The following is a 226,946-nucleotide window of genomic DNA, read 5'->3' as shown; positions in this document are numbered from 1 at the left end:
CCCGGCCCCTCCCGCAACGGCGGGCCGCCCAGTGGGTGAGGGGAGCAGAACATGGCTTTTTTCCCCTCGCCCACTGGGCGGCCCGCCGTTGCGGGAGGGGCCGGGGGTGAGGGTTAATATTTCAGTTAGGATACCAAACAGGTGTATTTGGTTTTCTAAAAACTCGTTTACATTTGTCCCATGTCGAACTCTATCACCGATCTGCAATCCGACTGGTATCAACAGTATGCAACCTACACAAATGCCTATCAATCAGGGCGTTTGTCGTATATTCCTAATTTGCTGCCGCAAACTGCCGTGCAGCTTTCCGTTTATCAAACCCTCGACATTCTGCACAAACGGCTGGGCACCGACGTTCTGCGCCATGCTCTGAACCCGGATGAAACCATTGACAGCCCTGCCAAACGATATTCGGATGGATCGTGGCTCAAACGCAGCAACATGGTCGGTATTAATGTCCGTACCATTGGTTCCTTCTGGAATATTATCGACTATGTGTTGACGCTGCCAGCCTGCCACGACAGTATTCACCTGCTGCCCATCTGGGAGCCGGGGGTGGTTGGGAGCTTATACGGCATGGTGAGCTGGCAGATCAACCCCGAATTTTTTGATATAGACCTGGCGCGATACGTACCCGCACTCGACTCGGTCGAAAAACAGCTTAAAGCCGTCACGAATCTGCTCCATGCCCTGGGCCGCACGGTTGGCATGGACGTTATTCCACACACCGACCGGTTTTCGGAAATGGTGCTGGCCTGTCCATCGCTGTTCGAGTGGGTGCAGCGCGACGAAAAAGGCGGCAATCCGGCCAAACTTGCCGATCATTCCAGTTTCGTTTATCGCTATGTGGAGGAAGCCATCTGGCAATTTCTGAAGTTCCGGGGAGCGGCTGATGGCACCCTCCTGACGTTTGCCAAAGAAGCTTTTTTCTCAACCGATGTCGCCGTTCTGACCGACGACCATCGGCTGCGGATGCTGTTTGGGTATCCCCACGATTATGGCGGGCGGCTAAACCGGCGGCTGGAACTTATGCGTCATTTAGTGGCGCAGGGCTTCGAGACGTTGCCCATGACCATGGCACCGCCTTATCGGGGCATTCATATTGACCCCAACGAGTATGTTATTGACGATTCCGGGCAAATCTGGTATCAGTATGCGTTCGATAAACCCGAAGCTATGTCGCGGGTGTTCGGGCCGCTGGCCCGCTACCGGTTCTACGAATCGAAAGATAACAACCAGCACTGGGAACTGGACTTCGACCGACCCAATCGCCCCGCCTGGGATTACATTTGCCGGAAAGTGAACGACTGCCAGCGGACGTATAATTTCGACTTCATGCGGGGCGATATGGCGCACGTGCAGATGCAGCCCGCAGGCGTCCCGGCAACAATTGGCCCATACTACGATCCATTACGGGCCATCAAAAAATACGTGCAGGCGGCTGGTGTGCCGTATTATGCGTTTTTTGCCGAGACATTTCTGGCGCCACCCGATACGATGGGCTATGGCAACGAACCCGACCACCTCGAAGCCATCGAGGCCGACTCTACCCTGGGCGATTTGCAGTCGATGGTCGTGGGGTCGGCGGGGTTCCGGCAGCAGTTTGCCGCGTATGACCACTATCTCAAAACGCGCCGGTTTGCCCCAAATTTTACGGTCATGACCGCCGACAAAGACGACCCGCGATTCGATGAGTTTTACCGCACGGGCAATCTGTTTCGCTATTTTACGGCCCTGTTTCTAACCGATATGCCCAGCTACGTTGGCCTGGGTTTTGAGGTGCGGAATCGGCACGAGCAACGCGGAAATAACGAAGAATATACTAAGCTGTATGTGTTTCGGATTGAGGACGACCGCCAGCCCGACAAAGTGACGCACGGGCCGTTTGAATGGGGCCAAAACGCCGATCAGTTTGTCGCCATCGGGCGGATTCGCGCTTTTGCCGAAAGCATCTGGCCTGAGATTATCGGTAAGGAAACCCGCTGGATAGCCCCCCCCGCCGACGGGTCGGCGGGGGGGGATTCCTACATTGCCTGGACGCATACCGAACCAACCGCCTACATGTTTGCGGCCAGCCTGACCGGCAACCTTCCTAAAGCTTTGCCGAAACTGCCTGCGGGCGAGGTTGTTTTTGAAGAAGAAGGATGCCGGGTTTGGAAGTTAGTTGAACCTTGAGAAGCTGTTTGAGTTAATCTTTTGCCATCCAAAATTCGCTTTTTTGTCAGAATGTATCCGATAAAACCGGAGTTTAGCAGAGCTAAATGAGGACTTTACCGGATACATTCTGACAAAAAATCGTTATTTTCTATCACCAAAATTTAACTCAAACAGCTTCTGAGAGAATCAACTTTTACGAGTATCTTGCACAAAAGAATGTAATAAATTATGGAAGCGGTTGCAGTTGCAGAACAGACGATTGAGGAGGTTGTCCGCTCAGAATATGAACGCGAACGCGGAAAACCTATGCCCAGTTTTAATCACGCCATCATTCAGGCCCGAATTTCACAGCAATTATTGAACGGTTACGAAGACCAGTTCACTGTTGGCAGCGAAATGTCGTTGATAAGCACCACACCACCCACAGTGCCAGCTTTGAGTATATTTCCCGAATCACCCATAAACTGGATGCAGGACGAGGTGAAGGTGGCTCGCATTCCGCTAACGGTTGTCGAAATCCTATCGCCTTCTCAAACGGTTACGGAACTAACCGAAAAAGCTAAATCATTCTTTGCCACTGGTGTAAAGTCATACTGGCTCGTGCAGCCAACGTTCCGCTCTGTCGTTATTCTGCAACCCAACGCCGACGAACTTGTTTTTCATAATGACCTCCTCACCGACCCAACCAACGGCATCTCGATTGATTTGAAAAAGGTGTTTCGTTAATTAATTTCGGCGACAATTTTGAACTTCCAGCTATCCTCAACATCCAGTGTCGGCAGTTTCGATTTGCTCGATGCAAATGGCACTCTCGTTACTCACTTTCAATATGAAAACTGGTTTTCCAGTAGGGGTAGTGCCAGCGTTTATAAAGACCGAATCACCATCAAACCCCGCAATTTCTGGCATTCTGCCTTCGATGTGCTCATCAACGAGGCTGATCAGGGCGATATAACCTTCAACTGGCAGGGGCATATTCTTATCAAACTTCAGAGTCGGGCGGGGCATACAACCAATTATCGGTTGAAAACCAAAGGATTCTGGGATTTTCGATTTGTGCTGGAAGACGAACAGAAAATGCCACTATTGCAGCTCGAACCAACGTTTCAGTGGAGTAAACTGGCTTATAATTACGGCGTTGCCTTTAGCGATACCTTTACGCCGACCCCCGACCCGAACTTGATTGTTTTACTGCTGGCGTGTGGATACGGCGCCAATCTTTACATGACCATGATGGCCTCAGCCGCCAGTTAAGGTCGTACCTTTGCCTGCATGAACCGCAACCTCGCCGACGGCCTTAACTTCGCGTCCAAGCTAACGCCCAAACGGGTGGCCAATGCGCTGAAGGTACTGTACAGTTATTATGCGTCGCGGCAAGCAGGCCAGTCGATGCACCGAGGATTGCCAATGTCCGTTTCCTTTGAGCCGACGACTTCCTGCAACCTCCGCTGCCCCGAATGCCCCAGCGGTTTGCGGTCATTTACACGTCCAACGGGAATGCTTGGCGAAGACCTCTACAAACGCACCATCGACGAACTTCACGAAACGCTGCTGTACCTGATTTTCTACTTTCAGGGTGAGCCCTACCTGCATCCACAGTTTCTGGAGTTGGTGCGCTACGCTACCGACCGAAACATCTACACCGCCACCAGCACTAACGCCCATTACCTGACCGATGCCAACGCCCGCAAAACGGTTGAGTCGGGTCTGGACCGGCTCATTATCAGCATTGATGGTACCACACAGGAGGTCTACGAGCAATACCGGGTGGGCGGGAAGCTGGAAAAAGTACTCGACGGCACGAAGAACATCATTCGCTGGAAGAAAGAATTGAAATCACGCACTCCACACGTGGTGTTTCAGTTTTTAGTCGTAAAGCCCAACGAGCACCAGATTGCCGGGGTTAAAAAACTGGCCCGCGAACTGGGCGTGGATGAGGTAGGCTTGAAAACAGCCCAGATTTATGACTACAAACACGGCTCCGACCTCATCCCGACCCTTGACCAATATAGCCGATACGCCCCTCAGCCCGACGGAACCTACCAGATTAAAAATGGCTTTGGCGACCACTGCTGGAAAATGTGGCACTCCTGCGTGATAACCTGGGATGGCCTGGTTGTACCCTGTTGTTTCGATAAAGACGCCCACCACCGCTTAGGCGATCTCCAGACCGAATCCTTTGCCGACCTCTGGCGTGGCCCGGCCTACCACGATTTCCGCCAAACGCTGCTTCGGTCCCGCTCCGAAATCGAGATGTGCCGCAACTGCACCGAGGGGACAACCGTATGGGCGTAAGCTAATTAGTGAATGAGCGAATGATAGAATGAGTGAATAGCTGACGCAAGCCTTATTCACTCATTCTATCATTCGCTCATTCACTAATTGCTCTTTGTGGAACATTCCGTGAAACAGTTCTTGGATTCGTGGAAACTATCCGGCATCTTTGGGTCTGCAACGCACAGAGACCCATGGGTAAAGTCATTGCTATCGCCAACCAAAAGGGGGGCGTCGGTAAAACTACGACAACAATCAATTTGGCCGCCAGTTTGGCCGCCCTCGAATTTCAGACACTTATTGTTGATGCCGACCCGCAGGCGAATTCCACCTCGGGCTTAGGCTACAACCCCAAAGAAATCGAGAATAGCATTTATGAATGTATGGTGGAGGGGGTTCGCCCGCACGACGCCATTATTCAGACCGATTTCCCAAATCTGGACTTATTACCCTCCCATATCGACCTCGTTGGGGCTGAAATTGAGATGATTAACCTCCAGAATCGGGAAGATAAGATGAAAGCCACGCTCGATAGCATCCGCGACGAGTATGACTTCATCATTATCGACTGTTCGCCCTCGCTGGGTCTGATTACCATCAATAGCCTGACAGCCGCCGATTCGGTTATTATTCCGGTGCAGTGCGAATACTTTGCCCTCGAAGGGTTAGGTAAACTGCTCAATACCATCAAAATAATTCAGTCGCGGTTGAACACCAATCTCGCTATCGAAGGCATTCTGCTGACAATGTACGACTTGCGGGTTCGGTTGTCGAATCAGGTAGTTGGGGAAGTGACGAGTCATTTTCAGCAAATGGTTTTCAGTACCATCATTCCGCGTAATATCCGGCTGAGCGAATCGCCCAGTTTTGGCGTTCCGGCTTTGGCGCAGGATGCCGATAGCAAAGGGGCCGTCAGTTACCTGAATCTGGCCCGTGAAATTCTGATTAAGAATGGCATGATGCCGCAGGAAGCATAAAAGATGTACGATTGACGATTGACGATGTACGATTTTTGGCGTGCGTCAGCAATAAATCGTAATTCGTACCTCGTAAATCGTAAGTCGTTTTATGGACAACGCGAACACCAAAGCACCGAATAAGAAGATGATTGGACTGGGCCGTGGCTTGGGTGCTTTGCTGCACGATAGCGAATCGGTTAGTCGGCAGTCGAAACCCTCGCCGTTTGAATCCATCAGCACCATGACCGAAATTAGTCTGTCGCTGATTGAAACCAATCCTTTTCAGCCCCGGACCCGCTTCGACGAAGAAGCCCTTCATGAATTAGCCGACTCCATCCGAACGCAGGGTATTATTCAGCCTATTACGGTTCGTCAATTAGGGAAAGACCGCTACCAGCTTATTGCGGGCGAACGGCGTTTGCAGGCCTCTAAAATTGCCGGACTCACCCACATTCCGGCGTATGTACGCACCGCCAACGACCAGCAAATGCTGGAAATGGCCCTGATTGAGAACATTCAGCGGGAGAACCTTAACGCCATCGAAATTGCCCTCAGCTACCAGCGGCTCATCACCGAGTGTAGCCTGAAACAGGAAGAACTCGGCGAGCGCGTCGGTAAAAACCGCACCACCGTTAACAACTACATCCGGCTGCTGAAACTGCCGCCCGTTATTCAGGCTTCCCTGCGAGACAATAAGATTTCGATGGGCCATGCCCGCGCCATCATCAACATCGAAAATCCCGACACCCAGATTCGGTTATTTACCAAAACGGTTGATGAAGAATGGTCGGTACGAAAAGTCGAAGAAGCCGTCCGGAACCTGTCTGAGGATGCTCACGAACTCAACTCCACCCGGCGAATTACACTGCCTAAGCAGGAAATGCGGAGTCTTCAGTTCAAGTTATCGTCCTTATTTGGCACCCGCGTATCCATAAAAGCCGACGAAAAACACAAAGGTGAAATCAAAATTCCGTTTACCTCGCAGGAAGAGTTGACCAAAATTCTGGAGGTGCTAAACTCCCAGAGTTAACCTCGTAGCCGTGTTAAATTACCTTAAAAAGGTGGGTAAACGGGCGAAACGAAACGTAGCTGGACGTTGTCTGTTCATGAAATTGTTTTTCACGGCACTTTGGGCCGTCCTGTTCGGTAGCTTACCGCCTTGCCCTGCATTTGCACAAGCGCCTGCCACCGTGCCCGCCCGCACGCCAGCCGCTACCGACTCGACCCGGCAGATACGCTCAGCGGCCGACACGATTCCTGAGTCGGTACGGCGGAATGGAATTCGCGTACCTACCGGTCTGTCGGATGTAGCCCCCGATACGCTGGCGGTAACGGCGAAACAGGAAGCGAAAATCCGTAAAATCATTCCCAGACAGGCGACAATTCGCTCGTTAATAGTGCCCGGTCTGGGTCAGGCCTATAATCGACAGTATTATAAAATTCCGTTCATTTACGCTGGCTTTGGCGTGATGGGCTACCTGTTCGTGCGCTACAGCAGTCTGGCGAAGGAAGCCGAAACGGGCTATCGTCGGTTGCTATATGGCGATAAAGTTTACGAAGCTCAAAAGGTTACATTAGTACCGGGTAGCGTGCCTGCTTTGCTGACCAACCCGACGCCTTTTTCTATACCAGCCCAATATACGCGGGTAGAAGAGGTCGTTATCGGTATCGACCCATTTTCGGACCGAAAAAATGTATTTCGGACAACGGCAAACGCCAAAAATGCCTATGATACCTTCCGACGTTACCGCGACTTAAACCTACTGTTATCCACCGTTTTATGGGCTATCAACATCGTTGAAGCCAATGTAGCGGCTCATTTGAAAACCTTTGATTTAACCGACGACATCACGATGCGTGTTGAACCCAATGTGCTAACTATGCCTGGAACGGGCTTTGTGCCAGGTGTTCGGATGGCCTTTACGTTTAAATAAACATGAACATTCTCCTGCTTGGCTATGGCAAAATGGGCAAGACCATCGAGCAGCTCTCGCTCGAACGGGGTCACCAGATTGCAGGCCGCATCGACGCTGACAACCACGCTGATTTGACGAGGCTCAAGTCGGATGCGGTTGATGTCGTTATTGAATTCAGCTCGCCCGAATCGGCGGTCGATAACATAAAGTACTGTCTCGAGCGGGGCTGGCCCGTTGTTTGTGGCACGACGGGCTGGCTCAGCCACCGGGCCGACATTGAAGCCTTGTGTGAGCAAACGACAGGCGCATTTTTCTACGCATCGAACTACAGCATTGGGGTTAATCTGTTTTTCAGGCTGAATAAAGTGCTGGCACAGTTTATGCGAAACTACCCGTCCTATCAGGTGTCGATGACCGAAATTCATCATACTGAGAAGAAAGATGCGCCCAGTGGAACCGCCATTACACTGGCCGAGGGGGCGCTGGAACACTTACCTGCTAAACGCCGTTGGGTAACTAAAGACGCTGATTCCTCGTTGATTAACGCAGCGGATGCTGTCGAAATAGAATCATTGCGGCAGGGAACTGTGCCCGGAACGCATACCGTTCGGTACGATTCCGACGTTGACCAGATTGAGATTACGCACGTTGCACACAGTCGGCAGGGGTTTGCCCTTGGCGCGGTGGTTGCCGCCGAGTGGCTGGTGGGTCGTGAGGGCGTGTTTGGTATGGATGATCTTTTAGGGAATGCTGAATTATGAATGATGAATGATTAACTAAATCAGGATGTCTTCGTAATTTCGTTACTTAATCTTCTGTACTAAAAGAATATGCTTCGTTATTCGGGCACATCATCGCTCCGGCGGGCGACCCGACCCTGTCATCATTCATCATTTATAATTCATCAGTAGATAACGTGTCTGAAGTAAAAACGAGAGCCGAAGCAAAACCGGCCAAAGCTAAAAAGTCCGCCCTTCGTGAGTGGTTCGATTCGGTATTATTCGCCGTTGTGGCCGCTACCCTCATCCGGTGGTTATTTATGGAAGCGTTCACAATTCCAACGCCGTCGATGGAAAATAGCCTGATGGTGGGCGATTTTCTCTTCGTGAGCAAGTTGCATTATGGCACCCGCACCCCCCGGACTCCGTTGCAGGTGCCGCTAACGCACCAGAAAATATGGGGAACTGAGATTCCGTCCTACAGCACCGCCATTCAGTTGCCGTCGTATCGGTTGCCGGGCTTCACCCACGTTAAAAATGGCGATGTTGTCGTGTTCAATGTGCCGCCCAAATACCTCAATGACAACATTGATTATCCGGTCGATCTGAAAACCAACTACATCAAACGGTGTATCGGCATTCCCGGCGACGTGCTGGAAGTTCGGCAGCGGGCAGTGTACGTAAACGGAACCGCTTTTCCGACCCCACCCCGTGCCGAGCAGAAATATTTTATAAAAACGACGGAAGTACTCGATGCCAACTTCTTTCGTAAATATGAGATCGTGAATGACTACCGCGATCCCAACCAACCCACCGAAAACTGGAAACCGCTGGAGCAATACAACGATTCGACCAAAACATCGACCATGGTTGGTTATAGCGTCAATACAACCGAGGTGATGATCGCTAAATTTAAAAGCTTCGATTTTGTGAAAGGCATTGAACCCATGGTCGATAAGCCGGGCGAAATGGCCTCCATGATTTACGGAACGCCTGTCTTTAAATGGAATCACGATAATTTTGGCCCCATTACCATTCCAAAAAAAGACGTAACCATTCAGCTTAATGCCCAAACGATTGCGCTTTATGGACCCGTCATTCAGTTATATGAGGAGAATGAGCAGGTAGACGTGACACCTACAGCTATTAAAATCGGCGGGAAACCCATCCGCTCATACACCTTCAAACAGGATTATTATTTCATGATGGGCGACAACCGCGACAACTCGCTCGACTCCCGGTTCTGGGGTTTTGTGCCCGAAGATCACATCGTTGGCAAGGCAGTATTCGTCTGGATGTCGCTCGACCCGAACCCGGCTAACGTCTGGAACAAAATCCGCTGGAATCGCCTGTTCAGAACGATTGATTAACGAATGATTTTTTTGTCATTGTTCGGAACGACAAAAACAAACAAGCCCGACCATGATGGTCGGGCTTGTTTGTTTTAGGAAAAATAGAACGAATATTACTGTTTATCCCACCAAACGCGGGTATCTAAATTATCGGCTCCCTGCCGGGCAACCGCTTCAGCCCGATTAACCTGATTGACGGCTATTTCCGAATCAGGATAGCTTAGGCGATTAATGAAGTTCCCTTTGATTTCCTTGCCCGGATAGGGGTTTGGCGTTAAGGCCGGGAAGCCACTCCGCCGGAAATTGGCGAATGCCTCAGGGCCATTCAGGAATGAAGCTACCCAATATTGCGTATTGATTAACTCCAGCCCTTTAGCCGCCACATATGGATTCGCCTGTAAATAGGCCGTAATAGCCGCTGCGGGCACTGCCGAACCAGCATCCACTATACCTAATTGCTGCATGTGAGCGGTTACTCCCGCATTGTAAAAATCAGCGGCATTGCCCGTCGTCCAGCCGCGCTGGGCGGCTTCGGCCAGTAGCAATTGTGTTTGGGCATACGTGACTAAGAAGGTAGGTGCGTCGAAGCGGCCTAAGCGGGTTCTGTCTAACTGCGAATAATCGTAAAAACTGGCTAATTTATCGGCAACGGCCCGGGCTGGAATTGTGCCATTATCAAAACCAAGGGGCATTCCAATTTGCACGGCAGGGTCGCGGTTGGCGCGGGCCGCTGTTTGTTCCGGTCCACTTTTGGCCCCTACGTAGCGCACCGCAATCGACATGAGCCGGGGATCAGCGGTCGATTTGAGGTAGTTCACAAAATAACCCGTGAGGTAATAGTTAGCTGCTTCGGTTGAGTTGAGCGTATTTCCTACGGCGTTTTTGTAGTTGGCATCATTGCGAACCGTTAGGTTATCCGTATTGGCCTGCATCACGCCACCGGCAACGGCTTTCTGCACTGTTGACTGGGCCAGCGTAGGGTTCACTTTCGACAGGCGCATACCTACCCGGAGCAGAATGGAGTTACCGGCTTTTTTCCACTTGGCGATATCTCCTCCATACGTAATCTCACCTGCTTCGGTGGGTTTGGTCGCGTCGAGGGCTGTGGTGGCTTCGGTAAGTTCTTTAATCAGGTCGTCGTAGATACTCTGCTGGGTGTCGTATTTAGGCGTTATGTTGCTGCTCAGATATCCCAGGCCAGCCTGGCTGTAGGGAATATCCCCGTAAGAGTCGGTCAATACCATAAACGCATAGGCCTTCCAGATGCGGGCCATGTTGTACAGGTTGCTGCGCTTGGTATCGGTTTTGGTTTGCGCCAGCACATCAACCAGATAGCGAATGACATTCTGGTAGTAGCCTTGCCAGATAGCCGCATTAGGACCCGTAGGCCCACGATTGTCGATATTGAAATTGCCCCCCGCCAAAACGCCGGAGTTGGGCGAAAACATCTGTTGCACAATGGGATGCTCAAACACCAGTGTCGACCCCGGAAAGGCGGTGTTAATCATGGCGTTGTTGAACGTAAAAACCGGGTTAAGCGCCGTTGCCGCTGTTGGGTTGATGTTCAGGTCATCAAATCCCTTGTCGCAACTGCTGGTCGATACGAGCAGGGCAAGAAGTGGTAGAATCAAAACTTTCTTTTTCATGAACTGTATATTGTTGACACCTATAAGGGCTTTGATACCGTATAGAGTTGGGTTAGAATTTAACATTCAGGTTGAAGCCAATGCTTCGGCTGGTAGGCAGGCCCGTCGATTCCAGACCAATCAGGTTGTCGGAACTGAAGCCAAACTGTTCGGGGTCGATGTTGGGCACCCACTTTTTCAGAATGGCCACATTGTTAGCAACCGCACTCACACGGATGCCTTTAATGAACAGGCTTTTGGGCAGAAGTTTAGTGAAATCATAGCCGAGGCTGATCTGCCGAAGTTTCCATAAACCGGCATCATACACAACCTGCTCGCCAAGGCTTTTTGAGCGGCCCACCGAGTAGTAGTCCTGTACAAACGCCCGCACGGTGTTGGCTTCGCCTTTGTCGTTGACGCCAACGCCCACCATTTTGTTGTCGGCCTCACCCCGGCCAACCAGCGTTTCGCTCTGCAGGCCATGCCGGAACGCATTCAGGTTTGTGCCCGAAATCATTTTGCCGCCTAATTTGAAGTCGATCAGGAACGACAGGCTTAACCCCTGGTAATTAACCGTGTTGGTAATACCGCCTACATACTTGGGCAGGGCCGAACCAAACGAAATTGGGGCGGGTGTACGCACCGGAAGGCCATCGCCCCCATGCACAATTTGCCCCGACGCGCTGCGTACATACCCAAAACTGTATAACTGGCCTAATTCTTCGCCAACCACCTGCCGGAGGTCGCCAACATAAACCCCGTTGCCAACAACAATTTGTTCGCCGGGCGTGTCGGTCAGCAGTTTGAGCAGTTTCGTTTTGTTGTACGAGCCGTTCAGGATTACGTCCCAGGAGAAGTTTTTGGTTCGTACCGGCGACAAATTGAGTAACACTTCAACACCCTGGTTCCGGCTCTGACCATTATTAATCAGTGTGCTGGTGAAGCCCGACGCATCGGACGACTGGGCCTGAACGATCTGGTCGCTGGTTATTTTTTGATAAACCGCCAGATCTAAACCAACCCGGTTGTTGAACAACTTCAACTCAAGGCCCACCTCCGTTTCGGCCACCCGGCTGGGCTTGAGCGTAGCACTCGGTACGGTATTCGACGTGATGAAACCCACGGGCTGTCCCTGCCCGCCAGGATTTGGAAACAGATTGGCATTGACCCCGTAGAATAAATTGTTCGAGTACGGCGCAACGTCGCCATCACTACCAACTTCGGCATAGGCTGCGCGGAGTTTCCCGAAATTCAGCCAGGATGGCAGGTTATCGAAGGCTTGCGAAAAGACGAAGCTACCCGTAACGGACGGGTACAGAATACTGCGGTTAGCAGGGGCAAGGGTCGAGAACCAGTCATTCCGAACGGTTCCATTCAGGAACAGAAAGTCTTTAAACGAAACTTCTGCCGCGCCGTAGAGCGAGTTTACTTTGCGTTCACTAAGGCCATAGAGCGGGTCCTTTACCCGACCGTTTTGCGGTACATATAACCCCCGGACAATGAAATCGGTTACCAGAACACTGTTCAGGTCGCTTCGGCGGTATAACTGGTTTCCACCAGCGGTGAGGTCAATGCCAATGACACCAAACTTGCGGGTGGCCCCGATTAAGAAGTCGGTGTTGAGTTCGCGGAACCGGCGGGCCTCCTGCACAAAGGTTCCATTCACAAACCCGGCGGGTGCTGCCGCCAGAGATGCCTGCCCCGTCGGGAAATTATACTCCTGATCCCGCGACCAGTAATCCTGCCCTATCCGGCCCTGTACGTAGAGCCAGTCGGTAAAGTTGTAGCGAGCCGCGATGTTGCCGAACAGACGATCCCGGCGAATGTTCTCGAATTTGTTGTTGATGGTAAAATACGGATTCGTCCGGTTCATAAACCGCGAATACACGAACTCATTACCCGTTGCCGGATTGATTTGGTTGGCTTCCAGCACATCGAACGGCATGGAGTTGGCCAGCGTATACAGCACAGTTGGCGTACTGTTGTCCTGCTGGGCAATTTGGGGCGGGTTTTTGTTGTACTCATTGGAGTAATTGAGTGTACCCGTAATGTTGAGTTTGGGCGACAGGTTGTAGCTGAAACCGAGGTTAATGGTTTTCCGGCTAAACGTGTTGTTGCGGGTAATGCCTTTATTATCCAGATTAGACAGCGATAGGTTGAAGCCGCCCTTTTCGCTGCTGGACGAGAGCGAAACCGAATTTGTCCAGGTGGAGCCATCCCGATAGAACGTATTGACCCGGTTGCGAACAGGCTCATACGGCACCGTTACGCCCCCAAAAAGCACTTGTGTCATGCCGGGTTGAAACTTCTCGCCAAAACTCCACACCCCCGATGTTGGGTTAGCCGCCTGGGGCCGAACGCCGTATTCGCCCTGTCCATACTCATACTGATAGTCGGTGTAATCCAGGGGGTGATCGGTCGTGAAGTTGGTGTTGTACGTTACCCCAATTCCCTGGCTGGCGCCTTTCGTCTTGGTCGTAATCAGGATGGCGCCATCTTTTGCCCGCGAGCCATAGAGAGCCGCAGCGGTGCCGCCTTTCAGCACGGTCATTCCCTCAATATCATCCGGGTTGATGGATGAAAGCCCGTCGCCACCGTCGGAGTAGTTCGTTCCACTCCGGCTACCGACAGAGTTATCACCCCCGGTATTGCCCGTGTTCTGCCCAAAGTTCGTATTGTCAATTGGCACCCCGTTGATAACGATAAGCGGGCTGTTCTGTCCTGAAAACGAGGATTGGCCCCGAATTCGGATTTTACTGCTGCCCGCTGCCCCTGTGCCGAGGCTGCTGATGTTGACCCCGGCAATTTTCCCCTGGAGAGCGTTTATGAAGTTGACCGTTCGGTTGGTCGTAACCTGCTCAGGGTTCACAATGGCTGTTGCGTAGCCTAAGCGTTTCGCTTCTTTTTTGATACCCAGGGCCGTTACAACCACTTCATTGAGGTTTTGATCGCCTTCCTGAAGCGTTATAGTTAGCTGCGACTGATTGCCGACGGCGACTTCCTGCCCCGAAAATCCAATGGCGCTAACGATAAGGGTGGCATTAGGACCTGTATTGAGCGTAAAATTTCCATTGGCGTCGGTGGTTGTTCCGGTTTGCGTATTCTTGATAAGAATGTTTACGCCCGGAATGGCCTGTTGGTCTTTGCCCGACAAAACGCGGCCTGTTACGCGCCGGTCCTGCGCCTGGGTTACGTGGGTAATCAGGAGCGTTACCCATAGCAGTAAACTAAAGATACTGACCCTAATCGGTACAAGGTGTTTCATAAGAGGATAGCAGTTAAGTTAATGTTCATATAGTCAAATAAGACAAAATATTCTCAGTTAAATTAAACATTATAAAGCGCGTATTTTGATGTATCTACTATCAAATTTAGTAATCATCAGAAAAAATTTGAACGTGTAAAATTACTTACCCTACCTGAGTAGATGACCCTAAACCAGCAGCCATCATTTCAGAACGTTAGTTTATGGAACCTCACTGGCCATCATTCGTTATTTTTACCGGGCGTTTGCCATCGCCCGTTACCGCCCAATTTGTATAAATGTGGGTTTGTCAGCGTTAGGGCAGCTTTTATTCCGTAAAGACAAATGAACAACTCCATACATTCAGCAACCCCGCCCGCGTCCAAACTGCCGAACGTCGGCACGACGATTTTCACGGTCATGTCGAAACTGGCAACCGAGACCGGGGCCATCAATCTGTCGCAGGGGTTTCCGGGGTTTGACTGTTCGCCTGAGTTGGTTTCGCTGGTTGAGCAGTATTTACGGAAGGGAGTCAATCAATATGCACCGATGGCGGGCGTTCCGGTTTTGCGCGAGCGGCTGGCCCAAAAAACGGTTGAGGAGTATGGCGTAACCTACGATCCCGAATCGGAAATTACCATTACGTCGGGCGCGACGGAAGCCATTTTTGCCGCTGTGACGGCTGTAGTGCGCCCAGGGGATGAAGTGCTGGTGTTTGAACCAGCCTACGATTGCTACGTTCCGGCCATTGACCTGAATGGCGGTATACCCGTTTACGTAACGCTAACTCCTCCCGACTATGCCATCGACTGGCAGGCTGTAAGCCAGAAAATTACGGACAAAACCCGGCTGATTCTGGTTAACACGCCCCACAACCCGACGGGCCACGTCTGGACACCCGACGATTTGAATCAACTGGCAACCCTCATCCGCAACCGCAACATCTGGCTTGTGAGCGACGAGGTTTATGAGCATATTCTGTTCGATGAACGAACGCATCACTCCCTGATGACGCATCCCGAATTGCGGGAGCGCACGTTTGTGGTGGGTTCTTTTGGCAAAACATTTCATATAACGGGCTGGAAAATAGGCTACTGCCTGGCGCCGAAAGAGTTGACTGCTGAGTTCCGAAAGATTCACCAGTACCTGACTTTCAGCACCGTCACCCCAATTCAGTACGCCCTGGCCGATTACCTCAAACAACCCGAACACTACCGGCAGTTACCGGATTTTTACCAGCGTAAACGCGATTTGTTTCTGGCTGGTTTGCGCGGCTCCCGCTTCACGTTTACACCGGCAGAAGGCAGCTTTTTTCAAACCGTTTCCTACGCGGCCATTACCCCCGAACCCGACTATGACCTGGCCGTGCGGCTCACTAAAGAGATTGGCGTAGCGTCCATTCCGGTCTCGGTATTTTATAATCAGAAGAATGATTACCAGATACTTCGGTTCTGTTTTGCTAAAGACGACGCCGTTTTGCAGGAAGCCGCCGAGCGATTGAGCCGGTTGTAGTTTATTCGCCACTGGTTATCAACCCATTTCCACTCCCTATTGATTCGCCTTAGTCATTTGCCTTACCGTTTACTACGTTTGTTCGTTGGGTATCGAACCATTAGCTAAAGGAGTTACTGTTCCGGATGGATACGATTCCGACATTTGGTTTATGCAGACCTTTCTTTATTGGCTCCTGATTATGTCGTCCGCTTATGCAACTGCCCGTCCCTCACAGGAAACGCCCCAGCAGTCACTCAATCAATACGTGGCGTTCCTGAATCAATCGGTCGATGTGCTGGCTAATCGGTTAAAAATGCTGCAGGCCTACCAGGCGGAGGTGAACCGGTACCGAAAAAAGGCTGACTTCCTGCTCCGGCTGCCTTCGTCGGGGCCGCTGGAAGAATACTATTATCAGAAAGCATTGGCGGGTAACGGACTGACCGAAGCCGAAAAACAACGGCTAACCGCCAACGCGCAGGCACTCTGGCAACTGCTCACCAAGCTCGACCAAACCGGTAAATCCTTAGAAACCTACGTTCGCTTAAACGATTATCAGCGCGATGGTCTGAAACAGTCCGACGGGCTGATTCGTGAAATGCAGGCCCTTTTCAGCCAGTTTAGCCGCGATAAGGACGCCTTCTATAAGCAGATACAGCGCGTCTATCGCCGGTATCAGCCGTATTTGCCGACGGACCCCTATCTAAGCAGCGAGAGAGAAATGGATCAGGTACTGCTCAGTCAGCGGCAGTTGCTCGACACGTTGACCTACTACCTCAATGAAGACCTGCCCTCGGACTGGCCGGTTCAGCAGGTGCAGAAAAGTATGCTGGCAGACGAGAAACTCCTGTCGGGTTTCGGAAAAGCGCAGTCGGGAATCGAGTACCCGGCTTCCGATATGGTGAGTAGTTTTAAATCGGCTCTCGAACGGATTCAGGCTATAAAGAGCAGGGCTGTCGATGACCATACATTTGCGGCCCGGCAATCGTCGCGGCATGGTAACGAGGTTTATCTGTCGCTGATTGAGCAGTATAATCAGGATTTGCTGGCCATGCACCAGTCCTTTGTCAACTATAGTCGAACGGCGCGGCAACTGCTGAATTACCCGAAGTTCAGTCCAGTGTTTGCTGTTGAGCCGCCTGCACCAACTACGCCGAAAACAACCCGAACTGCGCCTTTTCAGGACAAGCCACTCCTCACGTTTACGACGAAACCGGCCGCTGTACCGGCCAGCCGGGCCACGTTTCTGGCCCTGAACGGCTACATAGACTGTATCAATGAATCGTTGCGGCAGATGCACCACTTACAGGCGCTGGTCCGCAACTATCAATCATCGGCGGAGTATTATCGGGATCCATCGCGCAATCAGCAACGGGCCAGCCTGACTTATTCACACGACGAGTATAAAGTGCCCGTATCGGAATATCAACTGCTGCTGACGGCGAATCAGCACATTCCGGTTTCCTATCGAACGTCCATTAACCGCCAGGCGGAGGTGCTTTTGGCTATGTTGAAAGAAATGGACGGCCTGAGCATCGAATTAATTGCCTACACAGTTGAGAAACAATACCTACAGGATCAATTGCAACGCTCCGATGCCATTCTGGATCGGTATGCCTACCTGTTCGATACCTTCGACCAGAAAAAAGAGCAGCTTTATCGGGATGTTCGTCGCATCCACGAAAGCTATCCGGTAGCCGACCCCACCAGCACCTGGCACATAGCGGGTAAAGCCTTGCTGAAAACGCTGGACAACGACAAGGAGGTTCTGTTTGGGGTGAAGGGGTATCTGAAAAGCGAAACCGCCCAGCTACCCGTTACAACCCAACTGGAAGCCGACGCCCGGATGCTGATGCTGGACGAATACAAAAACCTGAAAGGGCTGCAACGCTACGGACGCAGCAACGGATTATGCCCGTACTCGCCTTACGAAGACCTTGCCGAGAATTCGCTTCGGTTTGCCGGGAAAGCGCAGACGGTGAAACCCGCCTTTCTGGCCTCGTCGTCTAATGCGTATGAGACGTTTTATTATTTCTACAACAACGAACTGGTCTACCAGTATAACAAGTTCAGCGAACTGGCCAAAGTAGGGGTACTCAAAGCCATCAACCAGCCAGACATGCTGACCTTTCGTCGGTTACTCCCGTCAGCGTTACCTACGCCAATGCCCCAGAAAGCCGAGCCGCCAGTTAGGGAGCCAACCACTGCCCCCGAACCATCCAAAGTAGGTGGCAGCAACATCAGCACGACCGGGCCGACTACAGGACCGGTGGCGAAAGTAACTCAGCAAAAGACGTTGCAGCGGGATACCGTTTTTGTGGAGCGGACAAAAGTCGATACGGTTTATATCGATCGGGGCGGTCAGCGGGAAGCGCCTGCTTCGCTGAGTGGGTTTGCAACCAATAACATGGTATTGCTGCTGGACGTATCGGCGTCGATGGATTCGCCGTTTAAAATGCCCCTGCTGAAGAAATCCATTAAATCACTCCTGAAACTGCTTCGTCCCGAAGACCAGATTTCCATTGTGGTGTATTCGGGCAAAGCGCGGGTAGTGTTGAAACCAACGTCGGGCGCGAAGGCCGACGAGATTGCCCGCGTTATTGATGAGCTTGACTCAAAAGGCGATACCGACGGCGATGAAGGCATCCGGTTAGCCTACAAAGTAGCCAATAAAAATTATATCCGGGCGGGTAATAACCGGATTATCTTAGCTACAGATGGCGAGTTTCCCGTTAGTGACGACGTGTTCCAGTTAATTGGCGAGAGTGCCCGCCAGGACGTATATCTGACGGTTTTCACCTTTGGCCGAAACCCGCTTACCGGCCAGAACCTGAAAAAATTAAGTCAGTTGGGCAAAGGCACCTTTACGCACGTAACGGCCGACAACGCCACGGGCCAATTGATTCTGGAAGCACAGGCCAAACAAGTATCGACAAAGTAGTTGAACAATTTTTCACCAGCTTATTTTGACCCCTCCAGGGTCAGATGTTTAAAGAGAGAATAGTTGCTATAAATATCTGACCCCGGAGGGGTCAAACAAGATAGTGTAAGCTTATCCTGTCCTATTGCTGAATAGACCGGCCATTTACGGCTCTTATCAATCTAACTATCGGCATTGAAACCGGTAGGTTCCCGACCCGACTTTATAAACAACATACCCCTTTTCCTGCCGAACAAACTGAATGTCGTTTTGCTGCCGAATACGTTTGCCACCTTCGGTTATGGACGACGATTTGTCGCTGGGAACGTACACCAATGCTGTGGTATTGACGGGCACGTCCACCGTCAGGCCGAAACGTGACGCTTCCTTCGTCCAGCGGCTGCCGACGATACCATACGGGGACTCATACTGGGCGTCTACCGTTTTTACATCGCCCACGATTTTGGGATAAATGACGATTTCCTTACCGGCTATGGAGGCCGGTGTTTCCTGAATGCCAGCCAGTTCCGAATAAAACCATTCCATCAGGTGCCCCAGCATCATGTGGTTGTTCGACGCATCGCGGTTGGCCTGCCAGGATTCGGTCAGGGCCGTAGCGCCTTTTTTAAGCTGGTAGCCATAGCCCGGTACGTCCGTGCGGCTGTTCATGTCGAAAATCACGTCCGACGCGCCCGCCTGCCCCAATGCCAGCAACAGATACCGATAGCCCACGTCGCCCGCTGTCAGGCTGTTATTCCGGGCTTTAATGTCCTTAATAAGGTTCGCCGAAACAGCCGTCCGGTTTTCGGGTTCAACTAAATTCATGTACAACGCCATAGCGTTGGCCGTTTGGCTTCCCGTACCGTACTGGGCTGTTTTGGGGTTATAATAAGTCTGGTTGAACGCCTGTTTCACTACCGCAGCCTGCTCATCATACTGGGTAGCTTCCCGGGTTTTGCCGAGTAGCCGGGCGGTTCTGGCCAGAATGATCAGGTCGTAGTACTGGGTTGCTGTGGCGGTGATGCCTCTGGGCGTAAGCTGAGATGGGCCAAGCGGTTTGGGGCCGAGGTCATACCAGTCGCCGAGACCGTGCGTCAGGATGTTGTCTTTAGCTTTTTTGCCCAGATAAGCGACATAGTGCTGCATCATCGGGTAACTATCAGCCAGCAGTTGCCGGTCGCCGTACCATTGATACAGATACCAGGGCAACATTACCGCAGCGCTGCCCCACTCGGGCGAGTCGCGGAACCCACCCCCAAATCGCGGATACTCCGGCGCGACGCTGGGAATCAGGCCGTCGGGTGTTTGGGCCTGCTGCATGTCGTGAACGGTTTTCGCATAAAAGCGGGCGATGTCGTAGGTATAGCGAACCGAGCCGCCCATCAGGTGCGTCACTTCAAGCCACCCTAATTTTTCGCGGTGCGGGCAGTCGGTCAGAACGCTGGCCATGTTGCTTTTGATGCTCCAGTCGATGAGGGTGTAAATCTGATTGAAAAGCGGGTTGGAACACGTAAACGACCCCACCTTTCGGGCCGCATTGCGCGTATGCAGGCCCTTGATTTCCCGGATGACCGGCAGCTTGTCGGGATTGGGTTCGCCAGCAGGCACCGCCCCCTCGATCTGCACATAGCGAAAGCCGTAGTAGGTAAACTGCGGATGCCAGGTTTCGATGCCATTGCCGCGCAGGGTATACGTAAAAAACACAACAGGACCTACCGCCCGCTGGTCGGCTAAACTGCTGTCGGTGAGGAGTTCGGCGGGCGTTAGTTTAACGATTGCCGAGCGTTTTCCGACTACCGTTAGTTGCGGAAAGCCCGACATATTCTGCCCCAAATCATAGACCCAAAAGCCTTTTTTAGGGCTTTTGGGCAGAGTAGCCGTGAACGTTTCGTGAATCTTGATGGGGTCCTGAACCTGCGCCGATAGCCGGGGTGGCCCATGCACAACAAAAGGCGTTTGCCAGCTACGGTCGTCGTAACCAGCGTTCAGCCAGCCGTTTTGTTCCTGCGTGGCGTCATAGTCCTCCCCGCCAAACACGCTGCTGAATGTGACGGGACTTGGCGTCGTTTTCCAGGTTAGGTCGCTGACAACGGTCTGGGTTGTGCCATCGGCATACTCGATGAGGATAGTGGCGATGAACATCGGGTAGCCATAGGTCAGTACTAACTTTTTATAGCGCTCATTGGGGATGTTATAAAACCCGTTGCCGAGCATCACGCCAAACGTGTTGGCTCCTCTATGCATCTGTTTGGTGATGTCGAACGTAACGTACTGAGCCACCTGATTGTACTGCGTCCAGCCAGGGTCCAGCACATGGTCGTCTACTTTGCTGCCATTCAGGAATAACTCGAAATGACCCAGCCCGGAGATGAAGGCGGTAGCGCTTTTAAGCGATTTCTGCACCACAATTTCCTTTCTAAACTGGGGTAGCGCGTTTTTGGCTGTTACCAAATCGGGCCGGCTGTGCTGCGACTCCAGCGTATTCCCAAACTCGACAGCCGGGATAACGCGCTTTGCCGAATCCATTTTCTCTAACCCAATCCACTGCGCTTTTCCCCAGTTGGCGGCCGTTGGCAAGCCCATTTGCCAGAGCGCCACCGAACTCCAGGCCGATGCCTTACCAGCTTTGTCCCACACCTGCACCTTCCAGAAATACGGTTTTGCCGCCAGCAGGGGTTTGCCCGCATAGGGCACCAGCAGCGACTGATTAGAGGCTTGCCTGCCCGAATCCCAAACATTCCCCAGCCCTTTCTGCACCTGTTCCGGCGAGTCGGCCACCAGCACCCGGTAAGCGGTTTGCTCTTGATTGCGTTGGGCTGATTTAAGTTGCCAGCTCAGCCGGGGGTTCAGCGTTTCAATGCCCTGTGGGTTCTCGTTGTATTCGCAGCGGAGATTAACGGGCATTATCGCACCCGCTGATTGAGCAACAAGGGTGAAGACATTTCCGGTTAGAGCCAAGAAAAGTAGTAGGAATCGCATATTAATGGACATAATGTATCGGAAAGAGCACCTGTATATCAAAAACAACATCCTGTTGAGTTAACATTCTCTGGTTGATACGCACCCTGAAGATCCCAGTTAAGCCTGGTTAGCAGTATCAGGCTTGTTATGTGTAAACAATAAAAAGGAATAGTGCAAATAAACGATGGCTCTTCCTATCTTTACGCGTACTTCTTGATTTTTTAGTTGTCTTATTTGATACGTAATGACGTTATTTCGCAAATACTACCAGAAAGTGGTTGTGGAAGAAGCCCTTCATAATCCCAGTTGGGGGGTCGTTGTAGTAAACGTAGGTCATAACATCCACCCGCCGGGAGTTCGTTACCCTGATTATCAGCACCCGGCAGACTATGTCTTCGATTGGGAAAAAGGGCGGATACTCGAGGAATTTCAGTTGGTTTACATCTCTCGTGGGCAGGGCATTTTTGAGGCCGAAGGCATGAAACCGACGCTGATCGAAGCGGGTACGGCTTTTCTGCTTTTTCCGGGAAACTGGCACCGCTACCGGCCTGCTCAGGAAACGGGCTGGGAAGAATTCTGGGTGGGTTTTAAAGGCCCTTATGTCGACTATCTGATGCAGCAGGCCTGTTTCCAGCCCGGCACTCCGCTAATTCGAATTGGGTTCAACAGCGAACTGCTGTATATCCTGACGCACTTAGTCGATACGGTCCGGTTTGGTACCGAAACGGCCGGGCCGCTGTCCTCCTGCCTGACAATCCAGATGCTGGCGCTGGTGTATGCATCGGCGATCATGACCAGTCCGGACCAGAACCGGCGCCACCAGCTCATTCAACAGGCACGCTTCCGAATTCACGAGTACGAAGAACGCGAACTGGACCTTCAGCAACTGGCCGGGGATATGAATGTAGGCTACGTCTGGTTTCGAAAGGAGTTCAAACGAATCGTTGGTACGGCGCCGGGGCAGTATCACCTCAATCTGCGTATCAGGCGGGCGATGCAACTGCTCAGAGAGACCGACCTGACGGTTGGTCAGATTGCGGTCCAGCTCGGCTTTAAATCTGATTTTCACTTCTCTAAAATCTTCCGGAAAAAATCCGGGCTGGCACCTTCGCAGTATCGAAAGAGTATTTTGCTAACTTAGTCTGATTCTGGCGAAAGCGTATAGTCGGCGCAAGCTCCGGGCCTTTAGGCTGAGGGTAGGTTTCACTTCGTCATTTGCCGGAACGTTACCGCTCCAACCGTGTTGGGTTTGCCGGGTTCGGGTGCGGAAATAGTTCCGTTGATCTGGCCGCTGGACGGCTTCATTACACGAATCTCCCGAAAACTATACTGCCCTTTTTCGTAGGCAAACGTCTCGCCATCATCGTCATAAAGCCGATACATGCCTGGCTTGTTGCCATAATACCGAACCTCGATGGGCACGGTTTCGCCCGCTTTGGGCCCGTGGAGCCGGGCGGGCATCATCGGCACAATGCCCCCGTCTTTCACGTACACCGGAATCCGGTCAAGCCCCGGCGACGCACTGATCTGCTGACCATTACCGACCAGTTCGCCGGTGTAGAAATCATACCAGTTTCCTTTGGGCAACGTGACAGTGCGGCTTTTCTGCCCGGCAAACAGGGGCGCTACCAGCAGGTATTCTCCAGCCATATACTGGTCCTTACACTCTTTTCGGACCGCTTCGGCGTAGGGGTTTTTCTCTAAACTCGTTGTTACAACTTCACTTTTTACTTCCGACGTAAACCCTTCTTCAAGATTCATTGCCCGGAAGGGGGGCGTTCCCTCAAAGTGGTATTTGGCAAATTCACTATACCAGTACGGCATCATCCGCATCCGCAGCAGGGCCATGTCCTGCACCGCCCTGCTCACGTCGGCAAACGACCAGGGTTTACTGCCGCTGTCCCAGGCATTGATCATCGCCATTGGCGAGAAAACCACCGTCTGGAACCGGCGTAACCATTCTTCGCCCGTATCGGACGACCGGACTTCGGGTGTCCATAAAACCCCGGCGAAGCTACTGGTAATCAACGCCGTGATGAAGTCCTGGTGCTTGTAATAGTCGTTGTAAATAACATACGGAAACGAAGAGCCGCCCCCGTTCGAGGCCCGAATGAGACCAAATGTTCGGCTATTCTGTTTTCGGTACAGATCGGTGCTGTAGCGTTGCATGAGCAGCCCATAGGTTTGCCGCATCTGCTCAGCGGCATGACCCGATGGGAACGTTGCGACATCGGGCCAGAGCCATGAATCGTAGCCATCCACTTCGTCAATTTTGTAGCCACTCACGCCGATGTGTACGCCATCTTTTTCCAGTTGACCGAAGAGAATCTGCCGCGCCTGTGGCAGGGTCAGATCAGGAACCTGCCCCGTCCAGACAGTGTGCGAGGCCGTAAACGGTGCAATCGACCTGAAGATGGATGCCGAGGGTGCCACATACGGATTCAGCCAGAGGTTAGTCCGGATGCCTTTGCTGAGCATGGTCTGCACGAAACCCTTCGGGTCGGGGAAGCGCGTTTTGTCCCACTCAAAGGTACAGGGGTATGATTTGCTCTGCCAGCCGGGTTCCAGCCCGATGACGTCGAGCGGAAATCCTTTGTGCTCGAACTGCTCTGCTTCGGCCTGTACCTCCGTGGCCGTATAAAGTTTCTGGACCCGCTGCGCGAAACCCAGCCCCCAGCGGGGCGGCAGACAGCCCCCACCATTGAACAGGTTATACCGCCGGACAGCGTCCAATGGTGTTGGACCGCCGAAGACGTAGATCTCCACCCCCGCAGCCGGTACCAGCACGTCTACGGCATCGGAATAAGGGCGGCTCGTCCAGAATTTGTCCGTATTGCGATCCTGCGATTGGGGCGGGTCGGGACTATCTTTGCGAACGGCCGTACCGGCGTAAACGGTCAGGTAGCGGGCTGAGTTAATAAAGACGCCGTAGCCGTTTGACGATACGTAGAACGGTGTTGGCGAGTGAGTTCGGCCATTGTCGGAGCCGCCGAAGTGGTCGACGTGCAGGTTCAGAATCCGGCCCCGCTGATGAACAGTTTGGAAAGTTAAGCCGAAGCCATAAAGCTGTTCCATTCGGTCGAGTGGGAAGCGCAGGTATGTTTCCCCATTGACAATGCGGGCCGTGATGGACGGCTGAGGGAGTGGGAACGGTACCTTTTTCAACGCTGCCAATGCCGGGCCATTCGGCGTGACTCCGCTGGCTGTCAGCAGGTTATAGGCTTCAGGTTTGCCAACTGTGGCTTTCCAGACACCAGGCTGCACGGCAGTCCAGACGAACGTTTGGGCTGTGGTTACCTGAAGGGTAAATAAAAGAAAAAAGAGCGTTTTCAAAGTCCTGAGGGTTCATTCTATGCTTATCAATTGCCCTGGTCTAAAGGCCGCCGGGGTAAGGCCACTCATTCTACTCCATCGTTACCATTGCTTTGATGACGTTATTGACCGGATTAAGCCATTGGGCAAATTCGTCGCTCACCTGATCGAAACTAACGCGGTGAGTAATATAGGTCGTTGGGTCAACTAAGCCGTTTTTCATGCTGGTAATTACCCTCTCAAAGTCAGATCTTGTGGCGTTCCGGCTGCTCATCAGCGTCGCTTCCCGCTTATGAAATTCGGGATGGCTGAAACTGATCTCGCCCTTTTGCAGGCCAACCAGTACGTATCGACCCCCGTGTGCCAGATACGCAAAGGCGGTGTTAATGGCTCGCAGGCTTCCGGTGGCGTCAATTACGACGGTGGGCATGTCGCCGTTGGTGATGACGCCAAGCTGTTTGACTACATCGGGAGCACTGGCGTTGATGGTGTGAAGAATGCCCAGGTTATGACGGCAGAAGGTCAGTCGGCTCTCGTTGAGGTCGAGGGCAATAACCGTTGCCCCTGCAATCCGGGCGAACTCCATAATACCCAGCCCAATTGGTCCGGCGCCAATTACCAGCACGAACTCACCGGGCTGGACATTGGCACGCCCAACGCCGTGAGCGCCAATGGCTAACGGCTCCACCAGCGCCAACTCATCGAACCCCAGGCCTTCGCCATGCACCAGCGAATGAGACGGCACCGACAGATACTCGACCATTCCCCCGTCAATGTGAACGCCAGCTACCTGCATGGATACGCAGCAATTGGGCTTACCCGCCCGACAGGCGATGCAGTGACCGCAGTTGAAATACGGAATAAACGTAATGGCTTCTCCCGGCGAAAAATCGGGCGCGCCGTCGGCTTCGACCAGTTCAGTTGCCAGTTCGTGCCCCAGAATGCGGGGATAGGAAAAGTAAGGCTGTGTACCGTCGAAGGCGTGCAGGTCTGTACCACAGATGCCTATTTGCTTTACGCGCAAAATGGCGTTTCCCGGTGTCAGAACGGGCTTTTGCGCCTGCTGATAGGCAAATTGGCCGGGCGTGGTACATACTAATGACTTCATCACGAAATAAGCTTTGTTTGTTGCCGGTTGGGTTTTATGAGTCAGACCCGGAGAGTCAGGAGGTAGGTGGTCAATGTAAAACAAGGCAAAGGAATCGCATTTCTTACTATAGAATGTACTATGAATTATCCGATTCGTGAGCGATATTAACCAAAAACGTTCGCTTAACGACCTATGTTTAACGCGCTACAGGCTGGTTCGATTACGCTGCACCTCATCAATGAAGACAACCTGACCGGGGTCTATGAACTGTTTCGGGGTTTTCCTGATTCCGATGAGATGATTCGGGAGATAGCTGAAAGTTACCTTCCGGACTATGAAAACGGAGAACGAACGAAGTATGGCTTTTATGCCATGCTGAACAACCAACTGGCGGGGTTGAGCCTGCTGGGTATCGACAGTTTTAAGGAGCGGAAAGGGTACACGGGTGCAGATACCCTCCTGCACATGCGCGGGAAAGGGGTTGCTCCCGGCAGTAAGCCGCATCTGTTTTATTTAGCCTTTGAGTTACTGGGGCTGAACCGGGTCGAGACGGGTTGTCTGATCTCAAATAGTGCCTCAAAGCGGTCAATTGAGAAAACTACTGGCTTCCAGTTTGAGGGGGTTATGCGCGAGTCGGGGCTTAATGACCGGGGTGAATTTGAGGATGAATACCTCTACGCCATTCTCCGGCGCGATTGGCTGAAACACTACGACAAGTCGCTGGTGCGGGTGATTGGTTAGCGGGCAGGCGTCAGTTGATGGTTTGCAGGGTCAGTTCGGCTTCGCCGACAGCCCGCCGAATTTGCCGGTTCAGGTAAATTCGCTGATCATCCAGAAAAAAAGCAACGTCGCCCTCATACTCGCCGGTGAAAAAAGCCCCGTTGGCAAAATAGCCCGTACCCTGACCAAAGTACCGGTTCAGGCGGGCAGGTGCGGCTGGCGTCGGTAAACCCGCGCTCGTGCCGGGCAGGCTATCGCACAGCCAGTCTACCAGAGAGGTGATGTCCTGTATCTTTCCGTGAACGCCAACGCCTTCGTAAAAGTCGACCCGTTTGCCTTTCTGCTGCGCCTGAGCCAACAACTCATCAACGGCGATGATCAACTCGGCGAACGTTGATTTCCAGAGAACATCTTCGCGGGAGTCCTGCTTAAACAGGGGAGACTCCATTAACTCGTGTACACGAGCCAGGCGAGGCTTAAGCGGATTGGTGTTGGCTAACATAGGGCCTGTTTGTAACGGCGACGGGTGAAACCCGCAAATAGATTGGGTAGCTGGCGTGGAAATAGCCAAGTAGTCCTGATCGGATTGATTCGGCCAGTAGTGAGTTGGGTGTAATGACCGGGCGAAACGTTCGCCCCAGTAAATCGCCCCAGTTAACAACCTGCATCATCTGACGGAAGCCGTCGATGAGTTGCTTCCTTAATTTATCCATTCCTGTTTAATTGATTTAGTAGGTAAAGGGTAGTGATCATACGTGACCTGTTTTGCCTGATTAACCCTGATAAACATAAGTTAAAGGTGAGTCTATTCCCGTTCAGAAACGGAGGTAAGGTACTGCCCGGCCTGCACGAACGCCCGAACCAGGTGCCGGTAGAAGTAGATACGGTCGCGGCCGATAAAAAAAGCCAGTTCGTTCTCGTGTTCGCAGCGAAAAAACAAGCCGTTGGCAAAATAGCCCATACCCATGCCGTAGAAATGGTTGAGAGCGGGGGAGATGATTGTCAGGCCCGGCTGAGTGCCCAGGCCAACGACATAGGCCGACCGGCGCATGGAGTCGAGCAAACTTGTGATGTCCTGCGGCTTACCCTGGGTTCCTACATCCTCTGTGAAGTCGATTCGCCTTCCGGCCCGCAACGCCTGCCTCACCAGGTCGCTGACCGACCGGATCAACTCAATCCAGTGAGCCTGCGTTTGGTTGGTAAAGGGAGAAGTCCGCCTGAAAACGTCAGCTCGGAGAAGTTGAGTAATGTGGGTGAGGTGCTGAGTCAGTTGCTGCTTATTCCAGGCTGCATCGGGGAAGTCGATCATAAAAGACGACAGTTGACTGCCGGAAAGCAAGCACGCAGCAAGGCTGTTAGGTACTGAACACGCCGTTGTAGGAAATGATTAATAATAATGGAAATAGTTTTCAGTCTATTTTTTGTTAAAATAGTAAAAGAATCAATTGTAGCGTGTTGACTGCCGGTTCAGACTTAATAGGATTGCCAGGCGAATGTCCATCGATCAGCCCCTGTCTGGATTGTATTCCTGCCGAAATACCCAACGCCATTGTCGCCCCACTGCCAGCGGGCTTTCTGGACACTGTCAATCTGAAAGGCAAATTGAGGGTTGTTGGCGGCCCAGCTAATTTCGCCCTGAACCAGCGTGGGCCAGCCTCCGAATTTGATGCCGTCGGCATTTGGGAATAGTTGGCTGTAGTCATCATCGAACGTTGCCGGTAGCTGAAGGGGGCAATCGTCGTAACAGGGGAAATCCTGGTCGATGATTTCAGGAAGCATCTGCATCGGTTTAATGGGCGATGAGCGCTTAACCTGAGCTAAAGGCACTAACGCATCGGTTGTTTGGTAAGCTCTAAGGCACCAGCTTGTTCCGTTTGTGTCCTCAGAATAGGGTAATTCATCGGCACTGATAAAAATCGTAATCAGCGCCACGTCGCTCACCGGTTCCGGTTTAAACGGAAACTCGTCCAGATTGACCTGGCAGAGGGGCAACATAGGTTTGCCGCTGGCATGGGGCCAGCCTTCCTCGGCGCTGGCCACCAGCACGTTGCCAATCCAGGAGGCCAGCGGATTATCGACCGGCCGAAAACCGCCTACCTTCATGCGAATGGCCCGCCGAGCAAGCTGGTCGATTACCTGCCTCTTAGTCATGTCGGTGTCCGTTCGGTACGTTCATGGTTTTCAGCAATGCCGTAAACGTGGCTGGTGTTTCATTACGCTCCGCATAGAGTTCGGCCTGGCGTGTGATGAGGTCCGTAAACCGCAGTTTTTGTGGACTCGCCACCGTGGTGTCTGCGCCTTTCTCCAGCAGAAGTAGACACACCGCCCACAATTCCTGTCGCGCAGCCGCCAGCAGGGCCGAATGGCCCGCCAGCCAGCCCGATGCCGCCGGTGGGTAAACTGCATTAGGGTCAGCCCCGTTGTTCAGCAACAGGTGTAGTTTCGCCAGCCGGTCGTGGTCATACTCCATCACCGTGAACAGAATGGGAGTAGGGTATTCCTGCAATCGGTTGGCGTTCGGGTTGGCTCCGTTTTTCAGAAACCAGGCCAGCAGCGTTGCCGAACAGTCGCGGCTAACCAGCGCGTGCGTTGGTGAACGGAGGGTATCGTTGGTTTCGACGGTGGCTCCTTTTGCCAGCAGAGCCGTTAAAAAAGGAATAGCCCCGCCTGAACTATCGCTGTAGACAGCGCGCATGGCTGCGAAATCGAGCAGTGTCATGTGGTCTTCACCGCTTTCGTTAAGCTGAGGAATGGGCTGTTGTAATGCCGTTTGAAATGTTGTAAGGTCCTGATTCGCAATGGCCTGAGCCAGTTCCTGGCGGACACGGTCATGGAAATAATACGACCCGTCGAGCCGTCCTGTATCCTCCTCGGTTGTTCGCTGGGTCGTCCTGAATTGACTTGCCAGCCGGAAAAGACCCGCCACCAGAGGCAGAAGGGCCACCATCAGCACCGCGATGCGGGTCAGCCGGAAGGGCAGGACGTTTACGCCCATCAGCAACACCAGCAGGATGGCCCCTACAAGGATATAGGCCGTTGCCAGTCCCCGACCGGCTGCGTCAGTATTCGACGGGGTCATAGTCAGGGCCGAGTAGGCAAGTATAACCCCATACATGATCAGCAGCGACCAGTTGGTAATGGTAACGAGTTTCAGGGGTGGCATGATTTTATCGTTTAGTTAGTCCGTTCGTAACCTCAATTCGATACATGCTGGTGCGGCTGCTGCTAAGGGCACTGCCGTCCAGAAACGGTTTATTTACTTTCACGCTTTTCTCCGAAGCAATCAGTACCTCAAGCGTGTTAAAGGGATTCATTGGCCCCTGGAAATACGATACGGGCACCGTATAGTCGCCCTGCCCCGACCCAACAGCGGTTGTCAGATAATCAGCCTGATCGGGGCTGCTGCCGTCGTAGTGTACGTTATTCCACTCATCAGTCGTGCGGTTGCTTTTGGCTAAGTTCAGGGTTGTTACTGAGGTTTCGCCCTGCCAGCTTTTCCAGCGACTGACCAGCCAGTTATGCGGTTCCAAATCCAGCCAGTTTAGGGTTAATGGCTGTTGCCGGGCGTGTTTGGCTGGGGGCGAGAACCGGGCGGGCGTAATCGCTGGCTGGGTTTGAATTGTGCCCAGCCTGTACGCCTGCCCATCGGTCAGAACGACGGTGACTGCATACGGAGCGTCGGGGCTTACGGGCAGCGACGGGTCAGTTAGCTGGTAGTGCGGATAAGCGCCGTAGTAATTTGATGAGCCGTTGTTGAGAGCAAGTGCCTTGCCATTCACGTTTACCCGGATCTGGGGGTTGGCAACAGGTTTTCCGTTCTCATCCCGGATAAAGGCCTCGATGCGTTCGGTTACCTCACCGTCAGGCCTCATCGAGCGGGAAATGTTGACATTTACCCGAAGCCGCGATGGGTCAACCACAGTCCCGGACGACAACGATGAATTGCCACAACGCATAAAAAGCAGACTTACTGGAAAGAGTAAAAGCTGGAGCCGCGTTCGCACAAGAGTAGTTATGAAGTTACTCATATAAATTTGTTTATCAGTAACTTAATAGCCTAATAGCCAGAAGCTTACTCCTGACTCATGTTCAGGATTTCGTTGATGACCCAGCGGTTATTCCGCCGGAGCAGCCGGAATTCATACGCATCAAACAGCGTGAGCGCCACGGTAGCCTTGTTTTTTACGACAGTGACTTTGTCAACTTTAAGCGACTTTAGGGAGGCTAACTGCATATCCACATCCTGGTTGAGAAGCACCAGATCGTACTCGAACCCAGTGGGCGGCCCTTCGTTTTGCTGGTTTAGCCGAAAGCCCTCGTTGCGTTCCTTAAAATACGCCCGCCACTCGTTGAGGTAGGTATCGGTCAGGCGGTTGCTGGTTTTAAGATAGGCTAAGTACCGCTCTCCATTTTTCAGGTTGACCGAATAGGGCTTTCCGGCCTGCTGATTGACCAACTGAATCCGGCTGGCAGCCTGAATGTGGTTCTTATACCAATGTAAAAACGAAACGACTGCCTGGATAGCCTGTGCCGAATCCGTTGCAACGGCAAGGCTTACGGATGCTGGCTTAGCACCGAATGCGGGTTTGCGCTGGTAGTCCAGAAACGCAGTAGACAGGATTACCCAGGCAATGGACAGAAATATAGTCTTCATTGGTTTGTTGTTTACTGTTCAGGCTCTCTCACCCCAACCCCTCTCCCTCTGGGCGGCCCGCCGTTGCGGGAAGGGTTGGGGTGAAGGAGAGGTGGTTCACACCTCAAACGGCAGGGCGTACTCTTTGGCGATCACCTTCGATGAGCGCGTTTTTACTTCCACTTTGGCCTTAAGGGGCGAACCAGACACGAGGTAGGTTTTCACGAACTGGTCCTGATGCACCATCCAGGATTTATCTTCCAGCAAATATTCATCGACACCGGCTTTTGACGCCTGATAGGCCCAACGCTCCACAATCAGCGGTTCGTAGTTGATGATGTTGCCCATGTAAATGACCTGAATGCCCGGTTTGGACTGGTTGCCCAGTTCGGTGCAGTTTACGACCGTAACGTTTACCGATGAGCCGTCTTCCAGGTCGCGAACCGACCATTCGTCGATGATGGTTTTCTCGTTTGCCATTGTGTTTATTACGTTAAATAGTTGGTTGGTTATACATTACTGTTGCCCATGAGGAACCAGCCGGAAGCGGTATCGGAGCGTCAGCCCCTGCCGGGCCTCGTCGGGTATGGCACTGTCCTGATAGTGAACCGGCGTTCCCCAGCCCGACCAATCCGTTGATTTTTCGGGTCGGCGGGGAAGGTCTAACCAGAACAGTACCGGCTGATTCTTCAGAAAGACCACCACGCCCCATTCGGTAACTTCATAGGGTACGGTTTCCCAGGGTAAAATAACGGCGTCGCCTTCTTCCCGTACCCGGTCTGGATGGGGCGTGTCAAAATTGGTACCTACGTAGTACCTTATCGAGACGAGCGAGTCAATTGACCGTCCGGCGAGCATGGCTTTGGTGGCACGTAACTCCACCTCAAGCACGGCCCGGTGGTCGGCGTATGCTAAGCGCTGCGGTTGTTTGCCTGAATAGTTCAGGTAAACGATACCCCAGCCTACTATCCCAACGACATCGATAATCTGAAGCAGGCGCAGGTGTTCGGGCAACAGAAACCGGCTGGCCAGAAACCAAACCAGAAAGAACCCAACCGGCACCGCAGCAAAGCCGCCCCAGACACTCAGGTAGGCAGCGCCGAGCCGGGCATCGGGTCCGTGGGCATCCTGATTCATCGCCACGATAAGCCAGTACGTAGCGAAGTAAGCCAGGGGAGCCGCACACAGGCTGGCGACAAGTAAGGTAAGAAAGCGTTCCATATTGGGTAAACCCGTAAGGTATCGTTGCTGCTTAGCGACTACAAACCAACACGGGTAGCTGACGTTTTCCATGCGGGAGTCGATAACTGGTAGAAACGACTGAATAAGTAGTCCATTTTGCGGAGATAGTGGCGGAACAGTACCCCGGCAGCTATCGCTTTATTCCGCCAATTATGACCTCAAAGCCACCGCATATCAAGTTGGGTTAGTGGAGTGGCTTCGCCCGCTGCATTTTTGTTTGTATAAAGAGCAAACCCAATGACTACCCCAATCCTTTCTCTACTTATCGCCTTTGGTGGCCTGATTATCGGCGCTATCCTCATCTTTATTGGCTGGTACCTCTGGTACGAAGGCCGCGACCTGCGAAACAGCGGTCTCACCGTTACGGCTATCGTGCTGAAAAAATTCCGCAAAGAAGACCAGTGCTTACTGGGCCGATTGGAGAATTACTACGCCCGCTGTGCCTTTCAGGATACAACCGGCCTGCCCCACGAGGTCGATGTGTACATGCAATCGAAACTGTGGTATCAGGTCAGCGAGGGTAACACAACGCAACTAACCTATGTGCCCGATGAACTGGATGAGACTCAGCCCGGTTCGCGGTTCGGATGGCAGGTGCGCGGTATTGCCGGCATCCTGATGATGGTCTTTGGCACACTGACAATTGCGGTCATTTCCGTTGGGGGCTTTCAGGAATGGCTACGGGCCACGCAAACACTATGAATCGCTTCGCTGCTTATAGTCTGGGGCCAGAACTGGCCTGGCTGCTCATGCTGGCCATCACGAGCCTGCTCATTGCCCGAAATCAGCCCCCAACCGAAGCAGGCAACCTGCAGTTGGAACAGATCGGCTGGTTTCTGCCCATCGTGGGCGTTTTGCTTTCTTTTGTGCCCCTGGCCTGGGCACCGGGTAGTCAGTGGTGGTGGTTAGCCCGCATCCTGGTTGTTGGGGGCGTGGGTGTGCTGGTCCTGCCCGCCTACCTCTGTAGCGGCATCGACTACGGCGACAGCCGCAATTCCGGCGTTGGCAGCGGGTTTGTTCTATACGTTAGTCTCGGCTTTATGACCCTGTTCATTGGGGGCTTTGTGGCGGCTTTGTTTTTCTTCACCAGATGGCGGTTTATGCCCTTCCTTAAATGGACGCTGATTGTGGCTGGTGGGTTTGCCGCCCTCCTGGGACTTATCTTCTGGCTGGCTTCCTTCGCCGAAAAAACCAAAACCTGATTGTTGCCGACACCCTTAACCGTCGTACCGAATCTGAGTAAACAAAAGCGCCTGACTCACCGGTCGGGCGCTTTTGTTAATGGGGCATCAGCGGTAACTGAATCATTACTTTGGTACCCGCCGGTTGATTGGCCTCATCCACCTTATCAATGACTGTTACGCGGGTCTCTTTGCCGCTCCGCTGACTTATGAGCTGTAGCCGCTCTTCAGTTACTTTAAGCCCCACGCTCTTGTGCGACGAAATGGTTTTACTTTTCAGCTCGCCCGCTTTCAGGCGTCCCACGCCATCATCTTCCACAAGGCACTCCAGCCCGTCTGCCAATGGCCTGATGCACACCTCAATCCGGCCCCGGCTTTTCTTGTGGGCCATGCCATGAAGAATCGAATTCTCAATATACGGCTGGATAATCATGGGTGGAATTGACACGTTTTCCTTCTGGATAGCGGCATCGGCATCAACCGAAAAATCGAATTTGTTGTCGAACCGAAGCTGCTCCAACTCCAAGTACAACTGTAGCTGTTCGAGTTCGCTGGCGAGCGTGACCCACTCCTGGCGGGAGTTTTCCAGAATGAGCCGCATAAGCCGGGAAAACTTTACCAAATACTTGTCGGCATTGTCGCTGTCGTTTTGAAGCACAAATAACCGGATGGCGTTCAGCGAGTTATATAGAAAGTGCGGGTTCATCTGCGAGCGCAGGGCCTTCATTTCTGACGCGGCAATCCGTTCGCGGAGTTCACTTTTTTCCTGTTGCTCCAGCACTAAGCGTCGTTCGCGCCAGCGGGCCACCCCTACTGTCGACGCCACCACCAGGATCAGGGCTGCTATCCGAAACCACCATGTTTGCCAGAAAGGCGGCTCAATAACGACCCGCAGCCGGTAGCCTTTGCGGTTCCAGATGCCGTCGTTGTTGGCGCCAATAACGTGCAGCACATAGTCATCGGGCGGTACGTTTGTATAACTGGCGAAGGGCCGGTTGCCTGCCTGATTCCAGCGATCCTCGAAGCCCTCAAGCCGATAGGCATACTGGTTGCCCGCCGGATTGTCGAAGCTGAGCGCAGCCATGTCGAAGGTAAAACCGTTTTGGGTGTAGTTCAGAACAACCGGTGGTGGGTTCGTGAGCGGCCCGCGTAGAAATTCCTGGTCGTTTACCCGAAACGAAGTCAGAAACACAGGCGGCACAAAGCGGTTCATCTGAATCCTGTTTGGCTGAACGTAGACTAAGCCGCGCATGGCTCCGAAGTAAATGCGTCCGCTGGCGTCGCGCACCGCCGAATTAGACTCGAACTCAGCCGTTGGCAGCCCGTCGGCTTCATCAAAATTGGTCAGTCGAAGCCGTCGGGTATTCACGCAGGCAATGCCCCGGCTGGTGCTAACCCAGAGTGTGTCGCCTACGGCCAGCAGGGCCGCCATATCATTCGTGGGCAGCCCGTCGCGGGTGGTGAAGGTTTTGAAACGCCCGGTACGCTCGTCGAGCCGGGCCAGGCCGTCGTCGGTGCTTATCCAGATATGCCCCGACGCATCCTCCGCAAACCCCGTAGCTCCTTCGCTGGGCAGGGTGGTGGCATCTTCTTCGCGGTGGATATATGCCGCCAGCAGTTGCAGGTCAGGACTGATTTTATAAACCGGCCCCAGCCCACCGACCCACAGGTTATCGTATCGGTCGAAGTAAAGCGTATTGTAGTTTTTGCCGGGAAGTTTCCGGATTCGTTCGTCTGTAAACTGATGACTGAACGCGCCGGTTCGGGGGTCATAAATGGTCAACTTTTCGTTGGTGCCGATAAAAATACGTCCATCCCGATGCTCAATCATCGTAAACACCTGTTCGCCAACCACAACGTTGTGTTGTTTGCCCAGCTCGTTTTTTGGCATAGCCGAATTTTCGGAGGCAGCCACAGTGGGTATTCGCTCAAACTGACCACGCGCCGGGTCGAAGCGGGTTAGCCCTGCTGGCCCCCCGGCCCACACAAGGCTCCGCCGGTCGGCCAGCACCGAATAAAGAAAATTAGCGCCTAAACTATTCGGGTTTTTGGGGTCGTGGCGAAAGAGACGGTAGGATTGGGTTCGCGGGTCAATCCGCACTAAACCATCGCGGGTAGCGGCCCAAAGGTGGTTTTTTCGGTCAATGGACAGTTTGGCCGCGTCCAGCCCCAGGGTAGAGGCTGGTCGGTAGGCAACATCATCGAAAACCGAATGGAACTTCTCAACAACGGGATTCGACCAACTCACGCCCGCATCGTCGGTAATAACCCAGATAATGCCACTCCGGTCTTCAAACAAAGCTTTTACCGAGTTAGACCCAATGCTGCGCGGGTTAAGTTCATCGTTCAGATAGGCCGTAAACCGGTTCTTTGCTGGGTCATAATGGTGCAGCCCCGCATTGCTCATACCCACCCAAAAATCCCCGTTTTTTGTAAACAACAGCGAGGATACCGGCTGATTTTCGGCTGCCAGCGGCAATGGTCGAAAGGTGCCTGTCGATGGATTCAGCCGGGCTACATGCCCGCCGTGCGTGCCCACTACCAGGTCGCCGGTATGGGGGTGCCGGGCCAGCGCCGTCACGTAATCGTCGGGCAGGGAACTTGCCAGTAGTCGGTTTTGCCGAAAGGGCCGAAACTGCTTCGTGCGCCAGGCATAGGCATATAATCCCGCCTGGGTACCGATCCAGATCTGGGTGCCATCGACCAGCAGCGCGCGGATACCCTTCGCACCATCGCGGGAGGCTTCGTCGGTCGGGATGGGTACGAGCTGCGCTTTTGCCGATACTGGATCGAATCGAACTACGCCCCCTTTGGTGCCACACCACAGGTTGCCATCGGGACTTTCGGCGATAACGCGAATGAAATTGCAATCGGCTCCCAGCGCGGCAAATGAATAGCGCTGAAAAGCCTGGGTTGTCTGATCATAGCGGTTTAAGCCCTGTTGGGCGCCAACCCAAAGGGTACCGTTTCGGGCGGTAAAGACCGACCGGGTGATGCGATGCGACAGCGAGTGGGGGTCGCCAGCCTGACGAACGAAGGTGCGGCAGTTTAGCCCGTCGAATCGGGTTAAGCCATTGACGGTGCCAATCCAGATAAACCCAAGACTATCCTGAGAGATTGACGTACTAAAGTTAGCGGCTAAGCCCTTTCGGAGGGTCAGGTGCTGAAACCAGCGCGTAGGCGATTGGGTTGAAACGCCAATTGGGTTCGTTGGTTGTGGGTTAAAGGATTGGGCCGCGAGCGATTGGCTGAAACCACTCAGCAGCCAGAGTAAGGCCAGACAAACGAAACTAAGGTGATTCTTCAAGTAATTGACGAGCTTGACTTTACAGGAGGATTGACGGATTCTGTAGATGCTAATGGATTCAACTTGCTGTCTGGTAGCCCAGGAGAATCAATAAAAACGTTTAGTTTGACCCCTGCGGGGTCAGATGTTTATAGAAAATGTGGCTTACCCTATAAACATCCGACCCCGCAGGGGTCAAACCAGGCCAATTGACTAATGAAAGCTAAATTTGCCTGATTACTTACTATTGGAAACTACGCTCAATAATAGCTTTTTTGCGCCAGTTATCGGCTGGAAAACGCCTGTTATTCAGTTTGACTTTCAACGAACCGCATAGTTTGCGTAGTTGCTGTGGAAGTGGGCACTTGTGTTGAATGAAAAAACTAGCAAAACGAGCGGTTTCCTATAACGACACCCTGAAATGGCGGGCGTTAGTGGAGGAGTTGGAAGCCGAAAAGGTCATCACCTTCTTTGCTACTTCCATGATTAGGCAGTCGACCATCGGGCAGGTTCTCTGGGAGGTGGTCAAAAACTGCATTAGTCGGCTCAATTTCGTGGACTGCGTTATCTACTGGCTCGACCAGGAACGGGGTGTACTGGTGCAAAAAGCGGCTTACGGCCCCAAAAGCCCTCAGGAATACGTTATTGCTCAACCCATCGAGATTCCGTTGGGGAAAGGAATTGTTGGCTCGGTGGCCGCTACCGGGCAACCCGAACTGGTTGGCGATACCTCGAAGGATGACCGCTACATCCGGGACGATGCCGCACGACTGGCCGAAATTGCCGTACCTATTGTGTGGGAAGGGAACGTTATCGGGGTTATCGACGCTGAACACCCTAAGATGAACTTCTTTCAGCCCCGGCACCTGAAAATTCTGACGACGGTGGCTACGCTATGCGCTCAGAAAATTAAACAGGTAGAAGTAGAACTGGCCTTTCGGCAGGCAGAGCGCCAACTCATGGAAACCAATGAACGGGTGGCCGAAACCAAACTGATGGCGCTTAGAATGCAGATGAATCCCCATTTCATCTTCAACAGCCTTAGTTCCATCAATAGTTTTATTTTACAGAAAGATATCGAGAACGCGTCGGACCTGCTCACTAAGTTCTCGCGGCTGATGCGGCAGGTGATGGATAATTCAAAGACCGACTGGATATCCTTACGCAAAGAATTGAAAGCGATCCAGATTTACTTAGAACTGGAACAACTCCGCTGCGATAAAAAATTTGAGCTTCAGGTCGAGGTTGACGACGACATCGATCAGGACACCGTTCGTGTGCCACCGTTCATTACCCAACCCTATGTCGACAACGCCATCTGGCACGGGCTACTGCCCATGAAGGCTGGCACCCCTGTGTTGCAGATCAGATGCCGTAGGGATCGCGGGTATCTCCTGATCGAGATTTGTGACAATGGCATTGGCCGGGAAGCTTCGGCTAAACTACGGCCGAATCAGTCCGGCATTCATAAGACGCAGGGCGTCAAACTGATGGAAGAGCGGTTGCAATTAGTGAACCAAATGTATGGGGCAGACGCCCGTGTAGACCTCCTTGATCAGTATCAGCCCGACGGACAGCCCGCCGGTACTCGTGTACTATTCACGCTTAAACTCCTCTAACGCATGACAGCTATTCTGGTTGACGACGAAAAACACTGCCGCGATGTGCTGGCCCTTCTTCTGGCTAAATACTGCCCGCAAATCACGCTGATGGCCTCCTGCGCCGATGGAGCAGAGGGCGTGGAAGCCATTGACCGTCACCACCCCGACCTGGTTTTTTTAGACATCGAGATGCCGGGCATGAGTGGTTTTGACCTGCTCAAAGCCTGCCGCTTCACCGGCTTCCGGGTCATTTTCACGACGGCTTATAACGAATATGCCATTCAGGCCATCCGGCACAATGCGCTGGATTACATTCTGAAACCGATTGACAAAGACGAACTGCGTCAGGCCGTTGCCAAAGCCGAAGAAGCCATATCGGTCCGGCCGTCGTCGCAGGTCGATGAGTTTGTCGCCTACCTGAACCGCCAGAAAACAGGTGATCGGATTGCATTACCTACCATGGAGGGGCTGCAAATCCTGCAAAGTGAAGAAATTTATTACTGCGAATCGGACGGTGGCTACACGCATTTTTTTCTCACTAACGGCAAGGCGGTGCTGATTTCCAAGACGTTGAAAGAAGTGGAGGACGTACTCGAAAGCAAAGGCTTTTGCCGGGTGCATCATGGTTACCTCATTAATGTTCGCTACGTTCAGAAATACATTCGGGGCGATGGGGGCGAGGTAATCATGGCTAACAACAAGAATATCCCCGTATCCCGAAACAAAAAGCAGGAGTTTCTAAGCCTGCTGGAACGGATATAGGTTGGTTAGTCGATGCTCACGTCAATTCGGCCTTTGCTGATTCTTTAAGCGCTCATTTTCTTCTTCCAGCGTTAAAATCCGGGCTTTCTGCATCTGAATCAGGTCCTGCTGAACAGCCAGTAACTCCTCGTAGCTAATAAACTGGTCAGCCGGGTGAAGCTGCTGAACAAAAGTAGGTGAGTTGTTTTTGCGCTGTTGACCACCCGTGGTCGAAACTGCTCCTGGAAATAAGTCAGCGACTGAAATCTCAAATACCTCCGCCAGCTTTTTAATTTCCTCACCGTTGGGGCTGCTCAATTCGGATTCCCAGTGGCTGATGGTTGACTGCGCTACACCAACCAAATCGGCCAATAACCGCTGGCTCATTTTCCGCTTATCGCGTTGCTGACGAATACTTATTCCGATACTCATTATGGCTACTGGTCTAATTATTTGTCGGCAATTTCGGTAGTATGGGAGAATTAATCAAAAAATTGATAATTTATCAAATCAGTCATACAAGCTATCAAATTCTTGATAAGTCATACCTGGAGGAGGGGCCAATTTTGCCCCTACAAAGCTACACACGAGGTGTAGCGGGCACCAGTCAACTATATGACCCGAAAATTACGCTCCGGGATTACCCCAACTCTGTTTCAACTACTGCTTATTGTTCTGTCAATTGCCCATTCCTCCTTTGCTGAGGATAATCCGGCAGGCAAAGCCAGAAAACCTGAATTTACAGCAGCAAAAGGCCGGTTGATTGCCCCATTTGCCGCCTTGCCAATGCCCAGGCCGGTGAGCCGTTTGTTCGATGCCGACCCTATTCGGTTCATCCTGCGGGCCGACAAACCCACGGCCGCTATCGGTGAGGAGATCACCCTCACCGTCTCAGCCCATTACCTCAACATCCCCTCCGCCCTGCTCTTTACCACCGCCGGTTCAACCGCTTTCCGATTGAAGCTGCTCATGCCCGATGGCTTTGTGCAAACCGGGGGAGAGAACCTGGAGTATGTCGGTACCGAACTTTCGGCCACTAAACCCACCCTCACCTACACCCTCAAAGGTTATTTTACCAAAGCGGGCAACACCACCGAATTCCGCCTGCTTCGTAGCCATGCCAACGCCGATGCCAACAGCCTCTTTATCGAAAAAGCACGACTAACCATCCGGCTGACGCCGACGGAGAACAGTGCCCAACAACACCAAAAAGGTGCCCGGTCAGCCGCCATCAGCAACGGGGTGGGCTTCCTCGATGAGGCCGACTGCAACAGCGTCCGGGGCTGGGCCGCCGACCAGGGCCAGCCTAACGTAGCCGTTGAGGTGGACTTTTTCATCGACGGGCAGTATGCGGGGTCAACCCAGGCCAGCCAGAGCCGCCCCGATGTGGGGGCCTACTTAGGCGATAACGGCAATCACGGCTTCAGTTTCACGCTTCCCCAGTCGTTCCGGTCGGGGGGCAATCACTCGGTCGAAGCCCGATTTAGCGGCACCGCGCAGGGTCTCAACAGCGGCCCCAAAGCGTATGCCTGTAGTGGCAGTAGCAGCACCCCATCGACCACGCCTACGCCCTCGTCGGGCGGGTGCAATTATGCCGAGGGCCAGTTTCTGCTCAACTTCAATGGGGAGCTGATCTATGCCCACTACCACAATGGGGTGCTGTTTGCCGCTTACCAGAATGCGTCGGAGGGCTTCAAACCCCAGCACTGGATGCAGGCTGCGGGCTTCGATGCCAATAAAGTACCCTGTTTTGCCGCTACTGACCCCCGCTTAGGTTCGGCTCCCAGCACTCCCGCCACCAACCCGGCTTCGGGCAGCAACAATGGCACGGGGCTACTGGGCACCTACTACAACAACACCAACCTGTCAGGGAACCCCGTCCGCCAGCAGGTGGACGCGACGGTCAACTTTACCTGGGGCGACCAGGGACCCAGTCCGGCAGCGGGGGCCAACGCCACCAACCTGTCGGTTCGCTGGTCGGGGCAGGTGGAGGCTCCCGTGTCGGGCACCTATAAATTCAAGACCTTCAACGACGATGCCACCCGGCTGAGCATCAACGGCCAGCAACTCATTAACGACTGGCCGGGCGGGCATGGCCCGACCTGGTTTGAGGGCAGCATCAACCTGACGGCCGGTCAGAAGTATAGTATCAGTCTGGAGTTCAATCAGGGCTATGGGGGCGCTCAGGCGCAGTTGTACTGGGAGTATCCCGGACAGGGCAGTCAGCTTATTCCCCAATCGCGGCTGTATCCTGATGGGGCTTCCAGTGTTCCCACTAGCAATCCCTCACCTACTCCTACTACCGGCAATTGTGGGTATGCCGAGGGCCAGTTTCTGCTTAACTTCAATGGGGAGTTGATTTACGCCCACTACTATAACGGGGTATTGTTTGCCGCTTATCAAAATGCCCAAGAGGGCTTCAAACCCCGCCACTGGATGCAGGCGGCTGGCTATGACCAAAGCAAAGTGCCCTGCTTTGCGGCAAGCGATCCCCGGCTGGGCACCACGACGCCCCCAACCAACAACCCCAATCCGACGGGTGGCTGTGGTACTGGCAGTGGGCTGACTGGCTTTTATAGCAACAGTTCGGACTTATCGGGAAATCTGGTAGCCATTCGCACCGATGCCCGCATTGACTTCGCCTGGAATAATGACTCCCCTATTCCCAATGTCGTCAGTGCCGATAACTTCTCGTTGCGGTGGATTGGGCAGGTGGAGGCCCCCGTCAGTGGCAACTACACCTTCAAAACCAACAATGACGACGGCACCCGGGTATGGGTCAATGGCCAACTGCTCATTGACGACTGGAACGGGCACGGCCCCACCTGGCGGCAAGGTAGTATTTCCCTGAATGTGGGTCAGAAATATGACATCGTCATCGACTTTGTTGACTTTGGCGGTGGAGCGCAGGCGCAATTGTATTGGGAGTATCCGGGTCAGGGTTTGCAGATAGTGCCCTCTTGCCGGTTGTATCCCTTGCTTACCACCTCAGATCCAACCGCAGCCGCAACACGTGTATGCTACTTTTCTACATACTGCGTCGATTATGCCATTGATTGCCGAAGTGGTGCCATACTTGACGACAAAATCAAAGAAAGTTGCCTTAGTAGTCCTTCTCCCCGGCCTCGCGGAGGAGGTGGGGGCGGTGGCGTTCCGGGTGGGCCAGCTACCCCACAACTACCCGTGTTTGAGCGACCAAATAGTACTATTTCCCCTGTGTTAACGGGGAAACCACTCGATCAATACTCACCTTTTGAACTTATAATAGAAGGTAACAGGGTACTTAGGGAGTTAGGACTGACAAGTATCGATCAGCTTGAAAAGCCAGATTTCCCGCCTATCCTGTATTTAGAGTGGATCAATCAGATGCAGAAAGTCTCTCGGGAAACATATATTTTACAGCAACTAAATCCCAATTGGAGTTCTTTCAGATGTCTTTTGCAAGCACAAGCGAATGTTAGTTTAGGCAAAGTTCATTTTCTTTTAGACGCTTTCGGTCTCATTCCAGGAGCGGGCGAAGCGGCCGATGGCATTAGCGGAGGCATTTATCTACTGGAGGGCGACAATACGAATGCGGCCTTGAGTTTTGGGGCTATGATGCCAATAGGCGGCTGGGCGGCTACAGGCGGAAAGTGGGCCAGAAATGCCTTGAAATATGATGGGGTGGGCGGGTACGTCTCAAAAAGTGGATTAACTTTCAAATTCTTTGGCAAGGAAAATAGGTTAGATCATGTTTTGAATCACATGAAGGATGACCTGAGTAAACAAGGAGGTATTCATGGTGTATTTTATGGGACTGCTAAGGATGTAATATCCACAGTAGATGAAGCATGGGAGATTATCAAAAGAAACAATATTAGTCCAAGCATATCATCTACAGGCAATTATAATTATGTAGTTGACATGGGTAGAGTAATTGGCTGGGAAGGGGGAAGTGCAGGATCTAAGGCTCCTGTAACAAAACTTTTGATTTCGACTAAGCCTAACTCTGATGCAGTATTGGTTACTTCATTTCCGATAAGATAAGCGAATAAATTAAGGAGATGCTCCGAATCAGATTCGGAGCATCTCCTGCAAAACAAAATAAAGCAAAATGGTAATCACCTTGTTAGATGAAGCCAAAGTACCCTTCCACAAAGATCTCTATGTGAGTATCCCACAGCTTGCGATTAGCCAGTATAATGATACATATTATTTTGCCTTAGATAGTGGAATTTTACCAGAGGAAGAGAGTTATGGAAAAGTAAAGATCGTTTTACGAAATCTGCTATATGATTGGGAAGTGGCAGTGGACCTTTTAATAGAAAGTAATACAGTTTACTTACCAATTGATTTTTCTGACCAGTATGTAGGAGCTTTAAAAGTTTTTAAAGAAATGCCTGACTCTCTTATTATATATTATAGTTCACATAAAATGTACGGAGGAATGTATCCTTCGTTAATGAACAAAATTCGTTTAGGAGATGAAGAACTCTATGTCAGTGAAAAATACTTTCGAATATCAACTCAAGAATTTTTATCCGAGATTAGACGAGAGTGTGATAAGGTTAATTAAAAACACTCGGTTAGATGTTCATTAAGAATTATCAGCTTGAGCATTCCCTGCTTTCTCAATTTAATAGACGTTGCAAATTCGCCGATCTAAACAGATTACATGTTTAGATCGATTTAATCACTATTATGACAATAACTTTTAGAGAAAACAAAGATTTTTCATTTCATAACGATCTACATATTTTTATACCTGCACTCGGCATTGATGGCTATGGTGACACTTATTACTTTGCTGATGATAATGGAATATTGCCAGACGAATTCAGCGAAGAAAAAGTCAAGATTGTCTTAAGAAATTTACTGACTGACTGGGAAAATGCAGTGGAAAAACTTCAGGAAGGAGATATAACTTTTTTGCCTTTTGATATTTCAGATCAATCTATTGCAGCTCTGAAACTACAAAAAAAAGGCAATCAACTCATTATTCGTGACGCTTGGACACCTGCTGTTAGTGGCATGTCTCCTTCCTTTATGAATAAAATTAATTTTAAAGACGAGCAATTCAATGTATATATTGGTAGTATGACAATTCCTATCGAGCAATTTCTGGCTGAGATTAGAATGGAACGCGATAAGATTCATTAACAAGCGCCTTGTTAGTATTTTTAATAGAAACCGTCGGTGGTGAAGTTTTTAAATTCTACCATCGACGGTTTTTTATTGCTTAATCACACACTTTTTTGATTAAAAATACTTCAGGGGTTGTTTCAGTCCGGCGTTGTGTTTGAGGTCCATCACCATCGAGCCGATCCACACCTCTATGCTCACTACTACAACGGGGTGTTGTTTGCCGCTTACCAGAATGCGGCTGAGGGCTTCAAACCTCAGCACTGGATGCAGGCTGCGGGCTTCGATGCCAATAAAGTACCCTGTTTTGCCGCTACTGACCCCCGGTTGGGAACGACGACGACCCCAACCAACAACCCCAATCCCACGGGCGGTTGTGGCAACGGCAGTGTGTCCTTACCCCGTTCGGTGAGCCAGTTTTGACTGGACTTTAAGCCGCCTGTCGATACTCAACCGGCGTCATAAACTGTAAGGCTTGATGAGGCCGTTCGGTATTGTACTCCGCTATCCACTCATCCACCACGCGCCGTACCTGGCTGATACTCGTGAAAATGTGAGCATCTAAAACCTCTCGACGAAAGGTCCCATTGAACCGTTCGATGTAGGCGTTTTGGGTCGGTTTGCCTGGTTCGATCCAATGCAAGGCAACTTCCTTATCTGAACACCAATCTTGCAAAGCTTGACTGATAAATTCCGGGCCATTATCAGTTCGTAACCGCTCAGGCTTACCATACTCATCGACCAACCGATCCAATAGTCGGATAACTCGCTGAGCGGGCAGCGAATAATCGATTTCAATACCCAAAGCTTCCCGGTTATAATCGTCAACCACATTCAAAGTGCGAAATTTCCGACCACCCGTCAAGTTGTCCGACGTAAAATCTAGCGACCAGCACTGATTACAGGCCGTTGCCTTAGGCAGCGGCTGACGCACAGCATCGGGTAAGGGTTTCTTCGTCTTTCGCCGTAAGCTTAAGCCTAAACTTCTATACAACCGCCTAACCCGCTTGTGGTTAACCAGCTCGCCCTACTTGCGCAACCGGCGATAAATCTTGAGCACACCCCACTGCTTATGCCGTCGAGCTAATTGCTCAATCCGGCTTGCCAGTGCTTTGTCCTTGTCTTTGATGGCGGCTGGCTCAATGAGTGCATTCCGACTCAGGCCCACCCAGCAACAGGCTTTACGTTGACTAATCCGTTTCTGATTGATCATCCACCTGACTAGCTCTCGACGCTGGGCGGGCCTTACCGCAACGGCGGACCGTCACTTTTTTGCCAGAGCTTCCTTGATAATTTCGTTTTGCAAACTCAGTTCGGCTGGTTCGCCGGTGCGATACATCTTTTTAAGTCGGCGGTTTTCGTCTTCCAATTCTTTCAGGCGCTTGACTTCCGAAACCTGCATGCCGCCATATTTGGCTCGCCAATTATAAAACGTGGCCTCGCTGATGCCATGTTCACGAGTGATCTGAGCAATAGTCTGCCCGCTATCCTGCTGTTTAAGACCGGGACGCCGGAGCGTTCGCTACAATGGCACCGGCCACCCGGCTGCGATTCGGTGAATCGTGCTGCTTTCATTTCCCTTTTGTAAACCTGTGACAGTTAGTTTTTTTACTCTACTTTTCACTGGCTCACTTTCAGGGGTTCAAGACAGAGGGACGGTAAAATGCGTTATTTGAAGGAAGGCTGGGGCTCCACACGTTTAACTCCCACTAATCAATGAAAATGAGACTATTATTATTGAGTGGAGCATTGTCCATATTCCTATGGAGTTGTAAATCTAACCCCATTCATACAGAACTGGCCGGTTACACGATTCAGTTTCCTATCACAATGGCCGAGTTACAGAAACAGTATCCAAAAGGTTATCCAATTGAGCATTACAAATTTATCGACTCCAGCCAGTCAATCATGGCCGAATGGTGGTTTGATACCTGGGAAAATAATATGGGAAATCACGACCCCAAAAGTCAGCCTCATGGAGTTGTTATCTTTCTAAAAGATAAAGGCAATCAATTGGATTCGGTTAAAACAGCTTTAGAACAACAATACAAGCAAAGCCTAGAGCCGTTGGAAATACATAAGCTGAAAGGGGATTTCACCAAAATTAACCCACCTATCTATGTATGTCATATTAATGAGGGAACCATCCTGGTACTCACGAAAGGAGCTACCTATCGTGATGACCCCTGGAGTCAGAAAAATAGCCTGCGAATTTCGATTGGCTACAATCTGAGTCAAAAAAATGAGGAGTTCTTCGCGTTGCTGGGTGGAGATATTAACAAAGATAAGGGCTACGATTAAGGTCAATCCAAGATCGTTATGGTAAAGTAGTAAACCATCCACTGCTTTACCATAGCTATCCTAAACAACATGCTACCTACCCACCAATTCTACCCTCCACAACATAGCCCCTACCCGGCCAAACCTTCAGGACAAGGTAATGCCCCAAACATTATTGGCTTTTAAGCAGCCAAGCACCAATATTAAAAATACTTCAGGGGTTGTTTCAGCCCGGCGTTGTGTTTGAGGTCCATCACCATCGAGCCGATCCACAAATCGACTTCCACCTTGATGGGCACTTTGTTGGCGTCGTCGGAAACGAAAATTCGGATGGATTCTTCCTCCTTAAAGAGCGAATTGCCCGGCGGCAGAACAGGATTCAGCTTAATCACATTCACCTTGCCCTGCTTGGTTTTCACGACGTCTTTGCCCCGGTAGCGCACCTTCATGTTGTAGACCGTATCGTCGTAGAAGGCGGGCACTTCAATCACCTGCCCGCTGCTGAGCCGGTTGAAATCAATCGTTCGCAGAAAATAATAGCCGCTAATGAGGTCATGCACGTTATCGGGCACGTTGAACACGTCTTTCTCGGTGCGCTCTTCGGCTTTGGCGGTGTTGGCTTCGTGGTTGAAGGTGATGTTTTCCTCTTTCCGGTAGCTGTTTTCCTGTAGGTTGGAATAGAACTTCTGCGGCAAAATGGCCGAAGTGTCAATGTAGGAACGCCACGTATCCCGAATGCGCGTGACCAGATCGAATGCGCCAACGGTCCGTCCATCCACATTAACGCGGTAGCAGGGGCGGTCGTTGACTTTGTAGAGCGTTGGGCTAACATCCACAACTGCCTGAGCGGCATTCAGAAAGCCGTAATGAACGCGGTATTCGAGATGCTCGCCCGGTCCGAAACTATTGTTCGCCACGCGACGGTAGGTGTTCAGCGCCATAAAACCAGAGCTGAGAACGAACAGGATACCGATGGCAATCAAAGACTTTTTCATACAAACAGCTTACCCGCTGGCCGGGCTTTATTTATAACGATGGATAGGTTTGCTTAAGGTACGTTAAGTATCGTCTGAAATCCCCCCCAAACTGCTTTTCAAATTCCTGCCGAAACCGATTCTGCTGGTTTCGATAAGTCAAATAACCTATAAAATACGCATTATTGGGTAGGTTTAGTTTCTCAAGCCGCCGTTTTTTTACTAAACGTACACTTGCACCGCTCCGACCATCGGTTAGCGTATCCGACGATTGAACAAGTTGCCGGATGGTTTGCCACTTCAGCGAGTCTTTGACCGCAATCGGCGTGGCGGGTTTAAACGTCCGGTATAAACTGTCGAGCGTTCGGGTGCCGTGCAGAATATGGGCATCATAGCGTTCGTAGAACGCTTTCCCGGCCATATAGTTCTGGTAAGCGACCGACGCTTTTCCGTACTTCTGCGCCAGAAACCGAACAGCCCCGTATTCTCCGACAAAATCGGCTAAGTTTTCGTTGTACTCTAAGCTATTTTTCACAAACAATGTCCCGTGGGTTAGTTCATGAATAATCAATTCAGCTAAGTTCCCTTCGGACCTATCCAAAAAACTCGACAGGATAGGGTCATTTAAAAATCCTAATGTCGACCAGGCCGAAACTTCACCAATACGGGTGTCGAACCCTTCTTTTTTTAAGGCAGTCACCAGGGTGTCCGCCCGATTTTTCTCAAAGAATCCTTTGTAGGAGAACGTACCGATAATTGGAAAATGCCATTGTTTTGCAACGAGTTGATACGGTTCGGCTGCTGTGATGACCCACAAAATCGGCTTCCCCTGCTGGTCATAAAACGACTCGTAACTCCCCGACTTATCTAACCCAAGCGAGTCGATAGCGAAACGCTTGATTTCGCGGATAAGTTCTATTTTTTGCTTCAACGAATCGGGGTAAGCCGGGTCGGCCAGCACGTCGACAACGGGTTTAGTGTTCCATAAAATCCGCAATTGGCCCCGCGCCTGCATCCAGCCGTAACTAACCAGTTCCCATTGCCAGACCGCCAGACCGACCAGAACCCCTACCAGGACAAGAGCAATTTTTTTAAACATCGGTTGGAACGGCGCGAAACAAGGTTGACGAATTCATAAAAATCATACAAATGTAGTATTGATTGAGGGTGATAAGACTGGGAGTTTTGCTGATGAAATCAGTGTAAACGCATTGACGTATGAAAAAGCAACTTATAACCCTGCTCATTGGCTGTTTGCTCGGCATGGCCGCTCAGCCCGGCGCACGTGCACAAGTGGATAAAAAAATCCTGTTCGCTGGAGCCGACCTCCTGCGGGGCGTTGGTAAATACAATGGGCTGGCATTGGGTGTAGGCCTGAACGCCCGGCTCCACTACCCACTGACGCCAGCACTTGCCCTGACCGGTAAGGTTGGCGTTGAGTATTATAAATTAAGTATGACTATTACCTGCCGGGTTACTCGTACCTGGGGTACGGCTATAATGCTATAACGGGATTTGGGTTTAACACGCTGTATTACGGAGCGGGTTACCTTTACCCAACCGAAACGTGGGGTGTCAGCCTGCCGGTTACGGCCGGGCCGCGTCTGTATCTGCCCAATTTGATTGATGGAGTCAAGGGTCTGCACGTCGACCTGAACGCAGGTGTCGACATAGCGGCTACCAAAACCATGCTGACGTCGCTGCATGTGTCGCCGGGCGTTGGGTACACGCTGCCGCTGGCCAATGGTCGATTCCTTGACGTAACGGCGGGCTACGCAACCAGTTTCGCGCGCGGCAGCGGGGTCGTTGGCATTAGTGTTGCGTATGGATTACCTTTGAATTTCTGATTTGATGCCTGGCACCGCCCGTTTATTACCCATTGCCGACTCACTGGCAACTGATCTTCAGCAGGGGTTACGCTATACCTATGCCGGTCGACTCCAAACGCTCCCCTGGCGAACAACCTTCGATGAACTGGCGAAGTTACCGTTCGTTCAACAAACGGGGCATCATGCCTATGGCTGGCCTGTACTCCGCCTGAATGTGCCTGTTCGGCTGGGTCGGCTGGAAGTAGAGGGCATCGAAATCAATGATCCTGTCCCGTCGGGACAGTCAACGTTCCGGCGCGATGTTCCGATTGATCACTACCCGCTGGAGATTCGGCTGGTTGACCACGGTGCCGATAATTACTGGCTTCTGAAAGCCTGCCTAAGCCAAACACTCGGCAACCCCCGGAAGGGTTGGGAGCGCGACGATCAACTCCACGCGGGTTGGCAGTATGATGGATTAAGTTTAGGGTTAACGTACTGGTTTCGGTCGGTCAGTAGTCGTCAGGAATCGGGTCATGCGTTATTGACTATCGACAACAACCGCGTTTACCCCGACTACCTGACAGATGATTACGTGGGCCGGTTTTCGCTCGATGCGCTGGCGAGCCGGTATCAAACGTTCCAGATTCCGCATGTCGTTGTGCCGCATAACTACCGGACTTCGCGTTTTGTGCGGTTTACGCCCGGCCCCATTCAAGAGTTGCTACAAGGTCGGGGGCATAATCTGGCGGTTTGGTTTGATGCACCCCGGCATAGTATCGGTGTTGCCCAGCCTGACTACGCTCTGATTGTGCCCGTAGCCGATGCCGCCCGGTTTGCGCTGGCCCGTATCGATCATGACCGGGGTGTGTATAGTGATGAATTACAGTTACATGCTCCGAATCGACCATACCAGACCCTGATTGACGCAGGCGTTGACGCACTTCATCCGGTAGCGGCAACCGTTCAAGCCTGGGGCTTTTCAATTGAGCGGGTTAGAGGGTAGGGATATCGGATTGGGGATATCGGATTGGGGATTTAGCTCCGCCCGGTAAATCCGAAATCCCCAATCCGATATCCCATCATTCCAATGCCTGGTAGACGGCAATTCTGAATTTCCGGACAAAATCGCCGTAGTAGGCGTAAGGCTGAACGTTGGTGAAAATGAGTAGAATCAGATCCTCTTTCGGGTCGATGGTGAACTCGGAGCAGTACATACCGCCCCAGGTAAATGAACCGGGTGTGGCCTGATCGCCATAGCGCGAACCCTCAGTAATTAATTGAAAACCAAGCCCAAATTTGTCTTTTCGCTCCCAAACCTCGGCCCCGCCAATTTGATTGCGAATCATCATCTCAACGGTCTTGCGGCCCAGGATCCGACCGTTGTTAAATGTGCCGCCGTTTAGCAGCATCTGACAGAATTTGGCGTAATCTTCTACGGTACTGATTAACCCGGCCCCACCCGAAAAGTAGGTTTTTGCGCCCGACACCGACGAGTTGCGGTAGGCTTCGTTTGGGTGCAGCGTCAGTGGTTTGTCCATCGTCGCTTTGGCGTATAACTCGACCAGCCGACCGGCTTTGCTGTCGGGCAGATAGAAATGTGTGTCGGTCATGCCGAGTGGGTCCAGCACCCGTTCGCGCATGGCTACATCGAGTGGTTTGCCCGACAGGATTTCAACCAATCGGCCAATAATGTCAGTGTTCAGGCCGTATGTGAATCCGATGCCGCTGGAGTCAGTGCCAGGGTCTCGAAGAAGGGGCCGCTTAGCCAATTTATTGATGACGTCTTCGAGTTTGTCGGGCGCGGTCGAGTTGAAAAATGGCACCTTAAATTCAGGTCGTCCATCCAGCGGATGCTCATAGGGGATGCCCGCATTATGGCTTAGTAGCTGCCGGATTGTAATTTCACCCTTCGCCGGGCGCGTATTAAAATTACCGCCAACCGGGTCTTTTTTGTCATAACTGACCAGCACTTTCGGATTTTTGAACGCCGGAATATATTTTGAGATGGGGTCATCCAGCAGAAATTTCTCCTCTTCATACAACGTCATCAGCGTGGTGGTCGTGATGGCCTTCGACTGCGAGGCAATGCGGTACAGATCGTCCCGTTTCAGGGGTATTTTCTTCGTCAGATTGCTGTATCCGAAAGCTTTATAATGCACAATCTTACCCCGATGTGCCACAAACGTGACGGCATTGGGTGCAATATCGGTATCAATCAAACGCTGTAGCCAGGCGTCTAACCGGTGTAGCCGGTCCTCCGAAAAACCGGCATCGGCGGCTGATTTGGCCGGGGTAAAGGTTTGCGGAACGGGTTGGGCAAGCAGCGAAGAAGCAACGAATAGGAGGAGAAAGAGGATACGCATTCGGTTTGTTTCGAGTTTAAGGTTTCACGTTAAATGAGGTGGCCCGGATTGGCAGAAGTTGACAATCAACCTGGAACGTTAAACCTGAAACCTGAAACAATTTACTGCTTCCAGTCCCAAACCACAATCACCCAGGTTTCGCCGAGGGTTGGGTCGTGAAATTCGTGCAGCGTCTCGAAGCCGACGCGGGCGTGGGCACGCAACGAGCGGATGTTATTCGCTGAAATGTCAGTTATCAATAGTTGAAAGCGGTCGCCATAGACATCGCGGTGGTGCTGAAACATCTGGTCGAAAACCCGCTGACCCCGGTAGCCTTCGGCCACGCAGACCTGCCCCATCACATACCATTGATAGTCAGATACCGGTTTTCCCTTGTAGGGTAGCGTGTTCAGTAACTCAAAAAGCGGGAGCAACTCTGGCACGTCGGCACCAAATTCAGGCAACATCGTCAGGGCATACCCCACGACTGTGTCGCCGTCTTTGGCAATGACGCCTGGGGCGGCCTGATTCATGCGGGTAAGCACGGCGGGGTCGTGTTCAACGGTAACGAAACCCTGGTCGGCCTGCACCTCGGCGGGTACATGTTTGCGAAGATTAGCCTGTTGCAGCGCCAGAATGCCCTGAACGTCGGCCTGCGATTGGACAGTGGTAATTGAAATCATAAACGACGATTAGGTAATGGGTTTAGCAACCAAACTTTTCAGAAAAGCTGAGTCCACTTCGGCCCCGATGCCGGGCGTTTCGGGCAGTTCAATCTGGTAGCCGCTATAGATGATGCCGCCGTGAACGGGGTCGTCGGCATGTTCAAAACAGGCGTCTAAATCGCAGAAACGCACGTTCTGGCGGGCGGCTGCAAAATGGGCGTTGGCGGTCAGGGCCAGCCGCGACTCCGACATACAGCCAATCATGCACGGGATGCCAGCCGCTTCGGCAATGGCGTTGATGTTGAGCGCTTCGGAAATTCCCCCGCTTTTGGAAAGTTTGATATTAAAATAATCAACGGCCTCTTCGCGCACAAGCCGGATGGCGTCGGTAGCGTTGAAGAGGCTTTCGTCGGCCATAATGGGCACAGGAGAATGCTGACGAATTTGCCGCAGCCCCGCAATGTCGTGGCGTTTGATGGGTTGTTCGCAATATTGCACATTCCAGTTGCCGATGGCCCGCAACACCGCTAAGGCCGTCACGACATCCCAACCCTGATTGGCATCGGTACGGATGGGTGTTGCCTCGCCGATGGCTTTCCGAATGGCTTCGACCCGGCCAATGTCATCGCGAAGGTTGGTGCCGAGTTTAACTTTGATGGCTTCTGCCCCTTTCGCCTGAATCCGCAGTGCATCATCGACCATGCGTTCGGGCGAGTTCAAATAAATCGTTTCGTCGGTTACGAGCGGCCGTTTTGCGCCACCCAGAAACTGATAGAGCGGCATTCCGGCCCGTTTGGCGGCAATGTCGTAGAGAGCCATGTCGAAGGCCGATCGCGTGGTTGGATGGCCGGGCAGGTAGCGCGTCAACGTACTCATGCAACCTGCAATATCGAGCGGGTCACACCCCAGCAACAGCCGGGCCATATCCTCCGCTGCCGCCAGCCCCGATGCCTGCGTTTCGCCGACGATCATCCAGAACGGTGAGCCTTCGCCCCAGCCCGTAATGCCGTCGTCGGTTTGCATCTCAACCAGAATGTTCCGGGCGTGGTCAATCGTGCCCAGCGAAATAGCAATGGGTGCCTTAAGCGGAATGTCGTAACGGTAAAGATTGATTCTGGTAATTTTCATTGGTATTTAAACGCAAGGGTCGCAAGGGATAGCGCAAAGAACACAAAGGTTAAGTTTACTTTGCGACCTTCGCTTACCCTTTGCGTCCCTTGCGTTTAAAAATTACTTCGGAAACTGACTTTTATCCAGGCCCGGAATAATCCGAAGGGCATTTTTGTAGTAGACTTTTTTCAGCACCTCGTCGGATAACCCCATGCCGTACATCCGCCAGAAGGCGTGGTATTTTTTGTGGTAGGGGAAGTACTCATCGTTGGTTTCGAGGACGCGGAAATAGGTGGCATACTCCGACGGAACCCAACTGTCTTTGCCGAACAGAATCCGGTCCTGGTATTTCTCGAAAAACGCCCGGCTTGCCTTTGGCTGACGGCCTAATTCGGCGATAACAGCGCCAATCTCGACGTTCATGTTCGGAAAAACCTTCATCAGGCTGTCGAGTTTGTTCAAATCATTCGGAAACCAGTCCATGTGGGCCGCAATGAAGGTGGTTTTGGGGTGCCTGCGAAACACATTGTGCTGTTCGGCAATGAGTTGCTCCCAGGGCACGGGATTGTTAGCGTCGCGTTTGCGGCCGGCGTGGAGTTTCAGTTCGAGCCAGCGTTCGTTGTAACGGTCCATCGGGTCCCAGAACGATTTCGGGTCGGCGGTGTGGATGAGTACCGGAATGCCCAGTTCACCACATTTGGCCCAAACCGCATCAAGGCGCGGGTCATCCACCCGAACCCGGTTGCCTTTGTCATCTTTCACGCTGAAGCCTAAGCTTTTATAAATTTTCAACCCTTTGGCGCCCTTTTTTACGTCCTCTTCCAGCGTTTTTACGGCCTGTTCGGTCCAGCCTTTATCGGTTACACTGCCAAAATTAATATTCGTAAACAGGACCAGGCGTTTGGGGTTGGTTTTCCTGATGTTGGCTAAGGCTTCATCGAAAAACTTGGTGCTCTCCGTTGCATTGTTCGCAAATCCGCGTCCGCTCAGATTCACCATCAGACCCATGTTCAGGCTATCCATCTGCGTAATGAGCTTGCTCAGGTCGCCGTTGTCCATCTGAAACTGGTGATTATGAACATCAATAAACGGGTATTTCGACCGCGCCAGTTTGTGTTCCGGCACTTTCAGGGTCGAAACGGGGTCGTATTCCTCGAAGCCCAACGGTTCGGCGGGTTTTTGGGCCATAACCGACAAACTTAATGCAGAGAGCGCAAAGGCAAAGCGCAGAGGACGCGAAGACATAATCCTGTAAATCATTTTAAGTAAGTAAATCCTGCCGGTTCGCCGGAGCGGTTCAAACTATTTAAAAATAAGCGCTACGCAATGGGCAGCAATACCTTCGCCCCGACCTACAAACCCGATGTATTCGGAGGTGGTGGCTTTAATGGAAATATCATCTTCGGGAATGGTCATCACCTCCGCCAAACACGTTTTCATCGCCGGAATGTGCGGGTTTAGTTTTGGTTCCTGCAACACGACCGTTACGTCGACATTCGAGATCTCATAGCCTGCGCCCCGCACCATCTGCAGCACTTCGGCCAGCAGCAGTTTACTGTCGACGCCTTTCCAGCGCGGGTCTTTATCCGAGAAGTGATAGCCAATGTTCCGCATGTTGGCGGCTCCCAGCAGGGCATCGCACAGCACATGGCAAACCACGTCGGCATCGGAATGCCCAACCGGTCCAAATGCAGCCGGAATCTGGATACCACCCAGCCAGAACGGTCGGCCTTCTTCCAGCCGATGAACGTCGTACCCTTGTCCTACGCGGATTTTCATTGATTATAGCCGGTTGAACGTAAGTAGGCCTCGACCTGGAGCAGAAATTCAGTGGCCTTGTTAACTGCGTCCTGCGCGTCTTCTACCGAAATATCAAAGTCAATTTCGTAATCACCACCTTGCCGTAAATTAAACAATTCTGAAATAGCAGCACTAAACACCTCTGCAAATAGGCCAGTCTTTATAAACTGCTTACGAAATTCAGTATGAGCACCCGTGTGCGTTTTAGGTACGCCTGAATCGGTTGTGTGTAGAAGAGCAATAATGCTATGAAACAGTGAGTAATAAGCCCGATTGCAAGTGCCTTCAGGTCGATTAGCTTCTAACAACAGTTGGGCATCCGATAAATCCTCCTTCGCTTTTTGCAGGTGGGCTTTTGCTCGATTCAAATCGCTCATGTAGTAATGCCCTCCTGTTCTACTGATTGGTAGAAAAGCGTATAACCCGACGTATATTTAGATGCGGCTACGGGGAAAACAGACACCTCAATGTCGTATTTTAACGACAATGACCCGATAATGGGAGCCATACGCCTAACTTCCTTACCAGCCTGCACAGTTCCATCAGTCAGCACCACCAGATAATCTACATCCGACTCGGCATGGAAATCGCCCCGTGCATAAGAACCGTACAAAATCACCCGGTCGAGCCGGTCGCCGTAGAGTTCGGTCAGTACCTGCTTCACCTCCTGCGACAACCGGTGTAGTTCGTCGGGTGTGAGGGCTTTGGGCTGATACGTGGTTTCCATACGTGTCTTACCTGAAGTAGTAGCTACGCTGCTTTGTAGTAGAGCGTCGAGCAATTGTCTTTCCGCAGCACCTTCCGGGCCATTGCCTGAACGTCATCGGGCGTAACGGCCTGAATCATAGCGGCTTCATTATTAACTAAATCCGGGTTGCCCGCGTTCGCTGCATAAGCAAGGTTCATGGCACGGTTGAGCAGTTCGACTTCCGAAAACGCCAGTGTGGCTTCGGCCTGATTTTTTACTTTCGCTAATTCTTCATCCGGCACGGTCTGGTCAACGAATTCCTGCACAACGGCCTCCACAGCCGCGTCGGCCTCTTCGAGCGAAACCCCTTTATTCAAATTTCCCTGCACAATCAGCAGGCCGGGGTCGATGGAGGCCGTAATGTAGCCATTGATGCTGCTGAACAGCGGAGTATCGCGAATTAACTTTTGATACAACCGCGACGATTTGCTGCGACCAAGCATGTCGCCCAACAGGTCGGCGGTGTGAAAACTCGCATCGAACCGGCCCGGCATATGGTAGGCTTTATATAAACCATTCAGCGGCACTTTGGCCGACGTTTCCATCCGGCGTGCTTCGTGTTGGGCGGGTTCAACCGGCAGTTGCCGAACGTAGGGGTCGCCCGCCGGAATGGGCGCAAACCACTTGGCACACAACTGCTTCACCTGCTCGACTGTCACGTTCCCGGCCACCACCAGAATAGCGTTGTTGGGCAGGTAATATTTAAAAAAGAACGCCCTTACATCGTCCAGCGTCGCATTTTCGATATGGCTAATGTCTTTGCCAATGGTTGCCCAGCGATAAGGATGTTGCTGATAGGTCAGTGGCCGAAGTTTGAGCCAGACATCGCCGTAAGGCTGGTTCAGGTACCGCTGCTTGAATTCTTCGATAACGACTTTTTGCTGTACCTCGAGCACTTGCGGGTCAAACGAAAGGCTTAGCATCCGGTCCGATTCGAGCCAGAACGCCGTTTCCAGATTAGCGGCTGGAAGGGTGATGTAATAGTTCGTGATGTCGGGGCTGGTGAAGGCGTTGTTTTCGCCCCCTACTTTTTGCAATGGCTCGTCGTAGCTTGGAATATGCCGCGACCCGCCGAACATCAAATGCTCGAACAAGTGGGCGAAGCCCGTTTTGGCGGGGTCTTCGTCGCGGGAGCCAACATTGTACAGGATATTAACGGCAGCCATTGGCGTGGTTTCATCCTCATGAACGAATACCCGAAGGCCATTCTCTAAGACAAACTGTTCGTACTGAATCATAGTGTAAACTTTTGCGGATCGCCTTCGTTAGGTAATACGCATAGAAACAAAAGTACGGTTCCAACCGTAGAGAATCAAACGGCATTATTTTGACCTCCACCACTCCGCTCGTGAAAAAATGGATTCTTGTTCTTAGTCTGTGTGGATTAGTGTTGCCAGGACGAGCACAGGTACTGACCGACCCGGTTGTTCAGCAAACCATTCTTAAAACGCTGGACAACATCTATAATTTTGAGTTCGCTCAATCGGAAAGCCTGATTCGGCAGATTCAGGCCCGCTATCCGCAGCATCCGATTGGACCAGTACTGCGGGCCACCCAACTGGAACTTCAATACCTGCCACTGCACGAAAATAAAACGGCGACAGCCCAGTTTGTTCAGGCTGCGAATCAGGGGCTTGACCTGGCCAGGAAACTGCTCGATAAAAATGAGAACGACCCCGAAGGCGTGTTTTTTGCCTTAACGGCACACAGCTACCTGGCATCGCTCCACAACAATAAAAACGAAACAATAAAAGCGGTTGGTGAGTCGAAAAAGGCCTACAATTATTTGCGGGAGGGCTTTTTGCTGGTGGATAAAAGCCCGGATTTTCACTTCACATCGGGGCTTTATAATTACTACATCGAACGCTACCCCATGGACCATTCTCTTGTGCGGCCCTTCCTGATCTTCTTCGCCGATGGCGACATGGCACAGGGATTGAAACAGATGGATATGGCGGCAAAAAAAGGACTTTTCATGCGGCCAATTGCCAATTATTACCTGGCCCATATTTACCTCAAACACGAGATGAACCCCAGTCGGGCCGCCGTTTATACGACCTATTTGTCTGATAAATACCCGAATAATCCGTTGTTTGCCATGATTCATGCCGAAGCGCTCCTGTTGACGGGTCGATATGCCGACGCCCGAACACACCTGCAGCGACTCAAGCAACTACCCCACAAATTAGTGCCCCTGGCGGTCAGTACCTTCACGGGAATGCTGGCCGAATATGCGGATAAGAATGACAAAGAAGCCGCCGAAGCGTATGAAATGGCCCTTCGGCTGCCTGTCAATGACCCCTACACGAAAGAGTACCATGCGTTTGCCTATGCGGGCTTAGCCCGGATTGCAGCCCGCGCCAATGACCGCAATAGGGCTAAACTATATTATAAAAAAGTGTTGGCTGTGGCGCAGTATAAATCGCTGATTCGGGAAGCGAAGGCGTATAAATAAGTTCGATACAGGCTGTAGAATGTCTGACTGGTCGTTAACAAGTACATCCTGGAACATGCTTCAATAATCGACCTCCAGATTCAGTACTTTCCGTAGTTCGTGGAGGGCTGGGTTTTTCTCGGCGAGGTAATTGTATTTATCCTGCGAACTGTAAATCATCTTTTTAACCTCCTGTAGCGTCACTTTGTGCTCGAGCTGAATCTGATTGTTCTGAAGTTCGGTGCGAAGGTAGCCCAGCAGGTCGGGTTTTAGTTCGGTCAGGTAGCCCACCTGCAGGGTGTTGTCGAGCGTTAGGTGGATGGTCGTTCCGTCGAGAACTAACTCGCGGTTGAGTAACAATTGCTCCGTCGCAGAATCGTTCTGTTGCCGCCGAATTTTAGCAAATGACACCCAGGCATCCTGTAGTTGCTCGAAATCAAAGGACTTATCTGGCCGGTTTGGTGCCACAGCAGACAGGACCTCTTCGATATCGGAAGCCAAAGGCTGCACCGGCCCCGTCGTCAGGGCCAGTGTCGAACGCAAACGGCTGCTGGCCGGGCGTGCGGGCGGAGCTATGTGGGGCTTAGCTATAGGTACAGGCAATGGCGCGACTGCCGTTGCCACGCCATTTGTTGCGCTGACATGACCGTTTTGATTCGCCTTTCCGTTTGTTACCGGCTCCTGAACCGGGGTTGCTGGTCGGTAGCCATTGACAGGTTCACTCGTGATGGGGTGGCTCTCGGTTAATTGGCCCCGCGTGGATTCGCCCCGCGTGGATTCGCCGTTGCCATCAGGCTGATGTGGCGGACTGGCGTTTTTTTTTTCGGTAACTAACGGACTGCCCCCCGATTCATTTGTAGAAGACCGGCTAAGCGGCATTTCGGGGAGTGAATCCCAGTCGAGCAGATTTCGCAGATTGGCTACTTTCATGAGCCATAACTCTGTGTGCAGCCGCTGATCTTTAGCTTGCTTGTAGTTCATGTCGCACTGACCGCCCAGACTGAGCGCCGACAGCAAAAACGACATCGGGGCGCGAACCGACTGGTCGAGGTACTGCCGGCGAACGTTTTCGGTCACCTGCAGTAACTGCACCGTAGCGGCATCCTTACAGACCAACAAATCGCGGAAGTGGCGGCAGAGGCCAACCACAAACTGGTGTCCATCGAAACCCTTCCGCAGAATCTCATCGACCGTCAACAGGCTCTGTGGCAGGTTGCCTGCCAGCAGCAGATCAGTCAGTTTGAAATAATAATCGTAGTCCAGAATGTGCAGATTGTCCAGCACCTCCTTGTAGCGAATGACCCGGTCGGCGGCAAAGGTCACGTTCAGGTCGAACATCGACAGTGCATCGCGAAGGCCGCCATCCGCTTTCTGGGCAATCAGGTCGAGGGCTTCGGTTTCGGCCGTGATGCCTTCTTTTTGAGCAATCGCTGCCAGGTGAGCCGCAATATGCCCCGGCTGAATCCGGTTGAAATCAAAAATCTGGCAGCGTGACAGAATCGTCGGCAGGATTTTGTGTTTCTCGGTTGTGGCCAGAATAAAAATGGCGTAGGAAGGTGGTTCTTCCAGCGTTTTCAGAAACGCATTAAACGCCTGCGTCGAGAGCATATGCACCTCGTCGATGATGTATATTTTGTATTTCGCGCCCGATTGGGGTGGTGTTCGGACTTGGTCAATCAAACTACGGATGTCTTCGACCGAGTTGTTCGAGGCTGCATCCAGTTCGTGAATATTGAAGGAGGCATTGCGGTTGAAACTCACGCACGACTCGCAGGTGTCGCAGGCTTCGCCCCCGGCGGTCAGGTTTTGGCAGTTAATGGTTTTGGCCAGAATGCGGGCGCAGGTCGTTTTACCAACCCCGCGTGGCCCGCAGAACAGAAACGCCGACGCTAAATGATTGGTCCTGATGGCATTTTTGAGTGTGGTAGTAATGTGTTCCTGCCCCACGACGGTGTCGAAGGTAGCCGGGCGGTACTTGCGGGCCGAGACCACGAAATTTTCCATACCCAAAGATAGCAGGGTCGGCTATGAAAGGCAAACCCGGCGGGTGAGGTTTGGCGTTATCCCACAACTTTCGTGGTGGGCTGTAATCAAATCTCCTTTCCACAATGCGGACACAGGCGTTGTGTGGGTTCTTTGCGACTCCGAATGTGCTCGTTGAAACCAGACACCAGAATACCCGTCGGCAACGCAAAAAGTCCAATACCCATAATGGCCGATATGCCACCCAGAAATTTTCCTAAAGGCGTAATGGGGTGGATGTCGCCATAACCGACCGTCGTCATGGCGGTAACTCCCCACCACATCGTTGCCGGAATACTCGAAAACTTGCCTGGCTGGGCTGGATGCTCCACGTAATACATCACACTTGATATAATGATCAGCATAAATATGACTAATGTCGTGCTGAGAATCAGTTCTTCTTTTTTTTCGGCTACGACGTGCTGAATCATGCGGAACGCCTGCGAGTAGCGTGAAATGCGAAACAGCCGGAAAATCCGGAACAGCCGCAGGATCCTGACAACGCCTAAATCGGTCGCAAACAGTGAAAAATAAAAGGGGAAAATGGCCAGCAAGTCGATAAGGGCATTGGTTGAGATTATATAGCGCACCCGCCCCCAGACCGGATGCTGGTATTTATCATTTTCGACACACACCCACACCCGTAACACGTATTCGATGGAGAAAAAGATGACCGAAAACAGTTCAAAGTCAAGGAACAGTTGGGCAAACTGTTTATTGTAGTCGGGCACCGTGTGCAGCACGATGGCAATGGCGTTCAACGTGATAATAATAATCAGCACCACATTGAAAAGCAAACTTATGCCCCGGCGTTTACCCGCCGAGGTTTCCAGGATTCGATAGAGCGATTTGCGAAGGTGTTCCATAGCAGCAGGGATGGGTCATGCAAGCTACTCACCAAAACCTGAACTTGCCATTCGCCGATTCGTAAAGCCATTCTACGAAGAACGTTTTAGCTGGTAGTGACCACCCGATACTGCCTGACGATGAAGATAGTAGCAATCGTAGCCACAACCGCCAGCCCGCCAGCAAACAGGCCAATGGTGGGAGCAGTCAGGAATAGCAGCGCGTGACCCGCGAAATACGTACCGGCGATATCGGATAAGTTAACAAAGGCCATGTATGTGGTGAACTGTGAGCCTTCAACACCCTTGCGGCAAATGCCCATCAGGACGGGCATGGCCGCAGCACTGACGGCCGGGTCCAGAAAATATAGAGCGACCAAACCCGTCCGGGCCACATCGCGGTGAAGCCAAAAGGCTGACAGCAAATTAAAGCCAACTAAGTACAACGCCACCAGGGCCAGCATACCAACGAGTAGCCTGCGGGCACCCAACCGATCCGCTAAATAGCCGCCTGTTAGCGCAATGACCGTTGCCACAACCATGCCGTAGGTGCCCGTCAGCACCGATACGTCAGTATCGAGCCAGCCAAGTTGTTCGATCAGGTGGTGGTTATAAGCCCGCAGAAACAGCGCATTACTGGTATACACTAACAGGATGGCCCCGAAGAGCAACAGACTTTGCCGGGCAAACAAGCCCCGGAAAAGTTCAATAAACAGCCAGCGAAAATCAGGTGTTCCATCGGTACGGTCAGGCTGGAGTTCACGCTCGGGTGTGTTAAGTTTACCCGTCGCGTTAGGCCAATGGCGGCTTAAACTGCCAAACTCACCAGGGCGCTTTAGCCAGCCAAATGAAGGCAGCAGTCGGTTGCTGGGCTGCTCACGAATGAATGCCATTAGCAAAACGCCCGTCAGCAAAAAGCCCACCTGGGTGAGGGCTGCGCCATGAAAACCGTACTGCCGCAGAATGGGGGCAAATACGGCCGCCCCAATGCCGGTGCCAACCAGGAAACCAGCTCGCATAAAGGCGTTTACACGACCGCGTTCGTTTTCTGGAATGACCGTAATGGCCATGGCGTCTACGCTGGCATCCTGAATGGCTGCAAAAACACTACGCAGGCAGAAAAGCCAGGCCAGTGTAGTGATCTGCGTGACTGGATTGCCCACTAACAGCAGTAGGCACGACGCGAGCAAAGTCATCAACTGCGAGCCAACCACCCACGGCTTGCGCTGGCCCATTGGTGAGTTTTGAAAACGGTCGATGAGTGGTCCCCAAACAAATTGAAAAGCCCAGGGCAGGCCAATAATGGCAATAAACGACCCAACCACATCCGGTTTGACGCCCTCAGCCGTGAAATAATTCGCCAACGCCGTCAGATAAAATCCCGACGGAATTCCCTGCATTACGTATAAATAGAAAAAGACACTATACCGGAGCGGGCGGCTTTGGCTGAGCGTTAATGGATAGGAAGCAGCAGGGAGGGCAGTCAGCATACGTTGCCTTTAGCGGTACATTAAGTGCCTCCGGCCAATGGGCACGTATAGGACATATTGAGGATGAATTATGTTTTGACTGTTCCCGAACTATCCTGAAAAAAATCCGTTATGGTATTGCAAGCGCCCGATAATCTCTTTAACATTGTCCGCGTTTTCGCGCGAAACCAATGGCAAAGCTCGTTCTCATACCGACTTTCTTCCATACTACGCCATTTCGGTTTAGGTCCGAAAGGACCCTATCGCTTTGTTTGCCTATGTGGTAAACTATTTCCGTCTTTTTTCACGTTTTATTTCACAAGAACCAGCACGGATTACGCTGTCTCCGTTTGTATTCGCGGCTTTACAACCGCCCGATAAACGACAATGATCACACCAGAAGTAGTTAACGATCAGTACATTGTTCAGGTAGCCAACGAAAACCATCTACGGTTGGCCGAAACCATCTGCCACGAGATGGAGGAGAGTGCAAAAGCCCGGGGAACCGGTATTGCCAAGCGTTCACCCATTTATATCATGGAGAAAATTCTCGAAGGCAAAGCTATTGTAGCTATGACCCTATCGGGCGAGTGGGTTGGTTTTTGTTACATCGAAACCTGGGAACACGGCAAGTTCGTAGCCAACTCGGGCCTGATTGTTCACCCCGATTATCGCAAGAGCGGCATTGCCACGCGTATTAAAGGCAAAGCGTTTGAACTCTCGCGGGCGATGTTCCCTACGGCTAAAATCATTGGTATCACAACCAGCCTGCCCGTCATGAAAATCAATTCGGATTTAGGGTATCAGCCAGTGACACTCAGTGAATTACCGGGCGATGAATCGTTTTGGAAAGGGTGCCAGACCTGCGCTAACTTCGATATTCTGACGCGTACCAACCGAAAGCACTGCCTTTGCACGGGAATGCTCTACGACCCCGAAGAACATAAGAAAGAAGAGAAAGATGACAAGTGGAATTTCCTGAAAGAGTCTAAACTTTATGAGCGATGGATGCGTATTAAAAACCGCATTCTGCTCCGCCTGCAACCAGCCGACCGCTCACGTTCCCGCAAAGGAGAGCGTGAACTGGAAGTCGCCTGATTACCGAATCCTGAGCAAAAGCCCGGTGGAAATTTCCACCGGGCTTTTCTGTTTTATACCAATGCTGTACGATGTAATGGATGGATGAGGAAGGTGTGGTTTGTTAACAATAACGTAACATTGGCTCACCAAATAATTATCGGTATAAGCATTGATTAACAATAATTTCAGTTGCCAATAAGTCGAAACAAGCCATTTTTTACCTGTACGGCTCTATTTTCGCTGAGCTGAGTAGAGCCGCCAATATTAAGTTTTCAGATAAAATTAATATTTGGATAATATTGGAGTACTATTTGCGTAATATTACGGTAACATGAGTCCTTATGATTCGGTAGAGGAATTTGGGCGAGTGGGCATTGTTCACTTTTAACACAAATGAAGTCATGAAAAAGTCTCTTTTTCTTCTTACGCTGGTAGGCTTCCTGGCGACGCAAGCCTACGCTACGCCGACAAATACCCGCAAAATCAAAGCTCCGAAAGCCACACTCGAGCAGCAGTTGGCGAAGTACGTTTCATTCCCCGATGCGCTTAAACCGACCCGACAGGCAGGTATCGTCGTCATTCAGTTTCGCGTAAACGCCAACAATGAAGTCTGTAAACTGGCTGTATTTAGCCAGAATGAGCAGATTAATAATACATTACTACGCCAGTTGACCGGTAAAAAATTAGTTGGCTACGGCAGCGATGCCAGCGAACTCTATACGGTTCGCCTGCGCTTCCAGCCTGAATAAAAAAACGGTAACGTAGAAGGCCGTCAGCAGTTGTCAGATAGTGTTAAGCAGTTGCAGGGAGTACATACCCGACGACTCCGGACAAAATCTGGCAACTTCTGTTTTTATGCACCAACATTTTCACTCAACTGAACGTTGGCATATGAACCAAATTCCCCGAACGAATGCCCGAACCCCTGTCGCTGGTGTGGCTCCGGCGCGACCTGCGTCTGCACGATAATGCGGCTTTATATCATGCACTCAAAAGTGGCCGCCCGGTGCTGCCCGTCTTTATATTCGACCGGATAATTCTCGACGCGCTGGAAGATCGATGCGACCGGCGGGTCGAGTTTCTGGTTAAGGAAATTAACCGCCTGCGCGACGAGTTGACCAAACTGGGATCGGGCCTTGTAGTTCGATACGGGAAACCAATGGATGTCTGGAATGAACTGAGCAGGCAATACACGATTGGCGAGGTATTTACAAATTACGATTACGAAAATTACGCTAAAGACCGCGACAAAGCCGTTGGCGACTTACTAACGGAGCAGGGTATTGGCTTTCGCACCAGCAAAGACCAGGCAATTTTTGATCGCGACGAAGTGCTAAGTGGCAAAAAAACTCCCTATACCGTTTTCACGCCCTACAGCCGGAACTGGCACGGTAAATTGAGTCCGTTTTACCTCAAATCGTACCCAACGGAAACGTATTTCAACCAATTCTGGAAAACGAAACCCCTCCCGGTCCCTTCGCTGGCTGACATGAACTTCATGCCGGTAAGCGAGCTATTTCCGGCGCGAACGGTACCCGATAAATTGCTGGACACTTATGGCAAAACCCGCAATTTTCCGGCTTTGCCCCATGGCACAAGCCAGTTGAGTATGCACCTGCGTTTCGGTACGATCAGCATTCGTGATCTGGCCCGGCAGGCTAAACAAGCTGACGACCGAACGTTTCTGAATGAACTTTGCTGGCGGGATTTTTACTTCCAGGTGCTCGACCACTTCCCGCACGTTGAAAAATGTTCGTTCCGGCGGCTCTATGACCAGATTAAATGGCGGAATAACGAAGATGAATTCGACAAATGGTGCCGGGGCGAAACGGGCTACCCAATTGTGGATGCCGGGATGCGGCAGCTAAACGAAACGGGGTGGATGCATAACCGCGTCAGGATGATTACGGCCAGCTTTCTGTGCAAACATCTGCTCATCGACTGGCGTTGGGGCGAAGCGTACTTTGGCAAAAAACTCCGTGATTACGACCTGTCGGCCAACAACGGCGGCTGGCAGTGGGCGGCTGGATCAGGCACCGACGCGGCCCCGTACTTCAGGGTCTTCAATCCAACGCTTCAGGCCCGGAAGTTCGACCCCAAAGGGGGGTATATTCGCCATTGGGTGCCCGACGTCGATAGCCCAGCTTATCCGCAACCCATAGTCGAGCACACGATGGCCCGGCAACGGGCCATTGATACCTACAAAAAAGCAGTAGCTAAAAAATGACGCCCTCTACAGTTTCCACTGCACAACCCAGCCGGGCTTAATGACTTTTGGGCGAGGAAGCCCAGCCAGGCCCGTAGCCGGGTTCATGGCCGTCAGTGTAAGGGGAATGATCGTCCTGGTCTGGCTCGAAATGGCTTTGGTGGCCCGCAGAAACAGATTTCCGCGACTATCCACATCGTCCACAATGGCATACAGTATATCGCCGGTTTTCAATATGTCTTCGCCAATCTGAACATCTTCGGTGAGCATGAATGCCCAGCTTTGGCCAATTTTGACTTGACCCGCCTTTACTAATCTGGCTGCTACGTCGCCGATAAAAACCGGTGCGGCAGCCGGTTTATTTTTGAGCAGTTCGGTCAGCAAACTATCCATAACACGGGCTTCGTTTCGGGGCGATGAACCCGTTGGCTCCGATAGAGATTCAATCGGGACGCCCACCGGTTCAGGCTCTTCATCCTGAAGCCAGCCCATTCGCCGTGCCTGCGCCCGCTCCTGCTCATAGGCATTGTCGCCCGCCGAAGCCAGCATCAGCCCAACCGAGCCGACGCCATAGGATGGGTTGGTGAACAGTTCTTTCATGGCCAGAATCCGGTAGAGGTAGTAGCCCGTTTCGGCGTTCATGGTCATGGCATAATAGTCGCGGTGGCCCGACTTCGTGATTTTGCGCTGTACCATACCTACGCCCCCGTTGTAGGCAGCAGCCACGAGTGTCCACGATCCCAGCTTGTGGTACAGAAACTTCAGGTATTTGCAGGCGGCTTCGGTCGATTTGTGAAGATCGGTGCGGTCATCTTTGCCGGGCGTAATCGACAGCCCCATATCCTCTGCCGTATCGTCCATAAATTGCCAATAGCCGATGGCTCCGGCGGAGGATACCGCGTTGGCGTGCCAGGCGCTTTCGATAAGCGGCAAGTACTTAAAGTCGTTTGGGATGCCGTGCCGCCGAAGGATTGGCTCGATTACGGCGAAAAATGGGGCCGAGCGGGCCTTCAGTCCAGCCAGGTGCCGGACGTAGCCCGAACTGCCCGCCAGTGCGTAAGCTAACTTGGCCGAAACATCGCCCTGTTCGGTAGGGACAATTTCGCCACAAAAATGCAGACGGCCCGGACCACCTAACTGGCGTGGCTGAACCTGGGTTAGATGGCCTTTACGACCTTTCGCCGGGAGAGTTTTCTTCTGGGCTGATGTGATGGTAGCAAGACATAAAATGCTCAAAATCAGCAAGCCCGTATGTCGAATAAGTTTAGCCAAAGCAATTGAATAGTGATCCAACCCATACAAAACGAGCCTAAACGTGGGTTTAGTTCGGGCGGGTTACCATCGTACTAATGAGTTTTTGTGCCTGTTGGACGTTACAATGCCTTCCAGGTCAAAATCCAGCCGGATTTTATTTGATCGACGTCGGGCAGTTTGATGCCACTGCGCCCGGTTGAGGCATCAACGGCCGACAAGGCGAGTTTATAGGTATGCTTCTCATTAGCCGAGTACAACTGATCGGCCCGTAGGTAAAGTTTGTTGGTTTTTGGGTCGATGTCTTCGACAATCGCATACAAAACATCGCCTTCTTCGACTTCCCGGCCATCGGTCATGCCATCGCGGGTGAGCCGAAACACCCAGATTTGTCCGCGTTGCAGGCCCGTTGCTTCCACCAGTCTGGCTTTAACACCGCCCCGAAACACATCAGCCGCGTTTGGTAGAGGAATGTCGGCAGTTTGATTGATCAATGGGCGGGTTGTTTCTCTGATAGGTTCACTGACAGCTACTTCTGTAGCCTCCTGCATAATAACTTCCGGCAAAATAACTTCATCCGTATCCGGCTCGGCATCAGGCGTCAGGGGATCGCTCAGATTGGCCATCAGTTGCTCAGGAATAATACGCTGATACGACCGATAATTGGAAAACAATTCTTTAAACGCCAGAATCCGATACAGGTATTTACCCGTCTCGGCATTCAGCCGCAGGTAGTAATAATCGCGTTGCTGCTGTCGGCGAATGTTACTCAGCAACGCACCAATGCCGTTGTTGTAGGCAGCAGCGGCCAATGTCCACGACCCCAGCCGGTTATGCAGATACCGCAGATACCGGCAGGCGGCATTCGTTGATTTCACTAAATCCTGCCGTTCGTCGTTGCCGGGCTGAATCGTTAAGCCTAACTCGCGGGCTGTAGCAGGCATGAATTGCCAGTAACCCACTGCCCCTTTGGGCGAAACAGCCAGTCCCATCAGCGCACTTTCGACTAAGGGCAGGTATTTAAAATCTAAAGGAATGCGATGATGGGCCAGAATTGGCTCAATAATGGGGAAGAAAACAGCCGCCCGTTGCCGAATACGCACGAACGCCCGGTTGTGGCTGGTATTACGTACTAATGCCGACACTAACCGGCGGGCAACGACTTCTTCGTGCACCGGTACAGACTCTCCGCAAAAGTAAACGGGGGGTAGCATGGTTGTCAGACCCGGATCGAACGATAGGGCAGTTGTGGCAGAAAACAACGGACGAATGAATAATGGTGTGGATAGCGAATGCCTATATGAAGAAACACTTGTTGCTATTAATCCTGCCGTCAGTGATAATGAGGTTACTAAATGCATTAACTATCGAGTACAAATTTTATGGGCTATGGTATTAGGACTTGATAGTTAGTCTACGGTAACACTATAGTTGTATTATTTTAAGGTATAGCCCGGTTATTTACTAAGCGGAGGGAGTTGACAATGAGGGCTACGCATCGCCACGTTCCCACTGTTTCCCTGTGTTTAACGGAAAAAGCAAAAGCCGCTCGTTTTAAGCGGCTTTTGCCAATAAACTACGACTCGTCCAAGTTAGTTTCTATCGATTCTGTTGAGGCTCTTGTGTCTGACAAGCAGGGCAAGAGAATCTACAGAATCTATTTTGGTGAAGTACTATCCGTATGGAATTATAACCAGTCCCAGAAATGGAGTGGCCGAATTCCTTCGCCTTTTTTCCACTGCAGGAAGCGGGGCCGGCGGAACCGGAGCACCATCAGGCCCATCATTAATTTTTTGATAGGCAGATGATTCCCCTGTTCCTCCAGATTCGCATCGGGTGCATCGGGCAGGGCTTCGGCAGACGCAGCACTGGCAATCAATTGCTGGGTATCGGAGGGCGCTTTGGTCAGGGCCGTGTTCGGACGTGGACCCCAGGTGGGGTTCGTGTCGTCTTCGTCAATCAGTTCGACGGTTGGGGAGTCTTTAATCTTCTTAGGCAATGCCAGCGGTTTATGCCAACTGGGCAACGGCTTGGTTAACTGAGCAATGGTGGAGCCATGCAGCAGCAGGGCATACTGGCGTGTGTTACTGAGCAATTCCTTGAACGCCAGAATCCTGAACAGGTAGTGACTGGTTTCGCGGTGCAGCCGGAGCCGGTAATAGTTCGAGTGCCCCTGCTGCTCCATTTTATTTCGCACGTGCGTTATGCCCCCGTTATAAGCAGCCGCCACTAATGTCCAGGAACCCAACTCGCGGTATAATTGGTGCAGGTGCCGACACACAGCCACCGTTGATTTTTGCAGATTGAAGCGTTCGTCAACTTCGCCGTTTACCTTCAGTCCCAATTCACGGGCGGTGCCAGGCATTATCTGCCAGTAGCCCGATGCACCCTTATAGGATACACTGTTGTTTACTAATGCGCTTTCGGCTAAGGGCATAAACCGGAAGTCGCGCGGGATTTTATACTTACGAAGAATCGGGTCGATAATGGGGAAGAACGTGGAGGCCCGAACCCGTAGCGCCATGAGGAACTCCTCCTGAGCGCCGTAGGTACGCAGCGTTTGTATCCACCGGCGCGAAACACGCGGTTCATCGACGGGAACCTCTTCACCGCAAAAATAAATAGGGAATACACGTTTGGTCGAGTCGACCACCAATAGCGCTGGGTTGTTCAGGCCGCCTGAGGACATAAGCGTCCGACTCGTGTCGGCCCCCACCATCGGGAATACCGGAATCGACAGAGCGATTCCCGGTTTTATAGCCGCCATGAGCAGTGAAAAACTTACTTCTTTTATCAAGATAACGTTCGTTGTTGTGATACATAGAGACGACAAAACCCGTTCTGAATTAACGGGCTTGTCGACCGGAAGAATACGAATTTAATGACTTATACTGTATAAACCAAATGCTGGTTCTAAGAATTATCCAATGGCCCGGCAGAAAACAGGACTTTACTTATCCAAAAGGCCCGCTACAAGGGTCAGTTTGCCATAATCATACCGACCACCTAAATGGTCAAAAACGGGCTTTAAACGCCCTTCTTCCATGCCGACGGTGGTAATTGCTTTCTCAATTTCCCGCCGTTCGGCAGGGTCAATGAGCGACACTAAATCGATGTCATAACCCGACCTGGCCAACTGTACTAAATGGCCTGCCACGGAGCCGGTAGTTAGCTGACGCTGGGCGGCAATGGCCTCGACGGTCATGCCTGAATTGTACAAATCGAGTGTAACTAACTGCGTTGATCCTTTGGGTTTTTCGCCCGCCTGTACGCGCCCCCGAACATAGCCCAGAATTTCGTCCAGGAACTGCTTACCGAACAGTTGAAGTTTACGTTCGCCCACGCCACTCACGTTGCGGAGCGCGTCGGGTGTGGTAGGCCGCTGGCGGGCCATGTCTTCGAGCGTCGTATCGGTGAAAATAACATACGGCGGCACATTCTGCTCGTCGGCGAGTTGCTTGCGGAGCACCCGAAGCCGCTCAAACAAATCGTTGCGTTGTGTTTCGGTTCTGGCCCGGTTCTTCTCAACTACCACTGGTTTGGGGGCATCGTCGGGCCGGACGAGATCGATTTTGCGACCGCCGTATAGTACCTGATCGGCCAGAATACCCCGGCGCAGCGCATAGTGCTGGTCGTAGGCAATCTCGATAACGCCAATATTGATTAGTTGATGCAGGTAATTCCGCCAGTCTTCAAAACGCATGTCGCGCCCCGCGCCGTAGGTTTTCACCTGGTCGTAGCCGCCCTGGAGTACCTGCTGGCTTCGGGAACCGCGCAGAATGTCGATGAGCAGATTCATCGGCACCCGTTCGCCCGTGCGAACGATGGCCGAGAGGGCTTTCTGGGCCAGAATAGTACCGTCGAAGGTCACGCGTGGGTCGCGGCAAACATCGCAGTTGCCGCAGGGTTCGGGTAGTTCTTCCGAGAAATAGGAGAGCAGAATCTGACGGCGGCAGGTGTGGGCATCGGCATACTGCTGCATTCGTTCGAGCTTGGCTAATTGCAGCCCAAGATTCGCGGGGCTGTTTTCGGCCAGCATTTCCTTGTAGGTTGCCACATCGGCAAAGCTGTAAAACAAAACCGTTTGGGCGGCAGCCCCGTCGCGGCCCGCCCGCCCGATTTCCTGATAAAAGCTTTCGATGTTTTTAGGCATGTTGTAATGAATCACCCAGCGCACATTCGACTTGTCGATGCCCATGCCGAAGGCGATGGTGGCGCACATAATCCTGACATCGTCGCGCAGGAAAGCCTCCTGGGTTTTCGAGCGGTCGTCGGGGTCCATTTTTGCGTGATAAAAAGCCGCGCTGAACCCTTTTTCCTGCAACTTGGCCGCTAAGGACTCGGTCGACTTCCGGCTTAGGCAGTAAATGATGCCGGACGTATCGGGTTTTTGCTGCAACAGCCGGATAATCTGCTGAATGCGGTTCTGACCGGGGAGTACCTGTAAACTCAGATTTTTTCGGTTAAACGAATCCACAAATACCGCCGGGTCGTTCATGCCAAGCCGGGTGGCAATATCGTGGCGGGTGAGTTTATCGGCCGTAGCGGTGAGGGCAATCGTTGGCACGTTGGGAAACTTCTCCTTCAGGATGTGCAGTTGCGTGTACTCCGGGCGGAAATCGTGCCCCCACGAGGAAATGCAGTGCGCTTCGTCGATAGCAATTAGTGAAATAGTAATGCGTTTCAGAAAATGAAGAAACGACTCGGTGAGCAGTTTCTCAGGCGAAACATATAGAAGTTTAAGTTTCCCGCTGCAACAGTCGTCTTCAATGTCGCGTTGTTCCCGGCCGGTTTGGGTGCTGTTGTAAAAAGCCGCCTGAATGCCATTCATGTGCAGTGCGCCAACCTGATCTTTCATCAGCGCAATCAGGGGCGACACCACCACCGTAACACCGGGCAGCATCAGCGCAGGGATCTGAAAGCAAACCGACTTGCCACCCCCGGTTGGCATGAGCACGACTGTGTCCCGACCACTCAGAATCGACTGAATGATGGCCTCCTGCATGGGCCGAAAGCGGTCATAGCCATAATAGCGTTTGAGGTAATCGGCGGGATTCTGGGCAGCAGTTGGTTGGGCAATCGTCATTGATTTCGAAACTGAACAGGTGATAAAGCGGGCGAATGGGTATACATAAGACGTAAGAAACGTCTCATGGTTAGTTGGTAACGCCCTACTCTTTCTATCAAATTTACGCAAAATTTAAGACCTTTTCGGTAACGAATTCGTGATTTTATCCTCATCTTTCCGTCTCAAGAGCTATAATTTCATTGTTTCTTTCTAAAACAAATCCGATAACCATGAAAAAGACACTGTCGATTCTTTGTCTTGCCCTCAGCCTGCTCGTTGCCGTCAACGGTATGGCGCAGGAGGACAAACAGGCCAAAAAAAGCAAGGCTAAAAAAGAAATGAGCGAGGCCGATGCATCGGCCAAAAAAGCGGCTAAGGCGGAGAAAAAAGCGCAGAAAGACGCAGCCAAAGAGCGGAAGAAAGCGGCTAAGGCCGACGGCGACGCCGTTGCCAAAGAACAGGCTAAAGCCGATAAGAAAGCGGCAAAGGAACTGGCAAAAGACAAAAAAGTCGATACCAAAAACACGACCGACGAGGCTAAGCAGACCGCTATGAACGACCGTATGGCCGCTGCCAGAGCCGCAAAAGCCGCCAAACAAGAAGCGAAGGAGGATGCCAGCCTGGCAAAGAACTCGACCGATAAAGCGGCCAGAAAAGCAAATAAAATGGCCGACAACGCAGGTCTGAAGGATGACAAAATGAGTAAGTCATCGAAGATGGACAAAACGGACAAGAGCGACAAAATAGCGAGGGGCGCTACGTCGGAAAAGATGGCAAAATCGACCATGAAGGAAGAGAAGGCCACGCCCGCCGATTACAAAGCTCCCATCGACCGCTCAAAAAAAGGCCCAAACGGTGAAACGGTTATGACCGGTCCCCGTGGTGGCAAATATTACATCAACAAAAACGGCAACAAGACGTATCTGAGCAGTTTACGGGATTAATTTGTGACGTTAATTACAAGGCAAAGTGGGGGCGGGTTATAAAACCCGCCCCCACTTTGCAGTATACAGCGTGTTTTTAATTTAGTTCACAATTGGACATATAGCATTCTCAAGGCTGTTTTTTGTCAATTCGTTGCTGATTTTGACTTATCAACGGGAAGCTGGCTTTCAAGGATGCCATCTTTGATAAGTTGATTGACAATCTCGCGCGGAGGGACTTCATTGTCGCCGGATGTTGTCACAATGGCCTTCCAGAAGGGTTGGCCGGTAGCAAGATTCTTCATCTCCAGATAAAGCTCATTCGTTGAGGCAATGTATTTGCCGTAACCGGACGTATAGTTGCGGTTAAAATCAATGGTTAAAAGTACCTCACTCTGGCAGGTCTGACGCTGTTTCTCAATGGTTTGCTCTGGGTTATCGAATGAAATCGGGCTGTTCGATACGGTGCATACCTGATAACCAGCCGGAAAGGCTGTCTGGAAGGTAGGCAAATACGTTGGTTTGACAGTCGGTAATCTTGATTCAATCAGAATTCGCCGAAATTCCGGCGTGGCATCCGCTTTCACATTGGATTGAAAATTAACGGCTATGCAGCCTGTCAGGCTTGCCAGGAAGCTAATCATCAGAACTTTACAGGCCGTCGTTTTCATTGGTTCCTGCGCTTTTCGTTGTTTGTCAAAAATAAGAACATAGTTATATTTCGATTGTTGGGCGGTTGTACCTATTTATGCTGGCAACGCGGGCAGATTACGATGACCGATAACTAACTTAATCCTGTATAGCTAAGGAACACAGCCGTTATTTACTAAGCATTTAACTAAACTCAACCGATGAATACTTCTTCTTTCGGTAAACTGTGCATCGTTGCCCTTATGTTGTTATACGGCTGTAAACACGAACAGGACCCAACCCCGCCAATTCCTGTCGAGTTCAGTCAGGCTCCGACTGTCATCATACGTAGCGGCACATCGGGGCTGCTGTCGGCTACCATCACGTCGGGACCAGCGAATGAGGCCGTTACGGGCGGTTTTGTGTGGTCGAAAACGAATGCGTTGCCTACTCTTTCTGATTACAAAACCACAAAAACGCTAACGTTCCCGGCGTTGCCCTACATCCTGCGTGATTCACTGGCCGGTCTGGAAAATAACGCTACTTATTTTTTTAGAGCTTATCTGACTACAGCTTCGGGCACGACCTATAGTGCGGCAACAACGTTGCAGGTAAAAATTAATCTGACGGATGTTTTTGCCCAAACCCTGACAGACCTGCTTCAGGGCCGCGACATTGGGTATGGGTTTGTGCTGTATGAGAACAACGAACTGAAGGCATCAGGGGCAGGGGGATTAAAATCGAGATCGGTTGAGGCCGAAGGGGAGAAAGCGTATTCCATCGACACTAAAATGCACATTGCCAGCATGAGCAAAACAATTTCGGCGATAGCCTTTACGCAGTTGGCCGCTCAGAAAGGGCTCCGAACGACGGACAAAATTGCCCCTTATTTACCGCCCTCCTGGGCCAAAGGCGAAAACATCAACCAGCTTACATTCCGCGACTTATTTAACCACCGGAGCGGTATTGTTGGGCTGGGAAATAATTGCCAGAACGGGGCCTACAGCGAAAATATCTACGCAGGACTCAAGCAACTGATTGCCAAAGGCGTAACAACCGGCAACCGGGGGCAATACTGTTATCAGAATGCGAATTACGGCCTCATGCGGGTGATTATTCCGGCCCTGACCGGCTATGTGTTTACCGGCGATGATGCCCTGGATGACCAGCAGACGCAGCTACGTTATTTGTCGTATGTACAGCAGAACGTACTCGAAAAAGCAGGGCTTGCTAATATTATTCCGGCACAGCCAACAGGAGACCCAACGTATTGCTACAGCTATCCGAACATCGCCGGCCGGAAGGGCTGGAATCCCGGAGGCTTTATCAACTTGCTGGGGGCTTATGGGTGGTATCTGACGCCCCGCGAAGCTGGTAAATTATATGCCACCGTATTGTCGTCGGGCGACCAGTCGATTCTGCCAACGGCATACAAAGATACGCTGCTACTCAATAACTTAGGCTGTTTTCGGATTTCGAGCACGTTGGGTAACGTGGCCTATCACGACGGTTGGTGGTATTTCAATAATCAGGTACCCTATGTTGGCCTTCGGACAATCTGGATGAAATTTCCGAATAACCTGACCCTGGCCCTCTTTGTAAATGAATTAAACAGCCAGACAGGCTTATTTCCCTCTACGGATGGAGTCGATATTGTCACCTTCGCGTTTCGGGCTTATACGACAGCGCGGCAGCTCAGCGGTGGTCGGCTGGCACCCGTTACCCTAACGCTGGAACACCCGGAACCACACTAACGTCCGGCCTAATGAGACATGAGGAGATAGAATAAGTTTATTTTCAATTAAATTAGCTATTGGGTGAGCAGTTTTTTCAGACAGGATTACAGGATTAAACAGGATCTGATAGAATCACTATCCTGTTTAATCCTGTAATCCTGTCTGAAAAGTCGCCCTACACGCAGACGTGGCGAAAACTATAAATCAGACAGCGAGTTCCTACGTTCAGGTTCTCTTCTGATACTATGCGGCAACTGCTTTATCTGACCACGCTCTTTATCGTACTCTGCTGCCATTCTCAGGGCGTTCAGACCCTGCAAACGCCCGGCCTGCAGCAACCCGTCGAAGTGATCCGTGACCGGTGGGGCGTCAATCACATTTACGCCAAAAACGAACACGACCTGTTTTTTGCCCAGGGTTATTCAGTGGCGCAGGATCGGCTGTTTCAGTTGGAAATCTGGCGACGGCAAGCTACCGGAACCGTTGCCGAACTGCTCGGCCCGCAGGAAACGAAGCGTGATATTGGCACCCGCTTATTTCAATTCAGAGGTAATCTGGAACAGGAATTAAAGCACTATCACCCGCATGGGCCGCAGATTGTTCGGGCGTTTGTGGAGGGCATCAACGCCTACATCAGCCAGATTCTGAAAACACCCGGCCAACTGCCCTTCGAGTTTCGGGTGTTGAACACAAAACCCGGACTCTGGACGCCCGACGTGGTGATTAGCCGCCATCAGGGGCTGATGTACAACGTTCGGGATGAGTTGAACTTTGGGCGGTTAGTCAGGCTTATTGGTGCCGATAAGCTTCGCGAACTACAGTGGTTTCATCCAGCCTTAACGCCGGAAGAGCCGGATTTAACCCTGCACGTCAACGGCGACGAACTGTTTCAGCCCATTCTGGAACTGTATGAGGCTTTCCGATTACCGCTACACCTGAACGGCAGGGCCACAAAAGCTGATGAGGATGAAGCCAGGCGGTTGAGTCCATTGATAAACAACTGGTTCGAGACGGAAAAGCAGTATGTCGGCTCAAACAACTGGGTGCTGTCGGGGAAAAAATCCGTGAGTGGCTATCCCATGCTGGCGAATGACCCGCACCGGGCACAATCGACGCCTTCCTTACGCTACTGGGTACACCTGAACGCGCCCAGCGTGGATTCGCCCGGCGTGGATTCGCCCGGATGGAACGTAGTAGGCGCGGGCGAGCCGACCCTGCCGGGAATATCTATCGGACACAATGATCATGGCGCGTGGGGACTAACGATTTTCGAGACCGATAACGAAGATTTGTATGTGTACGAGACCAATCCGGCCAATCCCAATCAGTACCGCTACAAAGGTAACGGTGCGATGAATGGGTGGGTGCCGATGCAGATCGTGACCGAAACCATCCCGGTAAAGAACGGACAGTCGGTGCGGGTCGAACTAAAATACACCCGCCACGGACCGGTGGTGTTCGAGGATAAGCAGCATCATAAAGCGTATGCGGTTCGAGCGGCCTGGCTCGAACCGGGCTGTGCACCGTATCTGGCAAGTTTGCGGATGAACCAGGCCCGCAACTGGCCCGAGTTTCGGCGGGCGTGTTCATTCAGCCGAATTCCGGGCGAAAACATGATTTGGGCGGATAAAACCGGTACCATCGGCTGGCAGGTGGTGGGTTTATCACCCATTCGCCGGAATTTCACGGGCTTAGTGCCGGTTCCCGGCGATGGTCGGTTTGAGTGGGATGGCTATTTGCCCATGCTCCAACTGCCCAACAAACTGAACCCACCGGAAGGCTTTGTCGTGACAGCAAATAATAACCTGACACCCCCAGATTTTCCTTACAGAAATGCCATCGGCTGGGAGTGGTCAGGGCCAAACCGGGCGCACCGAATAGAAGAACTGCTGAATGAGGGAAAGCGCAGGAACCTGGTTGATTTTATGGCTTTGCAAACCGATTACCTGTCCATACCCGCCCGAACGTTAGTGCCGTTGCTGCAAAACCTCACATCACCAAACGGCCGAACCCAACAGGCCCTGAGCTACCTCCGCCGGTGGGATTATAAACTGGAGCCAAACTCGGTGGCGGCTGCTATTTATGTAGCCTGGGAAGAACAACTGAAACTCGCTGTCTATCAGGAAAAAGTGCCGGAGAGGGCCCGGCCTTACCTGACCAGCCTGCCCACTAAACGCATACTCGATGCGCTGCTTGTGCCAACGCCTACCCGCAATGACCGGCTGCTAACCTGCCTCGACCGCGCTGTTGCCGATCTCACCAATCGGCTCGGCCCCAAAATGGAAAACTGGATCTACGGACAGCATACCAACAAGCACATCACCATCACGCACCCACTTAGCGGCCTGGTTGACCCAGATATGCAGAAGAAACTCAACTTTGGCCCGGTCAGCCGGGGGGGTAATGGCGAAACGGTTAATGCAACGGCCAATAGCCTTAACCAAACACATGGCGCGTCGTTTCGGATTCTGGTCGATACCGAAAACTGGGACAAGACGCTCGGCATCAACAGCCCCGGTCAGTCGGGGAATCCCGATAGCCCGCACTACGGCGATTTGTTCCCAGTCTGGGCCGAAAATAACTACTTTCCGGTGTTCTTCTCGAAGGAAAAAATTAAAACCGTTGTGGAGCAGACGACCGTTTTACAACCCTAATGTGGGCTATGCGGCCTTGCGGCCACGCTACATCCGGGCTACATTGCGTACTTTTGTAATTGCAAAAAGTTACTATTACGCAGTTCAATACGAAACGATGGATATTCAGGACGAATTAAAACAGGCGATTCAGGAAGCTACAAGGTCGCTCTATAATATTCAGGATGAGGTTATTTTACAGCCCACAAAAAAAGAATTCAACGGGTCATACACCTACGTAACATTCCCGCTAACGAAAGTAGCCCGGCAGTCGCCCGTGCAGATCGGTACTGCCATTGGGACGTATATAAAAGAGCACAAACCAATTGTCAGCGATTTCAACGTCATACAGGGCTTTTTAAACATTAGTGTCGCTAACTCCTCCTGGGTCGATAAACTCAATGAGATTGCCGCCAATCCTGCGTTTGGCACGTTGCCTCAAAAGGGCCGGGCTGGCGCTTCGGAATCCGTGATGGTCGAATTCTCGTCGCCCAACACAAATAAACCGCTGCACCTGGGCCATTTACGGAACAACTTCTTAGGCGATTCAATCAGCCGGATTCTGGCGGCCAACGGCTACGATGTCGCCAAAACCTGCATTGTCAACGATCGGGGCATTCATATCTGCAAATCCATGCTGGCCTATCAACTGTTCGGAGAAGGCGAAACGCCGGAGTCGGCGGCCCTGAAAGGCGATCATTTGGTTGGCAAATACTACGTACTGTTCGACAAAGCCTATAAAGCGCAGATCGAAGAAATGGTTGCTCAGGGAACCCCCAAAGAAGAAGCCGAAAAGCGGGCACCGCTGATGCAGGAAGTTCAGCAGATGCTGCGGCTTTGGGAACAGGGCGACCCAGCAACCGTTGCCCTCTGGCGGCAACTGAACAACTGGGTGTATGCCGGTTTCGACGCCACCTACAAAAGCATCGGCGTGCGTTTCGACAAGACTTACTACGAGTCGAATACGTACCTGCTCGGCAAGGAAATTGTCGAGGAAGGAGTACAAAAAGGCGTTTTCTATCGCAAAGACGATGGTTCCGTCTGGATCGACCTGACCGATGAAGGCTTAGACCAGAAATTAGTACTACGTTCCGATGGCACGTCGGTCTACATGACTCAGGATTTGGGCACAACGGATCTGAAATTTCAGGATTTTCACAACGACCGGTCCATTTGGGTTGTGGGTAACGAGCAGGATTACCACTTTAATGTCCTGTTTGCCATTCTGCGCCGGTTGGGTCGGGCCTATGCGAACGAGTTGTATCACTTGTCGTATGGCATGGTCGACCTGCCAACGGGCAAGATGAAATCGCGCGAAGGCACCGTTGTTGATGCCGACGATTTGATTCAGGAAACCATCGACGCGGCTTCCACTGCCGCTGACGAAGCCGCCAAAGGCAAACTTGACGAGTTTAGCGAGGATGAGAAAATAGCCTTGTTTCAGATGCTCGGTCTGGGGGCGTTGAAGTATTATTTGCTGAAAGTAGACCCGCAGAAACGGATGCAGTTCAACCCCGCCGAGTCGGTCGATTTGCACGGCAACACGGGGCCGTATATCCAGTATGTTCACGCCCGTATCCGGTCGGTTTTGCGGAAGGCCGGTGAACTGGGAATGCTGAAAAATGGGCCGGTTGTTGTAACCGAGTTGGATGAGGTTGAACAGCAATTAGTTCTTTTGCTGAGTCAGTATCCGCAGCGGGTAGCCGAAGCAGGTGACGCCTACGCTCCCTCCTATATTGCCCAATATGCCTATGAACTGGCGAAGACGTTCAATCAGTTCTACGACAAGTTGCCTATCCTGAAAGAAACCGATTCGACCAGGTTGCATGCCCGTCTTGTTTTATCAAAAGTGGTTGGTGAAACTATTCGGAAGGCAATGGGTTTATTGGGCATAGAGGTGCCTGAAAAAATGTAAGGTAATAAATGCATTTTTGTCATTCCGACGGAGGAGGGCGGCCCGTGCCGAGGAATGACAAAAATTAACCAAAACAATTCTTCTCTACTAACTGTCAAATTAACCATGAAAAAGAATCTTGTTTTTACGTTGATCGCCCTGGCGTTCGTTTTCACCCTGACCAGTTTTATGTCTTTATCAACACTTGTGAAAGGCATTTTTGCCGACAAAAATGAAGTGGCGGTTGCTCCGGCCAATGCGCCCGCCCCCACAAAAAGCCTGTATGATTTCACCGTGAACTCGCTCGATGGCAAACCCGTAGCACTCAAAGGGTTTAAAGGCAAAAAAGTTGTTATTCTGAACGTCGCGTCGAAATGTGGGTTCACCCCACAGTACGCCGACTGGGAAAAATTCTACAAAGAACACGGCGACAAAATTGTGGTGCTGGGTTTCCCGGCCAATAATTTCAAAAGTCAGGAACCCGGCAGCAGCGAAGAAATTGCAGAGTTCTGCAAAAAAAATTATGGGGTAACGTTCCCCATGTTTGAGAAAGTATCGGTGCTGGGCGACGATCAGGCTCCGCTCTATAAGTGGCTGACGGATAAGTCGATGAATGGCTGGAACGACAAAGTGCCCACCTGGAATTTCTGCAAATACGTCATCAACGAAAAAGGCGAACTGACGCATTTCTTCGGCTCTAAAGTGAAGCCTGAAGACGATGAGTTTAAGAAAGCTGTTGGTATTTAATGTATAATGAACAATGAAAAATGGATAATGGAGCGGTGATTTACTGCCTCCCATTATCCATTTTTCATTATCCATTTTTCATTTATGAACGCTTGGATTGCGGCCGCCCGGCCACGCACGTTGCCGCTGGCCTTAGCCAGTATTATTCTTGGTAGTTTTCTGGCATTCGCTGACCGGCACTTTAGCTGGTCAGTTGCGCTATTGGCCGTGCTGACAACTATTTTTCTGCAGGTTCTGTCCAACTTTGCCAACGATTACGGCGACGCCGTTTCGGGAAAAGATACCGAATTGAGAGTCGGCCCCCGGCGGGCCGTTGCTACCGGCGACATCACGAAAGAAGCCATGCTGCGGGGAATTATCCTGATGGCCGCCCTATCGCTCATTTGTGGTGTTGGTTTATTAGTGATAGCCTTTGCCAATGCTGGCCCTACCGTCTTCTGGGTTTTTCTGGGGCTGGGGTTGCTGAGCATTGGGGCGGCCATAGGCTATACCAACGGCAAACGTCCGTATGGTTACGCGGGCTTTGGCGATATTGCCGTCCTGATTTTCTTCGGATGGGTTGGGGTTCTGGGGACCTATTTTCTCCATACACTCACGTTTAACCCCAGCTTACTTCTCCCGGCCACAAGCGTTGGTCTGTTTGCAACCGGTGTGCTGAATGTGAACAACATCCGCGACATTGAAACCGACACATTGACCGGCAAACGCTCGATTCCGGCCCGCCTGGGTCTGCCGCTGGCCATTCGCTACCACTGGGGGTTGCTTATTACCGGCATGGCCTGTGCCGTTGCGTATTCGTTCCTGACCGATGCTGCCTGGTTTAGTTATGTGTATATCCTTGCTTTCCCCCTGTTCATTCTGAATGGCCGGGCCGTTGCTACTCACAAACGCCCCGTTGAACTCAACGCCCGACTTGGTCAGCTTGCGCTGACGACCTTGCTGTTTGTGGTATTGTTTGGCCTGGGGCAGGTGTTAGTTTAAACCTAAATGGTTTTTAAAATCTTTTAGAAGCAGTAATTCATTGCCGCACAATCTTTCTGGTCAGTTTCGTTTGCCCGGCCTGAACCGTTAGCAGGTAGATACCGGTAGCATGAGGTAAGGGTATGGTTTCGGAAAGTGACATCATCAGCCCAAACGATTTCTGAAATACAGCACGGCCATTCGGGTCATGCAGCGTCAGGGTTATTTCTTTTTTCTGCGTGGTCGTTAAATCAACATAAACCACTTGTTGGGCTGGGTTTGGGTAGATTCGTAAACGCCCGCCTGCAAACTCTTCTTCCCCGGTGGGTAGCAGCACCGTTATGGCAGCCTGCCCCGAACCGGTGCCCTTGCCACAACTATTCTCGACATCCGCAACGGAGTAAACGATGGATTTATTCGACTGAACCGTGAGTACGGTCGGTGTACTGCTGGCCGAAAATGCCGTGCCATCGGATAAACTACCCTTCCAGGGACCATCGCCGGTAAAATTGATTGTCAGCGAAACGGGTTGACCTTGTAGCACCGTTGTTGACCCGGATAGGGTAGCTGTTGGCAGCGGTTTGACCGCAAAACCATCGCTCGCCACAAGTTGTGCATACGGAATGCCACGCGGACGAACCCGCAACCGATATCCTGCGCCGGGTGCCAGATTAGCCGGAATGGTGGCTTTCAGCATTGTAACCGTACCTGATCCCACGATTCGTTCGGGCGAAAAATTGCCTGATGCATCGGATAGTAACACATCATATTGCCAGCCAGCGGCTTTGGTCGTGTTTTCGGAAATAGCCGTGACCGGAATTGTGCTGCCCACACAAACAGAACTGACTGTAGTAATTTTTGTCGTTAGTTTGGGTGGCTGCTGCACCATTATGGTAAACTGATCGGCTAAGCACTGCTGATTGTCGCTTACGGTCAGTGGAAACGTGCCCGCTTTGTCGGCTACGTAACGAAACGCACGGGTGGTTTGCCCGCCTGTCCATTGGTAGTTCCCCACCCAGGAAGCCGACAATTGAAGTGTGTCGGCAAATTCAGTTGTGAGCGAAGCCGTTTTATTCACGTTTTTCATGATCGTAAACCGGTCGGGAATGGTGCCATCGCCCAACAGATACTGAGCATCTAACCGATTGTCGGTCACATCGACCAGCAGCGACCCGCCGTTGGTCAGGTTGCCATAAACCAGCGCGGGGTGGGGGTAGTCTGCCTGTTGTCCGCCCGGTGCGCCCCCGGCTCCATCAACGATGTAGACCGTACCCTTACCTTTGGTCAGTATTGGGCACGAGTTGGGCGAACCGTCGTAGCGGGCCGTTGTATTCTCGACTACATGTTTGGCTTTGTCGAACGTGCTGGCTAAGCCGGTTTGCCCTTTCAGCCGATAGTATCGCTCGTAGCCATGACTGTGTCCGTTGAATACGATGTCTACGCCATACCGCTCCAGAATAGGCGTAAGGTTTTCGCGTAGAAGCCGCATCTGGGTTTCGGTATCGGAGTTATGGCTTCCTTTTGAGTAAGGGGGGTGGTGGAAGATAACGATGGTCCAGGGCTGTCGGTTAGCTGCCAGGTCGCGTTTGAGCCACTGAACCTGCGTGCCGGTGGTGTCATAGAGCCGATATTGACCGCCTTCCTGCCCCTGCGAATCGAGCGAAATCAGGTGAACGTTGCCGTAATTAGCCGAGAAATAGGATTTTGACCCAGAGGGCACCCCGCCCGCTTCGGCCTGTTGCGGAAAGTTGAACAGGTTATAATAGGGAATGTCGAAGTTGGTGTTGCTCTCCGAATAATCGTGATTGCCGGGACAGATGAAAATGGGCGTATTGCGAAACGTAGACCCGTATACATCAAAAACATACTGCTGATACTGGTCGTCGGCCCCACAGCAGTAAGCATTGTCGCCAAGCCAGACCCATAAGTCGGCGGGTCGGGTTGTGATTGCGTTGCGATAGGCCTGATACGCCGTTTGCTGCCAGTTGTTCGGGTAGCCGAAATCGCCCAGCACCCACATCCGAAAGGGCCGGGTATCGCCGGTTGGTAAGGCCGTTTTAACGTAATAATCGGGGCCGGTTGCCAGTTGGGTGTCATTGTAACCAACGGCATAGGCATAGCGGGTTGCCGGTTGAAGGCCCGTCAGGGTCAGGCTATGGTCGAGGGTGGGTTGCGACTCGCGTAGATTGCCCGTCAACTGGCTGGCCGATGTACCAAACCAAACTCGACCCGTGGTGGGCTGGTCGGTGCGCCAGCGAATAACAACCGAAGTTGGCGTAATGACCTGCAGATACGGCCCCCGCGTAAGGGCCGGTGCCTGGGCTTCCGCTTTCAGGCCGAAAAAGAAGAGAACTATGCCAATGGCGTAGACGCGGTTTTTCATACGGTACATCTAATAGATTACCGTAAAAGTAAGCCTACTGGCGAAAACATCCTACAAGCGTATAAATCAACGGCTTAGCTATTGAAGGGCCTGATGCATTTTAAGCAGATACCGAACGGGCCAGTCAGTTTGGTTATAGGATTCCAACTGCGCTGTTTTGACCAATAATCGCCGTTCTGCCTGCCGGCGTTCTTCAGCAGGTAGCGTTTTTAGGTTTTTGGGTAACTGATGGAGCACATCAGTTAGCTGAACACAGGCGGTTATGGGCAGAGAAAAGTGAGTTGCCAGTCGCTCAACATCGGATAATTTCCAGAGGTCGGGCTTGGAGCGACGGTTGCGAATGGCGTTCCCACTAAGCCCAACGGCGATCCCTAATTGCTCATCGTTGAGCGAACACTCACGCAACCGCCACATGATGGCCTGGTAATTATTTACGAATGAGTGTAACGTTGTGCGTAAATATTCGATCAAAGTCGTACAGAATTTTAAGTGAAGAAGACATCATAACGGATCAAGTATGGGTTTAATACTTGATATACAACATTCATGCCGTTGTACACTTATTGCTCTTATTTGACGAATGAAACTGTACTAAAAGAAGATATTCAATTGATTATCAGTGGAAAATTAACGGATATACCCAAAAAGGTCACCCCCGGCTGGAAGCGACCTTTTCGATTATCGGGTGAGCATAATTAGATGCGCTCCACGCTAATCCGGAGTTGAAATTCGTCCATCTCGATTTCTGTGGCTGCCGGTCCGGCGCCCCGGCCATTCAGGTCACTAACCAGGTCAAGCGAAACCGCCTGCACTTCCTGTCGAATGTAGGCGCTGTTGGATTCGATGGCTGCGGCCAGCAACTTGTCCGGCTCGGCATTCGGGTTGAGTTCCAGTGCGATCGTGATCTTGTCGGTTACCGAAAAATCACGGTCTTTTCGGAGGTTCTGAATCCGGTTCACAAAATCGCGGGCAATGCCTTCCCGGCGTAGCTCGTCCGTAACGTGTACGTCGAGTGCAACCGTCAGACCGCTTTCGCTGGCAACGAGCCAGCCCGGAATGTCTTCGGTCAGAATTTCAACATCTGAAAGTTGTAAGTCGTAAGTCGATAATTGTAAGGTATCATTCGTTTCCAGTTCACGGAGTTGATCGGTAGTCATAGCTGTAATAGCGGCTGCAACGTCTTTCATCTGCTTACCAAACTTCGGTCCGAGGGCTTTGAAATTGGGCTTCACTTTCTTCTTCAGAATACCGCTTGCGTCGTCCACAAACTCGACCGCTTTCACGTTCACCTCCGACATAATAATCGGGGCAATGTGTTCAATTTGTCGGCGCGTGTCGGTGTTTAATACCGGAATAAGCACCCGGCTCAGTGGTTGCCGGACTTTGAGTTTATGCCCTTTCCGCAGCGAATGCACCAACGATGATACCTGCTGCGCCAACGTCATTGACTGCTCCAGCTCGGTGTCGATCAGGGTTTGATCGGCTACCGGAAAATCGGTCAGGTGTACCGATGTATCACCCTCATTAGTCAGCCGGTCGGTTAAATTGCCGTAGAGCCAATCCGCGTAGAACGGGGCAATGGGCGACATTAACTGCGCTACCGTTGTCAGGCACTCGTGCAGCGTTTCATACGCAGCCCGTTTGTCGGTGGTTAGTTCGCCTTGCCAGAAACGCCGGCGCGACAGCCGAACATACCAGTTCGACAGTTGATCGTTCACGAAATCCTGAACGGCCCGGCCTGCTTTTGTTGGGTTATACCCATCGAACTGCTGTTCGACTTCCAGCACCATCGTTTGCAGTCTGGATAAAATCCAGCGGTCGAGTTCGGGCCGTTCGGCCACCGGAACGGTTCGCCCGGCAAACGAAAACTGATCCAGATTGGCGTAGAGAGCGAAGAAATTATAGGTGTTGGAAAGCGTACCGAACAACTTCCGCTGCACCTCGCCAATACCGTCGGTGTTGAATTTGAGGTTGTCCCAGGGTTCGGCGTTCGTAACCATGTACCAGCGCGTAGCATCGGGGCCATATTGTGCCAGCGTAGCGATGGGGTCAACGGCGTTGCCTTTGCTCTTCGACATTTTCTCGCCATTTCTGTCCAGAACTAACCCCGTCGACACTACATTTTTGAACGCCACCGAATCGAACAGCATCACCGAAATGGCGTGGAGGGTGAAAAACCAGCCGCGCGTTTGGTCAACGCCTTCCGAAATGAAATCTGCCGGAAACGCCTTCCCTTTTATTGAAAGGGGTTCGCTGGCCCCGTTGGCCTCAATCTCAACCTTATCTTTATTAGCCCAGGGGGCATGCCACTGGGCGTAGGGCATCGCCCCCGAATCGAACCAAACGTCGATCAGGTCTGATTCGCGCTGCATGACGTTTCCGTTCTCTGAGACGAGGTAGATTTCGTCTGAATAAGGCCGGTGCAAATCGTACTTGTCAGCCTCGTAGGCCTCCAGGAACACTTTGTTCCTGTCAATGTAAGACTGATAGTCAGTTTTGCCTTCCCGAACCCATTCGCTCATTCGCTCATTTGCCCTTTCGCTCTTTTCTACAAGTTCCGCTACAGAACCAATACAAACTTCTTCGGCGGTTTCACTGCGCCAAATGGGCAACGGTGTTCCCCAGAAACGGCTGCGGCTGAGGTTCCAATCCACGAGGTTTTCGAGCCAGTTGCCAAAGCGGCCCGTGCCGGTGCTTTCAGGTTGCCAGTTGATGGTTTTGTTCAGTTCAACAAGCCGGTCTTTTTTCGCCGTTGTGCGGATAAACCAGCTATCGAGCGGGTAATATAAAATGGGTTTGTCCGTCCGCCAGCAGTGTGGGTAGGGGTGTTCGTATTTCTCCACCCGAAACGCTTTGTTTTCTTCTTTCAGCTTGATGGCAATCAGCACATCGGTTGGCCTGAATTCAGGATCAGCGCGTTCTTCGTCAGAGTAATATTCCTCTTTCACATACCGCCCGGCATAGTCCGTAATTTCATCCACAAACTGGCCGTGTTTATCCACAATGGGTACATCTTTACCGGTTTCGTCCTTCACCATAATGGGCGGAATACCAGCCGCCTGCGCTACCCGGAAATCGTCGGCCCCGAAGGTTGGCGAGGTATGCACCACGCCCGTACCATCTTCGGTCGTAACGAAGTCGCCCAGAATAACTCTAAACGCGGGCGTTTCGGGCGTAACATACGGCATCAACTGCTCATACTCGATGCCTTCGAGGTGTTGCCCTTTAAACTCAGAGACAATGGTCCAGGGGGCTACTTTATCCGTCGGGAGGTAAGCATCGAAGGCGGGATTATGTATGTCATCGACCTGGCTCTTCTCGTTTAGCCACCGCCCCACTAAATTCTTGGCCAGTACCACATGAATGGGCTGGTGGGTATATGAATTAAACGTTTTCACCAACACATAGTCGATGTTGGCGCCAACGGTCAGGGCGGAGTTGGCGGGCAGGGTCCAGGGCGTGGTGGTCCAGGCCAGAATAAACACGTCGGCCTCGGCTGAGTCGAAAAACAGAAAGTCCGATAAGCCGTTGGGTTTCACCTTAAACTGGGCCACAACGGTCGTGTCGCGCACGTCCCGGTAGGTGCCGGGCATGTTCAGCTCGTGCGAACTGAGGCCCGTTCCGGCCTTTGGTGAATAGGGTTGAATGGTATAGCCTTTGTACAGCAAACCCTTGTCGTACAATTGTTTAAGCAGATACCAGACCGATTCGATGTAGTCGTTTTTGTAGGTAATATAGGGGTTGTCGAGGTCGACCCAGTAGCCCATTTTCTGAGTCAGGTCGTTCCATTGGTCAGTGAACCGCATAACGGTTTCGCGGCATTTGCGGTTGTAGTCTTCCACGCTGATGCCACCTTCCGACTCGGGCTTACCGATATGATCTTTGGTGATGCCAAGCTCTTTTTCAACCTGCAACTCAATGGGCAGGCCGTGCGTATCCCAGCCCCCCTTGCGCTCAACCTGGAAACCTTTCAGGGTTTTGTAGCGGCAAAAAATATCCTTAATCGTCCGGGCCATCACGTGGTGAATGCCCGGCGTTCCATTCGCCGACGGAGGGCCTTCGTAAAATGTAAATGACTGGCGGCCATCCCGAATGGAAACCGACCGTTCAAAGACCTGATTCTGATCCCAGTAGGTTAAGACCTCGGCTGCGATCTGCGCGTAATCGAGGGACTCATATTGTTGATACTTCACGCCTGGCATAATCGAAAAGCACCCGTTACCTGTGCCGAAGCGCGGGCAACGATGCGGTTAAAAAATAAGTGGCAAAGATACAGATTTCGACGTAGAGGTCGGGTTATACGCAAGCTCACGTTTCTGGTTATCTTTGTCCTGAAATGAACAACGTATTCGATACTGAACGTTCACAGACTGAAATTGCACTCACGGAAAACCCATTTACGGGCACCTTACCTATCCACCAGGAACTGATTTATGCTTTTGCCAAACCTGTCTTTTCGTCATATATTTACTCCACAAAGTAAACTTAAATGACACCTAACCGCAGACTTGACCAGTTAGAGCCATTGATGGCCGACTCTCTTCAAAAAATTGACCGCCTTATTGAAGGACAGGGGCAAATTATTGATGTTGCTATTCGAGCCGATTCCAACGCTGAGACAGCCGCCAGAGGAGTAGCCAATCTGACAGTAACTGTCCAACAGGGTTTCGCCGATGTCCGGGGTGATGTAGCTGAACTTAAAGCCGGCCAGGCCCGCTTGGAAGCTAATCAGGCCCGTTTTGAAGCTAATCAGGTTCGCCTGGAGACTAACCAAACCGCCGTAAGAAACGATGTAACTGAACTTAAAGTCGGCCAGGCCCGCTTGGAAGATAATCAGGCTCGCCTGGAGACCAACCAAACCGCCGTAAGAAACGATGTAGCCGAGATCAAAGCCGGCCAGGCCCGCTTGGAGGATAATCAGGCTCGCCTGGAGACCAGCCAGGGCGATGTCCGGGGTGATATAGCTGAACTCAAAGCCGCCCAGGTCCGCTTAGAAGCTAATCAGGAAGAAATTCTGACGCTGTTACGAGATCGCTTGCAGTAATCTTGAGTTGAGAAACAGAAACGGGTGTCACAAGAATGCACCTGTCAAGAAATAGCCAAAGCTATATACAATGTTATCAGTGCCCCAATCTGGCTTAGAGCTATCAAGACTGGGGCATTTTGTTGCTATAAAGTGATTCTATTGGTTCACGTTCAAACCACTTTATCTGGATGACATCTTCCTGTACCCAGACCGTTCGTGTAGTTCGTCTTGTCTCCCCGGCTCGAAAATGAGTACTTTGGTGATTGGTCAATCAGTCATTCACGTAAATCCATAGTCATGAGAAAAACTACCTCATTGCTCAGTACATTTTGCCTGTTACTGAGCACATTATCGGCCTTCGCGCAGCTTACCTTCCCCGCCGACGGTGGCAACAAAAAAGCACTTGTTTCCGAACGCATAGGCATTACAGACGTTGCCATTAGCTACAACCGACCGGCAGTGAAAGGCCGCGAGGGCAAAATCTGGGGCCAATTGGTGCATTTTGGCTATAAAGATTTGGGCTTCGGCTCCAGCAAAGAGTCTCCCTGGCGGGCCGGTGCCAACGAAAACACAACCATTTCGTTCAGTACCGATGTGACGGTGGAGGGTAAACCATTACCTGCCGGGACGTATGGGCTGATGATGGCCGTGCAGGAAAATGACGTAACCGTTATTTTCTCAAAGAATACCAGTTCGTGGGGAAGTTATTTCTACGATGCCAAAGAAGATGCCCTGCGCGTGACGGTGAAACCGCTGAAAGACCAGCCGATGGCCGAGCGGCTCAAGTATGAGTTCATGAACCAGACCGACTCTTCGGCGGTGGTGACGCTGCTTTGGGAGAAATGGGCGATTCCCTTTACGGTCGGGGTCAATGTCGTACAAACGCAATTAGCGTCGTTGCGGAACGAGTTACGGAGTGAAAAGGGATTTCGGGCCGAGGCCTATCAGCAGGCTGCTGCCTATACCGCTGATCATAACACCAACCTCGACGAAGGCCTGCGCTGGGCTGATTACGCCATCAATGGGCAGTTTGTGGGCGAAAAGAATTTTAATACGCTGCGTACAAAAGCCCGTATCCTTGCCCTGATGAACAAAAATGCCGACGCCGACGCACTCATGAAAGAAGCGCTGCCGATGGCCAATTTGCAGGAATCATACCAGTATGGTCGCCAGCTTATCAATCAAAAGAAGTCGAAGGAGGCTTTAACGTTTTTTCAGGAATTAGCGAAAAAGTACCCGAACGTGTTCATGACCAATATGGGCCTGATGCGCGCCTATTCGTCTGTTGGAGACTACAAATCGGCTACCGACTGGGGCAAAAAAGCACTCGCGCAAGCGCCCGATGCCAACAATAAAGCCAACGTTGAGCGCTTACTTGGGCAGTTGGGGCAGGGGAAGGATGTGAATATGTAGAAGAGTGTGGAGCCGGGAGCATGGTGCAAAGGGAGTTACCCTTTGCACCATGCTCCCGGCTCCACACTCTTCTAAATCGCCAGAATAACAAACTCAACCCGGCGGTTCACTTTGCGTTCTTCGTCGGTACCTTTGGTCAGGATGGGGCGCGTGTCGCCGTAGCCGGTGGCCTGAACGCGGGCCAAATCAATACCTTTCTGGGCCAGATAACGCTGGCAGGCAATCACCCGGTCGCGGGAGAGCTGTAGGTTTTTATCGTGGTCGCCAATGATGTCCGTGTGCCCTTCGAGCCGGATGGTCATGTTGGGGTTGTCCTGCATCATGGAGGCCAATTTATCCAACTCGGCAAACGAAGCCGACAGCAGGTCCGACTTTGACATCTCGAAATAAATATTTTTCAGCGTGATTTTGTCGCCTACGGCTAAGGGCGTTAAGGCAATGTCGCGGGTAAGTTTTTGGCCACCTGCTATTTTGCTCAAATCCAGAACGCCACTGGCCGACTGATACCCCCGCGCCGAGGCAATGTAGGTGTATACCTGGCCTTTGTTCAAACTCATTCGGTAGATGCCCGTTGACGCAAAACTCTGCACTGAGTCGAGCGTAGTTTTACTGGCCGATAGCTGGTAATTGATTGTGGCCGTAACGGGGCGCTTGTTTTTTGCATCGCTCACCACACCCGATACGGCCACCAATGCAGGCACAGGGGCTGGCGTCGGTTTAGGCTTGGGCGCTTCCATTTCCCCCCCCGACTCGCCCGATTTCTCCGGCAGGTTCGCTGGCTTCTTGGTTGGGGCCGGTTTGGGCGGAACGGGAGTTGGCGTAGTAGTAACAGGGGGCGTGTACACGACCTGGTCGGCGGGGTTATCGACATGCAGGTTATAAATATTCCAGCACACAAGGTGATCGTAATCGTTACACTCAAATAGGTCGAAATCTTCCAGCCCTTTGTCTAACCGCTCGAAATAAAGCGTAAACCTGACCTGCTCGCCGGGAAGCGTGTTCCGGCCAACAAGCTGTTTTTTGCCATTGAGTGATACTCTCTCCTCTTTCTTCAACGGAATGCCTTCGGCCCTCACAAACGCAAATGTCCGGGCGCCATTAGCCGCTACCAATCGTCCGGAAGGATCGAAAGCAATGGTATTCGTGCTGATAAGACGCCGGTTCTGGTCATACTGTGGCTGACTTTTATCCGTGAACGTCAAGTCCAGTATCGTGTACTCTTTCGTCAGGCGAATGCTGTTTACCGTCACGCCGGGGTCGGCAGCACGACCGCTGCCCGGCTGAGGCTGAGATTGAGGCTGATTGCCCGAATTTGGATACGAATCATCGGGATAGTGCTGCCCACCCGTTGGGTAGGGTGCCCCGCCACCCGACGGATACCCCACCGGATAGGAGCCAAACATACAGGACGAAGTCAGTCCGGCCAATAAGAGAAAAATAAGATAGCGTTGTTGCATGATGTCAAATATATAGGATAATCGCCAGCCCGTATGAAGCAGTGAATGCTTAGGTGCATTTAGCCGCCGAAGGTTTATTCTGGTACTGGCAATAAGACGGTTAGTATGATTAACGGTTACTGCGACTCATCGTAAAAGTTGGGACACAGAGATGCATGCAGCAGAAGGAGATACACAGAGAAATACAGAAAACCCGGTGTATCTCCTTTGCTCTGTGTCACAACCCTTTTTCCCAGGGGCTATAGTAAAAAGTAGAACCCGGCATCTTACTATAGCATACGAATGTACGCCCAAACTTTGCCGCTTATGTCAACTGATAAAAATACATCGGTCACCCGTCGAAAATTCCTCGACCTGGCAGCCAAAGGCACGATGGCCTCAACAGCACTTGTCAGCGGATTCCCAACCATCGTGCCAGCCTCGGTATTTGGGAAAAATGCGCCCAGCAACCGAATCAACGTGGCGGCTATTGGCACGGGCCGCATCTCGCGCGGGCACGACATCCCCGGCGTTTGGCAATACGACAGCGCCCTCATCATGGCCGTTTGCGATTTAGATACCAAGCGAGCCGATGACGCGAAGAAATTAGTGAATGGCTATTATGCCAAAAAAACCGGCAAAGACTATGACGGCGTTCGGGTTTATCACGACTACCGCGAGTTATTGCTCAACAAAGATATCGACGCGGTGCTTGTCAGCACGCCCGATCACTGGCACGCGCCCATCGTGGTCGACGCGGTGCGGGCCAAAAAAGACGTGTACATGCAGAAACCGGCTTCTCTTACGATTTCGGAAGGCCGCATGATGGCCGATGCCGTGAAAAAGTCGGGTCAGATTGTGCAGGTGGGTAGTCAGCAACGGTCGTCGGAGCAGTTTCGGTATGCCGCCGAATTAGTGCGTAATGGCCGGATTGGGCAACTAAAAACGGTGTATGTCGGCCTCCCCGGCGACCCATCGGGCAACGAGGAACCGCAAATGCCGGTGCCCAAAAACCTGAATTACGACATGTGGTTAGGTACGACGCCGGAGGTCTATTATACCGAAAAACGGGTGCATCCGCAGGCAGACTACGACCGGCCGGGCTGGCTGCGCTGCGAGCAGTTCGGCGCAGGCATGATTACCGGCTGGGGGTCGCACCACATCGACTGCTCGCACTGGGCCATGAATACCGAGTATACCGGCCCGGTCGAAATCTGGGGCAAAGCCGATTTCCCGAAAAGTGGTTTGTGGGATGTACACGGCATTTTCCGGACCGAAGCGTTGTATGAAAATGGCGTTCGTATGGTGGTGAGCAACGAAATTCCCAACGGCATTAAGTTTGAAGGGACCGAAGGCTGGATTTTCGTGTCGCGGGGCGATGCCGCTGTTACGGCCAGTGACCCGGTTGCCAAACAAAATGCCGCCAAAAAATTAGACGCCAGCGACCCTAAGCTCCTGACGTCGGTGATTGGACCGAATGAAACGCACCTGACCGTTAGCAAAGAGCATCATGGCAACTGGTTGGAGAGCATTGCCAGCCGGAAAGAGCCAATTGCCCCCGCCGAGGTAGGGCACCGTTCGTGCTCAGCCTGTTTGCTGCACCATGCGGCCATGAAACTAAACCGTAAACTGTATTGGGACCCCAAAAAGGAGCAGTTCAAAAACGACCCCGAAGCTAATAAACTCCTCTCCCGTCCGCAACGCGCCCCGTATGCGATAAAAATGATGGCCTCGGCGAAGTAATGTTTCAAGTTTCAAGTCCCATCCGGCAAACCTGGAACTTGAAACCTGGAGCATTAAACAAAACATCCCACTCTAAAATGAACTTACTCCCCGCCGTTAGTTACCTGCTCATGACTTTGCTGCTTGCCTGCCAGTCGTCCGAAAAAAACGAAACCGATAAAGATGCCATTCGCCTGATTACCCTGGACCCCGGCCACTTTCATGCAGCCCTGGTTCAGAAAACCATGTACGACGGCGTTGATTCGGTCGTGCATGTCTACGCCCCTGACGCCCGTAATGACGGACCGCCCGACCTGCAATTGCATTTAGACAAAATTCAGGGGTACAATACCCGCCCCGACAACCCGACCCACTGGAAAGAAGAGGTCTACCAGGGAGCCGATTTTTTGGATAAAATGATTGCCGACAAAGCCGGAAACGTGGTGGTAATGGCCGGGAACAACCGTCTGAAAACGGACTATATTCAAAAAGCTATTGGGGCCGGATTTAACGTGCTGGCCGATAAGCCCATGGTTATCAGCGCGTCGAATTTCGATAAGCTAAAAGAATCCTTTGTTGCTGCCCAGAAAAACAACGTCCTGCTCTACGACATCATGACCGAGCGGTACGAAATTACGACCATGCTGCAGCGGGCATTTTCGCAGCAGGCTGAGGTGTTTGGTACGCTGGAGAAAGGCACGCCCGAAAATCCCGCCGTGACCAAAGAAAGCGTTCACCATTTCTACAAGAACGTGTCGGGAAGTGTGCTCACGCGCCCGGCCTGGTTTATGGATGTGGCCCAGCAGGGCGAAGGCATCGTGGACGTGACTACGCATTTGGTTGATCTGGTGCAGTGGGCGTGTTTTCCCGAACAAGTCATTGATTATCAGAAAGATATACGTCTGATATCGGCCCGCCGGTGGACAACCGACATGCGGTTAAGTCAGTTCAACGCCATCACTAAACAAAACGCGTTTCCCGACTATCTGAAAAAAGATGTCGTCAGCGACAGCATTCTGCGGGTGTATAGCAATGGCGAGATAAACTACCAGCTCAGGGGTGTACACGCGAAGGTTTCCGTTATCTGGGCCTACAAAGCTCCCGAAGGCGCGGGCGACACGCATTATTCAATCATGCGGGGCACGAAAGCCAACCTGGTGATCCGGCAGGGTGCCGCGCAGCAATACAAGCCAACGTTGTACATCGAGCCTGTTGCCGGAAACAAAACACTGGAAGCCTCTGTGAAGTCTGTACTGCCAAAAATTCAGCAGCAATTTCCCGGCGTAGAGGTAAAAAAAGCGGCTTCGGGCTGGGAGCTAATTGTTCCAAAGAATTACGATGAAGGCCACGAAGCGCATTTTGGCCGCGTCGCGCAGAAATACCTGGAGTACCTGAAAGCAGGTCAGTTACCCGCCTGGGAAGTGCCCAACATGATTGCCAAATATTACACGACCACGCAGGCCCTTGAGTTGGCGAAGAAAAAGTAATTTTCAATGACTGAATGATAGACTGAGTGACTAGTTGCCATTACCTGTTCGCTCAGTCTATCATTCACTCTATCACTCACTACACATGAACGCATCAAACGCCAATCGGCGGCAGTTTATTAAAGAAACGATAACCACGGCGGCCGGCTTAGTGGTGCTGCCAGCTTTGCCCGAACCAGCGTTGGGCGTACCCGTTAGCCTACGGGCTGAATCGTTAGGGAGCGATGGCATTGCCACAGGTGCGTCACGAATTCGTTTTGCCGTCATTGGCATGAATCACGGGCATATCTACGGTCAGGTGGGCGCGGTACTCAGAGGAGGGGGCGAACTCGCTTCCTTTTATGCCAAAGAGCCTGAACTGACCGCTGAATTCGCTAAACGCTACCCACAGGCGAAGCAGGCTAAAAGCGAACAGGAAATCCTCGACGATAAATCGATTCAGCTTGTGCTTAGCTCGGCTATTCCGGTTGATCGTGCCCCGCTGGGTATTCGGGTGATGAAAGCCGGGAAGGACTACATGGCTGATAAACCGGGCATTACAACCCTCGAACAACTTGCCGACGTGCGCCGGGTGCAGAAAGAAACCAAGCGCATTTATTCCATCATGTACAGCGAACGGTTTGAGAACAAGGCGACCGTGAAGGCAGGCGAACTAATCAAAGCTGGCGCTATTGGGGGTGTTATTCAGACTATTGGTTTGGGGCCACACCGCATCACGCCCAAATCGCGCCCGGCCTGGTTCTTCGACCGGAAGCAGTTTGGCGGCATCATCTGCGACATTGGTTCGCACCAGTTCGACCAGTTTCTCTTCTTCACCGGCTCAACAAAAGCCGACGTAGTGGCCTCGCAGGTAGGTAATGTTCACTTCCCTAAATATCCAGGTTTTGAAGATTTCGGCGATGTGATGCTGCGCGGAAATGGCGGCATGGGCTACATTCGGGTCGACTGGTTCACGCCCGACGGGTTGAAATCCTGGGGCGACGGACGGCTCACAATTCTTGGCACCGATGGGTTTATTGAAATCCGCAAGAACATCGACCCCGGCGGACGTGAGGGCGGCAACCACTTGTTTATAACGGACAACAAAGAAACCCGCTACATCGATTGCAGCAAAGAAACGCTGCCCTACGGCGAACAACTCGTAAACGACGTGCTGAATCGCACCGAAACCGCCATGACCCAGGAGCATTGCTTTCTGGCGACTGAACTCGCCCTAAAAGCCCAGAAACAGGCGCAGATTATTCAGGTGAGAAAGTAAAGCAATAACCCCACGCCATCGGCAGTCCTCATAAGTAGGAGAGCGGGTTTACTGGACATTCGTAGCGACGTTAACGTGAAAATTGAACATTGGGGTTTTCAGAGCGCCATAAAGCCGCGTCCAGATGGGCAGCAGCATTTCGGTGGCGCGCGCGGTGGTCAAATCGCCCAGGTCGATAATGTTCGGGTCCTGCCAGCCAAACGCTTTCAGGAGTTCAATCGCTTCGGTTTTGGCGGCTTCCTCATTACCGCTCACAAAAACGGTATGGTCGCCGGGCAGTAGCGCCGGATTTGCCATCAGGTAGGCATTCATGGTGTTCAGCGTTTTCACGACCCGAACCGACGGGAACGCCCGCTGAATTTCTTCGGCCAGCGAATCTGTATTGCAGACCGATAAGGAAGGCGGGAAGCCCTTTGAAAAATCCAGCGGGTTGGCAATGTCAATCAATAGTTTGCCTGCCAGATTCGCTTCACCTGCCAGATTCAGCACCTCAACAGAAGCCTGTCCGCTGGTGCAGTTGATCAGTACGGAAGCCTGGTTAGCGGCTTCGGCAAAAGGGCTTAAGGTGATGGTCTCATGTTGTTGTTGCCAGGTAGCGAAGGGCGGATTCCCAAAGGCATCCGGTTCGGTTTTGGCGAGGGTTTCGGTCACGTCACGAGTTCCTATTACGACAGTGTAGCCTATGGATGTCAAGCGGTCGGCAATGGTTCGGCCAACCATGCCGGTTCCTAAAACAGCGATTTTCTGAGCCATGAATGTTGTTTATCTAGCTATAAAATTTATAGTTGCAAAACTATTTATAGTTTTTTATCTTCGCAATAACTATCAAAAATGGTAGTAGCCTATTTTTTGTCGATTCTAAAAATCAGGCTTTTTCACGAACGAAAACGATGCAATTAAATGATCAGGAAGTGGCCATCAAACTGAACGGTAAATTGTATCACTGCGCGATGGACATTACAATGGATTACATTGGTGGCAAGTGGAAAACGGTCGTGCTGTGGTATCTGCGGAATGACAAAAAACGCTTTGGCGAACTCCGAAAGCTTATTCCGCAAATGACCGAGCGCATGCTCAGCATTCAGTTAAAACAACTGGAAGAGGACGGGTTGGTTCGGCGGGAGGTGTTTACGGATAAGCCACCGCTGAAAGTAGAGTATTCACTCACCGATTTTGGTCAGTCGCTGCTGCCGCTTCTGGATGCGGTTGCCAAATGGGGCCGAGAACTGGGCAAGTCGCAGGGTAAGCTGGTGGCCATTCAGTAAGAGCGTTTTTTGTCGGTGAGGCTATGTTTTTCCGGACGGGATCCAAAAGCGTAGATAATTGCCACTTTCGGCTTATACCGTTGTGAAGCGTACTGAAAAAATAATCCGACTGGTCACGGCCCTTACCGCTGGTTTGTTTGCCGTCCTGCTCATAACAGGCATCGGACACAGTCAATCCCTTAACTGGAAGAAAGTCAGCGTGTTGGTTTACACAAAAAATGGTAAAGGCTATGTTCACGACAACATTCCGAACGCCATTCGGTGCATTCAGAAACTCGGTGAGCAACATGGTTTCAAGGTAGATTCGTCAGCTCAGCCAGCCGTGTTTACGGAGGCCAATCTGAAGAAGTACACCCTGCTGATTTTTTCGAGTACGAACAACGACGTGTTCGATACCGATGCCCAGCGGCTGGCATTTCGGCGGTATATCGAAGCGGGCGGGGGCTTCGTGGGCATTCATGCCGTAATGGGCACCGAACGCAACTGGACCTGGTTCAAGCGGATGCTGGGTGGCACGTTTGCCTGGCACCCCAAATTCCAGAAATTTACCGTTGAGGTACTCGACCCGAAACATGCTTCTATGCAGGGCGTTCCGAAGGTGTGGGAGAAAGACGATGAGTTCTATTTCACTAAAAACATGTCGCCAGGGCCAACCGTGGTGATGGCCAGTGATTTAACGACATTGAAGCAGGATGACCCGGAGAAAATTAAACTATTTGGTGGGTCGTATACGCAACTGTATCCGTCGGCCTGGTACTATCATTTCGATGGAGGCTATACCTGGTGTACAACGCTGGGCCATGCTAAACAGGATTACGAAACGGATACTACCTTTATCAACCACATTTTTCAGGGCATTCGCTACGTGGCCGGGCAGGTAAAAACGATTGATTTCCGCAAAGCTTATGCCGATTCGCGGGATACGCCCATTCGTTGAGTTTACGTATACTTACCGTATGAACAACCTCACCAAAGCCGGTCTCGTACTGGCACTTTTTCTACCCATTTCGCCGAATTTATTTGGCCAGCAAGCTAAAGCCCAGCGTCTGGATTCGATTTCGGTTGTGGCAAAGGGGGCTGCGCTGAATCAGGTGTCCAATCAGTTCACGTTCACCGAAGGCCCGGCCGTTAATAAGCAGGGCGATATTTATTTCACCGACCAGCCCAACGATAAAATCTGGACCTACAGCGCCGACGGAAAACTATCGCTCTTTATGGATAAAACGGGCCGTTCTAATGGGCTGTATTTCGATAAGAAGGGTAATCTGCTGGCCTGCGCCGATGAGAAAGATGAGTTATGGTCAATTAGCCCAGCGAAGAAAATTACGGTTCTACTGACTAATTTCCAGAATCAGCGGCTCAACGGCCCAAACGATTTGTGGCTCGACCCGAAAGGGGGTGTTTACTTCACAGATCCCTACTATCAACGGGAGTATTGGGAGCGTAAAAAACCAGACATCGACGGCCAGAAAGTGTATTATCTGCCAAACGGAAAAAAAGAGGCCATGCTGGTCGATGGCGACCTGCAACAACCGAACGGCATTGTGGGCACGCCCGACGGAAAGTATCTGTATGTGGCCGATATCCGGGCGAATAGAACCTACAAATATCAAATCAATGACGATGGTACGCTAACCAATCGGCAGCTTCATGTTTCGATGGGGTCCGATGGCATGACGCTCGATAGTGAGGGTAATCTTTACCTGACGGGAAAGGGCGTTACGGTTTACGATCCGGCGGGGAAAAAACTCGGTAACATTCCTGTGCCCTCGCGGTGGGTGGGTAACGTTTGCTTCGGTGGAAAAGACCGTAAAACCCTGTTCATCACTGCGTCGGAGTCAGTATATACGTTGCCAATGCGGGTGAGAGGAGTTGAATAAATAGTTTCAGGTTTCAGGTTGATTGCCGCGATGCCGTATTGGTAACCTGGCTGGAACATGAAACCTGAAACTATTTATTCTACCCCCTTCTTAATCGTCTGCACTACTTTCCCGTTTTCGACAAGCCGGGTTTTGAGCACCGTTTGCCTGGGAATGGCCAGCAAAAGCATAGGCTGACTCATCTGCGGATTATTGGTAAGACGGTCCGCCGTTGCGGTCGTATCCGTCATGCGAATGTAGCGCACGGTGAGGGTTGAATCCTGCACGAACACTTTACTGACCGAAAGTTTAGGCGGTTTATTAGTGGCAGGGAGCGCAATACCAACCACCATCTCTTTGGCAAAATTTGGCGCGTCGGGGTGTTTCGTGGTGGTAGCCGGTTTAAAAACCGGCTCGAACGTTTCAGCCTGTTCAAAGATAAATAAGGTCGGCTTGCCTTTATTGAGCGGGGCATCTTCGCTCACCAAATACCCATTCAGCATACGATGTGTCAGCGTTACCTGAGCCAGCGTAAGCACACTGGCAAACAGGCTGGTAGTTAAGAGGATAGATGAAAAAGAGACGCGTACATGACGGTTAAAAGAGGCAAAAAACGGCATAATCAGCACTAAAATAGATAGACGTTACTCTTCCCTGTAACGCCTGATTACCCGATTCGGTGTATATATGACCAGAAAAAGCGATTTTATTTCGGCGGTTGAGCCAAGTCTTCGAGTGGATTACGAATCGATATACCGGCTACGTTGAAACACGAATTCTGATTGTCGCTTTTGCACTCGAACAAGTCAAATGACTCGACGCCCTTATCTAACCGCTCGAAATAGAGAATGAACGGCACTTTTTCATCATTCTTGATGTCGCGGCTATCGGGCGACATCGGAATGCCTTCTGTTTTCAACAAGGCGTAGGTTTTCCTGCCGTCTGAAGTGGCCAGAATCGCTTTCGGATTGAATGAAATACTGCTGGAGCCGTAATAATTATTGTTGCGGTCGGTGCGGTCTTTGCCAAACGTCATGTAGACAACCGTGTAGCTGGCCGTCAGCCGAATATCGGTCACCTTAATATCGGGGTCCTGCGAATGGCCCAGCCCACCCTGGGGGTCGGGATAGAGCCGTTGCTGAAAACCAGCAATCGGCTGATTGGGCTGATAATATTCAACACCGTCGGCGGGGGCGTTCACGGTTGCCGGACGGTTCGAGGTACAGGCCGAAACCAGCAGCAGGAGGGCGATGAAGGCTTTCATACAGTTAAATTACGTCCTTTCGCCCATATAACCAAGAAGTTAAGCGCTCTGTTTTTCGGATATCTCTGCCGATAGCGCATCCCATATTTTGTCGTATACGGCCGTAGCTGACAGGGATTTTCCCACGTTTCGGCTGCTCACAAAAACCGGGTGGTGTTCTGGTGCGGTGCCAATCCGTCCGTGCGAACCTTTGATGAGCGCAGCGTCTAACGAAATCACATTCATCAGGTAGCGGAAGCCGAGCAGCTTGCGTCCTAATTTATACCCCGCTTTGAGTTTAATGAGGGGGTTGGTCTGGTCCATAAACAACTCAACGGGGTCGTAGCCGGGTTTCTGGTGGATAGCCACCAACCGGGCAAAATCCGGGGCGCGGGCGTCATCGAGCCAGTAATAATACGTAAACCAACTGTGGGCATCTGCCATGATCACCAGGTCGCCGGAGCGTTCGTGGTCAATGTGGTATTGCTTCTGCTGCTCTTTGTCTAAGATCAACTCAATGCCGGGTACTTTTTCCAGCAAGGCACGAACTTCACCGGCAACTGCCGGATCGTTGATATACACATGAGCAATCTGGTGGTCGGGGGTGGCAAAGGCGGGCGATGCACCGGCATCGAATAGTTCCAGACCGCGCTCTTCACGGTAGCGGATCAGGCCTGCTTCGCGCAGAATCCGGTTGATGTGAATCGGGCGGCTAACGTTCGTGATGCCATATTCCGACAGCACAATGACTTCGGCATTTTGGTGCTCGTAGAACTGAATCAGGTCGCGGCAAACGTCGTCGATTGCGCGGAGGTCCGTGGCAATTTTCGCGAAATCCTGCCCGGACCGCCCCGGCGGTGATGCGGCATTCCGACCGGCGGGACCGCCGAATTTTTGCAGGCAGTAATCTAAATGGGGCAAATAAATCAGCGTCAGCGTGGGGTTGTGCCATTTATCCACCAGCATCGACGCGTCGGCAATCCAGCGGGTGCTTTTGATAGTCGTGGCCGGTCCCCAGAATTGAAAGAGGGGAAACTGGCCGAGTTCTTTCTGGAGCCGGTCACGAAGGTCGCCGGGATGCGTGTAGCAATCGGGAATCTTCAGCCCGTCGGATGGGTACTGGGGTCGGGGTGTGGCCGAAAAATCGGCGGTGGAGTACATGTTGTACCACCAGAACATTTTTGAGACTGTGAAATTAGGGTCGATTTTTTTGGCCCGGTCCCAGATTTTCTCGCCCGACACAAGCTTGTTGGATTGCTTCCAGAATTTGACTTCGGCATCGGTTCGGTCATACCAGCCATTGCCAACAATGCCGGTTTCGTTCGGCCACTTGCCCGTTACGTAGGTCGCTTGTACCGAGGTCGTCACGGCGGGCAGCATGGGGTCGATGGTCGCCTGGTGTTTACCGGCAAACCACTGTTTCAGGAAGGGCGTGTGCTCGCCAATCAGCGAATACGACAGGCCCACTACGTCGAGTACTACGGTCTTTTGCATATTTATTTAATGAATAATGGGTAATGTACAATGAAGCAACCCGGTGAAGTGCATTATCCATTATCCATTATCCATCATCCACTTCATCTCCCGTTCAATCGAGTCAACCAGGTCTTTTTTTAAGTCATCTGGCAGCACGCCCCAGGTATAGGTTTCCACCTCCAACTGATTGGTAAATTGCCGCTCGGCCTGTAACTGCAGCACCTCCCGAATGTCGTCCTGGGTAGACTGTAAAAGGCCGTAATCTGCCACGAACAGGGGCACATGAAAATGCGACCGCCATTCGGCGTGGTCATCAGTAAGCCCCGCCAGCGCGTCGGGCAAATCCCGAAAACGCAGGAGTTCACCCGAATTAGTACGGGCTACAACCTGGTGCAGATACGTTGGCTCGTTGAACTGGGCAAACGCCTGCCGAACGGCTTCGCGGCCTTCTTTGTCTTCAGGAAACTCTGCTTTTAAAGCCGCGCTGATTTGAATTTTACCGACCCGCAGGCCGTAATTTTTCAACTTGTCCAGTACCTCCGTCGGGCGTTCGTAGCCAACGGCAAAGTGGCATACATCGTAGCACAGCCGGACATGTTCGCAAATAGTCGCTTCGGCTTCGTCGTCGGTCAGGCCGAATTGTTCGGTCAGTTGTTCGATGCCCATCGGCAGCAGGTAATCCGTGAACCAGGCAATAAACTCATCGGCAGTTTCGATGACGCCATCCGGTTCGGGTTCCAGATCGAGGTGCATCAGCCGGTCGGTTTGTTGCCGTAGCCGTACCAGTTCGCTCACAACTTCGAGCACATTCTGCGTTGTCTGCGAGAAAATGTAGTCGCGGGCGGCTGGTTGCTCCCACTCAAACCAGTGGCGGTAGGAGAGGGGTGAGCTTGAAACCCCGCCGGGAATGGCGTTGCCCAGCTCATCGACTGGCAGCAGCACCGACAGTATCCGAAACAGCCGCTTCGTGTAGTCGACCCGCGCTTCGGTTGTCCAGTCGGGTGCATGCACCTGATCCTTGACAACCGTGTTGTGAAACCCGCCGAACGGGAAGCCGTTCATGGTGAACACATACGCCTTGTTTTCGGCTAACCACTGTTGAAAATTGACAAGGTTTTCGGGTTGTTCCAGGTCTTCACTGGCCTGATTCGACAACCGCAGACCAATACCAAACGGCGCACCGGGCGACAGGCGTTTTTTTAGCTCAGGCACCGCTTGTTGCAAGGCCGCAAAATGATCGGCCCATGATTCGCCCGCGTGGATGTTGGTGCAATAGCCGAGGTGTCCGAGGGGAGTTTTCATTTGGTTATTTTAACACAGAGCCTGTATGATAAATTTCTCTGTGCTCGCCGTGGAATCTTCGTTCCTCTGTGTTTAAGAAATCATTACTGATTAACCAGTTCCTGTTCGCGCAGTGTGGCAATGGCTCGCCGGACGAGGTCGGTATCAATTTCATGCACTTCCACGCCCAGCCCAATGCCCTGCAACAACATAATGGTCAGTTGCCCGCCGAGGTGTTCGCGAAATTCGGCGAGTCCTTTTAGCACACCCGTACTGTCGTCGGCGTCGAGCATGGGTTGATAGAGTGAGAAGCCCAGTGTGCGTAATGTTTTCAGAATGCGGTTCGCGTCGGTGGGTGTGAGCCAGCCGAGTTGTTGCGAATAGAGCGTATCCACCGCAATGCCAATGGCAACGGCTTCGCCATGGCGCAACTCAAAATTGGTCAGTTGCTCCAGTTTGTGGGCGCTCCAGTGGCCAAAGTCAAGCGGTCGGGATGACCCCATCTCAAACGGATCGCCACCCGCAATATGTTGTAAATGCAGTTCAGCACAGCGATGCACCAGGTACCGCATGGCCGTCATGTCTCGTGCGGCCAGGGCCAGCACATTGGCTTCGAGCCACTCAAAAAACGGCCTGTCTTTAATAAGCGCCACTTTAATGGCTTCCGATATGCCCGACCGCCAGTCGCGGTCATCGAGCGTGGTCAGGAAATCGCTGTCGTTGAAGACCGCAATGGGCGGAACGAACGTACCGAGGAAATTTTTCTTAGCCTGGTAGTTCACCCCATTCTTAACACCCACACCCGAATCATTTTGCGACAAAACAGTGGTTGGAATGCGAATGTGGCGAATGCCCCGGTGCGAAATGGCGGCTGCAAAGCCGACCAAATCCAGCACCGAGCCGCCCCCGATAGCCACCACATACGAGTGCCGGTCGATGCCGTAGCGATCCACGGCATCGACAATCTGACTGACTAAGGCCGGGTCGTTTTTCGCAGCCTCGCCCCCCGGAATCAGCAGTATATCAGGAATAAAATCGACAAGAGCCGGGTAGTGGCCGAAATAGGTAGTGATCGCTGTCGATAAATTGGGATGTGAATCGGCCACACCCGAGTCGATCACAAACAGCAGTTTTTTCGTCGTCTCGTCGGCCTGCTGAATAAGGAAGTCGGCAAGGAGTGAATTAGTCGTTGTGAAAAGCTTTTCGGTAAAGAAAACAGTATACGTGAATCGAACCGTGAAAGCCTGTTGCAAATGGCTCATCGCATAATCGGATAAAACTCAAAATTACCCAATAAACAACAGGAATGCTATAAAAATGCCCCATACGAAACGGATTTGCCACCGAAACGAACTTACCTGAAGGATGCGGCTCGAAAACAGATAGTTTGGCGAAAGAAATCCAGTGAACCAATTCTGACTGATTGCGTCACCAGAACAAAACTTTATACTTCACGGCTCCATAAAGCCGCCAGTAAACGGATAGAAAGGGCGTAGCTAAGGCCATCAATACAACGTGCCTGATGATCGTTTGATTCAGGGGCGAATGAGGCAGGTGCCGCATGATTAGGTCAGCCGATACAATGAGCCAAATGCCCAGGCCCAGCAGCGCGATAACCCCCTGACCAGCCAGCAGGCTAATCAAACCGATGGCTACACTAACGACCGACGTATAGTTTTCAAGGATTTGCCGCCGATAGGATGGAATACGTTCCCGAAACAGATTCGGATGGCGTTTGTAGAGCAAGGCATCGTAACTGTTTTTTCGTTCGTCCTGTAGTAGTCCGTACCACGGATATGGGCGAATAGGATAGACCACCACCGCTTCGGGGCACTTGCCGATGGGAATTCCTGCCTGAATGAATTTAAACTGGAGGTCACTGTCTTCGCGCCAGGCCGTATCGAACGCTTCCTCAAAGCCCCTAACCCGCTCCAGGGTCGACTTCCGGCAGAAACAGTTGGCCGATATAAAGTCGGTTCTGCGTAGGATCGTGGCTGTTTGATCGAGTGGGGTGGGGTTGTTGGGTAACAATACCCGGAGTTGTCCGCTCATGACCTGGGCACCCCGCTGAAAACAAATCAGGGCCGACGACAGCCAGTTGGGTTCGGGCAGGCAGTCGTCGTCGGTGAAGGCAATAATGCGTCCGCGCGCGGCTCGCCAGCCCCGGTTGCGGGCAGCCGCCGGGCCACGTCGTTCGGGCTGGCTCAGATAACGGACTTCCAATGGCCCTCCATCGCGGGCTACCTGTTTGGCAAAAAGCAGTACGGCGGTTTCGGTTTCGGGCGAGTTCCCTTCATCGACAACGATAATTTCAAACTGGTCGCGTGACAATCGTTGACGACCCAGCGCATCGAGGCATTTGAGCAACAGCGCCGGTTGTTGATACGTTGGGATCACGACCGAAAATTCAGGTAGCATAGCAGGAGGTAAAGTAGGATGTTGGATAATGGCAGGAATATAATTTGCAGAGTGTGACTGCTTTACCCCGATGAAACAAGCTGGTCGTCTGAAAATTATAGGTTAACCGACCTGTTGCAAAAACCTGACCAAAGTGAAAAAATTAGGTTAACGTTTTCAATTTTATTTGCCTAAGTAACTGTAATTCAAAGACTTGACTATTTAATGAATGTTAGCCGATAAAGATTGGCATAGTAGACCGCCCGTTTATCTTTGCAATTCCATCTGTTTTTCAATTGTCTATGTCTCGCATTGCCTTAATTACCGGCGCCACTTCTGGTATTGGCCGCGCCACCGCCGAAGCCTTCGCCGATCTCGACTTTCGATTGATTCTTTGTGGCCGTCGGCAGGATCGCCTGGATGAGTTGCAGGAACGGCTCAGTCAGCAGACGGCTGTGACCACGCTGCACTTCGACGTCCGCAACTGGGTTGACGTACACGAGTCCATCAACACGCTGCCGGAGGAGTGGCAAATGATTGATATTCTGGTTAATAATGCCGGAAATGCACACGGTATGTCGCCGATTCAGGACGGTGATCCCGCCGACTGGGACCAGATGATCGACGGAAATGTGCAGGGATTGCTCTACGTATCGAAGGCCGTTATTCCGGGCATGGTTGCCCGCAAACGGGGGCATATTGTAAACCTGAGTTCGGTAGCTGGTAAGGAGACCTATGCTAACGGAGCCGTGTACTGTGCCAGTAAAGCCGCCGTGGAAGCCCTAAGCACCGGTATGCGGCTGGATTTGACCCAACATGGGATTAAAGTGACGAATATCGCGCCCGGAGCGGTTGAAACGGAGTTTTCGGTCGTTCGTTTCAAAGGCGACACCGACCGGGCCGCCAGGATATACGAAGGATTTACGCCCCTCACCGCCGAGGATATTGCCGATACGATTGTCTTCGCCGTAATGGCCCCTGCTCACGTCACCATCGCCGATATGACGATTCTGGCCAGTGTACAGGCCGCACCCACCACAATTTATAGGAAATAAAGTCGACTATTGATTTCTACAACTCAATAGGTCTTGGTCATGTCGGCGGGAATGGCCAGGACAAAATCGGCCAGATTCCGATTGTCATCGGCGGGATTATCCGTATCGGATAGCTCGACCGACGAAAGGGTTAAAATTTTCAACGGTTGGGTCTTCCCGGTTGGTCGTTGCTGACGCAGATACCAGACAATTCCCTCGAAGTTTTTGGAATGATAGTCGCCGTTAAAATGCAGCAGCGTCTGGCCTGGTTTCAGGTTTTGCCGAATAAAATGGGCCATTGTCGCATCTTTAATAGCCTGAGCCTGGGCAAAATTAGCGGCCAACTCAGTCGTTGCGCCGTGCGGATTGGGACTGGCATGGCTGTCGGTTCCGCCTTTGGGCGTAGTTCCTGCCATCATGGCCATCATCGCTTTGTAGCCGGGCAGGGTTAAATCGACGGTTAGCGGGAGGGGCGCCATCTGCCGTTTCGCTTCTGCCGAAATCGTATCGAGGGCGGTTAATCCCTGTCGCGAAACCAGCCGGGCATATCGGCGCGGCACGTTGGTGGCGATGAACGGAATATGCTGCTCACGGGCAAAGTCGGCAATTGGTTTGTAATCCGTATCGAAATTGGGCCAGAGCCTTGCCTGGCCAGCCAGTTGGCTGGCCGTTGATCGACCCTGTACGTAGTCGTTGAGAACGGTCTGGTTGTCGGTCTCGAACATTTCGGCCCCCAGCACTACGTTGCCCGGTTTTCGGGCCTGCAAATCTTTGGTTAGCTGGAGTTCGAGCCAGTGACAGATGGGGTTGTTGTGCAATTCGCCAAACAGCACGACATCGGCATCAGCGGCCTGCCGAAGCAGCTTAGCATACGTTGTTGCTTTCAAATTCGGCGTATAAAGCCGGTAGGCCGGTTTATCGGGACCATCCAGTCCGGGGCCATCCAGTCGGGACCGGGAAGCAGCCAGGAAAAGGCACAACAGGAGCAGCGTAAAGCGCATGAGTGGGAGATGACGTTTCGTAGAGTAACGTGCAAACGGTGTGATAGAGTTTACCACCGGCACGGCGGGGCCGAACCGCCCAACTTCGCAACTAATCAGGCTTACAAATAGTTACCCGTCTGGTTGCCAGCGGACTTGTCGCTTTGGCAGAATTCCCACCCTTTTTATGAATCTGTTAGAAACCCTCCGTCAGTTTCCGGCCTTTGAGAACGTGCCTGATGAGCAGCTTTCCTGGTTTATCGACCAGTCGGAAGAAACAACTTTTCCCAGCGAAGCCGTCATAAACAAACCCGATGCGCCCGCCGATTACCTGATACTGCTGCTGGATGGCCGCATCCGGATCGATGCCGGAACCAATGGCGCTGGTGATGAACTACTCACCTACGAGCCGCAGTCAATTCTGGGCCTATTGCCCTTTTCGCGGATGAAGAACTTTCCGAACTGGATTATGGCCGCAAGCCCGGTTCGGGTGCTTCGGCTCCACCGCGACCGCCTGCCCGACCTGATCCATACCTGTTATGAACTGACCGAAGCGTTTGTGCATCAGATGACCACCCGCGTTCGGGATTTTACCAAACTGACCCAGCAAAACGAGCGGATGGCCTCGCTGGGACGGTTGTCGGCGGGGCTGGCCCATGAACTGAACAACCCCGTGGCGGCCGTTGTTCGCTCTGCCGATACCCTCAAAACACACATGCGGGCCACTCCCGAAGCCTTCAAGGCCATTATGCACCTGAACCTGACCGACGAGCAGGTAGACTCGGTTAATGTTGTGTTTTTCAAGAAGTTAGATAAGCAACTGTCGCTTAATTCAACCCAGCGGCTTACCTTGCTCGAACGCAGCAGTCTGGAAGATGACGTAACCGACTGGCTCGACGATCACGGCGTTGACGACCGTAGCGACGGACCGAGCGTAGATTTAGCCGGGCCGCTGGTTGAGTATGGGTTCACGGTCGATGATCTGGACTGGATTCTGGAAAAAATTGGGGACGCTAATCTGGCGGGTGTGGCCAACTGGTTAGTCAATAATTTAGTGACCGAAAAATTGGTCCTGGATATTAGTGAAGCCTCAAAGCGGATTTCTACCCTCGTTAACTCCATCAAAAACTACACCCACATGGACCGGGGGGCTGGGAAGGAGCACGTTAAGCTTGCCGACGGTATTCGCAGTACACTCACGTTGCTGGATCATAAAGTCAGAAGCAAACACATCGTAGTAACTGTCGATCTGCCCGACGACCTGCCCGCCGTTTGTGGCTGGCCCGGCGAACTGAATCAGGTCTGGACGAACCTGATCGACAACGCTATCGACGCCCTGCCCGACGGTGGCAAACTCGTCATCAGCAGTCAATGGGATAAACGCCCGGATGGGTCAGAATTTGTGCTGACAAAACTTACCGATACTGGTTCGGGAATTCCTGCCGATATTCGGGATAAAATATTTGAGCCGTTCTTTACGACCAAAGAAATTGGCAAAGGCACGGGTCTTGGCCTCGACATTGTGCAGGGCATTGTGAAGCACCATAACGGCTCCATTAAAGTAGATTCGGAACCCGGCCATACCGAGTTTAGTGTTTGTTTACCCATAAACTAATGAATTATGAAGAATGAATAGCTCTATGGCATTATTCATTGTACATTCTTCATTTTATACACATCAACCTATGCGGCTTCCCATCATTTTCTCCATCGACGACGACCCACAGGTGTTGCAGGCTATTCAACACGATTTGCGGCAGCAATACCGAAAAAAATACCGTATTCTCTGCACCAGTTCGGCGCGCGAAGCCCTCGAATCGCTGCCCGAATTGAAGAAGAAAGGCGAGGAAGTAGCCCTGTTCCTCTCCGACCAGCGCATGCCCGATATGACTGGTGTTGAATTACTGACGCAGGCCCGCAAGGTATTCCCCAATGCCAAGCGGGCTTTGCTAACGGCCTACTCGGACATTGATGCTGCCGTTCGGGCGATCAACGAGGTGCAGTTGGATTATTACATTGCCAAACCCTGGGACCCACCCGAAGAAAAACTTTACCCCGTTCTGGACGATCTGCTCGGCGACTGGCAGTCTAACTATCGGCCCGCTTTTGAGGGGCTGAAGTTGATTGGGTATCAGTTTTCGCCCAATTCACATGAGTTGAAAGATTTTCTGGCGGGTAACCTGTTTCCTTATCAGTGGCTTAATATCGAGACTGACCCCCAGGCGCAGGAACTCCTTGATCTACACGGTATTGATCGAGCCGATTTGCCTGCCATTGTCCTCGAAGATGGTACGATCCTCAAGCAGCCAGGCCTGAGTGATGTTGGCGAAAAATTAGGGCTTCAGCCCAAAGCTTCCAAAAGCCTGTATGATCTGGCCATTATTGGGGCGGGTCCTGCCGGGTTGGCGGCTGCGGTTTATGGCGGCTCCGAAGGACTGCGAACGATTCTGGTCGATAAACGCGCTCCCGGTGGTCAGGCTGGTACAAGTTCGCGCATTGAAAACTACCTTGGCTTTCCGAGTGGCCTCAGCGGAGCCGATCTCACCCGGCGGGCCATAACCCAGGCGCAGCGGTTTGGGGTGGAGTTTCTGGCCCCGCAGGAGGTCGTTTCCATCAAGTCGCAGGGGCAGTACAAGCACATTAAGATGGCCGACGACAGCGAAGTTGTGGCGCGGGCCATTGTGCTGAGTACGGGCGTTGCGTACCACAAACTCGATAACGAAAGTCTCGATAAATACACCGGAGCCGGGGTTTACTACGGCGCTGCCACGACCGAAGCGTATGCCTTCAAGGGCAAAACGGTTTACATTGTCGGGGGCGGAAATTCAGCCGGTCAGGGGGCTATGTATCTGTCAAGAACGGCCGCCGAGGTGTTTATCTGTATACGCCGGGCCAGCCTCACCGAAACGATGTCGCAGTACCTTATCGACCAGATCGACCGAACGCCAAACATTACGGTGCTGGGTTGTACGGAGGTTGTGCAGGGATTGGGCAAAGAGCAACTGGAGTGTTTGGTGCTGGAGGATATGAACTCGAAAGAACGCCGGACGGTGCAGGCTGCCGGGTTGTTTATTTTCATCGGCACCAAACCCTTTACCGACTGGATTGAGATGAACATCATTAAAGACCCGAACGGATTCATTGCTACGGGCCGCGATTTGGCCAGGTATGCCGACTTTAAAAAAGTCTGGCGACACGATCGGGAGCCGTATCTGCTCGAAACCTGCAGCGCGGGTATTTTTGCGGCTGGCGATGTGCGTTCGGGGGCTATGAACCGCGTAGCAGCGGCCGTAGGCGAGGGGGCTATGGCCGTGAGCTTCGTCCATAAATACCTGGCAGAGAACTAAAAACCAAATAACGTTAATTTATAATCTGTTTAGGCTTACTTATTTTTGGTCGGTTTCACCCCTAAATCCCCTAAAGGGGACTTTACTCATTCTTGGACAAAGTCCCCTTTAGGGGATGTAGGGGTGAAGGTGAGCTGATAGCCTAGTGGATTAATCTGTGTCAACTCAGAACTTAACAGCCCTGCCCTTTAGGGGATTTAGGGGTGAAACCGGCTGGCAAACCCATTAATAGGCCTTAACGAGAAACCCTAAATAGGTTCTTAGGATTAAAACTTTGCTTTTTAGTAGTTTAAGTGCCGTAGCGATCACACCAATTCCCCACTGGTTTTACTCAATGACAGGCCACTCCTCTTTATCCCAGCGAAGTTCTTTACTGAGCAGTTTAGACTTTCCGTTGTCGGTGGCATCATACCCATGATAAATCAGGTAGTCACGACCGTCGAAGGTGTAGGTTGCGCTATGACCAACGCCATACCAATCGCTGTCGCCCTGCAACACGACTGTCCCGCCCCCCTGCGTCATTGGTCTCCCAGCCCGGTCGAGGTAGGGTCCCGTAACACGGGCCGAGCGACCAACCATAAGTTTATAGGTGCTTTTAGGCCCCCGGCAGCAATAATCGAACGAAACGAACAGGTAATAATACGTGCCTTTCCGAAACAGGAATGGCGCTTCAATGGCGCCATTCCCGGCCTCTTTGCTGCCGGTTGTGTCGGTGCGCGGGCGGCTGGCCAGCGTGTACCACTCCGGCGGACTGGCAGGAGCGCGTAAATCATCGCCCAGCCGAACGAGTTTGATGCCTTCCCAGAAGGAGCCGAAGGTCAGCCAGGCTTTCCCCAGCGAATCCACGAACAGGTTTGGATCAATAGCGTTCCAGGTATCCCGGCCCGGCACCGACTGGATCACCAGACCCTGGTCGACCCAGCGATAGGTGGGGTCGGCAGGCTGCAGGGTGGTGTTCGTTGCCAGCCCAATGGCCGACGAGTTTTTGCCGAAGACTGACGATGAATAATACAGGTAATAACGGCCATTGTGGTACGAAATATCCGGCGCCCACAGGTCGTTGGGCCGTGTGGCGGGGTTGGCCTGGGTTGTCCAGGCGGGGGCCGCGTCGAATACGGACTTTTCGGCCTTCCAGTGAACCCGGTCGGTCGATGACCACTGGCGGATACCCTTCCCTGTAGCAAAGACGTAGTAGGTGCTGTCCTGCCGAATCATGACCGGGTCATGCACTGAAATCGGCGGCACGCTCTGTCCCCGCGCAACCGATACGCTAAGCAGCACAACCGGCAGAACACCCTCGAAAAGCCAGTTTCGGCACTTTCTTTTCAGGCGATTGTTTTTCATAATCAATGACTTAGCCTGCCTCACCTGGCTGCTTATTCGTTACTTCGCCGAAAACTCGTACATCGTTGTTGTCCTGTAGGTCTGACCCGGACGCAGCACCGTCGTGGGAAAGGAGGGATGATTTGGCGAGTCGGGATAATGCTGGGTTTCGAGACAGAGTGCGTAGCGTTTTTTGTACAGGACCCCTTCGCGCCCAATCACTTTACCGCTTAAATTATTACTACTGTAAAACTGAACGGAAGGCTCCGTCGTGCGAACGACCATTATGCGCCCACTAACTGGTTCGTACACCGTAGCCGCCACCTTTAAGGAACTGACCGCGCCATTCAGTATCCAGGCATGGTCGTAGCCACCCCCGTGCTTAATCTGGGTGTCTGTCGTGTCATTAATGCGGGCGCCAATGGCCGTTGGTCTGGTAAAGTCGAAGGGCGTACCAGCTACGGGTTTCAGTTCGCCGGTCGGAATCATCGCTTTGTCTACCGCCAGGAACCGGTCGGCGTTGAGCGTCACAATGTGGTCGAGGACGTCGCGTTTGGCCCCGCCCGTCAGGTTGAAATAGGTGTGATTTGTCAGGTTAACGACCGTCGGTTTATCGGTTGTAGCCTGATAATCAATTCGGAGCGCGTTGTTTTTTTGGAGCGTGTACGTTACGGTAACCAGTAAGTTGCCGGGGTAGCCCTCCTCGCCGTCCTTTGAGGTATAACTCAGCTTAAGCGCGGGTTCGTTGCCATCCACCGGTGTGGCAGCCCAGAGCACTTTGTCGAAACCGACTTTGCCGCCGTGAATATGATTCCCCGAATTGTTCGTAAACAACGTATAGGTGTTTCCGTCCAGCGTGAAATTTCCTTTGGCGATGCGATTGCCATACCGGCCAACCAAGGCCCCAAACATTGGATTTCGGGTTATATACTCTTCCGGCGTGGCCAGGCCGAGCGTAACGTCGTCAAACTTGCCGGTCCGGTCGGGGGCCGTCAACGAAACAATAATGCCCCCATAGTTGGTGATGCCGGCGGTCATGCCGGCCGCATTCCGCAGCGTGTAGAGGTCAGCTTCGCGGCCATCGGGCAGTCGGCTGAAAGCAGATTTTTCAATGCCTGGCTTGTGGTTGCCCGCTACGTCTCCAACGGGTCGGGCTATGGCGGCTAAGCAACCTGTCGACAGCGTCAGGGTCAGAAATTGAGTCAGTACATGCATGAGCGTAAATAGTTTAGAGAGAAATCGGTCGGGTCTGTCAGTATCCCTGTCCGTAATAGGCATCTTTGCCATGTTTGCGTTCGTAATGCTTCATCCGGAGCGTGTCTTTAATGCGCGGAGTACTGGGGTTAATCTGGAGGGTCAGATACGCCATACGGGCCAGTTCTTCCAATACGGCGGAGTTATACACCGCTTTTTCGGCGGTTTTGCCCCAGGTAAAGGGCCCGTGGTTTTGCAGCAAGACCATTTCCACTTCGTTGTGCGACAGGTTTTTTTTGGCGAAACAGTCGAAAATCTGGTTACCCGTCTCGTGTTCATAATCACCCTGAATCATGGCATCGGTGAGGGCAGGGGCGCAGGGGATATCCTGGTGGGTGTGGTCGGCGTGGGTTGTTCCGAAAATAGGAATGTCCATACCGGCCTGTGCCCAGGCTACAGCATAGGTGCTGTGTGTATGCACAATTCCTCCAAGGTCGTCCCAGGTTTTGTAGAGCAGGGCGTGTGTTTTTGTATCCGACGAAGGGCGCATCATGCCCTCCACCACCTTTGCCTCATAATCACAGATTACAATGTCGTAGGGTGTCAGTTCGTCGTAGGGTACACCACTGGGTTTAATGGCAAACACGCCCCGTTCACGGTCGACGGCGCTGACATTACCAAAGGTAAACAACACCAGCCCTAACCTGGGGAGCTGCATGTTGGCTTCGTAGCATTCTTCTTTTAAGGTTGTGTACATGGGTAATGAGCGAATGAGTGAATGCGCGAATGAGTGAGAGTTTTTGCGTCAGCCGCTCGTTCGCTCATTCACTCGTTTATAATTCCAGCACCACCACCGACACCGGCGGCAGCGTTACGGATAAAGTAGTGCCGGAGAGTTTGGCGCCGGTGAAAGCTGCGGGCTTGATTTTAGCCGGATTCTCGAATGTGTTATGGTCCTGGAATCTGGTTGAGGTCAACACCCGCCCGGTCACGCCCGAAGGATTAATGCCTTTCAGATTGATCGAAATTTCCTGTGATTTACCCGGATCGATGTTCACCAGCGAGATATGCACCTTGCCCGCCTTGTCGCGCGATGCCGAGACCGACATGGCCGGGAGTTTGTCAGTCCCCACGCTGTAGTCGTCCGATTTAACATCGACGGGCAACAGCGTAGCATCCTGATGAACGTTGTACATTTCCAGCACGTGATAGGTTGGGGTGAGCAGAATTTTCTCCCCCTTCGTCAGAATCACCGCCTGCAGGACATTGATGGCCTGGGCTAAATTCGCCATCCGAACGCGGTCGGCATGGTTGTGGAAAATATTCAGTGTTACGCCTGCCAGCATGGCATCGCGCATGGTGTTTTGCTGGTATAGAAACCCCGGATTGGTGCCCGGTTCGACGTTGTACCACGCGCCCCATTCGTCCACGACCAGGGCTACTTTCTTCTGCGGGTCGTACTTGTCCATGATGGCCGAGTGCTTCTGAATCAGTTCGTCCATCCGCAGGGCTTGTTTCAGCGTTCGGAAATACTCTGCTTCCGTGAAATTGGTTGCCGAGCCTTTCTTGCCGTCGTCCCAGCTAAACACCGAATAGTGGTGCATGGCCACGCCTTCGACCATAGTCACCGGAATGTTTTTCATGAGCGTTTCGGTCCAGTTGTAATCGTCGGAACTGGCGCCGGACGCAATCCGAAAAATCGTTTCCTTGCCCACCTGCGGGTTCATGAACGTGCTGTACTGCCGGTAGATGTTGGCATAATAGTCGGGTTTCATGTTTCCCCCGCAGCCCCAGGCTTCGTTGCCCACACCCCAGTAGCGAACGTTCCAGGGTTTGTCGCGCCCGTTTTGCTGCCGCAGGTTCGACATGGGACTGTTTTTTTCGAAGTTCACGTACTGCACCCATTCGCTCAAATCCTGCACCGTGCCGCTGCCGACGTTGCCCGCCAGATACGGCTCTGTATCGAGTAATTCGCACATATTCAGGAAGTCGTGCGTACCGAAACTGTTGTCTTCGGTAACACCACCCCACCACGTATTGACGATTTTTGGTCGTTTGATTTTCGGGCCGATACCATCTTTCCAGTGATATGTATCGGCAAAACAGCCGCCCGGCCAGCGCAGATTAGGGATTTTCATCGTTTTGAGAGCCTCAATCACATCCAGCCGAACCCCATTTTTGTTCGGTATTTTTGCGTTGCTTTCACCCACATAAAAACCATCGTAAATGCATCGGCCGAGGTGTTCGGCAAAGTGGCCGTAGATGTGGCGGTTAATGACCGTACTGGCACCCTCGGCGTTGACGGTCACCTTGTTTTGGCCAAACGTACTCAGCGACAGGCTTAAAAGGCAGAGAGTTAGGTATTTTTTCATAGATGTTTTTTCTGTATTTGCTATGAACAGTTTTTGTTATTCCGACGAAGGAAGAATGACAAAAACTGCTACCGATAAGCCGCTTCACTCCAGCGCAGCTCGTTCTTTAGCTGCCGCAGGGTCGTGTTTCGGTCGATGACAACCAGTTCCACGCCGAAGATGTCGGCGAACTCGTCGATATGGTCGGTTGTCAGATTCTGGCTATAAACGGTATGATGCGCCCCACCCGCCAGAATCCAGGCCGCACAACCGGTTGGCATGTCGGGCATGGGTTTCCACAAGGCGCGAGCGACCGGTAAGTTGGGCAGGGCTTCCGGTGCGTCGACAGCCTCTACTTCGTTAACCAACAGCCGGAACCGATTGCCCATGTCGATGAGCGATACATTGATGGCCGGACCCGCCGGAGCGTTGAACACCAATCGAACCGGGTCGGCCTTGCCGCCGATGCCCAGCGGATGAATTTCGCAGGTTGGCTTGCCAGCCGCTATACTTGGGCAGATTTCGAGCATGTGTGAGCCAAGCACGAGCGGAGTGGCGGAACGGTCGGACGGGTCGGCGAAATGGTAGGTGTAATCTTCCATGAACGAGTTGCCACCGGGCAATCCGGCCGCCATCACTTTCAGGGTGCGAACCATCGCCGAGGTTTTCCAGTCGCCTTCCCCACCGAAGCCGTAGCCGTCGGCCATCAGCCGCTGTGAAGCAATACCCGGCAACTGCGTCATGCCGTGCAGGTCTTCAAAGGTGTCGGTATATGCCTGGAAATTCCCGTCTTTCAGGAAGGCCCGCAGCCCAAGCTCAATTTTAGCCGCATCGCGCAGCGAACGGTGCCGGGTGCCACCGCGTTGGAGCGAGTCCATCAGCGTGTAGCTGTCGGCGTATTCGGCAACTAACCGGTCAACGTCGGCGTCCATGACCTGGTTAATGACGGCCACTAAATCGCCGATGCCGTGCGTATTGACCGACAAGCCAAACGTTATTTCGGCGGCTACTTTATCCCCATCGGTTACGGCTACCTGCCGCATGTTATCCCCAAAACGAACGACGTTCATCGTCTTCAGTTCGTGGGCGGCAACGGCTACCCGCGCCCAGGCAGCAACCTTCTCAAGCACGTCCGGCTGTTGCCAGAATCCCACAACGACTTTGCGGTTCAGCCGCATCCTCGACATCATAAACCCGAACTCCCGGTCGCCATGGGCCGACTGGTTGAGGTTCATAAAATCCATGTCGATATTTTCCCAGGGAATGTCGCGGTTGAATTGCGTATGGAGGTGAAGCAACGGCTTTTTCAGGATGGTCAGGCCCCGAATCCACATTTTAGCGGGCGAAAACGTATGCATCCAGGTAATGATACCCACGCAGGTTGGCGCTACGTTGGCTTCCTGGCAGATGGCATAGATTTCGTCCGGTGTTTTCACGACAGGTTTGAACAAAACCCGCACGGGTATCTGCGGGTCCTGATTCAGAAATTCGGCAATGATTTGTGAATGATCATCGACCTGCCTCAGGGTTTCTTCCCCATATAAATGCTGGCTCCCGGTGACGAACCAGATTTCGTACTGTTTTAAATTAAGCATTCGGTAATGGATAATGACTAATGAACAATAACTAAGTAAATCGCTCAGGCGAGTGGCCTGTGGGGCTACATAGCGTTAGCCAGTGACGGCGCGCGAATCAATCCGTTTTCGACGAAGCTGCCCAGTTTCAGGTACTTCTGATAGAGCCGTTCGTAGGTTACCGACTGTTCCGGACGGGGGTAGTATTCGGCGTCGAATCCCGAACCCATCGCCTGTTGGGCGGCTTCCATCGTTGGGTGAACGCCAGCCGCTACGGCCGCACACATGGCCGCTCCCAGCGCGCATGCCTGATCGGAACTGGCCACCTGAATGGGCTTATTGAGCACATCGGCGAGGGTTTGCATCACAAACGGTGATTTTTTGGCCACGCCCCCAATGGCAATTACCTTTTTAATCGGGACGCCCTCCTGCACGAATCGGTCTACAATGCTGCGTGAGCCAAAGGCGGTCGCTTCGACCAATGCCTTGAATACGTTCGCGGCATCAGTGCCCAGATCAAGTCCCGATAAGGCCGCTTTCAGGGTGTGGTTCGCATCGGGTGTCCGGCGGCCATTTATCCAGTCCAGCGCAATCAAATCGTTCTCCGTAACGGGCAACTGAGCGGCCTGAGCCGACAAATGCGGAATAAGCTGACGGCTCAGTGCCTCGGCGGCTTCATGGCCCAGCAACTCCCGCACGGGGCCGGTGATCAGACGGGCGAACCAGGCATACAGATCCCCAAACGCCGACTGCCCCGCTTCCAGCCCCAGCATCCCCGGCACAACGGACCCATCGACCTGACCGCAAATGCCCCGGATGAGCCGGTGACCAATTTCTTCCGGTCCGCCGGTGCGGTTGGGCGCCATCAGAATGTCGCAGGTGGAGGTGCCGATGATGCGGACAAAGGCGTATGGCTCGATTTCGGCACCGATAGCGCCCATGTGCGCGTCAAACGCACCAACGCCAATCACTACGCTGGTCGACAGTCCCAGTCTCTCCGCCCATTCCGGCGAGAGGTGGCCCATCGGCTGATCGGCTGTATGGGTGTCGGTGAACAGCCGGTCGCGAAGACCGCGTAACAGGGGGTCGAGCCGGGTCAGGAATTCATCGGACGGCAGGCCGTCGAATTCGCTGTGCCAGAGCGCTTTATGGCCAGCCGCGCACCGCGACCGGCGTAGCGCCAGCGGGTTGGTGTTGCCCGTCAGTACGGCCGGGATCCAGTCGCAGTGTTCGACCCACGAGAAAGCATGTTCCCGAACGGTTTCATCGACACGCAGCGTTCGGAGTAGTTTGGCCCAGAACCACTCCGAGGAGTAGATGCCGCCAACGTATTTGGTATAATCGGTATCCCAGTGGTGAGCGAGGTCATTGATTTCGTCGGCTTCGGCGTTGGCAGTATGGTCTTTCCAGAGAATGAACATGCCGTTCGGATTTTCGGCAAAATCGGGCCGCAGGGCAAGGGGTAAACCGGTTTCATCAACGGCGCAGGGTGTGGAGCCGGTGGTATCAATGGAAATGCCCACGACCTGCTGCCGAACGTTGGCGGGGGACTGGGCTAAAGCCCCGTTGAGGGTGGCCTCCAGCCCTTCGAGGTAGTCGAGTGGGTGTTGCCGAAACTGCGACTGGGCCGGGTTGCAGTACAGCCCCTGTTTCCAGCGCACGTATTCGTGAACGTGCGTTCCAACGGCTTCTCCCGTTTGTGCATTGACGACTAAGGCCCTGACGGAGTCACTGCCAAAATCGACACCGATAACATAGTGATTGTTCATGGCCTGATTTCTGGTTAAACCTGTAAGGTCTCGGATGTTTAGTGAACCCATAAAGGCTGCGGGACCCGACCGGGCGGAGCAACCCCTACAACACTCGAACCCGAATGACCGAAAATGACCGGGGTTCCACTGTCAGGGAAAGGGATTTCTTTCGGACATCTACCGGAATCCGCTGCTCGACCGGACTCACGTTGGTTGCATTCTCGAATGAGTTTACGGCATCGAGCGCGTTGTTTTTAAGTAAGATTAGCTTGCCGTTTGCAGCGAGTTTTTTTACTCCATCGAGCTGTATGGTGCGTGCCTGCGCTTTGTCCGATACGTTGGCGACTTTCAGAATCACTTCGTTGTGCGGTTCTTACCATCGACTTTCCAGCCCATCAACGGCCTGAAAAACTCGAACGACCGGTTCTTAACCATCTCGGCGTAAATGCCACCGTCGGCACCGAAGTTGATATCTTCAAAAAATACGCCCCACATCGTCGGCTGAATTTCGGCAACGGGTTGCGCTACGTTCACCCGCAGGACGGGTGGTGGCTGGGCGTGGGTGAAGCCGATCGCTGTGAGCAGCAGGATAACGGGTATGCTCAGTTGGTTCATGTTGCAGGATTACTAAATTAGTGCTTCACTAAAATAGATTCTGTAGATACTATTGCCCTGATTGTCAGCTACAATAGCCTTAACAAAATCCATAGAAACTAAAGTGGACGAGGACTCGACAATGAGGTTTCCTGCGAAGGCCTTACGCCAATGTCAATTCTGCCAGTTCAGGCAAAAAGGTGTAGTAGCCGTCTAAGTATTTTTGATATTTCTCCGCATTGAGGGTATAAAGCTGGGCTTTCTTGGTAATGGAATGGCTGTCTTTCTCGCCTGTTCCCAGCAACAAATTCGTGGCCATGATCTTCCGGCTGAAGTTGCGCCGGTCGAGCTGAGTGTCGTAAATGGCTTCGTAGAGTTTTTGCAGTTGGGGAAGGGTAAATTTCTTTGGCAGCAGCTCAAAGCCAATGGGGTGCAGGGCCGCTTTGTAGCGCAACCGCTGAAGCGCCACCGACACCATCTGGTCGTGGTCGAAAATGAGCGTTGGTTTGTTTTCTAAACGAATCCACGACGCGTTATGAGACTGGATAGTCGTTACGTCCTGATCCGCAATATTGACTAATGAGTAATAGACAACGGAGATGGTACGCTCAACGGGGTCCCGCTGTACTGTACCGAACGTTTGAAGTTGCTCTAAATAGTTGTTGCGAAGGCCCGTCAGATTGTATAGGACTCGCCCGGCAGCTTCTTCCAGGTCTTCGTCTTGGTTCAGAAATCCACCCATTAGCGACCACCGTCCGTGTTCTGGCTCAAAATTCCGTTTAATCAGGAGCAGTTTCAGGGCTTCGCCATCAAAGCCAAAGATGATGCAATCCAGGGCAATAAGAATACGGGTATTATGTTGGTAGGAGGATATCATGCGGATAAATGGCCAAAACGTGTATTTCTAACACATTGAACGTGTATTTATGACACAATAATAGAATTGTAAACTTATTTTTCCCAATATTACCAAAGATTTTTTTATACAGTAGTAAGCCTGGGAAACAGGCTATTAGACAGCAGCTAATCGAAATCTTAGGTAGCTTTCCCGGATGTATAAACACTTTTTTCATGCTTAAACGAACCCTCTGTGACCATCTTTCTTCGCTGACCGAAATTCGCCAGGCCAGCCAGTACGTGTGTGAAGAGTGCATTAAAACCGGCGATTCGTGGGTACACCTCCGCACCTGCCAGACCTGCGGTGCTACACTGTGCTGCGACTCATCGCCGAATAAACACGCCACGAAGCATTTTCGGGCCAGTCAACACCCGGTTGTCATCTCGGCTGAACCGGGCGAACGGTGGCTGTGGTGTTATGCCGATGAGCAACTGGCTGACTATTAAACAAGGAGCCTGTGATCCAGTTTATAGGTTCACGGATGCTACTGAAATTAGTGACGGTTGATACGTGAACCGTAAACAGACTACGATACACCTGAATGAGCAGACAAGTACTTACGCACTATCAGCGTGTCCGGGCGCACTCTGAAGCCATTTGCCAGGGTCTCGAAACGGAGGATTATGTTGTTCAGCCCGTTGCCGACGTTAGCCCGCCAAAGTGGCACTTAGGCCACACCACCTGGTTCTGGGAAACGTTCGTATTGGTTCCTTACCAAGCTGGTTATCAGCCTTTCCACGACGATTTTAGCTATGTGTTCAATAGCTATTACGAGACCATTGGCAAGCGCGTTCTACGCACCGACCGCGGTAATCTTAGTCGTCCGACGGTGGCGGGCGTGTATGCCTATCGTGCTTATGTCGATGACCACATGCGCCGGTTTTTAATGTCTCCCGACATTTCGTCTGACCTGCAATCGCTGCTGGAACTTGGTTTGAATCACGAGCAGCAGCATCAGGAACTGCTCATCACCGACATAAAGTACATTCTGGGTCATAATCCGCTGCTTCCGGCCATTCAGATGCCTGTTGTTGAGCATCAGCCGCAACCGCCTGTTTCGCCCGTAGTTGTTGAGGCTGGCATTTATACCATTGGCTACCAGGCTGATAGCCAGAACGGGTTTCGTTTTGATAATGAATTAGGGCCGCACAAAGTGTATCTGAACAACACGGTATTGTCGGGGAATCTGGTCACGAATGGTGAATACCTTGCCTTCATTGACGCCGGGGGGTATCAGGACTTTCGATACTGGCTGTCCGATGGCTGGGCGTGGATTAACAGGAACGACATTCAATCTCCCCTATACTGGCACCGGGTCGAGGGCTCGTGGTGGCACTACACCTTCGACGGACTACAGCCCATTGACCCAATCGCTCCAGTTTGTCATGTGAGCCACTACGAAGCCGATGCGTTTGCCCGCTGGCGGGGGCAGCGTTTGCCCACTGAATTCGAATGGGAAGTAGCGGCCCTGGACTCAGCCAGCCATCGACTCAATTGGGGTGCGCTTTGGGAGTGGACCAACTCAGCTTACCTGCCCTATCCCGGCTTTACAACCGCCGAAGGAGCGGTGGGCGAATACAACGGTAAATTCATGAGCGGTCAGATGGTGCTGCGGGGTGCGTCGGTGGCTACACCGGAAGGGCACTCCCGGCCAACCTACCGCAATTTTTTTCAACCTAACCAACGATGGCAATACACGGGAATACGCCTGGTGCGGGGAGCATAGAGCAAGCGCCAGGCCTACAACAGGTAGGTGGCCTGCTAACCCCTATCCTTAACCCACTTTCCCAGGCGCTGGCCGGAGAAGTGTGGGCAGGCCTGCAGAAACTACCCAAACGACTATCGTCGCGGTTTTTCTACGATGCAGAAGGGAGCCGGATCTTTGCCGAGATTATGCGCTCGCCCGAGTATTACCTGACCCGATCCGAATACGAGATTCTGGACACCTACAAGGCTGATTTAGTACAGCAATTTCAACCTGACGACCGTCCGTTTGACCTGGTTGAATTAGGGGCGGGTGACGGGCTGAAAACAAAAATTCTACTCCAGTTTTTTCAGAATCAGTCGATTGACTTTACGTATGCGCCGGTCGATATTTCTGCCGATGCGCTCGATAGGTTAGTGGCCGATGTTCGTAAGCAATGGCCTGATTTACAGATTAACCCCTGTCATGGCGATTATTTCAGCGCCTTAAATCAACTATCGGCTAAAACGAATGCCCGAAAAGTTGTGCTGTTTCTTGGCTCGAACATCGGCAATTTTACGCCCGAGGAAGCGATTGATTTTTACCATCAGCTCCACCTTCGCTTACAGCCTGGCGATCAGGTGCTGACGGGGTTCGATCTGCAAAAACACCCGGCCATCATTCAGGCTGCCTACAACGACCGGCAGGGTCTCACGCGGGCCTTCAACCTGAATCTGCTTCGGCGAATCAATACCGAACTTGGGGCTAACTTCGACCTGGCGGCCTTCGATCATTACGAAGTTTATAATCCAGAAACGGGGGAGGCTCGTTCCTATTTGGTGAGCCAGAAAGCGCAGACGGTTCGGATCGACGCGCTGGGCATGATGGTGCCGTTTCACTACGGCGAAATTATCCATACCGAAATATCCCGCAAGTTCACCCGCACCCAGATTGAACAATTGGCGGAGCAAACCGGGTTTTCGCTCACCAACTGGTATACAGATTGCAAAGACTACTTTGCCGATGTGGTGTTTACCCGATAACCTCAGAAACTACCACTCAACGGGGGCAAGCCCTTTGCTTTCCAGATACTCGTTTGCCTGGCTAAAGTGTTTATTGCCGAACCAGCCCCCCCATTGAGCCGCCATGGGCGAGGGGTGTTTGGATTTCAAGACCAGGTGTTTTTTGCTGTCGATAATTGCGCCTTTCTTCTGGGCATAAGCGCCCCAAAGCATGAAGACGACGTGCTGCTTCTCATCTGAAATCACGTTGATGACTGCATCGGTGAAGGTTTCCCAGCCTTTGCCCTGATGCGACCCCGCCTGCCCCGCCCGCACCGTTAGGGTGGCGTTGAGCAACATGACGCCCTGTTTAGCCCAGCGTTCGAGATTACCCGACCTGGGAACAGGTTTGCCTAAATCATCCTGAATTTCCTTGAAGATATTGACCAGCGAGGGCGGTTTTGTAATGCCATCGGCAACGGAAAAAGCCAGCCCGTTGGCCTGCCCATCGCCATGATAGGGGTCCTGACCGAGAATAACCACACGAACATCGGCGAAACTGCACGTATCGAACGCATTGAAAATCAGACGACCGGGTGGATAAACTCGCTGCGTGCTGTACTCCTGTCGTAAAAATTCGGCCAGTTGACCGAAATAAGGCTTGTTAAATTCAGATTGCAGCGGAATTTGCCACGATTCGGCAATGGATACGTTCATGGGTGGGGAACTGATAAAGGTGATTCGGCATTATACGCCTACAAACGCCGGAAACCGCTCTTCAAAAATATTTTGAGGGCGGCTCTTGCGTAACAAAACTAATCAACTTAATTTTCGTTCTAAGGTTGCAAAACGACACGAATATATATGGTTTCGTCCGTCACAGAAGGTGTGAAAGTTAGCGTGAAGACAGAGTATCAGTCCGAATACTCGAGTCCGCTTCAGGCGCACTACGTGTTCACCTACCGGGTCACTATCGAAAACGCCAGCGATTATACCATTCAGTTGCTTCGGCGGCATTGGTTGATCTTTGATTCAAACGGCACCGTTCGCGAAGTTGAAGGCGAGGGGGTGATAGGTCTACAGCCGGTGCTCGAACCCGGCGAAGTCCATGAATATGTGTCGGGCTGTAACCTCCGGTCAAGTATCGGAAAAATGACGGGTACGTACCTCGTTGAGCGAATCATCGATGGTAAACAGGTTCGTGTTACCATCCCCGAATTCACAATGGTCGTGCCCTATAAACTAAATTAATGAAAATGCATACTGTTGAATGTGTTCACGGGCGATCCTGAATCAGTAGCAGTTAGCACAGGTGACATTCATTAGCCATTGTTCATTAATTAGTACCCATTTTGCTTCTCGCTTACCTTCGCTATTTAAGTCGCGCCCGCGACGAACATTCGCTTCACTCACCTTTTCTTTTTGGGGTATACACACAGGTTGTTCGTGTTCGACACGGTCAAAAGAGTCTGTTTGCTCCGATTCGGACGTTGCGGAACGAACTGCGCCGAAGCCGTCAGTTAATCACGATTACGGATTTCGGTGCCGGGTCTAAAGTCAATGCATCCCGGCAGCGGACCCTGGGCGATATTGCCCGTCATTCGCAGAAACCAGCCCGGTTTGGGCGATTGTTGTTCCGGCTCATCCAGCGGTTTAGGGCAAAAACCATCGTCGATTTGGGTACGTCGCTTGGGCTGACCACTGCGTATCTGGCCGAAGCCACCAGGCTCTATGACGGGCGCGTGCTTACCTTTGAGGGCTGTCCGGAAACGGCCCGCACCGCCCGGCAGAACTTCGGCCGGCTGGGCCTGACGAATGTAGAAATCGTTGTCGGAAATTTAGATCAAACCCTGGCCCCGCAACTGGCTGCACTTGGCCCGGTCGATTTTGTTTTCTTCGATGCCAACCATCGCTATGAACCAACCGTACGCTACTTCGAAGCGTGTTTGGCGAACCGACATAACGACACCGTCTTTGTAGTCGATGACATCCACTGGTCAACCGAAATGGAGCAGGCCTGGGCCTACATTAAAGCCCACCCGGCGGTGAGCGTAACGGTCGATTTGTTCTGGCTGGGGTTGGTTTTCTTTCGCACCGAACAGCCGAAGCAGGATTTTGTCCTGCGGTTTTGACGGAAAAGTCTGAAAATAACGTTACCTTTCTAAAGGCGTTTTTAGTGGTTAGCTATCGTATGAACTTCCTGACGTTTACCCGTTTAAGCCTGGCCGTTGGTGGTATGGCTGTGTTGCTGAACACGGTTTCCTGTACTAAATCGGCTACAGACACGCCCGTGCCAACAGACCTGGCTTCATTCGACCTTATTCAGCAGAAAATTCTGACCCCATCCTGTGCCACATCGGGCTGTCATGCGGCTGATAAAGATGTCACGTTTGTCCAGCATGGGTTGGTATTGGCAGCGGGCGTGGCCTACCAGAATCTGGTGGGCGTCGACCCAAAAAACAGCGCAGCCAAAGCAGACGGGCTTAAGCGGGTTAAAGCGTTTGCATCGCTGGAGAGCTTGCTCTATCACAAATTAAATATCTCGGCCGGTCATCATTCGGGCAAGCAGTATGGCAACCCTATGCCCTTGGGCGGAGCTGCCTTACCAGATGGGCAGATTGAGTTTGTTCGGCGCTGGATTGAAGCCGGTGCCCCCCAAACCGGCAGTGTTGCCGATGCGAAGCTACTCGACGATAAAACCGTTCCGGTGGCAGCCTATGAACCGTTGCCGACGCCAGCCGCCGGAACCGGCTATCAACTGGCGGTTCCCCAGTTTGACATACAGCCGAATTTTGAGCGGGAACTCTTCACGCGCCGAATGGTGGGTAATACGCAGGATATTTACGTAAATCGCTACGAAACCAAAATGCGGAGTGGGAGCCACCATTTTGTGGCGTATGATTTTCATAATAAAAGTTTGCTCCCGAACCTGAACGACATCCGCGACCTGCGTAATCCTGATAATTCGCTGAATTTACTGACAGTCCTTTCCATGTCGAACCACGTGTATCTGGCGGGTTCGCAGGCGCAGTATCAGGATTATGTTTTCCCCGAAGGAGCTGCTTTGTTGATTCCAGCCGGTACGTCGCTCGATTTGAATTCGCACTTTGTGAATAGAACAACAACCGTGACGAAAGGTGAAGCACAGATTAATCTGTATACGGTTGATAAACTAACGGTTAAGCACGTAGTTCAAACACTCGATTTAGGCAACAATAATCTTGACATTCAGCCAAACAAACGCACGACGATTAGCAGGTCGTTCACATTCGACAAGCCCCGTAAAGTGCTGACACTGACCTCACACATGCACAAACTGGGCGAAAAATTCGTCATTAAAATTAAAGGCGGCACCCGCGACGGCGAGGTCGTTTATACCTCCACCGATTGGCAGCACCCTGACATCATCACCTTTAAAACGCCCATCAGCCTGCAAAAAGGAGAGGGCCTAACTTCCGAAATTACTTACAATAATACCACAAACAAGGTTGTTAACTTCGGCCTGACAAGCGAGGACGAAATGGGAATAATTTTTGGATATTATTACGAAGAGTGAAAAATCTCTTTTCCATTGTTTATAAAAAAAGGCCCACAGGATATTCCTGTGGGCCTTTTTTGTCAATTCTAAATCAGGCGTTACCGGGCTATCTCGATGTTCACCCGGCGGCCTTTGATGGTATTACCTTCCATTGCATCCACCACCTGGTTAGCCACCTCTTTGGGCACGTCCACGTAGGTGAACTTGTCGAAAATGTCGATGCTGCCGATGGTGTTACCCGGAATGTTGGCTTCGCCCGCAATAGCACCCACAATGTCGCCCGGACGAACGAAGTCCTTCCGGCCAATGCTCACCATCAGGCGGGTCATGTTGGCTTCACGTTCCCGCGGAACCCGTTTGTCGTCGTTCCGGTCAGAGTAGGGCTTGCGCTCTCCTCCGTCGTTCCGATCAGTAAATCGGGGGCGATCTTCCCGATTACCAAAACGGGACGGTGCGTCGCCCCGGCTGCGATCATCGCGATTACCGTAGGCTGGGCGGTCATTCCGGTCTCCGAAGCGGCTACTACCCCGCTCATCCCGGTCTCCGAAGCGACTACCACCCCGACGGTCCTCGAAACGGCCCGAACCTTCGCCCCGGCTATTGCGGTCGCCGAAACGGTCCGGTCCGTCGCTACGGTTACCACGTCCACGCTCCGGTCCTTCGCGACGGCGATCGTCTTCCAGACCAAGATTCTGGTCGGCAAATTCGTTTTTCTCCAGACCCATGCTGCGTTTCACTAAAGCTGCCACAATTTGTTCGGTCGAGAAGCCCGTATGGTGCAGTTGGGTCAATAAATCGTCATATAAGTTCAGGTCTTTACTTTCCTGAATCGTTTGCTGCAATTGTTCAATGAACCGAGCCTTGCGAACACCAACGATGTCCTCAAAGGAGGGAATCACGCCTTTTTCAACCCGTACTTTGGTGTACGCCTGAATTTCGCGGAATCGGTATTTCTCATCCCGACCGACCATCGAAAACGCCCGACCCGATTTGCCGGCGCGGCCCGTCCGACCGATACGGTGTACGTAATATTCTTCGTCGAGGGGAATGTCGAAGTTGATAACAGCATCTACATCGTCCACGTCGATACCGCGCGCGGCCACATCGGTAGCCACCAGAATACTGGTTGTGCCGGAGCGGAATTTTCCCATTACGTTATTGCGCTGCGCCTGACGCAGGTCGCCATGCAGACCTTCAGCCTGATAGCCCCGGCTTTGCAGGTCTTCGACAATCTCATCGACTTTGCGTTTTGTGTTACAGAACACCAGCAGCAGTTTCAGATCATACATGTCGATCAGGCGGCACATCACCTCCACTTTCGCTTTTGGTTTCACCTCAAAATACACCTGTTCGATGTTGGTAGCGGTCAGTTCCCGCTTCACAACCTTCACCAGCACAGGGTCCTGCAGGAATTTCTGGGTGATCTGCATAATCGGCTTCGACATCGTTGCCGAGAACAGGATCGTCTGCCGCTCTTCGGGCATGTCTTCCAGAATGCTCTCAATGTCTTCGCGGAAGCCCATATCGAGCATCTCATCGGCTTCGTCAAGAATCATCATCTTAACGTTGTCGAGTTTGAGCGTGTTGCGCTCCATGTGATCCATAACCCGGCCTGGTGTGCCAATGACAATATGCACACCGCTTTTGAGCGACCGAATCTGCCGCTCAATCGAATCGCCACCATAAATGGCTTCGATGCGAACACCACGTTTGTGTTTGGCGAGTTTTTTGATTTCTTCGGAAACCTGCAAAGCCAGCTCGCGGGTTGGGCAGAGGATAAGTACCTGCACCGCCCGGTCCTGAACGTCAATCAGTTCGAGAGCAGGAATACCAAACGCGGCTGTTTTGCCGGTGCCGGTTTGCGCCTGACCAATTACGTCGCGACCAGCCAGAATAGGTGGAATGGCTTCGGCCTGAATTGGCGATGGGCTAATAAAACCCATATCGGTAACCGCCTGCAGCACCTCCGGCGAAATGTCTAAGGAAGAAAACAGAATCTGGTTCGGATCAACCTTTGGCGTTGCTTCAGTTGCGGGTGCGCTCTCGGTTATTGGGGCGTCGGCAACGGTTGCGATTGGTTCATCGGCCACAAGGATAACCTTATCGGCAATGCCTTCGGCCACGGTGTCGATGGCCGAATCGTTAGTGGAGGTTTCGGCGACGGTGTCGACCGCTGGTTTTGCCACTTTCTTTTTGGGGATTTTGGCCGTTTTGGCCTCCGGAGCAGCGTCTTTTGGTGCAGCCGCACTGGCAGCCATCTCCATCGCTACTTTTTCAATGTCCAGAAGGTCGTTCTGGTCAACGGCTTTTTTTACTTTTGTCGTTTTCATTAACTTGATATGATTAAATAAAATAAATCATCCAAGCGAAGACGAGTGTGTGCCATGAACGGCGCGATACTGCGAGAATTGCCCAACCAACGATTGCCCAAACGACCCACCAGGGACCACTATTCCCTAACCTGCCAAAGAGGGAAAAGACAAAAACCGGAATGCCGACTCAGCGGCTTGTACCGGTACGACCGATTGACGATTAGCCCACGCGCAAGTGCTTCACTCATGAAGCGTCCACACAGAAACCCATCCTGTACATCCGTACTATGGCTCTGTCAGACCTAACTCAGCGTGTAAAAAAGGAGAGAAACAGAGACGCGACGGATGTCGCTTGTAAAATCTGGTGCAAAAGTAAGTATAAATTATCAGGAAAGCAAGTGAGGGCCTGGTACTATTGTATTTATCAGAGATGTGTTCCGTATTCTGGACGGCCACGTCCGGGCACGAAAATAATTAATTCGCCCGGACGCAGCCGTTCAGAACACGATTATCACACCGGATATTTGTTGGCCTGCGTAGTTATTTGGTGAGAAACGCAAAAAGCCGGACGACAAAGCCCGGCTTTTTGCGTTTATGTATCACCTGTATTGAGTGACAAGGTTGTACTCCCCGTCGCTGTGAGGACACAGCGACGGGGAGTACAACCTTGTCACCCAGTTCAATCACCATCTAGAAGCAGTCTGAAAATCTTTTCTCAACCGCGCTGAAACTACCCCGAACCCCCTAAAGGGTGCTTAGTTTACTCGCGAACTAGGCACCCTTTAGGGGGTTGGGGTAGCAAGGTCTCTTAGGGTTTAATCAGAACCGTTTTACTGACCCGTTTAGTACCACTTTTCAGATAAACAATGGCTGAGCCTGCATACCGGCTTTGCAGGTTGATAAATTCCACCTGCGGCAGGCCCGTTCCTACGCCTTCCTGTTTCACCAGCGCCCGGCCTAATTGGTCGGTTACGCCGACTACATAAGTCTGGTTGGCAGGCACCCGCACCTCCACATCAAATTGACCATTGTTGGGTACTTTACGAATAGCAACCGATTTAGACATGTATTGGTAATAAACGGAATCGGTTTTTTGCCGGGGTTGGTATTGTACTCGGTCAGGATGCGGCCTTTTGCATCGTAGGTGTACGCGCTTTTCTTGGTCGTTGTCACGTTAAAGGATTCCCCGTCAATCGTTACCGTTTCCGGCTCAAGTTTGGATTGCTGGCTGGGGCTTACCAACTCTTTAGTCGTTTGAGTGGCAATCAGACAGGGGTTTGGCTGTACTGTAATGACCGGGTCTTCCTGCTTTTTGCAACCACCTCAGGAAAGCAGCAGCGTGAAGAACAACAGGCTATAATTCAATGGATTCGTCATGGTCTCAGTACGTTTACGTTTCAACGACAAGTTAGTCAATGGGTTGGTTTACCTTATGGCATGTGAATAGGCCATAGCAATATATCCCCATCTAAAGGTAGTTTGACAAGCGTTACAGCATTGAGGAAGTAGTGGTAAGCGAACAGGTCCGGCCAGCCTAATGAATAGGCGTGTATATGCAGCAGGTAGTTTTCGCGAGTATGGAGAGGAAGGGCTGGGACAGGTTGTCGTCTAATCCGGTACAAATGTATAAAAACACTTCAACGATAGGTAACTACATTCATGAAGATTTTAGGCACTCTGACTTTTTTTGTAGAAAAACGTTGCCTGCTTATCGGTCTGATCCGGCATTTTTTCGGCTCGTAGCGGTGCCGGGTTTGGCCGACTGGTTATCGTCGCTGTAGGTCAGCTTGTTGAGGTAAAAGACCTCGCGTTGCTGGGTATAATTTCTGGAGGGGGCAATTTTCTGAAAGCCACAGGCCAGAAAATGCTGCCCATACCACGCCATCAGGTTATCCTGCGCCGAAAAGGTGACCTTTTCGTTTTCGGCATTGGTCTGAAGTTTAAATTTTTCGGTCTCTTTCAGGATTTTGCTCCCCTGGATCACCTCCGTCGTGATCTCGCCATCGCTGGGATAGGCCAGTACCATGCGATTGCCCTGCTGCGATACCTGGACCATCTCGGTTAGTTCGGTATTGAGCAGTTCCTTAATGGGAAAACAATTGTCCCACAGGAGTTTGCCTTGTTTGTCGAAGCCGCAGATGAAGGCGTGGGTATACCGGAAGCCCTCGTAGCGGTCGGCCCCGCGTAGGTAGCCGCCATAGCCAAGCGCACTGCCCCGGTATTGTGGGTAATACACTTCGGCTACCAGGGTAAGCCCATCGGGGGTGGGTTTAAGGTCGTGAACGAGCAGCCGATAGCGAAATTTATAATCCTTGCCTTCTTCCTTCTTTTTCTGCGCCCGTGCCCGCAGTTTTTGCTGACGCTGCGGTTTTAAGTAGTTGAAAAAGTTCTGAAGCTGTGAAAACTCAATGTACTGAATTGGGTTGGACGATGCATTAACAGCGACAGTGCCAGCCACACTATCGGAGTCGTTGTGGTGAATGCGGGTGACGTAAATACCCTGTGAATAGGGCGTACAGTCCGTCGAATAATTGCCCACCAACAGTGACTCATGTTCATCGACGGGCACCAATTTCCCTGAAATCAGGCTATTGTTGGCCCCGTCGAAATCAACCGTTCGCAACAGCTTGCAATCATAATTGTAGGTTCGTATCGAAAATTTGCAGTGCCGCCTGAGCGAGTGAACCAGCACGTTTACCTCCTGCCGGGCTTCGTCAACCTCCAGGCTGCTTATTTCTACGCGATTGGCATATAGACCCGGCAGCACTTTTGCCGAATGGTCGAAGAAGGAGAACGCCATCACTACCGGACGACCGTGGTGATAGCCACCTACATACGCCTGGCTTCCGAGTACCTTAAACTGCTGAATATCAAATTGATCGATCAGGTTACCGTCGAAGGTCTCTACCGCGCCATCATCAAGATTTAAACGAAGAAACTGGAAATGATCGGAGTCATATTCGCGAAAGAGGTGGTAAACGTACTGATCAGCGTCGTAAGACGAAACGGGCTTGTACTTAACGTTCTGTTTAAACTCGGTGCGCCAGACTAATTTCAGGTTCACGTCATACTTCTGAAAATCGAGTTTAGTGGCTGAATTGTCGTAGAAACCACCCGTCCGAATGGTCATCAGTACGCCCCGCTCGGCCAGCGGTGTTACATCGAAGGCTTCGGCTTCGTTTGGGTCCGACGGAATTTCGATGCGTAATGACTGGGCCAACTGCGCCCGCACCGAACCAAAAGCACCGGTCAGTAAGAGCAGGCAGAGTATATATCGGATGCGAACCATAATGGATCAAATGTACTGTTTTTTCAGTGTAGCTGTATACTCAGTCAAACACCTGTTCATCATTAATAGCTACCTTTGACTATCACCTCTCAACCCTGCTATGTTCGATTACCTGAAGCAATCCTTTGCCCGCAAAAAAGCCAGGCGTGTATTCAGTAAATATCCTTACGAGATTAGCTCGTTTGATTTAGCCAGCGAAGGAACCGTTCAATTTGCTAACTGGAAAAATCCGTTGGTTGACCAGAAACTAATAACACAGGCCGAAATCAATTTCGTCCGCAAATTTGCAGCCAAAGGTAGTTTTTGCATTGATATCGGGACCAATATTGGCGATACGACCGTGCCAATGGCGCTGGCCGTTGGGAAAGAAGGACTTACGCTCGGTTTTGACCCCAATCCGATGGTATTTGACGTTCTGGAAGCGAACGCGGCACTCAACCCCGACAAAACAAACATCATACCAGTGCCTTATGCGGTTATGGAGGAAGAAGGCGAATTTTTTTATGCGTCGTCCGAAGCGTCGTTTGGCAATGGCGGCTTATCAGCTACCGAATCGAATCCGCATGGGAGCTTTACATTAGATCATAAAGTAAAGAGCGTTAATCTGGAGAAGTACCTCAATGAGAACTATGCTGGCTGGCTGCCCAAACTGTCGCTCATTAAGGTTGACGTGGAGGGTTTTGATAAAGATGTGCTGCGGTCTATTTCGTCGCTCGTGGCCCGCTACAAACCGACCTTAATTGCCGAGTGTTTCAGCAAAGCCGCTATCGACGAGCGGGAGGAATTGTATCGGGTAGTAGCCGACATGGGCTACTCGCTCTATTACTTCGCCGATTTCGATGAAAGCGCCGAGGTGATCGAATTATCGGTGCAGGACATGAACCGCTGGAAAAGTTTTAATTTCTATGCGGTACCGGGCAGGAGAGGTTGAATCAGGAGGAGGTACCTGCTGATCAGCAACGGGTTGCCGGGTACGGGCCGATAAAGGGTTCGTGTTAGGATTAGTATTTTTTTTACATTATTCTCAACTTTACCCCCTGAAGCTGAATAGAGTAGCTGGTCGCATTTTCGGCGCACTATTTCTTGAACGAATCCAAAATCATCCCTAACTATGAGTGAAGTAGCCACCCGATTTGCCCCCGGTGTTGTCACTGGCGAAGGCGTCACCGAAATTTTCCGTCATGCCAACGAGAATGATTACGCCCTGCCCGCTGTCAACGTTGTTGGAACAGACTCGGTCAACGCCGTGCTGGAAACGGCCAAAGCCGTTAACTCGCCGGTAATTATTCAGTTCTCCAACGGTGGCGGCCTATTCTACGCCGGTAAAGCCCTGCCCAACGATAAGCAACAGGCCGCCATTGCTGGTTCTGTTTCGGGCGCTTTACACGTTCACCACGTCGCTGAACTGTATGGCATTCCCGTTATTCTGCACACCGACCACTGCGCCAAGAAACTCCTGCCCTGGATCGACGGGCTGCTGGAGGCTGGCGAAAAGCACTTCGACCAAACGGGGAAGCCGCTGTATTCGTCGCACATGCTCGATTTGTCGGAAGAGCCGATTGAGGAAAACATTGAGACCTGCGCGAAGTATTTTGAGCGGATGGCCAAAATCGGCATGACGATTGAAATCGAACTCGGTGTAACGGGTGGCGAAGAAGATGGCGTCGATAACTCCGACGTTGACGATTCCAAACTCTACACACAGCCCTCGGAAGTGGCCTATGCCTATGAAGAACTGAGCAAAATTTCGCCCAACTTCACCATTGCGGCTGCGTTCGGGAATGTTCATGGCGTGTATAAGCCCGGCAACGTGAAACTGTCGCCCATTATTCTGAACAACTCGCAGCATTACATTCAGGAGAAATACAGCACGGGGCCACTGCCGGTGAACTTCGTATTCCATGGCGGGTCGGGGTCGAGCCGTGAGGAGATCCGCGAAGCCATTCGGTACGGGGCCGTGAAAATGAACCTCGACACCGACATGCAGTGGGCCATGTGGGAAGGTATTCTGAAGTACTATAAGGCGAAAGAAGGTTACCTGCAATCGCAGTTGGGCAACCCCGATGGGGCCGATTCGCCAAACAAAAAATATTACGACCCACGCGTGTGGCTGCGTAAAGGCGAAGAAAGCATGGTGCAGCGGTTAACGGTGGCGTTCGAGGATTTGAACTGCATCAATCGGCTGGCGTAATCGTGTTTAAGTTTTTGGTTTATGGTGGTGTCGGGTTCGTCAACCCGACACTTTTTTTGTTATCTTACCAAAAACAAATCAGTACATAATGGAAGCGGTTTCAGTAGCAGAACAGACGGTTGAGGAGGTTGTCCGCTCAGAATACGAACGCGAACGCGGAAAACCTATGCCCAGTAAAAATCACGGAATAGCTCAGGCCCGAATCGGCCAGCAGATTTTGATTAATTGTGAGGATCGGTTCGATGTTTTAAGCGAACTTTCATTGCAGGCTCCTAACTTCCCCAGCGTTCCAGACCTGAGTATTTTTCCGCAAGAACCAGCCAATTGGTTAGACGATGAGGTGAAAGTTAGCAGGATTCCCCTCACAGTTATTGAGATTTTATCACCCTCACAAACCGTGACGGAACTGATTGACAAAGCCAAAGCTTTTTTTGATACAGGCGTAAAGTCATACTGGCTCGTTCAGCCGGTGCTCCGGACGATTTTTGTTCTACTGCCTAACGGCGACGAATTGGTTTTCCATAACGATACCCTCACTGACCCGACCAACGACATTTCAATTGATTTAAAGAAAGTATTTCGGTAGGCCAATAGTTACACCGAAAGGCGGTGGTCTATCTGGGTGGCAGCCTGTCGTAGTGCTATCTCAATTTCTTTTCGACGCTGAACCGAGCAGCGAATTTCGGGCAGAAACACGCTCAGGCTGGCAACGACTAATCCGCTTTTCCGGACTGGCACGGCCAAACCGATAATATGCGCTCGGGAAAGCGTAATGGCCAGTTCATCGGTCCGGATTTTAGCTAAAGCGGCATCCATACCTGCGACAGTAGTGGCTTCGGGCCAGACATCAGCCGTAGGCAGGCCAGTGCTTTGGAGGAGGTTTTCACGCTCTTTATTGGTTATAAAAGCCAGCAGCAATCGCCCACTGGCCGTTTCATAAATGTTGCGTTCGGTACGGCTGCGAACCTGTAAATCCTGGTCGCTGTTGACTAAATGCACAATGAACCGTTTCTGATTCCGAATAATCCCCAGAATTGACGACTCATTTAATTGAGCGGTCAGTTTCTCCATTTCATCTTTAGCTGCCAGCACCAGATTCTGACTATACGACAGATTGTTGGTCAGGTTATAGGCCATCGGGCCGAGCCTGTAGCCTTTTTTGCGGCCTAAATGCTCTAAGTAATTCTTACTCACCAGCGTCTGTAGAATATTGACGCAGGTAGCCTGGTTCATCTGCAACCCTTCGGCAATTTCAGTAAGCGAGTAGGCCCGCCCTGCATCACGAGCCACCCATTCCAGAATATCAAGTGCTTTGACGACGACTAAGACCATGATTATCAGTGAAGAATGTAGAGTGAAGAATGAAGAATAAAGATGTTATGAAGTTTTTATTCTTCATTCTTCACTCTACATTCTTCACTAAAAATTACCGCCCCATCCAGCCGCCATCTACCGTAACAACGGTGCCGTGTACATAGCTGGCGGCTTCTGAAGCCAAAAATACGGTGATGCCCTTGAAATCCTCGGGTTCGCCCCAGCGATTGGCGGGAATGCGGGACAGGATACTTTTGCTGCGCTCGGCATCTTCCCGAAGGGCCTCGGTGTTGTCGGTGGCGATGTAACCGGGGGCAATGGCGTTTACGTTGACACCCTTACTGGCCCACTCGTTGGCGAAGGCTTTCACCAAACTACCAATAGCACCCTTGCTGGCGGCATAGCCGGGCACCGTGATGCCACCCTGAAAGGTAAGCAATGACGCGGTAAAAATGATTTTGCCCGACCCTCGTGCCACCATATCGCGGCCAAGTTCGCGGGTCAGGATAAACGGCGCGTTCAGGTTTGTGTCAAGTACGGTATCCCAATACTCGTCCGGGTGTTCGGCGGCTGGTTTGCGTAAAATCGTGCCCGCGTTGTTAACCAGAATGTCGATGACCGGCACGTCGCGTTTGAGTTCCTCCAGAAACGAATAGATAGCTGTGCGCTGGCTTAAATCACATTGATAGGCCCGAAACGACCGGCCCAATGCCGTTACTTCCTTTTCAACCGCGCTACCTGTTTTTTCTAAAGACGCCGACACGCCGATGATGTCGGCCCCGGCTTCGGCTAATGCGACTGCCATTGCCTGACCGATACCCCGTTTGCAACCGGTTACTAAAGCTGTCTTTCCGGTTAAATTAAATTGATTGAGGATGCTCATAATTTATCATCGTGATAGTAACCGCAAGTTTACCAGATTACCATCAAATTATAAAATAAAGATGACGGCTAACTAATCCTAAAATTGCACTTTTCTAAGTCAAACATTCTTGTTTAGTCGTCAGTGTATAGGCTATCTATAATTTTTTATTTGTGGTGCCATCTAAAAATAATACTACAAAAAATAAATATGGGATAAAATTTGGTGGATAGAGAATAACTATATAGTATTGCAATGGTAAATTTGAATTTATCAATGATAAATAAAAAACTAAGCCCTCATGAATAACCTTTCTCAATATCGAAGTCGGGCCGGGCTGCTGGGGTTAGCCTGGCTGTTAACAATTGGTCAGTTATTGGCGCAGTCCGGCACATCGCTGAGCGGTCGCATTACTGACGAAACCGGGCAGGCACTGCCAGGCGTTACGGTCCTTGTAAAGGGCACAAGCAACGGCACGACGACCTCTGCCGAAGGCACTTACCGTCTATCGGTGCCAGCGGGTAATGCTACGCTGGTCGTTTCGTATGTAGGCTATCTTAGCCAGGAAGTTCCTCTTAACAATCGGTCAGTCGTTGATGTGCGGTTAGTTCCGGGCGACAAAACCCTGAGCGAAGTTGTTGTGGTTGGCTATGGTACACAGCAGAAGAAAGATTTAACGGGTGCCATTGCTACAGTCAGTTCCAGAGACATCCAGAAAGTACCCGTTTCAGGCTTCGATCAGGCCCTGAAAGGTCAGGTTGCCGGTTTGCAGATTACCAATACGTCGGGGGCGCCGGGCGGCAATACCAGCATTCTGATTCGCGGCATTAGCTCCATTACGGGGGGCAATGAGCCGCTGTTCGTGATTGATGGGTTTCCGGTCAATAACGCCGGGGTAGGCAATCCATTAAACACCATCAACCCCAGTGACATTGAGTCGATTGATGTACTCAAAGATGCGTCGGCTACGGCTATTTATGGCTCGCGCGGTTCCAACGGGGTCATTATCGTGACAACGAAACAGGGGAAAAGCGGGAAGGCCAAAATTGAAGTAAATGCGTACACGGGCGTTCAGCAGATAACCAAAAAAATCGACCTGATGAACGCACAGGAATACGCAGCCTGGGTGACCGAAGCCCGCAATGCTTCCTATCTCGACAATGTCGTTGGCGCCAATGTCAACGACCCAAATAGCAAACGGGCCATCTCGTACCAGATTCCGGTTAGCTTTCAGGACCCGTCCAAACTAACCACGACCAACTGGCAGGATGCTATTTTCCGAACGGCTCCCATCAACAGTCTCCAGATTTCGGCCACGGGCGGAAGCGATAACTTTCGGTATGCGCTCTCTGGCGGGTATTTCAACCAGCAGGGTATTATTATCAGTTCAGGCCTTGAGCGCTATACCTTCCGGGCTAATCTGGATGGTAAACTCTCTAATAAACTGAGTGTTGGCGTAAATCTCGCGCCCAGCTACACCCGCCAGAACGACGTACAGGCCGAGGGGCATTATGGCGCCCTGGGTATTTTAAGTGCGGCTCAGTCGATGCCTCCCTTCGTGCCGGTATACAATGCCGATGGGTCCTATAGTTCGTATGTAGTCGCTACCGAAGGCCAGCCCTCGTTAGCCAATCCGGTGCAGATTGCCAATGAATACAAAATTCAGCCGTCTCAGTTTCGGATTCTGGGCAACGCCTACGCCGACTACGCGCTGATGAAAGACCTCAAACTCCGGGTCACGTTCGGCGCCGACCTGAATTTTTCCAAGAGACGAACCTGGACACCTAACACCATCAATCCCAGCACACCCTCAACGGCCACCTCATCAAACGCCGAAGACAACAGTTGGCTGAATGAAAATACACTAAGCTATAAAAAGCGGTTCAATGACCATGCTATCGACGCCGTTGTGGGTTTCACGGCCCAGCGGTCCTACAGCAACAGCATCTCGGCGACGGCCAATAATTTCCCCGACAACCTGATTCCCAACATCAACGGAGGCACCGTAACCGTTGGCAGCGAGAACATTCAGGTCCACACGCTGCTCTCCTACCTCGCCCGCGTTAACTACACCTATCGTGACAAGTACCTGCTCACGGGCACGCTTCGGCGCGATGGGTCGTCGCGGTTTGGGGCCAATAACCAGTATGGCACGTTCCCCTCGGCTTCGGTAGGCTGGCGGATTTCGGAAGAATCGTTTATGAAAGGGCAGAACCTCATCACGGATTTGAAGCTGCGGGCCAGCTATGGCCTGACGGGTAACAACGCCATTGGCAACTACCGGGCCGTCGGGCAGTTATCGACGGCCAACTACGTGATTGGGGACGTGCTGACACCCGGCCTGGGCCGCTCATCGTTTACCAACCCAGACCTGGGCTGGGAATCGACGCGGCAGGCTGACATTGGTATTGATTTCTCCCTGCTAAACAGCCGCGTTTCGTTCACGGCGGATTACTACCGCAAAGTGAACACCAACATGCTATTCACTATCCAGACCCCGGCGGCTACGGGCCTGACGAATGCGGTCGTCAACTTAGGAAAAGTCGAAAACAAAGGTGTTGAATTGAGCCTGAGTTCGCGAAATCTGGTGGGTGCGCTCAAGTGGAATACTAACGTCAACGTCACCTTCAACCGAAACAAAGTACTGGAAATGAGCAACGATGCCGAGCGGATTCTAAGCGCATCGGGCGGGCGGCCAGCTTATGCCGTTACGCAGGTTGGCTATCCAATTGGCAGTTTCTTCGGACGGCGGTTCCTGGGCATTTTCCGTACTGAGCAGGAAGCCAACGAATACAAAGTGCAGCCCAACGCCCACGCGGGCGACGTGAAATGGAAAGACATAGACGGCAACGGGGTCATTAACGACAACGACCGCGAAGTGATTGGCAGCCCCTACCCGGACTACTATTTCGGATTCAATAATACGTTCACCTACAAGAATTTCTCGCTCGACATCATGACCAGTGGTCAGGTTGGCCAGCAGGTGTACAACAACTCGTTCTACCTCAACAACTCCGGGGTGCAGAACAACGCGAAATACGTGTACGACAACCGCTGGATTTCGCCCGACCAGCCTGGCAACGGTCTGTTTGGCCGGGCCATTCGCGGGGGCAAAAACGATAACACCCAGTATAGTTCGGTCTATCTGTTCGATGCCTCGTTCTGGCGAATCCGTAACGTAACGCTGGCCTACAGCCTGCCAAATGCGCTGATAAACCGCCTGGGGCTGGGGTCGGCGCGCGTCTATGCTTCAGCGACCAACCTCTACACGTTCACAAGCTACTTTGGGTATGACCCCGAAACGAACATCAGCGGGGACAGTTTCACCTCGTTCGGTCTCGATTTCGGCGCGTATCCACAAGCCCGCACCCTTTCGTTCGGCGTGAATGTATCCTTCTGATGAATGGGCCTTTAATCAACTCCTTCAATGAAAATCAACTTTTTTATACTCCTCGTGTCGGCCTGCCTGCTTGGTGCGTGCAGCGACCTTTCGCTCGACCAGGTTCCACAGACGGAACGCAGTGAAGCTAATTTTTACCAGACAAACGCCGACTTTTATAATGCCATCGTGGGCGTCTACGGTGCGCTCAAACATCCGGGTATTATTGGGCAGGGCAGCGGTTCCTACCTCTACATGACCGAGCTGGCAACGGATAACACCGAAACCGGACAGGCACGGGGCGGCACCGCCAATGAACTGTTTTACTTCGAGGATTTCAACTTCTCGTTAGCCAGCACAACCCTGTCAAATGCCTGGACGGGCCATTATGCCGGTATTGCCCGTACCAACTCCATTCTCGACCGGCTGCCGACGGTGAGCATTCCGCAGGCATCGAAAGACCGATTTGAGGGCGAAGCCAAATTCATGCGAGCCTTGTTCTACTTCAATCTGGTACGCTTTTTTGGGGATGTTCAATTGGTTACCCATGAAATCACGTCACCCTACGGAGCCAACAGCATTACCCGTTCACCGGCTGCCGAGGTATACGCGCTCATCATCAGTGATTTAAAAACAGCCGAAACGAAACTACCGGCCGTCATTCCTAATGCCGAAGCGGGCCGGGCTTCCGTGGGAGCGGCTAAAACGCTGCTCGGCAAAGTCTATCTGACCCTGAAGCAGTACGACAATGCAGCCGCCAAACTTAAAGAAGTAATCGACGGGAATAGCTACAGCCTGATGCCAAAATACGCCGATGTTTTCCCGGCTACAACGTCCTACGCGGCCAATAAGGAATACATTCTGGCGGTGCAGTATAAATCGGGTCAGATTGGGCAGGGCAGCGACCTTTGGTCGAACTGGGCGGCTGTTAATTCGGCCGTTGCGCTGCTGGGAGCGGGTGGGGGCACCGGCGGAGGTTTTAACCGGCCTACTGCCGATATGGAAACGGCTTATGAACCCGGCGATTTACGGAAAGATGCCTCGATGCTCAGTTCCTACAAAGCCACCAACGGCACGGCCGTCAACGAACGGTATGTGGTTAAATTCCGGCAGCAGGGCGCTTTAAACAACGATGCCGACGTGGATTTCCCCCTGCTTCGCTACGCCGACGTGCTGCTCATGTATGCTGAATCGCTCAATGAGTTGGGCAAAACGGCAGAAGCGCTGCCCTACCTGAATCAGATTCGGAAGCGCGCGGGGCTTGCCGATAAGGCGGCCCTGTCGCAGGCTGATTTCCGGCTGGCGATGGAGCAGGAACGCCGGGTTGAACTGGCCTTTGAAGGTCACCGCTGGTTCGACCTCGTTCGCACGGGTCGGTTCGTGACGGTGATGAAAGCAAAAGGCGCCAAGGTGCAGGACTTCCATCAGTTGTACCTGATTCCACAGCGTGAAATGGACCTGAACAAAGCGTTGTCACAAAATCCGGGTTATTAACAGCTTAAACAACCCCGGACTGCTTCGGTGGTCCGGGGTTTGCTCCATAACCGCTTACCAACTGGTAATTAGTCGTATGAAACCCGTACACCCTCTGCTGCTTTTACTCTGCCTGCTGGTCAGCTTTTCGTCCTTGTTGGCGCAGCCGGTTAAGCGGCTGTATCTGGCAAACGATGACCACACCGACTACATGTGGACGGGCAATGAAGCGCAGTATGACTCGGTTTTCGTGCAAATGCTGGATTATTACCTCAACCAGATTGACTCAACCCAGATCAACCCCGACGATTTCCAGGCTCGCTTCAACTGCGACGGCAGCTACTGGCTTCGGACCTACCAGAAATTCCGGAGTCCGGCCCAGTTTGAACGGCTCATCGGTCGCATCCGAACGGGCCACATCAGCAGCCCACTCAACGGACTGGTGAGTGTGTATGGCGGGCAGCCCACTGAGGCCGTACTGCGGGGGATGTATTATGCCGGACAACTTGAACGCCAGTGGAACCTGCGGTTTCGGCTGGCGGTGTGCATGGAAAACCAGACCCTGCCACTCGGCCTGAGTTCGCTCTGGGCCGGGTCGGGGGCAAAATACAGTTGGCGGGGCGTTTGCGGCTGCGCCAGCAAAATTTCGCATCAGAGTCTGGCCCACCGCCGGAATCAACTCTACCGCTACATGGGGCAGGACGGGCGGCACGTGACGATGAAATGGTACAACCGGCCCATCTATAACGGTCGGACGCTGGGCGGCTACGCCGAAGCCCGGCGCGAGAAAGCCCCTGCCGACATTGTAGGGGATATGGGCAAAGTCATTGCTGACATGACCGCTATGTGCGATACGGCCTCGGCGGGGTCAGCCTATCCGTTCAATGTGGCGGGCGCGTTTGGCTACGGTTGGGACGACCTCAGTACGTATGTTTCCCCGGCCTTTATTGGGGCCGCACAGCGCAATTCGACGGCTACGCGCCGGGTTCGGGTGTCGAACGAAGAAGACTTTTTTGCCGATGTGGCCCGCACTTACCCCAAACTCCCCGCCGAGTCGGTAAGCTACGGGAACGAGTGGGACCTCTACCCCGTGTCGATGAACGAACACACCGCCCACATTCGGCGGGCCACCGAAAAATTACGGTCGGCGGAGGCTCTCTCGGCCCTCGTTTCGCTCAAAGACAGCACCTTTGCCCGCGACCTGCAAACTGCCCGAAACCTGGCCTGGGAAGCGTATGGCCTCTATTGGGAGCACGACTGGACTGCCGATGGTCCCGTTTCCAAACGGGACCGGGGCAACTGGCAAGCCAAACTTCATCACCGGATTGTCAGCTACGTCGATACGCTTTTCAGCCGGGCCTCGCTGGCACTGGGACAGCAGCTTAAAGCCGCATCTACACCACGTTTTTATGTGTTCAATCCGCTGAACTGGTCGCGCAGCGATGCCGCTGACTTTCCCTATGCAGGAGCACAGCCGGTTCGGGTAATCGACCTGGAAACCAGCAAAGAAGTGACAAGCCAGCCGATTCGGAAAGGCGGCAAGTCGTTTGTGCGAATCTGGGCCGAAAATGTACCGTCGGTGGGATATAGGATTTATGAAATTCAACCTGGAACGCCTGTCCGTCAACCGGACGCGGCTCAGGTCACAGGCGAATTTATTCAGAACGAACACTACCGGATTCGCCTGAAAAAATCAGGAATTATCAGTGAGTTATACGACCGTAATGCCAATAACCGCCAATTGGTACGTCAGCAAAACGCCGGAACGTCGGCCGGACGATGGCTGAACGACATCGGCACGAAAAACCCGGATGCGGGCAATGCGCTCGTGACGGAAAATAAGGGGCCGGTTTCGGTTACGCTCAAAGCCGTTTCCAACGACCCAATTGCCCACACGGTTCGGGTGACGCTCTTCAAAAACAGCCGGAACCGCACCGGAATGCCGGTGATGCGGCATTCCGACCACGGCGGACCGGACGGACCGCCCCGCATTGACATTGAAGACAGTTTACAGGCCAATTTCGGTGATGTGAAGAGGTGGGCCTTTTCGCTGAATCTGGACAAGCCAACCACGCACCACGAAGAACTGGGGGCTATTCTGACGGCCAAAAAAGAAACACGGGGCGGGCATTATGCCAGCCAGAATGCCCGCTATGACTACCAGACGTTCAACCATTTCGCCGACATTGGCGAACCGAACTATGGCGTAACAATCTCAAATCAGGATTGCAGTTTTTTCAAACTCGGCCAGAGTACACCCGACTCGCTTTGGGAAACATCGGCGCAGTTTAATGCGCTGGCGGGTGGGCAGGTGGATACGTATGGGTCGGGCAAAAAAGATACGCTGCGGCTGGGCATTTACAACCAGTACGGCGTAACGGCGTTTCGCTACCACTTCGCCCTGACGACCCACGCAACCGCCTTCGATGCACTGGCCGCCATGAAATTCGCGCTCGAACACCAGAATCCGCTCGTGACCGGAGCCGTTACCGGTACACAGGCAACGTATCCCGAAAAAACCTTCTCGCTACTGAAAACCGACGCGCCGGGTCTATTGCTCTGGAGCCTGAAACCGAGCGAAGATGGCATTGCAAACGGGCTGATTGCCCGGTTCTGGAACCTGAACCCAACCCCGGCCAACCCAACCCTGAACCTGGCTTTACCCATTCGGCGAGCCTGGCAAACAACCCATATCGAAACAAATGAACAGACTCTAAAGCCCGTTGGTGGCCAGTTAAAAACCAATTTCAGCGGTCGTCAACTCAATACGTACCGCCTGCAATTCTAATCAAATCTATAAGCCGGACCGCCGGAGCAATTTTGAAAACCTTATAGGCTCACAGTCAATCAATTAACTTGACTTGACGTGCTGTTTATTTTCACCCGCTCACGTATTCTGAATTGATTTATCATAGGCTCAGTACCGCCGGGTCGCCGGAACGGTGAGTCTCCTGCCGGTCTTTTTTCTAAAATTTCCCATAAAAATGAGCCGAACCACTTACCTGCTTATCGCCGGACTTAGCCTCTCGACAGCCCTGATGGGACAGAACCCCACATCTACTGCATTTCCGGCTTTTACGGGAAAGGCGCTGGTGCCTGTTGTGAAGGTTAGCTCCGGCCGGGTGATTCACCGGTTTTTCGATACGTCTCCGCTAAGTCCGTCCGGGCGGTATCTGGCCCTGTTTCGCTTTCCGCAGGAAACGACTTCGCCAAAACCTGGTGAAGTTGGTGAGGTGATTCTGGTAGACCGGCAAACGGGCAGGGAAAAGGTAGTGGCGCAGTCGCGCGGCTGGGAAATGCAGTTAGGGGCCAATGTGCAGTGGGGCAATACCGACGAAGCCCTGTACTTCAATGACGTAGACACCACCAACTGGAACGCCTTTGCCGTAAAACTGAACCCCCTCACGGACAAATCGCGCCGGATGGGTGGCACCGTTTTTATGGCATCGGCTGATGGGTCAAAGCTCGCTTCCTACAACCTGCTGGTTTCCCGACGGGCGCAGGTGGGCTACGGCGTGGTGGTGCCCGATGCCAAAGCGCCCCGCAACATTGGCCCGGTTGCTACGGATGGCATCGACATTACCGACACCCGTACCGGAGCCGTGCAGCGAATTATTACAATCAAAGACATCTACGAAAAAACCGTTCCCGGCATCGCCATTCCGAATCCGCAAGACTACGAATACTACTGCTTTCAGGTGAAATGGAACCCGCAGGGAACCCGGCTGCTCACGACGCTGCAATGGTCGCCAAAAGGAGGTGGACCGCGCCGACGGTCGGTGATTACGATGCGGCCGGATGGCTCTGATTTACGCACGGCCATAACCCCCGACCAATGGGCGAAGGGTGGGCATCATGTCAACTGGACCACCGATGGCGAACACCTTTCGATGAACTTAGAGGTCGATGGCAAACCGGGTTTGGAAATTATTACGGTGAAGTATGATGGCAGCGACATGAAAACGGTATTCTCACCTGGTTCGGGGCATCCGTCGTTCAATCCGCTCGGCTTGCCCCTGATGGTAACGGATGCTTATCCGGGCGAGTTGGGAACCACCGATGGCACCGTCCCTATTCGGTTGATGAACACACAAACGGGTCAGGAGCAGGCCGTTGTCAACATATTTCTGTCCAAAGCCGAAGGTGAATTTCGCATCGACGCGCACCCTGCCTGGGACCGGTCGGGCCGCTACGTCATCTTCAACGGCTTTCTGGATGGCACCCGCAATGTGTTTATGGCCGATTTAAAAGACAAACTGGACGCGGCTGGAAAGCATAGCGCATCCGGCAAGTAATCAAGCCAATACCTAATTTAGCCTGACATGAAATTTCTCCTGACTACTTCGGCCATTCTACTCTCCGGTCTCCTTTTAGCCGAACGCGGCACGGCCCAGCCACAGCCCACCTGGAAAGAAGTGGGGCAGTTGAAAACCCGGGATGCGAAGGTCATAAAATCGTCAACGTGGAGCATTGGGGGTGAAACTCTGGACCGCGACTATACCGACTATCAATCCTACAAAACGTACCTCGGTCCGCTGGGTGCCAAACGGATTCGGTTGCAGGGCGGCTGGTCGAAGTGCGAAAAAGTGAAGAGTCAGTATGATTTCGCGTGGTTAGACGCCGTCATTCCCGATGCGGCTTCGCGCGGGGTGGCTCCCTGGGTCGAGCTGTCGTATGGCAACCCGATTTATGAAGGCGGTGGCGAAGCTAAATTAGCAGGCCACATCCCGACCTCGCCCGTAGCGCTCGCGGCCTGGGACAACTGGGTGCGGGCGATGGTGACGCGCTACAAAAACTCGGTGCCCGAATGGGAAATCTGGAATGAACCCGACCTCAACAAAGAACATACCGGCACCGAAATCGGGCAGTTCTACGTCCGCACGGCCCGGCTCGTGAAAAGCATTCAGCCCAATGCCCGGCTCATTGCACTGGGGATGGCGAGCGTAACGAAACTGGAGTTTCTGAAAGACTTTTACGAGACGCTGAAAAAGGAAAACGCGCTGGATTTGGTTGATATTCAGACCTATCACGGCTATGCCCATAACCCCGATACGTCGTATCCGAAAATTGAGGAAATGCGGAAGTTAGTTTGGTCGTATAACCCAAAAGTCGTGTTTATGCAGGGCGAAAATGGGGCACCATCCCAAGCCAAAGGGACAACAGTAGGAGCCATGACCGACCAGGACTGGACCGAACTGAGCCAGGCCAAGTGGGACTTGCGCCGGATGCTGGGCGACCACGGGCGGGGCATTGCCACCAACCTGTTCACCATCAGCGACATTCATTACGCGGCTGGCGACCATATGGTTGGCATCAACTCGAAAGGCTTGCTGCAAACCAACTCCGATAAAACCATTAAGCGGCCCAAACTGGCTTACAAAGCGGCTCAACACGTTTTCTCGCTTTTCGATGACCAGCTTGAACTGCTCCCAAATGCCAAACCAACGGTCAGTGAGGAAACGGTGAATGCGTTTGCGTATCGTCACAAAACGAACAACGGCAGTTTAGTAACACTGTGGAGCAAAGAAGCCCGGCCCGCTGAGGACTACACGCCCAAACCGACGGATATAACTATTGACGGAAGTTTTAAAACGCCTGTTCTGGTGGATTTGATTACGGGGAAAGTCTACGAAATTCCGAAAGCGAACTGGACCAAAAAAGGGGATACACACACGTTTACTAACATTCCGGTGCCGGACTATCCGGTGCTGCTGGCGGATAAAACGGTATTGTTGCCGCACATGTCTCACCGCCGGATGGTAGGCGACTAAGTGGTGCAGATTTAAGTGTGGTGTCGGTTTTGAGAAACCGACACCACACCGATGCACATCTGCTGGTGTAACTACATTTTTTATAAGAAAGCCCTGCCGCCGGATGGTATACGACCGGGTGGTGCTGATTTAAGACCAGAATTTTATGAATCACCTAACAAAAATTAACGCCAGCCCAATTACAATCCTCATAGTCATTTGCGGCTTGTCAGTTAATTCGTTCGCTCAGTCTGCCAGTGTCTCACGTGAGCCGGTGAAATCCGATTTTACCATTTCGCTCAACCGAATCGGAACGGTGAAACCCCGCAATGCCAACGAGATTGAAGCCTCAAACTGGCTGATTGGCTGCGAAACCTTGGACCGCGACATGGCCGATTATGACCAGTATAAATCCTACCTCGTTCCGCTGGGTATCAGGCGGTTGCGAATGCAGGCGGGTTGGGCCAAAACCGAAAAAGTAAAAGGTCAGTACGATTGGGCCTGGCTCGACAACATCATTAACGATGCGGCCAAACAGGGCCTTAAACCCTGGCTCGAAACGTCATATGGCAATCCGATTTACAAAGGGGGCGGAGGTATCAATCTGAGTGCCGGTGTGCCAACCTCGCCTGAAGCACTCGCGGCCTGGGATGCCTGGGTAGAAGCCTTAGTGAAGCGGTACAAGAACAACGTAAACGAGTGGGAAGTCTGGAATGAACCCAATTTCGGCGATAACGAGATTAACACCCCCGACATGGTGGCGAATCTGAACATCCGAACCGCCGACATCATCAAACGCATTCAGCCCGAAGCGAAGATATCCGGCCTGTCGATGGGGCACATCGACCTCGCCTACGCCGATGCTTTTTTCAGGGTGATTCACGAGAAGAAAAAGATGCATCTGTTCGATAACATGACCTACCACGATTATGTCTATAACCCCGATGCCAACTACGGTCACGTTGCCGACCTACGGCGGGTTTTAGACAACTATGCGCCAACGGTTAAGTTGCGGCAGGGCGAAAATGGCTGTCCGTCGTTTGGTGGTTCGGGGCGGGGCGCATTGGGGGATTACAACTGGTCGGAACTGACGCAGGCCAAATGGAACACGCGCCGGATGCTGGGCGATTTAGGTCACGACATCGAGTGTAGCATTCTGGGCATCATCGACATGAATTATGCCTCGGTTGGTAGCCCGATTACCAAACTGAACGTGAAAGGAATTATTCAGTCCGATTCGACAAAAAAAGCCGTTCGGCCTAAAGTTGCCTACTACGCCATGCAGCACGTTGCTTCGGTTTTCGACAACTCACTACAGCGGATTAAAAACCTTCATCCAACCTTTAATGCCAGCGCGAAAACGGCTACCGGCGAGGTGAAATACAGCAAGAGTACCGACCGGAGTCTGGCTGTGTACGGGTATCAGCACGCAACCACGAAGAAACAGGTGTTTACGATTTGGATGGACGAGTACATTCCAACCGACTCGAACAAGACCAAAAACCTGACACTCAGCTTTTTAAACGCCAATTTCGACCAGCCGGTTTACGTGGACATCCTCACGGGTGGCGTGTACGAAATTCCGGCTACTCAATGGAAAAAAATGGGAGACAAGTACACCTTTACCGATATTCCGGTGTATGATGCCCCGATTCTGATTGCCGATAAAAGCTTAGTGAAGATTCAATAGTCAATGATTTGCCTGAAAAGCCCCCAACCCCCTGAAGGGGGCTTTGTTCACTCTCGGATTAATCCCCCTTCAGGGGGTTGGGGGCTTTTCAGGCCGATTTTAACCAGACTTCCGGGCTAAACCATTCATGAATAACCTGACAAAAAATAGCGTCCGATTTTGTGTAGCCCTGGCCGTCGTCTGCAGCTTGGCAACCAGTATGTTTGCCCAATTTATAGATGCTTCCGACGACCGCGTGAAAACGCCGTTGTCGGTAAATCTGAAGCGAATCGGCACACTCAAACCCCGTTCGACTACCGCTGTCGAATCGTCGCGGATAACCGTAGGCTGCGAAACACTGGACCGGGATTTTACCGATTTCAACGTTTACAAAGCCTATCTGGCACCGCTGGGCGTCAAGAAAATTCGCCTACAGGCGGGCTGGGCGAAGTGCGAAAAAGTGAAAGGCGTTTATAACTGGACCTGGCTCGATGAAATCATCGACTATGCCGTTGCCAACAAGTTGGAACCCTGGTTAGAGACCTCGTATGGCAACCCGGTTTACGAAGGTGGGGGCCGAACCGGGCTGCTCAATAGTCTGATGACCTCGTCCGAAGGCTATGCCGCCTACGACCGCTGGGTCGAAGCCCTCGTCACTCGCTACAAAGACCGGGTGACCGAATGGGAGGTCTGGAACGAACCGGACCACCCGATGCAGAAAATTACGCCCGAAACAACCGCCGAACTCAACATCCGCACTGCCGACATTATCAAACGAATTCAGCCCGACGCTAAAATTGCCGGACTCGCGTTCGCATCCAACAGCAACACCGAGTACTTAGACCGCTTTCTGAAAGTCATCAGCGACCAAAAGAAACTGGACCTGTTCCACTGGATTTCGTACCACAGCTACAACTTCCGGCCCGAAGACTCCTACAAAGGCGTCATGTCACTGAAGGCAGTGATTGAGAAATACTCAAAAACACTTCTGCTGCGGCAGGGCGAAAACGGCGCCCCATCGGGCTACATTCCGAGTTTCGCCCTCGACAAATATTACTGGACGGAATACACCCAGGCCAAATACGACATGCGACGGCTGCTGGGCGATTTAGGCCATGACATTGAAACGTCGGTCTTTACCATCATCGATATTCGGTACTCGGGTGACCCGCCGGTGCTGAACATGAAAGGGCTGATTCAATCCGATTTGGACAAGACGGCCATCCGCCCGAAAGTCGCGTATTATGCCGTGCAGAATGTGGCCGCCGTTTTCGATAATCGGCTTGAACTAACACCCAATTTCAAATTCAATACGAATGCCACTGAGTCAATTTCTGTCTTTGGTTACCAACAAAAAGCGGGAAAAAAGCAGGTCGTATCTGTTTGGTTGGATAGCAAGACGCCCACCAACCTGTTCAGGACTACGCCGGTCGACATCACCATCGAAAACGGCAATTTCGACAAACCCGTTTGGGTCGATTTGCTGACGGGTCACGTATATGAAATTCCAAAATCGGCCTGGAGCAAAACCGGGAATACCTACACGTTCAAAACCATTCCGGTGTATGATTCGCCCGTGCTGATTGCCGATAAATCAACCCTTACTTTTTAAGTGATGATGAAAAACCTGCTCCTGTACATCCTGATTTCAGTCAGCGGATTGGCCCACGCTCAACCCGCATTGAAAGAAACTGGCCAGGCAAACCCCCAACCCCCTAAAGGGGGCTTTGCCCGACTTGAACATAAGCCCCCTTTAGGGGGTTGGGGGTTTGTTTCTAAGGCCGCTCAACCCGCCCCTAACAAGCCGGTGAGCACCCTGGCTATTGCCGAACGTGTCCTGAACAAGGGCTTAGGAACCATTGACATGAGTTTGTATCCCGGTAGTTTGCTGATGCACGGCATGAGTGAACTGGCTGTGATACAGACCGATAAGAAGACATTAACGCAGGCCCTCGACTTATTCAGCCAGTATAAAACCAAAAAAATCAAGGGAAAGGGCAGTTTCATCAGCTATGAAGCCGGGGGTAGCGGGGCCGCCTACTTAGCGTACCTGAAAAAGTCGCCCCAACTGACCGAACAGGTAGCGGAGTATGCCGAGAAGATGGTCAAAAATCAGAAGCGTTCGTCGGAAGGCATTCTGACAGCCAACTGGATAAAAGACAGCCTCGACCAGGTATTTATCGACATGGCTTTTGCCGTAACGCCCTATTTGCTGTACAGTGGCCTGGCGTTAAATAAACCCGAATACGTTGACCTGGCGGTTTTTGAGACCCTGGAATTATTCAAAATATTGAAAGACCCCAACGGTCTGATTCATCAGGGCCGGGGCTTTCAGGGAAAAGGCATCATTTCACAGGATAACTGGAGCCGGGGCAATGGCTGGGGAGCTTTTGGACTGGCCTCATTAGTGCGCGATTTGCCTGATTCGCACCCGCAGAAAAAAGCGGTGAATGCTCTCGCCAAATCGTTCTTCACAACGGTACTGAAACACCAGAATAAGGACGGGCTGTGGCATCAGGAGATGACCGATACCACGTCGTTTGTCGAAACGTCGGGCAGTGGCCTGATGCTGTACGCCATCGGTATTGCCCTCGAAAAAGGAGTCATTGATAAAGCCAACAGAGCGGCATTTCGGAAAGGATTGAGCAGTTATCTATCCTACATCGGCGACGATGGTTCGGTGAGTCAGGTGTGTGGCCCGTGCCTGTGTCCGGGCAAAGGAACGAAGGCCGATTATGCCCGGAAGACCGGCCAGTACAATGACCCACACGCCTTCGGCCCGGTTGTTTTAGCCTTCGCGCAGGCCGCCAAACTGGGTATTGACCAGATTGAACCAACCAAAAGTCTGGGCTACTACGCGGAAAATGACCCCCTGAAACCCAGAACGTACATCCGCTACATGCCCGAAGCCAACGGAAATATCCTCTGGGAAAACGACCGCATCGCCTTCCGGGTGTATGGCCCGCCGGTGAAAGACCGGGTCAGCAGCGGCATCGACGTCTGGACGAAATCGGTCAGTTACCCAATTATTAACAAATGGTATCAACTGAATGCCGAGGGCAAAGAATACCACGAAGACCGGGGCGAAGGCTGTGATTTTTTTCACGTTGGTTTTGGCCGGGGCAACGGCGGAACGGCCATCTGGCACAACGGCAAACCGTATATTTCACAGCCCTACGCCACCCATAAAATCATAAAAAACACGGAAGAAGAAATTGCCTTTGAGCTACTGTTTGACCCCTGGAAAGTGGGGGACGGTTTTACGGTGTCGGAGCGCAAGGTAATTAGCCTGAAAATGGGTACCAACCTGTTCAAGGTGGTCAGCACATTCGATACCGATTATAAAGGACCATTGACGGTAGCCATTGGCATTTCCTTCGCCGGTGAGCCGGAAGTTCTACCGAATCCGAAAACCGGTACGCTTACGTTATGGGAATCGTATCTGCCAAAAAATGGCGAGTTAGGAACGACCATTGTAGCAAATCCTGCTGTCGTTCAGGGCTTTAGCTCGTTTGAGAAAGACCAGTTTATGCTCGTGAATGCCAAAGCGGGTCAGCCAGTTACGTATTATGTGGGAGCGGGCTGGACTAAAAATCCGCACGTAAAATCGAAGCAGGATTGGCTAACTTACATCCAAAGCGAAGTACCAAAACTGACTTTCTAACCAGTATGAACCATTCGTACACCCGTCGTCAAATGATTGCTGCTACCACTCTGCTGGCTGCGGCTGCCTTCGGCAAAGAGCCGACAGCAGTCCCGTACCGGTATGTGCTGGCAACACCGTCGGGGGCGAAACCACCGTTACCCGCCGACCGGTATATCCCGTTCGATTGGGCGTTTGATGAAATTCCGGCGGCCGGAACGCCGGCGGCCGACGTTCCGGTGCAGGGTGAAGGCGTAAAACTGACCTGGAATCAGGCTGACATTCGCAAAAACAGCCGGGCTGCCGGTGCGTCGGCGCGGCTTCGGCTCACGAGTGCCACCGACGTGCGGGAAGCGTGTACGATAGCAGTCAAAACGGCGGTGTCGGGGAAAGTAGTTGGCGTGCTCGACATTCGGTTTGCCATGTATCTGCAACCGTTTGAATTGCCAGTTCCGGCGGCTGATATAAACGCTGTTCTGAACGAAGGCGTTACGCTCACGATGCAGACAGGCACTAAGCCATTCTGGTTTTTCGGCCCCGGAAACTCCGCACAATCAGCCCCAACTGCTTATCTGCCGCATTTGTTACTGTATGAAAACGTTGACAAAGCAGCCGGATTGCCGGACCGCTGGAAAGAGCGGTTTGTATCGCTCGATTCGGTGCAGACCTTCGGCTGGATGGAAGGCTGCGTGCTGGACGGGCTACACGAACTGAGTCGCACCGGCGCACCGGCCGGTTCGCCCCGCGCCAAACGGGTATTGACGCAACACCTCGACCTGTTTTTTGCCGATAATAACTTAGTCTATGCCAACCTGAACAACCAGAAAGCCGTTGGCAAAATCAACACTGTCGAATCCATTTTGCCCTTCGCGATTCTGGCCCAGACCAATCCCGGCCACCCGCTGTTGCAAACGGCCATCCAGTTTTGCCAGGCACACGCCAACGCCGACGGCGTCATTGCCGACGGAACCGGCGCGGACCGGATGGTGAAAACCGAAGAATGTTACACCGTCAGCTACCCGCTGGCGGTGCTGGCCAAAACGCTCAACCGTCCCGATTTGGCCCAGTTGGCTATCAAAACCCTTCAGGCACGGATAAACCTGCTCGACAGGGGGAAACGCATTTACCAGCGGGGCAGCGAGCAGGGAACGCCCACGTTCGAAAACTGGAGCCGGGGCGTGGTCTGGTATCTGCTGGGATTGGTCAAAACGCTGGCGCATCTACCCGACAACGCTGAGACTCAACCGCTGAAAGCCGCCCTGCAAACCGCCGTCGAAAATGTCCTGAGTTACCAGCAACCCAATGGACTGTGGTACTGCTTTATGCACCAGCCCGAAACGGGCCTGGAAACCTCCGGCACGGCGGGCATTGCCGCAGCACTGGCCTATGGTTACCAGAAAGGACTCCTGCCCCAAAGCGTTTTGGGAGCCGTATCGAAAGCCCAAACGGGCCTCCAGCCCTACATGACGCCCGATGGCTACCTGACCGGAACCGCCCAGGGCAACAAAGGCGGAGACGCCCTGCAACGCAATGGCTTCCGGGTCATTTCCCCGTACACCCTCGGATTTTTAGCCCACTTAACCCTATAATAGCCATGAGATTCACGAATAGACCAGCCCGCTCTTTCACTCTTTTACTCTTTCGCTCATGAACAAACTCCAAACCCTCGACTACGCGGCCATTATTCTGTACATGCTGATGATGTCAGGAATTGGCATCTTTCTGGGCCGATTTGTCAAAAATATCAACGATTATTTCAAAGGTGGCAGTGGCGTGTCGTGGGTGGCTGGTGGTATCAGCAACTTCATGACCAAATTCAGCACGTTCATTTTTGTGGCCTATGCCGGTATCGCCTATTCCGATGGATTGGTGGCTATTACCGTGATTTGGAGTACCGTTTTCCCCTCGTTGATTGCCATTGGTTTTTTTGCCAAACGCTGGAAACGGGCGGGCATCATGAGTCCCGTAGAGTTTTTGGAAACGCGCTACAATGCCCCCATCCGACAACTGTTTTCGTGGAGTGGTGTCGCGTTCAAACTGCTCGACGACATGATAAAACTATATGCCATCGGGCTGTTTATCACGGCCGCTTCGGGTATGCCGTTTGAAACGGCCATCATCGGTTGTGGCATTGTGGTTACGCTTTATACGGTCGTTGGGGGCTTTTGGGCGGTGATTGTTACCGATGTTGTGCAGTTTGTGATTCTCTTTTTCGCCACCCTGATTTTAGTGCCGTTGGCCTACAATGCGGCCGGTGGTATCGAGCATATGCAAGCCGTCATCCCCCAGAACATGACCTGGTTTAACGGAAAGAAAGGCATACCACTTTGGTTAACCACATATTATATTCTTCTTATTATCCGGTACTTAGGCAACTGGACATTTATCCAGCGTTTTTACAGTGCCAAAACCGAAACCGATGGTCAGAAGTTAGCGGGTTTGTCGGCGTTGTTTTTCTTTATTTTTCCCATCATTTTTCTTTTTCCACCCTTAGCAGCCAGAGTTATCCTGCCCAATTTAGCCAATCCCGAAATGGCTTACGTCAGTTTATGCGTGGAATTATTGCCATCGGGCATTATGGGGTTGATGATGGCCGCCATGTTTGCCGCTACGATGTCGGTGCTCAGTGCCGAATACAACGTAACCGCCAGCGTATTGACCCGCGATATTTACCAGCGCGTGTTCCGGCCCAACGCCAGTGGTAAAGAGAGCCTGTTGGTGGGCCGATTGATGACCCTTTTGGTGGGGGCCATCGTAACCATCGGCGCTTTGTTTGTTGCCGGGTTTGGGGGTGCTTTTGAAGCCAATAAACTGTTGGCGGGCATTTTTGCCGTACCAATGATTGTGCCCGTAATTGTGGGCGTGTTGATGGCCAAACCGCAACCCTGGGGCGCGTTGGTTACGCTGTTTGGGGGCGTAATTTTAGGGTCTCTACTGCACTTCTTTTTCGTAAAAACCGATTACTTCAACATCGCTGGGCCTACCGTTATTGAAGAAATCAGATGGGCAATCGCCACGTTGGTAGAAATTGTGTTTTGCTTTGCGGTGTTCATCATTTCGGGCTATTTCAAATCACAAGACCAGGCCTATAACGTCCGGGTAGCGGCCTTCTTTCACAAATTAACCGTTCCGTTTGTTCCTGCCCAGGAAAGCAAAAACGATGATGCCTTTGCCGATGCTATCAAACTCATGTACGGCATTGCCTTTGGCCTGACGGGCCTGATGTTCGTAATTATGGGCTTCCCGTCGCGGGCTATGCTGAGCGGTCAATTGGCCCTTGGAGCCGGGTTTTTATGTCTGATGCTGGCACTGGTGCTCTGGTTTAGGACGAAGAAAACGCTTGCTGTTGAAAAAGATGAATTATTAAAATCTGAACGTGTATAAAACAACCTGCTGCCTTCACCCGGCAGCGGCCGACCGTCCCCTGAAGGGGGTTGTCGTGGTGTCGGGTTTGAGAACCCGACATTTGACGACCGCAAGCAACGGTATCGGGTTTGAGAACCCGATACCACGATAACCCCCAACCCCCTAAAAGGGGCTAAACAGCCGGGTCAAAAATTCCCTTTAGGGGTGGTCCGACGGGTCGGTTGGGAATAAAGACAAAACAACCTGAATTAATATGAATTACCTCGAAAACAAAATTGTCTTTATTACCGGCGCGTCGTCGGGCATTGGCCGGGCAACGGCACTGGCACTGCTCGAACAGGGCGCGAAGGTGTTTGACTTCAGCCGAACGCACCAACTCGCCGACGAACACCCGCATGACAACCTGCGGTCGTTCCGGGGCGACGTGAGCGTGGAGGCCGACGTGAAAGCGGGCTTTGCATCCTGTATCGACGCCTTCGGAACGGTCGATGTGCTGCTTAACAACGCCGGGCTGGGCCTGCCAACGCCCGACCTCTCTACCGCCGACCTCGACGCTTTCGACCGGATGGTAGCCACCAACCTGCGGGGCGTGTTCCTGTGCGACCGCGAAGCCTTAGCCGTGATGAAACCACGCGGGAAGGGCCACGTTATCAGCATCATTTCGATGGCCGGGCAACGCACCAATCCGGGTTCGCCGGTGTACTGTGCCTCGAAGTTCGGGGCGCGGGGCTTAAGCAGCGGTCTGGCCGACCAGATGCTCAAACTCGGCATTAAAGTCACGGACGTGAACCCCGGCCCAACGGACAGCAACTACTGGGGCGACCGGCCCGTTGCCCGCGAAAAATTCCTGCGTGTAGACGACGTAGCCCGCGTCATTCTCTTCGTACTCAATCAACCGGACGACGTGCTTATCCGGGAAATCAATTTCGATAGCCTAAAATTCTTAGCAGCATGATAACAGACCAGATTCATACCAATGGCAATGGCGTCCATAAGCCATCATCGCCCTTCCCGATTTCCGTTGCCGAGATGCGGGAACGCTATTTGCGGCTCTATACGGGGGCCGTCAACGATGTGCTGCGCTTTAATTACACCATGCACGCCACCAGTTTGCCACCCGAATTTGCACCCCTGCGCGAGTCGATGAAAATGGCCGGGCTGGCCTTCACCGTGAAAGGTGGCCCCGACATTACCACCGATGGCGAGTTTGAAATGCGGGCACAAATGCTCGAAGACCTGCACATGGATTCGGTCGTCGTCTGGGATTGCACAGGCGACACCGTCACCTCACAATGGGGCGAAGTGATGACGATGGCTGCTATGCGAACCGGTTGCCGGGGTGCGGTCGTAAACGGCATCCGCGACACACAGGCCATTCTGGAACAGGGCTTTCCGGTCTTTCACAAGTACAAAGCCAACACCGGAATGCTGGGCCGTTTTCGGATGTACCACTACCAGAAACCCGTGCTGATGGGTGAAGTGACGGTGACGCCCGGCGACTGGATTTTCGGCGACATCGACGGAGTAATTGCCATTCCACAAGCCATCGCCTACGACGTGCTGATTGCCGCCGAAAAAATTCTGCACAAGGAGGACGAAATCCGGGAGATGGTCGAAAGCGGGATGAAACCAACCGACGTGGTCAAAAACGGCGGGTATTTCTGAGAAGTCAGACGGGCAGACTGAGATAAAGCGACAGATTGTTCAGTACGGCCCACAAAACGCTGACTTCGCACGGACCAATATATTTGATAAACCGTCGTTTGACGAACGTGCTAACTTGTCGGGTTTTGATGAGCGAATCGCTTACTAATCGGTTTGCTAGAGTCTTCGCAATCAATACATCAAGCAGGGTTGATTTATGCAGTTGTGATGAAATCGGGATTACAGTAATCAGGTTACCGAGCGACAAATAACTGTCGCCTTCAACGATGAGAGCAGGGCGTACTTTCTGGTATTCATGCCCAATGCTTGGCCGGGCCGCCGGTGCGGTCGAAATCAACGAGCCAAATATCACCTTGTTGATACATTAGGCAGGTTTAAATAGTAGCTTAATTCATTTTGTGTCAGCAACTCATCCTGGAGGTCGCTGGCTGTAGCGGCTTCAATATCCGTTTCTATTGCCTGGGCAAACCCTGCAAGTTGGTGCCGAACTGCATCAAGAATGAATTGCTGCTTGTCGCCAGGCACCTGTTGCAGAGCAGGTTCCAGGTCGTCGGGAATTTTCAATTCGATGACTGTCATAGCCTAAAGATAGCATGATTCAGCAAAATAATGAACTAACGAAACAAGATGCTAATTCAGTAGTGGAGCAAATAGATACTTCATGCTTTCTGACGTCTACCGAACGTACCCAAATCCTAAACGGTTTGCGGGCAGGCGACCCACTCTTGAGCCGTTTTCATGCGGCTCTGTACCAGCGTGTATATGACCGGGTGGCCAGGAAAGGACTGCTCGGTCCAGGAGCGACGACGGCCTGGTATTATCCGGCGGCAGAGTACCTCTCCGACGCAGCCATGCTGTACGCCCTTCATCCAGAAAGCCGGACCGCCGACGACCGATTGGCAACCTGGCTCCGAACCGTTACCCTCGACATTGCCCGCACCCCCGCTTACGACTGGGCAGGACCCGCCTTCCGCGACCACTCGGAACCCCTGACAGGCCATCTCGAAACGGCCCATCTGTGCTGGGCGTTGAGTGCGGTGTATGACCTGGCGAAAGCCGCATTCACCGAATCGGAGCAGGCCGAAATCCGGCAGGCACTGACCGAAAAAGGCATTATGCTTTGTCGGCGATGGATTGATAAAAACAGCCATTTAGCCAATTGGCGGGGCATTCTGACATCGGGCGTGGTGGTGGCGGCAGCGGTGCTGGGCGATGAAGCTTTGCTCGACCAGTACGTACCTGAGTTAGGTCGTTGCGCGCTGGCGTTTCAGCCCGACGGTTCCTACGGCGAGTCGCTGCAATACGGTAATTATTTAGCCTTCGCGCTCATGCTGGGCCACGAAGCTCTTTGCCGGAACTACCCCGACCTGGCAGCTTTGCTCGATGTAGCGGCTTACGGAAAAGGAATGCGGTGGGTTGTCAGCAGTATGTTCTATGCCAAACCGCTGGCTAATTGGGGAACCGAACCCCGCGCACGGGCAGCCAATTTTAACGATAGTGCGGCCCTGTTCCGACCGTCGGGCGATTTGCTCCTGCACATTGTAGCCCGGAGTAATTCGGACGAAGAACGCGGGTTGGCCCGTTACTTGTTCGACACATACTATGCGCCGGTGCCCACGCAGGGGCCACATGAGCTGGCTACGTTTGGGATGCATAACGATTGGGGCTTTCTGACACTTCCGCTATTGACGCATGAAAGCCAGGCTATCAGCCCGAATGAAGCCGGTTTGCCGTTAACAAAGTCGTTTAGCAACGGCCATGCGTTCCTGCGTGATGCCTGGGACGGGCGCACCATTGTGGCCATCAACGGCGGGGGTGATGGCCTGCACGGACCGGGTCATTTGCACGCCGACCTGAACAGCTTTATTCTCGTTCACAACCGCGAACGGCTGCTGGTCGACCCTGGTCATAGCTGTTACCGCAACCTGATTCACGGGCTGGAAAGCAGCACCCAAACGCACAACACCTGCACCTTTCTGGTGGAGCGCGAAACGCTGGGTTTGCAGGAAGACATGGCCAAAGCGACGCTTCTGGAACAAAAAAGCGTGCTGCCCCGCCGACTTTTGGTTAATGGCAAACCCGGCGAACCCGTCAACCGGGGCAACCGCCGACTCATCGCCCAGCGCGACGAACCCGTATCGGTCGTTGGGGCCGACGTTGGAGCCGCGTATGGCGCACCCATTCAGGAGTTTACCCGGCTGTGGCTATTGGCGGGAAGTCATGTGCTGTTCGTTGTCGACCGGATTGAGGCTACGCAATCCGTCACGACCATCTGGAACTGGCTTGTCAACAACCGCGACGGACAGGCGCAGGTTGAGAGTGCAAACAATTGCCTAACTGTCAGACGGAACGAAGCTGGCATGAAGTTGTTTCACCAAAGCGTTAGCGGCCCCGGTTCTGCACGACTCGGCCATCCGGTGTATGGCTACGTGCATGATGCCTACCACGTCGAACCCAATCAGTTAGGCGAAGGTCGTCCTGGTAGTGGATTACTTTATCGCTGGACGGAATCCACCCCAGTCACAAGCCGCACCGTAGTTCATGCTATCGCGCTCGATGACGCTATCCGGCTGGATAACTGGCAATTAATAGTAGAGGATAATGCGTTTACGTTAACAAATGGCGAACGTAAATGGACGTTACGCATTTATGACGAAATGGCAGGTCAGCTTTCACTAATTTCGGGACACGGTCGGCAGTGGGATATAACCCGTCAGGCCGAAACGTATTCACTAAACCGGATGCCCGATAATGCGTAAAGCCTTTTATTTGCTTGCTGTTTCTCTGGTTATGAGTAGTCTGGATGTACTTGCTCAATCGACATTGCCACCGGGCATTTCGCCAGCCAAATTTCACCTGTATCTGCTGGCCGGTCAATCGAATATGGCCGGGCGCGGCACGGTCGAAACGGTCGATAAAACTCCGCATTCCCGCGTTTGGGTGCTGAACCGCGATAACCAGTGGGTTCCGGCTACTGAACCCCTGCATTTCGACAAACCCGACGTAGTGGGCGTTGGGCCGGGACTGGCTTTCGGCAAGTTGATGGCCGCGCGGGACACCACTGTGTTCATCGGCCTGATTCCAGCGGCAGCGGGCGGGTCAGCCATTGATGCCTGGCAACCGGGCGGTTACCATGACCAGACGAAAAGCCATCCTTACGACGAAGCTATTAGCCGGGCGAAACTGGCTCAGCAAACGGGGACACTGCACGGCATCCTTTGGCATCAGGGCGAAAGTGACAGTAAACCCGAACTGGTGGCAACTTACGAACAGAAACTGACGCAGCTTATCGGGCGATTTCGGCAGGAATTAACGTCGCCTGCTGTACCGGTTGTGGTCGGAACGCTGGGTGATTTCTACGTGGCTAAAACCCCATCGGCAGTGCAGATTAACGCCATCCTGCGCAACCTGCCCAAACGTGACCCACGCGTGGCCTGCGTCGATGCGTCGGGGTTGACCGACAAAGGTGACAAAACCCATTTCAATGCACCATCAGCCCGTGAGTTGGGCCGCCGGTATGCCGAAGCCATTACTAAAATGAATAATGTAAAATGAATAATGGATAACAGTAATCCGCGTCAAACAATAGTTAAAAAGTGCTGGAAATTGTTGCCCATTGTACATTATTCATTAGACATCAACCATTAGACATGAATACACTGAAAATTACGGGCATCGACCATCCCGGCGTGGCTGCCAACGATGTCGAGCAATTAGCCGACTGGTACTGTGAGGTATTCGGCTACGAGAAGTGGTTTAAACATCCTAAGCCCGTCTGGATGCTTAAAGCCCCCGATGGCACCCTGCTCGAAGTGATGCCCAAAGATGACACGACCCGGCCCGAGCGCACGACCTGGACACCCGGCTGGTCGCATATTGCCCTGCGGGTCGACAGCATCGACGACGCCATCGCCTTTCTCGACACGAAGGGCGTGACCTGGGGTGGTGAAACAGTAGAAGCCATCGGTGGCGGCAAAGTCCGCAATCTCATTGACCCCGACGGGAACATGCTGCAAATTCTGGAACGGAATATAGAATGATTGAGTGACTGAATGATTGAGTGATTGAATAGCTGGCGCAGAAACCTATTCAATCACTCAATCATTCACTCAATCATTCAACCACTCAATCATTAAAACGACATGAAAGCACTCCATTACTCCGGCAACAAAACATTTGATTTACAGGACGCCGACATTCAGCCGCTGTTGCCCGGCGAGGTTCGTCTGAAAGTAGCGTACTGTGGCGTCTGTGGCACCGACGTCCATATTTATCACGGCAGCATGGACAAGCGGGTAAGCATTCCGCAGGTCATTGGCCACGAAGTTTCCGCCGAAATTGACGCCGTTGGCGAGGGCGTTACGGACTGGCAGGTCGGCGACCGGGTAGCAGTTCGGCCACTCAAACCGGGGCAGGAAGTTTCTGTTGATAACGGCGTTCGGCACATCGGTCAGAACCTGAAATTCATCGGCATCGACACGCCCGGCGGGATGCAGCAGTACTGGAACGTACCCGCCTATACGCTCCACCGCCTGCCCGACAATCTGCCCCTTACACTCGGTGCCATGATTGAACCGCTGGCGGTTGCCTGCCACGACGTGCGGCTTGGCGAGGTGAAAGCCGGTGAGAATGTGGTGATTATCGGCGGTGGTCCCATCGGAATGCTGATTGCCTTAGTGGTGAAACACAAGGGCGGCAAGGTGCTGGTTTCGGAAGTGAATACGACTCGTTTGCAATTGGCCGAATCACTTGGTTTGGCAACGGTCAATCCGAAAGAAACGGATTTAGTGGCTCGCGTTGAGGAGTTTACGGGCGGGGCAATGGCCGATGTAGCCTTCGAGGTATCGGGGGTGCAGGCGGGCGTTGCGGCCATGACGCAGGTGGTGCGGGTGCGGGGCCGGATTGTGATGGTCGCCATCCACGCCGAACCGAAATCCGTCGATTTGTTTCGGTTCTTCTGGCGTGAACTAAAGCTGATTGGCGCCCGTGTCTACGAACCCGAAGACTTCGACGAAGCCATTGCACTCGCAGCCGACGGTTCGCTGCCGCTTGACCAGCTCATCACGCAAATTTCGCCTTTAGCCGATGCTCAGTCGGTATTTGAAACGATTGACAACAACCCGGCGGGGATGAAGTATTTGCTGGAGTGCTAAGACAGGAACGGCTTTAATTCTTCGTGCCTGATAGAGCGAACCTCCAGAAAGACCGTATTAAGATGGTCAAAATCACGGTCAGTAGTGACGAGGGTAAGACCCAAAAGTGCAGCGGTGGCCGCAATCCAGAGGTCATTTTTACCCATATTTCTGGGAGTATTGAACGAATATTTTGTAAAGTTTGGATTCTGACGCTGGGAGTACGTATCAATTTCAACGTAAGTAGCAACAAGTGTTTGATTAATCTCGAGTATACGAATTTGTTCCAGAAACGAATCAAGTTGGGCCAATCGGTTTTCACTCCATCTATTGCGAATGGCAAGCGTTTTAATTTCCGCTTCCACAACGACAGAGATATACATCAATGTTTTATGAGGATTGATGTAGCTGAGCATCTTAATTGCATTTCTCGACTTGAGGATGGCCATAACAATGTTTGTATCCAGAAGTAGATTCATCCGCTACTTGTCGTTTTCTAACTGTTTTAATAAATCTTCCCATTCTTCATCGGAGAATTCAACTGGAGGTATTTCAGACAAAGCCTTAATCTGCTTTTCGCCGGACATACCCATTTTATGCCCGAAGGCAGAGGTGCCGCCGGCCGCCAGAACTTCGTCAACGGAGTACGATTTGAGCGGCTTGAACTGATAAGGCTCAGTTGGGTCAGATTTTTTGGTGGTCTTGTTCATCGGTTGGCCAGATGGTTTATGCAAAAGTACAACACGTCAACAGTATGTGTCAACGGCGCGTTCCGGTTATTCTGTTGCTATCTTTAGTTGCGGAGATACGTTAATGTCTGATAGGTAAGCCGGCGCAGCATTCCGACTCGTCTCTACATTATTTGACATACCCCAACTTCCTCGGAATCGTGTAAATTTCCGTTTGTCGACCGTCGATGTAGCGGAACATCTGGCCGTCGAAGAAGCCGTCTTCTTCGAGCATGATGCGGACTATTTTTTTCCAGGCGGGAATTTCTACGGCGGCATTAAGTTCGATGGAATAGGCCGTGTTGGCCAGCAAGGGATAATCGCCGGGGCCGGGAACGCCCTTTTGCTGGTCCCACAAACCGATGGTTGGCCCGGCAGCATGGCCGTGAACACCGATGGGGTGGGTGTAAATCGTGCCATTAATACCTTCTTTTTTGGCTTGTTCCAAAGCCGCGAGTAGCATCTGATTGCCGGTTTTGCCCACCTTGAATTGCTCCGTCAGAATTTCCTGCAATCGGTTGCCCTGCGTAAAGGCCGTTTTGATAGCTTCGGGAACGTCGGTTTCGCCGGGACGCAAAACGTAGGCGTGTTGCTGCTGGTCGGTGTTCAGGCGCAGGTAGGTAATCCCGAAATCGACATGCAGTAAATCGCCGGGCATAATGACTTGCTTATCAGGCCGTTTCGAGAAGGTGCGAAGGTGATTGAAGTCAGTGTTCGGTCGGGATGCCGCACCACCGTCGCCACGGTCAGCCCGTTGGACATCGACCGTCGGATGAAACCACGTATCCAGGCCGAGGCTGGTAATGCGCTGACGAAACCACCACACCACATCGTCGGTCGTGGTCACGCCCGGCTGAATGACCTGCTCCGAAAGCCCTTCCTGAATTAGCTGGTGTGACAGTCGGCAGATGAGCGGATAAATCGCCATTTCTTTTTCCGTTCGGGTTTCGAGCCAGCCAACGGCCACTTTCTCCGCCGAAACAAGGCGTTTCTGGTACTCAGCCGGTAGTTTTTTCAGAAATTCCTGATGCTCCGAAAACGACAGGCCATCGGCGTGGCCGTAGTTAGTTGAGGTGTTCAAACCAATTTTTTTCGGTTTACGGTCCTCGATAATCTTTGCCAACGCTTCCCACTGGTTGGGCCGAACGTCGATGTCCCACGCGCCTTTGAGCAGGTTGCCCACGTCGTAGCGGGCAATGGCTAATTTCTCAATGCCTTTGTCGCCCCCCATGTCGAAGAATACCATAATTGTTCGACGGCGGGCCGAGAGCCAGGTACTGGGCAGCATCGTTCGCAACACCGGGTCTTCGTTGTACTCGCGGGAAATAATAATCCACATATCCAGGCCTTCCCGGCGCATAAGCTGGGGCAGGAGGTTCGTAAATCGGTCTTCGAGAAGTTCATCGACAACCCGCGCCCGTTCGCGTTCGGGTAACACAGCAGCCGGTTGAATGGGTTGGGAACGTATTGTTAAGAGAGTTGCCGAAAAAATGAATACGTTGACGAGGAAGTGTAGCGGTTTTGGCATGTGGTTCAGGTGAGCAGTTTTGAGCAAGATACGCAACACACGTTATAGTTTTTTAACAAAAGGCGTAGACAACGATTTGATTTCTTTGTGCATCTTCTGAATAGCAGATTAACCACTGAACCGCCGTTTATCTATAAATGGTGGGTATAGGCCAGTTCAGGCAGTACCTTTGGGTATTGACTACAATCTATTCGTGCATGAAGTCTATCTTACTACTTGTATTTACTTTACTGAGTTCATTACTTGCCAACGGACAAACGGGTCTGCGCGGAACGGTTAAAAACGCGCAGGGCGACGTGCTTCCCTTCGCGGGTGTAATCGTTAAAGGCACCGGTCCGGCGGCCCGGTCAACGGGCACAATCAGTAACGCCGAAGGACGCTACGAAATCGCGCTGGCACCGGGCAACTACACCATCGCGTTTCAATACTTAGGCTTCCAAACGATACAAAAATCTGTTACCATCGAATCGGGCTTTACCGCACTGGATGTTACGATGGAGGAGCAGGCGTATCGGCTGGCCGAAGTGCAGACCAAAGCAGGTAACGAAGACCCGGCCTACACCATCATGCGCCGGGCTATTGCCAAAAGCCGGTTTCATCAGTTGCAGGTGCAGCGGTTTAAGGCGCGGGTGTACACCAAATCGTCGGTTACCGTGCTGGATATTCCCAAACTGGCCGAAATGGCCTTTCGTAAACAACTAAAAGAAGCTGAACGCGAAGCGAATTTTAAAGTAGGTGTGCCGATTCTAAATGAAACCGTGTCGGAAGTGACGTTCAGCCAGCCGAATAAGTATCAACAGCGAATCATTGCCAATCGAAATTCGCAGGGTGAATTCCTGAGTCCGAGCCGATTTTTCAATGCCAGTTTCTACGACCCAACCATTGCCGGAACGGTGTCGCCTTTGTCGCCGAAAGCGTTTGCCTATTACAAATTTGAATACAAAGGCACGTTCCGGGAGCCGGGTCCGACGGGTACTCCGGTAGAAATCAGCAAGATACAAGTTATTCCCCGTCAATACGGTGAGGGCGTTTTTCGGGGCACGATCTACATCATCGAAAATACCTGGGCCATTCATAGTTTACAGTTGGAGACCATCACTAATATTGGTATCTCCTTTATTATCAGGCACATGTGCAGCCCGATTCAGGGGGTCTGGATGCCCACCAACCAGCGGTTGACTGGCAGCGGGTCGTATCTGGGGGTAAAAGCATCGGGCTACTACATCCGCAACCTGACCTTCAGCGAGTTTGTGGTGAACCCGGCTTTTGTGGAAGATATTGAAGTGACCGACGAGAGAAAAGCTCCTCCCGCAACGACGCTCTCCAAAAGCGACATCAAAGGAAGTCAGCTCGATGAGTTGGTAAAGAAACAAAAGGAGTTTTCGACCAAAAACCTGCGTCAGATGGTCAAAGAATACGAAAAGCAGGAAAAAGAGGCCCGTAAAAAACGGAAAGAAGACGTTACCGTCGTGCGCGACGACTCGCTGGTAGTGGATTCGCTGGCCCGCAAACGCACCAACGTGTTCTGGGATTCGCTGCGGTCGGTGCCGCTTACTACGGCCGAAGCCAAAAGTTACCGCAAAGCCGATAGCCTCGGTTTAGCGCGCGAAATAAAAGCGCCCGGCGTGGATACGCCGGGCATCACCGACACCACCCGACGCGATAGTACCGCAAAAAAGAAATTGCCGAACAAGTTCTCGGCGGGTCAACTGATTGGCGGCCACACATGGCGACTGAGCAAACATACTTCGCTGATTTACGCCAGCCCGCTGTCGCGGATTGAGTATAACACGGTTGAAGGCTACTCAGTGGAGGCCGCCCTGAATCTGCGTTACCGGGCGAAAGTGGATTCAATCAGTCGGTTTACCCAGATTCAATTAGGCGAGTGGAACATTGGCGGCACAGGACGCTACCAGTTCGGGCGGCAGCAGTTTGTGGGCTTTGGGCAGGCGAGTTACCAGCATAAAGCGACGCGAATCGGTGTGTCGGGCGGGCGGTATCTCTACCAGTTCAACCCCGACAATCCCATCAGCCCATTCCTGAACACGCTGACGACGCTGCTTTTCGAGCAGAATTTTGCAAAACTTTATCAGAAAGATTTCCTGAATCTGACCATCAGCGCGTCGCCATTTCAGAATCGCCTTTCGCTGACAGGAAGTCTGGACTATGCCCGGCGCACCGAGTTGTCAAATTTCAAAGAAGACATAAAGCCCTGGATTAACTGGCGAAATCGCGTCTACACGCCGAACCGCCCCGATAACGCTGATCTAACGAACACGGCTTTTCCGACGCATAACGCGCTGGTACTGAACTTGACCGCTTCGGCGCGATTAGGCACTACGCAGTACACTATTCGCAACGGTCGGCGGATTGCCCGGCGCGACAATGATGCGCCCCTGTTATCACTGAACTACCGCAAAGGAATGGCCGATGTCGATTACGATTTTATGCAGGCAACCATCAGCCATTCCTTTGAGACGGGGATTCGCAGCCGGCTGAATTACCAGCTCAGTGCGGGTGCGTTTCTAAATGACAGGCAACTCTATTTTCCTGACTTTAAGCACTTTGCTGGGAACGAGTTTTTCTTTCAGCAGGGTGATGTCGTTTCGAGTTTCCGGCTGTTGCCGTATTACCAGTACAGCACCGGCAAACGGTTCGCCGAAGGGCATCTGCTGGCCGAGTTTCGTAAGTTTTTCATTACGCAGCTAACCCTTGTTCGGTTGATTGGTCTGAAAGAGAATCTGTTTGTGCATTACCTCTATACACCTTCATCAAAACACTATACCGAAGTGGGGTATGGCTTAGATGGTATCATTCCGCAGGTGCTGCCGTTTTTCCGGGTGGAGGTTATTTCGCAGTGGCAGGACGCGAAGTACCAGGGATTGGGTTTCCGAATTGGCACCACGCTGAAGTTTGGCCGGTAAGTAATCACGCAGAGTTAAGTTAAACTATTTTTTGCCAGATTATTTTGTTCGACCCCGCAGGGGTCGAACAAAATAATGAAATTCGATTTTGCGTGATTATTTAGCACATATTGCCTGCTTATGAACAATTTACGCCCACAGAGGTAATTCCCTAACAGAATCATAAAACGCACGTAATCAACAAGTCACGGATGCAGCCGTACTTTGCCTAAACCAACACAGTACGCATGAATCGTCGCGACGTAGTTAGGCGAATGGGTGCGGGCCTTGCAGCTCTTTCGGTCAATAATCTGGCTACGGCTCAGGTAGCTACACCGCTCAAACAACGGGCCTTACGAATTGCTCACCTCACCGATGTTCACATGCAGCCCTTATTGGGGGCAGCCAAAGGATTTGAAAAATGCCTTGATCACATGCAGGGGCTGGCCGATAAGCCAGCCTTACTCATTAATGGGGGCGATGCCATTATGGAAGCGCATGGCCGGGGGCAGGACAGCGTTCGGCGGCAGTGGCGACTCTATCAGGATGTACTCAAAAGTGAAAATGCCCTGCCCATGCTAAGTTGCGTGGGCAACCATGACATCTGGTGCCGACAGGAAACCACAACTGCTTTTAGCGATGGTCGAAAATGGGCGATGGACGAGTTGCACATAGCACGCCCGTACTACAGCCTCACCCAGAATGGCTGGCATATTATCGTGTTAGACAGCGTTCAGCCCAAAGCCGACGGTAGCTGGTACACGGCGCATTTAGACGAGGAACAATACCACTGGCTCGAAGCTGACCTACAGGCAACTTCGCCCGAAACTCCAATCCTGATTGTCTCTCACGTGCCGATTCTGGCGGCCTGTGTGTTCTTCGACGGGCAGCGGTTCGCCGACGACAACTGGAGTATACCCGCCCGATGGATGCACAGCGACACCGTGCGGCTGACCACTCTTTTTCATCGTTTTCCCAATGTAAAGGCCGCCCTCAGCGGCCATATTCATTTAGTGGACCGGGTGGATTATAATGGCGTGTCGTACTTTTGCAACGGGGCCGTCAGTGGCGCGTGGTGGTTTGGCAAGTACCACCATACCGCAGCCGGTTACGCCGTTGTCGATTTGTTCGATGATGGGTCGGTCCAGAACCAGTACGTGAATTATTGAGTTAATGTAGGCTGGGGGAAAATTCAGCCTACATTAACTCATGCAGAACATCAACGACTTATTCGACGTATTTCCCCGGCCCGGTCGGGTAGAGTGGATTGGCATCCGGCCCCAACGGCGCGAATCGGTGGTCGTCGTTGAGGCTGTTGAGGTTTCCGATAAAAAAGGCATTCTCGGCGACCATTACAGCGGGCAGTCGGGCAACCGCCATGTCACGCTCATTCAGGCCGAACACTTGCCCGTTGTGGCCGCGCTAACGGGCCGCGACACGCTCGACCCCGCGCTCCTGCGCCGGAACATCGTTGTGTCGGGCCTGAATCTGCTGGCCCTCAAAGACCACCATATCCAGATTGGCGATACGGTGCTTCAAATCACGGGCCAATGTCACCCGTGTTCCAAAATGGAAACCGCTCTGGGACCCGGCGGCTACAACGCCATGCGCGGGCATGGGGGCATGACGGCAAAGGTGGTGAAGGGCGGGACAGTGCGGGTGGGGGATGCGGTTGTGGTTACTGATTTAATTAACCCGTAATACCTTCTTCACCACCGACCCTTTTTCGGTTTCGACTCGCAGAAAATACCACCCATTAACATCTGGCAGGCTAACTCGTATCGGTTGCATTTTTGGCGTGACTGACACATTCCAGTGCCGAATCAATTTGCCCAAGGCGTCTACTACATGCAGATCAATCGCTTGTTTGGAAACTACGTCAATCGTTATCCAACAATCACCTTTCGTAGAGTTTGGGTAAACCATGATCTGGCTTTCGGTAAGAGAATACACTGGTCCTGTATCCGTAATTAAATTGTTATTGTTGTTGAAACAGCCGTACCCCTGGCCGAAATATAAAGTGCGCCATCTACAGAACCCAACAATGTAGGCCCCGGATAACCTGCTGTGAAAGAGAATAGTTGAGAAGTCTGCCCATTCACTATTTTACGAACATTTCCACTGTCACCGCTGTTGAAATAGTTAAAAAAGAAGCCGTCATTAGTCAATAAATAGGCAATAGATTCAGCATTTGTTTGTACACCTATATCAACTTTGGATGTTCCTTGATCGGTCCCATCCGTGCGCCATAATTCAGATCCGGTACTAAGCTTAACCGTGAAATAAAGTATATTGTCTTTTGCACTGACACCTGCTATTTTAGAAATAGTTGTGCTGATTTTTGACGTAAGCGGTACTGTTCCGGCAGTAGTGCCATCACTCGTCCACAAACGGGCGCGGCCTGAGCCATCATCTGTAACTAAAAAAAGCAGTTTGTTATTCAGTATTGTCAGATAAGGAGGATCTCCTGAACTATTGAGCGAACTTCCCTTATCAGGCACGATGTCTTTAACAAGTTTTGTACCCTGCGGGTATAGCCGAAGCAGACATTCAACTGGGAGAACTTTTCACGAGAATTAACGATTCGCAGGCAATCCCTTATCTGAAAAAGAGTTTTTATTTATTTTCCCTAAAGAAAAGAGATGGCATTGTGATAAATGTGCTGATGCAGCTTTCTTCCGCATACTTACTGGATAACCGGTTCGATGAGGCCGGGCAAGCACTTGTTGAGACTGAAAAGCTATATAAGAGCAGGAAGATAGAAGCATTTGAAACTCGTGTTGGTCTGGAAAATAAGTTTGTAAATTACTTTGAAGCTACCGGCCAGTGGAATGAAGCGTTTCAACATTTGAAAAAACTTAAAGATTTAGAGCAAAAGCGACTTTTAACAGACCGCAACGGCGCGATTACCCGCCTGAATATCGAATACGAAACCGACAAAAAAGACGCTGTCCTGAAAGCACAAAACAGGGAACTGGTTCTCCGCGCCGACAACTTACAGACTCAGCAACAATTCACCATAGCCACCTCGGCTTTGTTCGTTGTTGCAGTTGGCATGAGCCTTGTATTTTTACGGCTGTCCCGTAAAAATCAGCGTATAAGCCGCCGAAATGAGGACTTGTTGAAAGAACAAAATCACCGGGTTAAGAATAACCTACAGGTGGTGTCGAGCCTGCTTAGTCTGCAAGCTGCCGCATCACCAGAGTACGGATCACCAGGCTACGGCTTCTTCGCCGACTGATCAGTAGGGGTGGGCGAGAGTCGGCTGGGGCGATTCAGTCCATCCCGGTAGCGGTTGCGGAGTTGCTGAATGGAATTAATCAGGTCGTAGTCTTCCACTTTGAGCAAATAATCATCCTCGAAATCGCAGAAGTCATAAAACCGGTCAACCTCGTCGGCTTTGAGCGTTGTCGATTGTTCGACCAATAACCGGAATCGTTCGAGGGCCAGCGCATGCCGCCGGTCCTGCTGCATAATGTAATGCGCCTTTCGGTCTGATTTAGGCCGTTTCCCGAACATCTCATACAGTAGCGTTACGCCCGCGCCATCGGCCAGCCGGTCGAACGCCTGGTCGCCCGTCACTTTTTTGGAAGCTGTCGGCTCATCAAGAATCTCCTGGATTTCGCGCTTGACTTCTTCATACCGTTTTCCTGTCACGGTCACTTCGGCCAGGTCAATGACACGGTAGGGCATGGGCGGCAACGGTCGGGCAACGATAGTCGGATTATCAGAGCCATCATAGCGAATGCCCGTTCGGTTATACAACTGACTGGTCAGGATGAGCGAATCGCCGGGCTGAAGCGTCAGAAAAAAACGCCCGGTTGCATTGGTACGGGCACGCTGACGAGTTCGCTGATTAACGACCGTCACCTTATCAACGGCCTGTTTGGTTGTTTGGTCAATAACCGTTCCAATGACGAATTTGCCTTGTGCCCACGCGCTGCCCGGCCAACTCAGCAAGCTGGCAAGAAAAACCGACAGGAGTAGTTTGCTGGGCATCGTTGGAATGACAGAAAGACAAAAATACGGGTTGAAACCGGTAAATCCTGTTAAAAAACCTTAATCAACCGTTGCAGCCGGTCCAGCGTTAGTTCTGTGAAATCAGTGGCGACATCATCCACAAAAGGTCGTAGTTCGTTAAGCGACTGTGTTGTGGCCATGCCGATCACATAAGCACCCGACGCTTTGGCGGCCTGAATGCCGGTCATCGAATCCTCAAAAATGATACTCTCCGCTGGCTCAACGCCGAGCATTGCCATCGCTTTCTGGTAAATTTCCGGGTCAGGCTTTGGGTTGCTAACCATACTCTCGTTCAACAGGGCATCGAAATAGTCACGAATGCCGAGGGCATCGACCACAAAATCAAGATTTTCGACTGGCGCTGAGGTGGCTACGGCTGTGCGAATACCAGCGGCTTTCAAGGCTTTCAAAAAATCGACTAATCCCGCAACAGGTGTGATAACCGGGCGATATAATTCCCGAAACAGAGCCTCTTTTTCATTACCCAGCCGAAGTACTTCGGCTGGCGTAAGCGTCTGATTCGAAAACAGATGGCCGACGATATCGGTATTGTGCTTTCCTGAAACATACTGCACAAAGTCGGCATCGCTCAGAGTTTTGCCATTACGCTGGTAATAGTCGCGCCAGGCGATTCGGTGGTGGGGATTGGTATCCACCAGCACCCCGTCCATATCAAAAATAACTGCTTTCATAAGCTAATTCAGTTTCATGTTTCAAGTTCAACGTTGTGCGGCCTAACCTGAAACGTTGAACTTGAAACATGAAACTTGTTTATTTCATTTTCACAATTGTCACGCCCGCACCACCCCGGTCGGCGTGTTCGTCTTCCATCTTGCCCACCTGCTTGTAGCCGCGCAGGTGATTCCGCACGAGGGTTCGCAGAATCCCGTCGCCTTTGCCATGAACGATGCGGAGTTCGGGGAAGCCCAGCATCAGCGCATCATCGAAAAAACGGTCTACTTCGCCCAGGGCTTCTTCGCCCCGTTTGCCCCGAATGTCGAGGTTAAAGCTGAAGTTCAGCATTTTCTCGTTCATGTCAACACCCTGGCTGCGGGGTCGGTCGTCGCGCACGTCGGTGGCGTCTTTAAACGTCTTTTTGCTGACTTTTTCGAGCCGGTTCAATTTCACATTGGACTTCAGCTCACCGATTCGGATTTCGGCGTCTTTACCGCGCATAGCTATCACCTCACCAATGGCCGCTGTGGATTCGGCGTTCTGGCCAGCGATGCGAACATAACTGCCAATGGTAATGGCACCGCCATCGGTCTCAAACTCCGCTTCGGCAGTTTTTGGCGTTTCGATGACGACCGGTTCGGGTTTGAGTTCCTTTTGCTCAAACCGTTCCAATTCCTGCCGAACCTGTTTGGTTACGTCGCGCTCAGCTTTGTTTTCTTTAATTTCCCGGATCGTGGTTTCAATGCGCTGATTAGCTTCCTGTACTAAGGCTTTGGCTTTCTGTTTGGCCTCGTTAACGATTTTCTTCTGCTCGTTGTCCAGCCGGTTTTTCAGGGCCGTATATTCGGCGAGTTGCTGGGCTACTTTGCGCTGATTGATACTTATTTCCAGATTCTTTTCGGAGAAAACGCGCTTTTCGATGTCCAATTCTTTTAGCAACTTCTCGAAGTTAACCTGTTGGTTACCAAGCTTTTCTTTGGCTCGCTCGATTACCCCTTTGGGCAGGCCAATTTTCTGGGCAATCTCAAACGCAAACGACGAACCGGGACGCCCAATTTCTAACTGATAGAGCGGTTCTAAGTGTTCGCCATCAAAGCGCATGGCTCCATTAATCAGCCCCGGCGTTTTGTCGGCCATTACTTTCAGGTTCGTGTAGTGCGTATTAACCACCCCATACGCCCCCGATTTGTTAAGGTCTTCCAGAATGGATTCGGCAATAGCGCCACCTAAGCCCGGCTCAGTGCCCGTCCCGAATTCGTCAATCAGAAACAGGGTCTTTTTGTGGGCGCCAATGAGAAATTGCTTCATGGCCGTCAGGTGCGACGAATAGGTACTCAGGTCATTCTCAAGGGATTGTTCGTCGCCAATGTCGATAAACAGGTTCTGGAAAACGCCCATTTCGGCATAATCAGCCATGGGCACCAACAGCCCGCATTGCAGCATGTATTGCAGGAGGCCAATGGTTTTCAGGGCAACCGATTTACCACCCGCATTAGGACCGGAAATTATCAGAATCCGGGCTTTTTCATCTAACCGAACGCTCAGTGGCACAACAGTTTTATTCTGTTTCGCAAAGGACAGATAGAGTAGCGGGTGGCGGGCGTTGGTCCAGTTCACAAAGGGGCGGTCGTGGAGTTTGGGCATGATAGCCTCCAGCTGAACGGCTAATTTGGCCTTCGCCCGGATGAAATCAATCTGCGCCAGAAAATTGACTGCTTTTTTTAAGTCCTCCAGATGCGGGCGAACCTGATCGGTCAGAGCCAGCAGAATCCGGTAAATTTCGCGCCGTTCTTCATACTCTAATTCGCGGATTTCGTTGTTGGCGTCGAACACTTCGGCGGGTTCCATAAACACCGTTTGCCCCGTCTGCGACTCGTCATGCACGAAGCCTTTGATCTTGCGCTTATGCTCGGCAGCAATGGGAATCACTAATCGGCCCCCGCGCACGGTCAGCGACAGGTCGTCGGGAATCCAGCCGTTCTGTCGGGCCTGCCGCAGGATGCTGTCGAGTCGTTTGCGGAGGTTGGCCTGTTCGCTAATAATCCGCCGACGAATGCTGGCTAATTCGGGCGAGGCCGTATCGCGCACGTTGCCCCGGTCGTCGATAGCGCGTTCGAGGGATTCAGTGAGTTTTTTATCGATGCCAACAGGTCCGGCCAGCTCGCGCAGAAACGGAAAGTTGTTGTCTTCTTCACGCTTTGCGAGAAACCGCAAACACTCCTGAATAGTCCGAAAGGCAAGTTTAAGGTCGAAAAACTCGGCTTCGGTCAGGGCTAATCCTTCCACGCGGGCACGGCTCAAATGCGGGCGAACATCAATGTAGTTGGTGTTTGGAAAGTCGGGTTCGTACTGAACAATCTGTTTAAATTCAATGGTTTGCCGGAGGAGTTTGTCAATGAGTTGTACGTTGTCCGTAAACCGGATTTTCTCGACATAATCCTGTCCCAGCGGACTGACGCAGGCTTCTTTGAGCCGTTCGCGGATGGTATCGAACCCTAATTTATGTTCTAAGGTGTTGGGGTAAAGCATTTAAATCTGTGAGAAGTAATCCGTGAGCAGGTTTTGTTTGCTCTATACATCTAACATAGGGCCGGGAGGGAGGGTTCAGTCTTACTCGGAGCCTGGACGGCCATGTCCGGGTAAACACCAATTATTCAGCCGGACGTGGCCGTCCAGGCTACCATTTTTTGGGTAGATAGGCTCTTATCGTATATGCTCCAGCCGTTCGAGCATTTCGAGGCACGCCCGGCTGTTGTGGTAGGGGCATTTCCACATGCTGATTTTCTCGTTGCCCAGCACCTTGTGATCGGCCGTAACGCCGGTGAACCATTCGCCATTTTTGAGGTCGAGCAGGTATTTTTTGGTGAACTCCCAACTCCGCACCGACTTATCTAAAAACGTTTTGTCGTGTGTTAGCTGGTAGGCATTCATGAAGCCAACCATGGCTTCTGCCAGCACCCACCACGAACGTTCTTTGTTGAGATGACCATTTGGTTCAAGCTCATAATTCATGCCCCCATCGGTCGGGTCAAATCCGTCGGCAGCGGCCCGCGCCATTTTCACGCCCACATCACGCATGGTTTTCTGTAACGGCTTGTCGCCCGTGTTTTTTGCCGCTAAGGCATGAGCCGCTTCGGGCAGGAGCCAGGCCGCTTCAATATCGTGACCGTAGGAAATGGCTGTCCGCCGAATGGTCCAGTCGTTGTTCATGAACAAATTCATGCGATAGGTTTTCGGGTCAACGATGTGGTCCAGAAACACGCGCAGCATTCCCCGTATCTGATCGGCCACGGATTTATCGGGCCAGACGCGGTACAAGCTCGTGAAAGCCTCCAGAATGTGGAGGTGAGTGTTCATGGTTTTAATTTCCTGATTATCGTATTTGCTGATGATGTAGTCCGTTGCGGGCGACCAGTCGCGGGCGAGCGCTTCAACAAAGCCGCCTTTCGCTTTGTCGAACGCATGATGGACCATGTTCTGAAACTGCACTTTCGCTAAGTCGAGTGCGGGGGCAGAACGGGTGGCGAGAGCATATTCGCTCAGGCCATAGAGCGCGAAGGCTTGCCCGTACAGATGTTTAAGTGGGTATTTCGGTTGGCCGGTGGCATCGACCGACCAATAAACGCCACCGTATTGCGGATCAATGAAATACTGCCGGATGTACTGGAAGGCCCGGTCGGCGGTGGCCCGGTATTCTTCATGGTGTGTATGCCGAAGGGCTGCTGAGAATGTCCATAAAATGCGGGCATTCAGCACAATACCCTTGTCGGCTTTGGCATCGGGCTGGTTCTGGTAATTGACCCGACCATAGAAGCCCCCCTGTTCGTTATCGGGCGCGTAACGCTGCCAATAGGCCAGAATATCTTTGTGTTCCTGCCGGAGTTCGGCCTGGAGTTGGGCAAGGTCCATTGGAGAAATGAATAATGAATAATGCACAATGAATAACGAAGCAAGAGATAGCCGCTTAATACTCATTATCCATTAATCATTATTCATTACACATCAGGCGTTCGATTCGCTGCCGCTTCGGTTGCTGCTGTGGCCCGAATGGCCATGTCCGCCTTTGCTGGTATTCTCAACAGAGCCGGTAGCATCGTGCTCATCTTCGGTGCTCTGTTTGCTTTTATGCTTACCCCGCGCCGTTTTGCCTTGCGCTTCGTCGGGCAGGTTATTGTCTAATTCATACTTCTTCGTGTCATCAGCCGTATCGCGGACGGTAGGCTGTGATGTGCCTTTGCTCATAATGCTGTACTTGTTTAGTGTTGATTACTGCCGCTTGCGGCTGCCATTGCGGTTGCCGCTATGGCCCGAATGGCCGTGGCCTCCGCGTTCGTCGGCGAGTTTTTCTTCGCTCGTATTATCCAGAACGTGGTTATCCTCCTCACCCTGTTTGGTTTTGTTGGAGTTGGTCATCGTTCGTTCGCCGTTGGGCCGGTTTTTACTCGTATCGTGAGCTTCCTGATTGCGCGTCCGTTCGGCATGGGGCTGCATGTCGTTCGAGCCGGGCTGGTTTGTGGTTTTGTTGTTCGCCATGACGTTGATTGGTTAGTTGGGTAGAATTAATAACCTGAGCGAACGTAGATTGTTTAACGGCAAAAAGCCGGTTCTGATAATTCAGAACCGGCTTTTCTATTCACAAATAAATGAACAGGCTTATTGATAACCTGGATTCTGCTTCAGAATATCTTTACCCTGAATGTCAATTTGGGCCTGCGGAATAGGCAGGTACTCGTCTTGTCCAGCCGTAAAGACAGCTCCTCCCAGTGCTGTTGGCAGACGAGCTGACGCGCCTTCATACTGGAGGTAAGCATTGAGCGTTTGGGCAGCAACACCCCAACGCACGAGGTCGAAGAAACGGTGGCCTTCGTCGCCTAATTCTAATCGACGCTCAAACCGAAGGGCGGTTGTGGCCGATGCTTTGGTGGCAAAGGTAGACGCCGGATACTCCTTAATCACATACTTAGCGGCAGGTGCACCCGCTTTCAGAACGAAACCAGCAGGGTTAGCCGCCCGGTTCCGAACGAGGTTGACATAGTCGCGGGCTTTGGCTAAGGAACCTATTTCAATCTCAACTTCAGCCGCCATCAGTAGCACATCGGCGTAACGGATAATCGGGAAGTTAAGCGCCGTATAACCGGGGGTCCACGAGCTGTTGTCCTGGAGCGAACCTACATCCGATTTGTAGTAGGTAAACTTCTTAGGCGAATACGGACCCCCGCTCGTCTGCAAGCGAATCCAGTCGGAACCAGGGTGATCCTGCCAGTCGAGGTAGGGGATACCCCGCCGGCCAACAGCATGATCAAGCCGGGGATCAAGGTTACCCGGATCGGGTGTGAAGGGGTCCTTGCTCAGAATATTCATGTCGTTTTTCACCTGATTAGCACCCGTGTTATATGAATTGTCGAGTAGCGGCAGGCCATTCGCATCGGTGCGGAACGAGTTTACGTACTCGAAACTCGGCTGGTTAAATCCGCAACAGTTGCCTGGCCCGTTCGGCCCCGTGTTGTAGGGGTAGTTCAGGTCAAACTCCGGGTTAGCGTTGTTCACACTCCCCGTATTGGCAGCCGCCTGAATGGCAAATATAGACTCCTCATTGTTGTCGTTCGAGGCTCTGAATAAATCAGCATATTTCGCTACTAAGCCATACTTCTTGCCGTTTGATGTTTTACCGCTGGCAATAATGAGGTCAAACAAGGTTTTGGCTTCCGTGTATTTTTTCTGATACAAGTACACTTTAGCTAACTGTGCGGCTGCACCCCATTTATTTATCCGGCCCACCGCTCCCTGGGTTTCAGGAAGGTTATCGTAGGCAAACTTAATATCAGCTTCGATTTTCGGCCATATGTCTACGTTGTTAGGCACTTTCTCGATGCCTGTACCATAGTCCACCTTCTCATCAATGTATGGGACCATGTTGTAGAGCCGTTTCAGATCGAAGTAATACAATCCGCGCAGAAACTGGGTTTCGGCTGTGATACGAGTTTTATCAGCGGCTGATACGTCAGGGCCAGCCGTAGCCAGCAGACGTATCGTTGCGTTGGCGCGGGAGATGCCCTCGTATTTCCGCGCCCAGGTGCCAGCGACGTCGCCGGTTGGGATGGTCTCGAAGCGTTGGATCGGCACAAAGTTGGTGCCGTCACCGAAGTCGGTCCCTTTGTTAGCATCACCCCCGCGCATACCACCCCATACCCAGTTGGCAAAGGAGGCATTGCGGTCTCCCCGGCCATTGAGTATTGAATATACGGAAACTAAGGACCCTTCAATGGCCGCTTTTGTATTGAGCTGGGCAATACTCAACTGCCCAGTTACGGGCACTTCGAGGAAGGAATCCTTACAGGCTACTCCCACCAGCGATAGCGCTGCGGTCGAGCCAAGAACTATAAGTTGTTTTTTAAGATTCATGTGTTGTGTCTGATTAGAAACCAATGCTCAAACCACCTGTGAACTGCCGCGTTAAGGGGTAATTTCCTACGTCGATACCAAAGTTAGTATCCGCGTTACCACCTACGCCGGGGTCGATACCCTGGTATTTGGTGATCGTTAACAGGTTGTTTGTCGAAGCAAATACCCGTACTCGCTGTAGTTTAATGCGACTCAGAAAAGCGGTGGGCAGATTATAGCCGATGGACAGATTTTGCAACCGGAAATAGGAGCCATCTTCAACGTAGTACGAATTCGACTGACCATTGGTGCTAAAGTTTGCCGCCGATTCAAAAATAGGTACGGTCGCGTTAGGATTGGGATTCGTTGGGTTCCACGAATCTTTTACACGAGCACTGATGGCAGCCCCGGCAAACGACGGGTAGAAGTCGGTAAACCATTTCGAGACATTGAAGATTTTGTTGCCTATCGATGTGTACGCATAGGTTTCAATGTCGAAGCTTTTGTACGTAAACTTCAGGTTGATACCCCCCGTGAATTTCGGCACTGGGCTACCCAGGAACGTCCGGTCATCAGCCGTGATTTTACCATCTGGTTTTCCGTCTGGACCGCTAATGTCCGCAAACCGGAACCGACCTGGAGCTGCGCCGTCCTGCGTGGGCGCAGCAGCTACTTCTTCTTTGCTCTGGAATAAACCCTGCACCTGGTATCCGTAGAAGGACGAGATCGAATAGCCCAACTGGTTCCGAATGGGGTTGATACCACGGAAACCTGGGTTTACCGATGTCAGGTACGTCAGGCCCGGCGCCAGAGATACGATCTTATTGCTTAGCGCACTGGCCGTTAAATTAGCTTCGTAGCCAACTTCAGTCCCGATTTTACCCCGTGTAATGATCTGAAGGTCAATGCCCTGATTTCGCATCTCCCCAATATTTACCGATGGGGCTGACGCGTAGTTACCGATTACATCAGGAATAGGTACCTGAAAGAGGAGGTCTTTGGTATCCTTCCGCCAGATGTCGAAAACTACCTCTAAGCGGTTGTTGAAGAACGAACCATCTATGCCAATGTTTGTGGTAATCGAGCTTTCCCACTTAGCCGCCGGGTTGCCAATTCGTGACCGGTAATAGCCAGCCGATGTGCTGGAGTTCGAGCCATTGATGTCGTAGGCCGAATTACCAAGGCTGGCTGTATACAGGTTAAACTGGTTGTTGGGGTCCACATTGTTCGAGTTACCCATGATGCCGTAGCCGCCCCGGATTTTCAGGTCGGTCACCCAGGGTAGGTTCTTCATGAATTCTTCAGATGAGATGCGCCAGGCCACCGAAGCCGCCGGAAACACTCCATAGCGGTTTTGCGACCCAAAGCGGCTCGACCCATCGCGCCGAACTAGCCCGGTAAAGATGTACTTGTCGTTGAACGAGTAGTTAACCCGGCCAAACAGCGAGTAGAAATTAACGCCCCGGAAATAGTCACTGGTGACCGTCCGGCCCGTTGATGACACCGTTTCCAGGGTGATAAAGTTCGGGTCGAAGGAGAAGGGGTTTTGCCCGTTACCATTAATACCTCGGGTAACGCCCGTGTTAAGCGCTTCCTGACCAACCAGTACGTCTAAGTTGTGGATACCAAACCGCCGTTTATAGTTAGCCGTGTTAGTGAACACATACGAGATACCATAGCGGGCATTTTCATTATAACTCGTAGCTGAGTTATTCTCTGAGTTCTCGTATTGAATCCGGCCATAGCCTATCCCATAGTTATTGAAAATCTGACCACCGATGCTGGTACGTAAGGTCAGTCCATCAATCGGCTCGTATTCGCCATATAAGCTGCCAAAGCCGAGAATACCGAAGTTGTTGTTATTTGCCTGTCCCTGACGCTGGGCTACGGGGTTACGAGGGTTATTGAAACCCTTCGCGGCTGTACCGGCATAGCCACCGAACTCGTCATAAATTGGGATAATAGATGGCATGCGGTAAGCCAGGTTAAAATCGTTTTCATCAGCGGCTACGCCCTGACCACCAGCACCACCACCCTGACCCCGAATGGAGAGGTACGTAAACTGGAGATTTTCGCCGATCCGAATGCGCTTCGACAGGTTAAACTCGCTATTGGCCCGGAAGGTATATCGCTTAAAGTCATTTTCAAGCAGAATACCCTGCTGGGTCTGTGCACTCATGCCAATATAAAACCGGCTGTTTTCGCTACCACCCGAGAAGCCCAGCGAATGCCGTTGCAGGACCGCCTGCCGCGTAATGGCTTTGAACCAGTCGGTGCCTTCTTTGTTGGCTTTCACTACCTGATAAATAGAGCCAGCGGCTGGGTTCACATTGTACTTTGCCCGCTCTGCTTCCAGATTCACCGTACCAACTACACCGGCAGCGCCCCCTACGTTGATGTAGTCAGGAATAACTGGTGTCGCTCCTGTGCCAAACTGCGGGTGGTTGTACACTGGGGCAGTACCATTTTGGAACGCTGTGTTCCGGTATTGCTGCCAGGTCCAGTCGGCAAACTCAGTCGGGTTCAGGTTGTTCGGTCCTTTGCCGGGGTCAGTCACGCCATATTGACCATCGTAGCTAACACTCAGTCGTTTGGCCGTTCTCGACCCTTTTTTCGTGGTATAAACAATGACACCGTTGGCGGCACGCGCTCCGTAAATAGAGGCCGAAGCGGCATCTTTCAGTACCGTTGTGGTCTCAATGTCGTCGGGAGCCAGAAAATTGGTTGAGCCAATGGGCACCCCGTCAACTACGTACAACGGTTCGTTACCGCCGAAGGCGCCAAAACCCCGAATCCGCACCTGACTGGCCGTTCCAGGTTGTCCATTCGTGATAACTGTGAGACCCGACACACGACCTTGTAACTGCTGCTCAACGTTGCCAGAAGGCACAGCCGTTAGGGCCTTGGCTTTCACAGTCGAAACGGCACCGGTCGTTTCCCGTTTGGTGTCGGTTGTGTAACCCGTTACGACAACTTCCTCCAGTGCCGTTGCATCATCGACAAGGGCAATGCTTACTGAGGAACGGTTGCCGATTGACACTTCCTGGGTTTTGGAGCCAATGGCCGAAATAACGAGCACTGGATTGTCGCCCCGAACGTTGATGCTAAAGTCCCCATTGGCGTCGGAGGAAGTACCTGTTTGTGTGCCTTTCAGCACAATGTTGGCCCCGGGCACCGGGCCATCAACGCCAGTGATTTTACCCGTTATGCGACGGTCCTGAGCAGAAGCGGTTAAGCTCCACAGTACTAATACTGTACCCAGAAAAGCAGTTTGCAGAAATCTGTAAAACAGTGCTTTCATGAAAAGTAGGTTGGTTTTAAAAATAAGTTAAACGATCAATATTAGCTTGGTTTAATTATATTTCAAAGTATAATCGCAATAAAAACTAATCAGTTCTGCTGTAAAATATTACTCTATCTTGCTTTAGTTATAAAAACATTTTGTAAATAATTTAATAACTTATTGATAATCAATACATTAAAAAAGTAACCTCTATTATAGATATATAATTACTTCAATAAGCGTAATACTGTTTTTCGTAAACAATTCCGTCGGGTTAACGCGATACGCCACGCGCTTTAGCGTTAGCTTTGTGCTCTTATGCACACAAATTTCTACTTCCTGCGCCAACTTGCTCCGGCCCTTGAATCCATCATGCTGAGCCGTAAAACTACTCAATCGGACCCGGCCGATAAACCCGTTCAGAGGCTTCGGTTTATGACATGTTTTAGCCAGGATCGCGACGAAATCGTATTGGTTTTTGCCGTTGCGAAAGGGAAAACGAATTATTATAAACCGTTCTATATCAAAGCTACCCTCCGGCCGGATTTTTCAGGATTGCTCTTTCCCGAAACCGTGCAGCGTGCCCGTGCCAATAGTGTCGATTTATTCGAAGGGGTCAGAGGAGAGAATGGTAAAGAACTGCCTGTAGTGGGAGTTCAATCGTTTCTGAACGAGCGGTGTTTGGCCATTCGGCTGGAAGAGGATTTCACGTTATTGTTCAAATTTTTTGGAAATCGTCCTAACCTGCTGGCCTACCGGGGAAATCAGGTTATCGACCTGTTCAATCGCCAGTTGGTAACCGACGAGCAACGCCCGCTTAATGGATTCGACCGCCCAATCGACCAGTCTTATCAGGCGTTTGAGCAGGCTGATTTCGACCACCGGAAACTGTTCCCAACGTTTGGTAAGGTCGTGAACGGCTGGATTGAGGAGCAAATGGCGCGCGACGGGGAGCAGGGACCGCTGAAAAAGTGGACCATTGTTCAGGACGTTATCCAACAACTCGAACAGCCACGCTACTACCTCACCCGGCTGGATCATAAACCAACGCTTAGCCTGGTGCCCGTTAGTGATCGGGATGCCAGCCCATATCAGCACGAATTTACAGACCCGATTGAAGCCGCCAATCGGTTTTTCATCGCGTTTACTGGCTTAAGTACGTTTGAGCACGAGAAAGCAGACCTGCTTCGGCTGCTCGAAAAACGCCGAAAACGTGCCGAAGCCAACATCGACGCGGCCATGCAGCGACTTGTGCTGCGTGACGAAGGGGTCAGCCATGAGGAGATGGGCCATATTCTGATGGCCCATCTGCACGATATTGATCAAGCCTCAGCAGGTCGATCGCCCGAACGGGTAACCCTGTACGACTTCTACCGCGACCAACCCATTACGCTCAAACTCAAACCTGACCTGAGTCCGCAGAAAAACGCGGAGAATTTTTACCGCAAGGCGAAGAACGAAGCCATTGAGGAACAACACCTGACTGATCAGATTGCAGGCCGCGAGGCTGAAGCAGCCCGAATTCAGCAGCAGAAAATCGATCTGGAGGGTATTCAAACATTGAAAGAACTTCGACGGTACGTAAAGCAGCATACTCTGCTCAGTGAACGCGGAGTGGGGGCGTCAACCAACACGAACGAAGCCGGGCCGTTATTTAAGGAAGTTATGGTAGAATCGTTCCGAATATTGGTTGGGCGGAATGCCAAGAATAACGATTTGCTGACTCAGAAATACGCCTACAAAGACGACCTCTGGCTCCACGCCCGCGATGTTACTGGTTCTCACGTCATCGTAAAATACCAGGCTGGTAAATCTTTTCCTAAATCGGTGATTGAACGGGCCGCCGAACTGGCCGCCTGGTACTCGAAACGCCGAACCGACAGCCTGTGCCCGGTAACGGTAACGCCCAAAAAATTTGTTCGTAAACCAAAAGGTCTCGCCGAAGGGCAGGTACTTGTCGAAAAAGAAGACGTGCTGCTGGTTGTGCCACGAGGAGAATAGTCACGTAGTAAACACTGTCTCTACGGGCACCAACCAATAGGATTACTTGGCCCGAATGGCAATTACCGGGTCGAGACGGGAAGCTGAGAAGGCCGGAATAATACCCGATAGAATGCCAATAACACTCGATACGCCTAAGCCCAGGGCAATATTACCCGCCGTAAGCTGAAGGTCGAGGCTGCCCAGGCTCATGAACGACAGTAGATAAACCAGGAAAATTCCGGCCAGCCCGCCAACCAGACTCAGCAGAATGGCCTCAAACAGAAACTGAAACAGAATGAAGTAGTTTTTGGCCCCCAGCGATTTCTGAATTCCGATGATATTCGTTCGCTCTTTCACGCTGACAAACATAATGTTGGCAATCCCGAACCCGCCAATTAGAATCGAAAAGCCACCAATAACCCAACCCGCTAACGTCAGGACCGAAAAAATACCGCTAATGGCCTGAGCGGCTGCTTCGGGCCGGTTGAGCGCAAAATTGTCAGCCTGGATAGGGCGTAATCCCCGACGGGTACGCATCAGTCCGCGTGTTTCGTTCTCCAGTTCGAGCAGACCTTCGTCGGTATCGTAGCCCTTCACAACGATGTCGATGCTGGGGCTTACCGAGTGGTACATCTTGGCGAAAGCGCCCAACGGAATCAGGCATTTAACGTCGGGGTTGCCCCCCACGTTGAGGATACTCTCGCCCTTGCGTTCCTGAACGCCGATGACAATGAAGTTCAGGCCATTCAGTTTGAACGGCTTACCTATCGGGTCCTGCGCCGGAAACAGATTTTCGGCTACGTCGGAGCCGATGATGGCAATAGTGCGGGCATTGTCGATCTCCTGCTGGGTGAAATAACGACCGTCGGCAATGGGTACATCCGAAATTTTGTTGTAGTCGAGCGTAATGCCCTGAATCAGCGCCGACATGCTGTTATTGCCCTGCTTAACGGTCACACGGCCTTTAAAATCCATGGCGGCAATGGCCTGCGCGTTTTCGAGCCGGCCAGCCAGGAAGCGGTACTCCTTCATAGTCGGTTCGGGCCGCTGAAAATATTTCCACCATTGGAAGTCGTTGTCGAAGACCCAGGGCCACTTCTGTACGTAAATTACCTTATCGCCAATAAAGGAAAGGCTCTCTTTTATGTTTCGTTCCAGCGAATCGACCAGCGTGAAAACGGCAATGATGGCAAAAATTCCAATCGTTACGCCCAGCAGCGAGAGCATTGTGCGGAGAAGGTTCGAGCGCAGCGCCTGCCATGCGAACCGAAAACTTTCTAACGTCTGACGAATAAAGCGCATCGGTACTAAAGAGCGAAAGAGTGAAAGAGCCTTTCACCGGATGAAAGTAACGGATTGGGTTTTCTTCACCAAACCCTTTGGGACAAGCATAAACTTCGGGCGGATAAGTGGTTGATTTGGCTATCTGCAATATGCCCTTATTTTTGTGGTTTACGGGAATACAAACGCTTTACCAGCCGATAACCTATGAAACAATGGAATACGCACTTTGTCCTGCTTCTTGCCGTAGGAATTGCTGCCTGCAAAACGCAGTTGCCCACAACCACCTCGTCTGCCGATGCCAGCGTTGGTCAGAGCCGGGGCGTCTATCAATACAGCGATGAAGATCCGGCCCGGCAGGCTGGTGCACCCCCTTTTTCTTATGACCGGATGGGCGTTGTGGGGCGGAACGGTATGGTGGCTTCGGCCCACCCCGAAGCCTCCCAGGTGGGGCTGAACATCCTGAAAGCAGGCGGCAATGCGGTCGATGCGGCCGTGGCGGTGCAGTTTGCGCTGGCAGTCGTTTATCCAGGGGCCGGTAACATTGGGGGTGGTGGTTTTATGGTCTACCGCGATCATACCGGGAAAGCCTATACACTCGACTTCCGCGAAAAAGCCCCCGGTCGGGCCAGCCAGAATATGTACCTCGACTCGGCAGGCAACGTCCGGCCCGGCCTGAGTCTGTTTGGACCTTTAGCCAGTGGTGTGCCGGGTTCGGTTGATGGCATGGCCGAAGCGCATAAACGATTTGGCAAACTACCCTGGTCGCAATTGCTGCAGCCCGCCATCGACCTGGCTGCCAATGGCTTTGCCCTGACTAACCGCGATGCCCTGGGCCTGAATGGCATTAAAGCCAACCTGACTACCATCAATCCTGGCAAATCCTATTTTCTGAAAAGCACGACGGCAACCGATACGGTTAGCTGGCACAAAGGGGATGTACTGCAGCAAAATGACCTCGCCAAAACACTGCAACGGATTCAGGCCGAGGGCCGTGCCGGTTTTTACGAGGGGGAAACAGCCCGGCTGCTGGCCGGGGAAATGCAGCGCGGAAAGGGGTTAATTACCGAAGAAGACCTTAAAGGCTATCACGCCGTCTGGCGCGACCCCATTCAGGCTACGTATAAGCAATACAACCTGATCACGATGCCGCCAACGTCGAGTGGGGGGGTGGCCCTGGTGCAGTTAATGCGCTTCACCGAACCGTTTCCGCTGCGTCGCTGGGGCTGGAATAGTGACAGTACGGTGCAGGTCATGATCGAAGCCGAACGGCGGGTGTATGCCGACCGGGCCAAGTTTTTGGGCGATCCTGATTTCATGAACGTGCCAGTGAGCCAACTTACCAGCCCGGATTATCTTCGCACCCGCTGGACGGATTTCTCCTGGGCAAAAGCCACCGACAGCCGGGCCGTAAAAGGCGGCCTGATTCCCGGTTATGAAAGCCTCGAGACCACGCATTTTTCGATAGTCGATCAGGACGGCAACGCCGTGAGCATCACCACCACGCTGAATGGAGGCTACGGCAGCCGGGTAGTTGTTGGCGGAGCGGGGTTTTTTATGAACAACGAGATGGACGATTTCAGTGTGAAGCCCGGTTCGCCAAATATGTACGGGTTGATTGGCAGCCAGGCTAATGCCATTGCGCCTAATAAACGAATGCTGTCGAGCATGACCCCCATCATCCTTGAAAAAGATGGCAAACTGTTTATGATCGCTGGCACTCCGGGCGGCTCCACCATCATTACGTCGGTGTTTCAGACCATCCTCAACGTGGTGGAACACGGCATGACCATGCAACAGGCCGTGAATGCACTCAAGTTTCATCACCAGTGGCTGCCCGACAAAACGATATTTGAAAATGGCGCTTTCTCCAGCACAACGATTCAGGCACTCACCAATCGGGGTTATCTGCTGGAACAACTGACCAACACCTTAGGCCGCATGGACTGCGTGCTAATCCGTCCCGACGGTTCGTATGAGGGCGCATCTGATCCCAGAGCTGATGATACAGCGCGGGGATATTGATGGATATGATGTATACTTTTTTGCCTGACTAATGTATCATTTTGTCGATATGTAAAAAAAATATAGTCATTTAAGTTACTTTTTTACGTGTAATGTGTCATATCGGGGTAAAAACCAACACCAGCCCCTTCTCTTTCAATATGACTGAATACGCGTTGAATCGTCTGACTTCCCGCCAGTTAGCTCAACTGGCGTTTAATGCTGCTACGTTAATCGCTGTAGCCACTGAGTTATCGGTTAAACTTGAACTTTATTATATAGAGGGCTATTTCATTGAAGTCAGCTATTCATTAAAGAAGCTATCCGACAAACCCGCCCAGTGGCGGCTGTATTCAGCAAATCACTATCCTGATGTTCCGGCCAGTACCAAATACCTGACTATCTTTTTACAGCCAATTAGTTTGGAGCCTGTTAAACAGCTAATCTAACCTGGGTCGGTTAAGACGAATTATCTCCATTGGCGCGGCCAGGCAGGCTATGTAATTGCCTGGGATGCCGTTCTCGGATGACGTTTATCGTCCAATAACCAGCTAAGCCCGCCGACTGAGCAGTCGGCGGGCTTAGCTGGTTATTGGACTTCCTTGCAGTGCTGAATCAGCTTAACCGGACCATACGCTCAGCCGCCCGTTCGATCCGAATTGTTTTGGTTGTTGTTTCCTGCCCAACGGTCACCTGAATCTCGTAGGTACCATCGTTCATCTGCGACAGGTCGAACGTTTGCTGAGCGCCTTTACGGAGGTTGACGGTCTCCTGATAGAGAACACCCTTGCCCTTCCGAATAGCAATGGTGGCTTTTCCGGTTTGCTGAGCCATTGACAGTTTCAGTTTACCGGCATTCGTTGTCCAGAGCGCTAAATGATCCGTAATCACGTAAGTTGACGTTTCCCGCGACGTAAGCTTGTCGTCGGTGTTGGGGGCCGTACTCAGAGAGAAGGCCAGGGCGAGTGCAAAAAGAGTGTTCATGGTGTATGTTGTTTAAAAAGAGGAAAGTTTATGTCAGCCGCCGAGCCTTTCGACGTGCTTGATGGGTCAAAGATGGCGGATGAACGTGGGGACGCACAACCGATACTTAACAGGGTGTATGTTTTCAGGCATGAACCGTGAGAATTGGTAGATAAGCCGCATCAGACGTAACTGCGCTCAGGCGTGTACATAGCCGGATTACCCAGCCCCTAATGAAGTGAACCCCATTGGCAGCCGCACCGGCAGCGACGCCGGGTAAAATCATCACTCGGCAGGCGAAAAACAGGGCCAGCCAATACCAATCTGCGAAAACGGTCAGCGCACCAATTCATTCGCCCAAAAATAGGGTTGACCCGGCCAAAATGACGGTTGATACCTTTGCCGGTGGGCGAGGAAGCAGGCCGCGTCGTAGGTTTGCTCCGGGATGAACGACATCTCCAGTATAACCTCTTCTTTTACCAAACAACACAAGTACTCATGAACGCTTTTTGTACCCGTTTTCACCTGGCCGCGCTTGTGCTGGCCGCTCTTTGCACTACCGGTTCGGCAGTAGCCCAAACCAGCCACAAGACCACGCCTGTCAAAAAATCAACGGTCAGCCGGCCTGCTTCAACGGCGCAGCGTCCGAAAGTTGCCGCTGCCCCAACAACCCGCCCCACGGTAAAGCCTGCCGAGAGTCAGGAGGTTCCGGCTCAGGCTGCTCCTGCACCAGTTGAGCAAAAACCGACTCAGCCCGTAGTTGCCCGCAACACAGAAACCCGCCCCACGGCTGCCACTACCCGCCGGGCGACACCGTCGGTTAGTTCGCGTCAGAAATACCTGAACGTTGGCGTTGGGCTGGCGGCTTACTACGGGGGTGGTTTGCCCCTGGGCGCATCGTTCGAGGTGGAGACGAAGAATAAAAATGTTTCGGTGGGCGGCTCGGTCGATTACCTCCGCTATGGTTACAACTCAGGTGGGTATAAATGGAATTACACCTTTGTGTATGTCGGTGGGCGTGTGTCGTACCATCTCGGCGAAGCTCTAAACGTTGGAAGCGACACGTTCGACCCGTATATCGGTGCTACGCTGGGTTTCCGCTATGCCGGTTACAACGATACCTATGGCTACGATAACTACAGCAACCCGTATAACAGTGGCCTGTATGTGGGCATCCACCTCGGCAGCCGGTTCATGTTCAGCGAGAAACTTGGCGGCTTTGCCGAAGTAGGGTATGGCGTCTCGGCCCTTAAATTAGGCCTCACAGCGAAGTTCTAAAGTAAATAACCAACGTTCTGCCACACCAATCAAGACAGTAATACCCCGGCTATGCAACTATAGCCGGGGTAGTTACTATCTAAAAACCGGCGTCTCACACATTCGCCACAAATGGGGCTTTTCGATAATACCGGCTGTCGTCAAGCTGGGCAAGTAGAAACCGCGCCAGGTCAGTTACCGTAATCTGTTGCCCTGGTAAGTGGTCCAGGTTTGTGTCCACAAATCCCGTGGCCGGTTCCTCCACGAGGTAAGGAAGCCGCACATAGGTCCAATCCAGATTACTTTCCGATAAGAGCTTGTATTCGAGCTGTCGGTCGGCCATGAATTGCGGAAAGAATTGCTGCATATAGTCGGCAGCTTGCCGGGTTGGCAGGTGTTGCTGCTGGTTGCCTGTTGTATAGAGCGACGTCACCGTTACGTACCGGCGGATGCCTGCTTCCGGCATAACTGTCAGGATATTCTTCGTGACTGCACTCAGGATGGGAACGCCTGCTTCTCTGGGATTACCGAGTGTACTCAACAAGGCCCTGCATCCCGGTAGAAGCGCCCGAAGATGGTCGATTTCCCGCGCATCGCCACGAAGAATGGCTAACCGTTCGTGAGCCAGATTGACTTGATCGGGGTGGCGCAAAAGAAGCCGGACAGAGTATCCAGAATTGAGCGCTTCTTCAACCAGCGGGCGACCAGCCTTACCGGCCCCGCCCAGAATCGCTATACTTGACTTAAACTGAGGTATCATGCTGCTAACATGGTTTATGGCCAGACAGTGACAGGTACTGAACCCGGCCTGATGGAAAAGAATGGCCTTGGCAGGCCATAAAACTGACGTTGATTAGTCGTGCCGTTTCCGTCAGACTGGAGATGTCTGAAAGCCTTATGAGAAAGGTTCGGGAGCAGGCAGGTAGGTGTTAGCAGCGTTTAATGCGCTAAAGGTAGTCGAAATTCCGGAAACTTATTCTTCGATGGGCAGGGTGTGCTGCTGGCTCAGTTTCAGGTAGTTGTCGTGGTATCTCTTGTTTCCCTTCACGCCAACGCTGGTCAGCACACCACTCATAAGTGTTTTTATCCAGTAACCAAAAATAAACGTCTTCTGGTCCCGGTCATAAAAAATGCGGGAGTCAGCCTCATTTTTTTTGCGTAATACTTTTCCTATAATGAAGTTTCCAAATTTGAGTAGTAACGATTTTCGGGTTGTGTCGACATGGTTGAGCAGGCGAACCTTTAACCCGTTGTAATGGAAGTGCATATTGCCTACGGATGCATATTTGTTGCCGGCAATCCGGGCCAGAATGGGCTTAACATAGCCCCCGTCGATAGTGGCGGCCAGTATCGGATTAGTTATCTGAGTCAGTTCGGGCAGATTCACCTCCGACGTTCGCAGCAGCATGTGAAAACCCGCCAGCGAATCGCCGTAAGATTCCCGATAATGCAGGCGTTGAATGTTCATGCCGAGCAGGTTGGTACTGGCCCTGAGCACTAAACTATCGGTCACTTTTTTCGGGCGGTTGGTAATATTGGTCAACACACCATTGATGCCTCTCAAGGGAACGGAGCCTACCCGTTTGGTCACTTTCGAGGTTTCATGATAAACAACCGTGCTATTGACTACCGAAATTGAATCAATCTGAAACGGTAGTTTAATGCGACTCATCAATCGGGTTGGCATCAGTTTGTCAGGTAGAAAATCCGGGTCGGGCAATCGTTTATCCCGCGATACGTTGGTCATGATGTTTTTTACCACCACATGGCTGATGGCAATACTCGAATCACGTTGCCACTGGCCCATGTCGACCCCGTTGAGTTGAGCCTCATCGCCCTGCACCGTAATGTAATCGGCCTGCAAATGCGGAGGAGTCATAAACTCCGCTTTGGATAGGGTGGGCGTTACCTGAAAGTTAGTGATCTGCAGTCGGGCACCTTTGTGCGTCCAGTTCACGTTTTCGGCAGTTATTGCCGTGGATTTTCCCTTGAAATACAAGTCGGTAAAGGAGAGGTTGGCCTGATTAACCCAGGTTGTCCAGGGTATTTTTACCCCGGCTGTCCAGCGGAAACCAGGTAAGTCGATGCTACCCTTCAGGCGTTTAACCGACAGTTCGGGCGGTGTAGCGTTCTTCCTGGATTTCAGCAGCGGGTGTAAGTCGCTGGCGGTCAGGCTGGCCTGCAAGTAGGCAGCGAAGGTGGGTTTTCCGGCCTTCGTTGCCGATAGTTTCCCGTTGGTTAGCTGGACCGTAGCCGCTGACAGGCTGGTCTGGAGACTCGGGCTTGCCAGGTTCACATTGCCCGGATTTACGCGCAGAGACGCAAACGTAAGCGCTTCATGCTTAGTGCCCTGTACGCTTTTTCCCTCCACATCGACCACCGTTTGCACCTGCGTCGAATCGTTTCCTTTTTTGGTAATGTAGTTCACCTTCGCCCTATTGATCTGCAACTCCTGAAGGGCAAAGGTGAGCGGAATGGTGAACGCTTTGGCTGGCTTCAGGGCGTTGGCATTCCCTTGTGCAACCATCGTTAGTTCGGGCCGGTCCATAGCCAGCGACTGAAGTTGAATCGCTGAGAAATCGGTTGAGTTGAACGGCCCTTTCATCCGCAGTTGCGGCAAAACTACCCGCATCGTGCTGCCTGAGTGGTTGCTGGTGTAGCGCAGGTTGGTCAGGGTAGTGGTTTGCTGGCTGTTGAGGGCGACGCTTGCCACCGAAAGCCGGTTACCGCCCGGCTGATTGAGGTAAAGGTCGTTTAGTTTCCCGCTGATTTGCTCCCAGCCAACATGCGAGGCTTCGGTCGTTAGCTTATCCACCCGAATGTCTGTCCCCTGAAAACCAGCCAACATCTGTTTCGGCAGCGTTGCTTTCAGATGCACGCGCCCGGCCAGTAGCTGACCAATGTGGAGCAGCGGAGGAGGATTATCAGCCTGGGCCGAATCACGGAGTCCAGTTTGCGCCAACATCCTGGCTTTTTTGGCGGGCACCTTCACGTCAATGGCTACGTCCTGCACCCGAAGTATCTCAATCTGAATATCCTTCGATTGCTGGAGCGCATCCCAGGCAAAGGCCTCCCAATAGAGTTTGTTGGCGTTGATTGAGGTGCCGTTAGGCAGGTTTATATGTAATTTTTCAGCCCGATTGTGTCGTTTTTTACCGTCAAGTGTGTAATTTGTCAACAAAACATTCAGTTTATTCGTCACCAGATTCACCTGCCCAACGGTTAGCTTTGGAATGGCATGTTTCATGTTTATCAGCGAATCACTGTCTAAAAAATCGTTCAGCAAAACGGTGGCGTTCATGTTTTTCATGCCCACATTCATCGGCTTATCACCCGCTAATGTGTACTGAGCACTGGCGTCGATGATCTGAAAATTACCCACCTGCAGCAGTTCGCCAAGCCCGTGCAGGGTCTTGAATAAGTCAACTTTTTTTGGTGGCGCAGTTTTAACAATAAACGGTTTAGGTGTTACTTTTTTCGTGGCCAGTATAACAATGCTGGGCTGCACCAGTCTGGCATCGGAGGCAACGAGTCGCTTTTGCATCAAATCATCAAGGCTGATGTTATGCAGCCGCAGCAGCGGGGCTGTGAAGGTCAAGCCCTTGCCCTTTATTTTGCGGGAAGCGGGGCCATACAGCACATGCCTGAAAATGACATCTTTGTTGAGGAGCGTAAACGATTCGACACTAATTTTGAAGAGGCTGTCCGGGGAAAAAAACGCAATATTTTTTAAACTCAGGTTAATGCCGCCGATCCGGAGTGGATGCCTTTTTTGGGGCTGAAAGGTTAGATTATGAATCGTTAGATTCGCTTTCCGGGTGCCGCCCGTGGGAGCCGGACTGGCTTTGGTCGCCAATAAAATTTCGCCGTCTTTTATCTCCGTGTACCGAACGTTTACGGTTTTAAAGAGGGTCCTGATGTTCGCGTTGATGGTGCCAGTAGTATCCTTCACCTGCGTCTTTTTGCTCAGAATGGGCATTGTGAGCACCGGTCTGATGCAAATCAGCGTGTCGAGCCACAATTCCCCTTTTTGATAAACGGCGGGGAGGTGGGTTGAATTGAAGAAAAACTTCTCAGCCCGCAAACTCATTTCGCCTTTTTCGGCGGTGGCTGGCTTTCGGAACTGAATGGAATCGATTTCCACTAACTGCGTGGCGCTCGTGAAGCGCATACCCCGAAAACTCAGCGTATTTTTTCCATCAGACAGAACCCAGTGCTGCTGGCCCAGTGCCAGTTCAATGTTATCAGACCCAAACACACGCCGGTCGTCGTTGTCAATCTTTGAAAAATTACGAACAGTCAGGTTAATGTCTTTAACGATGAAAGGAGCCGCTGCGCTTCGTTTAAACAGCGCGAACGACCCTCCCCGAATGGTAAACGATTTAGCGTGTAAGTGGTCGACCGTTTTTTGCAGGTTTTCGAGAATGCTCGACGTGTGAAAACTGGTTTGACGATGGCTTTGCCGATGCACCCGGTAATCGTGAACTTTAATCTCGGGCTTTAGGATAGAAACGCTATCGGCGGCTAACCGTTTGTTTATCAGCAATTCGCGCCATGAATCAATGGATAAATAAACATTTGGAATGCTAACGTCGTAGTAGGAAGCTACGCTGGCTGTGGCTTTTCGGGTTAAGGTTAAGCTGTCGATGGTGATGGCTTTCGCCCATATAGACAGGTTGATAGTCTTGCTTCGGAATGCATAACTACCGTTGGTTTCCTTCTCGATGGCATAAGTCAGTATATCTTCCAGGTTGTTTATCAACACATAATACAAGGCCCCTGCCGCTAAAAGGGGTATCGACACGACGATAAGTAGTAGGTTGACCCAGCGCTTTAACGGTACATTCATACGTTTATCGGCAAGTAGAGTAAGGGCAGCAGGTACTGACAGCTCATTCGGATAACTCAATTTGGCAAACTTATTCCAAGATAAGGTATTTGAGTAACATCATCAAAGCTGATTCGTATCACTAATCCTCATGCCGATAAGTGTGCAAAACATTGTCTCCCACCAAAGTAACTTCAGGGTGGCACCCGCAATCGGAGCAGAAACCTAAGCATGGAAGGCAGAAGTACCGCCATGTACTTTTCGAGTTCATTTATGGGGAAGGCGTTGAGTAAGTCTGAAATAATCTCAGTACTTGATGTAAGTACTCAGGTGGAATTGGCTGACATTACGTTGTTTGACCCCGCTGGGGTCACATGTTTATAGAAAATATGGTCTCTCGCTATTAACATGTGACCCCAGCGGGGTCAAACTAAGCGTCAACGTTCCCGTGCCCAGGCAATATAATCCGTTACCGGGGCTTCGGGGAGCATCGGTCGGATGAGTTGTACCACCTGCCCCCGGTGATAGGCGGCATGATGGCTCAGGTGGGTGAGAATAGCAACGAGCGGGCTTTGATGCGGCACACCTTTTGAGTTGGCGTAGACAATAGTTTGCGCTAACTCCGTTTCCGATAACCCTTCTATATAACCATGTAGATGCCGATGCTGCCGCTCGGCGGTTTCAATCATCCAGCTAACCGGAATGTCTTCCCAGATAGCCACAAAGGTTGGTTCACCGATGATACGGCCGTACCAAACGTGCTGCGCCGACAAAATATGGCCCATCAGGGCAATGGCGCGGGCCGGTGGATGGGGTATGGTTTCGAGCGCGTCGATTACCCGCCGACTGGCCCAAAGTTCGTAGTTCAGTAGCTGAAGCAGATGGTCTTTCATTGCAGGGGCATTCCTCGTTTTGTTGCCTGATACAAGGCTTCAACGATGTTGGTTCGGGTGTTCAGATTTGCCAGTGTAGTGCTGTTTCGGGTTGGGTAAACGCGGTTACACAAAAACACGTAGGTCAGGTTGTAGGCCGGGTCGGGGTCGACCCACACGAACGTACCGGTAAAGCCCGAATGTCCATAGCTGGCTTTTGTGGCCGAGTGGGGCGCGTTACCCGTAAAGGTAAACGACGGTTTGTCGAAACCCAGCCCGCGCCGGTTGCCCAACTCCGGAAACTGATAGCGGGTAAATTCGGCGATGGTTTTGGCCGAAATAAACTGCTGTCCGGCATAACTGCCTTTCTGCCGATACATCTCGAACACTTTCATCAAATCGTTGGCCGATCCAAACAGCCCCGCGTGCCCCGACAGTCCGTTGAGCATGGCCGCGCCCTCGTCATGCACGCGCCCCCAGATGAGCGTCCTGCGAAACAGCGAGTCATATTCGGTCGGTACAATGCGGTTGAGCGAGTAAAACCGACGCGGCAGAAAGGTAAGCGTGGAGGCTCCAAGTGGGCGGTAGAATGTTGTTTTAAGGTAATCCTCGAACTCTTCACCCGTGATCCGCTTCACCACCTGTGGGTAAAGAATAAACGACAAATCCGAGTAAACGTACTCCTTTTTCTCGTTCAGGGGCGAGTCTTTGATTTGCTTGTAAATGATTGCTGGGTATTTTTTGAATAAATACAGGCTGTCGGTCACTTCAATCGGATACCGGGCCGACCGTTCGGCGCTAAAGGTTTTGGGTTTCCAGGACCCGTGCGACGGCCCGGCATCGGGGTTTTTGGTGTCCATCCAGAATGGAATCCAGGCTTTCAGCCGCGCCTGATGCGTCAGCACATCGCGCCAAACCAAATCAGCTTTATTCGATTTTTTAAGCCAGGGCAGGTAATCGACCATTTTGCCATCCAGGTTGAACTTGCCCTCGTCCACTAACCGCATCAGCGCGGGCGTCGAGGTACTCACCTTCGTGATGGACGCCATGTCGTAGAGGTCGTCCAACTGCACGGGTTTAGGGTCCGCCCCGAGCGAGGCATCATACGTATGTTTGCCATACGCTTTACGGAAAATCACTTTACCATCTTTCGCCATCTGCACGACACAGCCCGGAAACGCCCGCTGCGTCAGGCCCATATTGACCAGTGAATCAACCTGTTGCGTCAGAAACCGGCTGTCGATGCCCACTTCTTCGGGAATGGTGTATTTAAGCCGCCCAATGGGTTGAATAAGTAGTCCGTCGCCCACCCGGAATCGTTGATTGACCGTTACGGGTAGTTTCCCCGATGCCCCAATGGCTCCGAAAATTAACTGCGCCGACAGTTCTTCGGTATGCGTAGTCAATTGATAGGGCATCACAATGGCCCGCGCCTGTTCGATGTTGCGGCTGGGCTGGGCCGTATCCATCGGGAAGGTCAGTTTGTCTAAGGCATACACGTTCCCAAACACCGTCACAACGGCCTTGCCCGTCGCGATTAGCTCACCCACTAACCCGGCTGTTTTTGCCTGTAAGCCGTATTTAGCGCCGGGCCGGATGTTGTTCAGATGCACGTCCACCAAAATCAGGTTGTAGTTTTTGAGCGAATCGCGCACCTGGGCCAGGGTTAAATCGGGGGTGCGGGAGGTTAGGTTGAAATGGTCCACCCGCGTGTAGTTGCCTGCCATTTGCTGAAAAGCCGTGAGGTTGTCGCTTTCGACCGCCACCGACGCAATCCGCAGGGTATCCAAACGTTGCAGAGGCAGCAGATTCCGGTCATTTTTCAGCACCGTCAGGCTTGCTTCGGTCAGTTTACGGTTGAGCAATTCATCCTGAACGGGATTCAGGTCGCTTACTAAATTATCCAGCACGATGGGTTTATACTGGTCAAGACCCGCCCAGGCTTTGGCCCGCAACACCTTCAGGCAACGGGCGTCGATGGCTTCCTGCGTAATGCGTTTGAAGGTTCTGGCCAATCGGATTTGCGCGAGAGCCGCCGGAACATCCTCCGTAAATTCCAGCACGTCCATGCCCGCTTCCAGCCCCAGTTGGTCGGCCTTGCCCGATGGAAAATATTTTGTGACGCCTTTCATGTTCATGGCATCCGAAAAAATTAATCCCTGAAAACCCAGTTCGTTTTTGAGCAGATTTGTAACAATGGCGGGCGAGAGTGTGGACGGGCGATTGCGGGTCGTATCCAGCGCCGGAATGCTCAGGTGAGCAACCATTACCCCGGCGGCTCCGGCGTTGATAAGCTGCCGAAACGGATACAGCTCGAGTGAGTCGAGCTGGGCGCGGCTCTTGGTAATCAGGGGCAGGTCGTAGTGCGAGTCAGTGCCGGTATCGCCATGCCCCGGAAAGTGTTTAATGCTGGTTAACAGTTGGTTATCCTGCATCCCGCGCATGTAGGCGAGGGCTTTGCGGGCAACGGCGTACTTATTCTCGCCAAACGACCGGAAGTTGATAACCGGGTTATTCGGGTTGTTGTTGACATCGACCGATGGGGCGAAGTTAACGTGCATCCCCAGCCGCCGGGCCTGCCGGGCCAGGTTTGCCCCCATCTGATACAGCAGCGAATCATTGCCCTGTATGGCCCCCAGCGTCATTTGATACGGATAGCGAACGGTGCTGTCCAGGCGCATGGCGATGCCCCATTCGGCATCCATTGCAATCAGCAGGGGCACGGGCGAGTTGGCCTGCAGGCGGTTCGTGAGCCGGGCCTGCCGAACCGGACCACCCTGAAACATAACCACCCCGCCGAGTTTATTGGTTTTCACCAGCCGCACCAGCGAATCTTCGTAGGCCGGTTTGCGGTTCGAGTAGCCCGCTACCATAATCAACTGAGCAATGCGGTCGTCGGGACTCATGTTCGTAAACACCGAATCGACCCAGCAGTTTTGCCGTTCGCTGAGCTGAAGGAACGTGGGCGACGTTGATTGCGCGAACGCCGTGATGGAAACTAAACTGCAAATGAAACCAGATAAAAAAGACCGGCAGAAGGGCATGAGTGAATAAATTGGGTCGTGAAGGTCAAAAATACGAAAAGTAGCCCGAATGTACCCCCCGCTACTTTTCTAACGGTCTATGACTGGTGCAAAAAAAAAGTCCTCGCTACTCTCAGGAATGAAAACAGCGAGGACCTTACCGGGATGGATAAAAACGCTACTTCCGGTAGCGGCTCGGATACTCCCGACCAACACCGAAGCCGTAGCCAAGCGTTAGGGTAATCATTGAATTGCGAATATTTTGAGCGGCCAGACCGCCTGCAATGGGCAATGCCGTTGCGTCACTCAGGCCATACGTATAGCGGGCGTCGATCAAAAATCGCTGGCGTTCAGCAAATCCTTTCCAGTTTAGCTGAAAGCCAGCCAACAGTCCTAAATCAGCGGCATTAAACGACGCTGAATTATCGAGTTTGGGATTGGCCTGACTGCTTTTGGCATTCAGTTTGAAGGCCAGTGAGGGGCCGAAAAATACGTTTGGACGGAAATTGCCGCTCAATGTTAGAAAATAACGCAGCGCGACGGGAATCTCCAGGTAGCTGACACGCTGGTCATAGTTCACCGTGGAGCCGTCGGGGCGTGTCAGCCGGAAAGCAGCCCCGCGTTGAGCATACAGTGCATCAACCGAGATGCCAAAGTGATTGAGCGAACTGTACATCAAAAAAGCGCCCGCCGTTAAACCCGGATGAAATTGGTTCTGCTCCACATCGCCCATAAACTTTGACAAATTCAAGCCAACACGCGGTCCGGCGCTGAAGCGTTGCTGGGCGAAAGTGCCTGATATACAGCCTAAAGAGATGGCAAATGAAAGAACGGTGGACCGTAGTGAAATTGTGCGAAACATGGAAGGGACAATAAGTTGATACGTCCGGTTAACGTTCGGCGTTTCGCAAATGTTTTATTGAACGGAAAGATTATCTGGTGATTTTTGTCAGCTCATGTGCCAGATTAGCTCCTCTTCGGTGCGGGTATGGACCGGTAATTTCCTGTTTGCCCGGTAAGTAAGCAAGCCTTTCCTGGCGCGTCGGGCAGGGCGCTCGTTGCGGAGGATGCCGATTTGGGCTTAGGCAGTGGCGGTCTTTTTGGCGCGAAAAAAATAAAGTAAATCGCCATCGCCAGCATAAACAAAATGGCGGCTGTGGTGGTGGCAATCCAGAGGGGCCAGAGTCGTTTGCGGTTCGCCGACTCGTGGATGCGCTGGTGAAGAGCATCCCGCAGGTCGGCCATTTGCTCAACCATAGGACCGGCTGCCAGGTCGGTGGTTGTTTGCTGCATCGCTTCCAGCCCGGCGAGCGCGTCGGCATAGAACGGGTTTTCCAGCACAAGCCGCTCGACACGGTGCCGTGCCGGACCCGATAAGCGTCCGGCCTGGTAAGCCCGCAAATCGTCGAAAGTGAGTTGGTCGTTCATGCGGTTACTTCTGCATACAAATTTTCAGTTTTCGCCGGCCATTTTGCAGGTAGCTTTTCACCTGTTTGAGGTCATAACCCGTCAGTTCGGCCACTTCAGTATAGGTTCTGCGCTCCAGATAAAACAAGGTCAGGCAGGTTTTTTGTTCAACGGGCAGGGTTTGCAGGCAGGCTTCCAGAAGCGTCAGGTCTTCTTCCAGGTCCAGCGCGTCATCGGCATCATCCATTATCCGCGTAAGAGGTTCATCGTCTGGTTCGATTCCCGTGCCGGTGAGCAAGGCGATTTTCGGATGCGCCTGATTTTTACGCAGTTGCATCAGGCAATAGTTGCGGGCAACGCTGTGGAGCCAGGGGCCAAACTGCTGAACCTGATGCCGGCGCAGGTCGACGACCAACTGCTCAAAGAGGTTCATGACGGCGTCTTTAGCCTCGTCTTCGTCGCGCAGGTAGTTGTAGCAAACGGCATACACCAGTTCCATATGCTGCTCATACAATTCGCCCAGGATGGCCAGGTCACCCGTTTCGCGATAGGCGGCAACGTACTGAGCCGAATCGCTGGGGGAGCGGTCAGTCTGGGGTTTGGCCTTACGAAACAGTTTCAGAAACATACGCTGGCGGCTGCTTACCTGATTGATGCAAAAACAGGGTAAATTCCATATCAGAAAGTAAGTTTCATCATGCATGTTCCAGATTTTAACCGGCAACCTGGAATCTGTATCCTGAAACGTACCCCCGGTTCACTTGCTCAGTATCCTGCCCGAATGATAACCTAATGCCTATGATAGTGGTTGCATCTGTATACCAGGTACAACTAAGTTATGAAACGAATCCTGCTTTTTGTAAGTCTGCTGAGCGTTACTCTGTTTGTCGACGCCTTTGGACAAAGCAACCAGTCGCCGGTTATAAACCAGTCGACCTCAACTGAAACAAACCGCCAGGCTAATCCGGCCCGGCCAAAAATGAAGAAGACCAATCGGAACGAGCGACTAAATAGGGAATCTGGAATGGATACCACGCTGCCAAAAGACCGCAAACAACGGCGGCTCCGGCCCGACTCCCTGCGCCGGGGAGGAGCAACCCGCGTAGACAGCGTTCGATAGACTTGTTGCAGCGTAGCCTCGGCCGCACGACAACAAATCTGGTGGTAAATAAATTAAGACATCCTCCTGATTTTCAGTAGTATAGGATTATAAACTATGAATGTTATGAAAAAATTATTGATTGGTGCATGGCTATTGGTCTCAACAGCCGTTCTGGCTCAGGTTCCGCCCAAAGGAGCAAAAACGAGTTCACCAAAATCGACGCCGGGTTCAACTAAGCCAGCTTCTGGCTCAATAGCCCGGTCTACCCGTCCGTTACCGCAGCCGTCGCTGAAGGAAAAATTGAAGAGTGGCAACTCGAATAATCCCAATTATACGAAAGCAGAGGATCACGGAAAACACGTTAAGCGGGATTATTCGCCCCGGCGAACGGCATCGGGGGCACGCAAGGATACGCTGAACAAACGAAAACACTGATTAGAACTGATGTTATACCAAACCGGGTTAAAACCCGGCGCAATGCACCAATTCCCGTTACCTGCGCCAGGTTTTAACCCGGCGGCAGGTAATTAATCTATCTACTTTGCCTTCTCCCGCTTTGCCTTTCGTTCGGCTCGTTTCTGTTTTCGCTCGGCTTTCCGCTCGGCTCGATTTTCTTTTCGTTCTGTTTTTCGCTCGGCCCGTTTTTCCTTAATATCTTCTTTAACATTTTTGAGCGCATCCGTCAGGGTAATGTTATTGTCAAATTCTCCCTTAAAGGCTTCGACATACGCATTGCGTAATAAGCCAAAGATGGCAGGCCAGGTGGCTGTATTAATGTCATTGACTGTGCCGTTCAGGGGGATGCGCGTGGCAACCTGGTCGTATTTCGGATTTTTAAGAATAGCCGTTCCCGCCTGAGCGAGAAGTTCGGTGAAAAATTTCCCGACAGAGCGACCTTCGTGCTCATTCAGCTTAAAGATTTTCATGCCCTTTGTGAGGGGCTTAAGATAGCCATTCAACTTCCCGTCGTACATGGCCATTTCACTGTAAACACTTACCGACCCCCGTTCAAAATCAACATTGGCATACTCGCGGGCGAGGTTGTTTACTTTTACCAGTTGCACATCACTGAAGCGCAGATTGTAGTCGAAGTCGGGCGTTACTTTCAGCAGGTTCATGTTGGCCGAAAAATTCATGGTGCCCCCGTAGCCCGGCATGTCCCCTGTGACCGTAACCGGCGAAGGCAGCTTTTTGGCCTTGTCTTCTACGTTACGGATGTTCTGAATCTCGCCCTGAACATTTTGCAGGGATAAATCAGCGCGGGGCTGCGTAACCAGACTCGTCAGGTCGACTTTGCCGTCGATAACCGCAAATCGGTTAATGCTGATGGGCAGCATTTTCTTCAGGTAAGCCGTCCAGTCAATTTCGGCCCCGGTTTGGCTGCTGGCTTCATCCTCGCTAAAAGCGAAGTTGATTTTGGGCTTGTAGCACTCGACCTCACCAACCAGCTTTCCCTTAAAGAGCGATTTCCACTCAACCGACAGGTCGGTTTTGGGCATAAACAAAAACGGCTCCTTAATTTTACCGTTAACCTTTCGGATACGCAACTCATCGAGCTGATAAGCACCCCGAAGCAGGTGAATATCAATATCTTCGACGTGGCCGGTATACGCGCCCATGTCGGCCAGAGTTTTATTGACGTACCGCAGTACAAAGTAGGGGAGCAACAGCCGGGCAATGACCAGCAGAACGATGAGACCAATCAGGATTTTCCAGGTGCGTTTCAATATATTGCATGGTTGGTGTAACGTTCCTATAAACGCAAAAATGGGGCAGGTGGTTAAAAGGCCGGGAGCCGGGAGCATGGTGCGGTGTAGTCCGCGCACCATTCCCCCGGCTCCCGGCCTTTTACCTACCGATTCGCTGGCGAAAACTTCCGGCCGTCGAGGGTGGTGTATTTAAAATCGCTGGAGCCGTTGAAGCGGGTATCGTCGAAATTTGTGCCGCGTGGCAGGTGGGTATATTTAAAATCGGCGTTGCTGTTGAAGCGAGCCTGACCGAAATCGACACGCTCGTCAAATTTCGTGTATTTGAAATCGGCATACCGCTCAAAGGTCACTTTTTGAAACGTCGATGCTTCATCAAATTTCGTGTATTTGAAGTCGGCATAGTTCTGGAAGGTCGAGCCGCTGAAATCGGCTGCGTCGCGAAATTTGGCGTATTTGAACAGAGCCTCTTCGCGGAAGGTGTTATCGGTAAAAATGGCCCGTTGGCTGAAATTTGAGTATTTGAAAGCCGCCTTATCGTCAAATTTACATCTCTCAATGGTTACGGCTTCGGTGAAGTCGGTATTATAAACTCTGTTACTCGTTTTGAGTAGTTTACCGTCCTGATTTTCGCTGTAGTAGGCCAGAAACTTGCCTTTAAAGGTGCAATTTTTGAACGATACCGGAACTTCGACAGTACTCAGGAACTCCTGCGACTCCCCCCGCCAGTTGCCATCCCGAATTTCGCGCCGGTTGGCTAAGTTAGTCAGGTCGAGGTCGCCGGTGATGGTGGCGTTCTGGTACACAATGGCCTCTTTTCGGTTGATTCTGGCGATTATGTCTTTGGCATCAACGGTTGTTTGAGCCAGCACTGGCGCCAGCGCAGCAAAGGCCAGCAGGAGGGAGGTAAGAATGGTTTTCATGCGGTATGCGTCGGAGTTGTTTACGTAAGGATGCAAACGACCCGGCGAAGGTTGCATTAGGGTAGCGTAGGGGTAAAAAGGCAGGGGGAGTGGGTAAAGAATTCAGCTCCTTACCCACTGCCCCGCGATGCTGCTAATCCAGCCACATCACTTTATCATAGGCGACTTCATAATCCATTTCTTCGAGCGGAGTTAATCCGGCGAAGTGACCGGTTTCGTCGGTACGAACGGCGTTCCACCGACCCGACGCGTCGCGCAGCAGCAACCGGTAGCCATACAGTGGATGCAGCGTGTTGCCATCGGTGCGATGGTCCCAGCCGGTTTGCAGTTCAATAGCAAACGCAATTCGGTCCATCACCTCTTCTATCTGATTGGCCAGACTATCGGCCCCGTCTAATTCTTCGATCCACAACACCAGCCCGTCGGTCCCCCAATCAAAGTTGAGTTGCGTTGGTGTTAAGGTTATTATTGATGCGTTCATTATTGTTGAGTTTACAGTTTTCTGTTTGCAGTTTTCAGGTCCGCAATGTGGAATTAACCAACAGACGACTGAAAACTGTAAACAGAAAACTCCTGTTTTAAGCACTCATACTCCAGGCCGAAGCCCCAACAAGAGTAGTTTCCTGCTCTTCACGCCATTTTCGGAGCCAGAAACGGTACTTCTTCCGGCCATAATCGATAAAGCCCGGAATCGACGTGGCATCGACCGCAAACAGCCGGTGAGGCCGCTGTTTCATGATGCCCACAAACACGAATCGAAATTGCTGGGTCGTGATCCACTCATGGCTGTCGGCCTGGCGAAGGCTATCCAGATAGAAAGCCGCCTGACGGTCGTAGTCGTAGGTATAACAGGACTCCAGAAACTGGGCCTGCGTTCGGGCCGAGGTTGTTTTTAAATCAATAATCAGCGCATTCCGGCGTTTCGGGCTGGTATACACCATGTCTAAACGGGATTTGCAGGCTACACCCGTGACCGGGTCTGTAAACAGCACAATTCGTTCCCGATCCGACAGTCGTAAATAGCGTCGGCAAAACCTGTCCTGCCGAATCGTTCGCATGAGTGTTTGTAACTGCTGGGTTTGCGCCGGAGCCAAAGCGTTTGCATCGGGACGACCCAGCGGGTCGACCATGTCGGGCAGTAGTTGCGCCAGTACCGTACCTACGGTTTCGGGTTCGAGCAGGTGCTGATGAAAAGCGCGCCCAAAAACCTTTGTTTTTTCGGGAATAAACCGGGCCGATGGCACCGACCAATAACCGAGATGTTCCTCTTTCAGTCGCGTCAGGTCGGAATTTGACACGCGCGACAGTGAGCGATACACGTCGCCGGGAGAGAGCAGCGGTTGATTAGCTTGTGCTGAACTGGGTAGGATTACCATAGAATGGGAGTTGGGTACAGAAAAACGTTTAGGCGCATCCAGGTTGATGGACACACCTAAACGCATAAACTCGATTCGGGCAATTACCCGGCTGCCAGCAGTTCAGGCTCGTCGGCGAGGGTCGTGAACGGATTGTAGTAGTTCATGGCCGTTTTGATATTGGCAATGTCGGTGAGGGTTTCCTGCCGGAACACTTTCACCTCCTGAGCAAACTGCTTCAGTTCGGCGGTTTGCTCGACATTCGCCATTTTATAGGAAAACGTAGCGATGTAATACACGCCCTTCGGCTGAATTTTCGTGTTTTCTTTCTTCTCAGCTACCGCCGTTATGACCACATCGGCCAGGGTAAGGTCGTCGTAGTAGAGGGGCTCGATGAGCCGAAAAATATTATCGACGGAATAACCATGAAACAGCACCGCCGACACGCAGTTTTTCTCGTCGATAAAGAAAATCTCCGCCCAGTTTTTAGTGCCCATATTCAGGATGTTATCCGTGAAAATCCGCCAGGCAATGGGCTGGAAGGTCAGCGTCCGGCCCAGCTTCTCACTGCCGTTGATATTGAACACACCTTCCTTGGCATCGAACCGATATTGACGCGGGTGGCCTTCCAGATATTTGTACTTATTGACTACCTCGCCGGTCAGTTCGTGAATCTTTTGATACGATTTCAGCGCGGTAACGCTTTGAATTGTCGAAAGTTGGGTTTTGTTTTGTGTGTTCATTAGTATTTGTTGTTTACTGTTCAAGCAGGGGGCCCATTTTGCGGTCCCTTTTGCCTTTTTATAGGGTAGTGTTTACTGGTTTAAAATTACACAATTTTGTGTAAAAAACAAGCCCACTCCCTAACTAAAGTCAATTATTTTTACGCAGTTTTGTGTGAAAAAGCGGGGGGCAGGGAGTCTGATTTGATTCCGTTCCCCTGCGTCCTGCCCCCGCTCCCCGCCTATGTCAATACATCTTCGCCTGCAGCAGTTAATCGACTCGCTCGACATCAGTGTTCTCGAATTTGCCCGGCAGCTGGGCGAACATCGGGGCGAAAAAGTATATCACATCCTGCACGGCCGGCTAAAACCCCGCTACGATACGCTCGAAAAAATTCTGGTGGCCTATCCACAGGTCAACGGCGACTGGCTGCTTCGGGGCGAAGGCATGATGTTCAGAATGCTTAATTCACCGTCGGCAGCCATTACGACCGAGGAGCGACTGCGAAATGTAGAGTTCCTGCTTTTTCAGCTCAATGAGCGCATGGCACTGCTCCAGGAAACCAACGATCAACTGCTGGCGGAGCTGAAGCGAACCGGGTGGCGTGGGTGAAACTGAAAGAGGGTGTAGTCGTTTCTCCATATCACGCACGCCACTATATCCACCCCAAACAACTAACCTCTCTTGCGGGTTATAGTCTGAAAAACACCTGAGACTATGGCAACGACATCACCATTCGACCCGGATAAAGTAGACCCTGAGTTCTATTCAAAAGACCCTAACCAACACGGCACCTCCGACTATGGGCGCGAGTCGGAAGGCGTGGGTACTAATGCCTATAAAGACTCCACGTCGGGCATGGATATGGATAGTGAGGATATGCAGATGACGCACGACACCCGCGAAGCGAACCTCGGCGAAGGTCGGGTGGGCGACCCGCAGGGTGAAAGCCTCGGCGGAACCCAGGAGTGGGACGTCAATGCCGATGCCATCCAGGAGCAACCCAAAGGGCAGATGATGAGCGATGAAGCTGCGAAGAAATTAGGCGAAGTGGCCGAAAATCCGTCCGACGACGCGCTGCTTCACCGGGCCGACGCAACCTATCTGGAAGAAGGCGATGACCCAAATGCAGGCTACGATCCCCACAATAAAGGGTACACCGGGGCCGATAAGGAAACGGTGCAGAAAAATGATACGAACTAAAGACTGGATAAACATCCATATTCATCTGAAGCGACCGGGGTAGACACCCTGGTCGCTTTTATTTTCGTCGTTTAACCCACCGGCCGGTATTTATGATACCGATTCTTTCGTAAACTTGTCGTTTAATTCCAGTGAACGGCAGCCGGTTGCCGTTCCTGTCTATCCATCTGAATTTCGCCTTACTATTTTGCTCATCGAAACCCGCGCCTATGCCCGGGCGGGCCTGCTTGGCAACCCGTCTGATGGCTTTTTTGGCAAAACCATTGCTATTACTGTTCGCAACTTTGGCGCGTCGGTAACACTTTATCCATCGCCCGAGCTGCATATCGAATCACAAATTCAGGATACCAATCTGTTCAGGAGCCTGCATCACCTGCGTGATTCGGTCAGTACATTAGGCTATCACGGGGGCGTTCCGCTGCTGAAAGCCGCTATTAAAAAATTTGCTGAATACTGCGAGACCGAACAGATTCGATTGCCGAACCAGAATTTTTCGATTCGCTACAGCACGTCAATTCCCCGGCAGGTTGGTTTGTCGGGTTCCAGCGCCATTATTGTGGCCACCTTTCGGGCGTTGATGCAGTTTTATGGCGTCGAGATTCCGCTGCCTGTGTTGCCCAACCTGGTGCTCGCCACCGAATCGGAGGAACTGGGCATCACGGCCGGTTTACAGGATCGGGTCATTCAGTGTTACGAAGGGTGTGTGTATATGGACTTCGACCGGGCCACGATGGAGCAGCAGGGCTATGGCCAGTACGAACCCCTCGACCCGCGTTTGCTGCCCAAACTCTACATCGCCTACAACACCGACCTCGGCAAACAGTCGGGGCGGGTGCATAACGATGTGCGGGCGCGGTGGCTCAAAGGCGAACCCGTAGTGGTCGATACCATGAGTGCTATTGCCGATGTAGCCCGTGAGGGGCGCCAGGCCATGCAGCAGCACGACGTCAATGCTCTGAACGAACTCGTAAACCGTAATTTCGACCTTCGTGCCCAGATTTATGCCATCAGCGACCGCAACCGAAGCCTGATCGATACGGCCCGTGCCTGTGGGGCCTCGGCTTCGTTTACGGGTTCGGGCGGCTCCATTATCGGCCTGTATCGCGACGACGCCATGCTGAACCGCCTGTTCGTCGGACTAAAGAAAATCAATGCCCGTGTAATAAAACCGTATGTAGTATAGCATGGAGCAAGGAGCAGGGTTGCCAATAACTCATTTTCTCCTTGCTCTATGCTCCCCGCCCCTTGCACTAATTATGATTAAAAAAGCCGTTATCCCCGCTGCTGGACTTGGCACCCGGTTTCTACCCGCCACCAAGGCCCAGCCTAAAGAAATGCTGCCCATCATCGACCGCCCCACCATTCAGTATGTGGTGCAGGAAGCCGTTGATTCGGGTATCGAAGATATTCTCATCATCACCGGAAAAGGCAAACGGACCATCGAGGACCACTTCGACCGGAACTTCGAACTGGAAACCCGGCTCGAAGAAAAAGAAGATTACCTGCTGCTCGATGAGATGCGTCGGCTCTCGGACATGGCCAACCTGCACTACGTTCGCCAGCGCGAACTGAACGGGTTGGGTGATGCCATTCGATACGCCCGCCATCACGTTGGTAATGAACCCTTTGCGGTGCTGCTGGGCGACACCATCATGGACGCCGTTATTCCCGTAACGCAGCAACTCATTGATACCTATGCCCAGTATGGATGCTCGGTGATTGCCGTTGAAGAAGTGCCCCGCGACAAGGTGAACCGCTATGGTATTGTGGGGGGTAAATCGCTCAGTGACCGGATTCTGGAAATCACTACCCTTGTTGAGAAGCCTAACCTGAACGAGGCTCCCTCAAACTTAGCCATCGCCGGGCGGTATATTCTAACACCCGAAATCTTCGACATGCTGGAGCAGACACCAGCCGGTAAAAACAATGAAATTCAGCTAACCGATGCGATGTTGCTGCTGCTCAAGCGTGAAAACCTCTACGCGCACTGCATCGAAGGCAAACGCCACGACATTGGGAACAAACTCGATTTTCTGAAAACAACGGTTGAGTTTGCCCTCAAACGGCCCGAATTCGCCGACAAGTTTCGGGCGTTTCTGGAGGAAATTCTCAAGGCGTAAGTAAAGTAGGTGGAGTAAGGACACCTACTCCGCCTACTTTCACTCAGTTCACTTACCGAACTCTTACGCTCACCGAGGCTTCGTCGTCTTCGCCGTTTGTGTTGCCATTACCGGGCGTTGAATCGGGGTCGGCGGGCGTAACGCTGAATACCTGGGCACGTAAGGTACCTGTATTGGCGGGTCGCACCAATAAGACCATTGCCCCGCTGCTACCAGCCGGAACGGAGCCAATGTTGCCCGTCACGTTCTGCCCGCTCACGGTTAAGCCACCCGTAAAATCTAATTGCCAACCCGCAGGCAGCACGGCTTGAAGGGTTACGTTATTGGCTGTTGCTCCCCCCTGGTTGCATACCCTCAACGTTACGTTAATCACTTCATTTGGCGCAGCAACTAACCTGTTCGCGCTGACCACTACACTCAAATCGGCTGTGGCTGGGTCGGTTGGGGGTTGATTCGACTGCACCGGCGGCAGCGGGACCTGATTCGGATTGGGCGAAACATTCACTGGGCCGCTGGCATCAGGCGTGCGTAAGTCAACTATTGCCATGTCATCCTGACCATCACCCGTGCCCGAGTTGGGCTGGCTGTCGGGGTCAGGCTCATTACTGGCTGTAATCTGAGCAGAAGTGGCAAAAAAGCCAGCCTGAGTAGGTTTCAGCCGGAACACAACCGGCAAACTGGTTCCGCTGGGCAGGGTTCCGGCATTAATACTAACGACATTAGCCGTCGTGCTGACAGCCGCCGACGGACTATCGACAAATGCCATGCCGCTGGGCAGCAGGCTTCTGGCTACCACACCATTGGCTGTTAGGGGGCCTGCGTTGGTCAGCACTAAGGTAAGTGTAATAGGCTCGCCCGAATGAGGTGTGCGACTACTGACCTGCATGGCCATTGAGAGGTCGGCTCCATTACAGATCGCCAATGCCTGGCTGGGAGCGCTGGCCACTGCCGGGTTGCTGGCCACCACCCGAAGCCGGTAATTTGTGCCCGTAGGAAGCGATGGCGAAAACGTGACTGCAATGGGGCTGGTGGTGCCGCTGCCAATGGTTGTTTCGCTGGCAAACGAGCCACTGGCATCCGACAGCCGGACGCTGTAGACGCTGCCGCTGTTCACGTTGCCATCCGACACCTCGATGCCCACACTCAGGCTACTGCTCAGGCAATTCGTCGCGTTCGGTATGTCATTGATTGTCAGTACCGGCGGAATGGGCGGTGGTGGCGAATCGTTTTGGTACAGAATTAGGCGGGCGCGGATCAGGGTGGCGTCAAACCACAACCCCGGCCCGGTAGTGCCATCCAGCCGGACCGATAAGCGATACCTTCCCGGCTCTACTCCCCCAACCCCTGCCATTGGAGGAAGATGCTGGCGGATGTAATTGAATTCAGCGTAGGAATCTTCATCAGGAATCTGCGACAAAGCATCCTCCCAATTCGAATTGGCCCAGGTGCCGCCGTCGATGCGCTCTAACCGAACTTCTACGGGGGCCGTCGCCTGAACCATCATGGAGAACCCATGGCTGGCCGGGTCGTAGCTGTAGGTAAACCGTTGAATAGCTGGATCAGCGGTGCCGCCCCGAATGGCTTGCCGTTGAACCACAAAGGCGGGGCTGGGCGTTGCCGAAGAGTTGATGGTGAAAGGCTCGCCGGGCGTCCCGACGATAATCGGGTGCGTCGAGCGGGTACGCAGTCGGTACTGGCCATTGGGTACGCTGGCCGGGATGGTTACTAAAATAGGGTTTTCATTACTGGGAACCGACTCATAGACCGTTACGCCGTCGCTGGCCCGCACGATCTGAGCAACGTACTGATTATCGGCTTCGTGCGGATCGCTGCGTAGCGAGGCTACAGCAATGGTTTCGCCCTGTTTTCGGGTAAGCGGCAAGGTATAGCTGCTGGTAATCAGAGCCGCCGAGTCGGCAGGCATGAAGGGCACAGCATTCTGAAAAAAAGCCGTTGACAGACTTTGATCCCAGGCGTTGATGAAGCGAATCAGGCCCGGCCCCTGCATATGGATATTGTCGGGGCGATTGACCGGACCGATGATTGTGTCGGTGGCTGGTCCGGCAAAAACATTGGTTATGTTCGCAATGAGCTGATTCTGAGCCGAAATAATGCCAGGGCTGGTCTGCCCACTAATGTAACTGACGCGCGAGACCATCCACGCTAATGGGTTGTTATTCAGTTGCTGGCGACTTTTCTGAATCACATAATTGATGTTGTTATAATAAGCCTGACTGCTGGTTCCATTGTAGGTATCGGTCTCGCCCTGATGCCAGAGTACCGCCCGGGCACCCGTTCGGACAATGTAATGCAACAGGGCCTCGCCCAGTCGGCGATAAACAGCCGAATTTGTGTTTGTACCCAGGTTTCCTGCGGCCCCCTGCTGCCATTCGGTACTACTGCTGCCGCCTAACGCTGCCCCAAAAAACAGGACTGGCACGTTGAGCCGCTGCGCGAGTTTGTCGCCCAGCGCTCCCCATAAATGAGCGGGCTGGCTGGGGCCAATCGCCGTGCCGTAGTTGACATGACTAAACTGAAGGGGTAACAACTGACTGCTGATGCTGTCCTGCTGGAAATCCACGCAGGACACGCGATCGTCGGCTGCGCTGGCTACCCGCTGAAAGCCGCCAAAGACATTTGACTGGCCAGCCACCACAAATACCTCACCAACCCCTATACGATTGACCGAGGTTTGGGCCACGACCGTCGTGCTCATCTTCGCCCGAACATCCAGCCGATACCAGCCCGCCGATACGGTAACGTTGCCTTTAAAGGCGGATGAGTTGGCTATAAAACTCATGTTGGTCCAGGCCGTAACGCTGCCCTGGCCAATGGCTAAGGGAACAAACCGGGCTTCGACGGTTGTCGCCGTTGAAGAATTCACACCGGCTACGGTCACAATCGCCTGATTCGCCTGATTGCGCTGGAAAACCATTCGGCTAACCGGACTGGTGATCGTGATTTGAGCAGCCGTGAGCAGTGATACTAAACACAGGGGAATAAGCCGCAGGCATCGTAGAAAAATAGCCATGTGTGAACTGGTTGACGGTCAGATAGATAGCCAATCAGAAACAAAAAACATGCCTAAGTAGCCATATTTCTAACAATAATCACAAAATGACCTGACACCAATAAAGCGGTATAAGCGGGCGGCAAACGTATATCGTCGGGAATCTTTGCGTTATTTTACCGTATGCGTTACCCTGTCAGCCTTGTAGCAGGCGCTTTCTTCGCGGGCATTTCTGCCCTCTTCCCACTGGTGGAAGAAGCGACTGACGGTATCTATGGCCCAGAACTCATCAGGAACGGGCAAAGGCAGGCCGACGCCCGCCCAAATATCGTGCTGATCGTGGCCGACGATCATGGCCGCGAAGCGGTTGGCTGCTACGGGAATCCAACGGTCGAACCGCCCACCATCCGCACCCCGCACATCGACCGGTTAGCCGCCGATGGCACCCGATTTTCAAATGCATTTTGCACAACGGCCAGTTGCAGCCCCAGCCGGTCGGTACTGCTGACGGGCTTCCATAATCATGCCAATGGGATGTATGGCCTGCAGCATCAGGAGCATCATTTTAACTCGTTTGATACAGTGCGGTCGCTGCCTGTGTTACTCGAACAGGCCGGATACCGAACCGCCCGCATTGGCAAACTGCATGTAGGCCCTGAATCGGTATATCATTTTCAGCAGGTGCTCAAAGCAGGCGGAGTGAACGACCCGGCATCCATCGGGCGCAGTCCGGTCGAGATGGCCCGGTACTGCTATTCGTTTCTGGAGGAAACGTCCGAACGTCCGGGCGTCGCCACGCCGTTTTTTCTGTATTTCGCTACCGACGACCCGCATCGGAGCAATACCGTAGCCGCCGACGGCTCGCCTGTGTTCGACGGCTCAAAACCGAATCATTTTGGGAATCGGCCCGGCGGCTACCCACAGGTGGGCGACCATTTCTACCAGCCCCGTGAGGTTCGGGTGCCGCCGTGGTTGCCCGATACCAAAGCCTGCCGGACCGAACTGGGGCAGTATTACGAAGCCATCAGCCGTCTCGACCAGGGCGTTGGCCGATTAGTGGACTATCTCAAAGACACGGGTCAGTACGATAACACTCTCATTATTTACCTGTCGGATAATGGCGCCCCGTTTCCCGGATCGAAAACAACGCTCTATGAACCGGGAATACGTCTGCCGTGCATCGTCAAACTACCCAAACCCCGGAAACGGGGCTTTGTGCAGGAAGCTATGATTTCGTGGGTCGATATTACACCGACCCTGTTGGATTTCGCAGGCGTTGGGAAAAGCGCCATACCCCGGCAGGGCCGGTCGTTTCGGGAGATTATTGAGCAGGAGGGGGTTACGGGCTGGGATGAAATTTACGCGTCGCATTCGCTGCACGAAATCACGATGTATTACCCCATGCGGGCCTTGCGCGAACGGCGGTACAAACTGATTGTCAACCTTGCCCACGAACTGCCGTTTCCGATGGCGCTCGATCTGGAGCAGTCGTTTACGTGGCAGGATATCCTGAAAACGAAACAGACAAGGTACGGCAAACGAACTATAGCGGCTTATCTGCATCGTCCGCCTATCGAACTATACGACCTCCAAACCGACCCCGACGAAGTGCATAGTGTAGCCACCAACCCGCGTTACCGGGATGTATTAACCCGAATGCAAGTCAAACTAAAGCGTTTTCAGCAGAAAACCCGCGACCCCTGGGCGGGAAAATAGGCTGTTTGTTTCAGCCCAACGTTAAAACGTTGGGCTGAAACAAACAGCCTATTTTCCAGATTGCGCCGGATTTTAACCCGGTGAAAACGAAAACGATTTACTTCGCAATCGTTGCGATCTTCAACTCAGTTAACTGCGCCTGCGAAATCGCTGAGGGCGAATCAATCATGACGTCGCGACCGGAATTGTTTTTGGGGAAGGCGATGAAATCGCGAATCGAGTCGGCGCCACCGAAGAGCGAACATAGCCGGTCGAAACCAAAAGCGATGCCACCGTGCGGGGGTGCGCCAAACTCGAAGGCATCCATCAGAAACCCGAACTGGGCTTTGGCTTCCTCGTCGGAGAAACCCAGAATGCTGAACATCCGGGCCTGCAAATCGCGGTTGAAGATCCGAATCGACCCGCCACCGACTTCCGTGCCATTAATGACCAAATCATAGGCATTGGCCCGCACGCTACCTAAATCCGTGTCTAACAGTGGAATATCCTCCGGCTTCGGCGAGGTGAAGGGGTGGTGCATGGCAAACCAACGGTTCTCTTCTTCCCCGTATTCGAGCAGCGGAAAGTCGAGTACCCACAACGTACTGAATACGCCTGGGTCGCGCAGGCCCAGCCGACTGCCCATCTCCAGCCGCAGTTCGGCTAATTGCTTGCGGGCTTTGGCGCATTCGCCCGACATGATGAGCAGCAGGTCGCCGGGCTTCGCGCCGAAGTGGACAGCCCAGGCTTTCAACTCATCTTCCGAATAGAATTTATCGACGGACGATTTCAGCGTGCTATCCTCATTATAACGAACGTAAATCAGCCCTTTCGCCCCAATCTGCGGTCGTTTCACCCAATCAGTGAGTTCATCCATCTGCTTGCGGGTGTAGTGGGCACATCCCGGTGCATTGATTCCCACGACCAGCTCCGCCGAATCGAACACGCCAAAACCTTTGCCCGACGTCATATCCACCGTATCGAAGGTTCCTTTGAGTTCAATGAATTTCATGCCGAACCGCGTGTCGGGTTTATCGGAGCCGTAGAACCGCATCGCATCGGCATAGGTCATACGCGGCACTTCGGCCATATCGATGCCTTTCACGGCTTTAAACAAATGTCGCACCAACCCTTCAAACATGTTCAGAATGTCTTCCTGCTCCACAAACGACATTTCGCAGTCGATTTGGGTAAACTCCGGCTGACGGTCGGCGCGGAGGTCCTCATCGCGGAAACACTTGACAATCTGATAGTACCGGTCAAATCCCGACACCATCAACAGTTGCTTAAACGTTTGGGGCGATTGTGGCAGGGCGTAAAACTCACCTGGATTCATGCGGCTCGGCACCACAAAGTCGCGGGCACCTTCGGGCGTTGATTTAATCAAAACCGGCGTTTCAACCTCAATAAAATTTTGCCCATCCATGTAGAGCCGCGTTTGCTGGGCCATGCGGTGGCGCAGTTCGAGGCTCTTCCGAACGGGATTCCGGCGCAGGTCGAGGTAGCGGTATTTCATGCGGAGGTCGTCGCCCCCGTCGGTTTCGTCTTCAATCAGAAAGGGCGGCAGTTTGGCAGGGTTCAATACGGCCAATGCCGTAACGTTCAGCTCAATATCGCCGGTGGGCAGGTTCGGATTTTTTGATTTTCGTTCGATGATTGTGCCCGTTGCTTTCAGCACAAACTCCCGGCCCAGCGAACGGGCAATGGCAAAAAGTTCGGGCGCGGTCTGGCCATCTTCGAGCAGGAGTTGCGTGATGCCGTAGCGGTCGCGGAGGTCAATCCAGAGAACACCGCCTTTGTCGCGGATGGTTTGTACCCAGCCGGTCAGCGTGGCGGTGGTATTGGCATTGGTAAGGCGGAGTTCTCCGCAAGTGTGCGTTCGGAGCATTTGTAAAGAGCTAAAGAGTGAAAGAGCGAAAGAGCGAAAATGACCTGTCGAATGGCCTTCGCTCTTTCACTCTTTATTAGTTGCCGCAAAGGTAGGTACTTTACGGAAACTCGACCATTCGCTCGTTCACTCTTTCGCTCTTTCGCTCTTTAAATAGGCGCTTTCGTCTTTACTTCCGGTAATCCAATGCAGGTTTTCGGTCGCCGAGCAGGGCTTCGTAGGTAAAGTCAGCCCCGCGTTTCTTCAGAAATTCGGCGTGGGCTTTTTCGATGAGAGCGGACGTTTTGTATAAATCCAGCGCGGTCAGGGCCAGCGTTTTGGCCGCAACAATCATGCCTTTCTGGCCGATGCTCATGCCACTGGCGGCTGTCGACTGCCAACTGTGGGCCGACGAACCCGGCACCCACGTCGCCGTTTGCAGACCAACCGTCGGCACGGTCCAGCTTACGTCGCCCACATCGGTAGAGCCGCCACTGGTCGCGCTTTCGGAACCCTCGCGGAAGTCTTTCACGTTAGCCGCGTTTTCAATGGGCACTTTCTGATCGCCGAAGGTTTCACTGATTTTCTGAGCGAAAGCAGTTTCTTCGGGTGTATAGGTTACGCCACCAACCGTTTGCAGGTTCTGGTGCACGACCTCGGCCAGGGTCACGTTGGGCAGAATGTCATAGACACCACCCAGCACCTCCCAGGACACTTGTGTGCCGGTGCCTTTAGCGGCCCCTTCGGCGGCATTTTCGATGCGTTTCCAGACACTCTGTACCACCGCCCGGTCTTTGTGGCGGGCATAATAATACACTTCGGCGTTGGCCGGAACCACGTTGGGCGCGTCTCCGCCTTTGGTGATGACGTAGTGAATGCGGGTATCCTGCGGAATGTGTTCGCGCATCATGTTAACCATGTAATCCATGGCTTCAACCCCATCCAGCGCTGAGCGGCCCCGTTCCGGTGATGCGGCTGCGTGGGCGGCAATGCCTTTGAACCTAAATTTGGCATTTTTATTGGCCAGGGATGTACTGGCATCAGCGGAGTTCTGCGACCCAGGGTGCCAGTGCAGCACCACATCGACGTCCTTGAACAGCCCTTCGCGCACCATGTACACCTTTGCTGAGCCGCCTTCCTCTGCCGGGCAGCCATATATCTTTACCGTTCCGGCATGGCCTGATCGCTTAAGCCAGTCTTTCACCTCGACCGCAGCCGCTACGGACGCCGTTCCGAACAGGTTATGCCCACAGCCGTGCCCACCTTTCTGGCCCGGAATGGGCGTAAATTCGGGTTTGGCCTCCGTAGCGAGACCCGGCAGGGCATCGTATTCGCCGAGGATGCCGATGACCGGTTTGCCGGTTCCGTAGGTGGCGACAAAAGCCGTTGGAATGCCCGCCACGCCTGTTTGCACCTCGAAGCCTTCTTTTTTCAGTTGCTCTTCCAGCAGGTTTGCACTTTTCTCTTCCATATAGCCCAGTTCGGCAAAATCCCAGATTTGCTTCGAGATACCGGCGTATTCGGGCGCTCGTTTGTCTAAGCTGGCAAGAATAGCCTGCTTGTCCCGGTCCGGCGTTCCGGTGGCTAAGGCTGGGGTGGCGTTTTTTTTCGTTTTTGGTTGAGCCAGTGCCAACAGGGGCAGGAGCAGGGCAGTTGCGAGGAGTTGTGCGTTCATGGGGGTTGGTTGTAGGTCAGATGACCGGGACTGGATAAAACTAAGGAATTTTGGCCAAAGACGGACAAAAAGCACGGATATCCTGCCCGGTTTCAACTCTGTAACAGGGTGAGAAAAGGCTACTTGTTGAGGTCGTTTTGCCCATTTTGTTTTTGGTATGGTCAATAGTCTGAAAATATCTACTTAGTTTAGCAAAAACCCTTTAGTCATGAAAAAGCGAACCTTCATGAAGCTGTCTTCTGCCCTGTTAGCCACGCCTATTCTCTCACCGCTGGTTAGCTGGGTTGCCGACGACAAACTGAAAAACTGGGCCGGTAATTACCAATACAGTACCGACCGATTACACCCGGCTAAGTCGATCCAACAGGTTCAGGAACTGGTTAAAAAACACAGCAAACTCAAGGTACTGGGCACGCGCCATTGCTTCAACGGCATCGCCGACAGCAAAGACAATCTCCTCTCGCTTCGGTCAATGGATGAGGTGGTGTCGTTAGACCCAACCGCCCGCACCGTCACGGTTGATGCCAGTATGAAATACGGCCAATTAGCGCCCTATTTAGATAGTAAAGGCTTTGCTCTCCATAACCTGGCATCGCTGCCCCACATTTCTATTGCGGGCGCCTGTGCCACAGCCACGCACGGTTCGGGGGTGAAAAACGGTAACCTGGCAACGGCAGTTGCGGGGCTGGAAATCGTTACGGCAGCGGGCGATGTGCGAACGCTATCCCGCGAAAAAGACGCTGAAGCCTTCCGGGCGGCTGTGGTTAGCTTGGGCGCATTGGGCGTTGTGACGAAAGTTACCCTCGACATTCAGCCGACGTTTCAGATGCGGCAGGACGTGTATGAAAACCTGCCAATGGCGCAACTGAAAGACCACTTTGAGGCCATTGTAGCGGGCGGCTACAGCGTGAGTCTGTTCACCGACTGGCAGAAAAGCCGTGTGAATGAAGTATGGCTGAAACGACGGATTGAAAAAGGGGTAAAGCTGGAGGCCAAACCGGAGTATTTTGGGGCGAAACTTGCCACGAAGAACCTGCACCCCATCGCCGAACTCTCCGCTGTGAATTGCACCGAGCAAATGGGCGTTCCCGGCCCCTGGTATGAGCGATTGCCGCACTTCCGCATGGGCTTCACGCCCAGCAGCGGCAAGGAATTGCAATCGGAGTATTTCGTGCCGCGCCGGAACGCCGTTGACGCTATTCTGGCTGTTGAGCGGCTGCGTGACCACATCAGTCCACATTTGATGATCTCCGAATTACGCACCATCGACGCCGATCAGTTTTGGATGAGTCCATGTTATAAGCAGCCCAGCTTGGCTATTCATTTTACCTGGAAACAGGATTGGGCATCCGTAAAAAAGGTACTGCCCATGATTGAGAAAGAGCTGAGTGCATTTCAGGCTCGGCCTCATTGGGGAAAGCTCTTTACCCTGGCGCCGTCGGTGCTGCAATCGCGTTACGAAAAATTACCGGCCTTCAAACAAGTCGTTGCGGAATACGATCCAAAAGGAAAATTTCGCAATGATTTTTTGAGTATGAATCTGTATGGAAGTTGATCGGGGACTTCTCCGGCAGGCACAGACAAAAAGCCCATCCGAGAACACTTCTCCGACGGGCTGTTGTGTATTGGAAAGTAGCAAAAAAGCTGGTTGAGGAGACCAGGGGAATAGAGCGAACAGCTAATCAGTTACCGATTGTCCTTCTTCCGTTTAAGCGATGTTCGGGCAGCAACTTCGGCCTGAAACTTAATCTTCAACTGCCGATCAAGTTCTTTATCCCGTGGGATGTAGATACTGGTTTTTCCGTCCGAGGATTTCAGCATCCAGTAAACGTTGTCGGTCGTGGGGGGAATGGACGTGTACGTCGGTTTGTTCATTATGGAGATGATAAAGATGAGATTAGTGTCCGTATGGCACCGGGTCTGCCTAAAGAACCCGGTTTGCCTCCGAATAGTGTCTATTGACTAAATATGATCAGTCGGACGAATTGCCCGGCTCCGGTTAGGCCGCTTTTTTTACGTCAACGGCGTTCAGCCCTTTGGGGGTCCTGGTAACTTCAAACGTTACTTTATCGTTTTCGCTGATCGAATCAACTAAGCCATTGATATGGACAAATATACTCTCCTGGCTTTGTAGATCCCGAATAAAGCCGTAGCCTTTCGAGGCATTGAAGAAACTGACGATACCCTGTCTGATGGAGTCCTGTGGCGAAGCAGCTTCCTGTTTCGACACCCCAATCTGAACGTCTTCCTGGTCGATGACTCTCTTTTTTCGTGGGTCTGGTGGCGTAGACGTAATATTTCCGTTTTCATCCACATAAGCCAGCATGTCGTCGAGATGTTGACCTTTCTGGGCACTCGCTTTTCGCTCTTCCCGTTTCTCTTCTTTGTCTTTTCTCTTTTTTTGTCTTGCTTTTTCTTTTTCTTTTTTACTAAATGTCTCCATTCTTATCGTATTAAGTGAGATTAACCTGCGCGTCTTCGCCAGGATGTGTTTTCAGAGAGGTAACCCAGTGCACTAACACCGACCAATCCGCGCGGGACTATAACACCCCACTAAGTAGTCAACCCCATATAATCAAAATTAGTTGACTTAGCCGGTATTTACTTTGTAATGAACGAACTGAACGGGCGGGAACTGGTTATTTCTTTGCTTGTTTTACGGGGTCCATCGTGCGTAAATAACCGACCAAATCCACAATTTCGCCCTCCGTCAGGTTTTCCAGAAGGCCCGTTGGCATCATCGAAACGGTCGTTTCTTCCCGTGACTGAATATCCGACTTATTGATAACCACCACATCCTGCCCGACTACCCGCAGCCGAACCTGTCGCTCGTTTTCCCCCGCTATGTTGCCCGTGTAGGTGCGCCCGTCGCGCGTTGTCACCACCACCATTTTGTAATCGTCCTGAATTTCTCCGCTGGGATTCAGCACATTACTCAGCAGATAATCTACGCTGGTGCGGTTGGAGCCGGTCAGGTCTGGCCCGATGATGCCGCCCTGCCCATACAGTTTATGACACGGCCCGCACGTCCGGGCAAAGAGTATTTTACCTTTCTGGAGATTGGCCGATGCCAGCGCTTTGTTATTCAGCATCCGCCCATATTTGGCGTAGGCTTTGGCATCCAGCCCATCGCCCTCAATTGGTCCCCAAACTTCTACAAACCCGCTGCCGACTACCCGCAGCAACTGCCGGGCCGCGTAACTCGGCACGTCGCGTTTGGAAATGGTTCCGGCTTTTAGTGCCTGGGTTAACATCCCACCATAGCTGGGTCGCGACGAGAGCGTTTGCACCGCCTGGAGTTTTTCGGCCGGCGTTAACGACGGATAGCGGGTCAGCAGCAACTTGCCGAGGGCGTCGCTGTCATAACCAGCGATAGCGCGGATAGCTTCTAAGCGCAGAGCTGGTTCATCCAGCAAACCCGGCAATTGGTCGGGCAGTTCGGGACGTTGCTGATTCGTCATGGCCCGGAGCGCCTGCCGGCGCTGCTCCACGGGGGCCTGTTTAGTAGTGAGTGTTGTCAGGTATTGCTTAGCCGCCTGGGTGTCGCCGAATAGCTGGGCTATTTCGGTGCTTAGTTTCGCTACGGGCAAACCTACCGCTTTAAGTTTGGCGTAAACTGCCCCCCAGTTTGCCGGAGCCGTCACGTCTGAGCGGCCTTCCAGCCCGTCCCGCAACCCTTCCAGCATGGCCAGTTGCACCTTCGGATTTTTAAGATTACCCAGCGTACTCACCAACCGTTTCACCTCGTCGGCATCAACGGTCCGGCGGGCAATGAATTGCGAAACCATCGGAAGCTGCGACCGGGTGGCCAGTTCGAGTGCCCGGTCCGGATTGGCCTTCACGAGTGGTTCAACGCCGAACCAAATCAGTTTGGGCAGGTTATGGTCACCGGCATCTTCGCCATGCGTGAGTAAAGCACTGGCAATGTTCCAGCGGGCGTCGGGCGTGAGCCGTTGCAGGGCTGAGGCCAGATAGAGCCGCACCACCGGCGAGGTATCTTCGCGGGCCATGCGGGCGAAAGCCGTCTGTGCATCAGCCGAAGGTTTCTGGTCTTCGCACAGCAGTTGAATGGCCCAGGCCCGGACGTACTCGTCTTTATCACTGAGCGGTTTTAGCAGCGTTTGCTCTGTGAAGCCACCGGTAACATGAAGCGCCCACATAGCCCGTAGCCGCCAGTCCAGGCTGGGCCAGGCCGCGTTTTCATGTGTATCGAAAAGGTGGCGCAGTCGCTCGTGCGTGTCGTTGGCTAACTGACCTTTGGCGGCACGGTGTTGCAGGATAACCCGTGCCCGGCGGGCGTGCCAGTCGCTCGCAACGGTTTGCAGGTCAATTAATTGGGCATCGGTCAGTTTGGTCAGGTCAGCATAGCGGTTCGGGAAATTTTCGGCTCCCGATGTTTCGGGCGTTATCCGGAAGATCCGACCGGTTTCGCCGTTGAGCACTTCTTTGCCGCAGATGTCGGCATCGTGCCAGTCGAGCACGTATAAGGCTCCCTCTGGCCCAAGTTCCATACTGAAGCCAACCCATTGGGCGTTGTTGGCCAGTAGGAAATCGTCGCCATGACGCCCCACAAAACCTGAGCCTTTGCGTTCGAGCACGTCCGACAATACGGCGTGTTCGTGAATATTGGCCATGAACAACCGGCCCCGCTGTGCCTTTGGGAAGGCATCGGACAGGTAGACACGCGCGCCACCGTGTGCCGACCGGTGGCTGTGGTCGGTGATGGTTTTGATGTCGCTGTACGTATAGGGGTTGAAATGCTGGCCGCCCTGCCGGTGATAGATGCCACCGGGAATCACGTGCCAGAGGTGCGGAATCACGCAGGCCGTCATCAGCAACTGACCTTTGGCGTCGTAGTCGATGCCCCAGGGGTTACTAAAGCCGTGCGCTACCACCTCGAAGCGGTCTTTGGTGGGATGATACCGCCAAACGCCCCCGTTGATGTCGACGCCCTCGCCCTGGAGAATGTCTGCCGGGAACGGGTCATTGTGCTTGTACAAACGACCTTTGCCTTCCGGCTTCCGTACTTTCGACGGTGTGGCAAATCCCTGAAGGCCATACAGCCAGCCATCCGGCCCCCAATGAAAACTGTTGAGGGTTTCGTGCCGGTCGCGAATGCCCCAGCCGGTTAGCCGCACCTCAATGTCTTTCTCATCAGCCACATCGTCGTGGTTGCGGTCGGGCACGAACAGCAGGTTGGGCGGAGCGCCCAGAAACAGCCCGTCGAATCCCACAGCCATGGCGGATGGAAAGGCAATGCCTTCCAGAAACACCTTGCGGCTGTCGGCCACGCCATCGTGGTCGGTATCTTCCAGAATCAGGATGCGGCTGTTGCCCGCTTTGGAAAATCCATGCCCCCGCGATTCGTAATCCCGGTTTTCGGCTACCCATAGCCGCCCCCGGTCGTCCCAGCAGAAGGCCATCGGCTGGGTCATCATGGGTTCTGCCGCCCAGACGTTCACGTTGAAACCCGGCATCACAGTCATGCTTTTCACCGCTTCCTGGGGCGTCAGAAACTTGGCGTTCCGGCCTTCCTGCTGGGCAATTCCCCATAAGGTGGCCGTGGAATACATGGAATTGTTACCGCTGAACTCGCCCCAGGTTTTAGTCAGTTCAACGTCGTTGAGCGTTCCGGTATAGACCACCACTTCATGGCGAATAACTTCCGTATCGCCTTTCCGGATGGTCCAGTCGCCGGTTCTGGCCCGCGCCGGACCGATGCCTAACTGACTATCGATGCGCCAGGTTTGGGGGTAGCCTTTGTTTTCGGGGTGGTCGAAGATGGCAATGTGCGCCAGGTCATTGCGCCCTTCTACCTGCATCCCGGCATCGACCCACATGGCCCGCTGACCCTCGGCTTTTTCGTTGCGTTGCCGGGCTGCGTTGATGACCTCGCCCTTGATACCGGGTCGCCAGGGCATCCGGAGAAACAGCCCGCCATAATCGTATTTGCCGATGGTCACGTCGGTCTGGGCTTCTCCGGCCCATTCCAGGTCGAGCAGAAACTTGTTCTGTACGTCTCGCAGCGTCCAGGTCTGGGTTTCGGTCAGCACGGCCTTGCCGGTCGAGTCGAGCAAATCGTAGACGGTTTGCCATTTGACCTCCGGGCCGGTGGCGGTTAAGACTTTAGCCGATACCCGTCGCCAGTAGTCACCCTGCGGATGGTGGAAATAATCGCGGCCGTTGACCCGCGTGAAACCCCAGTACAGGCCGGTCTGGTGCTTGTGATGGCCGGGTGAGTATTCGGTCAGTACGCCTTTGCCGTCGGGGGCCGCAATAGGATGCAGGTAAGGCCGGAAATCCGCCTTTGCAACCTGCGTTACGATGGGCGTTTTGCCATCGGCCCGAAAGATGGAAATCGTTCCGGCTTTTACATCCTGCACGACCCGCAATTTTCGGGGGCCGGGTGCCGACGCGCTGAGGATAGTGTTGGGTTGTCGGTTTTCGTGGCTGTTTTTCAGGATAAACCCGAAGGGTAAACTACTGATGAGGAGCAACAGGAGTAGTACGCGTACCATGTTTTCAGGTAGATTAAGAGTCAGGAGGATGGGCTGCAGGTCGAATTACGCTATAAATTACCGAATTTGTCCATTCTTTAACAAGCCTGGCATGTTGATCGTGGCGTTATAAAGCCCGAACGTCAGTACGATAGCTGAAAAACGCTGGGCGCGGTTTGTAGGCTCTGTCCGATTGCTTAATAGAGACAATATCTCCTTCCTGCCTGGTTAGGAGCGTTTTCGGGTTGTGTAGTACATCACTGTAATCGGGTTCATCGTCACCATAAGCCCGGTTTAGCGATGCGTGGGCAGCCGACCGAAAATCAGCCCGTTCGGTATCCTCTGCCTGTTGCTGGAATAGATTAAGCAAACCACTGACAAACGAGTCTAATTGATTGTCGTGTTGCTCCACGTCCATTGTCAACGTTTTAGGTTTCCCTGGCGGGTTATCAATCACGGATAGGCCCTGCCTAATTAGTGTTGGTTGAATCAGACCACTTTATGCAAGGATAAAGTGGGAACGGTTGAGGATAGCGGCCCGAAACCAAGTTACGAACAAATAAAATACGGGCGAGGGAACAGGGGGCGGATTTACTTGATTCTTCCGTGTTCCGTTTTATAAAGTTGAACAAAGAAAAAAGGCTAATTCGCAGATTTTAGTGGTTTTAGCACGTTTGCGAATTAGCCTTTATCTGAAAAGTGAGCCTCCTATGGACTTGAACGGCAGCGGCCGACCGTCTACGACCCCTTCATTACGAATGAAGTGCTCTACCAACTGAGCTAAGGGTCATTCAAGCGATGAGCCTCCTATAGGACTTGAACTAAGATTGATTATCAGGTATTTACAGGTGTAATCCATAGTAGTTGACGGATTAGTTGACGGATTGAAAAATAAGCAGAAACTTTTTGATGGTGGGAGAGTGCTTGCCCAAATGTCGTATGTATTTTTGTTTCAAACAAGAAGCCTTCATTGGCTGCTTGGTTTGGTCAGAGCCGGGTGGGTGGTTCCTCCGGCTCATTGGGTGGGTCTGGTGGGTGGTTCCCCCGGCCCGTTTTTTTCAGGTGATGAAAACGATTTTCCGGCTCTACTTTGCCACCTATTTGTCGTCGCGCTTGACCCCAGTGCTAACAGCCATCCGTTCCCGTTCCGGCTAACGTTAGGCGGGTGACTTCATTCCTGACCAATCGCTGCCTGCTGGCTAGTATCAAACTCGTCATGCTGATTATACTAATACGGGTTTTGACCGGGGCCACCGCTCCGGCGGCCCGGCTCTGCCCGTCGGATGACCGGGATAGTACGGCCGAAGAGAACCGGACTAAGTTCCTGCTGACCAACACCGTACCTCAGGCACCCCAACTAAACCGGCAAAGCTGGCTTCGGCTGGAGGAATACTGTCGGGGGCTGGTCGCTCAGGGTAATGAACTCTACATCATTGCCGGAACGTGGGATAAAGGCGGTGAGGTAGACAATGGCAAGGTTACCACCATTGCAGGTGACAAATTGTTGTCCCTGCTGTGCTCTGGAAGGTGATTGTCGTGTTACCGGTAGGTTCGGACGGTTCGAATGACGTGATAAACTCCCCAATTCTGAGCGTATTACAGTCTCCGTTTCAACCGCGACCTGTTCCACTCGACTCCCTTCCCCATTTCATTCAGACCAGCCCTCTACAGTCCCAAACCGCAAAGCAAACCCGAAACTTTTTAATAACCCCTACCACCCTATTTACACAGGCCACCCCAAACAGGGGGAGGGTAGCAAAAAACACCCCGCAGACAGGTAGGGCCCCAGGCGATAGCCCCAGCTACGGACAGCCCCAGCTACGTACCTAATCAGTTTTTCGCTGGCAGGATTCATCCCTACCGGGGTAGTTTAAACTACCCTGTACCGGTCTTATTTAAAAGCGATGAAGGCGGCATGTCCCATTGGAATACTTAGTACAGAAAAGGCTCGACTTGGTCCAAAACCCTGAACGACTAAATTGAACGGGTTAATTGGACGCGAAAAGGCTGATTTTAGGCCACTTCTTTCCTACCCCGTCACCGTTCAGATAAACGTCCAATACTAGCTGGACCCGCATGTGTGTATCGTCCGGAAATAAGTTGACCGTTTTGAGTTAGTCGTTCAGTGCGTTTACCATTTTTTTCTTAGTCCGAAGTTACTCTACTTTTTGTCTTCCGAACCCGTTGGTTTATAATAGTTT

The 226,946-nt window shown here is 52.2% G+C and carries 185 protein-coding genes and 1 pseudogene; 88 read left to right on the top strand and 98 right to left on the bottom strand.

The window, feature by feature from the left end:
• The first annotated feature begins 180 nt into the window (after positions 1 to 180).
• The 9 genes from ACYVI1_RS03655 to lepB all read left to right on the top strand — a co-directional run bounded on the left by ACYVI1_RS03655 (position 181) and on the right by lepB (position 9,395).
• Positions 181 to 2,175 carry an alpha-amylase family protein gene (locus ACYVI1_RS03655; protein ID WP_460906794.1) on the top strand — a complete coding sequence of 665 codons (1,995 nt, stop codon included), beginning with the start codon at positions 181 to 183 and terminating at the stop codon, positions 2,173 to 2,175.
• Between the two features lie 210 nt (positions 2,176 to 2,385).
• The gene (locus ACYVI1_RS03650) at positions 2,386 to 2,883 is read left to right on the top strand and encodes a Uma2 family endonuclease (RefSeq protein ID WP_460906792.1); all 498 of its coding nucleotides are present in this window, start codon (positions 2,386 to 2,388) and stop codon (positions 2,881 to 2,883) included.
• Positions 2,884 to 2,901: 18 nt separating this feature from the next.
• Positions 2,902 to 3,411, top strand: a complete 510-nt coding sequence (locus tag ACYVI1_RS03645) for a hypothetical protein (RefSeq protein WP_460906790.1) — start codon at positions 2,902 to 2,904, stop codon at positions 3,409 to 3,411.
• Between the two features lie 18 nt (positions 3,412 to 3,429).
• Positions 3,430 to 4,452: an SPASM domain-containing protein gene (locus ACYVI1_RS03640; protein WP_460906788.1), complete on the top strand. Its 1,023-nt coding sequence runs from the start codon at positions 3,430 to 3,432 to the stop codon at positions 4,450 to 4,452.
• Between the two features lie 173 nt (positions 4,453 to 4,625).
• Positions 4,626 to 5,408, top strand: a complete 783-nt coding sequence (locus tag ACYVI1_RS03635) for a ParA family protein (RefSeq protein WP_460906786.1) — start codon at positions 4,626 to 4,628, stop codon at positions 5,406 to 5,408.
• Between the two features lie 91 nt (positions 5,409 to 5,499).
• Positions 5,500 to 6,420 carry a ParB/RepB/Spo0J family partition protein gene (locus ACYVI1_RS03630; RefSeq protein WP_460906784.1) on the top strand — a complete coding sequence of 307 codons (921 nt, stop codon included), beginning with the start codon at positions 5,500 to 5,502 and terminating at the stop codon, positions 6,418 to 6,420.
• Positions 6,421 to 6,430: 10 nt separating this feature from the next.
• The gene (locus tag ACYVI1_RS03625; protein WP_460906782.1) at positions 6,431 to 7,324 is read left to right on the top strand and encodes a DUF5683 domain-containing protein; all 894 of its coding nucleotides are present in this window, start codon (positions 6,431 to 6,433) and stop codon (positions 7,322 to 7,324) included.
• A 2-nt stretch (positions 7,325 to 7,326) separates the two neighbouring features.
• A complete protein-coding gene (gene dapB, locus ACYVI1_RS03620; protein WP_460906780.1) occupies positions 7,327 to 8,067 on the top strand; it encodes a 4-hydroxy-tetrahydrodipicolinate reductase in 741 nt (246 codons plus the stop codon).
• Between the two features lie 155 nt (positions 8,068 to 8,222).
• Entirely contained in the window at positions 8,223 to 9,395 is a 1,173-nt protein-coding gene (gene lepB, locus ACYVI1_RS03615) for a signal peptidase I (RefSeq protein WP_460906778.1), read from the top strand.
• A gap of 95 nt (positions 9,396 to 9,490) precedes the next feature.
• Here lepB and ACYVI1_RS03610 read toward each other — a convergent pair whose 3' ends face one another.
• Together ACYVI1_RS03610 and ACYVI1_RS03605 are read right to left on the bottom strand one after the other, a co-directional pair.
• On the bottom strand, positions 9,491 to 11,023 hold the full coding sequence (locus tag ACYVI1_RS03610; RefSeq protein ID WP_460906776.1) for a SusD/RagB family nutrient-binding outer membrane lipoprotein: 1,533 nt from the start codon (positions 11,021 to 11,023) through the stop codon (positions 9,491 to 9,493).
• 52 nt (positions 11,024 to 11,075) lie between these two features.
• Positions 11,076 to 14,267 carry a SusC/RagA family TonB-linked outer membrane protein gene (locus ACYVI1_RS03605; RefSeq protein ID WP_460906774.1) on the bottom strand — a complete coding sequence of 1,064 codons (3,192 nt, stop codon included), beginning with the start codon at positions 14,265 to 14,267 and terminating at the stop codon, positions 11,076 to 11,078.
• Positions 14,268 to 14,591: 324 nt separating this feature from the next.
• Here ACYVI1_RS03605 and ACYVI1_RS03600 point away from each other — a divergent pair, with 324 nt between their 5' ends.
• The gene (locus ACYVI1_RS03600) at positions 14,592 to 15,758 is read left to right on the top strand and encodes a methionine aminotransferase (RefSeq protein ID WP_460906772.1); all 1,167 of its coding nucleotides are present in this window, start codon (positions 14,592 to 14,594) and stop codon (positions 15,756 to 15,758) included.
• A gap of 151 nt (positions 15,759 to 15,909) precedes the next feature.
• Positions 15,910 to 18,678: a vWA domain-containing protein gene (locus ACYVI1_RS03595; RefSeq protein ID WP_460906770.1), complete on the top strand. Its 2,769-nt coding sequence runs from the start codon at positions 15,910 to 15,912 to the stop codon at positions 18,676 to 18,678.
• A gap of 165 nt (positions 18,679 to 18,843) precedes the next feature.
• Here the strand turns inward: ACYVI1_RS03595 and ACYVI1_RS03590 are convergent, their stop codons facing one another.
• The gene (locus ACYVI1_RS03590; RefSeq protein WP_460906768.1) at positions 18,844 to 21,561 is read right to left on the bottom strand and encodes an alpha-L-rhamnosidase; all 2,718 of its coding nucleotides are present in this window, start codon (positions 21,559 to 21,561) and stop codon (positions 18,844 to 18,846) included.
• A 301-nt stretch (positions 21,562 to 21,862) separates the two neighbouring features.
• Here ACYVI1_RS03590 and ACYVI1_RS03585 point away from each other — a divergent pair, with 301 nt between their 5' ends.
• Positions 21,863 to 22,759, top strand: coding sequence for a helix-turn-helix transcriptional regulator (locus ACYVI1_RS03585; protein ID WP_460906766.1), 897 nt, complete (start codon positions 21,863 to 21,865; stop codon positions 22,757 to 22,759).
• Between the two features lie 62 nt (positions 22,760 to 22,821).
• Here the strand turns inward: ACYVI1_RS03585 and ACYVI1_RS03580 are convergent, their stop codons facing one another.
• Positions 22,822 to 24,951: a glycoside hydrolase family 31 protein gene (locus tag ACYVI1_RS03580; RefSeq protein ID WP_460906764.1), complete on the bottom strand. Its 2,130-nt coding sequence runs from the start codon at positions 24,949 to 24,951 to the stop codon at positions 22,822 to 22,824.
• Between the two features lie 70 nt (positions 24,952 to 25,021).
• Positions 25,022 to 26,038, bottom strand: a complete 1,017-nt coding sequence (locus tag ACYVI1_RS03575) for a zinc-binding alcohol dehydrogenase family protein (RefSeq protein ID WP_460906762.1) — start codon at positions 26,036 to 26,038, stop codon at positions 25,022 to 25,024.
• A 174-nt stretch (positions 26,039 to 26,212) separates the two neighbouring features.
• Between ACYVI1_RS03575 and ACYVI1_RS03570 the strand changes: the two genes are divergently transcribed.
• A complete protein-coding gene (locus ACYVI1_RS03570) occupies positions 26,213 to 26,761 on the top strand; it encodes a GNAT family N-acetyltransferase (RefSeq protein WP_460906760.1) in 549 nt (182 codons plus the stop codon).
• A gap of 10 nt (positions 26,762 to 26,771) precedes the next feature.
• Here ACYVI1_RS03570 and ACYVI1_RS03565 read toward each other — a convergent pair whose 3' ends face one another.
• From ACYVI1_RS03565 to ACYVI1_RS03525, 9 genes are all read right to left on the bottom strand, one after another.
• The gene (locus ACYVI1_RS03565) at positions 26,772 to 27,242 is read right to left on the bottom strand and encodes a hypothetical protein (protein ID WP_460906758.1); all 471 of its coding nucleotides are present in this window, start codon (positions 27,240 to 27,242) and stop codon (positions 26,772 to 26,774) included.
• Positions 27,217 to 27,453 (bottom strand): hypothetical protein, encoded by a 237-nt coding sequence (locus tag ACYVI1_RS03560; protein WP_460906756.1) that lies wholly within the window; start codon positions 27,451 to 27,453, stop codon positions 27,217 to 27,219. The genes ACYVI1_RS03565 and ACYVI1_RS03560 overlap by 26 nt, the downstream gene beginning before the upstream one ends.
• A gap of 92 nt (positions 27,454 to 27,545) precedes the next feature.
• The gene (locus ACYVI1_RS03555; RefSeq protein ID WP_460906754.1) at positions 27,546 to 28,049 is read right to left on the bottom strand and encodes a hypothetical protein; all 504 of its coding nucleotides are present in this window, start codon (positions 28,047 to 28,049) and stop codon (positions 27,546 to 27,548) included.
• Positions 28,050 to 28,213: 164 nt separating this feature from the next.
• Positions 28,214 to 28,891 carry a DUF1963 domain-containing protein gene (locus tag ACYVI1_RS03550; protein WP_460906752.1) on the bottom strand — a complete coding sequence of 226 codons (678 nt, stop codon included), beginning with the start codon at positions 28,889 to 28,891 and terminating at the stop codon, positions 28,214 to 28,216.
• The gene (locus tag ACYVI1_RS03545; protein WP_460906750.1) at positions 28,884 to 29,903 is read right to left on the bottom strand and encodes an ankyrin repeat domain-containing protein; all 1,020 of its coding nucleotides are present in this window, start codon (positions 29,901 to 29,903) and stop codon (positions 28,884 to 28,886) included. Before ACYVI1_RS03545 ends, ACYVI1_RS03550 begins: the two co-directional genes overlap by 8 nt.
• Before the next feature lie 4 nt (positions 29,904 to 29,907).
• Positions 29,908 to 30,768, bottom strand: a complete 861-nt coding sequence (locus ACYVI1_RS03540) for a hypothetical protein (protein ID WP_460906748.1) — start codon at positions 30,766 to 30,768, stop codon at positions 29,908 to 29,910.
• Positions 30,769 to 30,812: 44 nt separating this feature from the next.
• Positions 30,813 to 31,394 carry a hypothetical protein gene (locus ACYVI1_RS03535; protein ID WP_460906746.1) on the bottom strand — a complete coding sequence of 194 codons (582 nt, stop codon included), beginning with the start codon at positions 31,392 to 31,394 and terminating at the stop codon, positions 30,813 to 30,815.
• Between the two features lie 96 nt (positions 31,395 to 31,490).
• Positions 31,491 to 31,853 (bottom strand): hypothetical protein, encoded by a 363-nt coding sequence (locus ACYVI1_RS03530; protein ID WP_460906744.1) that lies wholly within the window; start codon positions 31,851 to 31,853, stop codon positions 31,491 to 31,493.
• Positions 31,854 to 31,889: 36 nt separating this feature from the next.
• A complete protein-coding gene (locus ACYVI1_RS03525; RefSeq protein ID WP_460906742.1) occupies positions 31,890 to 32,594 on the bottom strand; it encodes a hypothetical protein in 705 nt (234 codons plus the stop codon).
• Positions 32,595 to 32,852: 258 nt separating this feature from the next.
• Between ACYVI1_RS03525 and ACYVI1_RS03520 the strand changes: the two genes are divergently transcribed.
• Entirely contained in the window at positions 32,853 to 33,317 is a 465-nt protein-coding gene (locus ACYVI1_RS03520; protein ID WP_460906740.1) for a hypothetical protein, read from the top strand.
• Positions 33,314 to 33,817, top strand: coding sequence for a hypothetical protein (locus tag ACYVI1_RS03515; RefSeq protein ID WP_460906738.1), 504 nt, complete (start codon positions 33,314 to 33,316; stop codon positions 33,815 to 33,817). The genes ACYVI1_RS03520 and ACYVI1_RS03515 overlap by 4 nt, the downstream gene beginning before the upstream one ends.
• Before the next feature lie 76 nt (positions 33,818 to 33,893).
• Here the strand turns inward: ACYVI1_RS03515 and ACYVI1_RS03510 are convergent, their stop codons facing one another.
• Positions 33,894 to 37,103, bottom strand: coding sequence for a two-component regulator propeller domain-containing protein (locus ACYVI1_RS03510; protein WP_460906736.1), 3,210 nt, complete (start codon positions 37,101 to 37,103; stop codon positions 33,894 to 33,896).
• 353 nt (positions 37,104 to 37,456) lie between these two features.
• Here ACYVI1_RS03510 and ACYVI1_RS03505 point away from each other — a divergent pair, with 353 nt between their 5' ends.
• Complete coding sequence (locus tag ACYVI1_RS03505) at positions 37,457 to 38,701, top strand: histidine kinase (protein WP_460906734.1); 1,245 nt, start codon at positions 37,457 to 37,459, stop codon at positions 38,699 to 38,701.
• 3 nt (positions 38,702 to 38,704) lie between these two features.
• Positions 38,705 to 39,445, top strand: coding sequence for a LytR/AlgR family response regulator transcription factor (locus ACYVI1_RS03500; protein WP_460906732.1), 741 nt, complete (start codon positions 38,705 to 38,707; stop codon positions 39,443 to 39,445).
• 21 nt (positions 39,446 to 39,466) lie between these two features.
• Here ACYVI1_RS03500 and ACYVI1_RS03495 read toward each other — a convergent pair whose 3' ends face one another.
• Positions 39,467 to 39,856, bottom strand: coding sequence for a helix-turn-helix domain-containing protein (locus tag ACYVI1_RS03495; RefSeq protein WP_460906730.1), 390 nt, complete (start codon positions 39,854 to 39,856; stop codon positions 39,467 to 39,469).
• A gap of 183 nt (positions 39,857 to 40,039) precedes the next feature.
• On the opposite strand from ACYVI1_RS03495, the gene ACYVI1_RS03490 reads away from it, so the two are divergent.
• The 4 genes from ACYVI1_RS03490 to ACYVI1_RS03475 all read left to right on the top strand — a co-directional run bounded on the left by ACYVI1_RS03490 (position 40,040) and on the right by ACYVI1_RS03475 (position 44,968).
• Positions 40,040 to 43,450, top strand: coding sequence for a PA14 domain-containing protein (locus tag ACYVI1_RS03490; RefSeq protein ID WP_460906728.1), 3,411 nt, complete (start codon positions 40,040 to 40,042; stop codon positions 43,448 to 43,450).
• Positions 43,451 to 43,517: 67 nt separating this feature from the next.
• Positions 43,518 to 43,979: a hypothetical protein gene (locus ACYVI1_RS03485; RefSeq protein ID WP_460906726.1), complete on the top strand. Its 462-nt coding sequence runs from the start codon at positions 43,518 to 43,520 to the stop codon at positions 43,977 to 43,979.
• 125 nt (positions 43,980 to 44,104) lie between these two features.
• Positions 44,105 to 44,563 carry a hypothetical protein gene (locus ACYVI1_RS03480; protein ID WP_460906724.1) on the top strand — a complete coding sequence of 153 codons (459 nt, stop codon included), beginning with the start codon at positions 44,105 to 44,107 and terminating at the stop codon, positions 44,561 to 44,563.
• A gap of 117 nt (positions 44,564 to 44,680) precedes the next feature.
• Positions 44,681 to 44,968, top strand: coding sequence for a hypothetical protein (locus tag ACYVI1_RS03475; protein ID WP_460906722.1), 288 nt, complete (start codon positions 44,681 to 44,683; stop codon positions 44,966 to 44,968).
• Positions 44,969 to 44,975: 7 nt separating this feature from the next.
• On the opposite strand, the pseudogene ACYVI1_RS03470 reads toward ACYVI1_RS03475, so the two are convergent.
• Positions 44,976 to 46,046, bottom strand: a pseudogene (locus tag ACYVI1_RS03470) (IS3 family transposase); the annotation flags it as partial.
• Between the two features lie 215 nt (positions 46,047 to 46,261).
• Here ACYVI1_RS03470 and ACYVI1_RS03465 point away from each other — a divergent pair.
• Positions 46,262 to 46,846, top strand: a complete 585-nt coding sequence (locus ACYVI1_RS03465) for a hypothetical protein (protein WP_460906720.1) — start codon at positions 46,262 to 46,264, stop codon at positions 46,844 to 46,846.
• A 182-nt stretch (positions 46,847 to 47,028) separates the two neighbouring features.
• Here the strand turns inward: ACYVI1_RS03465 and ACYVI1_RS03460 are convergent, their stop codons facing one another.
• Both ACYVI1_RS03460 and ACYVI1_RS03455 read right to left on the bottom strand, forming a co-directional pair.
• Complete coding sequence (locus ACYVI1_RS03460; protein WP_460906718.1) at positions 47,029 to 47,820, bottom strand: DUF3108 domain-containing protein; 792 nt, start codon at positions 47,818 to 47,820, stop codon at positions 47,029 to 47,031.
• 31 nt (positions 47,821 to 47,851) lie between these two features.
• Positions 47,852 to 48,898, bottom strand: coding sequence for an aminopeptidase (locus ACYVI1_RS03455; protein ID WP_460906716.1), 1,047 nt, complete (start codon positions 48,896 to 48,898; stop codon positions 47,852 to 47,854).
• Between the two features lie 119 nt (positions 48,899 to 49,017).
• On the opposite strand from ACYVI1_RS03455, the gene ACYVI1_RS03450 reads away from it, so the two are divergent.
• From ACYVI1_RS03450 to ACYVI1_RS03440, 3 genes are all read left to right on the top strand, one after another.
• Positions 49,018 to 49,308 carry a hypothetical protein gene (locus tag ACYVI1_RS03450; RefSeq protein WP_460906714.1) on the top strand — a complete coding sequence of 97 codons (291 nt, stop codon included), beginning with the start codon at positions 49,018 to 49,020 and terminating at the stop codon, positions 49,306 to 49,308.
• Positions 49,309 to 49,418: 110 nt separating this feature from the next.
• Entirely contained in the window at positions 49,419 to 49,646 is a 228-nt protein-coding gene (locus ACYVI1_RS03445) for a hypothetical protein (protein ID WP_460906712.1), read from the top strand.
• A gap of 4 nt (positions 49,647 to 49,650) precedes the next feature.
• Positions 49,651 to 50,613 (top strand): hypothetical protein, encoded by a 963-nt coding sequence (locus tag ACYVI1_RS03440; protein WP_460906710.1) that lies wholly within the window; start codon positions 49,651 to 49,653, stop codon positions 50,611 to 50,613.
• A gap of 76 nt (positions 50,614 to 50,689) precedes the next feature.
• On the opposite strand, the gene ACYVI1_RS03435 is transcribed toward ACYVI1_RS03440, so the two are convergent.
• The 8 genes from ACYVI1_RS03435 to ACYVI1_RS03400 form a co-directional block, all read right to left on the bottom strand.
• A complete protein-coding gene (locus ACYVI1_RS03435; protein WP_460906708.1) occupies positions 50,690 to 51,973 on the bottom strand; it encodes a serine hydrolase domain-containing protein in 1,284 nt (427 codons plus the stop codon).
• A 101-nt stretch (positions 51,974 to 52,074) separates the two neighbouring features.
• A complete protein-coding gene (locus ACYVI1_RS03430) occupies positions 52,075 to 52,635 on the bottom strand; it encodes a GNAT family N-acetyltransferase (RefSeq protein WP_460906706.1) in 561 nt (186 codons plus the stop codon).
• A 9-nt stretch (positions 52,636 to 52,644) separates the two neighbouring features.
• Entirely contained in the window at positions 52,645 to 53,745 is a 1,101-nt protein-coding gene (locus ACYVI1_RS03425; protein ID WP_460906704.1) for a mandelate racemase/muconate lactonizing enzyme family protein, read from the bottom strand.
• A 102-nt stretch (positions 53,746 to 53,847) separates the two neighbouring features.
• Positions 53,848 to 54,915 carry an amidohydrolase family protein gene (locus ACYVI1_RS03420; protein WP_460906808.1) on the bottom strand — a complete coding sequence of 356 codons (1,068 nt, stop codon included), beginning with the start codon at positions 54,913 to 54,915 and terminating at the stop codon, positions 53,848 to 53,850.
• A gap of 114 nt (positions 54,916 to 55,029) precedes the next feature.
• Positions 55,030 to 55,506: a 2-C-methyl-D-erythritol 2,4-cyclodiphosphate synthase gene (gene ispF / locus ACYVI1_RS03415; protein WP_460906702.1), complete on the bottom strand. Its 477-nt coding sequence runs from the start codon at positions 55,504 to 55,506 to the stop codon at positions 55,030 to 55,032.
• A complete protein-coding gene (locus ACYVI1_RS03410; RefSeq protein WP_460906700.1) occupies positions 55,503 to 55,904 on the bottom strand; it encodes a HEPN domain-containing protein in 402 nt (133 codons plus the stop codon). The genes ispF and ACYVI1_RS03410 overlap by 4 nt, the downstream gene beginning before the upstream one ends.
• Complete coding sequence (locus tag ACYVI1_RS03405; RefSeq protein WP_460906698.1) at positions 55,901 to 56,254, bottom strand: nucleotidyltransferase domain-containing protein; 354 nt, start codon at positions 56,252 to 56,254, stop codon at positions 55,901 to 55,903. Before ACYVI1_RS03405 ends, ACYVI1_RS03410 begins: the two co-directional genes overlap by 4 nt.
• 23 nt (positions 56,255 to 56,277) lie before the next feature.
• Positions 56,278 to 57,513, bottom strand: coding sequence for a M16 family metallopeptidase (locus ACYVI1_RS03400; protein ID WP_460906696.1), 1,236 nt, complete (start codon positions 57,511 to 57,513; stop codon positions 56,278 to 56,280).
• A gap of 89 nt (positions 57,514 to 57,602) precedes the next feature.
• On the opposite strand from ACYVI1_RS03400, the gene ACYVI1_RS03395 reads away from it, so the two are divergent.
• Complete coding sequence (locus ACYVI1_RS03395) at positions 57,603 to 58,730, top strand: tetratricopeptide repeat protein (protein ID WP_460906694.1); 1,128 nt, start codon at positions 57,603 to 57,605, stop codon at positions 58,728 to 58,730.
• 60 nt (positions 58,731 to 58,790) lie between these two features.
• On the opposite strand, the gene ACYVI1_RS03390 is transcribed toward ACYVI1_RS03395, so the two are convergent.
• From ACYVI1_RS03390 to ACYVI1_RS03380, 3 genes are all read right to left on the bottom strand, one after another.
• Entirely contained in the window at positions 58,791 to 60,713 is a 1,923-nt protein-coding gene (locus tag ACYVI1_RS03390) for a DNA polymerase III subunit gamma/tau (RefSeq protein ID WP_460906692.1), read from the bottom strand.
• 86 nt (positions 60,714 to 60,799) lie between these two features.
• The gene (locus ACYVI1_RS03385; RefSeq protein WP_460906690.1) at positions 60,800 to 61,597 is read right to left on the bottom strand and encodes an ion transporter; all 798 of its coding nucleotides are present in this window, start codon (positions 61,595 to 61,597) and stop codon (positions 60,800 to 60,802) included.
• Positions 61,598 to 61,683: 86 nt separating this feature from the next.
• Positions 61,684 to 63,066: an MFS transporter gene (locus ACYVI1_RS03380; protein ID WP_460906688.1), complete on the bottom strand. Its 1,383-nt coding sequence runs from the start codon at positions 63,064 to 63,066 to the stop codon at positions 61,684 to 61,686.
• A 366-nt stretch (positions 63,067 to 63,432) separates the two neighbouring features.
• Between ACYVI1_RS03380 and ACYVI1_RS03375 the strand changes: the two genes are divergently transcribed.
• The 3 genes from ACYVI1_RS03375 to ACYVI1_RS03365 all read left to right on the top strand — a co-directional run bounded on the left by ACYVI1_RS03375 (position 63,433) and on the right by ACYVI1_RS03365 (position 66,352).
• Positions 63,433 to 64,143: a GNAT family N-acetyltransferase gene (locus ACYVI1_RS03375; RefSeq protein ID WP_460906686.1), complete on the top strand. Its 711-nt coding sequence runs from the start codon at positions 63,433 to 63,435 to the stop codon at positions 64,141 to 64,143.
• A gap of 383 nt (positions 64,144 to 64,526) precedes the next feature.
• Complete coding sequence (locus ACYVI1_RS03370; protein WP_460906684.1) at positions 64,527 to 64,874, top strand: hypothetical protein; 348 nt, start codon at positions 64,527 to 64,529, stop codon at positions 64,872 to 64,874.
• Between the two features lie 164 nt (positions 64,875 to 65,038).
• Positions 65,039 to 66,352, top strand: coding sequence for a cryptochrome/photolyase family protein (locus ACYVI1_RS03365; RefSeq protein ID WP_460906682.1), 1,314 nt, complete (start codon positions 65,039 to 65,041; stop codon positions 66,350 to 66,352).
• 6 nt (positions 66,353 to 66,358) lie between these two features.
• Here ACYVI1_RS03365 and ACYVI1_RS03360 read toward each other — a convergent pair whose 3' ends face one another.
• From ACYVI1_RS03360 to recQ, 4 genes are all read right to left on the bottom strand, one after another.
• Positions 66,359 to 67,603, bottom strand: a complete 1,245-nt coding sequence (locus ACYVI1_RS03360; RefSeq protein ID WP_460906680.1) for a lytic transglycosylase domain-containing protein — start codon at positions 67,601 to 67,603, stop codon at positions 66,359 to 66,361.
• A gap of 101 nt (positions 67,604 to 67,704) precedes the next feature.
• Positions 67,705 to 68,796, bottom strand: a complete 1,092-nt coding sequence (locus tag ACYVI1_RS03355) for a lytic transglycosylase domain-containing protein (protein ID WP_460906678.1) — start codon at positions 68,794 to 68,796, stop codon at positions 67,705 to 67,707.
• A 473-nt stretch (positions 68,797 to 69,269) separates the two neighbouring features.
• Complete coding sequence (locus tag ACYVI1_RS03350; protein WP_460906806.1) at positions 69,270 to 70,349, bottom strand: lytic transglycosylase domain-containing protein; 1,080 nt, start codon at positions 70,347 to 70,349, stop codon at positions 69,270 to 69,272.
• Between the two features lie 183 nt (positions 70,350 to 70,532).
• The gene (recQ, locus tag ACYVI1_RS03345; RefSeq protein ID WP_460906676.1) at positions 70,533 to 72,668 is read right to left on the bottom strand and encodes a DNA helicase RecQ; all 2,136 of its coding nucleotides are present in this window, start codon (positions 72,666 to 72,668) and stop codon (positions 70,533 to 70,535) included.
• A 212-nt stretch (positions 72,669 to 72,880) separates the two neighbouring features.
• Between recQ and ACYVI1_RS03340 the strand changes: the two genes are divergently transcribed.
• Positions 72,881 to 73,594 carry a hypothetical protein gene (locus tag ACYVI1_RS03340; RefSeq protein ID WP_460906674.1) on the top strand — a complete coding sequence of 238 codons (714 nt, stop codon included), beginning with the start codon at positions 72,881 to 72,883 and terminating at the stop codon, positions 73,592 to 73,594.
• Between the two features lie 125 nt (positions 73,595 to 73,719).
• On the opposite strand, the gene ACYVI1_RS03335 is transcribed toward ACYVI1_RS03340, so the two are convergent.
• The gene (locus ACYVI1_RS03335) at positions 73,720 to 74,244 is read right to left on the bottom strand and encodes a hypothetical protein (protein ID WP_460906672.1); all 525 of its coding nucleotides are present in this window, start codon (positions 74,242 to 74,244) and stop codon (positions 73,720 to 73,722) included.
• 180 nt (positions 74,245 to 74,424) lie between these two features.
• Between ACYVI1_RS03335 and ACYVI1_RS03330 the strand changes: the two genes are divergently transcribed.
• From ACYVI1_RS03330 to ACYVI1_RS03310, 5 genes are all read left to right on the top strand, one after another.
• Positions 74,425 to 75,957 (top strand): serine hydrolase domain-containing protein, encoded by a 1,533-nt coding sequence (locus ACYVI1_RS03330; protein WP_460906670.1) that lies wholly within the window; start codon positions 74,425 to 74,427, stop codon positions 75,955 to 75,957.
• A gap of 227 nt (positions 75,958 to 76,184) precedes the next feature.
• Entirely contained in the window at positions 76,185 to 78,593 is a 2,409-nt protein-coding gene (locus ACYVI1_RS03325) for a penicillin acylase family protein (RefSeq protein ID WP_460906668.1), read from the top strand.
• A 97-nt stretch (positions 78,594 to 78,690) separates the two neighbouring features.
• On the top strand, positions 78,691 to 80,487 hold the full coding sequence (gene argS / locus ACYVI1_RS03320) for an arginine--tRNA ligase (protein ID WP_460906804.1): 1,797 nt from the start codon (positions 78,691 to 78,693) through the stop codon (positions 80,485 to 80,487).
• 105 nt (positions 80,488 to 80,592) lie between these two features.
• Positions 80,593 to 81,213, top strand: coding sequence for a glutathione peroxidase (locus ACYVI1_RS03315; RefSeq protein ID WP_460906666.1), 621 nt, complete (start codon positions 80,593 to 80,595; stop codon positions 81,211 to 81,213).
• Positions 81,214 to 81,297: 84 nt separating this feature from the next.
• Complete coding sequence (locus ACYVI1_RS03310) at positions 81,298 to 82,194, top strand: 1,4-dihydroxy-2-naphthoate polyprenyltransferase (RefSeq protein WP_460906664.1); 897 nt, start codon at positions 81,298 to 81,300, stop codon at positions 82,192 to 82,194.
• A gap of 37 nt (positions 82,195 to 82,231) precedes the next feature.
• Here the strand turns inward: ACYVI1_RS03310 and ACYVI1_RS03305 are convergent, their stop codons facing one another.
• The 3 genes from ACYVI1_RS03305 to ileS all read right to left on the bottom strand — a co-directional run bounded on the left by ACYVI1_RS03305 (position 82,232) and on the right by ileS (position 88,758).
• Positions 82,232 to 84,556, bottom strand: coding sequence for a metallophosphoesterase (locus tag ACYVI1_RS03305; protein WP_460906662.1), 2,325 nt, complete (start codon positions 84,554 to 84,556; stop codon positions 82,232 to 82,234).
• A gap of 78 nt (positions 84,557 to 84,634) precedes the next feature.
• Positions 84,635 to 85,027 carry a hypothetical protein gene (locus tag ACYVI1_RS03300; protein ID WP_460906661.1) on the bottom strand — a complete coding sequence of 131 codons (393 nt, stop codon included), beginning with the start codon at positions 85,025 to 85,027 and terminating at the stop codon, positions 84,635 to 84,637.
• A 224-nt stretch (positions 85,028 to 85,251) separates the two neighbouring features.
• Complete coding sequence (ileS, locus tag ACYVI1_RS03295) at positions 85,252 to 88,758, bottom strand: isoleucine--tRNA ligase (protein ID WP_460906659.1); 3,507 nt, start codon at positions 88,756 to 88,758, stop codon at positions 85,252 to 85,254.
• Positions 88,759 to 89,045: 287 nt separating this feature from the next.
• Between ileS and ACYVI1_RS03290 the strand changes: the two genes are divergently transcribed.
• Positions 89,046 to 89,600: a hypothetical protein gene (locus tag ACYVI1_RS03290; RefSeq protein ID WP_460906657.1), complete on the top strand. Its 555-nt coding sequence runs from the start codon at positions 89,046 to 89,048 to the stop codon at positions 89,598 to 89,600.
• A 279-nt stretch (positions 89,601 to 89,879) separates the two neighbouring features.
• Positions 89,880 to 90,995 (top strand): DUF2911 domain-containing protein, encoded by a 1,116-nt coding sequence (locus ACYVI1_RS03285; protein ID WP_460906655.1) that lies wholly within the window; start codon positions 89,880 to 89,882, stop codon positions 90,993 to 90,995.
• 71 nt (positions 90,996 to 91,066) lie between these two features.
• On the opposite strand, the gene ACYVI1_RS03280 is transcribed toward ACYVI1_RS03285, so the two are convergent.
• Positions 91,067 to 92,452, bottom strand: a complete 1,386-nt coding sequence (locus ACYVI1_RS03280; RefSeq protein ID WP_460906653.1) for an OmpA family protein — start codon at positions 92,450 to 92,452, stop codon at positions 91,067 to 91,069.
• Positions 92,453 to 92,758: 306 nt separating this feature from the next.
• Here ACYVI1_RS03280 and ACYVI1_RS03275 point away from each other — a divergent pair, with 306 nt between their 5' ends.
• The 3 genes from ACYVI1_RS03275 to ACYVI1_RS03265 all read left to right on the top strand — a co-directional run bounded on the left by ACYVI1_RS03275 (position 92,759) and on the right by ACYVI1_RS03265 (position 96,898).
• Complete coding sequence (locus ACYVI1_RS03275; protein WP_460906650.1) at positions 92,759 to 94,174, top strand: Gfo/Idh/MocA family protein; 1,416 nt, start codon at positions 92,759 to 92,761, stop codon at positions 94,172 to 94,174.
• Between the two features lie 77 nt (positions 94,175 to 94,251).
• Positions 94,252 to 95,640 carry a putative oxidoreductase C-terminal domain-containing protein gene (locus ACYVI1_RS03270; protein WP_460906648.1) on the top strand — a complete coding sequence of 463 codons (1,389 nt, stop codon included), beginning with the start codon at positions 94,252 to 94,254 and terminating at the stop codon, positions 95,638 to 95,640.
• Between the two features lie 85 nt (positions 95,641 to 95,725).
• Positions 95,726 to 96,898: a Gfo/Idh/MocA family protein gene (locus ACYVI1_RS03265; RefSeq protein ID WP_460906646.1), complete on the top strand. Its 1,173-nt coding sequence runs from the start codon at positions 95,726 to 95,728 to the stop codon at positions 96,896 to 96,898.
• 48 nt (positions 96,899 to 96,946) lie between these two features.
• On the opposite strand, the gene ACYVI1_RS03260 is transcribed toward ACYVI1_RS03265, so the two are convergent.
• Positions 96,947 to 97,651, bottom strand: a complete 705-nt coding sequence (locus ACYVI1_RS03260; RefSeq protein ID WP_460906644.1) for an NADPH-dependent F420 reductase — start codon at positions 97,649 to 97,651, stop codon at positions 96,947 to 96,949.
• A 137-nt stretch (positions 97,652 to 97,788) separates the two neighbouring features.
• On the opposite strand from ACYVI1_RS03260, the gene ACYVI1_RS03255 reads away from it, so the two are divergent.
• From ACYVI1_RS03255 to ACYVI1_RS03245, 3 genes are all read left to right on the top strand, one after another.
• A complete protein-coding gene (locus ACYVI1_RS03255) occupies positions 97,789 to 98,163 on the top strand; it encodes a winged helix-turn-helix transcriptional regulator (RefSeq protein ID WP_460906642.1) in 375 nt (124 codons plus the stop codon).
• A gap of 82 nt (positions 98,164 to 98,245) precedes the next feature.
• A complete protein-coding gene (locus tag ACYVI1_RS03250) occupies positions 98,246 to 99,100 on the top strand; it encodes a ThuA domain-containing protein (protein ID WP_460906640.1) in 855 nt (284 codons plus the stop codon).
• Between the two features lie 19 nt (positions 99,101 to 99,119).
• Positions 99,120 to 100,043, top strand: coding sequence for an SMP-30/gluconolactonase/LRE family protein (locus ACYVI1_RS03245; RefSeq protein WP_460906638.1), 924 nt, complete (start codon positions 99,120 to 99,122; stop codon positions 100,041 to 100,043).
• Between the two features lie 74 nt (positions 100,044 to 100,117).
• On the opposite strand, the gene ACYVI1_RS03240 is transcribed toward ACYVI1_RS03245, so the two are convergent.
• From ACYVI1_RS03240 to ACYVI1_RS03215, 6 genes are all read right to left on the bottom strand, one after another.
• Complete coding sequence (locus ACYVI1_RS03240) at positions 100,118 to 100,642, bottom strand: hypothetical protein (protein ID WP_460906636.1); 525 nt, start codon at positions 100,640 to 100,642, stop codon at positions 100,118 to 100,120.
• A gap of 86 nt (positions 100,643 to 100,728) precedes the next feature.
• The gene (locus ACYVI1_RS03235) at positions 100,729 to 101,286 is read right to left on the bottom strand and encodes a hypothetical protein (RefSeq protein ID WP_460906634.1); all 558 of its coding nucleotides are present in this window, start codon (positions 101,284 to 101,286) and stop codon (positions 100,729 to 100,731) included.
• A gap of 39 nt (positions 101,287 to 101,325) precedes the next feature.
• Positions 101,326 to 102,759, bottom strand: coding sequence for an alkaline phosphatase family protein (locus tag ACYVI1_RS03230; protein ID WP_460906632.1), 1,434 nt, complete (start codon positions 102,757 to 102,759; stop codon positions 101,326 to 101,328).
• A 60-nt stretch (positions 102,760 to 102,819) separates the two neighbouring features.
• Positions 102,820 to 104,043 carry a metabolite traffic protein EboE gene (eboE, locus tag ACYVI1_RS03225; RefSeq protein WP_460906630.1) on the bottom strand — a complete coding sequence of 408 codons (1,224 nt, stop codon included), beginning with the start codon at positions 104,041 to 104,043 and terminating at the stop codon, positions 102,820 to 102,822.
• A gap of 83 nt (positions 104,044 to 104,126) precedes the next feature.
• Positions 104,127 to 105,284 carry a 3-dehydroquinate synthase gene (locus ACYVI1_RS03220; protein WP_460906628.1) on the bottom strand — a complete coding sequence of 386 codons (1,158 nt, stop codon included), beginning with the start codon at positions 105,282 to 105,284 and terminating at the stop codon, positions 104,127 to 104,129.
• Positions 105,285 to 105,450: 166 nt separating this feature from the next.
• Positions 105,451 to 106,440: a glycosyltransferase family 2 protein gene (locus ACYVI1_RS03215; protein WP_460906626.1), complete on the bottom strand. Its 990-nt coding sequence runs from the start codon at positions 106,438 to 106,440 to the stop codon at positions 105,451 to 105,453.
• Positions 106,441 to 106,721: 281 nt separating this feature from the next.
• On the opposite strand from ACYVI1_RS03215, the gene ACYVI1_RS03210 reads away from it, so the two are divergent.
• Positions 106,722 to 107,474 carry an SDR family NAD(P)-dependent oxidoreductase gene (locus tag ACYVI1_RS03210; RefSeq protein ID WP_460906624.1) on the top strand — a complete coding sequence of 251 codons (753 nt, stop codon included), beginning with the start codon at positions 106,722 to 106,724 and terminating at the stop codon, positions 107,472 to 107,474.
• Between the two features lie 23 nt (positions 107,475 to 107,497).
• Here ACYVI1_RS03210 and ACYVI1_RS03205 read toward each other — a convergent pair whose 3' ends face one another.
• Positions 107,498 to 108,454: a ChaN family lipoprotein gene (locus ACYVI1_RS03205; RefSeq protein WP_460906622.1), complete on the bottom strand. Its 957-nt coding sequence runs from the start codon at positions 108,452 to 108,454 to the stop codon at positions 107,498 to 107,500.
• A gap of 166 nt (positions 108,455 to 108,620) precedes the next feature.
• On the opposite strand from ACYVI1_RS03205, the gene ACYVI1_RS03200 reads away from it, so the two are divergent.
• Both ACYVI1_RS03200 and ACYVI1_RS03195 read left to right on the top strand, forming a co-directional pair.
• A complete protein-coding gene (locus ACYVI1_RS03200; protein ID WP_460906620.1) occupies positions 108,621 to 110,048 on the top strand; it encodes a sensor histidine kinase in 1,428 nt (475 codons plus the stop codon).
• A gap of 70 nt (positions 110,049 to 110,118) precedes the next feature.
• Positions 110,119 to 111,780, top strand: coding sequence for an NAD(P)/FAD-dependent oxidoreductase (locus ACYVI1_RS03195; RefSeq protein ID WP_460906618.1), 1,662 nt, complete (start codon positions 110,119 to 110,121; stop codon positions 111,778 to 111,780).
• Between the two features lie 327 nt (positions 111,781 to 112,107).
• Here the strand turns inward: ACYVI1_RS03195 and ACYVI1_RS03190 are convergent, their stop codons facing one another.
• From ACYVI1_RS03190 to ACYVI1_RS03150, 9 genes are all read right to left on the bottom strand, one after another.
• Positions 112,108 to 113,124: a family 43 glycosylhydrolase gene (locus ACYVI1_RS03190; RefSeq protein WP_460906616.1), complete on the bottom strand. Its 1,017-nt coding sequence runs from the start codon at positions 113,122 to 113,124 to the stop codon at positions 112,108 to 112,110.
• A 39-nt stretch (positions 113,125 to 113,163) separates the two neighbouring features.
• The gene (locus tag ACYVI1_RS03185; RefSeq protein WP_460906614.1) at positions 113,164 to 114,318 is read right to left on the bottom strand and encodes an aldose epimerase family protein; all 1,155 of its coding nucleotides are present in this window, start codon (positions 114,316 to 114,318) and stop codon (positions 113,164 to 113,166) included.
• Between the two features lie 37 nt (positions 114,319 to 114,355).
• Complete coding sequence (locus tag ACYVI1_RS03180) at positions 114,356 to 115,054, bottom strand: L-ribulose-5-phosphate 4-epimerase (protein WP_460906612.1); 699 nt, start codon at positions 115,052 to 115,054, stop codon at positions 114,356 to 114,358.
• Between the two features lie 76 nt (positions 115,055 to 115,130).
• Positions 115,131 to 116,669, bottom strand: coding sequence for an alpha-N-arabinofuranosidase (locus tag ACYVI1_RS03175; protein WP_460906610.1), 1,539 nt, complete (start codon positions 116,667 to 116,669; stop codon positions 115,131 to 115,133).
• 68 nt (positions 116,670 to 116,737) lie between these two features.
• On the bottom strand, positions 116,738 to 118,243 hold the full coding sequence (araA, locus tag ACYVI1_RS03170; protein ID WP_460906608.1) for an L-arabinose isomerase: 1,506 nt from the start codon (positions 118,241 to 118,243) through the stop codon (positions 116,738 to 116,740).
• A gap of 65 nt (positions 118,244 to 118,308) precedes the next feature.
• Complete coding sequence (locus ACYVI1_RS03165) at positions 118,309 to 119,991, bottom strand: ribulokinase (RefSeq protein ID WP_460906606.1); 1,683 nt, start codon at positions 119,989 to 119,991, stop codon at positions 118,309 to 118,311.
• Between the two features lie 85 nt (positions 119,992 to 120,076).
• Complete coding sequence (locus ACYVI1_RS03160) at positions 120,077 to 120,331, bottom strand: alpha-L-arabinofuranosidase C-terminal domain-containing protein (protein ID WP_460906604.1); 255 nt, start codon at positions 120,329 to 120,331, stop codon at positions 120,077 to 120,079.
• Positions 120,328 to 120,588, bottom strand: coding sequence for a hypothetical protein (locus ACYVI1_RS03155; protein ID WP_460906602.1), 261 nt, complete (start codon positions 120,586 to 120,588; stop codon positions 120,328 to 120,330). Before ACYVI1_RS03155 ends, ACYVI1_RS03160 begins: the two co-directional genes overlap by 4 nt.
• Positions 120,589 to 120,730: 142 nt before the next feature.
• On the bottom strand, positions 120,731 to 121,441 hold the full coding sequence (locus ACYVI1_RS03150) for an NUDIX hydrolase (protein ID WP_460906802.1): 711 nt from the start codon (positions 121,439 to 121,441) through the stop codon (positions 120,731 to 120,733).
• A gap of 197 nt (positions 121,442 to 121,638) precedes the next feature.
• Between ACYVI1_RS03150 and ACYVI1_RS03145 the strand changes: the two genes are divergently transcribed.
• The 3 genes from ACYVI1_RS03145 (at position 121,639) to egtD (ending at position 124,192) form a co-directional block, all read left to right on the top strand.
• A complete protein-coding gene (locus tag ACYVI1_RS03145; protein ID WP_460906600.1) occupies positions 121,639 to 121,911 on the top strand; it encodes a UBP-type zinc finger domain-containing protein in 273 nt (90 codons plus the stop codon).
• Between the two features lie 95 nt (positions 121,912 to 122,006).
• Positions 122,007 to 123,191 carry an ergothioneine biosynthesis protein EgtB gene (gene egtB / locus ACYVI1_RS03140; protein ID WP_460906598.1) on the top strand — a complete coding sequence of 395 codons (1,185 nt, stop codon included), beginning with the start codon at positions 122,007 to 122,009 and terminating at the stop codon, positions 123,189 to 123,191.
• On the top strand, positions 123,152 to 124,192 hold the full coding sequence (gene egtD / locus ACYVI1_RS03135) for an L-histidine N(alpha)-methyltransferase (protein WP_460906596.1): 1,041 nt from the start codon (positions 123,152 to 123,154) through the stop codon (positions 124,190 to 124,192). Before egtB ends, egtD begins: the two co-directional genes overlap by 40 nt.
• A 9-nt stretch (positions 124,193 to 124,201) precedes the next feature.
• Here the strand turns inward: egtD and ung are convergent, their stop codons facing one another.
• Complete coding sequence (gene ung, locus ACYVI1_RS03130) at positions 124,202 to 124,867, bottom strand: uracil-DNA glycosylase (RefSeq protein ID WP_460906594.1); 666 nt, start codon at positions 124,865 to 124,867, stop codon at positions 124,202 to 124,204.
• Between the two features lie 147 nt (positions 124,868 to 125,014).
• On the opposite strand from ung, the gene apaG reads away from it, so the two are divergent.
• The 3 genes from apaG (at position 125,015) to ACYVI1_RS03115 (ending at position 127,706) form a co-directional block, all read left to right on the top strand.
• Positions 125,015 to 125,401, top strand: coding sequence for a Co2+/Mg2+ efflux protein ApaG (gene apaG / locus ACYVI1_RS03125; protein ID WP_460906593.1), 387 nt, complete (start codon positions 125,015 to 125,017; stop codon positions 125,399 to 125,401).
• A 101-nt stretch (positions 125,402 to 125,502) separates the two neighbouring features.
• The gene (locus ACYVI1_RS03120) at positions 125,503 to 126,282 is read left to right on the top strand and encodes an O-methyltransferase (RefSeq protein ID WP_460906591.1); all 780 of its coding nucleotides are present in this window, start codon (positions 125,503 to 125,505) and stop codon (positions 126,280 to 126,282) included.
• A gap of 59 nt (positions 126,283 to 126,341) precedes the next feature.
• Entirely contained in the window at positions 126,342 to 127,706 is a 1,365-nt protein-coding gene (locus tag ACYVI1_RS03115; protein ID WP_460906589.1) for a monooxygenase, read from the top strand.
• 80 nt (positions 127,707 to 127,786) lie between these two features.
• Here the strand turns inward: ACYVI1_RS03115 and ACYVI1_RS03110 are convergent, their stop codons facing one another.
• From ACYVI1_RS03110 to ACYVI1_RS03100, 3 genes are all read right to left on the bottom strand, one after another.
• Positions 127,787 to 130,018 (bottom strand): DEAD/DEAH box helicase, encoded by a 2,232-nt coding sequence (locus ACYVI1_RS03110; protein WP_460906587.1) that lies wholly within the window; start codon positions 130,016 to 130,018, stop codon positions 127,787 to 127,789.
• Positions 130,019 to 130,808: 790 nt separating this feature from the next.
• Entirely contained in the window at positions 130,809 to 131,066 is a 258-nt protein-coding gene (locus ACYVI1_RS03105; RefSeq protein WP_460906585.1) for a hypothetical protein, read from the bottom strand.
• A 642-nt stretch (positions 131,067 to 131,708) separates the two neighbouring features.
• Complete coding sequence (locus tag ACYVI1_RS03100; RefSeq protein ID WP_460906583.1) at positions 131,709 to 133,289, bottom strand: hypothetical protein; 1,581 nt, start codon at positions 133,287 to 133,289, stop codon at positions 131,709 to 131,711.
• 100 nt (positions 133,290 to 133,389) lie between these two features.
• Between ACYVI1_RS03100 and ACYVI1_RS03095 the strand changes: the two genes are divergently transcribed.
• From ACYVI1_RS03095 to ACYVI1_RS03085, 3 genes are all read left to right on the top strand, one after another.
• On the top strand, positions 133,390 to 134,220 hold the full coding sequence (locus tag ACYVI1_RS03095) for an FkbM family methyltransferase (RefSeq protein ID WP_460906581.1): 831 nt from the start codon (positions 133,390 to 133,392) through the stop codon (positions 134,218 to 134,220).
• 180 nt (positions 134,221 to 134,400) lie between these two features.
• Positions 134,401 to 135,480: a class II fructose-bisphosphate aldolase gene (fbaA, locus tag ACYVI1_RS03090; protein ID WP_460906579.1), complete on the top strand. Its 1,080-nt coding sequence runs from the start codon at positions 134,401 to 134,403 to the stop codon at positions 135,478 to 135,480.
• A gap of 88 nt (positions 135,481 to 135,568) precedes the next feature.
• On the top strand, positions 135,569 to 136,066 hold the full coding sequence (locus ACYVI1_RS03085) for a Uma2 family endonuclease (protein WP_460906577.1): 498 nt from the start codon (positions 135,569 to 135,571) through the stop codon (positions 136,064 to 136,066).
• A gap of 8 nt (positions 136,067 to 136,074) precedes the next feature.
• On the opposite strand, the gene ACYVI1_RS03080 is transcribed toward ACYVI1_RS03085, so the two are convergent.
• Positions 136,075 to 136,812: an IclR family transcriptional regulator gene (locus ACYVI1_RS03080; RefSeq protein WP_460906575.1), complete on the bottom strand. Its 738-nt coding sequence runs from the start codon at positions 136,810 to 136,812 to the stop codon at positions 136,075 to 136,077.
• Between the two features lie 94 nt (positions 136,813 to 136,906).
• On the bottom strand, positions 136,907 to 137,671 hold the full coding sequence (locus ACYVI1_RS03075) for an SDR family oxidoreductase (RefSeq protein WP_460906800.1): 765 nt from the start codon (positions 137,669 to 137,671) through the stop codon (positions 136,907 to 136,909).
• A 286-nt stretch (positions 137,672 to 137,957) separates the two neighbouring features.
• On the opposite strand from ACYVI1_RS03075, the gene ACYVI1_RS03070 reads away from it, so the two are divergent.
• The 12 genes from ACYVI1_RS03070 to ACYVI1_RS03015 all read left to right on the top strand — a co-directional run bounded on the left by ACYVI1_RS03070 (position 137,958) and on the right by ACYVI1_RS03015 (position 158,601).
• Positions 137,958 to 141,056, top strand: coding sequence for a SusC/RagA family TonB-linked outer membrane protein (locus tag ACYVI1_RS03070; RefSeq protein ID WP_460906573.1), 3,099 nt, complete (start codon positions 137,958 to 137,960; stop codon positions 141,054 to 141,056).
• Between the two features lie 27 nt (positions 141,057 to 141,083).
• On the top strand, positions 141,084 to 142,529 hold the full coding sequence (locus ACYVI1_RS03065; RefSeq protein ID WP_460906570.1) for a RagB/SusD family nutrient uptake outer membrane protein: 1,446 nt from the start codon (positions 141,084 to 141,086) through the stop codon (positions 142,527 to 142,529).
• Positions 142,530 to 142,605: 76 nt separating this feature from the next.
• Positions 142,606 to 145,296 (top strand): glycosyl hydrolase-related protein, encoded by a 2,691-nt coding sequence (locus ACYVI1_RS03060; protein WP_460906568.1) that lies wholly within the window; start codon positions 142,606 to 142,608, stop codon positions 145,294 to 145,296.
• 196 nt (positions 145,297 to 145,492) lie between these two features.
• On the top strand, positions 145,493 to 146,803 hold the full coding sequence (locus tag ACYVI1_RS03055; protein WP_460906566.1) for a hypothetical protein: 1,311 nt from the start codon (positions 145,493 to 145,495) through the stop codon (positions 146,801 to 146,803).
• A 27-nt stretch (positions 146,804 to 146,830) separates the two neighbouring features.
• The gene (locus ACYVI1_RS03050) at positions 146,831 to 148,279 is read left to right on the top strand and encodes a GH39 family glycosyl hydrolase (RefSeq protein WP_460906564.1); all 1,449 of its coding nucleotides are present in this window, start codon (positions 146,831 to 146,833) and stop codon (positions 148,277 to 148,279) included.
• A gap of 145 nt (positions 148,280 to 148,424) precedes the next feature.
• Positions 148,425 to 149,948, top strand: a complete 1,524-nt coding sequence (locus tag ACYVI1_RS03045; protein WP_460906562.1) for a GH39 family glycosyl hydrolase — start codon at positions 148,425 to 148,427, stop codon at positions 149,946 to 149,948.
• A gap of 199 nt (positions 149,949 to 150,147) precedes the next feature.
• Positions 150,148 to 151,539, top strand: coding sequence for a GH39 family glycosyl hydrolase (locus ACYVI1_RS03040; protein ID WP_460906560.1), 1,392 nt, complete (start codon positions 150,148 to 150,150; stop codon positions 151,537 to 151,539).
• A 3-nt stretch (positions 151,540 to 151,542) separates the two neighbouring features.
• A complete protein-coding gene (locus ACYVI1_RS03035; RefSeq protein WP_460906558.1) occupies positions 151,543 to 153,591 on the top strand; it encodes a DUF4861 family protein in 2,049 nt (682 codons plus the stop codon).
• Positions 153,592 to 153,596: 5 nt separating this feature from the next.
• Complete coding sequence (locus tag ACYVI1_RS03030; protein ID WP_460906556.1) at positions 153,597 to 155,159, top strand: glycoside hydrolase family 88 protein; 1,563 nt, start codon at positions 153,597 to 153,599, stop codon at positions 155,157 to 155,159.
• 58 nt (positions 155,160 to 155,217) lie between these two features.
• The gene (locus ACYVI1_RS03025; RefSeq protein WP_460906554.1) at positions 155,218 to 156,954 is read left to right on the top strand and encodes a sodium:solute symporter family transporter; all 1,737 of its coding nucleotides are present in this window, start codon (positions 155,218 to 155,220) and stop codon (positions 156,952 to 156,954) included.
• A gap of 235 nt (positions 156,955 to 157,189) precedes the next feature.
• Positions 157,190 to 157,891, top strand: a complete 702-nt coding sequence (locus ACYVI1_RS03020; protein WP_460906552.1) for an SDR family oxidoreductase — start codon at positions 157,190 to 157,192, stop codon at positions 157,889 to 157,891.
• The gene (locus ACYVI1_RS03015) at positions 157,888 to 158,601 is read left to right on the top strand and encodes an RraA family protein (protein ID WP_460906550.1); all 714 of its coding nucleotides are present in this window, start codon (positions 157,888 to 157,890) and stop codon (positions 158,599 to 158,601) included. The genes ACYVI1_RS03020 and ACYVI1_RS03015 overlap by 4 nt, the downstream gene beginning before the upstream one ends.
• 4 nt (positions 158,602 to 158,605) lie before the next feature.
• On the opposite strand, the gene ACYVI1_RS03010 is transcribed toward ACYVI1_RS03015, so the two are convergent.
• Positions 158,606 to 158,953, bottom strand: coding sequence for a type II toxin-antitoxin system PemK/MazF family toxin (locus ACYVI1_RS03010; protein WP_460906548.1), 348 nt, complete (start codon positions 158,951 to 158,953; stop codon positions 158,606 to 158,608).
• On the bottom strand, positions 158,950 to 159,180 hold the full coding sequence (locus ACYVI1_RS03005) for a hypothetical protein (RefSeq protein ID WP_460906546.1): 231 nt from the start codon (positions 159,178 to 159,180) through the stop codon (positions 158,950 to 158,952). The genes ACYVI1_RS03010 and ACYVI1_RS03005 overlap by 4 nt, the downstream gene beginning before the upstream one ends.
• A 14-nt stretch (positions 159,181 to 159,194) precedes the next feature.
• Between ACYVI1_RS03005 and ACYVI1_RS03000 the strand changes: the two genes are divergently transcribed.
• The 4 genes from ACYVI1_RS03000 (at position 159,195) to ACYVI1_RS02985 (ending at position 163,754) form a co-directional block, all read left to right on the top strand.
• Positions 159,195 to 161,360, top strand: coding sequence for a heparinase II/III domain-containing protein (locus ACYVI1_RS03000; protein WP_460906544.1), 2,166 nt, complete (start codon positions 159,195 to 159,197; stop codon positions 161,358 to 161,360).
• Positions 161,353 to 162,156: a sialate O-acetylesterase gene (locus ACYVI1_RS02995; RefSeq protein ID WP_460906542.1), complete on the top strand. Its 804-nt coding sequence runs from the start codon at positions 161,353 to 161,355 to the stop codon at positions 162,154 to 162,156. The genes ACYVI1_RS03000 and ACYVI1_RS02995 overlap by 8 nt, the downstream gene beginning before the upstream one ends.
• A 95-nt stretch (positions 162,157 to 162,251) precedes the next feature.
• Complete coding sequence (locus tag ACYVI1_RS02990) at positions 162,252 to 162,641, top strand: VOC family protein (RefSeq protein WP_460906540.1); 390 nt, start codon at positions 162,252 to 162,254, stop codon at positions 162,639 to 162,641.
• Positions 162,642 to 162,743: 102 nt separating this feature from the next.
• Positions 162,744 to 163,754: a zinc-dependent alcohol dehydrogenase gene (locus tag ACYVI1_RS02985; RefSeq protein ID WP_460906538.1), complete on the top strand. Its 1,011-nt coding sequence runs from the start codon at positions 162,744 to 162,746 to the stop codon at positions 163,752 to 163,754.
• Here ACYVI1_RS02985 and ACYVI1_RS02980 read toward each other — a convergent pair.
• The 3 genes from ACYVI1_RS02980 to ACYVI1_RS02970 all read right to left on the bottom strand — a co-directional run bounded on the left by ACYVI1_RS02980 (position 163,751) and on the right by ACYVI1_RS02970 (position 165,989).
• Positions 163,751 to 164,212, bottom strand: a complete 462-nt coding sequence (locus ACYVI1_RS02980) for a type II toxin-antitoxin system VapC family toxin (protein ID WP_460906536.1) — start codon at positions 164,210 to 164,212, stop codon at positions 163,751 to 163,753. The genes ACYVI1_RS02985 and ACYVI1_RS02980 overlap by 4 nt on opposite strands.
• Before the next feature lie 3 nt (positions 164,213 to 164,215).
• Complete coding sequence (locus ACYVI1_RS02975) at positions 164,216 to 164,443, bottom strand: hypothetical protein (protein ID WP_460906534.1); 228 nt, start codon at positions 164,441 to 164,443, stop codon at positions 164,216 to 164,218.
• 148 nt (positions 164,444 to 164,591) lie between these two features.
• On the bottom strand, positions 164,592 to 165,989 hold the full coding sequence (locus ACYVI1_RS02970; protein ID WP_460906532.1) for a M24 family metallopeptidase: 1,398 nt from the start codon (positions 165,987 to 165,989) through the stop codon (positions 164,592 to 164,594).
• A 197-nt stretch (positions 165,990 to 166,186) separates the two neighbouring features.
• Between ACYVI1_RS02970 and ACYVI1_RS02965 the strand changes: the two genes are divergently transcribed.
• From ACYVI1_RS02965 to ACYVI1_RS02955, 3 genes are all read left to right on the top strand, one after another.
• A complete protein-coding gene (locus ACYVI1_RS02965) occupies positions 166,187 to 168,913 on the top strand; it encodes a DUF5686 and carboxypeptidase regulatory-like domain-containing protein (RefSeq protein ID WP_460906530.1) in 2,727 nt (908 codons plus the stop codon).
• 227 nt (positions 168,914 to 169,140) lie between these two features.
• A complete protein-coding gene (locus ACYVI1_RS02960) occupies positions 169,141 to 170,061 on the top strand; it encodes a metallophosphoesterase family protein (RefSeq protein ID WP_460906528.1) in 921 nt (306 codons plus the stop codon).
• A 40-nt stretch (positions 170,062 to 170,101) separates the two neighbouring features.
• Positions 170,102 to 170,593, top strand: coding sequence for an MOSC domain-containing protein (locus ACYVI1_RS02955; RefSeq protein WP_460906526.1), 492 nt, complete (start codon positions 170,102 to 170,104; stop codon positions 170,591 to 170,593).
• Here the strand turns inward: ACYVI1_RS02955 and ACYVI1_RS02950 are convergent.
• Complete coding sequence (locus ACYVI1_RS02950; protein ID WP_460906524.1) at positions 170,579 to 170,818, bottom strand: T9SS type A sorting domain-containing protein; 240 nt, start codon at positions 170,816 to 170,818, stop codon at positions 170,579 to 170,581. The two genes, ACYVI1_RS02955 and ACYVI1_RS02950, sit on opposite strands and share 15 nt — an antisense overlap.
• A 44-nt stretch (positions 170,819 to 170,862) precedes the next feature.
• The gene (locus ACYVI1_RS02945; protein ID WP_460906522.1) at positions 170,863 to 171,393 is read right to left on the bottom strand and encodes a hypothetical protein; all 531 of its coding nucleotides are present in this window, start codon (positions 171,391 to 171,393) and stop codon (positions 170,863 to 170,865) included.
• Between the two features lie 17 nt (positions 171,394 to 171,410).
• On the opposite strand from ACYVI1_RS02945, the gene ACYVI1_RS02940 reads away from it, so the two are divergent.
• The gene (locus ACYVI1_RS02940) at positions 171,411 to 172,133 is read left to right on the top strand and encodes a histidine kinase dimerization/phosphoacceptor domain -containing protein (protein ID WP_460906520.1); all 723 of its coding nucleotides are present in this window, start codon (positions 171,411 to 171,413) and stop codon (positions 172,131 to 172,133) included.
• Here the strand turns inward: ACYVI1_RS02940 and ACYVI1_RS02935 are convergent.
• From ACYVI1_RS02935 to ACYVI1_RS02900, 8 genes are all read right to left on the bottom strand, one after another.
• On the bottom strand, positions 172,112 to 172,891 hold the full coding sequence (locus ACYVI1_RS02935) for a peptidase associated/transthyretin-like domain-containing protein (protein ID WP_460906518.1): 780 nt from the start codon (positions 172,889 to 172,891) through the stop codon (positions 172,112 to 172,114). The genes ACYVI1_RS02940 and ACYVI1_RS02935 overlap by 22 nt on opposite strands.
• Before the next feature lie 50 nt (positions 172,892 to 172,941).
• Complete coding sequence (locus ACYVI1_RS02930; RefSeq protein WP_460906516.1) at positions 172,942 to 173,604, bottom strand: HAD family hydrolase; 663 nt, start codon at positions 173,602 to 173,604, stop codon at positions 172,942 to 172,944.
• Between the two features lie 79 nt (positions 173,605 to 173,683).
• Positions 173,684 to 176,116, bottom strand: a complete 2,433-nt coding sequence (locus ACYVI1_RS02925) for an endonuclease MutS2 (RefSeq protein ID WP_460906514.1) — start codon at positions 176,114 to 176,116, stop codon at positions 173,684 to 173,686.
• Between the two features lie 174 nt (positions 176,117 to 176,290).
• Positions 176,291 to 177,496: an AGE family epimerase/isomerase gene (locus ACYVI1_RS02920; RefSeq protein ID WP_460906512.1), complete on the bottom strand. Its 1,206-nt coding sequence runs from the start codon at positions 177,494 to 177,496 to the stop codon at positions 176,291 to 176,293.
• 93 nt (positions 177,497 to 177,589) lie between these two features.
• Positions 177,590 to 177,829: a hypothetical protein gene (locus tag ACYVI1_RS02915; RefSeq protein WP_460906510.1), complete on the bottom strand. Its 240-nt coding sequence runs from the start codon at positions 177,827 to 177,829 to the stop codon at positions 177,590 to 177,592.
• Positions 177,830 to 177,853: 24 nt separating this feature from the next.
• Positions 177,854 to 178,120, bottom strand: a complete 267-nt coding sequence (locus ACYVI1_RS02910) for a hypothetical protein (protein ID WP_460906508.1) — start codon at positions 178,118 to 178,120, stop codon at positions 177,854 to 177,856.
• A gap of 120 nt (positions 178,121 to 178,240) precedes the next feature.
• On the bottom strand, positions 178,241 to 179,989 hold the full coding sequence (locus ACYVI1_RS02905) for a RagB/SusD family nutrient uptake outer membrane protein (protein WP_460906506.1): 1,749 nt from the start codon (positions 179,987 to 179,989) through the stop codon (positions 178,241 to 178,243).
• Between the two features lie 13 nt (positions 179,990 to 180,002).
• Positions 180,003 to 183,269, bottom strand: a complete 3,267-nt coding sequence (locus ACYVI1_RS02900; protein ID WP_460906504.1) for a SusC/RagA family TonB-linked outer membrane protein — start codon at positions 183,267 to 183,269, stop codon at positions 180,003 to 180,005.
• Positions 183,270 to 183,569: 300 nt separating this feature from the next.
• On the opposite strand from ACYVI1_RS02900, the gene ACYVI1_RS02895 reads away from it, so the two are divergent.
• Positions 183,570 to 185,252: an NFACT RNA binding domain-containing protein gene (locus tag ACYVI1_RS02895; protein ID WP_460906502.1), complete on the top strand. Its 1,683-nt coding sequence runs from the start codon at positions 183,570 to 183,572 to the stop codon at positions 185,250 to 185,252.
• Between the two features lie 42 nt (positions 185,253 to 185,294).
• Here the strand turns inward: ACYVI1_RS02895 and ACYVI1_RS02890 are convergent, their stop codons facing one another.
• Positions 185,295 to 186,536 (bottom strand): ABC transporter permease, encoded by a 1,242-nt coding sequence (locus ACYVI1_RS02890; protein WP_460906500.1) that lies wholly within the window; start codon positions 186,534 to 186,536, stop codon positions 185,295 to 185,297.
• Positions 186,537 to 186,722: 186 nt separating this feature from the next.
• Here ACYVI1_RS02890 and ggt point away from each other — a divergent pair, with 186 nt between their 5' ends.
• Both ggt and ACYVI1_RS02880 read left to right on the top strand, forming a co-directional pair.
• Positions 186,723 to 188,540: a gamma-glutamyltransferase gene (gene ggt / locus ACYVI1_RS02885; RefSeq protein WP_460906498.1), complete on the top strand. Its 1,818-nt coding sequence runs from the start codon at positions 186,723 to 186,725 to the stop codon at positions 188,538 to 188,540.
• 140 nt (positions 188,541 to 188,680) lie between these two features.
• Positions 188,681 to 188,968: a hypothetical protein gene (locus ACYVI1_RS02880; protein WP_460906496.1), complete on the top strand. Its 288-nt coding sequence runs from the start codon at positions 188,681 to 188,683 to the stop codon at positions 188,966 to 188,968.
• A gap of 166 nt (positions 188,969 to 189,134) precedes the next feature.
• Here ACYVI1_RS02880 and ACYVI1_RS02875 read toward each other — a convergent pair whose 3' ends face one another.
• On the bottom strand, positions 189,135 to 189,503 hold the full coding sequence (locus ACYVI1_RS02875; protein WP_460906495.1) for a hypothetical protein: 369 nt from the start codon (positions 189,501 to 189,503) through the stop codon (positions 189,135 to 189,137).
• A gap of 477 nt (positions 189,504 to 189,980) precedes the next feature.
• On the opposite strand from ACYVI1_RS02875, the gene ACYVI1_RS02870 reads away from it, so the two are divergent.
• A complete protein-coding gene (locus tag ACYVI1_RS02870; RefSeq protein WP_460906493.1) occupies positions 189,981 to 190,760 on the top strand; it encodes a hypothetical protein in 780 nt (259 codons plus the stop codon).
• Between the two features lie 94 nt (positions 190,761 to 190,854).
• Here ACYVI1_RS02870 and ACYVI1_RS02865 read toward each other — a convergent pair whose 3' ends face one another.
• The 7 genes from ACYVI1_RS02865 to ACYVI1_RS02835 form a co-directional block, all read right to left on the bottom strand.
• Positions 190,855 to 191,499, bottom strand: coding sequence for an NAD(P)-dependent oxidoreductase (locus ACYVI1_RS02865; protein ID WP_460906491.1), 645 nt, complete (start codon positions 191,497 to 191,499; stop codon positions 190,855 to 190,857).
• A 213-nt stretch (positions 191,500 to 191,712) separates the two neighbouring features.
• Entirely contained in the window at positions 191,713 to 195,588 is a 3,876-nt protein-coding gene (locus ACYVI1_RS02860; protein WP_460906489.1) for an AsmA family protein, read from the bottom strand.
• 416 nt (positions 195,589 to 196,004) lie between these two features.
• Positions 196,005 to 196,460 (bottom strand): DinB family protein, encoded by a 456-nt coding sequence (locus ACYVI1_RS02855; protein ID WP_460906487.1) that lies wholly within the window; start codon positions 196,458 to 196,460, stop codon positions 196,005 to 196,007.
• Positions 196,457 to 199,483: a glycoside hydrolase family 3 N-terminal domain-containing protein gene (locus ACYVI1_RS02850; RefSeq protein WP_460906485.1), complete on the bottom strand. Its 3,027-nt coding sequence runs from the start codon at positions 199,481 to 199,483 to the stop codon at positions 196,457 to 196,459. The genes ACYVI1_RS02855 and ACYVI1_RS02850 overlap by 4 nt, the downstream gene beginning before the upstream one ends.
• 157 nt (positions 199,484 to 199,640) lie before the next feature.
• Positions 199,641 to 200,324, bottom strand: coding sequence for a porin family protein (locus ACYVI1_RS02845; RefSeq protein ID WP_460906483.1), 684 nt, complete (start codon positions 200,322 to 200,324; stop codon positions 199,641 to 199,643).
• Between the two features lie 104 nt (positions 200,325 to 200,428).
• Positions 200,429 to 200,890 (bottom strand): hypothetical protein, encoded by a 462-nt coding sequence (locus tag ACYVI1_RS02840; RefSeq protein WP_460906481.1) that lies wholly within the window; start codon positions 200,888 to 200,890, stop codon positions 200,429 to 200,431.
• Positions 200,891 to 200,894: 4 nt separating this feature from the next.
• Positions 200,895 to 201,497: an RNA polymerase sigma factor gene (locus ACYVI1_RS02835; RefSeq protein ID WP_460906798.1), complete on the bottom strand. Its 603-nt coding sequence runs from the start codon at positions 201,495 to 201,497 to the stop codon at positions 200,895 to 200,897.
• A 210-nt stretch (positions 201,498 to 201,707) separates the two neighbouring features.
• Between ACYVI1_RS02835 and ACYVI1_RS02830 the strand changes: the two genes are divergently transcribed.
• On the top strand, positions 201,708 to 201,989 hold the full coding sequence (locus tag ACYVI1_RS02830; RefSeq protein WP_460906479.1) for a hypothetical protein: 282 nt from the start codon (positions 201,708 to 201,710) through the stop codon (positions 201,987 to 201,989).
• A gap of 105 nt (positions 201,990 to 202,094) precedes the next feature.
• Positions 202,095 to 202,406 (top strand): hypothetical protein, encoded by a 312-nt coding sequence (locus tag ACYVI1_RS02825; RefSeq protein ID WP_460906477.1) that lies wholly within the window; start codon positions 202,095 to 202,097, stop codon positions 202,404 to 202,406.
• 101 nt (positions 202,407 to 202,507) lie between these two features.
• On the opposite strand, the gene ACYVI1_RS02820 is transcribed toward ACYVI1_RS02825, so the two are convergent.
• From ACYVI1_RS02820 to ACYVI1_RS02800, 5 genes are all read right to left on the bottom strand, one after another.
• Positions 202,508 to 203,698, bottom strand: a complete 1,191-nt coding sequence (locus ACYVI1_RS02820; protein ID WP_460906475.1) for an AsmA family protein — start codon at positions 203,696 to 203,698, stop codon at positions 202,508 to 202,510.
• Between the two features lie 125 nt (positions 203,699 to 203,823).
• Positions 203,824 to 204,600, bottom strand: a complete 777-nt coding sequence (locus ACYVI1_RS02815) for a pentapeptide repeat-containing protein (protein ID WP_460906473.1) — start codon at positions 204,598 to 204,600, stop codon at positions 203,824 to 203,826.
• A gap of 133 nt (positions 204,601 to 204,733) precedes the next feature.
• Positions 204,734 to 205,081: a hypothetical protein gene (locus tag ACYVI1_RS02810; protein WP_460906471.1), complete on the bottom strand. Its 348-nt coding sequence runs from the start codon at positions 205,079 to 205,081 to the stop codon at positions 204,734 to 204,736.
• A 97-nt stretch (positions 205,082 to 205,178) separates the two neighbouring features.
• A complete protein-coding gene (locus ACYVI1_RS02805; RefSeq protein WP_460906469.1) occupies positions 205,179 to 205,976 on the bottom strand; it encodes a PD-(D/E)XK nuclease-like domain-containing protein in 798 nt (265 codons plus the stop codon).
• A gap of 83 nt (positions 205,977 to 206,059) precedes the next feature.
• Positions 206,060 to 206,698, bottom strand: coding sequence for a hypothetical protein (locus ACYVI1_RS02800; RefSeq protein WP_460906467.1), 639 nt, complete (start codon positions 206,696 to 206,698; stop codon positions 206,060 to 206,062).
• Between the two features lie 223 nt (positions 206,699 to 206,921).
• On the opposite strand from ACYVI1_RS02800, the gene ACYVI1_RS02795 reads away from it, so the two are divergent.
• From ACYVI1_RS02795 to galU, 4 genes are all read left to right on the top strand, one after another.
• Positions 206,922 to 207,290 (top strand): XRE family transcriptional regulator, encoded by a 369-nt coding sequence (locus ACYVI1_RS02795; protein ID WP_460906465.1) that lies wholly within the window; start codon positions 206,922 to 206,924, stop codon positions 207,288 to 207,290.
• A gap of 105 nt (positions 207,291 to 207,395) precedes the next feature.
• Positions 207,396 to 207,881, top strand: a complete 486-nt coding sequence (locus tag ACYVI1_RS02790) for a hypothetical protein (protein WP_460906463.1) — start codon at positions 207,396 to 207,398, stop codon at positions 207,879 to 207,881.
• Positions 207,882 to 208,068: 187 nt separating this feature from the next.
• The gene (locus ACYVI1_RS02785; RefSeq protein ID WP_460906796.1) at positions 208,069 to 209,064 is read left to right on the top strand and encodes a mevalonate kinase family protein; all 996 of its coding nucleotides are present in this window, start codon (positions 208,069 to 208,071) and stop codon (positions 209,062 to 209,064) included.
• 73 nt (positions 209,065 to 209,137) lie between these two features.
• The gene (gene galU / locus ACYVI1_RS02780) at positions 209,138 to 210,001 is read left to right on the top strand and encodes a UTP--glucose-1-phosphate uridylyltransferase GalU (RefSeq protein WP_460906461.1); all 864 of its coding nucleotides are present in this window, start codon (positions 209,138 to 209,140) and stop codon (positions 209,999 to 210,001) included.
• A gap of 52 nt (positions 210,002 to 210,053) precedes the next feature.
• Here galU and ACYVI1_RS02775 read toward each other — a convergent pair whose 3' ends face one another.
• Complete coding sequence (locus tag ACYVI1_RS02775) at positions 210,054 to 213,032, bottom strand: sialate O-acetylesterase (RefSeq protein ID WP_460906459.1); 2,979 nt, start codon at positions 213,030 to 213,032, stop codon at positions 210,054 to 210,056.
• A 162-nt stretch (positions 213,033 to 213,194) separates the two neighbouring features.
• On the opposite strand from ACYVI1_RS02775, the gene ACYVI1_RS02770 reads away from it, so the two are divergent.
• Complete coding sequence (locus ACYVI1_RS02770; protein WP_460906457.1) at positions 213,195 to 214,727, top strand: sulfatase family protein; 1,533 nt, start codon at positions 213,195 to 213,197, stop codon at positions 214,725 to 214,727.
• Positions 214,728 to 214,824: 97 nt separating this feature from the next.
• Here the strand turns inward: ACYVI1_RS02770 and aspS are convergent, their stop codons facing one another.
• Both aspS and ACYVI1_RS02760 read right to left on the bottom strand, forming a co-directional pair.
• Positions 214,825 to 216,594, bottom strand: a complete 1,770-nt coding sequence (gene aspS / locus ACYVI1_RS02765) for an aspartate--tRNA ligase (RefSeq protein WP_460906455.1) — start codon at positions 216,592 to 216,594, stop codon at positions 214,825 to 214,827.
• Between the two features lie 169 nt (positions 216,595 to 216,763).
• On the bottom strand, positions 216,764 to 218,248 hold the full coding sequence (locus ACYVI1_RS02760) for an amidohydrolase (protein ID WP_460906453.1): 1,485 nt from the start codon (positions 218,246 to 218,248) through the stop codon (positions 216,764 to 216,766).
• A gap of 208 nt (positions 218,249 to 218,456) precedes the next feature.
• Between ACYVI1_RS02760 and ACYVI1_RS02755 the strand changes: the two genes are divergently transcribed.
• Positions 218,457 to 219,803 (top strand): D-arabinono-1,4-lactone oxidase, encoded by a 1,347-nt coding sequence (locus tag ACYVI1_RS02755; RefSeq protein ID WP_460906451.1) that lies wholly within the window; start codon positions 218,457 to 218,459, stop codon positions 219,801 to 219,803.
• 131 nt (positions 219,804 to 219,934) lie between these two features.
• On the opposite strand, the gene ACYVI1_RS02750 is transcribed toward ACYVI1_RS02755, so the two are convergent.
• The 4 genes from ACYVI1_RS02750 to ACYVI1_RS02735 form a co-directional block, all read right to left on the bottom strand.
• Positions 219,935 to 220,123, bottom strand: coding sequence for a hypothetical protein (locus ACYVI1_RS02750; RefSeq protein WP_460906449.1), 189 nt, complete (start codon positions 220,121 to 220,123; stop codon positions 219,935 to 219,937).
• 124 nt (positions 220,124 to 220,247) lie between these two features.
• The gene (locus ACYVI1_RS02745; RefSeq protein WP_460906447.1) at positions 220,248 to 220,691 is read right to left on the bottom strand and encodes a cold-shock protein; all 444 of its coding nucleotides are present in this window, start codon (positions 220,689 to 220,691) and stop codon (positions 220,248 to 220,250) included.
• A gap of 196 nt (positions 220,692 to 220,887) precedes the next feature.
• Positions 220,888 to 224,766, bottom strand: coding sequence for a PVC-type heme-binding CxxCH protein (locus ACYVI1_RS02740; RefSeq protein WP_460906445.1), 3,879 nt, complete (start codon positions 224,764 to 224,766; stop codon positions 220,888 to 220,890).
• A gap of 106 nt (positions 224,767 to 224,872) precedes the next feature.
• Positions 224,873 to 225,163 (bottom strand): hypothetical protein, encoded by a 291-nt coding sequence (locus ACYVI1_RS02735; protein ID WP_460906443.1) that lies wholly within the window; start codon positions 225,161 to 225,163, stop codon positions 224,873 to 224,875.
• 747 nt (positions 225,164 to 225,910) lie between these two features.
• On the opposite strand from ACYVI1_RS02735, the gene ACYVI1_RS02730 reads away from it, so the two are divergent.
• Positions 225,911 to 226,276, top strand: coding sequence for a DNA/RNA non-specific endonuclease (locus ACYVI1_RS02730; protein WP_460906441.1), 366 nt, complete (start codon positions 225,911 to 225,913; stop codon positions 226,274 to 226,276).
• The last annotated feature ends 670 nt before the right edge of the window (positions 226,277 to 226,946 follow it).

It is taken from the genome of Spirosoma areae (genome assembly GCF_054781775.1).
This window is presented reverse-complemented; position numbering and strand designations above follow the sequence as displayed.

Excerpts from the sequence above, each read along its gene's own strand:
- ACYVI1_RS03655 (WP_460906794.1), top strand. The coding sequence starts at position 181 with ATGTCGAACTCTATCACCGATCTGCAATCCGACTGGTATCAACAGTAT.
- ACYVI1_RS03650 (WP_460906792.1), top strand. The coding sequence starts at position 2,386 with ATGGAAGCGGTTGCAGTTGCAGAACAGACGATTGAGGAGGTTGTCCGC.
- ACYVI1_RS03640 (WP_460906788.1), top strand. The coding sequence starts at position 3,430 with ATGAACCGCAACCTCGCCGACGGCCTTAACTTCGCGTCCAAGCTAACG.
- ACYVI1_RS03635 (WP_460906786.1), top strand. The coding sequence starts at position 4,626 with ATGGGTAAAGTCATTGCTATCGCCAACCAAAAGGGGGGCGTCGGTAAA.
- ACYVI1_RS03630 (WP_460906784.1), top strand. The coding sequence starts at position 5,500 with ATGGACAACGCGAACACCAAAGCACCGAATAAGAAGATGATTGGACTG.
- dapB (WP_460906780.1), top strand. The coding sequence starts at position 7,327 with ATGAACATTCTCCTGCTTGGCTATGGCAAAATGGGCAAGACCATCGAG.
- ACYVI1_RS03610 (WP_460906776.1), bottom strand. The coding sequence starts at position 11,023 with ATGAAAAAGAAAGTTTTGATTCTACCACTTCTTGCCCTGCTCGTATCG.
- ACYVI1_RS03605 (WP_460906774.1), bottom strand. The coding sequence starts at position 14,267 with ATGAAACACCTTGTACCGATTAGGGTCAGTATCTTTAGTTTACTGCTA.
- ACYVI1_RS03600 (WP_460906772.1), top strand. The coding sequence starts at position 14,592 with ATGAACAACTCCATACATTCAGCAACCCCGCCCGCGTCCAAACTGCCG.
- ACYVI1_RS03595 (WP_460906770.1), top strand. The coding sequence starts at position 15,910 with ATGCAGACCTTTCTTTATTGGCTCCTGATTATGTCGTCCGCTTATGCA.
- ACYVI1_RS03590 (WP_460906768.1), bottom strand. The coding sequence starts at position 21,561 with ATGCCCGTTAATCTCCGCTGCGAATACAACGAGAACCCACAGGGCATT.
- ACYVI1_RS03585 (WP_460906766.1), top strand. The coding sequence starts at position 21,863 with ATGACGTTATTTCGCAAATACTACCAGAAAGTGGTTGTGGAAGAAGCC.
- ACYVI1_RS03575 (WP_460906762.1), bottom strand. The coding sequence starts at position 26,038 with ATGAAGTCATTAGTATGTACCACGCCCGGCCAATTTGCCTATCAGCAG.
- ACYVI1_RS03570 (WP_460906760.1), top strand. The coding sequence starts at position 26,213 with ATGTTTAACGCGCTACAGGCTGGTTCGATTACGCTGCACCTCATCAAT.
- ACYVI1_RS03565 (WP_460906758.1), bottom strand. The coding sequence starts at position 27,242 with ATGTTAGCCAACACCAATCCGCTTAAGCCTCGCCTGGCTCGTGTACAC.
- ACYVI1_RS03560 (WP_460906756.1), bottom strand. The coding sequence starts at position 27,453 with ATGGATAAATTAAGGAAGCAACTCATCGACGGCTTCCGTCAGATGATG.
- ACYVI1_RS03555 (WP_460906754.1), bottom strand. The coding sequence starts at position 28,049 with ATGATCGACTTCCCCGATGCAGCCTGGAATAAGCAGCAACTGACTCAG.
- ACYVI1_RS03550 (WP_460906752.1), bottom strand. The coding sequence starts at position 28,891 with ATGACTAAGAGGCAGGTAATCGACCAGCTTGCTCGGCGGGCCATTCGC.
- ACYVI1_RS03545 (WP_460906750.1), bottom strand. The coding sequence starts at position 29,903 with ATGCCACCCCTGAAACTCGTTACCATTACCAACTGGTCGCTGCTGATC.
- ACYVI1_RS03540 (WP_460906748.1), bottom strand. The coding sequence starts at position 30,768 with ATGAGTAACTTCATAACTACTCTTGTGCGAACGCGGCTCCAGCTTTTA.
- ACYVI1_RS03535 (WP_460906746.1), bottom strand. The coding sequence starts at position 31,394 with ATGAAGACTATATTTCTGTCCATTGCCTGGGTAATCCTGTCTACTGCG.
- ACYVI1_RS03530 (WP_460906744.1), bottom strand. The coding sequence starts at position 31,853 with ATGGCAAACGAGAAAACCATCATCGACGAATGGTCGGTTCGCGACCTG.
- ACYVI1_RS03525 (WP_460906742.1), bottom strand. The coding sequence starts at position 32,594 with ATGGAACGCTTTCTTACCTTACTTGTCGCCAGCCTGTGTGCGGCTCCC.
- ACYVI1_RS03520 (WP_460906740.1), top strand. The coding sequence starts at position 32,853 with ATGACTACCCCAATCCTTTCTCTACTTATCGCCTTTGGTGGCCTGATT.
- ACYVI1_RS03515 (WP_460906738.1), top strand. The coding sequence starts at position 33,314 with ATGAATCGCTTCGCTGCTTATAGTCTGGGGCCAGAACTGGCCTGGCTG.
- ACYVI1_RS03505 (WP_460906734.1), top strand. The coding sequence starts at position 37,457 with ATGAAAAAACTAGCAAAACGAGCGGTTTCCTATAACGACACCCTGAAA.
- ACYVI1_RS03500 (WP_460906732.1), top strand. The coding sequence starts at position 38,705 with ATGACAGCTATTCTGGTTGACGACGAAAAACACTGCCGCGATGTGCTG.
- ACYVI1_RS03495 (WP_460906730.1), bottom strand. The coding sequence starts at position 39,856 with ATGAGTATCGGAATAAGTATTCGTCAGCAACGCGATAAGCGGAAAATG.
- ACYVI1_RS03490 (WP_460906728.1), top strand. The coding sequence starts at position 40,040 with ATGACCCGAAAATTACGCTCCGGGATTACCCCAACTCTGTTTCAACTA.
- ACYVI1_RS03485 (WP_460906726.1), top strand. The coding sequence starts at position 43,518 with ATGGTAATCACCTTGTTAGATGAAGCCAAAGTACCCTTCCACAAAGAT.
- ACYVI1_RS03480 (WP_460906724.1), top strand. The coding sequence starts at position 44,105 with ATGACAATAACTTTTAGAGAAAACAAAGATTTTTCATTTCATAACGAT.
- ACYVI1_RS03465 (WP_460906720.1), top strand. The coding sequence starts at position 46,262 with ATGAAAATGAGACTATTATTATTGAGTGGAGCATTGTCCATATTCCTA.
- ACYVI1_RS03460 (WP_460906718.1), bottom strand. The coding sequence starts at position 47,820 with ATGAAAAAGTCTTTGATTGCCATCGGTATCCTGTTCGTTCTCAGCTCT.
- ACYVI1_RS03455 (WP_460906716.1), bottom strand. The coding sequence starts at position 48,898 with ATGTTTAAAAAAATTGCTCTTGTCCTGGTAGGGGTTCTGGTCGGTCTG.
- ACYVI1_RS03450 (WP_460906714.1), top strand. The coding sequence starts at position 49,018 with ATGAAAAAGCAACTTATAACCCTGCTCATTGGCTGTTTGCTCGGCATG.
- ACYVI1_RS03440 (WP_460906710.1), top strand. The coding sequence starts at position 49,651 with ATGCCTGGCACCGCCCGTTTATTACCCATTGCCGACTCACTGGCAACT.
- ACYVI1_RS03435 (WP_460906708.1), bottom strand. The coding sequence starts at position 51,973 with ATGCGTATCCTCTTTCTCCTCCTATTCGTTGCTTCTTCGCTGCTTGCC.
- ACYVI1_RS03430 (WP_460906706.1), bottom strand. The coding sequence starts at position 52,635 with ATGATTTCAATTACCACTGTCCAATCGCAGGCCGACGTTCAGGGCATT.
- ACYVI1_RS03425 (WP_460906704.1), bottom strand. The coding sequence starts at position 53,745 with ATGAAAATTACCAGAATCAATCTTTACCGTTACGACATTCCGCTTAAG.
- ACYVI1_RS03420 (WP_460906808.1), bottom strand. The coding sequence starts at position 54,915 with ATGGCCCAAAAACCCGCCGAACCGTTGGGCTTCGAGGAATACGACCCC.
- ispF (WP_460906702.1), bottom strand. The coding sequence starts at position 55,506 with ATGAAAATCCGCGTAGGACAAGGGTACGACGTTCATCGGCTGGAAGAA.
- ACYVI1_RS03410 (WP_460906700.1), bottom strand. The coding sequence starts at position 55,904 with ATGAGCGATTTGAATCGAGCAAAAGCCCACCTGCAAAAAGCGAAGGAG.
- ACYVI1_RS03405 (WP_460906698.1), bottom strand. The coding sequence starts at position 56,254 with ATGGAAACCACGTATCAGCCCAAAGCCCTCACACCCGACGAACTACAC.
- ACYVI1_RS03400 (WP_460906696.1), bottom strand. The coding sequence starts at position 57,513 with ATGATTCAGTACGAACAGTTTGTCTTAGAGAATGGCCTTCGGGTATTC.
- ACYVI1_RS03390 (WP_460906692.1), bottom strand. The coding sequence starts at position 60,713 with ATGGAAAATTTCGTGGTCTCGGCCCGCAAGTACCGCCCGGCTACCTTC.
- ACYVI1_RS03385 (WP_460906690.1), bottom strand. The coding sequence starts at position 61,597 with ATGGAACACCTTCGCAAATCGCTCTATCGAATCCTGGAAACCTCGGCG.
- ACYVI1_RS03380 (WP_460906688.1), bottom strand. The coding sequence starts at position 63,066 with ATGCTGACTGCCCTCCCTGCTGCTTCCTATCCATTAACGCTCAGCCAA.
- ACYVI1_RS03375 (WP_460906686.1), top strand. The coding sequence starts at position 63,433 with ATGATCACACCAGAAGTAGTTAACGATCAGTACATTGTTCAGGTAGCC.
- ACYVI1_RS03370 (WP_460906684.1), top strand. The coding sequence starts at position 64,527 with ATGAAAAAGTCTCTTTTTCTTCTTACGCTGGTAGGCTTCCTGGCGACG.
- ACYVI1_RS03365 (WP_460906682.1), top strand. The coding sequence starts at position 65,039 with ATGCCCGAACCCCTGTCGCTGGTGTGGCTCCGGCGCGACCTGCGTCTG.
- ACYVI1_RS03355 (WP_460906678.1), bottom strand. The coding sequence starts at position 68,796 with ATGCTACCCCCCGTTTACTTTTGCGGAGAGTCTGTACCGGTGCACGAA.
- ACYVI1_RS03350 (WP_460906806.1), bottom strand. The coding sequence starts at position 70,349 with ATGGCGGCTATAAAACCGGGAATCGCTCTGTCGATTCCGGTATTCCCG.
- recQ (WP_460906676.1), bottom strand. The coding sequence starts at position 72,668 with ATGACGATTGCCCAACCAACTGCTGCCCAGAATCCCGCCGATTACCTC.
- ACYVI1_RS03340 (WP_460906674.1), top strand. The coding sequence starts at position 72,881 with ATGAAAAAGACACTGTCGATTCTTTGTCTTGCCCTCAGCCTGCTCGTT.
- ACYVI1_RS03335 (WP_460906672.1), bottom strand. The coding sequence starts at position 74,244 with ATGAAAACGACGGCCTGTAAAGTTCTGATGATTAGCTTCCTGGCAAGC.
- ACYVI1_RS03330 (WP_460906670.1), top strand. The coding sequence starts at position 74,425 with ATGAATACTTCTTCTTTCGGTAAACTGTGCATCGTTGCCCTTATGTTG.
- ACYVI1_RS03325 (WP_460906668.1), top strand. The coding sequence starts at position 76,185 with ATGCGGCAACTGCTTTATCTGACCACGCTCTTTATCGTACTCTGCTGC.
- argS (WP_460906804.1), top strand. The coding sequence starts at position 78,691 with ATGGATATTCAGGACGAATTAAAACAGGCGATTCAGGAAGCTACAAGG.
- ACYVI1_RS03315 (WP_460906666.1), top strand. The coding sequence starts at position 80,593 with ATGAAAAAGAATCTTGTTTTTACGTTGATCGCCCTGGCGTTCGTTTTC.
- ACYVI1_RS03310 (WP_460906664.1), top strand. The coding sequence starts at position 81,298 with ATGAACGCTTGGATTGCGGCCGCCCGGCCACGCACGTTGCCGCTGGCC.
- ACYVI1_RS03305 (WP_460906662.1), bottom strand. The coding sequence starts at position 84,556 with ATGAAAAACCGCGTCTACGCCATTGGCATAGTTCTCTTCTTTTTCGGC.
- ileS (WP_460906659.1), bottom strand. The coding sequence starts at position 88,758 with ATGCCAGGCGTGAAGTATCAACAATATGAGTCCCTCGATTACGCGCAG.
- ACYVI1_RS03290 (WP_460906657.1), top strand. The coding sequence starts at position 89,046 with ATGACACCTAACCGCAGACTTGACCAGTTAGAGCCATTGATGGCCGAC.
- ACYVI1_RS03285 (WP_460906655.1), top strand. The coding sequence starts at position 89,880 with ATGAGAAAAACTACCTCATTGCTCAGTACATTTTGCCTGTTACTGAGC.
- ACYVI1_RS03280 (WP_460906653.1), bottom strand. The coding sequence starts at position 92,452 with ATGCAACAACGCTATCTTATTTTTCTCTTATTGGCCGGACTGACTTCG.
- ACYVI1_RS03275 (WP_460906650.1), top strand. The coding sequence starts at position 92,759 with ATGTCAACTGATAAAAATACATCGGTCACCCGTCGAAAATTCCTCGAC.
- ACYVI1_RS03270 (WP_460906648.1), top strand. The coding sequence starts at position 94,252 with ATGAACTTACTCCCCGCCGTTAGTTACCTGCTCATGACTTTGCTGCTT.
- ACYVI1_RS03265 (WP_460906646.1), top strand. The coding sequence starts at position 95,726 with ATGAACGCATCAAACGCCAATCGGCGGCAGTTTATTAAAGAAACGATA.
- ACYVI1_RS03260 (WP_460906644.1), bottom strand. The coding sequence starts at position 97,651 with ATGGCTCAGAAAATCGCTGTTTTAGGAACCGGCATGGTTGGCCGAACC.
- ACYVI1_RS03255 (WP_460906642.1), top strand. The coding sequence starts at position 97,789 with ATGCAATTAAATGATCAGGAAGTGGCCATCAAACTGAACGGTAAATTG.
- ACYVI1_RS03245 (WP_460906638.1), top strand. The coding sequence starts at position 99,120 with ATGAACAACCTCACCAAAGCCGGTCTCGTACTGGCACTTTTTCTACCC.
- ACYVI1_RS03240 (WP_460906636.1), bottom strand. The coding sequence starts at position 100,642 with ATGCCGTTTTTTGCCTCTTTTAACCGTCATGTACGCGTCTCTTTTTCA.
- ACYVI1_RS03235 (WP_460906634.1), bottom strand. The coding sequence starts at position 101,286 with ATGAAAGCCTTCATCGCCCTCCTGCTGCTGGTTTCGGCCTGTACCTCG.
- ACYVI1_RS03230 (WP_460906632.1), bottom strand. The coding sequence starts at position 102,759 with ATGCAAAAGACCGTAGTACTCGACGTAGTGGGCCTGTCGTATTCGCTG.
- eboE (WP_460906630.1), bottom strand. The coding sequence starts at position 104,043 with ATGAAAACTCCCCTCGGACACCTCGGCTATTGCACCAACATCCACGCG.
- ACYVI1_RS03220 (WP_460906628.1), bottom strand. The coding sequence starts at position 105,284 with ATGAGCCATTTGCAACAGGCTTTCACGGTTCGATTCACGTATACTGTT.
- ACYVI1_RS03215 (WP_460906626.1), bottom strand. The coding sequence starts at position 106,440 with ATGCTACCTGAATTTTCGGTCGTGATCCCAACGTATCAACAACCGGCG.
- ACYVI1_RS03210 (WP_460906624.1), top strand. The coding sequence starts at position 106,722 with ATGTCTCGCATTGCCTTAATTACCGGCGCCACTTCTGGTATTGGCCGC.
- ACYVI1_RS03205 (WP_460906622.1), bottom strand. The coding sequence starts at position 108,454 with ATGCGCTTTACGCTGCTCCTGTTGTGCCTTTTCCTGGCTGCTTCCCGG.
- ACYVI1_RS03200 (WP_460906620.1), top strand. The coding sequence starts at position 108,621 with ATGAATCTGTTAGAAACCCTCCGTCAGTTTCCGGCCTTTGAGAACGTG.
- ACYVI1_RS03195 (WP_460906618.1), top strand. The coding sequence starts at position 110,119 with ATGCGGCTTCCCATCATTTTCTCCATCGACGACGACCCACAGGTGTTG.
- ACYVI1_RS03190 (WP_460906616.1), bottom strand. The coding sequence starts at position 113,124 with ATGAAAAACAATCGCCTGAAAAGAAAGTGCCGAAACTGGCTTTTCGAG.
- ACYVI1_RS03185 (WP_460906614.1), bottom strand. The coding sequence starts at position 114,318 with ATGCATGTACTGACTCAATTTCTGACCCTGACGCTGTCGACAGGTTGC.
- ACYVI1_RS03180 (WP_460906612.1), bottom strand. The coding sequence starts at position 115,054 with ATGTACACAACCTTAAAAGAAGAATGCTACGAAGCCAACATGCAGCTC.
- ACYVI1_RS03175 (WP_460906610.1), bottom strand. The coding sequence starts at position 116,669 with ATGAAAAAATACCTAACTCTCTGCCTTTTAAGCCTGTCGCTGAGTACG.
- araA (WP_460906608.1), bottom strand. The coding sequence starts at position 118,243 with ATGCTTAATTTAAAACAGTACGAAATCTGGTTCGTCACCGGGAGCCAG.
- ACYVI1_RS03165 (WP_460906606.1), bottom strand. The coding sequence starts at position 119,991 with ATGAACAATCACTATGTTATCGGTGTCGATTTTGGCAGTGACTCCGTC.
- ACYVI1_RS03155 (WP_460906602.1), bottom strand. The coding sequence starts at position 120,588 with ATGAACCAACTGAGCATACCCGTTATCCTGCTGCTCACAGCGATCGGC.
- ACYVI1_RS03145 (WP_460906600.1), top strand. The coding sequence starts at position 121,639 with ATGCTTAAACGAACCCTCTGTGACCATCTTTCTTCGCTGACCGAAATT.
- egtB (WP_460906598.1), top strand. The coding sequence starts at position 122,007 with ATGAGCAGACAAGTACTTACGCACTATCAGCGTGTCCGGGCGCACTCT.
- egtD (WP_460906596.1), top strand. The coding sequence starts at position 123,152 with ATGGCAATACACGGGAATACGCCTGGTGCGGGGAGCATAGAGCAAGCG.
- ung (WP_460906594.1), bottom strand. The coding sequence starts at position 124,867 with ATGAACGTATCCATTGCCGAATCGTGGCAAATTCCGCTGCAATCTGAA.
- apaG (WP_460906593.1), top strand. The coding sequence starts at position 125,015 with ATGGTTTCGTCCGTCACAGAAGGTGTGAAAGTTAGCGTGAAGACAGAG.
- ACYVI1_RS03115 (WP_460906589.1), top strand. The coding sequence starts at position 126,342 with ATGAACTTCCTGACGTTTACCCGTTTAAGCCTGGCCGTTGGTGGTATG.
- ACYVI1_RS03110 (WP_460906587.1), bottom strand. The coding sequence starts at position 130,018 with ATGAAAACGACAAAAGTAAAAAAAGCCGTTGACCAGAACGACCTTCTG.
- ACYVI1_RS03105 (WP_460906585.1), bottom strand. The coding sequence starts at position 131,066 with ATGTCTAAATCGGTTGCTATTCGTAAAGTACCCAACAATGGTCAATTT.
- ACYVI1_RS03100 (WP_460906583.1), bottom strand. The coding sequence starts at position 133,289 with ATGGTTCGCATCCGATATATACTCTGCCTGCTCTTACTGACCGGTGCT.
- ACYVI1_RS03095 (WP_460906581.1), top strand. The coding sequence starts at position 133,390 with ATGTTCGATTACCTGAAGCAATCCTTTGCCCGCAAAAAAGCCAGGCGT.
- fbaA (WP_460906579.1), top strand. The coding sequence starts at position 134,401 with ATGAGTGAAGTAGCCACCCGATTTGCCCCCGGTGTTGTCACTGGCGAA.
- ACYVI1_RS03085 (WP_460906577.1), top strand. The coding sequence starts at position 135,569 with ATGGAAGCGGTTTCAGTAGCAGAACAGACGGTTGAGGAGGTTGTCCGC.
- ACYVI1_RS03080 (WP_460906575.1), bottom strand. The coding sequence starts at position 136,812 with ATGGTCTTAGTCGTCGTCAAAGCACTTGATATTCTGGAATGGGTGGCT.
- ACYVI1_RS03070 (WP_460906573.1), top strand. The coding sequence starts at position 137,958 with ATGAATAACCTTTCTCAATATCGAAGTCGGGCCGGGCTGCTGGGGTTA.
- ACYVI1_RS03065 (WP_460906570.1), top strand. The coding sequence starts at position 141,084 with ATGAAAATCAACTTTTTTATACTCCTCGTGTCGGCCTGCCTGCTTGGT.
- ACYVI1_RS03060 (WP_460906568.1), top strand. The coding sequence starts at position 142,606 with ATGAAACCCGTACACCCTCTGCTGCTTTTACTCTGCCTGCTGGTCAGC.
- ACYVI1_RS03055 (WP_460906566.1), top strand. The coding sequence starts at position 145,493 with ATGAGCCGAACCACTTACCTGCTTATCGCCGGACTTAGCCTCTCGACA.
- ACYVI1_RS03050 (WP_460906564.1), top strand. The coding sequence starts at position 146,831 with ATGAAATTTCTCCTGACTACTTCGGCCATTCTACTCTCCGGTCTCCTT.
- ACYVI1_RS03045 (WP_460906562.1), top strand. The coding sequence starts at position 148,425 with ATGAATCACCTAACAAAAATTAACGCCAGCCCAATTACAATCCTCATA.
- ACYVI1_RS03040 (WP_460906560.1), top strand. The coding sequence starts at position 150,148 with ATGTTTGCCCAATTTATAGATGCTTCCGACGACCGCGTGAAAACGCCG.
- ACYVI1_RS03035 (WP_460906558.1), top strand. The coding sequence starts at position 151,543 with ATGATGAAAAACCTGCTCCTGTACATCCTGATTTCAGTCAGCGGATTG.
- ACYVI1_RS03030 (WP_460906556.1), top strand. The coding sequence starts at position 153,597 with ATGAACCATTCGTACACCCGTCGTCAAATGATTGCTGCTACCACTCTG.
- ACYVI1_RS03025 (WP_460906554.1), top strand. The coding sequence starts at position 155,218 with ATGAACAAACTCCAAACCCTCGACTACGCGGCCATTATTCTGTACATG.
- ACYVI1_RS03020 (WP_460906552.1), top strand. The coding sequence starts at position 157,190 with ATGAATTACCTCGAAAACAAAATTGTCTTTATTACCGGCGCGTCGTCG.
- ACYVI1_RS03015 (WP_460906550.1), top strand. The coding sequence starts at position 157,888 with ATGATAACAGACCAGATTCATACCAATGGCAATGGCGTCCATAAGCCA.
- ACYVI1_RS03005 (WP_460906546.1), bottom strand. The coding sequence starts at position 159,180 with ATGACAGTCATCGAATTGAAAATTCCCGACGACCTGGAACCTGCTCTG.
- ACYVI1_RS03000 (WP_460906544.1), top strand. The coding sequence starts at position 159,195 with ATGATTCAGCAAAATAATGAACTAACGAAACAAGATGCTAATTCAGTA.
- ACYVI1_RS02995 (WP_460906542.1), top strand. The coding sequence starts at position 161,353 with ATGCGTAAAGCCTTTTATTTGCTTGCTGTTTCTCTGGTTATGAGTAGT.
- ACYVI1_RS02990 (WP_460906540.1), top strand. The coding sequence starts at position 162,252 with ATGAATACACTGAAAATTACGGGCATCGACCATCCCGGCGTGGCTGCC.
- ACYVI1_RS02985 (WP_460906538.1), top strand. The coding sequence starts at position 162,744 with ATGAAAGCACTCCATTACTCCGGCAACAAAACATTTGATTTACAGGAC.
- ACYVI1_RS02980 (WP_460906536.1), bottom strand. The coding sequence starts at position 164,212 with ATGAATCTACTTCTGGATACAAACATTGTTATGGCCATCCTCAAGTCG.
- ACYVI1_RS02975 (WP_460906534.1), bottom strand. The coding sequence starts at position 164,443 with ATGAACAAGACCACCAAAAAATCTGACCCAACTGAGCCTTATCAGTTC.
- ACYVI1_RS02970 (WP_460906532.1), bottom strand. The coding sequence starts at position 165,989 with ATGCCAAAACCGCTACACTTCCTCGTCAACGTATTCATTTTTTCGGCA.
- ACYVI1_RS02965 (WP_460906530.1), top strand. The coding sequence starts at position 166,187 with ATGAAGTCTATCTTACTACTTGTATTTACTTTACTGAGTTCATTACTT.
- ACYVI1_RS02960 (WP_460906528.1), top strand. The coding sequence starts at position 169,141 with ATGAATCGTCGCGACGTAGTTAGGCGAATGGGTGCGGGCCTTGCAGCT.
- ACYVI1_RS02955 (WP_460906526.1), top strand. The coding sequence starts at position 170,102 with ATGCAGAACATCAACGACTTATTCGACGTATTTCCCCGGCCCGGTCGG.
- ACYVI1_RS02950 (WP_460906524.1), bottom strand. The coding sequence starts at position 170,818 with ATGGTTTACCCAAACTCTACGAAAGGTGATTGTTGGATAACGATTGAC.
- ACYVI1_RS02935 (WP_460906518.1), bottom strand. The coding sequence starts at position 172,891 with ATGCCCAGCAAACTACTCCTGTCGGTTTTTCTTGCCAGCTTGCTGAGT.
- ACYVI1_RS02930 (WP_460906516.1), bottom strand. The coding sequence starts at position 173,604 with ATGAAAGCAGTTATTTTTGATATGGACGGGGTGCTGGTGGATACCAAT.
- ACYVI1_RS02925 (WP_460906514.1), bottom strand. The coding sequence starts at position 176,116 with ATGCTTTACCCCAACACCTTAGAACATAAATTAGGGTTCGATACCATC.
- ACYVI1_RS02920 (WP_460906512.1), bottom strand. The coding sequence starts at position 177,496 with ATGGACCTTGCCCAACTCCAGGCCGAACTCCGGCAGGAACACAAAGAT.
- ACYVI1_RS02915 (WP_460906510.1), bottom strand. The coding sequence starts at position 177,829 with ATGAGCAAAGGCACATCACAGCCTACCGTCCGCGATACGGCTGATGAC.
- ACYVI1_RS02910 (WP_460906508.1), bottom strand. The coding sequence starts at position 178,120 with ATGGCGAACAACAAAACCACAAACCAGCCCGGCTCGAACGACATGCAG.
- ACYVI1_RS02905 (WP_460906506.1), bottom strand. The coding sequence starts at position 179,989 with ATGAATCTTAAAAAACAACTTATAGTTCTTGGCTCGACCGCAGCGCTA.
- ACYVI1_RS02900 (WP_460906504.1), bottom strand. The coding sequence starts at position 183,269 with ATGAAAGCACTGTTTTACAGATTTCTGCAAACTGCTTTTCTGGGTACA.
- ACYVI1_RS02895 (WP_460906502.1), top strand. The coding sequence starts at position 183,570 with ATGCACACAAATTTCTACTTCCTGCGCCAACTTGCTCCGGCCCTTGAA.
- ACYVI1_RS02890 (WP_460906500.1), bottom strand. The coding sequence starts at position 186,536 with ATGCGCTTTATTCGTCAGACGTTAGAAAGTTTTCGGTTCGCATGGCAG.
- ggt (WP_460906498.1), top strand. The coding sequence starts at position 186,723 with ATGAAACAATGGAATACGCACTTTGTCCTGCTTCTTGCCGTAGGAATT.
- ACYVI1_RS02880 (WP_460906496.1), top strand. The coding sequence starts at position 188,681 with ATGACTGAATACGCGTTGAATCGTCTGACTTCCCGCCAGTTAGCTCAA.
- ACYVI1_RS02875 (WP_460906495.1), bottom strand. The coding sequence starts at position 189,503 with ATGAACACTCTTTTTGCACTCGCCCTGGCCTTCTCTCTGAGTACGGCC.
- ACYVI1_RS02870 (WP_460906493.1), top strand. The coding sequence starts at position 189,981 with ATGAACGCTTTTTGTACCCGTTTTCACCTGGCCGCGCTTGTGCTGGCC.
- ACYVI1_RS02865 (WP_460906491.1), bottom strand. The coding sequence starts at position 191,499 with ATGATACCTCAGTTTAAGTCAAGTATAGCGATTCTGGGCGGGGCCGGT.
- ACYVI1_RS02860 (WP_460906489.1), bottom strand. The coding sequence starts at position 195,588 with ATGAATGTACCGTTAAAGCGCTGGGTCAACCTACTACTTATCGTCGTG.
- ACYVI1_RS02855 (WP_460906487.1), bottom strand. The coding sequence starts at position 196,460 with ATGAAAGACCATCTGCTTCAGCTACTGAACTACGAACTTTGGGCCAGT.
- ACYVI1_RS02850 (WP_460906485.1), bottom strand. The coding sequence starts at position 199,483 with ATGCCCTTCTGCCGGTCTTTTTTATCTGGTTTCATTTGCAGTTTAGTT.
- ACYVI1_RS02845 (WP_460906483.1), bottom strand. The coding sequence starts at position 200,324 with ATGTTTCGCACAATTTCACTACGGTCCACCGTTCTTTCATTTGCCATC.
- ACYVI1_RS02840 (WP_460906481.1), bottom strand. The coding sequence starts at position 200,890 with ATGAACGACCAACTCACTTTCGACGATTTGCGGGCTTACCAGGCCGGA.
- ACYVI1_RS02835 (WP_460906798.1), bottom strand. The coding sequence starts at position 201,497 with ATGTTTCTGAAACTGTTTCGTAAGGCCAAACCCCAGACTGACCGCTCC.
- ACYVI1_RS02830 (WP_460906479.1), top strand. The coding sequence starts at position 201,708 with ATGAAACGAATCCTGCTTTTTGTAAGTCTGCTGAGCGTTACTCTGTTT.
- ACYVI1_RS02825 (WP_460906477.1), top strand. The coding sequence starts at position 202,095 with ATGAAAAAATTATTGATTGGTGCATGGCTATTGGTCTCAACAGCCGTT.
- ACYVI1_RS02815 (WP_460906473.1), bottom strand. The coding sequence starts at position 204,600 with ATGAAAACCATTCTTACCTCCCTCCTGCTGGCCTTTGCTGCGCTGGCG.
- ACYVI1_RS02810 (WP_460906471.1), bottom strand. The coding sequence starts at position 205,081 with ATGAACGCATCAATAATAACCTTAACACCAACGCAACTCAACTTTGAT.
- ACYVI1_RS02805 (WP_460906469.1), bottom strand. The coding sequence starts at position 205,976 with ATGGTAATCCTACCCAGTTCAGCACAAGCTAATCAACCGCTGCTCTCT.
- ACYVI1_RS02800 (WP_460906467.1), bottom strand. The coding sequence starts at position 206,698 with ATGAACACACAAAACAAAACCCAACTTTCGACAATTCAAAGCGTTACC.
- ACYVI1_RS02795 (WP_460906465.1), top strand. The coding sequence starts at position 206,922 with ATGTCAATACATCTTCGCCTGCAGCAGTTAATCGACTCGCTCGACATC.
- ACYVI1_RS02790 (WP_460906463.1), top strand. The coding sequence starts at position 207,396 with ATGGCAACGACATCACCATTCGACCCGGATAAAGTAGACCCTGAGTTC.
- galU (WP_460906461.1), top strand. The coding sequence starts at position 209,138 with ATGATTAAAAAAGCCGTTATCCCCGCTGCTGGACTTGGCACCCGGTTT.
- ACYVI1_RS02775 (WP_460906459.1), bottom strand. The coding sequence starts at position 213,032 with ATGGCTATTTTTCTACGATGCCTGCGGCTTATTCCCCTGTGTTTAGTA.
- ACYVI1_RS02770 (WP_460906457.1), top strand. The coding sequence starts at position 213,195 with ATGCGTTACCCTGTCAGCCTTGTAGCAGGCGCTTTCTTCGCGGGCATT.
- aspS (WP_460906455.1), bottom strand. The coding sequence starts at position 216,594 with ATGCTCCGAACGCACACTTGCGGAGAACTCCGCCTTACCAATGCCAAT.
- ACYVI1_RS02760 (WP_460906453.1), bottom strand. The coding sequence starts at position 218,248 with ATGAACGCACAACTCCTCGCAACTGCCCTGCTCCTGCCCCTGTTGGCA.
- ACYVI1_RS02755 (WP_460906451.1), top strand. The coding sequence starts at position 218,457 with ATGAAAAAGCGAACCTTCATGAAGCTGTCTTCTGCCCTGTTAGCCACG.
- ACYVI1_RS02750 (WP_460906449.1), bottom strand. The coding sequence starts at position 220,123 with ATGAACAAACCGACGTACACGTCCATTCCCCCCACGACCGACAACGTT.
- ACYVI1_RS02745 (WP_460906447.1), bottom strand. The coding sequence starts at position 220,691 with ATGGAGACATTTAGTAAAAAAGAAAAAGAAAAAGCAAGACAAAAAAAG.
- ACYVI1_RS02740 (WP_460906445.1), bottom strand. The coding sequence starts at position 224,766 with ATGGTACGCGTACTACTCCTGTTGCTCCTCATCAGTAGTTTACCCTTC.
- ACYVI1_RS02735 (WP_460906443.1), bottom strand. The coding sequence starts at position 225,163 with ATGGACGTGGAGCAACACGACAATCAATTAGACTCGTTTGTCAGTGGT.